At 37.7% G+C, this 230,686-nt stretch carries 199 protein-coding genes, 1 tRNA gene and 2 pseudogenes (1 of these 202 cut by a window edge); 102 read left to right on the forward strand and 100 right to left on the reverse strand.

Features of this window, described 5'->3' with window-relative positions; all coding sequences use genetic code 11:
• The first annotated feature begins 824 nt into the window (after window positions 1-824).
• Window positions 825-2,255: pseudogene (locus M9892_09775) on the forward strand (IS1182 family transposase).
• 104 nt (window positions 2,256-2,359) lie between these two features.
• On the opposite strand, the gene M9892_09780 reads toward M9892_09775, so the two are convergent.
• From M9892_09780 to M9892_09800, 5 genes are all read right to left on the reverse strand, one after another.
• Window positions 2,360-3,061: a hypothetical protein gene (locus tag M9892_09780; GenBank protein ID MCO5254638.1), complete on the reverse strand. Its 702-nt coding sequence runs from the start codon at window positions 3,059-3,061 to the stop codon at window positions 2,360-2,362.
• 5 nt (window positions 3,062-3,066) lie between these two features.
• Entirely contained in the window at window positions 3,067-3,945 is an 879-nt protein-coding gene (locus M9892_09785; GenBank protein MCO5254639.1) for a nucleotide-binding protein, read from the reverse strand.
• Window positions 3,946-4,151: 206 nt separating this feature from the next.
• A complete protein-coding gene (locus M9892_09790; GenBank protein ID MCO5254640.1) occupies window positions 4,152-4,646 on the reverse strand; it encodes a hypothetical protein in 495 nt (164 codons plus the stop codon).
• A 10-nt stretch (window positions 4,647-4,656) separates the two neighbouring features.
• The gene (locus M9892_09795; protein MCO5254641.1) at window positions 4,657-5,637 is read right to left on the reverse strand and encodes a hypothetical protein; all 981 of its coding nucleotides are present in this window, start codon (window positions 5,635-5,637) and stop codon (window positions 4,657-4,659) included.
• 9 nt (window positions 5,638-5,646) lie between these two features.
• Window positions 5,647-6,843, reverse strand: a complete 1,197-nt coding sequence (locus tag M9892_09800) for a hypothetical protein (protein MCO5254642.1) — start codon at window positions 6,841-6,843, stop codon at window positions 5,647-5,649.
• A 158-nt stretch (window positions 6,844-7,001) separates the two neighbouring features.
• Here M9892_09800 and M9892_09805 point away from each other — a divergent pair, with 158 nt between their 5' ends.
• Together M9892_09805 and M9892_09810 are read left to right on the forward strand one after the other, a co-directional pair.
• Window positions 7,002-7,424 carry a hypothetical protein gene (locus M9892_09805; protein ID MCO5254643.1) on the forward strand — a complete coding sequence of 141 codons (423 nt, stop codon included), beginning with the start codon at window positions 7,002-7,004 and terminating at the stop codon, window positions 7,422-7,424.
• A gap of 14 nt (window positions 7,425-7,438) precedes the next feature.
• A complete protein-coding gene (locus M9892_09810) occupies window positions 7,439-8,332 on the forward strand; it encodes an IS3 family transposase (GenBank protein MCO5254644.1) in 894 nt (297 codons plus the stop codon).
• A 164-nt stretch (window positions 8,333-8,496) separates the two neighbouring features.
• On the opposite strand, the gene M9892_09815 is transcribed toward M9892_09810, so the two are convergent.
• Entirely contained in the window at window positions 8,497-9,636 is a 1,140-nt protein-coding gene (locus tag M9892_09815; GenBank protein ID MCO5254645.1) for a PD-(D/E)XK nuclease family protein, read from the reverse strand.
• 283 nt (window positions 9,637-9,919) lie between these two features.
• Between M9892_09815 and M9892_09820 the strand changes: the two genes are divergently transcribed.
• From M9892_09820 to M9892_09835, 4 genes are all read left to right on the forward strand, one after another.
• Entirely contained in the window at window positions 9,920-10,927 is a 1,008-nt protein-coding gene (locus tag M9892_09820) for an FAD-binding oxidoreductase (GenBank protein ID MCO5254646.1), read from the forward strand.
• A gap of 24 nt (window positions 10,928-10,951) precedes the next feature.
• Window positions 10,952-11,755, forward strand: a complete 804-nt coding sequence (locus M9892_09825; protein MCO5254647.1) for an SDR family oxidoreductase — start codon at window positions 10,952-10,954, stop codon at window positions 11,753-11,755.
• Window positions 11,756-11,915: 160 nt separating this feature from the next.
• A complete protein-coding gene (locus M9892_09830) occupies window positions 11,916-12,995 on the forward strand; it encodes a TerC/Alx family metal homeostasis membrane protein (GenBank protein MCO5254648.1) in 1,080 nt (359 codons plus the stop codon).
• A 33-nt stretch (window positions 12,996-13,028) separates the two neighbouring features.
• On the forward strand, window positions 13,029-14,003 hold the full coding sequence (locus M9892_09835; protein ID MCO5254649.1) for a hypothetical protein: 975 nt from the start codon (window positions 13,029-13,031) through the stop codon (window positions 14,001-14,003).
• A 105-nt stretch (window positions 14,004-14,108) separates the two neighbouring features.
• On the opposite strand, the gene M9892_09840 is transcribed toward M9892_09835, so the two are convergent.
• Complete coding sequence (locus M9892_09840) at window positions 14,109-15,395, reverse strand: citrate synthase (protein ID MCO5254650.1); 1,287 nt, start codon at window positions 15,393-15,395, stop codon at window positions 14,109-14,111.
• Window positions 15,396-15,606: 211 nt separating this feature from the next.
• On the opposite strand from M9892_09840, the gene M9892_09845 reads away from it, so the two are divergent.
• Window positions 15,607-16,488: an NAD kinase gene (locus M9892_09845; protein MCO5254651.1), complete on the forward strand. Its 882-nt coding sequence runs from the start codon at window positions 15,607-15,609 to the stop codon at window positions 16,486-16,488.
• A gap of 109 nt (window positions 16,489-16,597) precedes the next feature.
• The gene (locus M9892_09850; GenBank protein ID MCO5254652.1) at window positions 16,598-17,692 is read left to right on the forward strand and encodes an acyl-CoA desaturase; all 1,095 of its coding nucleotides are present in this window, start codon (window positions 16,598-16,600) and stop codon (window positions 17,690-17,692) included.
• 3 nt (window positions 17,693-17,695) lie between these two features.
• Here the strand turns inward: M9892_09850 and M9892_09855 are convergent, their stop codons facing one another.
• Window positions 17,696-19,384 (reverse strand): hypothetical protein, encoded by a 1,689-nt coding sequence (locus M9892_09855; protein MCO5254653.1) that lies wholly within the window; start codon window positions 19,382-19,384, stop codon window positions 17,696-17,698.
• A 268-nt stretch (window positions 19,385-19,652) separates the two neighbouring features.
• On the opposite strand from M9892_09855, the gene M9892_09860 reads away from it, so the two are divergent.
• Genes M9892_09860 through M9892_09880 form a run of 5 tightly spaced genes read left to right on the forward strand, consistent with a single transcriptional unit; the run spans window position 19,653 to window position 24,312 of the window.
• Window positions 19,653-20,339 carry a cytochrome c biogenesis protein gene (locus M9892_09860; protein ID MCO5254654.1) on the forward strand — a complete coding sequence of 229 codons (687 nt, stop codon included), beginning with the start codon at window positions 19,653-19,655 and terminating at the stop codon, window positions 20,337-20,339.
• A complete protein-coding gene (locus M9892_09865) occupies window positions 20,336-20,551 on the forward strand; it encodes a hypothetical protein (GenBank protein MCO5254655.1) in 216 nt (71 codons plus the stop codon). The genes M9892_09860 and M9892_09865 overlap by 4 nt, the downstream gene beginning before the upstream one ends.
• Window positions 20,548-20,940: a cytochrome c maturation protein CcmE gene (locus tag M9892_09870; protein ID MCO5254656.1), complete on the forward strand. Its 393-nt coding sequence runs from the start codon at window positions 20,548-20,550 to the stop codon at window positions 20,938-20,940. Before M9892_09865 ends, M9892_09870 begins: the two co-directional genes overlap by 4 nt.
• Window positions 20,941-20,950: 10 nt before the next feature.
• Window positions 20,951-23,539 carry a cytochrome c biogenesis protein CcsA gene (gene ccsA / locus M9892_09875; protein MCO5254657.1) on the forward strand — a complete coding sequence of 863 codons (2,589 nt, stop codon included), beginning with the start codon at window positions 20,951-20,953 and terminating at the stop codon, window positions 23,537-23,539.
• The gene (locus tag M9892_09880; GenBank protein MCO5254658.1) at window positions 23,521-24,312 is read left to right on the forward strand and encodes a DUF2520 domain-containing protein; all 792 of its coding nucleotides are present in this window, start codon (window positions 23,521-23,523) and stop codon (window positions 24,310-24,312) included. Before ccsA ends, M9892_09880 begins: the two co-directional genes overlap by 19 nt.
• Here M9892_09880 and M9892_09885 read toward each other — a convergent pair.
• The 8 genes from M9892_09885 to M9892_09920 all read right to left on the reverse strand — a co-directional run bounded on the left by M9892_09885 (window position 24,309) and on the right by M9892_09920 (window position 33,295).
• Window positions 24,309-25,649, reverse strand: a complete 1,341-nt coding sequence (locus tag M9892_09885) for an rRNA pseudouridine synthase (protein ID MCO5254659.1) — start codon at window positions 25,647-25,649, stop codon at window positions 24,309-24,311. The genes M9892_09880 and M9892_09885 overlap by 4 nt on opposite strands.
• A 166-nt stretch (window positions 25,650-25,815) precedes the next feature.
• Complete coding sequence (locus M9892_09890; protein MCO5254660.1) at window positions 25,816-26,787, reverse strand: aminodeoxychorismate synthase component I; 972 nt, start codon at window positions 26,785-26,787, stop codon at window positions 25,816-25,818.
• Complete coding sequence (locus M9892_09895; protein MCO5254661.1) at window positions 26,768-27,358, reverse strand: aminodeoxychorismate/anthranilate synthase component II; 591 nt, start codon at window positions 27,356-27,358, stop codon at window positions 26,768-26,770. The genes M9892_09890 and M9892_09895 overlap by 20 nt, the downstream gene beginning before the upstream one ends.
• Window positions 27,359-27,379: 21 nt before the next feature.
• Window positions 27,380-28,144, reverse strand: a complete 765-nt coding sequence (locus M9892_09900; GenBank protein ID MCO5254662.1) for an exodeoxyribonuclease III — start codon at window positions 28,142-28,144, stop codon at window positions 27,380-27,382.
• A 66-nt stretch (window positions 28,145-28,210) separates the two neighbouring features.
• Window positions 28,211-29,395, reverse strand: a complete 1,185-nt coding sequence (locus M9892_09905) for a beta-lactamase family protein (protein ID MCO5254663.1) — start codon at window positions 29,393-29,395, stop codon at window positions 28,211-28,213.
• Window positions 29,396-29,414: 19 nt separating this feature from the next.
• On the reverse strand, window positions 29,415-30,017 hold the full coding sequence (locus M9892_09910) for a hypothetical protein (GenBank protein MCO5254664.1): 603 nt from the start codon (window positions 30,015-30,017) through the stop codon (window positions 29,415-29,417).
• Window positions 30,018-30,110: 93 nt separating this feature from the next.
• A complete protein-coding gene (locus M9892_09915) occupies window positions 30,111-30,767 on the reverse strand; it encodes an outer membrane lipoprotein carrier protein LolA (GenBank protein ID MCO5254665.1) in 657 nt (218 codons plus the stop codon).
• 5 nt (window positions 30,768-30,772) lie between these two features.
• Entirely contained in the window at window positions 30,773-33,295 is a 2,523-nt protein-coding gene (locus M9892_09920) for a DNA translocase FtsK (protein MCO5254666.1), read from the reverse strand.
• 149 nt (window positions 33,296-33,444) lie between these two features.
• Between M9892_09920 and fabD the strand changes: the two genes are divergently transcribed.
• From fabD to recA, 3 genes are all read left to right on the forward strand, one after another.
• Entirely contained in the window at window positions 33,445-34,305 is an 861-nt protein-coding gene (fabD, locus tag M9892_09925) for an ACP S-malonyltransferase (protein MCO5254667.1), read from the forward strand.
• Window positions 34,306-34,320: 15 nt separating this feature from the next.
• Window positions 34,321-35,112 carry a galactosyltransferase-related protein gene (locus M9892_09930; GenBank protein ID MCO5254668.1) on the forward strand — a complete coding sequence of 264 codons (792 nt, stop codon included), beginning with the start codon at window positions 34,321-34,323 and terminating at the stop codon, window positions 35,110-35,112.
• A gap of 140 nt (window positions 35,113-35,252) precedes the next feature.
• A complete protein-coding gene (recA, locus tag M9892_09935) occupies window positions 35,253-36,275 on the forward strand; it encodes a recombinase RecA (protein MCO5254669.1) in 1,023 nt (340 codons plus the stop codon).
• 172 nt (window positions 36,276-36,447) lie between these two features.
• Here recA and M9892_09940 read toward each other — a convergent pair whose 3' ends face one another.
• From M9892_09940 to M9892_09970, 7 genes are all read right to left on the reverse strand, one after another.
• On the reverse strand, window positions 36,448-38,937 hold the full coding sequence (locus M9892_09940) for a BspA family leucine-rich repeat surface protein (GenBank protein ID MCO5254670.1): 2,490 nt from the start codon (window positions 38,935-38,937) through the stop codon (window positions 36,448-36,450).
• Window positions 38,938-39,227: 290 nt separating this feature from the next.
• Window positions 39,228-40,169, reverse strand: coding sequence for a YfiM family protein (locus M9892_09945; GenBank protein MCO5254671.1), 942 nt, complete (start codon window positions 40,167-40,169; stop codon window positions 39,228-39,230).
• Window positions 40,162-41,565, reverse strand: coding sequence for a phosphoglucomutase/phosphomannomutase family protein (locus M9892_09950; protein MCO5254672.1), 1,404 nt, complete (start codon window positions 41,563-41,565; stop codon window positions 40,162-40,164). Before M9892_09950 ends, M9892_09945 begins: the two co-directional genes overlap by 8 nt.
• A gap of 15 nt (window positions 41,566-41,580) precedes the next feature.
• A complete protein-coding gene (locus tag M9892_09955; GenBank protein MCO5254673.1) occupies window positions 41,581-42,699 on the reverse strand; it encodes a hypothetical protein in 1,119 nt (372 codons plus the stop codon).
• On the reverse strand, window positions 42,699-43,928 hold the full coding sequence (locus tag M9892_09960; protein MCO5254674.1) for an acyl-CoA dehydrogenase family protein: 1,230 nt from the start codon (window positions 43,926-43,928) through the stop codon (window positions 42,699-42,701). Before M9892_09960 ends, M9892_09955 begins: the two co-directional genes overlap by 1 nt.
• A 249-nt stretch (window positions 43,929-44,177) precedes the next feature.
• Window positions 44,178-45,881 (reverse strand): M3 family oligoendopeptidase, encoded by a 1,704-nt coding sequence (locus tag M9892_09965; protein ID MCO5254675.1) that lies wholly within the window; start codon window positions 45,879-45,881, stop codon window positions 44,178-44,180.
• 12 nt (window positions 45,882-45,893) lie between these two features.
• On the reverse strand, window positions 45,894-46,457 hold the full coding sequence (locus M9892_09970; protein ID MCO5254676.1) for a DUF5606 domain-containing protein: 564 nt from the start codon (window positions 46,455-46,457) through the stop codon (window positions 45,894-45,896).
• Window positions 46,458-46,644: 187 nt separating this feature from the next.
• Between M9892_09970 and trxA the strand changes: the two genes are divergently transcribed.
• Both trxA and M9892_09980 read left to right on the forward strand, forming a co-directional pair.
• The gene (trxA, locus tag M9892_09975) at window positions 46,645-46,962 is read left to right on the forward strand and encodes a thioredoxin (protein ID MCO5254677.1); all 318 of its coding nucleotides are present in this window, start codon (window positions 46,645-46,647) and stop codon (window positions 46,960-46,962) included.
• A gap of 14 nt (window positions 46,963-46,976) precedes the next feature.
• On the forward strand, window positions 46,977-47,882 hold the full coding sequence (locus M9892_09980) for a DUF58 domain-containing protein (protein MCO5254678.1): 906 nt from the start codon (window positions 46,977-46,979) through the stop codon (window positions 47,880-47,882).
• A 73-nt stretch (window positions 47,883-47,955) separates the two neighbouring features.
• Here the strand turns inward: M9892_09980 and rpsA are convergent, their stop codons facing one another.
• Window positions 47,956-49,992, reverse strand: a complete 2,037-nt coding sequence (rpsA, locus tag M9892_09985; GenBank protein ID MCO5254679.1) for a 30S ribosomal protein S1 — start codon at window positions 49,990-49,992, stop codon at window positions 47,956-47,958.
• A gap of 311 nt (window positions 49,993-50,303) precedes the next feature.
• Between rpsA and M9892_09990 the strand changes: the two genes are divergently transcribed.
• Window positions 50,304-50,573, forward strand: a complete 270-nt coding sequence (locus M9892_09990; GenBank protein ID MCO5254680.1) for a hypothetical protein — start codon at window positions 50,304-50,306, stop codon at window positions 50,571-50,573.
• Here the strand turns inward: M9892_09990 and M9892_09995 are convergent.
• The 6 genes and pseudogenes from M9892_09995 to M9892_10020 all read right to left on the reverse strand — a co-directional run bounded on the left by M9892_09995 (window position 50,570) and on the right by M9892_10020 (window position 56,143).
• On the reverse strand, window positions 50,570-51,400 hold the full coding sequence (locus M9892_09995; protein MCO5254681.1) for a hypothetical protein: 831 nt from the start codon (window positions 51,398-51,400) through the stop codon (window positions 50,570-50,572). The two genes, M9892_09990 and M9892_09995, sit on opposite strands and share 4 nt — an antisense overlap.
• Window positions 51,401-51,402: 2 nt before the next feature.
• Window positions 51,403-52,593: an aspartate aminotransferase family protein gene (locus tag M9892_10000; GenBank protein ID MCO5254682.1), complete on the reverse strand. Its 1,191-nt coding sequence runs from the start codon at window positions 52,591-52,593 to the stop codon at window positions 51,403-51,405.
• Between the two features lie 54 nt (window positions 52,594-52,647).
• A complete protein-coding gene (locus M9892_10005; protein MCO5254683.1) occupies window positions 52,648-52,920 on the reverse strand; it encodes an HU family DNA-binding protein in 273 nt (90 codons plus the stop codon).
• A gap of 101 nt (window positions 52,921-53,021) precedes the next feature.
• Window positions 53,022-53,570, reverse strand: a complete 549-nt coding sequence (locus M9892_10010) for a shikimate kinase (GenBank protein ID MCO5254684.1) — start codon at window positions 53,568-53,570, stop codon at window positions 53,022-53,024.
• Between the two features lie 5 nt (window positions 53,571-53,575).
• Window positions 53,576-54,613: an ABC transporter permease gene (locus M9892_10015; GenBank protein ID MCO5254685.1), complete on the reverse strand. Its 1,038-nt coding sequence runs from the start codon at window positions 54,611-54,613 to the stop codon at window positions 53,576-53,578.
• Between the two features lie 1,416 nt (window positions 54,614-56,029).
• Window positions 56,030-56,143 (reverse strand): annotated as a pseudogene (locus M9892_10020) (DoxX family protein).
• A gap of 89 nt (window positions 56,144-56,232) precedes the next feature.
• On the opposite strand from M9892_10020, the gene folP reads away from it, so the two are divergent.
• From folP to pdxA, 7 genes are all read left to right on the forward strand, one after another.
• Window positions 56,233-57,105 (forward strand): dihydropteroate synthase, encoded by an 873-nt coding sequence (folP, locus tag M9892_10025; GenBank protein MCO5254686.1) that lies wholly within the window; start codon window positions 56,233-56,235, stop codon window positions 57,103-57,105.
• A 12-nt stretch (window positions 57,106-57,117) separates the two neighbouring features.
• Window positions 57,118-57,804: an SCO family protein gene (locus M9892_10030; GenBank protein ID MCO5254687.1), complete on the forward strand. Its 687-nt coding sequence runs from the start codon at window positions 57,118-57,120 to the stop codon at window positions 57,802-57,804.
• A 1-nt stretch (window position 57,805) separates the two neighbouring features.
• Window positions 57,806-58,360 carry a DUF420 domain-containing protein gene (locus tag M9892_10035; protein ID MCO5254688.1) on the forward strand — a complete coding sequence of 185 codons (555 nt, stop codon included), beginning with the start codon at window positions 57,806-57,808 and terminating at the stop codon, window positions 58,358-58,360.
• 4 nt (window positions 58,361-58,364) lie between these two features.
• Complete coding sequence (locus M9892_10040; GenBank protein MCO5254689.1) at window positions 58,365-58,604, forward strand: hypothetical protein; 240 nt, start codon at window positions 58,365-58,367, stop codon at window positions 58,602-58,604.
• Window positions 58,605-58,701: 97 nt separating this feature from the next.
• On the forward strand, window positions 58,702-59,214 hold the full coding sequence (locus M9892_10045; protein MCO5254690.1) for a hypothetical protein: 513 nt from the start codon (window positions 58,702-58,704) through the stop codon (window positions 59,212-59,214).
• A 96-nt stretch (window positions 59,215-59,310) separates the two neighbouring features.
• Window positions 59,311-60,735 (forward strand): leucyl aminopeptidase, encoded by a 1,425-nt coding sequence (locus M9892_10050; protein MCO5254691.1) that lies wholly within the window; start codon window positions 59,311-59,313, stop codon window positions 60,733-60,735.
• A 2-nt stretch (window positions 60,736-60,737) separates the two neighbouring features.
• Complete coding sequence (gene pdxA / locus M9892_10055) at window positions 60,738-61,823, forward strand: 4-hydroxythreonine-4-phosphate dehydrogenase PdxA (protein ID MCO5254692.1); 1,086 nt, start codon at window positions 60,738-60,740, stop codon at window positions 61,821-61,823.
• A gap of 7 nt (window positions 61,824-61,830) precedes the next feature.
• On the opposite strand, the gene M9892_10060 is transcribed toward pdxA, so the two are convergent.
• From M9892_10060 to holA, 3 genes are all read right to left on the reverse strand, one after another.
• Window positions 61,831-63,621, reverse strand: coding sequence for a long-chain fatty acid--CoA ligase (locus M9892_10060; protein MCO5254693.1), 1,791 nt, complete (start codon window positions 63,619-63,621; stop codon window positions 61,831-61,833).
• Between the two features lie 116 nt (window positions 63,622-63,737).
• Entirely contained in the window at window positions 63,738-65,690 is a 1,953-nt protein-coding gene (locus M9892_10065; GenBank protein MCO5254694.1) for a T9SS type A sorting domain-containing protein, read from the reverse strand.
• An 80-nt stretch (window positions 65,691-65,770) separates the two neighbouring features.
• Window positions 65,771-66,805, reverse strand: a complete 1,035-nt coding sequence (gene holA, locus M9892_10070) for a DNA polymerase III subunit delta (GenBank protein MCO5254695.1) — start codon at window positions 66,803-66,805, stop codon at window positions 65,771-65,773.
• Window positions 66,806-66,846: 41 nt separating this feature from the next.
• On the opposite strand from holA, the gene M9892_10075 reads away from it, so the two are divergent.
• The 9 genes from M9892_10075 (at window position 66,847) to M9892_10115 (ending at window position 75,505) form a co-directional block, all read left to right on the forward strand.
• A complete protein-coding gene (locus M9892_10075) occupies window positions 66,847-67,296 on the forward strand; it encodes a type I restriction enzyme HsdR N-terminal domain-containing protein (protein MCO5254696.1) in 450 nt (149 codons plus the stop codon).
• A gap of 131 nt (window positions 67,297-67,427) precedes the next feature.
• Window positions 67,428-68,789, forward strand: a complete 1,362-nt coding sequence (locus M9892_10080) for a dipeptidase (protein MCO5254697.1) — start codon at window positions 67,428-67,430, stop codon at window positions 68,787-68,789.
• Between the two features lie 49 nt (window positions 68,790-68,838).
• A complete protein-coding gene (locus M9892_10085; GenBank protein MCO5254698.1) occupies window positions 68,839-69,897 on the forward strand; it encodes a class I fructose-bisphosphate aldolase in 1,059 nt (352 codons plus the stop codon).
• A 43-nt stretch (window positions 69,898-69,940) separates the two neighbouring features.
• The gene (gene accD / locus M9892_10090) at window positions 69,941-70,822 is read left to right on the forward strand and encodes an acetyl-CoA carboxylase, carboxyltransferase subunit beta (GenBank protein ID MCO5254699.1); all 882 of its coding nucleotides are present in this window, start codon (window positions 69,941-69,943) and stop codon (window positions 70,820-70,822) included.
• 65 nt (window positions 70,823-70,887) lie between these two features.
• Window positions 70,888-71,268 carry a glycine cleavage system protein GcvH gene (gene gcvH / locus M9892_10095; GenBank protein ID MCO5254700.1) on the forward strand — a complete coding sequence of 127 codons (381 nt, stop codon included), beginning with the start codon at window positions 70,888-70,890 and terminating at the stop codon, window positions 71,266-71,268.
• Between the two features lie 103 nt (window positions 71,269-71,371).
• Window positions 71,372-71,686 carry a VanZ family protein gene (locus M9892_10100; GenBank protein MCO5254701.1) on the forward strand — a complete coding sequence of 105 codons (315 nt, stop codon included), beginning with the start codon at window positions 71,372-71,374 and terminating at the stop codon, window positions 71,684-71,686.
• Between the two features lie 97 nt (window positions 71,687-71,783).
• Window positions 71,784-72,506 carry an energy transducer TonB gene (locus tag M9892_10105; GenBank protein ID MCO5254702.1) on the forward strand — a complete coding sequence of 241 codons (723 nt, stop codon included), beginning with the start codon at window positions 71,784-71,786 and terminating at the stop codon, window positions 72,504-72,506.
• A gap of 55 nt (window positions 72,507-72,561) precedes the next feature.
• The gene (gene murQ / locus M9892_10110) at window positions 72,562-73,371 is read left to right on the forward strand and encodes an N-acetylmuramic acid 6-phosphate etherase (protein ID MCO5254703.1); all 810 of its coding nucleotides are present in this window, start codon (window positions 72,562-72,564) and stop codon (window positions 73,369-73,371) included.
• Window positions 73,372-73,498: 127 nt separating this feature from the next.
• Window positions 73,499-75,505, forward strand: coding sequence for a thiamine pyrophosphate-dependent enzyme (locus tag M9892_10115; GenBank protein MCO5254704.1), 2,007 nt, complete (start codon window positions 73,499-73,501; stop codon window positions 75,503-75,505).
• A gap of 50 nt (window positions 75,506-75,555) precedes the next feature.
• Here the strand turns inward: M9892_10115 and M9892_10120 are convergent, their stop codons facing one another.
• Complete coding sequence (locus M9892_10120) at window positions 75,556-76,098, reverse strand: DUF4296 domain-containing protein (protein ID MCO5254705.1); 543 nt, start codon at window positions 76,096-76,098, stop codon at window positions 75,556-75,558.
• Between the two features lie 12 nt (window positions 76,099-76,110).
• A complete protein-coding gene (yidC, locus tag M9892_10125; GenBank protein ID MCO5254706.1) occupies window positions 76,111-77,949 on the reverse strand; it encodes a membrane protein insertase YidC in 1,839 nt (612 codons plus the stop codon).
• A 186-nt stretch (window positions 77,950-78,135) separates the two neighbouring features.
• On the opposite strand from yidC, the gene M9892_10130 reads away from it, so the two are divergent.
• Genes M9892_10130 through rnhA form a run of 7 tightly spaced genes read left to right on the forward strand, consistent with a single transcriptional unit; the run spans window position 78,136 to window position 84,316 of the window.
• Window positions 78,136-79,386, forward strand: a complete 1,251-nt coding sequence (locus M9892_10130) for a pyridoxal phosphate-dependent aminotransferase family protein (GenBank protein ID MCO5254707.1) — start codon at window positions 78,136-78,138, stop codon at window positions 79,384-79,386.
• 34 nt (window positions 79,387-79,420) lie between these two features.
• Window positions 79,421-80,533, forward strand: coding sequence for an SPOR domain-containing protein (locus M9892_10135; GenBank protein MCO5254708.1), 1,113 nt, complete (start codon window positions 79,421-79,423; stop codon window positions 80,531-80,533).
• 3 nt (window positions 80,534-80,536) lie between these two features.
• Window positions 80,537-81,247 (forward strand): MotA/TolQ/ExbB proton channel family protein, encoded by a 711-nt coding sequence (locus tag M9892_10140; protein ID MCO5254709.1) that lies wholly within the window; start codon window positions 80,537-80,539, stop codon window positions 81,245-81,247.
• A gap of 25 nt (window positions 81,248-81,272) precedes the next feature.
• Window positions 81,273-81,677 carry a biopolymer transporter ExbD gene (locus tag M9892_10145; GenBank protein MCO5254710.1) on the forward strand — a complete coding sequence of 135 codons (405 nt, stop codon included), beginning with the start codon at window positions 81,273-81,275 and terminating at the stop codon, window positions 81,675-81,677.
• A 32-nt stretch (window positions 81,678-81,709) separates the two neighbouring features.
• Window positions 81,710-82,564, forward strand: a complete 855-nt coding sequence (locus tag M9892_10150; protein MCO5254711.1) for a hypothetical protein — start codon at window positions 81,710-81,712, stop codon at window positions 82,562-82,564.
• 11 nt (window positions 82,565-82,575) lie between these two features.
• Window positions 82,576-83,847: a Mur ligase family protein gene (locus M9892_10155; protein MCO5254712.1), complete on the forward strand. Its 1,272-nt coding sequence runs from the start codon at window positions 82,576-82,578 to the stop codon at window positions 83,845-83,847.
• Window positions 83,840-84,316 (forward strand): ribonuclease HI, encoded by a 477-nt coding sequence (rnhA, locus tag M9892_10160; GenBank protein ID MCO5254713.1) that lies wholly within the window; start codon window positions 83,840-83,842, stop codon window positions 84,314-84,316. The genes M9892_10155 and rnhA overlap by 8 nt, the downstream gene beginning before the upstream one ends.
• Before the next feature lies 1 nt (window position 84,317).
• On the opposite strand, the gene M9892_10165 is transcribed toward rnhA, so the two are convergent.
• From M9892_10165 to M9892_10195, 7 genes are all read right to left on the reverse strand, one after another.
• A complete protein-coding gene (locus M9892_10165; protein MCO5254714.1) occupies window positions 84,318-84,779 on the reverse strand; it encodes a GSCFA domain-containing protein in 462 nt (153 codons plus the stop codon).
• Window positions 84,780-84,874: 95 nt separating this feature from the next.
• Window positions 84,875-86,443: an IS1182 family transposase gene (locus M9892_10170; protein ID MCO5254715.1), complete on the reverse strand. Its 1,569-nt coding sequence runs from the start codon at window positions 86,441-86,443 to the stop codon at window positions 84,875-84,877.
• A gap of 87 nt (window positions 86,444-86,530) precedes the next feature.
• Entirely contained in the window at window positions 86,531-86,983 is a 453-nt protein-coding gene (locus tag M9892_10175; protein ID MCO5254716.1) for a GSCFA domain-containing protein, read from the reverse strand.
• Window positions 86,984-86,989: 6 nt separating this feature from the next.
• Window positions 86,990-88,426, reverse strand: a complete 1,437-nt coding sequence (gatA, locus tag M9892_10180; GenBank protein MCO5254717.1) for an Asp-tRNA(Asn)/Glu-tRNA(Gln) amidotransferase subunit GatA — start codon at window positions 88,424-88,426, stop codon at window positions 86,990-86,992.
• Window positions 88,427-88,443: 17 nt separating this feature from the next.
• Window positions 88,444-88,647: a twin-arginine translocase TatA/TatE family subunit gene (locus M9892_10185; protein ID MCO5254718.1), complete on the reverse strand. Its 204-nt coding sequence runs from the start codon at window positions 88,645-88,647 to the stop codon at window positions 88,444-88,446.
• Window positions 88,648-88,757: 110 nt separating this feature from the next.
• Window positions 88,758-90,554: an excinuclease ABC subunit UvrC gene (uvrC, locus tag M9892_10190; protein MCO5254719.1), complete on the reverse strand. Its 1,797-nt coding sequence runs from the start codon at window positions 90,552-90,554 to the stop codon at window positions 88,758-88,760.
• A 74-nt stretch (window positions 90,555-90,628) separates the two neighbouring features.
• Window positions 90,629-91,831: an ABC transporter permease gene (locus M9892_10195; protein MCO5254720.1), complete on the reverse strand. Its 1,203-nt coding sequence runs from the start codon at window positions 91,829-91,831 to the stop codon at window positions 90,629-90,631.
• A gap of 65 nt (window positions 91,832-91,896) precedes the next feature.
• Here M9892_10195 and M9892_10200 point away from each other — a divergent pair, with 65 nt between their 5' ends.
• A complete protein-coding gene (locus M9892_10200; protein MCO5254721.1) occupies window positions 91,897-93,054 on the forward strand; it encodes a DUF1343 domain-containing protein in 1,158 nt (385 codons plus the stop codon).
• Window positions 93,055-93,067: 13 nt separating this feature from the next.
• Here the strand turns inward: M9892_10200 and M9892_10205 are convergent, their stop codons facing one another.
• The 3 genes from M9892_10205 to M9892_10215 are packed head-to-tail and all read right to left on the reverse strand — an operon-like array spanning window position 93,068 to window position 99,002.
• Window positions 93,068-94,201, reverse strand: coding sequence for a glycosyltransferase family 4 protein (locus tag M9892_10205; GenBank protein ID MCO5254722.1), 1,134 nt, complete (start codon window positions 94,199-94,201; stop codon window positions 93,068-93,070).
• Window positions 94,202-94,207: 6 nt separating this feature from the next.
• On the reverse strand, window positions 94,208-95,992 hold the full coding sequence (gene argS / locus M9892_10210) for an arginine--tRNA ligase (GenBank protein ID MCO5254723.1): 1,785 nt from the start codon (window positions 95,990-95,992) through the stop codon (window positions 94,208-94,210).
• A 25-nt stretch (window positions 95,993-96,017) separates the two neighbouring features.
• Window positions 96,018-99,002, reverse strand: a complete 2,985-nt coding sequence (locus M9892_10215; protein ID MCO5254724.1) for a tetratricopeptide repeat protein — start codon at window positions 99,000-99,002, stop codon at window positions 96,018-96,020.
• A gap of 90 nt (window positions 99,003-99,092) precedes the next feature.
• Here M9892_10215 and serS point away from each other — a divergent pair, with 90 nt between their 5' ends.
• The 9 genes from serS to ftcD all read left to right on the forward strand — a co-directional run bounded on the left by serS (window position 99,093) and on the right by ftcD (window position 108,700).
• Window positions 99,093-100,361 carry a serine--tRNA ligase gene (gene serS, locus M9892_10220; GenBank protein MCO5254725.1) on the forward strand — a complete coding sequence of 423 codons (1,269 nt, stop codon included), beginning with the start codon at window positions 99,093-99,095 and terminating at the stop codon, window positions 100,359-100,361.
• Between the two features lie 3 nt (window positions 100,362-100,364).
• Window positions 100,365-100,856: a T9SS type A sorting domain-containing protein gene (locus tag M9892_10225; protein MCO5254726.1), complete on the forward strand. Its 492-nt coding sequence runs from the start codon at window positions 100,365-100,367 to the stop codon at window positions 100,854-100,856.
• A complete protein-coding gene (locus M9892_10230; protein ID MCO5254727.1) occupies window positions 100,853-101,695 on the forward strand; it encodes an MBL fold metallo-hydrolase in 843 nt (280 codons plus the stop codon). Before M9892_10225 ends, M9892_10230 begins: the two co-directional genes overlap by 4 nt.
• A 78-nt stretch (window positions 101,696-101,773) precedes the next feature.
• Window positions 101,774-102,883 (forward strand): PorP/SprF family type IX secretion system membrane protein, encoded by a 1,110-nt coding sequence (locus M9892_10235; protein MCO5254728.1) that lies wholly within the window; start codon window positions 101,774-101,776, stop codon window positions 102,881-102,883.
• Window positions 102,884-102,967: 84 nt separating this feature from the next.
• Window positions 102,968-104,383 (forward strand): SUMF1/EgtB/PvdO family nonheme iron enzyme, encoded by a 1,416-nt coding sequence (locus M9892_10240; GenBank protein ID MCO5254729.1) that lies wholly within the window; start codon window positions 102,968-102,970, stop codon window positions 104,381-104,383.
• Window positions 104,384-104,443: 60 nt separating this feature from the next.
• Window positions 104,444-105,097, forward strand: coding sequence for a gliding motility protein GldL (gene gldL, locus M9892_10245; GenBank protein ID MCO5254730.1), 654 nt, complete (start codon window positions 104,444-104,446; stop codon window positions 105,095-105,097).
• A gap of 35 nt (window positions 105,098-105,132) precedes the next feature.
• Entirely contained in the window at window positions 105,133-106,722 is a 1,590-nt protein-coding gene (gldM, locus tag M9892_10250) for a gliding motility protein GldM (protein MCO5254731.1), read from the forward strand.
• Between the two features lie 17 nt (window positions 106,723-106,739).
• Window positions 106,740-107,594 (forward strand): gliding motility protein GldN, encoded by an 855-nt coding sequence (gene gldN, locus M9892_10255; protein MCO5254732.1) that lies wholly within the window; start codon window positions 106,740-106,742, stop codon window positions 107,592-107,594.
• A gap of 71 nt (window positions 107,595-107,665) precedes the next feature.
• Entirely contained in the window at window positions 107,666-108,700 is a 1,035-nt protein-coding gene (gene ftcD / locus M9892_10260; protein ID MCO5254733.1) for a glutamate formimidoyltransferase, read from the forward strand.
• 11 nt (window positions 108,701-108,711) lie between these two features.
• Here ftcD and pth read toward each other — a convergent pair whose 3' ends face one another.
• The 8 genes from pth to M9892_10300 all read right to left on the reverse strand — a co-directional run bounded on the left by pth (window position 108,712) and on the right by M9892_10300 (window position 114,195).
• Complete coding sequence (gene pth, locus M9892_10265; protein ID MCO5254734.1) at window positions 108,712-109,272, reverse strand: aminoacyl-tRNA hydrolase; 561 nt, start codon at window positions 109,270-109,272, stop codon at window positions 108,712-108,714.
• A complete protein-coding gene (locus tag M9892_10270; GenBank protein MCO5254735.1) occupies window positions 109,235-110,086 on the reverse strand; it encodes a hypothetical protein in 852 nt (283 codons plus the stop codon). The genes pth and M9892_10270 overlap by 38 nt, the downstream gene beginning before the upstream one ends.
• Window positions 110,062-111,258: an FtsX-like permease family protein gene (locus tag M9892_10275; GenBank protein ID MCO5254736.1), complete on the reverse strand. Its 1,197-nt coding sequence runs from the start codon at window positions 111,256-111,258 to the stop codon at window positions 110,062-110,064. Before M9892_10275 ends, M9892_10270 begins: the two co-directional genes overlap by 25 nt.
• On the reverse strand, window positions 111,255-112,061 hold the full coding sequence (locus tag M9892_10280; protein MCO5254737.1) for a class I SAM-dependent methyltransferase: 807 nt from the start codon (window positions 112,059-112,061) through the stop codon (window positions 111,255-111,257). Before M9892_10280 ends, M9892_10275 begins: the two co-directional genes overlap by 4 nt.
• 8 nt (window positions 112,062-112,069) lie before the next feature.
• Complete coding sequence (gene rbfA / locus M9892_10285; GenBank protein MCO5254738.1) at window positions 112,070-112,420, reverse strand: 30S ribosome-binding factor RbfA; 351 nt, start codon at window positions 112,418-112,420, stop codon at window positions 112,070-112,072.
• A gap of 204 nt (window positions 112,421-112,624) precedes the next feature.
• On the reverse strand, window positions 112,625-112,990 hold the full coding sequence (locus M9892_10290) for a T9SS type A sorting domain-containing protein (GenBank protein ID MCO5254739.1): 366 nt from the start codon (window positions 112,988-112,990) through the stop codon (window positions 112,625-112,627).
• A 202-nt stretch (window positions 112,991-113,192) separates the two neighbouring features.
• A complete protein-coding gene (locus tag M9892_10295) occupies window positions 113,193-113,456 on the reverse strand; it encodes a hypothetical protein (protein MCO5254740.1) in 264 nt (87 codons plus the stop codon).
• Between the two features lie 16 nt (window positions 113,457-113,472).
• On the reverse strand, window positions 113,473-114,195 hold the full coding sequence (locus tag M9892_10300; GenBank protein MCO5254741.1) for a hypothetical protein: 723 nt from the start codon (window positions 114,193-114,195) through the stop codon (window positions 113,473-113,475).
• Window positions 114,196-114,861: 666 nt separating this feature from the next.
• Between M9892_10300 and rho the strand changes: the two genes are divergently transcribed.
• Complete coding sequence (gene rho / locus M9892_10305) at window positions 114,862-116,487, forward strand: transcription termination factor Rho (GenBank protein MCO5254742.1); 1,626 nt, start codon at window positions 114,862-114,864, stop codon at window positions 116,485-116,487.
• 8 nt (window positions 116,488-116,495) lie between these two features.
• Here rho and M9892_10310 read toward each other — a convergent pair whose 3' ends face one another.
• The gene (locus M9892_10310; GenBank protein MCO5254743.1) at window positions 116,496-117,374 is read right to left on the reverse strand and encodes a hypothetical protein; all 879 of its coding nucleotides are present in this window, start codon (window positions 117,372-117,374) and stop codon (window positions 116,496-116,498) included.
• Window positions 117,375-117,464: 90 nt separating this feature from the next.
• Between M9892_10310 and ligA the strand changes: the two genes are divergently transcribed.
• Window positions 117,465-119,549, forward strand: a complete 2,085-nt coding sequence (gene ligA, locus M9892_10315; protein MCO5254744.1) for an NAD-dependent DNA ligase LigA — start codon at window positions 117,465-117,467, stop codon at window positions 119,547-119,549.
• A 91-nt stretch (window positions 119,550-119,640) separates the two neighbouring features.
• Here ligA and M9892_10320 read toward each other — a convergent pair whose 3' ends face one another.
• A complete protein-coding gene (locus M9892_10320; protein MCO5254745.1) occupies window positions 119,641-121,218 on the reverse strand; it encodes a DEAD/DEAH box helicase in 1,578 nt (525 codons plus the stop codon).
• Window positions 121,219-121,413: 195 nt separating this feature from the next.
• Here M9892_10320 and M9892_10325 point away from each other — a divergent pair, with 195 nt between their 5' ends.
• On the forward strand, window positions 121,414-121,815 hold the full coding sequence (locus M9892_10325) for an acyl-CoA thioesterase (GenBank protein MCO5254746.1): 402 nt from the start codon (window positions 121,414-121,416) through the stop codon (window positions 121,813-121,815).
• Between the two features lie 143 nt (window positions 121,816-121,958).
• Window positions 121,959-124,382: a bifunctional UDP-N-acetylmuramoyl-tripeptide:D-alanyl-D-alanine ligase/alanine racemase gene (locus M9892_10330; GenBank protein MCO5254747.1), complete on the forward strand. Its 2,424-nt coding sequence runs from the start codon at window positions 121,959-121,961 to the stop codon at window positions 124,380-124,382.
• A gap of 42 nt (window positions 124,383-124,424) precedes the next feature.
• On the opposite strand, the gene M9892_10335 is transcribed toward M9892_10330, so the two are convergent.
• Window positions 124,425-125,156, reverse strand: coding sequence for a pirin family protein (locus M9892_10335; protein ID MCO5254748.1), 732 nt, complete (start codon window positions 125,154-125,156; stop codon window positions 124,425-124,427).
• Between the two features lie 135 nt (window positions 125,157-125,291).
• On the opposite strand from M9892_10335, the gene rmuC reads away from it, so the two are divergent.
• The 7 genes from rmuC to M9892_10370 all read left to right on the forward strand — a co-directional run bounded on the left by rmuC (window position 125,292) and on the right by M9892_10370 (window position 131,775).
• Complete coding sequence (gene rmuC / locus M9892_10340; protein ID MCO5254749.1) at window positions 125,292-126,656, forward strand: DNA recombination protein RmuC; 1,365 nt, start codon at window positions 125,292-125,294, stop codon at window positions 126,654-126,656.
• 70 nt (window positions 126,657-126,726) lie between these two features.
• Window positions 126,727-127,587, forward strand: a complete 861-nt coding sequence (locus tag M9892_10345; protein ID MCO5254750.1) for a sulfite exporter TauE/SafE family protein — start codon at window positions 126,727-126,729, stop codon at window positions 127,585-127,587.
• Window positions 127,580-127,972: a DUF1634 domain-containing protein gene (locus M9892_10350; GenBank protein MCO5254751.1), complete on the forward strand. Its 393-nt coding sequence runs from the start codon at window positions 127,580-127,582 to the stop codon at window positions 127,970-127,972. The genes M9892_10345 and M9892_10350 overlap by 8 nt, the downstream gene beginning before the upstream one ends.
• 84 nt (window positions 127,973-128,056) lie before the next feature.
• On the forward strand, window positions 128,057-128,581 hold the full coding sequence (locus tag M9892_10355; GenBank protein MCO5254752.1) for a transcriptional repressor: 525 nt from the start codon (window positions 128,057-128,059) through the stop codon (window positions 128,579-128,581).
• A gap of 26 nt (window positions 128,582-128,607) precedes the next feature.
• Window positions 128,608-129,879, forward strand: coding sequence for an adenylosuccinate synthase (locus M9892_10360; protein MCO5254753.1), 1,272 nt, complete (start codon window positions 128,608-128,610; stop codon window positions 129,877-129,879).
• A 19-nt stretch (window positions 129,880-129,898) separates the two neighbouring features.
• A complete protein-coding gene (gene fumC / locus M9892_10365; protein MCO5254754.1) occupies window positions 129,899-131,326 on the forward strand; it encodes a class II fumarate hydratase in 1,428 nt (475 codons plus the stop codon).
• A gap of 14 nt (window positions 131,327-131,340) precedes the next feature.
• Window positions 131,341-131,775 carry a DUF4920 domain-containing protein gene (locus tag M9892_10370; protein MCO5254755.1) on the forward strand — a complete coding sequence of 145 codons (435 nt, stop codon included), beginning with the start codon at window positions 131,341-131,343 and terminating at the stop codon, window positions 131,773-131,775.
• 426 nt (window positions 131,776-132,201) lie between these two features.
• Here M9892_10370 and hutI read toward each other — a convergent pair whose 3' ends face one another.
• Window positions 132,202-133,449, reverse strand: coding sequence for an imidazolonepropionase (hutI, locus tag M9892_10375; protein ID MCO5254756.1), 1,248 nt, complete (start codon window positions 133,447-133,449; stop codon window positions 132,202-132,204).
• A gap of 30 nt (window positions 133,450-133,479) precedes the next feature.
• Between hutI and M9892_10380 the strand changes: the two genes are divergently transcribed.
• From M9892_10380 to M9892_10400, 5 genes are all read left to right on the forward strand, one after another.
• The gene (locus M9892_10380) at window positions 133,480-133,974 is read left to right on the forward strand and encodes a gamma carbonic anhydrase family protein (GenBank protein ID MCO5254757.1); all 495 of its coding nucleotides are present in this window, start codon (window positions 133,480-133,482) and stop codon (window positions 133,972-133,974) included.
• A 9-nt stretch (window positions 133,975-133,983) separates the two neighbouring features.
• Entirely contained in the window at window positions 133,984-134,328 is a 345-nt protein-coding gene (gene arsC / locus M9892_10385) for an arsenate reductase (glutaredoxin) (protein ID MCO5254758.1), read from the forward strand.
• Window positions 134,329-134,392: 64 nt separating this feature from the next.
• Complete coding sequence (locus M9892_10390) at window positions 134,393-135,115, forward strand: (Fe-S)-binding protein (protein MCO5254759.1); 723 nt, start codon at window positions 134,393-134,395, stop codon at window positions 135,113-135,115.
• Window positions 135,087-136,202 (forward strand): Ldh family oxidoreductase, encoded by a 1,116-nt coding sequence (locus tag M9892_10395; GenBank protein ID MCO5254760.1) that lies wholly within the window; start codon window positions 135,087-135,089, stop codon window positions 136,200-136,202. The genes M9892_10390 and M9892_10395 overlap by 29 nt, the downstream gene beginning before the upstream one ends.
• 3 nt (window positions 136,203-136,205) lie before the next feature.
• Complete coding sequence (locus tag M9892_10400; protein ID MCO5254761.1) at window positions 136,206-137,891, forward strand: hypothetical protein; 1,686 nt, start codon at window positions 136,206-136,208, stop codon at window positions 137,889-137,891.
• A gap of 45 nt (window positions 137,892-137,936) precedes the next feature.
• On the opposite strand, the gene M9892_10405 is transcribed toward M9892_10400, so the two are convergent.
• From M9892_10405 to M9892_10430, 6 genes are all read right to left on the reverse strand, one after another.
• A complete protein-coding gene (locus M9892_10405; protein ID MCO5254762.1) occupies window positions 137,937-141,620 on the reverse strand; it encodes a phosphoribosylformylglycinamidine synthase in 3,684 nt (1,227 codons plus the stop codon).
• Window positions 141,621-141,736: 116 nt separating this feature from the next.
• On the reverse strand, window positions 141,737-142,351 hold the full coding sequence (locus M9892_10410) for an L-threonylcarbamoyladenylate synthase (protein ID MCO5254763.1): 615 nt from the start codon (window positions 142,349-142,351) through the stop codon (window positions 141,737-141,739).
• Between the two features lie 13 nt (window positions 142,352-142,364).
• The gene (locus M9892_10415; protein ID MCO5254764.1) at window positions 142,365-143,345 is read right to left on the reverse strand and encodes a DUF3078 domain-containing protein; all 981 of its coding nucleotides are present in this window, start codon (window positions 143,343-143,345) and stop codon (window positions 142,365-142,367) included.
• Window positions 143,346-143,384: 39 nt separating this feature from the next.
• A complete protein-coding gene (gene mscL, locus M9892_10420) occupies window positions 143,385-143,768 on the reverse strand; it encodes a large-conductance mechanosensitive channel protein MscL (GenBank protein MCO5254765.1) in 384 nt (127 codons plus the stop codon).
• A gap of 8 nt (window positions 143,769-143,776) precedes the next feature.
• Window positions 143,777-144,991, reverse strand: coding sequence for an ADP-forming succinate--CoA ligase subunit beta (sucC, locus tag M9892_10425; protein MCO5254766.1), 1,215 nt, complete (start codon window positions 144,989-144,991; stop codon window positions 143,777-143,779).
• A gap of 67 nt (window positions 144,992-145,058) precedes the next feature.
• Window positions 145,059-146,141: a branched-chain amino acid aminotransferase gene (locus M9892_10430; protein MCO5254767.1), complete on the reverse strand. Its 1,083-nt coding sequence runs from the start codon at window positions 146,139-146,141 to the stop codon at window positions 145,059-145,061.
• 39 nt (window positions 146,142-146,180) lie between these two features.
• Here M9892_10430 and M9892_10435 point away from each other — a divergent pair, with 39 nt between their 5' ends.
• Genes M9892_10435 through M9892_10445 form a run of 3 tightly spaced genes read left to right on the forward strand, consistent with a single transcriptional unit; the run spans window position 146,181 to window position 148,488 of the window.
• Window positions 146,181-146,678 carry a hypothetical protein gene (locus M9892_10435; protein MCO5254768.1) on the forward strand — a complete coding sequence of 166 codons (498 nt, stop codon included), beginning with the start codon at window positions 146,181-146,183 and terminating at the stop codon, window positions 146,676-146,678.
• Window positions 146,675-147,253 carry an RdgB/HAM1 family non-canonical purine NTP pyrophosphatase gene (rdgB, locus tag M9892_10440; GenBank protein ID MCO5254769.1) on the forward strand — a complete coding sequence of 193 codons (579 nt, stop codon included), beginning with the start codon at window positions 146,675-146,677 and terminating at the stop codon, window positions 147,251-147,253. Before M9892_10435 ends, rdgB begins: the two co-directional genes overlap by 4 nt.
• A gap of 35 nt (window positions 147,254-147,288) precedes the next feature.
• Window positions 147,289-148,488 (forward strand): S-adenosylmethionine:tRNA ribosyltransferase-isomerase, encoded by a 1,200-nt coding sequence (locus M9892_10445; protein MCO5254770.1) that lies wholly within the window; start codon window positions 147,289-147,291, stop codon window positions 148,486-148,488.
• A 13-nt stretch (window positions 148,489-148,501) separates the two neighbouring features.
• Here M9892_10445 and M9892_10450 read toward each other — a convergent pair whose 3' ends face one another.
• Window positions 148,502-149,767, reverse strand: a complete 1,266-nt coding sequence (locus M9892_10450; protein ID MCO5254771.1) for an ABC transporter permease — start codon at window positions 149,765-149,767, stop codon at window positions 148,502-148,504.
• Between M9892_10450 and lipB the strand changes: the two genes are divergently transcribed.
• Window positions 149,766-150,428: a lipoyl(octanoyl) transferase LipB gene (gene lipB / locus M9892_10455; GenBank protein ID MCO5254772.1), complete on the forward strand. Its 663-nt coding sequence runs from the start codon at window positions 149,766-149,768 to the stop codon at window positions 150,426-150,428. The genes M9892_10450 and lipB overlap by 2 nt on opposite strands.
• 1 nt (window position 150,429) lies before the next feature.
• Here the strand turns inward: lipB and queA are convergent, their stop codons facing one another.
• A complete protein-coding gene (gene queA, locus M9892_10460) occupies window positions 150,430-151,476 on the reverse strand; it encodes a tRNA preQ1(34) S-adenosylmethionine ribosyltransferase-isomerase QueA (GenBank protein MCO5254773.1) in 1,047 nt (348 codons plus the stop codon).
• A gap of 173 nt (window positions 151,477-151,649) precedes the next feature.
• On the opposite strand from queA, the gene lepB reads away from it, so the two are divergent.
• The 3 genes from lepB (at window position 151,650) to M9892_10475 (ending at window position 154,801) form a co-directional block, all read left to right on the forward strand.
• Complete coding sequence (gene lepB, locus M9892_10465) at window positions 151,650-153,191, forward strand: signal peptidase I (GenBank protein MCO5254774.1); 1,542 nt, start codon at window positions 151,650-151,652, stop codon at window positions 153,189-153,191.
• 88 nt (window positions 153,192-153,279) lie between these two features.
• On the forward strand, window positions 153,280-154,437 hold the full coding sequence (locus tag M9892_10470; protein MCO5254775.1) for a TlpA family protein disulfide reductase: 1,158 nt from the start codon (window positions 153,280-153,282) through the stop codon (window positions 154,435-154,437).
• Between the two features lie 136 nt (window positions 154,438-154,573).
• Window positions 154,574-154,801, forward strand: coding sequence for a hypothetical protein (locus M9892_10475; protein ID MCO5254776.1), 228 nt, complete (start codon window positions 154,574-154,576; stop codon window positions 154,799-154,801).
• A 54-nt stretch (window positions 154,802-154,855) separates the two neighbouring features.
• On the opposite strand, the gene rsgA is transcribed toward M9892_10475, so the two are convergent.
• The 10 genes from rsgA to M9892_10525 all read right to left on the reverse strand — a co-directional run bounded on the left by rsgA (window position 154,856) and on the right by M9892_10525 (window position 167,377).
• Window positions 154,856-155,788 carry a ribosome small subunit-dependent GTPase A gene (rsgA, locus tag M9892_10480; GenBank protein MCO5254777.1) on the reverse strand — a complete coding sequence of 311 codons (933 nt, stop codon included), beginning with the start codon at window positions 155,786-155,788 and terminating at the stop codon, window positions 154,856-154,858.
• A gap of 69 nt (window positions 155,789-155,857) precedes the next feature.
• Window positions 155,858-156,202, reverse strand: a complete 345-nt coding sequence (gene rplS, locus M9892_10485) for a 50S ribosomal protein L19 (GenBank protein MCO5254778.1) — start codon at window positions 156,200-156,202, stop codon at window positions 155,858-155,860.
• 93 nt (window positions 156,203-156,295) lie between these two features.
• Window positions 156,296-156,694, reverse strand: a complete 399-nt coding sequence (locus M9892_10490; GenBank protein MCO5254779.1) for an SPOR domain-containing protein — start codon at window positions 156,692-156,694, stop codon at window positions 156,296-156,298.
• A gap of 58 nt (window positions 156,695-156,752) precedes the next feature.
• Window positions 156,753-160,055 (reverse strand): preprotein translocase subunit SecA, encoded by a 3,303-nt coding sequence (gene secA, locus M9892_10495; protein ID MCO5254780.1) that lies wholly within the window; start codon window positions 160,053-160,055, stop codon window positions 156,753-156,755.
• Window positions 160,056-160,236: 181 nt separating this feature from the next.
• A complete protein-coding gene (locus tag M9892_10500) occupies window positions 160,237-161,112 on the reverse strand; it encodes a pirin family protein (GenBank protein ID MCO5254781.1) in 876 nt (291 codons plus the stop codon).
• A gap of 81 nt (window positions 161,113-161,193) precedes the next feature.
• Window positions 161,194-161,739 carry a YceI family protein gene (locus tag M9892_10505; GenBank protein MCO5254782.1) on the reverse strand — a complete coding sequence of 182 codons (546 nt, stop codon included), beginning with the start codon at window positions 161,737-161,739 and terminating at the stop codon, window positions 161,194-161,196.
• 89 nt (window positions 161,740-161,828) lie between these two features.
• Window positions 161,829-162,413: a Crp/Fnr family transcriptional regulator gene (locus M9892_10510; protein ID MCO5254783.1), complete on the reverse strand. Its 585-nt coding sequence runs from the start codon at window positions 162,411-162,413 to the stop codon at window positions 161,829-161,831.
• A 31-nt stretch (window positions 162,414-162,444) separates the two neighbouring features.
• Window positions 162,445-163,581 carry a patatin-like phospholipase family protein gene (locus tag M9892_10515; GenBank protein MCO5254784.1) on the reverse strand — a complete coding sequence of 379 codons (1,137 nt, stop codon included), beginning with the start codon at window positions 163,579-163,581 and terminating at the stop codon, window positions 162,445-162,447.
• Between the two features lie 538 nt (window positions 163,582-164,119).
• Window positions 164,120-166,993: a T9SS type A sorting domain-containing protein gene (locus tag M9892_10520; GenBank protein ID MCO5254785.1), complete on the reverse strand. Its 2,874-nt coding sequence runs from the start codon at window positions 166,991-166,993 to the stop codon at window positions 164,120-164,122.
• A 153-nt stretch (window positions 166,994-167,146) separates the two neighbouring features.
• Window positions 167,147-167,377 (reverse strand): XRE family transcriptional regulator, encoded by a 231-nt coding sequence (locus tag M9892_10525; protein ID MCO5254786.1) that lies wholly within the window; start codon window positions 167,375-167,377, stop codon window positions 167,147-167,149.
• 81 nt (window positions 167,378-167,458) lie between these two features.
• Between M9892_10525 and M9892_10530 the strand changes: the two genes are divergently transcribed.
• A complete protein-coding gene (locus M9892_10530) occupies window positions 167,459-169,432 on the forward strand; it encodes a T9SS type A sorting domain-containing protein (GenBank protein MCO5254787.1) in 1,974 nt (657 codons plus the stop codon).
• A gap of 8 nt (window positions 169,433-169,440) precedes the next feature.
• On the opposite strand, the gene M9892_10535 is transcribed toward M9892_10530, so the two are convergent.
• On the reverse strand, window positions 169,441-169,668 hold the full coding sequence (locus M9892_10535; GenBank protein ID MCO5254788.1) for a helix-turn-helix domain-containing protein: 228 nt from the start codon (window positions 169,666-169,668) through the stop codon (window positions 169,441-169,443).
• An 88-nt stretch (window positions 169,669-169,756) separates the two neighbouring features.
• Between M9892_10535 and M9892_10540 the strand changes: the two genes are divergently transcribed.
• Genes M9892_10540 through M9892_10550 form a run of 3 tightly spaced genes read left to right on the forward strand, consistent with a single transcriptional unit; the run spans window position 169,757 to window position 172,443 of the window.
• A complete protein-coding gene (locus tag M9892_10540) occupies window positions 169,757-170,962 on the forward strand; it encodes a hypothetical protein (GenBank protein ID MCO5254789.1) in 1,206 nt (401 codons plus the stop codon).
• A gap of 2 nt (window positions 170,963-170,964) precedes the next feature.
• Window positions 170,965-171,777 (forward strand): T9SS type A sorting domain-containing protein, encoded by an 813-nt coding sequence (locus tag M9892_10545; GenBank protein ID MCO5254790.1) that lies wholly within the window; start codon window positions 170,965-170,967, stop codon window positions 171,775-171,777.
• 45 nt (window positions 171,778-171,822) lie between these two features.
• A complete protein-coding gene (locus M9892_10550) occupies window positions 171,823-172,443 on the forward strand; it encodes a hypothetical protein (protein MCO5254791.1) in 621 nt (206 codons plus the stop codon).
• A 37-nt stretch (window positions 172,444-172,480) separates the two neighbouring features.
• Here M9892_10550 and M9892_10555 read toward each other — a convergent pair whose 3' ends face one another.
• Complete coding sequence (locus M9892_10555; protein MCO5254792.1) at window positions 172,481-172,729, reverse strand: helix-turn-helix domain-containing protein; 249 nt, start codon at window positions 172,727-172,729, stop codon at window positions 172,481-172,483.
• A 25-nt stretch (window positions 172,730-172,754) separates the two neighbouring features.
• Here M9892_10555 and M9892_10560 point away from each other — a divergent pair, with 25 nt between their 5' ends.
• Window positions 172,755-174,857 (forward strand): T9SS type A sorting domain-containing protein, encoded by a 2,103-nt coding sequence (locus M9892_10560; GenBank protein MCO5254793.1) that lies wholly within the window; start codon window positions 172,755-172,757, stop codon window positions 174,855-174,857.
• Window positions 174,858-174,902: 45 nt separating this feature from the next.
• On the forward strand, window positions 174,903-180,605 hold the full coding sequence (locus tag M9892_10565; GenBank protein ID MCO5254794.1) for a M43 family zinc metalloprotease: 5,703 nt from the start codon (window positions 174,903-174,905) through the stop codon (window positions 180,603-180,605).
• A 114-nt stretch (window positions 180,606-180,719) separates the two neighbouring features.
• Here M9892_10565 and M9892_10570 read toward each other — a convergent pair.
• Window positions 180,720-180,792 (reverse strand) — tRNA-Phe (locus tag M9892_10570).
• Between the two features lie 66 nt (window positions 180,793-180,858).
• Window positions 180,859-181,839 carry a pyruvate dehydrogenase complex E1 component subunit beta gene (locus M9892_10575; protein ID MCO5254795.1) on the reverse strand — a complete coding sequence of 327 codons (981 nt, stop codon included), beginning with the start codon at window positions 181,837-181,839 and terminating at the stop codon, window positions 180,859-180,861.
• A gap of 176 nt (window positions 181,840-182,015) precedes the next feature.
• On the opposite strand from M9892_10575, the gene M9892_10580 reads away from it, so the two are divergent.
• A complete protein-coding gene (locus M9892_10580; protein ID MCO5254796.1) occupies window positions 182,016-183,428 on the forward strand; it encodes an MBL fold metallo-hydrolase in 1,413 nt (470 codons plus the stop codon).
• A gap of 13 nt (window positions 183,429-183,441) precedes the next feature.
• Here M9892_10580 and map read toward each other — a convergent pair whose 3' ends face one another.
• The 9 genes from map to M9892_10625 all read right to left on the reverse strand — a co-directional run bounded on the left by map (window position 183,442) and on the right by M9892_10625 (window position 193,920).
• On the reverse strand, window positions 183,442-184,224 hold the full coding sequence (map, locus tag M9892_10585; GenBank protein ID MCO5254797.1) for a type I methionyl aminopeptidase: 783 nt from the start codon (window positions 184,222-184,224) through the stop codon (window positions 183,442-183,444).
• Between the two features lie 46 nt (window positions 184,225-184,270).
• Window positions 184,271-184,984, reverse strand: coding sequence for a copper resistance protein NlpE N-terminal domain-containing protein (locus tag M9892_10590; GenBank protein ID MCO5254798.1), 714 nt, complete (start codon window positions 184,982-184,984; stop codon window positions 184,271-184,273).
• Window positions 184,985-185,028: 44 nt separating this feature from the next.
• Window positions 185,029-186,426, reverse strand: coding sequence for a magnesium transporter (gene mgtE, locus M9892_10595; GenBank protein MCO5254799.1), 1,398 nt, complete (start codon window positions 186,424-186,426; stop codon window positions 185,029-185,031).
• Between the two features lie 190 nt (window positions 186,427-186,616).
• Window positions 186,617-187,027 (reverse strand): preprotein translocase subunit SecG, encoded by a 411-nt coding sequence (gene secG, locus M9892_10600; GenBank protein ID MCO5254800.1) that lies wholly within the window; start codon window positions 187,025-187,027, stop codon window positions 186,617-186,619.
• Between the two features lie 2 nt (window positions 187,028-187,029).
• Window positions 187,030-188,028, reverse strand: a complete 999-nt coding sequence (locus M9892_10605; GenBank protein ID MCO5254801.1) for a hypothetical protein — start codon at window positions 188,026-188,028, stop codon at window positions 187,030-187,032.
• Window positions 188,029-188,032: 4 nt separating this feature from the next.
• Window positions 188,033-188,458, reverse strand: a complete 426-nt coding sequence (gene lptE, locus M9892_10610) for an LPS assembly lipoprotein LptE (protein MCO5254802.1) — start codon at window positions 188,456-188,458, stop codon at window positions 188,033-188,035.
• A gap of 79 nt (window positions 188,459-188,537) precedes the next feature.
• Entirely contained in the window at window positions 188,538-189,803 is a 1,266-nt protein-coding gene (locus tag M9892_10615) for a sigma-54 dependent transcriptional regulator (GenBank protein MCO5254803.1), read from the reverse strand.
• A gap of 9 nt (window positions 189,804-189,812) precedes the next feature.
• The gene (gene miaB / locus M9892_10620; GenBank protein ID MCO5254804.1) at window positions 189,813-191,228 is read right to left on the reverse strand and encodes a tRNA (N6-isopentenyl adenosine(37)-C2)-methylthiotransferase MiaB; all 1,416 of its coding nucleotides are present in this window, start codon (window positions 191,226-191,228) and stop codon (window positions 189,813-189,815) included.
• Window positions 191,229-191,349: 121 nt separating this feature from the next.
• The gene (locus M9892_10625; GenBank protein MCO5254805.1) at window positions 191,350-193,920 is read right to left on the reverse strand and encodes an ATP-dependent Clp protease ATP-binding subunit; all 2,571 of its coding nucleotides are present in this window, start codon (window positions 193,918-193,920) and stop codon (window positions 191,350-191,352) included.
• 370 nt (window positions 193,921-194,290) lie between these two features.
• Here M9892_10625 and dnaB point away from each other — a divergent pair, with 370 nt between their 5' ends.
• The 5 genes from dnaB (at window position 194,291) to M9892_10650 (ending at window position 201,592) form a co-directional block, all read left to right on the forward strand.
• Window positions 194,291-195,868, forward strand: coding sequence for a replicative DNA helicase (gene dnaB / locus M9892_10630; protein MCO5254806.1), 1,578 nt, complete (start codon window positions 194,291-194,293; stop codon window positions 195,866-195,868).
• Between the two features lie 154 nt (window positions 195,869-196,022).
• Window positions 196,023-199,070 carry a PKD domain-containing protein gene (locus M9892_10635; protein MCO5254807.1) on the forward strand — a complete coding sequence of 1,016 codons (3,048 nt, stop codon included), beginning with the start codon at window positions 196,023-196,025 and terminating at the stop codon, window positions 199,068-199,070.
• A 68-nt stretch (window positions 199,071-199,138) separates the two neighbouring features.
• A complete protein-coding gene (gene pepT / locus M9892_10640) occupies window positions 199,139-200,389 on the forward strand; it encodes a peptidase T (GenBank protein MCO5254808.1) in 1,251 nt (416 codons plus the stop codon).
• A 10-nt stretch (window positions 200,390-200,399) separates the two neighbouring features.
• Window positions 200,400-200,735: a dihydroneopterin aldolase gene (locus tag M9892_10645; GenBank protein MCO5254809.1), complete on the forward strand. Its 336-nt coding sequence runs from the start codon at window positions 200,400-200,402 to the stop codon at window positions 200,733-200,735.
• Between the two features lie 5 nt (window positions 200,736-200,740).
• Complete coding sequence (locus M9892_10650) at window positions 200,741-201,592, forward strand: alpha/beta fold hydrolase (GenBank protein MCO5254810.1); 852 nt, start codon at window positions 200,741-200,743, stop codon at window positions 201,590-201,592.
• Window positions 201,593-201,601: 9 nt separating this feature from the next.
• Here the strand turns inward: M9892_10650 and M9892_10655 are convergent, their stop codons facing one another.
• Both M9892_10655 and M9892_10660 read right to left on the reverse strand, forming a co-directional pair.
• A complete protein-coding gene (locus M9892_10655; protein ID MCO5254811.1) occupies window positions 201,602-202,486 on the reverse strand; it encodes a hypothetical protein in 885 nt (294 codons plus the stop codon).
• 103 nt (window positions 202,487-202,589) lie between these two features.
• Window positions 202,590-202,829, reverse strand: a complete 240-nt coding sequence (locus M9892_10660) for a cytochrome b5 (GenBank protein MCO5254812.1) — start codon at window positions 202,827-202,829, stop codon at window positions 202,590-202,592.
• 45 nt (window positions 202,830-202,874) lie between these two features.
• On the opposite strand from M9892_10660, the gene M9892_10665 reads away from it, so the two are divergent.
• Both M9892_10665 and M9892_10670 read left to right on the forward strand, forming a co-directional pair.
• Window positions 202,875-204,002: a HAMP domain-containing histidine kinase gene (locus M9892_10665; protein MCO5254813.1), complete on the forward strand. Its 1,128-nt coding sequence runs from the start codon at window positions 202,875-202,877 to the stop codon at window positions 204,000-204,002.
• A 3-nt stretch (window positions 204,003-204,005) separates the two neighbouring features.
• Window positions 204,006-204,707: a response regulator transcription factor gene (locus M9892_10670; GenBank protein MCO5254814.1), complete on the forward strand. Its 702-nt coding sequence runs from the start codon at window positions 204,006-204,008 to the stop codon at window positions 204,705-204,707.
• 36 nt (window positions 204,708-204,743) lie between these two features.
• Here the strand turns inward: M9892_10670 and M9892_10675 are convergent, their stop codons facing one another.
• The gene (locus tag M9892_10675) at window positions 204,744-205,646 is read right to left on the reverse strand and encodes a DMT family transporter (GenBank protein ID MCO5254815.1); all 903 of its coding nucleotides are present in this window, start codon (window positions 205,644-205,646) and stop codon (window positions 204,744-204,746) included.
• Between the two features lie 5 nt (window positions 205,647-205,651).
• Window positions 205,652-206,179 carry a hypothetical protein gene (locus tag M9892_10680; GenBank protein ID MCO5254816.1) on the reverse strand — a complete coding sequence of 176 codons (528 nt, stop codon included), beginning with the start codon at window positions 206,177-206,179 and terminating at the stop codon, window positions 205,652-205,654.
• Window positions 206,180-206,273: 94 nt separating this feature from the next.
• Here M9892_10680 and ruvB point away from each other — a divergent pair, with 94 nt between their 5' ends.
• The 3 genes from ruvB to secDF all read left to right on the forward strand — a co-directional run bounded on the left by ruvB (window position 206,274) and on the right by secDF (window position 211,687).
• Entirely contained in the window at window positions 206,274-207,299 is a 1,026-nt protein-coding gene (gene ruvB, locus M9892_10685) for a Holliday junction branch migration DNA helicase RuvB (GenBank protein ID MCO5254817.1), read from the forward strand.
• Between the two features lie 113 nt (window positions 207,300-207,412).
• Complete coding sequence (gene dnaN / locus M9892_10690; protein MCO5254818.1) at window positions 207,413-208,534, forward strand: DNA polymerase III subunit beta; 1,122 nt, start codon at window positions 207,413-207,415, stop codon at window positions 208,532-208,534.
• A gap of 141 nt (window positions 208,535-208,675) precedes the next feature.
• Entirely contained in the window at window positions 208,676-211,687 is a 3,012-nt protein-coding gene (gene secDF, locus M9892_10695) for a protein translocase subunit SecDF (GenBank protein ID MCO5254819.1), read from the forward strand.
• Window positions 211,688-211,745: 58 nt separating this feature from the next.
• On the opposite strand, the gene M9892_10700 is transcribed toward secDF, so the two are convergent.
• Entirely contained in the window at window positions 211,746-212,834 is a 1,089-nt protein-coding gene (locus M9892_10700; protein MCO5254820.1) for an acyltransferase, read from the reverse strand.
• Window positions 212,835-212,954: 120 nt separating this feature from the next.
• On the opposite strand from M9892_10700, the gene M9892_10705 reads away from it, so the two are divergent.
• The gene (locus M9892_10705; protein ID MCO5254821.1) at window positions 212,955-214,316 is read left to right on the forward strand and encodes a sigma-54 dependent transcriptional regulator; all 1,362 of its coding nucleotides are present in this window, start codon (window positions 212,955-212,957) and stop codon (window positions 214,314-214,316) included.
• A 14-nt stretch (window positions 214,317-214,330) separates the two neighbouring features.
• Window positions 214,331-215,308, forward strand: a complete 978-nt coding sequence (locus M9892_10710; protein MCO5254822.1) for an L-threonylcarbamoyladenylate synthase — start codon at window positions 214,331-214,333, stop codon at window positions 215,306-215,308.
• A 14-nt stretch (window positions 215,309-215,322) separates the two neighbouring features.
• Here M9892_10710 and M9892_10715 read toward each other — a convergent pair whose 3' ends face one another.
• The 3 genes from M9892_10715 to M9892_10725 form a co-directional block, all read right to left on the reverse strand.
• Window positions 215,323-218,061: a PKD domain-containing protein gene (locus M9892_10715; GenBank protein ID MCO5254823.1), complete on the reverse strand. Its 2,739-nt coding sequence runs from the start codon at window positions 218,059-218,061 to the stop codon at window positions 215,323-215,325.
• A 151-nt stretch (window positions 218,062-218,212) separates the two neighbouring features.
• On the reverse strand, window positions 218,213-219,595 hold the full coding sequence (locus tag M9892_10720; protein ID MCO5254824.1) for a tyrosine phenol-lyase: 1,383 nt from the start codon (window positions 219,593-219,595) through the stop codon (window positions 218,213-218,215).
• 131 nt (window positions 219,596-219,726) lie between these two features.
• Entirely contained in the window at window positions 219,727-220,524 is a 798-nt protein-coding gene (locus M9892_10725; protein MCO5254825.1) for an inositol monophosphatase, read from the reverse strand.
• 14 nt (window positions 220,525-220,538) lie between these two features.
• On the opposite strand from M9892_10725, the gene M9892_10730 reads away from it, so the two are divergent.
• Window positions 220,539-221,882 (forward strand): polysaccharide biosynthesis C-terminal domain-containing protein, encoded by a 1,344-nt coding sequence (locus tag M9892_10730; protein MCO5254826.1) that lies wholly within the window; start codon window positions 220,539-220,541, stop codon window positions 221,880-221,882.
• 75 nt (window positions 221,883-221,957) lie between these two features.
• On the opposite strand, the gene M9892_10735 is transcribed toward M9892_10730, so the two are convergent.
• The 4 genes from M9892_10735 to M9892_10750 all read right to left on the reverse strand — a co-directional run bounded on the left by M9892_10735 (window position 221,958) and on the right by M9892_10750 (window position 226,895).
• Window positions 221,958-223,811 (reverse strand): KUP/HAK/KT family potassium transporter, encoded by a 1,854-nt coding sequence (locus M9892_10735; protein ID MCO5254827.1) that lies wholly within the window; start codon window positions 223,809-223,811, stop codon window positions 221,958-221,960.
• 222 nt (window positions 223,812-224,033) lie between these two features.
• Window positions 224,034-224,846 (reverse strand): hypothetical protein, encoded by an 813-nt coding sequence (locus M9892_10740; GenBank protein MCO5254828.1) that lies wholly within the window; start codon window positions 224,844-224,846, stop codon window positions 224,034-224,036.
• Complete coding sequence (locus M9892_10745) at window positions 224,843-225,280, reverse strand: GNAT family N-acetyltransferase (GenBank protein ID MCO5254829.1); 438 nt, start codon at window positions 225,278-225,280, stop codon at window positions 224,843-224,845. Before M9892_10745 ends, M9892_10740 begins: the two co-directional genes overlap by 4 nt.
• Complete coding sequence (locus M9892_10750) at window positions 225,267-226,895, reverse strand: ABC transporter substrate-binding protein (GenBank protein MCO5254830.1); 1,629 nt, start codon at window positions 226,893-226,895, stop codon at window positions 225,267-225,269. The genes M9892_10745 and M9892_10750 overlap by 14 nt, the downstream gene beginning before the upstream one ends.
• A gap of 76 nt (window positions 226,896-226,971) precedes the next feature.
• Between M9892_10750 and M9892_10755 the strand changes: the two genes are divergently transcribed.
• The 6 genes from M9892_10755 to M9892_10780 form a co-directional block, all read left to right on the forward strand.
• Complete coding sequence (locus M9892_10755; protein ID MCO5254831.1) at window positions 226,972-227,652, forward strand: metal-dependent hydrolase; 681 nt, start codon at window positions 226,972-226,974, stop codon at window positions 227,650-227,652.
• A gap of 8 nt (window positions 227,653-227,660) precedes the next feature.
• Entirely contained in the window at window positions 227,661-228,458 is a 798-nt protein-coding gene (locus tag M9892_10760) for an AAA family ATPase (GenBank protein ID MCO5254832.1), read from the forward strand.
• Window positions 228,459-228,471: 13 nt separating this feature from the next.
• Window positions 228,472-229,347, forward strand: a complete 876-nt coding sequence (locus M9892_10765) for a ParB/RepB/Spo0J family partition protein (GenBank protein MCO5254833.1) — start codon at window positions 228,472-228,474, stop codon at window positions 229,345-229,347.
• The gene (locus M9892_10770; GenBank protein ID MCO5254834.1) at window positions 229,348-229,914 is read left to right on the forward strand and encodes a DUF5683 domain-containing protein; all 567 of its coding nucleotides are present in this window, start codon (window positions 229,348-229,350) and stop codon (window positions 229,912-229,914) included. It abuts the gene before it with no gap.
• 94 nt (window positions 229,915-230,008) lie between these two features.
• Window positions 230,009-230,443 carry an Rrf2 family transcriptional regulator gene (locus tag M9892_10775; GenBank protein ID MCO5254835.1) on the forward strand — a complete coding sequence of 145 codons (435 nt, stop codon included), beginning with the start codon at window positions 230,009-230,011 and terminating at the stop codon, window positions 230,441-230,443.
• 30 nt (window positions 230,444-230,473) lie between these two features.
• On the forward strand, window positions 230,474-230,686 hold the start of the coding sequence (locus M9892_10780) for a class I SAM-dependent methyltransferase (protein ID MCO5254836.1). Its footprint extends 558 nt past the window's final position; 213 of the gene's 771 nt are visible here — the first part of the coding sequence; its start codon is at window positions 230,474-230,476; its stop codon lies beyond the right edge, outside the window.

Here is a 230,686-nt window from a genome sequence, read left to right on the forward strand (position 1 = left end):
CTCTGCCAATGTTTTGATGGTCAAATTCTGAATACCATATTTTGAAATACGGTTGGTAGCCGCTTCCATTATTTCTATTTGTCTGTCTGTAAATTCTTGCATACTTGTCTAATTTATTTTTATGTTAGTTAGTATTCACTCACAAAAGTAGAAACTAATTTTATACTGTGCAAATAAAATTCAAAGAAAGTTTTGATTTATTGTTTACTCACTCAGAGCGTAGGTAAAAAAGTGGCTCTTTTGATTTTGCGAAGCGTTGGCTTTGAGCGTCTGGACAAAACCAAATGTGCCACTTGTGCAGTGGCAATAAAATTGAATTAAAAAAATGTGTGGTGGGAAAAAATAAAAAATACAGATGGGTCGGCAATGAGTCTAGGCTTACTCGTTGTATAATTGTCAAAATGGTTTGCTTTCTGTTTAAGTTTTGGTCGTCTGTTCAATGTTCGGAGTGTCGTCCTACCATTGGCTATAACGTTTTGGTGCTAGGCGTTCGGGCGGCTTTCGGAGCACAAAGTTTCAATTTATTACTAAAGTTCATTAGAAGCACAAAGCTCCAAGTTTGCACGTCAGCCCGCCATTACGCCAAACCGATGTACCTGTTGCACAACTAAGATACTGTGGAAAACTTCAAGAGACAAACGCCCTTACCAAAGCTGTGCTTTGGTATTAATGGTATGCAAGGACGCAAACGCTTTGAGCCGCAACTATTTTACGATACGAGTTTAGAAAAATTAGTGCCGGAAGATAACTTTTAGCGCAGCCTACAGCAACAGCTCGATCTTCATTTTCTCTATAAAGCCACGGCAAAATATTATGGAGTCGAAGTACCGGAAAGCATCGATCCGGTGGTGTTTTTCAAGATACTTCCGGTAGGCTATCTCAACAACATCAACAGCGACAGAGCTTTGCTTCGCTATTGCAGCAACTGCTTAGATGTGCGATTGTTTTTAGGTTACGACTTGAATGAAGAGTTGCCTTGGCATTCCACCATATCAAGAACAAGACAGCTATTGGGCGAAGAAGTATTTCTGGAATTGTTTCGTAAAATACTTTCAAAATGTGTAGAAAAAGGCATGGTACGCGGCAAACGCCAAGCAGTGGACAGCGCCTACATTAAAGCCAATGCCAGTATGGATAGTTTGGTAGAAAAGGAAGTATTGGAAGATGCCTCCGCCTTTGTAAACGAACTGGAAGAAAACAGTGAGTTTAAGGTAACAACAGAAAGGAAAAAGTTGGTAGAGCGGCATCACAAATGGAAAGAAGAAGCCTACAAAGGCATGCCCGGCAACACCAAGAGCGAGCGCAAAGATGAAGATGGGGAAGAAATACGCCCTAAATTCCTTTCCAACCACACGCATTATTCACCCACCGACCCGGATGCCAAAATCAGTGTAAAACCGGGCAAAGCCAGGCAGTTGAATTACGCAGGACAATTAGCCGTTGATGATGCCCACCATGTGATTACAGGCGCTTGTGCCAGCACAGCCGGCAGTAAAGACAGTGCAATTTTTTCAGAAGTAATGGACCAAACCATAGAGAACTTTGAACAAAATCATTTGCAGTTAGATGAAGTTTTGGCTGATGCCGGTTACAGCAGTGGTGAAGCATTGCAGTATTTAGAAGAAAACAATATCAATGCCTACATCCCAAACTTTGGTCAGTACAAAGCAGAACGAGAAGGATTTATTTACAACAAAGAACAGAACCAATATGAATGTATTAAAACAGGCGGCAACAAAGCCATACTCACCTTCAAAGGCATTAAAACCGATAGCAAAGGATATCAAAAGAAAGTATATCGCAGCAGCGAAAGTAGTTGTGGGAAATGTCCTTTGCGGGAAGCTTGTTGTGGCAAGGTAAGTAAGTTCAAGAAAATCGATGACAGCATTCATAAACCGCTCTACGACAAGATGCATGCAAAGCTGAACAAAGACAAAAACTACACCCGTTTTCTCACCAAACGCAGAAGTAGCACGGTAGAACCCGTTTTAGGCACACTCATCAACTTTATGGGCATGAAAAAAGTATATGCACGGGGCATGAAAGCAGCCAATAAACATGTATTGATGGCAGCTTTAGCCTACAACCAGAAAAAACTATTGAAATTTGTGCCTAAAAAAGTCCGGAGCAATGCCCAAGAATTAGCAGTTCCGCAAGGAATATTCGGGTTTATTGAAAACACGCTGCTCCAAATTGAAAAAGGTCTTTTTAGCGCCACTCAAAAACACAGCTATTTTTCTCCGCTCCTCAACTAAACCTTGCTTAAATCGCTTCTAATAAAGCCGTTTTTTAGGTGTTTTTACTTTTAGTTTGATGAAAGGGGTGGTTGTGCAACGGTTACCCGTGTTAGGCACAGTTATTATGTCATTTTGGGCATTACCAAGTTCAACAATTCGTCTATTTTCTTTTCATCGTCCTTGCGTATCTTTGTCTTTGTGTTGTTCACGGTCTTTCTTGCACGATACCAAGTCCAAATATTAATAGAAAGAGCAATACCCCTTATTTCGTCTTCCAAATCGGAAATTGCATCTTTAATTATCTCCGGTTTAATTGTTTCAACGGTCAATTCAATTTGTTCATTTAGTCCTGGTTCGTTTGGAAAAGTTTCTTTGACTTCGTCATAATAGTCATGCAGTAAGTCAAAGACTTGAAATATTTTATTCTTACCATTCAATCGGTAGGCTGTAATTGGGTCAAGTTTTGAAAGTTCGTTAATTGATTTTGTGTAATGTTCTTCTGTTTCTTCAAGTGATTCAGCAACATTATCTTCAACAAAACCTCCAATTATTCCAGCATAGAGTTGGTTAATAAATTGTTTTGCTTCATCAGTCTGTTCGTTTTTAGGGATTCGTTCTAAAACCTTTTGTGAAAGAAGATTTGTTATTTCGCTTGTGTCAAGCTTGTTGAATGTGAAATGTGTTTCCAAAAGATAGAATAAAACTTGCTTTTTTGTTTTCCTATCTTCTTTACGTGTTCTAAACCACTGACCAAGTTCATTTAAGAACCAACCAAAAGCAACACTTAAAAGCGCTGCAATATATGTCCAGTCAAACTTTCCCAATTTTTTTAAATTACTTTATTCATATCAATATCATAACCTGAATTTCTAAGCTCTCGTGCAATTTTGAGATGCCAAGCATCCTCATTATCCATTTTTACATAAACAACCCCAGATATATCATTTGGTGTTTCAATTTCGTCTTTAACTAATGCGCAAACATTCTCTCTTCCTATTTTGCCAATTAAAAAACCGTGTTCAAAAACAACATTTTGCCTTGCTCGATTTTTCAAATTAGGTTTTTCTTCATTTTTTGCACCGATGTCGCATGGTGTGTAAAGCACAATTCCAAAGCCTACATTAGAATACGCTTCAATTTTTTCAATTACAGTTTTACTTCCACTTGCTTGTTCATGAAGTATAATCGGTTTTAAACCTAATTTTTCAATAAATCGTGCTGTTTTGGTTTTGGCCTCATCGTCATGTCCATGAACAATAAATACTTGTGATTTGTCCAATGGAATTGATTTTTCTGCTACAGCATATTTTTCTTCGACTGTTGACTTAAGTAAATCTGTCTTTGCTCTGAGCTTTTTTAGATTATCTAATTTGTAGTTGACTTTGTCTTTAAACTCTTTAAGTTCTTGCGCAGGAGATGTTCTACCACCTAAGAAGCCGAAGGAAAATGAGCCAGCATCATCATATCTTTTTTTGTATTCATTGTATTCCTTATTGAAAGCATGCTTTAAATATTCTGAATTGTAGTCATTCCAATTTGAGAAGTCTTCACGATTGGTTTTAAAAGCCTCTTGAGTTGTTATTTGTCTATTAAATATTTCGTCACCAATTGCAATTCTTTCGTCCAAAATTCTATTGAATTCTTCTTTAGGAGTAGTTAATTCTGTTGGTGTCTGGTCGACAGCTATTGGTTGTTGCTTTTTTGCCATTGTAATTCGTCTGTTTTATAATTGTGCCTAACGGTTCTCAGCTATACGCAGGCAGGGATTTTAACCACTGAACTTCCTACGAAGAACTGAACTTTAATTTTATTACTTTCCTGTTATACGAAGCACGAAACCCCTGCTTGCGTATAGGTGATGTTATAGCCAGTGGTTTTCTGATTCATATATTTATATCATTGATTTACAATGTTTTAATCGCAAGGTAATGGAAAAGATTCTCTCAAAAAAAGAGTCTTTCCTTTATAACCATATAGCCACGTAGAATAATCTTCTATTTGTGGCATTTTCATATTTTTGGTTGTAAATTTCTGTTTTGTACTACATTCTGTAAAAAAGTCCTTATGAATATGGGGACCTGACAATACAAAAAGTACCTTACCTATATGGAAATAGCCTAAATATTTATATTGCTCACTTAGCTCTGTTTGCATAGTAATAGAAATAGCATATTCATCATCTTTAAGTTGAGTAAAAGAAACTGACCAAATTAATGATTCTTTATAGTAAGAGCATTGCTGTTCTTTTTTTAATAACGAATCTAATATTGCTTCAAATTCAATATTTACTATATTGATTTTTTTCAATGTCTTAGTCACATTGTATGTATCTTGAGCTATTAATAAATTATTCTTGCCAATCAATAATAAGGCAGCCAATAGTATGAGTTTTGAAAAAAATGGTTTCATAAGATTATCGTTATTTTGGTGGTGCCACAATAATTGCGGGTAATTCAATTGGTTTTATAAAGTCCTCGGGTTTTGAATGTTGATTATATTGAATATAGTTTCCATCCCCTGGTGTGTATATTTTGAAAACAGGTTTATGTGTGTTTGTGTAAGTTTCCACCCATCGAGAGAAACCTATATCGCCTGTTCCATCATAAAGTCCTGACGGATAGGGTGTATTTCCAGGGTGATTGTGATTGTGACCTCGTACAGTATAACCAAATCTAAATTGAGTATAAAACATATCGGCAGCTCCTCTTTCTGTAGATTTCTCGTGAGAAGACGTTAAATAATTCAGCCCCTTATCTCCTGCAATTCCTAACATAGTTTGACTCCATTCAACTTGTGTGTTGTTTGCTAAAAACTCAAATAAATTTGTAGCGGTTTCGTCTCCACGTACTTTAATTATGGAATAATTATGCCAAGTATCGTCAGCTCCTTTTGTATTTTGGGAATATTGGTTTCCTAATATTCCTTTTTGAAGTTGAATAGATTGGCTTTCATCGCTATTATATAGTACATCAAAATCATCGTCTGTTTCTCTTAATAACACAATATTCCCTTGATTGTCCACCTGATAATCGTCCTCAAATGCACCTGTGGGATCTGTCCAATATATAGGATTGCAAAAGAATGCTCTGTATGGCGACCAACCTGGTGCTTTTGCCGCCAATGGGTCAACTCCCCATTTTACTATTCTTAGAGGCTTTAAGTCGTTTGAACGACCAAGACTGTCGTTCTTTCCATAAAAAACAGCGATGTAACTGGTTCTGTCATACTCGGCTCTCTCAAAAATACTTAAGGTATCGCCATAGTGATACACCCATACTTCTTGGGAAGATTTTGCCGTTGTATCTTCAAACATTGCATAGGGAGAAGAATAGGGAGCTTGTGCATATATCACTCCGCTACTTATAACCCCTAACAAGAAAATTAATCCAAGTTTTTTCATAATTCGATTTTATTTGGTTGCGTGTTTTTTCCGTTTTTGTTCGGTTTCCTTAGTCATTTCCTGATAACGTTCTTCACTAATTTTTCGGTATCCTGTCCATTCTATAAAATGCCCCACACTATCCATTGCCTCAAATTTTTTTATCAAATCGGGATGTTTCTCTATTTGTGAATAGTCATTTAGCCCTTTTGCTTCCATTGCATTGTCTAATTTGTATTTGAGGCAAGAGAAACGTTTTAGCTGTGCTTCTGATATGGGACGGTATTTAATGGCTGTTTCAAGGACTTCTTCAACAAAAGAGTCGCAAATAATGTCATTTCGTTCTATATAGTATCTAAGTAAGTCATCTAAGCAAAGAACAAGGTTTTCCTGTTCATTAAGCGATTTCATATATAAACCGCTTTTGCGTGCTTCTTCCGTAATTTCAAGTTGAGCAATATAGTCCTCACTTGGCATATAGCGATAAAACGATGTCAATTCAAGATTCCACCACACTCCGTTTTCGTCCTGCTGTCTCACGTAAACGTGCATAGGTGCAGTAGCAAGAAATGCGGATGCTCCGTATTCATCACACCATATTTTGTACAAATAAGGAAGACTGCGACAATTTCCTAAATGTGTTTGAAGTAAATGATAAACAAGTCCTGTTGTGTCGTTCGTATAGTTTGCATAGTCATAATGGTAACGCTGATAACCATTTGGTGTAACGGTTGTATCGGTCATATAGGTGTGGACAGCCCAATTTTTAGCAGTCTTATACTTTCCGTAACCTGCTGAATTAATCATTTGGTTAAAAATAGTCAGTTTACTTTTGATTTCCTGATTGTACCATTCCCAATTTAATGTTCCTCCCATATAAGCGTTGTCTATCAAAAATACTGCCCTTTTAAAACTGATTGGTTTCCTGTTTTCCAACATATCTTTGATTTCCTCATAAGCTTGTCTGAACAAATCGGTTGTTATATTTTCGGATTTCTTCAATTCGGTTGAACTTATCAAAGAATCAACGGAGGCGGAAACAATATTTCTATTTTCAAAAATAACGTGAGATATAGTAGGATCGGTAAGCTGTTCTTCCAAATTTTTATCCGTGCCAAAGTAAAGAACCTTCGCCCCAAAAACTGTCAATGTGGTAAATGTCAAGATTGAAAGTGTTATTTTCATCGTCTTGAATTTTCTGTTTCCAAAAGTAAATATTTTTTTCATAATACCATTATTCAATGTTTGCACTGTCGTTTCCTACCATTGGCTATAACGTTTTGCAGCTTGGCGAAGGTGGCGGTTTTTTAGCATAAAAGTTCAATCGAAGAACTTGTCTTGTCCTGAAATAAGTTTACACATTTTAACCTTTAAAAAAGTAAACTATGACAGACAAAAAAACAGAAAATCAGTTGTTTAAAAAGCAAAAAAGAACGCTTACTTTTCACGATGACGAATTCAAAAGAAAAGTTATTGCAGAGTATTTGGATGGTAACGCTTCCAAAGAATCAATTCAAAAAAAGTACGGTATTAAAGCAGACAGTGCCATTACCCGTTGGATGCGAAAATTTGGAATTGTAGATCCTTTTGCAAAAACGCCTTACCTTGGCTTCGTGAAAGAACATCATTTAAAAAAGAAAGACCCGGGCAAATTGGAGCTTGAAAACAAAGCGCTTCAGAAAAAAATCAGAGACCTGGAAGCCAAACTAACACAAGAAAAACTGCGTGCAGAAATGTATGCCAGAGTGATAGAAAAGGCTGAAAATGAAATGAATATCCCTATCTTAAAAAAGTCAGACACCAAGTAATCCTTGAGATGAAAATGACCTATTCGCAACATAGCCTAAGCGATTATTGTCGGTTATTTGGTGTTTCCAGGCAATCGTTCTATCAGCATTTTAGAACAAAAGAACATAAAAGTTTCCACAACGAAATGATTCTACAACAAGTCAAAATGATTCGGGAAGAACATCCACGATTGGGTACCAGAAAACTCATGGTTTTGCTGTACCCTTTCCTCCATGAACATCAAATTACATTAGGCAGAGATGCTCTGTTTGACCTTCTGGGGCATCACAAAATGCTTGTTAAAAAACGAAAAAGACAGGTACAAACAACCTTTTCTAAACACTGGATGCGCAAGTGGCCCAACCTTGTAAAAAACTATGAGGCAGACACCATAAACCACCTTTGGGTTAGTGACATCACTTATTGGAAATCCGGCAACCACACCTTTTACATTAGTTTGATAACCGATGTGCGTTCACGTAAAATCATCGGATACAGCCTGGATAATAACCTAAAAGCTCAATCAAGTCTGGAAGCCTTAAATATGGCTATCTGCTACAAACCCCATCAAACCGCCCACATCATCCATCACTCAGACAGAGGCTCTCAATACTGCTCTGCCGAATATGTAGCCAAGCTCCTAGAAAACAACATCAAAATAAGCATGACCGAGTCAGGCGAACCCACAGACAATGCCTACGCTGAAAGAGTAAATGGAATTTTAAAAGAAGAATACCTTTACCAATACAACCCTAAAAACATGGCTCAAGCTAAAGCTATTTTGGCTCAAACTATTCAACTTTACAACCAAAAAAGACCTCATTTGAGTTTAGAAAATCAAACCCCAAACCATGTTTTTAAAACCCATACACGAAAGTTTAATAGACTTTGGAAATCCTATCAAAAAACTAATTTTGTAAACCCATGACAGGATGTAAATATTATTGTAAACTTGTATCAGGATTTAGCAACACAAACTGTAAACTTTTTTTAGGACGAGACAACTGCACTTGAACCTACCACTAAACTGTCATACGAAGCACTGAACCCGCCATTTTGCCAAACTGCTGTTAGGCGGTCGCCCATTTGGTTTTAAAAATTTATTCCTTCCATCGCTATAAGTAATTTTTCAATTTTTTCTTTGCACTCATTCAGAAAGTTGTCAGTTTTAATAATGTCATTTTCCCAAGTGTCAAGCGACAAGTTTGTATAATGAGCATAAAATGGCCACCAATTACTTTCTTTGCGAGAAAATATATCTAGCTTGTTCAAATTCTCGTGAAGAGTTTTTCTGTTCTCTTCGGATATTCTGTAAACATTGGGATTGTTGCATAATCCATAATGACAACGATTACCTTCAAAAGTGAAACCTATCCAACATTTCCCTTGCCAATTTGAATTTGTCAAGTGAAATCTAACATATTGTTCTTCACTACGTTCATAATGATATTCTAATCCTTTTTGTTTTGCAAACTCTTCCATTTTAGGATTAAAATGCTTTTCAATAAGGTAATTGTAAGTTGCAGAATAATTCTGATAAATTGCTTGAGCAGCTCTTAAATTCTCAATTTTTGATAGAACTTCTGTTATTTCTTCTTTGTTCTTTATGTCCATATCTTGATTGGTTAATTGCTTTAAATGATTAATATATTGAATTATAGTCTCTCTGACAGTTGGGAAACGAGAGGCGATTGCAACACATTTTTCAAGCCAATTGATTATATTTTCTTTATACGAAATTGATAAATAAGAAACACCACCACCACTTTGTTCTGATGCATTATCTCCTAAAAGTGTAAGATATAATATTTGATAGCCATTTTTATATGTTTGAGCATATCTATTGTATCTTTTTAATTGTTCTGGTTGGTCGTTTGCATAAATTTTATTCTCAATAATTATTGCCTTGTTTTGATTGTCCTCAATCAAAATATCAATTCGTCCTTCTTCTGTTGAGTGTTCAGTATGTATTCGTGATTTGTCAAAGTCGAATTTCTCAATGGTAAAATAATCTCCTAATGTGTCAATAAAACACTCCAATAATTTAGATTTTAACCCGTGTGTTCCTTTTGGATTTAAAAGTTCTGCAAGTATTGCCGAATGTGTGTTTTCATAATGGTTTACGCCACAAACACGAAACATATTAAACCGCCCACCAGTTGCATCTAAAATTTCAGCATTCTTTTTATTTATAATTGCTACTTGATTTAGTAAATTATTTATTTTCTCCATTCAATTCTTTTTGTCGATACTATAATGTCTGTCGTTATTAGTTTTTTTGGTCGGGTGTCGCCTAACTCGCTTATACCCCTCACAAAATGTCGCCAATCTGCCCCAAAATGGGCGGCTTTGCGCCATAAAGTACGGGTTTTTGCGTGAGCAAATATATAGGCTTTTCTCTTATAAATGGTTTGGGTCATTATGGCAATACTTATCAGTGTGATTGATAAGTTCCAATAATTGTTTTACACAAATGTTTTAGCATCGAATTTGTCGTTTATTTTTGCTGCCTAAGGTGCAAGAAAGAGTATTAGTAGTAGGACAGGGCTTGACAGGATCTGTTTTGTCTTTGCAACTCAGAGAGCGCGGTCATCGCGTTTGGGTGGTTGATGAAGGCAGGAAATATACATCAAGCAATGTGGCAGCAGGATTGTTTAACCCGATGGTTGTAGGCAGATTGAAAATCACATGGAATGCCGAGGCATTATTTTCACATTTTTCAGCTTATTATGCTCGCATTGAAAAACAGTTCAATACAAAATTCTTTCATCCCATGCCCTTGATTCATCTGTGTAAGGACATAGAAGAACAAAATGATTGGGATGTACTTGCGGGGACAGACAAAACAGCCAAATGGATTGAACGCTACACAACGCATTTACCTGCTTATATTCAATCTGAATATGGAAACTATTTAGTTAAATCAACCGGTTGGGTGGATTTGCATTTGTTTCTGGGCAAAGTGAGAGAATGTCTTGTTGCAGAAGGTAAATTCATTTTGGGTGCGCCCAAAATTAGAGAGGATATTGAAGTGATTAAAACGGGTTTTCGTTATCAGGGAATGGAGTTTGACAGGGTGTTTTTGTGTAGAGGAGAATTTGAGCGATTGCAAGCGGATTTTCCAAAATTGCCCTATAATCCGGTCAAAGGACAATTGTTTGACATTGAGACCGATTTTGATTTGGAGCAAATTATTTTTCACAAACAGGTTTTTATGTTACCCACCGGCAAACGCACTGCGAAAGTCGGCTCTACATATACTTGGGACAGCTTAGATTATGACACCTTGCAAAAGGATACCGATTTTCTGCAAGAGCGATTAGACGATTTTCTGCAATGTAAGTATCGCATAACTAATGTCAAAGCCGGAGTGCGCCCTGCCTTTCATTATGGGCGACCTATGTTTGTGGAGGACGAAGAGTTGAGTGGACTTTATGTGCTGAATGGTATGGGTTCAAAAGGAGTTACGCTTGCGCCTTATTTTGCTGAGCAGTTGCTCGATTCGGTTTATGGTAAGATTTGATTTTTCAATAATATTGCACAGAAAATGAGTCTCAAAGGGAAACGAATTGTAATCACAGGAGCTTCTTCCGGCATAGGCAGGGCATTAGCCATAGAAGCGGTGAGGCGTGGAGCCAATGTCTGTGCCGGGGCAAGAAATGTAGAAGCATTAGCGGAATTGGTTCAACAATGTGGACAAACAACCCTGATAACTCATCAATTGGATGTCGCAGACAAGGAAAGTTGCGAGGCGTTTATCGCTTTTGCAGCCAAACAAATGGGAGGAATTGATGTCCTGATAAACAATGCAGGGATTAGCATGAGGGCAAATTTTGTTGAATTGGATGTATCGGTACTTGAGCGAGTGATGCAGGTTAATTTTTGGGGCGCGGTCTATTGTACTCATGCCGCCATGACTTATTTGTTAAAGTCCAAAGGCTCGGTAGTGGGAGTGAGTTCAGTTGCCGGATTCAATGGATTGCCTGGCAGGACGGGTTATTCTGCATCTAAATTTGCGCTTCAAGGATTTTTGGAAGCTTTGCGAACTGAAAATTTGAAAACGGGCTTGCATGTCATGATTGCTTGTCCGGGTTTTACGGCATCCAATATCAGAAATACTGCTCTAAACGCAGAAGGCAAAGTTCAAAATGAATCTCCGCGCAATGAAAACAAAATGATGAGTTCCTCAGCAGTAGCATCCGGAATCCTTGATGGTATTGACAGACGGAGAAATATACTTGTCATGACCACACAAGGTAAATTGAGTTATTGGCTCAGTAAATTTGCCCCAAGACTATTGAGCAGACTTACCTACAAAGTGATGAAATCTGAACCGAATGCGCCTTTTTAATTGAGCTTGATTTTTAGTCTCTTAAATTGATATGAGCAGATTTTTCATGTTTTCCTATAAAAGTTTGATTTTAACTCATAAAATCAAATCTATGCTCTCGTATTGATATCAATCATTCAACTATGTTTGCGCACATAAATTACTATTTATTTTAAAACAAATGACAGCTGAAACCATTTTCTTTATTTGCTTTCTTATATTAATCATTGGTATCCTTGTTTTTGACATGGGGGTACTTAACCGTGAAAAACATGAAGTTTCATTTAAAGAAGCACTTGTATGGACATCGGTTTGGTTTGGGCTGGCAATGATATTTTATATTTTTCTCAGGTATTATGCTTATATGATTCACGGGGTTACCGACATTGCAGGTCTGCAGAGGATAAACGAGTTATATGCACACAAATTGAATTTGACGGGGACAAATTATGCTGCAGACTTAAATACTTATAACAAAACTGTATCGCTACAATACCTGACAGGTTTTTTTATTGAATACTCACTTTCTATTGATAATCTATTTGTAATGCTCCTTATTTTCAAATCTTTTAATGTAGAGAAGAAGTATTATAAAACAGTATTAGAATGGGGTATTCTGGGTGCAATTATCATGCGGTTTGTCTTCATATTTGCCGGAGCTGCATTAGTAAGCAAGTTCCATTGGATTCTTTATGTATTTGGAGCAATTTTGGTTTTTTCCGGCATAAAAATGTTTATTGACCAGATGAAGAAAAAGGATGAAGATGTGTCTGTCAAAAGAGGTATGGCCGGATTTGTGTCAAAGTTTATAGCAGTATTTCCAAAGAATGTGGGAGGGCATATTGGCTTTAGGCACAAAGGACATGGTAAGTTTTATTTTACACCATTGTTTATCGTTATATTAGTGATTGAGTTCTCGGATTTACTTTTTGCAATAGACTCAGTACCTGCAATTTTTGCAGTAACACTTGACCCATACACGATTTTCTTCGCTAATATTTTTGCCATATTAGGTCTTAGAAGTTTGTTCTTTTTGCTTGCATATTTTGTCAATATTTTCCACTTGTTGGGATATGGTTTGTCTGTGTTACTTACTTTTATTGGAACAAAATTAATATTTGCAGATTGGTTCGAGCAAATAGGAATCAATTCAACAGTTTCATTATTCATTATATTGGGAATTATTATAATCGCCATTTTTGCCAGTCTAATATTTCCTAAAAAAACGGCAATTACTGACTCTATAAATGGTGTAGAGTAAAGGTTGTTTAATAAATACAGTAGTTATTCTTATATGACATCTAAGACTTTATATCGCTTTGCTTTACTCTGTCTGATAGTGATTCTAAGCTCGTGTTCAAGTAATAAGAGCGCAGTCTCATTAGCAAATCTTGAAAAAAGTACTTGTTACACTCAATCTGACTATCATTATACAGTCGATGACCTGCCCAAAGTTTTGAATATTAATAATATAGATAATAATCTTCAAAAAAATTTCTCTTTGGCATCTCTAAATATGGCAAATGCAATTCAAATACTTGATGTAATCGAATATTACAATAGATTAAAGACTGAGTATTTGTCCGGTCGCTCAATAGAGAAAAAAATTGCTTTGATGGAAGTACAACAATCTATTATTCAAAGAATCAATATTTCTTCACTTGAAATCTCTTCGGTGGCAAGTGAGTTAGATTGTGAAGAAGAGCGCATTAAACAGATTTTTACTTTTCTCAAAAATAAAGCAGACAACAGAGAAAGGAATTTAGTAATAGCATCTATTGTGGTTGGTTCTGTAGGGGCGATTTCGACCGAAATTCTAAATAACACATATTCAAATGGCAAGTCGGGTAGCTTTGTTTCTGTTGGTTCTGCTATTATAGAAGCCGGTTTGGGAGTGCTGATTTTGACGAACAAAAGTAAAATCAATTTCTATCACAAAAGAAATTCATTAGGTGAAGTTTGGAATGGTTTGCCGACTTCCAAAACATTGCCTCCTGCAATTTGGTATTACTTGAATTATAGTAATAATACCTACAGAGAAAAGTCTCTTAGAGGGTTGTTGGTAGAAAATTGGCAGAATTATGGACAGGTAAGCAAAAAAGGGAAAAACTCCATAGATATATATTTTGGTGAAGGGGGGGGATATAGTGCTGAAGAGTTGAAAAATAGAGCAGACATGTATGATCAACTTGAAGCTTATGTTAGTTTGATGAAACAAGATTTGAAATTACTTTCAATAGAGTTTGAGAAATTTTGTGCGAAAGATTAGATGAGAAAAAATTAAGTTTCATTTTTCAGGATTATAAATTCAAAATTGAACATCCAAAAAAAAACCGCCAGAGAAGGCGGTTTTTAATAATATAAAGAAAAAAGACTATCTGTTCTTAATAGGAGTAAACGGTCTGAGTGTGCTGCCTGTATAGATTTGACGAGGTCTGCCGATGGGTTGTCCTTCCTTAATCATTTCCTTCCATTGAGCAATCCAACCGGGTAATCTGCCAAGGGCAAACATTACGGTGAACATATCAGTTGGGAAGCCCATAGCTTTGTAAATAATTCCGGAATAGAAGTCCACGTTTGGATAGAGCTTTCTTTCTACGAAATAAGGGTCTTGCAGAGCAACTTCTTCAAGTTTTTTTGCAATCTCCAGAATTGGGTCGTGAATTCCAAGTTTATTAAGAACATCATCAGAAGCCTTTTTAATGATGCGAGCTCTTGGGTCAAAGTTTTTGTACACTCTGTGTCCGAATCCCATCAAGCGGAATGGGTCATTTTTGTCTTTGGCTTTGTTGATGAACTTCATTACATCACCACCATCCTCTTTAATTTGTTCTAACATCTCAAGAACTTGCTGATTGGCACCGCCATGTAATGGTCCCCATAGTGCAGCAACCCCTGATGCTATTGACGCATACAAACTTGCATTAGACGAGCCTACTAATCTTACGGTAGAGGTTGAGCAGTTTTGCTCATGGTCTGCATGCAAGATTAATAATTTGTTCATAGCGTCCACAAAAACCGGGTCTATTTCATAATCGTCCGAAACGTGCTTGAATGTCATATTCAAAAAGTTTGATACATAGTCAAGTTTGTTGCTTGGGTAGATGAATGGATGTCCGGTGCGTTTCTTATAAATCATTGCACAAAGTGTTGGCATTTTGGCGATAAGCCTCAACATTGTACGTCTTTTTTGTTCGTCCGGTCTGTTTGGGTTCAATGATTTTGGATAGTATGCAGACAATGCTGACATCATCGAAATCAACTGTCCCATAGGGTGAGAGCCGGTTGGAAAAGATTTGAAAATATTCTGCAAATCCTCATTTACAAGTGTATGAACCTTTATTTCTTCGTTGAAATTGTGTAATTGTGTCTGGGTGGGCAATTCGCCTTCCAAAAGTAAATAAGCAACTTCAGTGAAAGTTGCCTTTTCTGCAAGCTCTTCAATGCTGTACCCTCTGTATCTTAAAATTCCCTTTTCACCATCCAGAAAAGTAATTGAACTTGTAGTAGCACCGGTATTCTTATATCCTGTATCGAGTGTTACATAACCCGTTAGTCCTCTTAAATTTGAGATATCAATTGCTTTTTCGTTTTCGCTTCCTGTGATCACCGGCAACTCATATTCTTTGCCTTCTAAAATGATTTTTGCTGTCTCTGACATATTCGTAATATTTTGATTAATAATAAATGTTGTATATAGTTTAAAAACGGTGCGCAAGTTACAGATTTTTTACCAACTGATGAACGCTTATGTCAATAAAAATTAGGGAATTGAAGAGTAGTTTTTGCTATGTGAATTTGAAGAAAAATCAACACATCCTCGTCATTATTGTAATTACATAACTACCTTTGCAGTTCATAGATTCGAATTAATGATAGTAGCAGTCTATTCGCGTGATTTGTCAAAGGGCTTATCAAAGGAAACTTTTCTCAAAGTAGTTACTTATTTAGAAGGTTTGTCTGCCGAGATTATTGTTCATGAGAGTGTTGTGGAGTCGCTTATTTCCACAAAAATAAGTTTTGAGCATTTTAAAGTGTTTTCACATTTTACCAAAGACAGCGAAAAAATCCCTGATTTACTGATTAGTATTGGCGGTGATGGAACAATACTCGATACTTTAATGATTGTGAGAGATACCGGTATTCCTGTTTTGGGAATTAATACGGGCAGATTGGGTTTTTTGGCAGCTATTTCACCGGAAAACGTTGAAAAAGCTATTGATGCATACATGAAAGGTGCTTTTGTTATAGATGAAAGGACGGTGCTTGAACTCAAGACTTCGAAGGAGTTTTTCACTTTTAATTATGCGCTCAATGACTTTGTAATCAACAAGCGCGACAGCTCCAGCATGATCAAAGTTCATACCTACTTAAATGGGGAATATTTTAATTCCTATTGGGCAGATGGGCTGATTTGTTCTACTCCCACCGGCAGTACCGGATATAATTTAAGCTGTGGTGGTGCAATTCTTCATCCCAAGAGTGAAAGTTTTGCCATTACACCTATTGCGCCTCATAACTTAAACGTGCGTCCTTTTGTAATTCCTGATGACCATATTCTGGCTTTTGAAGTAGAGGGTAGAAGTACTGCATTTCTGGCAAGTTTGGATGCACGGTCTGTGTCTATTACTCAAGATACACAGATTGCGGTCAAAAAAGCAGATTTTAAATTCAATCTGGCAAGGCTCAAAGGTGAAAACTTCATGACCACACTCAGAAATAAAATGATGTGGGGCTTAGATGCACGAAATTAAGATTGTCTCTTTTTTAAATAGTACAGAACCTGTGGAAAGAATGATACTTTAAATAAATCAATACACATACATTTGTTCCTTTATAAACCATTTAAGCAAAAACCATAATATGCAATTCAAAGCAATTAAATTTAATAAAAACAATCAACCTGAATTTTTTAATGAACTGAAATTAAGAGTCAATAACTATTTTGAAGAACATAAAATTCCAACAACTGCCAATCTGAATATGAAAATTAAAACGGTATTTATGATACTGTTATATTTAGTCCCTCTCGTTGTAATGCTTTCCGGTGTTATCACCAATGTGTGGATGATGTTCTTGATGTGGCTGCTCATGGGATTTGGATTTGCAGGAGTAGGGTTGTCAATCATGCACGATGCTAATCATGGAGCCTATTCCAAGAATAAAAATGTAAATAATATGCTGAGTTTGATGTTGAATTTAGCGGGGGGATATCATATTAATTGGCGTATTCAACACAATGTATTGCATCATTCTTTTACCAATATTTTTGGATATGATGAAGATATTGAGAAAGCTATCCTGAGAATGACTCCAGACCAGAAGTATCGCAAGTTTCATAAATTTCAAGTCTTGTATGCACCCTTGCTCTATGCAATTATGACTTTCTATTGGGTGTTTTCTAAGGATTTTGAACAATTGGTGCGATACAACAAGAAAGGGTTGTTGAAATCACAAGGTAAAACATTTACAAGAGCATTTTGGGAATTAATAGCAACTAAGGTTGTTTATCTTGTGCTGACATTGGTGCTGCCCATGCTGATTTTGCCTTTTGCTTGGTGGCAGATTTTTCTTGGATTTTTACTGATGCATGTTATCGGAGGTTTGAGTTTAGCATTGATTTTTCAAACTGCACACGTTAATGAAGATACCGACTTTTTTATTCCTAATGAAGACGGGGATAGTGTGGACAATAGCTGGGCAATACATCAGATTAAAACTACTTCTAATTTTGCTCATGGAAGTACCGTTTTTTCATGGTATATAGGTGGGTTGAATTATCAAATCGAACATCATCTGTTTCCCGGGATTTGTCATATCCACTATAAAAATTTATCACCGATAGTGAAGCAAACGGCAGAAGAATTTAATCTTCCTTATTATCAATCAAAAACGTTTGCAGGGGCGATTTTCAGCCATTTCAGATTGTTATATAGATTAGGCAAAAATGCAGCTTGATTCTTAGAATCTATAACCTACACCGGCTGTGGCATTGAATCCGTAAACAGGATATTGATACCATCTTTGATACATAGTTCCGGCAAGATTATTTAACTGAATGAATGCAAGAAAACCGTTGCTGAGGACGTATTCTGCCCCCATATTGATATCAACCAGAGGTTTTAAATTAATTTTATTGAGATTTTCATCCAATGCAGTTCTGCTTCCTAAAGACACTATATCCAAATGGGTAAAAAGTTTTTTGGATAAAGTATAATGAGTACTCAACTTCACCTCAAAATCAGGATACAGCCATGCAGCATCTTCGGTTTCCATTAGATAATTGTTATAGGTACCGGAAAGATTTATCCAAAGTTTATCTCCCAAATTGTAATTCAATTGTCCTTTCACAAAAGAATAAACCCCGTTGTCATATCTTAGGGTAAAGCGTCTGAAAGGGTCGTCACTTCCAACAAACATGGGCATGTTGGCAATCTGTGCACTTGACGCTTCTAATTGAAATACAGTACCGGGTGCTACATTTGCATCAAGTCCACCAAAGAATCGGAAGCTCGTAAACTCATTTTTTAGCAAGGGGGTTTCTTGCAAAAACGGATTCAATCCAAAGAGTGTTTGCAATCCTTGTTTTTTATATCCTCCATCTGTTCCCAACAACAGCACCACTTTTTTATCTATCAATGGTATATTGATACTTATATTAGGTGTAATAAAAGCCTTGGGTTCAAGAGAATCACCATACACATCAAAATTAAATCCTACATTGGCTGTAATTGCCTTCCCGCCCAAGTCAAAACTCAATTCTTCATTAGCTTTGAGCCATACAAAATAGCGGTTATAAGTTCGAGAAGCACTATAACGCAATTGGTCTATATTGGTTGCCAATTTAATATCCAAGGGTTGGGTAGTTCCTTCTTTGATAAAACTCTCATGTGATAGTCTCATGTGTCCTTTAATGTCAAAGCTGTTTTCATAGACATTATGTGACATGTTGAACCGGTTAAAACCTAAATCTGTTCTGAAATAAGGTCTTTTACCAACATAGTTTATGTTGCCGAACTTGTAATAAGTGTTTACATTCCATTGTTCTATATAGCGTGTAATGTCTTTTTTGCTTACAACAGATTCCACAGAGTCCGGTAAGTTGAAGTAGTGTAAAACGTCTCGTGAAAAATCAAAGGATACTCCGAACTCTTCGTTTCTGCTGAATATTTTAGCAAACGCACCTGCTTCATTGCGGCTGTAATCTTTGTTTGACTTAGCTACATTCGTAGAGTAATGATTGATGTTTCCTCCATAAGCGTTATTCGGATTGCTGTAATTATTAAAAATGAAGTTTCCGTTCCATGCATTAAGGTTGCCATAGCCAAGACTAACCAAACCGTTGGGTAGAATTTGCTTGCGTTCAGGGAAGAAAGCAACGGGTGCAATGACACGAATATCCTTGCTGGTCTGCGCAAATTTATCTAACGATTTATAGTTAAATTTTGGCAATGCTTCTTGCGTGTTCCTTTTCACCTGCGGAAGTATTTCCAGTTTTCTTCCTTCGGAAAGAGACGGATTAGTTGGTACTATGATAAATATATTATCACTTGTCGTGTCCTTTTGTTGTGCCACAACATCAATGTTTTGGAACATAAAAGGAGTCAGCACAATCAAGAGCAGTAAGTTCTTATTCCAGAGAGGTTTCATAAGTCTGCGAATGTGGATTGTAAATACTAAGTGTGTAAGTGCAATTTCTCAACATTGTTGAGATTTATGACGTTGTCTGTATAAATATAAGAACATATCAAGCAGGGAGTTTTGGGCTAAGAATCGGAATATTTTAAAATTAGTGTTTTATAGAAATATGAAAGTCCTATTATATGCGGGACATGCTTTAAAATACAGACTAAACCGCTTTGTTTTAGATAAAAATCAACCGCAATAATCAATCATAAAACTTATTTTTGCGACCGCTATGCCAAAACTTACGTGGTGGAAGTTTCTCGCTATCGCCCTAATGATTTACACACTGATTGGGGGACTTTTAATAAATGTGCCCACAGATGTCGGAATGTTAGACCAAACGATTCGTAATCTTTTTTATCATGTTCCTATGTGGTTCTCTATGATACTGCTGTTGTTGGGTTCGTGGATATACAGCATTATGTACCTTAATTCCATGAATATAAATCATCACAGATGGGCTTATGCGCTCGGCATAGTAGGTACCTTGGCTGGTTTTTGTGGAATTTTTACCGGAATGTTATGGGCTAATTCAACTTGGGGTACTCCATGGACGCGCGACCCTAAGCTAAATGGAGCTGCCGTGGGTTTGCTGATATATGTGGCTTATTGGCTGTTGAGTAAGTCTGTTGCCGATCCGTTTAAGTCAAGAAAATTATCCGCTATTTATAATGTCTTTGTTTATCCTGTTTTTATTGCACTGATTGTGATTATTCCCAAACTCTCTGACTTTTCGATTCACCCCGGAAGTGGTGATACTGTTGGATTTAACCAATATGACCTCAACCAAAATATGAGATATGTATTTTATCCTGCCATTATGGGTTGGTCTTTGTTATTTCTGTGGATAGCAAGTTTGAAAGTACGAATAGATAAAATTGAAACCGATATTAACCATTCTCAAGAACTAAACTCATGAAACATAATTTAAAATACATTGTATCCATAGTACTACTGCTGTTTGCAAAGCAGACATTATTTGCCCAAACTGCCACTGTAACACCCGATTCCAAAATCGAGATTGTGATTGGTGTCATTGTCATTATCTTTATCCTAGTTGTTTTGTATTTGCTTCGTGTTGAAAAGAAGGTGAATGCATTAGAAAAGAAAATCAAGGAGGGACAACCATGAAACTGGGGCATATAATCACTATTATTGTTCTTGGTGTTGTATTGGCCGTTGTGTTGAGTTTCTACGGAGACAGAAGTTACTATGTTACTTTTGAACAAGCCGAGGTGTTTGCTGCCAAAAAATCACAAAAGGATTATCATGTTGTGGTCAAAATTGACAAAGACAAACCCCAGGAATATGACCCTATAAAGGACCCCAATTATTTTTCTTTTTATGGTACTGACACTTTGGGAGTAGAAAGACAAATTGTATATAACGGTGCAAAACCAACAGATTTGGATAGAACAGATAAGATTGTGGTGATAGGAAAAGCGGAAGGAGATTATTTTCATGCAGTGGATATTCTCAAAAAATGTCCTTCTAAGTATGAAGCAGAAGGTGTAAAGTAAATTAGTGTAAATGGAACAAGTTAAATTTGTAGGGGAGCATTTATTCTTTGGAAACTTAGGAAATATTGCTGTTGTTAGTGCTTTTGTCTTTGCTGCATTAGCATTTCTGGGTTTTTATTTTAAAGAAAAAAATAATGATGAACAGTGGGGGAGAATTGGTAAGATTTCACTCTGGATTCATTCTGCCTCAGTACTCGCAATATTTGTCATACTGTATTGGCTGATTCATGGTCATTACTACGAATACCAATATGTCTGGAAACACTCGTCCAACACATTGCCAAGCTATTACATGATTTCATGTTTCTGGGAAGGACAGGAAGGTAGTTTTCTACTCTGGATGTTCTGGCATGTTTTACTTGCATTGATAATTTTTCTACGTCCTACCAAATTGAGCTTTGGAGCCATAGCCGTGATTATGTTGGCGCAGGTTGTGTTGGCATCTATGCTGTTAGGGATTCAAGTTTTGGGAATGAAAATAGGAAGTAGTCCTTTCGCATTACTCAGAGATGTGCAGCCCGAAATTCTTAATATTCCTAGATTACAGATGATTGGTAAGGAAAATTATCTTTCTCTCATTACGGATGGTTCAGGATTAAACCCTTTGTTACAAAATTATTGGATGGTTATTCATCCACCTACTCTGTTTCTTGGTTTTGCTGCCATGACCATTCCTTTTGCCTACATGATTTCTGCGTTCTGGAAAAAAGACCAGACTTCATGGATTAGACCCATGATACCATGGGCTTTGTTTTCTGTGATGATTCTGGGTGCAGGCATTATCATGGGTGGTTTTTGGGCTTATGAATCTTTGAGTTTTGGCGGTTATTGGGCTTGGGACCCCGTTGAAAATGCTTCGCTCATGCCTTGGATAATGATGATTGCCGTGATTCATTTATTGCTTGTGCTCAAAAATACCGGACAGTATCAAGTACTGACCATTATGTTGATATGCTTCTCGTTTTTTCTTGTACTTTACGCAACATTCCTTACTAGAAGCGGTGTGTTGGGTGAAGCAAGTGTACACTCTTTTACAGACTTAGGACTATCAGGGCAGTTATTGTTGTTTATTTTCATGTTTATTTTTCTGGCTGTGTATGCTTCAATTAACAATAAACGGAACGCATTGATATTTCTGGGTATTTGTTTTGTTATTGTTGCATTTAATCTGTTATCTGCAAAATATAAATGGGTTTCTACACCTGTTTTGAATTCATTCAACCTTGTGGCTTTGATTGGGTTTATTTTTTGGTGGGCAAAAGAGTTGATGGCGATTTATCCAAGTAAAAAAGTGGAAGATAATATATGGAGCAGAGAGTTCTGGATGTTTATCGGATCATTGGTGCTATTGTTATCTGCATTTCAAATTATTTTTTATACTTCAGCACCTGTTTTTAATAAACTGTTTAGCTTGCATTTGGCTGTAAACAAGCCTGAGTTCTACAATAAATTTCAATTACCGTTTGTCATTGTCATTACTTTGATTTCAGGCTTTGGACAATACTATAATTACCGACATACTGACAAAAGAACTTTTTGGAAAAATCAGCTTATCCCCATTGTGATTGCACTGATTGTGGGGTGCGTCCTCTTCTTTGCATGGAAGATGTACTACTTCAACTACGCACTCATGTTGTTTCTGTCAGTTTATACCATTGTAGCCAATCTGATTTATCTGGTTAAGAATCTCAAAGGTAAAATTAAGATTGGAGGTGCTTCCATTGCTCATGCAGGGTTTGGTTTGATGATGATAGGTGTATTGGCTTCATCTGTCAACAAAGAGGTACTGACCTTTAACAATATCAACCGTAAATTTATTGATGATAGTGATAATGAAAAAGCTGCGGACTTTAATCGCGAAAATATGCTGCTCCGCAAGGGAGATACTGTTCGCATTGCAAACTATTTGGTTTATTATGATACTGTAAGTAATATTCCTCCGGACAAATACTTTCATGTACATTGGTTAAGAACAAATGAAAGAGGAGAAATTGTAGAAAAATTCACGCTAAAACCCAATGCCCAAAATAATCCCAAAATGGGAGGACTTATTTCCAGTCCCGATACAAGACACTATCTGAGTCATGACATTTATACGCACGTCAATCATGAAAGTGGATTGGAAACTGCGGAAGAATTTAAGAATTTCAAGCGCGACACAGTGCTTGCCGGTCAGTCATTTACCACAAGTTCAGGGACGGTAAAGGTAACAGTGGAAAATGTTGAAAATTTTAAGAGTGAGGATGGTAAACAAATTCGTGTGGTAGCAAACCTTGAAGTACAGTCATTGGGGAAAATTGAAAAAATACCTGCCAGCATGATCATTAACCTTGACAATAACAAGATTGAATATGAAGATGCTCAGTCTAACGAAGCCGGTTTTTTGGGTAGGTTGCTTTCAATTGTGCCTTCTCACAATATGGAGTTGGTAATTTCTACTGCTGAACGTAAACCAATTTTTGATTATATCATTATGAAGGCTGTTAAATTCCCTTGGGTTAATCTACTCTGGAGCGGTACTATTTTACTCACAATCGGTTTTTCATTGAGTATTGCACAAAGGATTAAAGAAATGAAAAAGTGGAAACCGGAAACCTAAATAGCACTTTTGTGATGGTTGGCTCAGGGAATATGGCGTTTTCTCTGGGAAAAGCCTTGGTTGATAAGGGGCATGTTGCACTTGGAGTTGTTTCAAGAAATCCAAATACAGGAAAGGAACTTGCAAGTATCTTGCACTCTGATTTTATGGCTGAGTTTCCAAACAACGTAAATCCTGACTATGTTTTTCTTTGTGTTGCTGATTCACAAATAGGAGAAGCAACCGCTATGTTTACTCATTTGTTAGATGCTGTTGTGTGCCATTGTAGTGGTTCAACCGGATTGAATATCATAGCTCATAAAGTCAAAAAAGCCGGTGTGTTATATCCTTTACAGTCTTTCAACAAACGTGTTTTTGTGGACTGGAGCAAAGTTCCGGTATTGGTTGAAGGCACAAGCCCCGAAATCGCAGATAAAATCATGTTGCTTGCCGGTTCGCTTAGTTCAAATATTGTACTTTGTGATTCTGACAAACGTTTGCATTACCATCTGGCTGCGGTGATTGTCAATAATTTTACAAATCATCTCATGGCACTTTCGCAGGGGTATTGTACTCAAAACCAACTTGATTTCTCTAAACTTCAACCATTGCTTATTGAAACGCTTAGACGTGTTCAAACAGCTAATGCACATGATTTACAAACCGGTCCTGCTGTACGCAATGATAGCATTACCATCAAAAAACATCTGGAACTATTAGCAGATAATCCTCAGTTAAAGGAAGTCTATGAGATTTTAACCAAATCTATTGCTGAAAATAGGGGAGGAAATTAAGACAACTTTTTCTTAGCTCTTTTCAACTGCGCTATTTCTGCATTTTTCAAAAAACGGTATTTGCCTCGTTCGACTCCTTTTTTAGTAAAGGGTCCAAACATGACCCTATCTAACTTGACCACTGTATGTCCGATGTGTTCAAACATTCTTCTGACAATACGGTTTTTGCCACTGTGGATTTCAATTCCAACAACATTTTTTTCTATGGTATTTGCCAAAGCAATTTCATCTGCATGAATAAAACCGTCTTCGAGTTCTATTCCGTCTGCAAGTTGCGCAAGTTCTTCGTTGCTAATTTCTTTTTCGAGTGTTACCTCATATATTTTTTTTACTTCAAACGCAGGATGGGTAAGCTTTTGGGCTAATTCTCCATCATTTGTAAGCAATAACACGCCTGAAGTTTTGCGGTCTAATCTTCCGATTGGATATACTCGAACATCAATTTCATCGGAAATTAAGTCCATTACTGTTTGTCTGTCCGATTCGTCTTTGGTGCTTGTAATATAGTTCTTGGGCTTATTCATCAGAATATATATAGGCTTTTCGGGTAGTATCTTATTGCCTTTATATTTCACTATATCGCGTTTGTTGACTTTGCTCCCAAGCTCTGTAACCACAGTGCCATTAACGGTAACAAGTCCATCTACAATCAGTTTGTCGGCTTCTCTTCTTGCACAAATTCCGGCATTTGAAATGTATCGATTCAGACGAATGGGCCATTCAAATTTCATGTGTTCGTCTGCGTTGTCTTCGTCTTTGTATTTTTTATTAAAGTTGTCTTTTCCGTAGGATTTCTTCTTGTCAAATGGTTTTTTGTGGTCTCTGGAATGTGAAAATCTTGAGTCCTTTGTGTTATCAGCATAACGAGATTTTCTGAATTCTTTTTCTTCTTTGTCTGCATAGGGTTTCCTTTTGGCAAAAGACTCTCTTAAAGGTTTCTCGTGATATACTCTGTCATTTGACTTAGATGCAAACCCGCGTGAAGGTTTTTTGTACTCTCTTGATTCAGAATAAGGTTTTTCTTCGTCTCTAACTTTTGAAAAACGGGGGGAGCGAACACTTTTTACGTTCTTATTATTGATTCTTTTAGTAGGATATGAATCTCTCGAGGGCTTTTCTCGATTCGGCTTGTCATTTGACTTAGACGCAAATCCGCGCGAAGGTTTTTTGTACTCTCTTAATTCAGAATAGGGTTTATCTTCGTTTCTATCTTTTGAAAAACGTGGGGCGCGAGCATTAGATTTATTATTGTCTTTAAATTCTTTTTTTGAATCTGACTTTTTAAAAGTACTCTTTTCGTTTTTTGAAGAAGAAGTTCTTCGAGCTTTGTTGTTCATCGCAAGTGTGAATAAGACTGCAAAGATATTCAGAATAAGCCGTTGAAATATCAATATACCCTAAGGTCAAAACTTTGATATAGTAAATATTGTTAAAATGTGAGTTATAAACCTTAAATCAGAATGGACAAGGTTGGTTGTCAGCACGAGTTTGATTATAAAACTCTTATAATGGGGCTGGGATATAGATTTTTTGGATTAGTTCTTTGTATTCATCTTCCAAACTACTGTTGGAAGTGATGCCTCCGCCACTCCTGAAATAGAATTGTTTGTCTTTGTTTTCTATAAATCGTATGGCAACTGCACTGTCAATGTTTTTGCCGTCAAAAAAACCAAAAACACCCGTGTAATAGCCACGCGAGTCTATTTCACATTCATTTATTATCTCAATCGTTTTCTTTTTTGGTGCACCTGTGATGGAACCTGCCGGTAATATTTTGAATAAATTATCGGCAAAATGATTGCGCCAATCCGTAGGTAGTTTTCCGCTTATTTCTGAACTGGTTTGAAGTATTTCGCCTTTGTGTGTTTTGATATGGTCAATAAACCTATACCTTGAAACTGTTATATCTTCTGCAATCATAGCTAAGTCGTTGCGTAGAAGGTCAACAATTGTGTTGTGTTCCCATTCTTCTTTTTTGTTGTTCAGCAATTTATTTGCGGCATTCGCTATGCTTGCATCTATAGTGCCTTTCATTGGGTATGTAAAAATTTGTTCACCTTGTATTTTGATAAAACACTCAGGAGAAAAGACTACGAATTTGTTCTGAAACAACAGTTTGTACGGTGCATCCGATAGCTGAAAAATATCCATCAAACTGAGATTGGCATTGATTTTCGAAGAGAAAGTCAGATTGAGCAAATAGGTATATCCGTTGTTTAGGTAATCAAGTACAGTGTTAAACTTCTGTGCAAAAACTTCTTTTGATATTGGAAAATGTTCTAAGTTGATTTTTTTCTGTACCTCATATTGAGTTCCGTTGCTCTTGCCTTTGAAGTCAAAGAAAATTCCTAATGCGGCAGCTTCTTCCGGCTTATACAACACGGGTGAGTTACATGAATAGTCTATCACAAAAATGAATGGCTGTTCTGCTTGCAGATATTCTGAAAAAAGTTCTTTAAAATGTTCCCTTTCCATAATTAAGATTCAAAAAATTTCGGATGATACTATTACCACAAGACGTTAAAAAAGATTCAGGATGAAACTGAATTCCATAGATGTTGTATTCCTTGTGTTTGACAGCCATTAATAATCCCTCATCGGTGGTTCCCAATATTTGCAAACTTTCAGGCAGAGATTCTGTTTTGATTGCCCATGAATGATATAATCCAACTTCAATCTGTTGTGCTAAGTCATGGAAAAGGGCAGAGGTAGTGTTAATGTTAATCATTTTTTTATGTCCGTGAACGGGCTTGTCCATTCGGAATAACTGTCCGCCAAAATATTCGCAAATTGCTTGATGTCCCAAGCAAATTCCGAGTAGTGGTTTTTGGATTTGTATGCAATGATGAATAGCCTTTTCAATGGCAGGAAACTCGGTTGATTTACCCGGTCCCGGTGAGATGATTATCTTGTCAAATTGCAATAAATCTTCAAGTGTTACTTTGTCGGATTTGATAACTTCAAAACTGCAATCTCTGAATGAGCGCAACAAATTGACAATGTTGAAGGTAAATGAATCATAGTTGTCAATCAGCAGTACATTCATGAGATAGTGCAAAAAGCGGATTTAAAACTTCAATTCTGTCATAGCAGCACAGTGGTCACTATGGTTGTATTCCGGCAATAAGCAAGCACTTGTCAGGTGGTCGTGTAAAGATTCACTTGCCGAGATATAATCAATGCGCCAGCCTTTGTTTCGTGCCCGTGCTCCGGCTCGATAACTCCACCATGAATATTGCTGTGGCTCTACATGAAAGCGTCTGAAAGTATCTATAAATCCTGATTCAAAAAAAGTATCCATCCATTCGCGCTCCTCAGGAAGAAAGCCGCTACTGTTCTTGTTTCCTATCGGGTCATGAATGTCAATTGGGCGGTGGCATATATTGTAATCTCCGCAGATGAGCAGTCTGGGAAACTCTTTTTTTAGCTTGTTCACATAATTAAGAAAATATGTCAAAAAGTTCATTTTCACTTCTTGCCTTATATCTCCGCTTGAACCGGATGGAAAGTATGCGCTGATGACTGAAAAATCTTTGTAATCTGCTCTTATTACCCTGCCTTCACTATCATATAACTCATGCCCACACCCTAAGTTAATATTGTGAGGTTGCACCTTACTTAGTATAGCCGTTCCGCTGTAGCCTTTTTTTTGTGCCGGGTACCAATGACAATGATACCCGAGATTGGTAAATGCATCAATAGGAATTTGGTCTTCTGTGGCTTTAATCTCTTGCAAGCAAAGAATATCAGGAGATTTGTCTTGCAAAAAGTTTATAACCCCCTTATTCATAGCCGCTCTTATTCCGTTGACATTATAGGTCATCACTTTCATATTGGCAAAAGTAAGAGAATAAATTTCGGAAGTGGAACTTATTTTGAATGAGTCATGCGCTTTTTCTCAATGACTCATCATCGCATTAACAATATTCTTTCTTAAATCGTAGAAATCCGGTCTAAGCTTACTGTCTCCATCTGTTCCATAGTTTAGAATAAGAACATAAATCTGATTAGAAACCGGAAAATAGAACATGTCCGCTGTATAACCTAAGTCCCTGCCTCGATGTCCATACGCATATTCTGTTTTTTTGTCACGGAGCATAAAATCTTTCATGCAACCCGCTCCTAATAAACGTTCTTCATATCCTTTTTCAGGAGGACCAAAAGTAAGCATCTGGTCTAACGAAGATTGGTTGATCAATGTTTTCTTTATGAATAATGCCTCGATGAAATCTCTCAAATCAAAAACATTGGAATACAGTCCTGTATAACCATTTCCGCTTCCTGTGTTATAGCTGCTCAGATTTTCAAGATTCCCATTGTTATACAAATCGTAATAACCTTGTGCTACTTTGCCTTCAGGCAATGGGTCGAAATAGAAATAATAAGTATTATTCAAGCCCAGCTGATCGATGATTTTTTCATGTAATAACTGAGCATGAGGTTTGCCTACAATGTTATCAATTATCATGCTCAATAAAAGTGTATTGGTATTGGAATAGGAGGGACCATCGCCCGGTGCATACAAAGGGTCTTTGCCACGTACATATTCAAGTATATCCATTTGGGTGCGGTGACGTGGAGGGTTGTTAAGCACATCTAAGTAAAATTTAGTGTCGGTTATTACGTCAAAGATTCCTGTATTGTGCATCAAGAGTTGTCGCACAGTTACTTCATTTGCATTAGCGATTCCCCTTAATTCAGTGGCGTTGAGATATTCATTTATTTTTTTGTCCAAGTCTAATTTCCCTTCTTCGTGTAGTTTAAAAGCCAATGTTCCCATAAAAATTTTGGTCAGGCTCGCCACTTTGGAAATATGGCAGGGTTGCATCTTGATTTTGTTTTTGATATCAGCATATCCCGCACTTCCAACATAAGTGCCGTTGCTGTCAACAACCAAAAGTGCAATTCCGGGAAATCCTTTGGCAACTGCATCGTTTAACAGTTTGTCAAATTGAGCTGTTTTGGGGTGTCCGCTATGCGTTTCAGAAGCTGTACAGACTTCGGATTGAGTAATACTCTCTTTTGAACACGAGACGAGTACTAATGAGATTATAAAAATGATGAAAAATTTGATTTGTTTCATACTGCTATTAGACTATTTATTATTTAAAAGGAAAAAATCTGACTCCAAGATGCAAAGCACTATTGGGTAAAACGGGTACATATTTGTTTACAAAAGGTGCTTGCAACCAGAATTGGTATTGTAAAAATACATCCAAGGGCAATTTCTTAGATTGTTGAAAGTCATAGCCCAGAGCCAAAGAAAAACTTCCCATAAACTGAGGACGTCCCCATTTGCCGGTTTCTTTATATTCTCCATTGTCAAATTTGAATTGTTGAAGGTTGACAAAAGAATGAAGATAGCCTATACCCAACAAACTTTGAGCATACAATCCCGAATGGATATTATATTGATAACCTAATTCCGAGTATAACTGAATGGCATTTTGCGAAAACTGATGATACAGATAGCCGAGTTTCAATGTTTGGAAAAGTTCACTGCGCTTGCCTTTACTATAAAGATAGGAAGATCCGATGCTTATACCCGGATGGATAGTCTTACTGAAAACGCCTGCATACCCCGAGCCCGGTAGCATTGTTCCGTTATTGAAGATACTGATGGAGATGGGGAATTTTTGTTCTTGTGAAGCCTGTAAACTATGCAGCATCAAGGCAAAGCACAAAACGATTGCAAGTCTTTTCATTTAGATTTATTGTTTAAGATTGGGACAAATCTAAACAATAAATTATTATTCCATTTTGAATTAAGATGAAGCTATTGATTGGATGCTCAACGCTTATCGCAGGTCATCGGTCGTAGTCGCAGGATAGGCAATAGGGTCGTATTCAAAAAATTTTGTGTCCAAAGTCTGATTTGAAGTCTGAGAAGTGATATTGATAGTTTGACGAATTCCGCTTTTGTAGCTTATATCTACTTGTTTAATATTAGAATCAGATTCCTTTACATGAAGTATGATATAAAAATAGGGCTTTTTCTTGTCATTTGGATTCAAAGCCACCTTGTCATATTTGATATTGTCTTTGGTGTAAGTGCCGTCAAATTTTGATTGAAACCCTTTTTGATAAAAAGAAAAAATAGTAGCCGGGCTTATCTCAACATCTTTTGAATTATAAGTTTCAATCGTCAATTCTTTTGTCTTTTTCAGATAAGTCCAAATAGTTTTGCCATTGCATATAATAACTTGCTCATCTAATTCGAGTTTGTATTTATCACCCTTAATCCAGATTTTACCTGCCTCAGTAACCGGTTCCATTTTTTCGGCTTTATTTTCGGTAACAATGTTAAATTCAGTATATAATGCCTTTTGCGCTTTGTATGTCTTAGAAACTTTATCTAAAATTTCTTTGGCTTTTTGTTCTAAATCTATTTGCGTAAACGCAAGGTTAGAGATTCCTAAAATGAGTGTGGTTGCTATAAAACTAAGGTATTTCATTTCTATTAATTATCAAGATTCATGTTATCCAAAAAATGTTCCAAACTCTCTATGTCATGAATAAGCACATCACGAGCTTTGGAGCCTCTGCTTCCGCCTACAATGCCCGCAGCTTCAAGTTGGTCTATGAGTCTTCCGGCACGATTGTATCCGATTTTGAGTTTGCGTTGTATCATTGAAGTAGAGCCTTGCTGTGTTTCTACGACAATACGTGCCGCCTCGTCAAACATAGGGTCTTTGTCTTCTGCGTCAAAACTTGTATTGCCTTCGCCTTCATCTCCCGGTGCTTCGGGTAAAATGAATGCACTTCCAAAACCCTTTTGGTCAGCAATAAAATCAGCAACTGCGTCTGCTTCAGGAGTGTCCACAAACGGACATTGCAGACGAATCAAATCACTACCTGAATAAAACAACATGTCGCCTTTTCCAATTAATTGGTCTGCACCGTTACTGTCAAGAATAGTGCGGCTGTCAATCTTGGAAGTTACTCTGAAAGCTAATCTGGCAGGGAAATTCGCTTTGATTGTTCCTGTAATAATATTAACAGACGGACGCTGTGTCGCAAGAATAACATGGATTCCTACAGCACGTGCCAACTGTGCCAATCTGGCAATAGGTGTTTCGACTTCGCGTCCTGCGGTCATCATAAGATCTGCCACTTCGTCCACCACTACCACAATATAGGGCATGAATTCGTGTCCTTTGTCTGGATTTAATCTACGCTCTCTGAATTTGCTGTTATATTCAATGATATTTCTGCATCCTGCATCTTTGAGCAGGTCGTAGCGTTTGTCCATTTCCACACACAATGACTTTAGTGTGTCTGTTACCTGAGAAGTGTCTGTAATAATGGCATCACTATCTCCGGGGAGTTTTGCCAGAAAATGTTTTTCTAATTTATTGTATAAAGAAAGTTCAACTTTCTTGGGGTCAACCATCACAAATTTTAATTCAGTCGGATGCTTTTTGTACAATAAAGAAATAATCAAACAGTTCAGCCCTACTGATTTTCCTTGCCCTGTTGCACCAGCCACCAACAAGTGAGGCATTTTTGCAAGGTCGGCTATATAGAGCTCGTTGGAGATGGTTTTTCCCAGAATAACAGGAAGTTCAAATTTACTTTCTTTGAATTTCTTGCTCTTGATTACGGAACTCATAGGCACCATTTCCGGTTTTTTATTAGGCACTTCAATTCCGATTGTTCCTTTGCCGGGTATCGGAGCAATGATACGAATACCTAAGGCAGCAAGACTTAATGCAATGTCGTCTTCAAGATTCTTTATTTTGGAAATTCGTACTCCTGTCTCAGGTATAATTTCATATAAAGTAACTGTGGGACCGATTGTAGCTTTAATTTCCTTGATTCCTATGTTGTAGTTTCGCAAAGTGTCCTGAATCATCTTCTTGCTGCTTTCTAATTCATCGCGGTCGATTTCAGCTCGGCTTACTTCATACTCAGTAAGTAGGGCATCTGTTGGAAATTGATATCCGGGCAAATCCAACCATGGGTCATAAGGCTCGTCAATACCGAAATGCTCTTTTCTTTCGGGTGTGTTTTCAGGATTTTCAGATATTTCTATTTCAGGCGTTTCTTCTATTGCAAGTGGAATGTCGTTACTGTCAACATCTCCTTCTATATTTAATTCTTTAGGTTCGTCAAGGTTAATCAGTTGGATGTCATCTTCCACGCTTTCATCCGATTCTTCGGGATGTGTTAAGGAGATTTCTTCAGGTTTTTCCTCCCAAGGAATATCGTCATCATTAAAGGAAGCTTCGGTGTCTTGGTCCTCAGAAATAATAGGGTCACTCTCATCAGCCAGCACACTTGTATCAGTTTGTAATTTGTTCTCAGGTGCACTTTGTTTCTTATTCAAAGAGGGTAGGATATTGAGTTTAAGATACACTGCCATGAAAATAAAACCTGTTAATGCAAGCAAAAAGGCTGCTCCAATAGTACCCAACAGACCTTTGAGCCATTCAAATCCGAAATAGCCGACTCCACCGCCAAGGAATAAAGACCCGCCTTGCATCCAGCCAAGTGCCAAAGTACCCCAAAGTAACAAAAACAACGTGATTCGGGCAAAACGTTTTTGTTTGAATAAGACTTTGCCGGTAAATAATTTGATACCAAAGTTGAACAATAATATTATAGGTAAAATGGCGAAAACTCCAAACCATCGGTAAACCAGTAAATAAGAGAGCATTGCACCAAATATACCCATAAAATTATGAGCCATAATGGGATTGTTAATTTTGAGCCAATTCCAACTTTTGCCAATTACCAGCGCTTGGTCTGAATTTCCTACAAACATATTTATCCAATAGGAAACATAGCTGAGCATAGTGTAAGCCGAAAATCCTATAATCACCAGCCCTAATAGTTGTAATGTTTTTGGGTCTTTAATTACAGAGCCTAAGGTCATTCCACCCACATCTTCACCAACCATGTTTTTTTGATTTGGAGCGGTTTCCAAAAAATCATCCATTGGTTTGTTGTCTTTTTTCTTTTCAGTATTCTTCCCAAACACCTGCGTAGTTTTCTAAAATTTGATTCGCAATATTCGATAATAAAGGAGAGCTGCGCCAATGAAAGATTTCCTACAAATGTTTAAAAGATAAAGAAAGTGTAAAAAATAGTATGCTATTTTCGCCCTCAAACAAATTTAATAATTAAAGTATGAGCAAAGCGTATGTTTTTCCGGGGCAAGGAGCACAATATTCTGGAATGGGCAAGGATGTATATTACTCCAATTCTTCTGCGCGCAAATGGTTTGATAAAGCCAATGAAATTCTTGGGTTTGAGATTACCAAAACCATGTTTGAAGGAACTGATGAAGAGTTAAAACAGACCAAAATAACCCAGCCTGCCATTTTTTTAGATTCTGTCATACAGTCCTTTTGTTTAGCAGATTTTAAACCAAGAATGGTTGCAGGTCATTCACTGGGTGAGTTTTCTGCGTTGGTGGCAGCCGGAGCATTGAGTTTTGAAGAAGGACTGAAATTGGTGTCCGAAAGAGCATTATCCATGCAAGCCGCCTGCGAATCTAAGCCTTCAACAATGGCAGCAGTATTAGGATTGGATGATGAAAAAGTGGAACAAATATGTGCAAGTATAAGCTCAGGGATTGTGGTGCCTGCAAATTATAATTGTCCCGGTCAGTTGGTAATTTCAGGTGAAATTGAAGCAGTGAATCAAGCCTGTGAAAAACTCAAAGAAGCAGGAGCTAAAAGAGCTTTGGTGCTGCCGGTAGGTGGTGCGTTTCACTCTCCTTTGATGTTGCCTGCCCAAGAAAGATTGGCTAAAGCCATTGATGCAGCAGCATTCAAGAATCCGATTTGTCCGGTGTATCAAAATGTAACCGCTCATGCAGCCACAGATCCCATAGTGATAAAAGAGAATGTTTTGAAACAACTGACAGCCCCTGTGAAATGGACTCAGTCTGTTCAACAAATGGCAAAAGACGGTGCATCGGAGTTTGTTGAAGTGGGTCCCGGCAAGGTGCTTACAGGACTTATAAAAAAGATTTTAGGACAATAATCGCTTGAATGCATTGTGGATGTTAGTTTAATTATAGGCGTTTATAAAGATATTGCCGCTTTAGACCTCATTCTGCAAAGCGTTGCCAAACAGACTTTTCAAGGCAAGATTGAGGTCGTCATTGCAGAAGACAACAATGCCGAAGAAATGAAATCCATGATTGCTTTATGGAAATCAAATTATCAATTTGCTATTGAACATGTCAGCCATGAAGACAAAGGGTTCAGAAAATGTAAAATTCTTAATCTTGCCGTGCTCAAAAGCACTGCTCCCTATCTGATTATTATAGATGGAGATTGTTTGTTGCATAGCAAGTTTATTATGTCTCATCTGAAATTAAGACAGCCTAAAACCATACTCTATGGACGAAGGGTAATGTTGTCTAAGTCTTTGACTTCTAAAATACTTAACAGTAAAAAACTACCCGGATTTAATTTCTTTAAACTATGGCTGAGCGGGTCTTCGCGATTAGATGCCGCATTGTATTTACCTTGGATAAAACCGATTGAGAAAAAGGGTTTTTGGGGGCATAATTGGTCTGTTTATAAAGAAGATTTCCTTGCTGTGCGAGGATTTGATGAACAATTTGAACATGCCGGTATAGGGGAGGATACGGATATCGAATGGCGCATGGAACAAATTGGGTTTAAGTTTTTTAGAATTAAAAACAGAGCTATTCAATATCATTTATGGCATACGCTTAACTACACTGATACCGGCAAAATGGAAGCGGTTTTAGAAACAAAGAAATCAGAGTGGACAGCAACACATAACCTCAATCTACTCATGGGTAGTTTAAAGGTGTAGTAAATATTTACAATTTATTTTTATGCATCATCATACCTTTGTTTAAGGTATTTGGATAATTTGTGCATATCCTTTTTGCAAATGTTGATAACACCCACAATCAAAGCACTTATTTGCAGGCTCGAATTTAAAGAACTGAGATGGCGGATAGCAAAGCAGAAAAGATTAAGGCACTCAAGCTGACGATAGACAGACTTGAAAAAACCTACGGGAAAGGTGTGGTGATGAAGATGGATGAAAATGGGATTTCGGATGTGTCCGTTATTTCTACAGGTTCATTTGGTTTGGATTTGGCACTTGGTATAGGAGGATTTCCAAGAGGTAGAATAGTGGAAATATATGGTCCGGAATCATCAGGTAAAACAACGCTTGCGCTAAGCTGTATTGCGCAGGCACAGAAAACAGGGGGACTTTGTGCTTTTATTGATGCTGAACACGCTTTTGATAAAGTATATGCACAAAAACTCGGAATCAGTGTTGAAGACTTGCTGGTTTCTCAACCCGATGACGGAGAACAAGCACTCGAAGTGGCTGATAATCTGATTCGTTCGGGTGCGTTGGATGTTGTGGTGATTGATTCTGTAGCTGCTCTTGTACCCAAAGCTGAGATTGAAGGAGATATGGGTGATTCCAAAATGGGATTGCAAGCTCGTTTAATGTCTCAAGCACTCAGAAAATTGACTGGAACGATTAATAAAACTGGTTGTATCTGCATTTTTATCAATCAGTTGAGGGATAAAATCGGGGTGATGTTTGGAAATCCAGAAACCACTACCGGAGGAAATGCACTTAAGTTTTATTCATCAATCCGCATAGATATTCGCAGAATAGGACAGATTAAAAGCGGAGATGATATACTTGGTAACAGAACCAAGGTAAAAGTTGCCAAAAACAAGCTTGCGCCTCCTTTTAAAGTTGTAGAATTTGATATTATTTATGGACAAGGAATTTCAAGAGTGGGAGAAATCTTAGATATGGCGGTTGATGCCAATGTAGTTAACAAGAGTGGCTCTTGGTTCAGCTATGGTGATACTAAGTTAGGTCAGGGACGAGATGCAGTAAAAGATTTATTGGCTGATAACCCTGAATTACTTGCCGAGATTGAAGGCAAGCTCAAGGAAAAGATTTTGGGAGGTGCTGCGCTTCCTGAAGAAAAGGATTGAATCGTTTTTTTATGATTAATTTATATGCAAGCAGGATATAAGCCCCTCTCCCCAAGGGGCTTCCTGTTTTTATGATGTTTGTATTTACACGAGACTATTAATGTTTATCTACAATAATCAGCATAAAAAAGCCGTCTTGTGGACGGCTCTTTTGTTAATATAGAGATTCTGTTTATTCAAGCACTATTTTCGCTATTCTGTTGCCCACTTTGACAAAATACATTCCTTTGTTCAAAGTGCTAAGATTAATAGAAACCTTGTCGGAGTCTAATACTCCACCGGCAACTATACGACCGTAAAGATCGGTTACAGAATAACTTTGACCTTGTTCAGTTTCCAATACAAATTCTCCTTGTGAAGGATTAGGGTAAATACTAAATGGAGTATTCAATTCTATTCTGAATATTACAAGGCGAATGTCGCTCAAGGTAGCAGTTCCATCCCAATCCACTTGGTTCAAACGGTAATAGCTCGTTGCAACAGGTGTGTGGTCTGTAAAAGTATAATTGCTTTGGTCATAAGTGGTTCCTTGTCCTGCAACAGTTCCAATCTGTTCCCATGTTTGTCCGTCTGAGCTTCTAAGGATTTCAAATCTGTCATTGTTATCTTCTTGGGTGGTTGTCCAAGTTAAATCAACAGTTTTATTGGCAAAATTAGGTGTCGCTTCGAAATTGATAAGATTAATGGGTAGCGGTATAATAGATGAGCCACCGATACTAAAAGGAGAGAATGACCCGGTGTATCCGGTATGGGTCAATACTTTGCCGCTTTCGCTGCTGCTTCCTGCAGCAATTTCCCAAGCACTACCGTTGTAGTGATTGAGCGTAGGAGTGGTCAGAGATGCGGACTCTTGGCTTACATCCCAAGTGAATACAAAATTAACTCCACTTCCTCCGTTGGGGGTGCTTTTATTTATATCCCATGTGCGTTTAACATGCGGAGGGATTAATGCACTGCCGGTCAAACCATATTCATAAGCCTCATCCAGCACACGCACGGTAAATGCGTCTGATGCGCCTGATTTATTTGTAATACTTACCGGATTATAAGTTGAATTTCCGATAGGGAAAAGAAAAGTAGCGTTGTTGGCTATGGTTGTACCAAGCTTCCCGCTGCCATTGGTTATAACTCTATTGCCGGCATTAGTTCCACTAAATGCAGTAATAGTCAAGTTGTAACTGCTTAAAACTACATTTTTGCCGGCTCCATTAAATGTTAATGTCTTGACGATGCAATCTTGTGTTAATGTCAAATTGTTTAATGCTGAAGCGCTGATTATAATATTGGCTCCATTGCCGGGTACAAATCCCAAGTTCCAGTTTGTTCCATCTGACCAATTTGTACTGTTGGTGCCTAACCAAGTTTGGTCGCATATTCCTTTGTCCGTTCCACTAAATGTCCAGCTTTTTGAACTGATAAGATAATTCTTGTCAACCGGATTAGGCAAATATCTGTTATTGGCGCCTAAGGTTAAATTGGAAGGGGTGTTAACATTGGCTGCCCAGCCTTTGAGTGTAAGCCCGAAATTTTTACAGTCTAAACCGTAGCCTTCACCAGCATCCAGCATAGTGGATACATTTGTCACATTTTTTAAGTTCCAACTGCCCAAATTTTGATTGAAAGCATTAGCTGTCGAGAACATACTTTCCATAGTAGTTACAGCAACTGTATTCCAATTACTGATATTGCCATTAAATGAGTTAGCGCCAGAGAACATGTGAGACATATCTGTAACCTTACTTACATCCCACGCACCTGTGCCGGAATTATAGCTGATATTTTGGTTAAATGCTGACGCACTCATAAACATACCGACCATTGTAGTAACAGCGCCTGTTTTCCATGCACTGATATTTGCATTAAAAACTGTAGCACCTGTAAACATCCACGACATTGCTGTAACCTTGCTTACATCCCATCCGCTGATATCCCCGTTAAATGCTTTTGCTCCACTAAACATTGCATGCATACTCGTTACTTTGCCTACGTCCCATGCGCCTGTGCCGGAATTGTATTTGATATTTTGATTGAATGCCTCTGCACCATTGAACATATAATTCATATCGACTACTTTGCCGGTTTGCCAGCTGCTAATATCGCCATTAAAAGCCTTGGCTCCCAAAAACATTGCCTCCATGTGCTCAATATTGCTGACATTCCATGCCCAATTGGCAGATGTTCCGGTGAGTTTGGAGCAATCTCTGAACGCATAAGCAATATCTGTGGCGGAACTCGAAGTCAAGTCAGGAACATCAGTTGCATTATTCTCTAAATTAGCGCATCCATAAAAAGAGACAGACATAGTAGCCCATTTGATATTGCCCCATTTTACAATTTCAATAATATCATTTTTGCTTCCGCTATTATTAAAATAAATTTGAGGGAAGGTGCCTGAAATTTTAACTGTATAAGTAGCTCCTGCGGTTAAACCGCTAACAGTATAATTAGATGTCCTACCACTTGCTGTATCAATCCGTACATTAGAAGAGTTATATACGGCAATATTATAACTATACGATGCCGTCCCTGCAACTGGAACAGTGAAAGATGTCCCGACAGGCTTCCATTTGGTTGTAAAAGGATTGTATTGTGCTGTAACACTCACTAAGGAGTAAAAGAATGCAAAGAAAAACAATGCATACTTCATGATTCTTGTGTTCATTATCAATGAATTGTGATTTGTTAAAACGTCCGCAAAGGTATAATTATTGTATTATATGAAAAACAGTTTCATTTATTAACAAAATGAAATAATAGATGTAATTTTGTTAATAAGGGGGAACGTATGGTGATGCATAGAAAACTCAAGTATTGGACAGGTTGAATAGAATGTTAACATATTGTCAAGTTTCCTATCTTTTACTATAAACTATCACCCATTAAAAGATGCGCAATTTTTTGTGAGCGGACTCACTATGTATCGATTCTTACTCGACACAATAACAATAACCTCTAAAACTTCAAGTAGTGTCCTTGTATTCTGTGGTTTAGTGTATTATATTCTAATGCGGGGAATGGAAATTTGAAACAATTGAGTGCAGTAAGCACTATTTTGCCCCATTGGTTTTTAGGTTTGATGAGTTTCACCCAATCCAAACCTGCGGATAAATAGAATTGTCTATAGCGCGGGATATGGCTATAGTCGTAGTGAATGCCTGTTTTAGAGTCTGTCCATTTATTGCCATACCCGCCAATCATTCCATTAGCTCCATACCCTAGTTCAAGATTCAGCCATTCAGGTAGATATTTACTTTGAACACCTGTTAAAGAAGCCATGTTGAAACTCAACCAATAAGATTGACCGTTGTAGTCTTTAAGAAATTCCTGAAAGAATCCATTTCCCAATAGATTCGGACGCAATGGCGCATAATCGGTGGGAGTGTATGACCACTTCATGATGATTTTTTGCTCACCCCATTTACGTGCTTGTGTATAGGCTAAGGTAGAACCAATCATGTTCGCTGTAAGGTCTGAAACAGATGCGCCCCAATAGGCTGAAAATCCATCCATGACTTCGATGGCAGTTTGAAATGTAAAACCAAGAATAAGTCCGTTCAAGGCAGCTCGTTTGTTGTTGTATCCGACCATTAAACCGGCTTGGTGCCCCATAACTGTCAGGTAGTAAGCAGAAAAACAATGTCCGAACTTATCCATTTGCAACCATTCTTTGCTGTCGTCAAAAAAATGAAATTGTCCCATGGGATAATTGCGATACCATTGTGAGTATAAAAGTGTGTGTGTAGCTACTCCTATACCAATTTCGCTAAATACTAAGGTGCGTTTTTTGATTTTGAGTAAAGAAGTTGAGTCTGAAGAGTCAGCAAAAACAGTGTGGTTAATCCCGGCAATGATTAAAGATAGAATACAAGCGTATTTTTCAATTTTGTTAAGCATGAATAGCAGTTTTGACTGCATCTAAAATTTGGTAAGCCTTTTCGCTGGTTACAGACTCGGCATATACCCTTAAAACAGGTTCTGTGCCGGATGCTCTTATCATAACCCATTCATCATTGGCTAAGTGAAATTTATACCCATCTATATCTTCAGTTCTTAATACTTTGTATTTTCCAAATTGAGTGTATTTACCGGTTTGGCAGGATGAAATAATTTCTTGTTTTAGTTCATTACTGATTCTCAAATCATAGCGCTCGACCGCAAAAGCGCCCACGATGGAGTATATTTCATCTACAAGTTCTTCAATATTTTTACCTGTCTCTGCCATATAAGATAATAATACAAGCCCCATCCAAATACCATCACGCTCGGGAATATGTCCTTTGATGGCAATGCCACCTGACTCCTCTGCGCCAATTAGTACATCATCTTCTACCATGTGTTTGCAAATATATTTGAAACCGATTTTGGTGGTAATGGTTGTCAAACCAAGCTTTTGGGCTAATATATCTACTTTGGAAGAAACGCTAAAACTCTTGACCACTTTTCCACTTAACTGTTTATATTTCACCAGATAATGAATGATAAGTAGAATCAGGTGGTGGGAGTCTATAAACCTGCCTTTTGAGTCAAAAAAGCCAATTCTGTCTGCATCTCCGTCTGTTGCCAAGCCATAGTGAAGCTTAGGTGTTTTGGCAATTAAGTCGGATAATTCTTGTAAATTTTTAAGTATAGGTTCCGGAGCAAAATCCTTAAATCCGGGATTGTGTTCGCAGTGCAAAAATGTTGCATTGGGCAGAATATGTCTTACCAAGTTCTGACCGGCTCCAAACATAGCATCATATACCAATTTGTCCGAGACCTTCAGTATTTTATCCAAGTCAAAACTTGCTTTTACATGTTCGGTATAGATTTTCTCTAAATCAACAAATTCAACCTGTTTGGAAGCTATGAACGTGGCTAATTCCGGCAAGTTTCGGTTTGGAAGGTCGGGTACAAGTTTCTCCACTTCACTAATTTCTTCAGGTAGTACAGGTCCTCCGTACGAAGCTTTGAGTTTATATCCGTTGTATGATGGCGGATTATGGCTTGCAGTAATGATTATACCTGCGTCTGTTTTTAATTTTACGTTGGCAAGTGAAATCATTGGGGTACTCACAAATCCGGTTGATATATACACTGTAATGCCATTGTTTGCAAGGCATCTGGCGGTATATTCGGCAAACATTTTGCCTCCGAATCTGCAATCGTAGCCCACAGTAACTTTTGGGCTTTGATATTTAGTTTTTAACCACAGAGCAGTTGCATGTGCAACGCGCAAAACATTGTCCACGATGTAAGCGTCTCCAATGATTTCTCTCCATCCGTCTGTTCCGAATTTAATCTGATATGTCATCTGTTATTGCTTGTCTTAATTGGGTTGTGAATATTTCACAAATCGAGTGAGTTGTGACCAAGAGAATTCTCGCATTGCTTGATAATACAATGGAGCATCTTCCGGACCAATAAATGTTCTATTGATTTTAACTAATTGAAAGTCAAACTGCTTTTCTAATAAAATATCTTCAATGGACTTTAAACCTATATTAAACTTGAGAATCCTTAAATCCACTATACTGATAGGGTTGAGTTTCTTATTGTTTACATAAATGATGATTGTACGTGGTGTCATGATGATATTATCACCGTATTTTTCCCATACTTCGTCCACTTCAATACGCGTAACTGCAAACTCAGAACGGTATCTTTTGAAATCAAAATATTTGTCAGCACCAAGCTCGAAAAATATTTCAAGGTTTTCTGATAGAAGTTTTTCAAATCCTTCAAAGAGCTGCATGCCGACACCGTATTTGTCTATTGGTTTTTTGTCAATGCTATAAATTATTTCTTTGATAGGTTTAAGTGTGATTTGAGTCTCATTCTTTTTGTCGGGGTCAGTCGCTTGGGCATGTATTTTTACACCCATATCAATATTCTTTTCAAAATTTTCAGAACCAAACTGCACGACCGAAAACAAATAGCGTCTGCTGTATAATGCAGCCATGTAAGTTACAAATGCAGAGCCGTTAGCATTTGTTTTTATAAATTCTTTATAGAGATAAGGAGCAGCCTCTTCCATGTCAATATACCCGTATGATATACGTCCATTGGGGCTTTCATTCATGAATGAGAGTCCGGCTATATAAAATAAAAATTTGTTACGGGTTGATTTCCATAATTCATTGATAAAAATGTATTTTGTTTTTGTGAACTCAGTTTTAGTGCTTGATTCAATGCTTTGCAGGGCATCGGCTGAAATTTTAATGGTTTTTTTGGGTGAATCCCAGAGCGTGATTTTTTCTTGTAAAATGAGTGCATAAATCACTTCCGGCATTTGTCCTGCAAGGTTGAAACCCATTGTGTCAGGTTGGTTGTCTGCAGAAACTACGAGCAATACCGGCACATCCGTATAGGTGTTTTTTGCTTGTAAATTGTCTGCAAAGCAAATTAATAGGGCAAAGAAACAGTATGCAAAAATTTTTTTAAGCATCAGATAAATGCGTTCTCTCCGGTAATTTCCTTGCCTAAAATCAGAAGATGTACATCATGTGTACCTTCATAAGTAATAACACTTTCTAAGTTCATCATGTGTCGCATCATGGGATATTCTCCTGTTATTCCCATTGCACCATGAACTTGTCGTGCTTCTCTGGCAATGTTGAGTGCCATTTCTACATTATTGCGTTTTGCCATAGATATTTGTGCAGAACTTGCTTTGCCTTCATTCATCAGTGTACCCAGGCGCCAAACCAATAACTGTGCTTTTGTAATTTCTGTAATCATTTCAGCCAGTTTCTTTTGCTGGAGTTGAAAACCTGCAATGGGTTTGCCAAACTGTTTTCTTTCTTGCGCATACCGCAAAGCAGAATCATAACAATCCATTGCAGCACCAATAACTCCCCAACTTATTCCATATCTTGCAGAGTCCAAGCAGGTTAATGGTCCTCGTAATCCTTGTACATTAGGTAGGAGATTTTCTTTAGGTACTTTTACATTACTAAAAATTAATTCACCTGTGGCACTGGTTCGCAAACTCCACTTGTTGTGTGTTTCTGGTGTTGAGAAACCCTCCATACCTCTTTCTACGATTAATCCTCTAATGATACCGATCTCGTCTTTTGCCCATACAACCGCTATGTCTGCAAAGGGTGCGTTGGAAATCCACATTTTTGCTCCGTTGAGCAAGTAGTGGTCGCCCATGTCTTTAATGTTTGTAACCATACCGCCTGGGTTAGAGCCATGGTCGGGCTCTGTTAATCCAAAGCAACCCATCAACTCGCCTTGAGCAAGCTTGGGCAGATATTTGTTTTTTTGCTGTTCAGAACCAAATTTAAAAATTGGGTACATTACCAATGAACCTTGTACAGAAGCGGTAGAACGTATACCTGAATCGCAACGCTCAAGTTCTTGCATAATAATGCCGTAGGTGATATAATCCATCCCTCCACAGCCGTACTCTGCCGGCAGTTGAGGTCCAAATGCTCCAACTTCTGCTAAACCTTTGATGAGTTGATGTGGGAAAACTGCGGATTGAGCAGAGGATTCAATGACGGGTGAAACTTCTTTTTTTATCCAAGTTCTGACCGCATCTCTTATCAATAAATGTTCCTCTGTGAGTAGCGCATCTATATTATAGAAATCGTGAGCTTGAAAGCGGTCTTTACCTTGGTTTTGCTCCTTAATTTTCTCGAAATCAATAGGGTTTGTATTGGCTGCCATAAGGCGCGAATTTAGAATAATTTTCGAATCCTTTGCAATTGCTCTCATGTTGAAAATAGGGCAAAGCTGCAAGCGAAATTCAATTTATAATCAGAAATGAAAGTTGTATTTTGCGCAGTTACCTTACTGTGGGTATTGAATTGTATCTATCGAACCGAAGCGGATGCATAAGCAAGTCATATCTAAATACACAAATTAGGTCTTTGTGGTCATGATTTACAAAGAGAAACCTATGTGCAAATCATGAGTTTATAGTTCTGCCCACACGAACTCAAAAAGTTGTTGAATATATCTTTCGGAACATCCGAACTCAACACCTGCAAGAGCATAAATTTCTGGAATGGGCTTGGTGTATCCTGCTTTGAGCGCTGTTTTGTAGTCTTCTATTCCTTTATTTTTTTCAGCTTTATAGTTTTTCCATACACCTATGGCACCTAATTGGGCAAAACCATACTCAATATAATAAAACGGAATTTCGAATATATGCAGTTGGGCGTGCCATGTGAATTTTTTGAATTTTTCAACTCCTGTATAATCAATCAAGCCGGTTTCAAATCGATCTGAAATTTTATTCCATGCAGCCATTCTTTCTTCTTTGCTGTGCATAGGGTTTTCATATATCCAATGTTGAAAAGCATCAACGGTTGCAATCCAAGGAAGTGTGAAAATAATGCCTTCTAATTGTTCTCGCATAGCCCGTTTGTGGTCATCAGCATTGGGATAGAACTCATCCCAAACCTCCATGCTAAGCAGTTCCATGCTCATCGAAGCAAGCTCTGCCACTTCTGATGGAGTTTCTTTGAACCCTTCTAAGCTTAAGTCTCTTGTCAGAAATGAATGAATGGCATGTCCGCCTTCGTGTACCATTGTTTCTACATCGCGATGAAGGGATGCCGCGTTCATGAAAATAAATGGAACACCTGTTTCTGCTAATGGATAGTTATATCCTCCGGGTGCTTTGCCCTTTCTGCTTTCCAAATCCAGATGTTTCATGGCTTTCATAGTGGAAATGCAGTCAGAGAAAAATGGATCTATGCGATTAAATCCCGCAATCGTTTTATTCAATAAATCTTCTCCATCATCAAAAGGGTGCAGTTTGGGTTTGTTGTCGGCATCTACAGAGGTGTCCCAAGGTTTTAGGACAGCAAGCCCCAACTTTTCTTTGCGTTGTTTATGTAATTTCTTTTTGAGTGGTACTACTACCTTCTCTATCGCATGGTGAAAATCAAAACAATCTTTAACAGTATAGTCAAAACGATTGAGTTCCTTGAATTTATAATCTCTGTAATTCTTAAAACCCGCATTTAATGCAACTTGATGTCTAAGTGAAATCATTTCTGAGAAAATATCATCCAGTTTCTCGTGTTTGCTGTATCTTTCCTCTTGAATGGCTGTGTAAACTTTTTCGCGAACATCACGGTTATTGTCTTTCAAAAAAGCAGCCGCTTGTTGCAGAGTCATTTTTTTACCTTCCCATTCAACTTCCATTTGTCCATTGATGGCACTGTATTCCTGTGCCAGAGTTTGAATTTTGGTGTTGAGTGCAATATTCTCTTCTCGATAAAGTTCAATGGCAGTTTTTATCTGTCTGAAATACAGCATATAAGCCTTGTCAGACTGTTCTAATTCTTGTAAATAGGGAGATTCTGCTAATTTTTTATTCAATTTATCTTCAAAAGGTGCAAGATGCGGTTGTATGTTTGTTACAAATTCAAGATAAGATTCCTCGAAAGTTTTATTAGCAGTATCACAAGTCATGTGAATATACCTCCAAGCCAGGTCTTCACTTACGGCACTTTGTAATTCGCTGACTTTTTTAAGCCATGATTCAAATTCAGCTTTGGTGTGAAAGTCTTCGGATAATAGTTTTTGATAATGAGGTTGTAGCCCTTCCCAATTTTCGATTTTATAATCTGTGGGGAGGAAAATGCGCGGGTGCTTTCTTAAATTCATGAATGAACCTTGTTACTGCGCTTTTCTTGGGGTTGAAATTGATTTGGCAGCCTTGCTTTTTGTATTGGCTTTAGGAGCTGCTTGTTTTATCTGAGCTTTGGGCGCTTTTTTTGTATCTTTTTTTGTTTCTTTTTTCTCGCTTGTTGCAGTGTTAGCGTCTTCTGCTTTTTCTTCATCTTTGTTAGCCAATTTTTCGAAGTCAAGTTGACTTTTAAGAATATTCCACCAGCCCACAAGTTTTTTCATGTCAGATACATAAACGCGTTCTTTGTCATATTTTGGCACAATTGCTTCCAAAAAGGCTTTAAGGATATTGTCGTCTGATTTTTTGTCAGGGATACTCAAGCCGGCTGCGGTCTGCTTCTTTATTTCAAGCAATACCTCAGAAAGGCGGACTTCTTCTGTTTCAGTAAAAATAGCGACATCACTTAAAACAGATATTTTTTGAGTAGGAGAGGTGGCAATTTTTTTAGCGGAACCGTCTAATGATTCTACAATAAGTCCATTTTTTCGCTGACCAATAACTTTGTAAAGTCCGGGTGCACCAGCAATAGCTACAACATCTTTTAATTCCATGTTTTTATAATCTTTTGAGTGTTCAAAAATAGGTTATTTGTATAGAATGAAAAACTGTATCAATTGAACTTATTAACGAAATACCAATTATTGGCACTATGTCAGCAAAAGTTCAATTTTGGCAGCAATATCTTTTTGGCAATTAATTTGGTGTTAATTTGCCAACATCAAAATACAATAAAATATTATGGCATTAACATTTAATGATTCAAACTTTCAAAATGAAGTTCTAAATTCAGACAAACCCGTATTAGTAGATTTTTGGGCAGAGTGGTGTGGACCATGTCGCATGATTGCACCTGTTGTTGAAGAATTATCTTCAGAATATTCAGGCAAAGCAGTAATTGGTAAATTAAACGTGGACGAGAACCCCGGTATTGCCGGTCAGTTTGGTATAAGAAGTATTCCTACACTTTTGGTTTTCAAAGGTGGTCAGGTTGTTGATAAACTTGTAGGTGCTCTGCCTAAAAGTCATATCGCTGCCAAAATTGACGCACATCTGTAAGCCTATTTTTTTATATGCTTAGGGAAACTGCACACAGATTTTCCTCGCTTGATTTTTTTGCTCGTGAAACAGTAGAGGGGTTTATTACGGGGATGCACAAGAGTCCATTTCATGGATTTAGTGTAGAGTTTGCTGAGCATAGAGCATACAATCAGGGAGATAGTATTCGTAATATTGACTGGAAATTATTTGCACGTACCGATAATTTGTTTGTCAAACGATTTGAAGAGGAGACTAATTTGCGTTCGCATTTAATTCTTGACACCTCCGCTTCTATGCATTATCCCTCTGGTCTAAACAATAAATTAGAGTTTGCGCTTAAATCAGCTGCTGTGCTGAGTTATTTACTTAAAAAACAAAGAGATGCTTTTGGTTTAACGTGCTTTTCCGACAAAATAAACTATCAGAGTGCGATCAGATCTTCCACAGGACATTATCAGGAAGTCATTACACGTCTTGAAGGGGAACGCAATATTGCCAGCCAATCAACGCAAACCGATATTGTTTCAATGTTGCACTTAATAGCGGAAAAAATTCACAGAAGAAGTCTGGTAATTCTTTTTTCAGATTTATTTGATTCTGCCATTTTTGAAGATGCACATGCATTATTTGACGCTTTCAATCATCTTAAATTCAAAAAGCACGAAGTGATTGTTTTTCATATTGTTTCCGGTAAAGAAGAAATACAATTTAGTTTTCCTTCCGGTCCGCACAAGTTTGTTGATAAGGAAACTGGCGAAGAACTCAAAATAAATACAGATGAGGTAAGAGACGATTATATCAGCCGTATTAAATCATTTAATCAGGTTGTGAAAACAAAATCCTTGCAATATGGTATTGATTATATTGAAGCTGATATAGATAAGGGGTTTGAACAGATATTGTTGCCTTTTTTACTCAAACGGCAGAAACTAAATTAACCATACCCGTGTTAACAAAAAAGCCGTCCTGAAGACTCAGGACGGCTTTTTTTATATTGAATATTACTTGGGATTATCCGATAAGAGCTTTAGCCTCTTCAATCCATTTTTCCCAGTTAGACCAGCTTGTGATATTGTCTTTTTCTTCAATCTTGTTTACATCGGCTTCTGTCAATGCAGCAAGCTTTGCATAAGAATCAATACCGGCAGCAACTAATCTTTTCTCGAAAGCAGGTCCCACTCCGCTCAGTTGTTTTAAGTCATCTGCTTTTGCCTTTTTAGCTTTAGCAGGTGCTTTAGCAGCTGTGGTTTCAGTTTCTTCAACTTTGGCTTTCACTGTTTTAGCAGACTTATTCTCTTCCTTCTTCTCAGTTTTGCTAAACAATGCTTTTAAGTCGTCAAAGTCTCCAAGTTCACCCAAAGTGGTTCTTTCGTTGGCTTGATTAATTTGTTTTACAGTCTTAGATGTGTTCTTAGCTTGTTTCTCCTTCTTTTTGTTCTCTACCTCTTTCTTCTCTTCTTCCTGAACTTTCCAAATTACTGTATGAGAAAGAATAATCGTCTTAGCATCTTTATTAAACTCAATAACTTCTGCTTCAATGGTTTGTTCTTCCTTCACGGGGGTATTATCTTGGGTAGCTAAATGGCGTTTAGGAATAAAGCCTTCAATTCCATAAGACAACTGAACTGTAGCACCTTTGTCATTTAGGTCAACAATGGTTGCCTCATGACGTGTTCCTACAACGAAAATTGATTCAAAAGCATCCCATGGATTTTCTTCTAATTGTTTGTGTCCAAGCGAAAGTCTTCTGTTTTCAGCATCAATTTCCAGAACTATCACATCTAATTTTTCGTCCTTCTTAATAAACTCCGCGGGGTGTTTGATTTTCTTTGTCCAAGAAAGATCGGACACGTGAACCAATCCGTCAACACCTTCCTCAAGTTCCACAAACAATCCGTAACTTGTTAAATTCTTAACAATGCCTTTATGTTTGCTTCCAATAGGATATTTCTGTTGGATTGTTTGCCAAGGGTCGGGAGTTAATTGTTTGATACCTAAAGAAATTTTTCTTTCTTCTTTTTCAAATGTTAATACAACAGCCTCGATTTCATCTCCAACTTTAAGGAAATCAGAAGGGTTTCTCAAGTGTTGTGACCAACTCATTTCTGAAACGTGGATAAGTCCTTCTACACCGGGCTTAATCTCAAGGAATGCACCATAGTCAGCCACAGTAACAATTTTGCCCGTAACTTTTGAACCCACTTTGATGCTGTCATCTAAAGAATCCCAAGGATGTTCGCTAAGTTGCTTCATACCAAGAGAGATTCTCTTTTTCTCGTCATCAAAGTCAAGAACTACTACGTTTACTTTTTGGTCTAAATGCAAAACTTCTTCCGGGTGATTGATTCTTCCCCAAGAAATATCGGTAATGTGAAGCAAACCGTCAACTCCTCCAAGGTCAATAAATACACCAAAAGAAGTCATGTTTTTAACAACTCCTTCCAATACCTGACCTTTTTCCAGACTTGATAATATTTCAAATTTTTGAGCTTCAATATCGTCTTCAATCAGTGCCTTATGTGAAATTACAACATTTCTAAAAATTTCATTTACTTTCACAACTTTGAATTCCATTTCTTTTCCTACAAACTGGTCGTAGTCACGAATGGGTTTTGTGTCAATTTGTGAACCGGGTAAGAATGCATCAATTCCCATTACATCCACCACAAGTCCACCTTTGGTTCTGGATGTAACAAGCCCTTTAAGAACTTGATCTGCTTCCATAGCTTTGCAGATTTCAATCCAAGAATTTTCTTGGAGCGCACGCTTTCTTGAAAGGATAAGCTGACCGCTTGCGTCTTCTGTTTGTTCAACATAGACTTTTACTTTGTCGCCAATTTTAAGTTCAGGCATGTCTCTGAATTCATTTTTTGAAACAATACCGTCTGATTTAAAACCTACATCTAAAACAACCTCTTTGTCGGTGATTGATACCACTTTTCCTTCAATAATTTCTTTTGGTGTAAGCGTTACAATACTCTTAGTGTAGAGTTGTTCCATTGATTCATGTTCGGATTTTGAATAGTTTCCGAAACCGGCTCTGTCCATTGTCCAATCAAATTCATCCGGATTGTGCACTTTCTGTGTCAATTCGGGTTGAGTCTTAGCAGCTTTTGTGCTTTTTGATGACTCTTCTGCGTTTAAATTTTTTTCTACTGTCAAATTATAGTTCCTCCTTTTGGGGGCGGCAAAATTAGTGTTTTAGTAATTAAAAACAAATAGAGAAATTCTTTTTAATATCTTTGTTTTTCAACTTTTTGATATAGCGTTAAACTGTGTAAGAATTGACGGCATTATTCGCTTCGTGTTGAAATATTGTGACTTTGATACTTTTTAAATATTCCTATATTTGCCCCGTTTTGAAAAAGGTTTTTTATCTTTACTATGGTTTTATTTTTTGTTTTGCCCTAGTAGGCTTAAGTTCTTGTCAATCTGCAGCAAGTTGTGGCAATGAAGTTGTTGTGGTCAAAGCTCCAAATAGTGGTAGAGGCAATACTACAAGTTGTGGGAATCAAGTGCACAAGGCAAGAAAGAAAAACCGATTAAACAAAAAAGACAGAGGGTTATTTGGAAAAGAAGGAAATCCTTATAGTTCCAGAAAAATCAGAGGAACGGGGGGGAAGTTTTAATACATACTCTTAAAATATTCTTTTCTGCCTAAGGTCAGTTTGATATAGCGATCACAGTTGTCATTTCCAAAAGCATTGTAATCAACAAACCATTCTTCTGTACCGAATTGAAGTTTTTGTTGTCCTTCTTTGAACATACCGGAGCAGGACTTTGAATAGGAGTAGATAAGTGGTTTTGTTATTTCAGAATGAAACTCGGATTGCAATGTCCCTTCTGCATTTCCTGTCAATATCAATGTGTTTCCCCATAAATTGTTTGTTGTATCGCTTTCAAAGACTATGCTGCCTTTAAAATTCATATTGCCTTGATGAGTCTCACTCTTATATTGCATTTGAGAGAAGTTGATTAGCCATTCCTTTGCCAGCAATCTTTTAAATTGAACTGAGCCCGACAGATGTCTCATTGACTGATGGTTGTATCCGGAAAGAAAATCAACAGAGTCCAATGTGCTGATAGTGCCCTCTAAAGTATTGCTGCTTATGGGGTTGTCTGCAATTAAATGTAATGCTCCATTGCGTAGTTTCTTATCCCAACCGTAAAGATACTTTTCACTGAATGGGTTGTAATATTGGAAGTAAAGTATTGCCTCTATTCCGTTTCCGTCAGAAAAGAGCGAGTCAATCCATACGATTTGTAAACTCTCGGCAAAAGCACTTGTCTGAGTAATAGAATCAATATTTGAAATTACATCGTAAGCAATGGTAAATAAGCTTACTGCATGATCTTGAAATTCAATTACCTCAACAGCTTTGTCCATTGTGCTCTCGTCACTTTTTTTACAAGCCATGAATAGAACAAGAAATGCAAGTAGTATGAGATGTTTCATTTTTACAATATTGTGTTTGCAACTGAGTTCATTATATCGGTAGCTTTTATGGTTTCCTTTTCATCTAAAATGAGTGGGGGTGAGAGTCTTACTTTATTAGGTGCATACAAAAACCAATCTATCAAAACACCATTTTCTATACATTTCCCAACGAATTCAAAGCATTTCTCTTGATTAGGTAATTCAATACTCAACATAGCACCTTTGCCGGATATTTTCATCAATGCGTGATGAGTTAAGTGTTTTTTGAATAAAGATTCAATTTTGATGGCATTTTCCCAAAGCTTATTTTTGGTAATTTCATCAAGTCCGGCTAAAGCGGCAGCGCATGAAACAGGGTGCCCGCCAAATGTGGAGATGTGTCCCAGTATAGGGTTATTTGATAACACAGACATGATTTTCTTGTTTGCAATAAATGCTCCAAGAGGCATTCCTGCGCCAAATGCTTTTGCCAAAACAAGAATGTCAGGAATTATCTGATATGGCTCGAACGCAAACAAAGTTCCGCTTCTTCCCATTCCGCACTGAACTTCATCTAATATAAGTAAGGCTCCTGTTTCATCACATTTCTTTCTCAAAGCCTGCATCCATTCAATCTGAGCAGGTATATATCCCGCTTCGCCCATAATAGTTTCCACAAATACTCCGGCTGTTGTATTTGTAATATATTGTAAATCGTCAAAATTATTCTGACGTATCCTTCTTGTTTGAGGTAGGAGTGGTCTGTAAAAATCCGTGTAATAGCTGTCTGCACTTAGGCTGATGGAACCATGCGTGCTGCCGTGATAGGCATTTTTTAGCGCAATAAATTCGGGCCTTCCCGTTGCTCGTTTTGCCAATTTCATCGCACCTTCGATGGCTTCACTTCCTGAATTTGTATAATATATTGAGGTGTCCTCCTTAAATTGTAAATACTCGGAAAGCTTTTGTGCAAGCATCACTTGTGGAGATTGTACAATTTCGCCATATACCATCAAGTGTAGATATTTTTTGGATTGTTCTTCGATTGCTTTAAGAACAGATGGATTACCATGTCCTAATGAACTGACACTAATGCCGGAGATTAAATCAATATAGGTTTTGCCCTCTTTGTCATATAAATATACTCCTTTTGCCCTCTCAATTTCAAGTAGCAAAGGTGCCGGTGTGGTTTGAGCAAGTAAATTGAGAAACAGTGTTTTATGAGAAATCATAGCAAAAAAAAAGCCCCGCAATTGCGAGGCTCAAAGGAAAGTAAAAAGGTAGAATTATCCAACTTTTTTAGATAGATCAGAACCAGCTTTGAATTTAACAACTTTCTTAGCAGGAATTTTGATTTCTTGTCCTGTTCTTGGGTTGCGTCCTTTTCTTGCAGCTCTTTTTGTAACTGAGAATGTTCCAAATCCTACAAGGATAAGGTTGTCACCTTTTTTCAATGCTTTAGAAGTTGCATCGATGAATGAGTTGAGTGCTGCTGAAGCTTGTACTTTAGTGATAGCAGCGTCTTTTGCGATGTGGTCGATTAAATCTGACTTGTTCATAATAATTAATATTTATTTAAGTTAATAAAATTTACATGGTCAAAAGTAGGTTATGGAATTAGAAATGCAAGTGGTTTGTGTTTTTTTTTGCAGCGATTTATTCACTTAAAATCAACAAAAAATTGAAGGATTTTATTTATCTCGCTAATGTATTGATTATCAGTATTGTTAATGTTGGTATTGCCGTTTGTTTTGTTGATAATCAAGGCTGCTGTAGAGTATAATGGTTCTCTATTTTCCAATAAAAAATACATTTTATCTTTAATTTCTTTTTCTGACTTATTAGAAAAAAGTGGTCTATTGCGCGTATTTTCAAGGTTTCTTTGAATAATTGTTTCTAAATCTTCCTTAAGATAAATGGTAAAACCATGAGAGTTCATCCATTTCATATTATCGTGAAATGTAGCTGTTCCACCGCCTGTGCTGATGACGGTATCATCTTCGTCTTTGAGTTGGAATAAATAAAGCCTTTCTAATTCTCTAAAAGCATTTTCTCCGGCTTCTCTAAAAATAGTAGCGATTGTCTTACTTTCCTTTTTTTCAATATAATGGTCAAGATCTATAAAACGATATCCCAGTCTTTTGGCTAATTTAGCTCCTATAGTTGTTTTGCCGCTTGCGGGCATCCCGACAAGAAAAATCTTAGGCATGGATATTATCTGAGTTTGGGGTCTAAATATTTATAAGAAGCATTTACGAGCTCATTTACAACGATAAAAATAATTGCCACATAGAGTACACCGCCTGATACCACAGGGAGATCGCTTTGTTGAACAGCCTCTATTAATACTTTGCCAAGTCCTTTCCAATTAAATATATATTCCACAAAGAAAGCTCCCGCCATCATAGATGCGAACCAGCCTGAAGATGCTGTAATTACAGGATTCAAAGCGTTTTTCAAGGCATGCCTTACAATTATTATAAAAGGAGGCAACCCTTTAGCTTTGGCAGTTCGGATATAGTCACTATCTAAGGTGTTCAGTAATGAAGAGCGCATTAATTGTGTGATAACTGCCACCGGTCTGACAGCCAAAGCGATAACCGGTAAAATGAGGTTAGATAGTGTTAATACTTGCTGCCCGCTCTCCATATCAATAGAAAAAAGGCTGCCTGTCATGGATAAGCCGGTGTATTGTTGCCAAACGAAGCCAAAGAGCCATGAAATCAAAATAGAAGAGAAAAAGGAAGGTATAGAAATGAATATAGTGCTGACTGATAATAAAGAAGAATCTATGAGGGTTCCGTAATTTAGGGCAGAGATTATTCCTAAAAGAATTCCCAGAATAAATGCAAAAAACATTGCTACACCTGATAGAACAAGTGTCCCAACCAAAGCCTCGATTAGGATATTGACGACAGGTTTACGGTTTTGGTAGGAACGACCCAAATCGGGCAGTTTGAATGCAAGTGCTGATTTTGAAGAAAAACTTATATCATAGCTATTTTCCGGCAGATTTGTTTTTGAATACATTGCAACCGGGCTGAGTTGCTTCATATAATTAAGGTATCTGATATAAGCAGGCTTGTCTAAACCTAATTCTTCTTTGATTGCTTGTTTGGTTTGCAAATCAGTTCTTTGTCCAACAATTAACTCGTCTGCATCCGGAAAAACATAAAACAGAATAAAACATAAAGTGATAACTCCCCACAGGATACTTAATAAATAAAGTATTTTGACTGCAAGGTGTTTCACCGTGGTTTATTTTAACCTTTTTTTAATTCTCTTAAAAGGAGGTATGCGATGAGTGTCCCAGTTTTTGAGCACAAGCGGTCCTTTTAGTAGTATAACACCGGGATTGGAACGAATGATTGATTTGACAAACTTATTATCTGCAGAGCAGAATTTAAAATCGAGGTGGTGAGTAGAAGCAAATGCATCCAAGTCGTCTTGTGTATTGCTGGTAATAAACCAAACAGCATACCCGGTTTCTTTTACCCAATTATTGGCTAACTCTACTGCTTTTTCAAGACCTTTTTTATTCGCCAATGTAATGTCATAAGAGGCAATAATTAGTTGGTAATCTTTGCTTTTTAGAATCGAATCTGATACATCTCCTAAATCAGGATGTATGATGTCATGGAAGTTGTCAAGTTTTGGTTTATATGCCTTCTCGATGATTTTTTCTTTTCTGTCAACATATTCCCAATCTTCATTATCAACCGGTGCAGAATTAATGTCAAACTCTTTGGTTTGCCCATCCTTTTTATTTTTGTAGAAATACTGAATTTGCATGACATCATCCTTGGGTTTGCCTTCAGGAATTAAAGTACGCTTGTATAGATTATTGCCATTGTCAAAATTGAGAAAATTAATCGGGGGTAAATAATATAGAGCATATAGACTGTATGCAAAGGATAGGAGCGTAAGTGTTATGGATGCCTTATATGAAAATCGGGGTGAAAATGTAGGTTTAATCAACTTCTGTTTTGACAACAATAACAGAATAAGTACAAGTAACACGATGTCTTTGTAAAAGGATTGCCAGGGTGTGAGTTTAATGGCATCTCCAAAACAACCACAATCTGTAACTTTGTTAAATACAGCAGAGTATCCTGTCAAGAATGTGAAAAAGATAATCATCAACAATGTGATGAGGAATGCCGGCAGTGGTTTCCAGCCTATCAAGATTATAAAACCCAGAACAAGTTCAAAAACACAGATAATCATACCTATCCATAAGGCATAGGGTACAAGCCCTTCAAAAAATTTGGATGCAATAGGTTGTGGTTTTAAGTTTCCGGAATAGTCAAGTGTAATATCGTTTTCAATGTCTTTGTAGGCAGTAACATGTTCTGTGATATGATTGATTGGGTCTTTGCCCAATGCCCAATCTATCCAAACGGAATCTGTTTCTGGATGTAACGGTTTGTAAAGATAGTTTTCATCCAAAAGTACCTCATTGTCAATACTTATAATGATATTGGAAACCACAAATGTGTCGCTGCCGAGTTCGGTTAATTCTTGGTCGGTTTTACTTGTGAGCCAAAGATTGCTCTTGGTCTTGTTTTTATAAATCGGGAAACTTTTGATGACTTCATTCCCTCTTTGATCCTTAATTTGAATGTGAAGACTGTCTTGTTGTACGTCTAAGTCATCGGCAAAAACTTCAAAATACTCCTCCATTTTATAGGAGAAGCCGATGGGGTCATTAAACTTAACAAAACCGGAAAATATGAAGAGTAGCCCTACAAGCACCCTTACCAATATTGTAATAATCTTCATCTCTATTGAATGTTTTTCAAAAGTAGGCAAATATAGTATTATGACCTGATTAAGTATGCAATAATCTTATTTGCTTTGTACCCCCAAAAATGAACATAGATAAAAGTTTTTCTTTGAATCTTAATTTGAAGGGTGAACTCAAAATGTTTTCCAAGCCTTTAATTATGGGTATTTTGAACATTACCGAAGATTCATTTTACAAAGAAAGTTGTGTGTTTGGACCGCAACAAATGTTGGAGACAGCCGGAAAAATGTTGGATGAAGGTGCAGATATATTGGATTTCGGAGCGCAGAGTACGCGTCCCAACTCAATGCCCATTTCACAAGAAGAAGAACTTGAAAGAGTGCTGCCAATGATTGAACTTGTCGTAAAATCTTTTCCTCACACTATCATAAGCATAGATACATATTATTCAAAGGTGGCAGAGGAGTGTATCAAAGCAGGTGTTCATATTGTGAATGACATTAGTGCCGGAAATATGGACAAACATATTTTAGATATTGCAGCAAAGTATCAAACGCCTTACATAGCCATGCACATGCAAGGGACGCCTCAAACTATGCAAAGCAACCCTCAATATAATGATATTTGCAAAGAGGTTACTCAGTACCTGCAAACAAAATCGGAGCAAGCAATAAATAAAGGTATTAAAGACGTGATTGTGGATTTTGGGTTTGGGTTTGGGAAGACAATAGAACATAACTACGAACTATTGCGCAATGTAGGGGCAATGAAACAAGTTTTGCAAAAACCGGTATTAATTGGTGTTTCGCGTAAATCAATGCTTTGGAAAATGTTAAAATCTAGTCCGCAAGAAGTATTACCGGCAACCAGTGCATTACATTTGTTTGCATTGCAACAAGGTGCTGATATTTTGAGAGTGCACGATGTACGGGAGGCTATTCAGGTTAGAATTTTATGGACTGAATACCTTAATACCTTAAATTTGTCGCGTTATTAAAAGAATAAACCAATGTCTGATTCACATAAAAAAAATACTCCCAAAATAGTCACTATCGTACTCCTTGTCATCTTGATAATAGCCCCCGTTATATGGATTGTTGTTTTTAAAACCGGCAAACATTTTACACAAAAACTACCCATCTTATTTGAAACCACTGTTGATGCTAATGGAGATACCATTTATCATACGATTGAAGATTTTGAGTTTACTAATCAGTTGGGGCAAAAAATCAACAATGAAAGCATCAAAGGCAAGATTGTTTTAGTGAATTTCTTTTTTGCTACTTGCGCAGAGGTTTGTCCTGAAATGAACCGTAATTTACAGCAAGTTTATCAAGAATTTTTAAAAGACGATGATGTTGTTTTTTTATCACACTCTGTTGACCCCGAACACGATTCTGTGCCGGTATTGTTGGAATACAGCAAACGTTTTGGAGCAGAAGCACCCAAATGGAATTTTTTAACAGGTCCCAAAAACAGAATCTATGATATTGCAGAAAACACTTATAAACTCCTTGCCAGTGAAGACAGAGAAAACAATAGTTTTTTTCATAGTGAAAGCATTGTTTTAGTAGATAAAGTGGGTAGGATCAGAGGCATTTTTCCCGGCAGAAGAGGGATGGCAAAGGATGGAATACCTGCCATTATAGACGCAGTCAGAGCGTTGGAATACGAATATAATCAAGCTAAGAAATAAGATGAACGAAGCTTCTTTCAAAAAGACTATTGTTGTGCTTTCTGTGGTATTGCCACTATTTGTTTTGATGTTGTTTAGAATCAAAATAGAAGGCTATAATACTAATTTCTTGCCCCCGATTTATGCTACAACCAATGCTATTACTGCTCTGTTGTTAATTTTTGCTTTTGTTGCTATCAAGAAGAAAAATATTGCCTTGCATGAAAAACTTATTAAAATCTGTCTCGGATTATCGGTAATGTTTATTGTCCTTTATGCGATTCGACACATGACAGCTGCTGAGTCTCGCTTTGGAGATTTAAATGGTGATGGAATTTTGTCAGCCGAAGAGATGGCGCACGTTGGGAGGAGTCGCTATGTGTATTATTTCTTACTGATTTCGCATATTGTGCTTTCGGTTGTAGTGATACCCTTAGTTTTAGTCGCTTTTATGCGCGGAATGCTCAAACAGGTCGATAAACACAAGAAAATAGTTCGTTTTGCATTTCCGGTTTGGCTCTATGTGGCTATTTCAGGGGCATTGGTATATCTCATGATTTCACCTTATTACATTTAACACAATGAAAAAATATATTCTCTTACTTAATTTATTACTAATCGGAATGTTACAGGGATTTTCGCAATGTCCTATGTGTCGAAGTGCTGTTGTTTCTTCGTTGGAAGCACACGATTCTAAAGTGGTTGGATTGGGCTTAAATTCAGGTATTTTGATTATGCTCGGAATGGTTTATACAATTATCATGCTTGGAGTTGGATTGTGGTATTATTATCATAAAAAGGCGCACAAAGGGACAGTATAAGTCATCCCTCATGTTTGAGTCGTTCTTAGTTAAAAAAGAATTTTTATTAATCGATAAATTTGCCATATTTGCATAGTCAAACAAACAATATATAGTTATGAAAATGAAAATTACATCCATCTTAACATTTGTCTTTGCTTTCTCTCTCGCTTTTGTATCATGTAAGAAGGAAACAAGTGATGATAAGAAAGAATCCAATCCTTGTGGAGATAAGTCTATTTGTTTCAAAGTAGATGACATTAGTTTTTCTTTTGATGCCAAATGGCTTTCGCAAGCACAAGATAAATATAAGGTATATTACAATCAATCTTTAGGAGGAACAAGTAGCGAAAGAATTGACATTATCATCAAATGTTTGGGAGGGTTGAAAACAGGAGATTATAGTTTTGTGAGTATTGATAAACCACTCAGTGACGACAGGACAGCAACCTTTGAATATTACAAAAATGTAGCCGGTGAGTTAACCCAATTCAAATGTGAATCAGGAAAGTTGACCATTTCAAAATATGAAGACAAAATGATTACGGGTACCTTTAGTTGTGCAGCCAAAGACAAGGACGGGCAAGCTGTTATACTGAAATCGGGAAATATCTATCAGATTAAAAACTAATAATCCTTTATAATCTTAAAAAAAGCTGCTGGAACCAGAGGTTTTAGCAGCTTTTTTATTTTAATCGGATTAACTTTGCGCACTCAATAATTAATTATGATAGAAATAAAATCCGCATCAGAAAAAACAAAAGCAGATGCCTATATTGTGTTGTTTGACAAGGTTGAAGCAATACCTGCAACCTTGGTAGTACCAGGTGCTAAGAAGAAAATAAAACAAGTTGAATTAAAAAAACCACTTACACTGTTTGATGGTAATATACTCCATCTGTACCAACTTGTAACAGACAGTAAAGATTGGAAAAACCGTGAACAAATCAGAAAGAATGCTGCTTCTGCATTTTCACATATTAAATCTCTCCATCTTTCTGAGTTAGTAATTTTCGATTATTGCTCAAGTGGGGCTGCTGCAAAGGCATATTGCGAAGGAATGGTACTGGGGTCTTATAGTTTTTGCAAATATAAAACAGACAAAAAAACAACTTCGGAAAAATCTGTTTCCATTTCTCTTTCTTCTAAAAATATAAAGACTGCAGAACTGAAGGAGTTAAATATCTTATTGGCTGCTGTTGGTAAAGCAAGGGATTTGGTCAATGAACCAAATTCATATTTAACAGCCCCGAAGCTATCAGAAGAGTTTACAAAAATGGGTAAAGATGCAGGTTTTCAAGTTGAAGTTTGGAATGAAGCCAAAATTAAAGCCCAGAAAATGGGTGGAATTTTGGGAGTGAACAGTGGTAGTACAATGCCTCCCACTTTTAATATTATGGAATATAAACCTAAGGGTGCCAAAAATAAAAAGCCTTATGTATTAGTTGGTAAAGGTGTTGTTTATGATACCGGTGGAATGAGCCTTAAACCAACTGCAAATAGTATGGATTACATGAAATGTGATATGGCAGGTGCGGCTGCTGTTGCAGGTGTATTATATGCTGTTGCCAAAGCCAAGTTGCCGCTTCATATGATTGGTCTTGTTCCGGCAACGGACAACAGACCCGGAGAGGAAGCTATTGTGCCTGGTGATATTATTACTATGTATAGCGGACATACTGTTGAAGTAAAAAACACAGATGCAGAGGGTCGCTTAATATTAGCAGATGCCTTGCAATATGCAAAGAAATTAAACCCCGAGCTTGTGATTGACCTTGCTACACTTACGGGTGCCGCAGTTCGTGCGATCGGGAGCTATGCTTCTGCCATTATGGGGACAGCTTCTGAAAAAGTGTTTGACGAAATAGAAGCAACGGGATATAATACTTTTGATAGGCTCATTCGCTTCCCGCTTTGGGATGAATATGGCGATGAATTAAAGTCTGAGATTGCCGATTTTTCAAATCTTGGAAAAGGAGAGGGTGGACAGATGTCTGCCGGCAAATTCCTTGAAAAATTTACCGATTACCCTTGGTTACATTTAGATATTGCAGGTACAGCTTTTATGCACAGTACATCTGACTATCGACCAGCCGGAGGAACGGGTGTAGGTGTAAGATTAATTTTTGAATATTTAAAAACGAAGATCTGATAATGACAACAAAACCAATTATAGGTATTACAATGGGAGACCCGAGCGGAATCGGGATGGAAGTAATTCTTAAAACACTGAGCCACGACTTTGTGTATGACTATTTCACTCCTGTTTTATATGGTTCTCAAAAGGTGTTTACAGACATCAAGAACTCATTAGGTTTGGAAACACCGGTTTACAACTTGATTCGACATATAGGGGAGGCGCAAGAAGGGAAGTGTAATCTGATTGCTTCATCAAGCGAGCCATTTGAGTATAGTTTAGGGCAGCCTTCAAAGGTGTCAGGCAAGCAGGCACTACTTGCGATAGACAGAATGTTAAAAGATGTGTCTGAAGGAAAGTTGCAAGTGGTTGTTACCGCTCCGGTGGATAAAAACACTATTAATGAAAATATTTCTTTTAGCGGTCACACAGGTTATCTTTCAAAGGCTTTGGGCGTACAAAATCATTTGATGATTTTATTTAATGATGACATTAAAGTAGGACTGGTAACAGAGCATATTCCTATTTCTGATATAGCCAAATCAATCACCAAAGATTTAATTATTTCTAAAACACAAACTTTTATTGATGCTTTGCGCAATGATTTTGGAATAATTAAACCCAAAATTGCCGTAATGGGGCTCAATCCACATGCCGGAGATGGAGGGGCTATTGGCAAAGAAGAAGCAAACATTATTATGCCCGCCATAGAATCATTCTCAGCCAATGATAAGGCGTTTGTTTTTGGACCCTATTCAGCTGATGGTCTATGGGGTTCAAAGAATCTAATGCGATTTGATGGTGTATTGGCTATGTATCACGACCAAGGTTTGGCTCCTTTCAAAGCGCTTGCATTCAATGAAGGTGTGAATTTTACTGCCAGTCTTCCTATTATCAGAACCAGTCCCGATCATGGAACAGCATATAATATAGCCGGAAAATTTGAAGCATCTCCAAGCTCTTTCAGCTCAGCGCTTTTTTCTGCCCTCAAACTGTATGCTACACGCAAAGAGATTGCAGAATTAAAAGCTAATTTCTTGCCTTTCTCAGAATTGAAGCGCGAACGTTTTAGGTTAGAGACAAGGGATTTGGAGAATATGTAAAAGCGGTTTATGGTTTGTTAAACATTGCGTTGATTTCGTCTGCAAAATGTTCGCAGATTATTTTTCGTTTCATACTTAGTTTAGGTGTAAGCTCTCCATTTTCAAGTGAGAATTCTCTTGTTAGTAGTTTGAATTTTTTGATTTTCTCAATATCTGTCAAGACAGTGTTAACTTCATCGATGATTGATTTGTATTTTTTCATAACCTCAGCATTGTTTAGAGCTGATTCTATATCTGTATATGAAATTTTGTTATCATGCATCCAAATTTTCATATTATCGAAATTTGGAACAATCAGGGCACCAACAAATTTTTCGTTTACTCCGCAAACCATTGCCTGTTCAATTAAAAAACTTTCTTTCAGTAAATTTTCAATAGGTTGTGGAGCGATATATTTACCTCCACTATTTTTGAAAAGCTCTTTTTTGCGGTCAATAATCTTATAAAATTTACCATTCACAAGTGTCCCAATATCTCCGGTATGAAGCCATCCATCTATAATCATCTCATTGGTTTCTTGTGGATTCTTATAATACCCGACCATATTGTTTTCTCCTTTGCAGAGAATTTCACCATCATCAGCAAGTTTCACTTCTACTTGGTTGATAACTGTTCCGATTGTGCCAATCATGCGGTTTTCTTTTCCATATCTGTTAACAGTAATCACAGGTGATGTTTCTGTCAAACCATAACCTTCCATAATGGTTATTCCTGCAGCTGAAAAAAGAGTAGCCAATTTGGGAGGACAAGCGGCTCCGCCAACTACAATAGCTTTGACATTGCCTCCTAAGGCTGCGCGCCATTTGTTAAAGATGAGTTTGTTTGAAATTGCTAATTGAATGTTGTAGAATGAATTGTTGCCTTCTATCTTGTATTTATTACCAATACGCACTGCCCAAAAGAATAGTAACTTTTTAATACCCTTAAGTTCACTTCCTTTCTTCATTATCTTCTCATACACTTTTTCTAACAAACGTGGTACGGTAACGAATAATGCCGGTCTTACTTCTTTTAAGTTATCGGCAATGGTTTCCATACCCTCTGCATAATAAATAGAATAGCCATTATAGATATAGATATATGTAACGGTTTTTTCAAATATATGATTGAGAGGCAAAAAACTTAAACTTTTTTTATTTTCCTCCGGTACTCCAATTTCTTCGATTACATCTTTTACATTTTTGACATTGCTCACAATGTTTTTGTGACTTAACATAACACCTTTGGGCTTGCCGGTAGTTCCTGAAGTGTAAATAATGGTTGCAATATCATCTTCTTGAATTGCCTGCTTTCGTTTCTCAATTTCAACTATTTCACTTTCGTTGGGTTGAGATAGTATTTGTCGCCAAGGATTGGTTCCTTCTCCTTCATCAAACGTATAAATGTCTTTTAGTGAAGGTATTTGTGATTTTACTTCTGATAACTTCTTGTAAATGAGTTTAGAATTGACAAAAGCATATTTTACTTCTGCTTCATTAAACACGTAGATAATGTCATCTATATTGGTATTGGGATATAAGGGCACCAAAACTGCTCCGGATTGTTGTGTGGCAAAGTCGGTAATGAGCCATTCCGGGCGGCTATTGCTGATAAGTCCGATTTTGTCTTGATTTTCGACTCCGTTCTTGTGTTGAATTCCTAATTTGATTAATCCATTGGTAAGCGCATTAGCGTCATCTATTATTTGTTTAGAACTGAGTTTCTTATAAGCTCCATTTAGTTTGGAGGCTAACAATACAGGCTTTTGTTTCACTCGTTCAAAATAAAGACAGTCAAAAAGTCGTAGAAATTTTTCCATATTGTGAGTATACTGTGTGGTCAAAAATAGCTATCATTTGATAAAATCAACCAAAAAAGTTAGAACAAAAAAAAAGCTGCCCTAAATGGACAGCTTTTTTGAGGGGAGAGCAGAACTTACTCAACTATCATTTTACGAGTAATAGTATTGTTGCCGGCAGTTAAGGTATAAAAATACACGCCACTGCTCAAATTGGTTCCGTCAAGGGTTATAACATGGTTTCCTTGATTTAAATTGGTAATTTTATTGCTGATAACAATCTTCCCGGTAAGGTCTTTTACTTCAACATTCAAAACGGGGGTGTACCCATTGAGATAAATGGTGATATCGGTTTGACCGCTAAAAGGGTTGGGAACGTTTTGAGACACTACAAATACTTGAGAATTATTCTTGATTTCTTGAACATTCAAACTCCACAAATTACCAACGATAGAATCTAAGACATCTTGTTTTGGGATTGCCGCATACATGATATCATTTCCATTTTCAGAAATAGGGTGGTTATTTGCAGATGCAGAATTGTTAGCTAGATTGGTTCCGGGTATATCATCTTGTTGAAAAATCAGATGTACATATTCGTTCACGCGTCTTGCTATAGAAGGGAAGTCATTCTCCTTGTTGAGTATTTTGGTTAAACACTGAGGTCCGTGCCATGTTGCACCGCCATCTTTAGAATACATGATATATATAGCTCTATAATTCAAGGAATTATCATCTAATGCACCCTCAACTGGCATGGAGAAAGCAACGTATAAATTTCCGTCTGCATCAATACCTGCACTGGGTTGTCTAAGTACACTTGTGTTTCCAAGTCTTGCAACAGAGTATATATCTGAAGGGATATTACCGTTTTCAAGATTCCAATAAGTGCCTTTTTCAATGGAATAACCGCCATCTTGATCTCTATCAAACATAGCACCGTAAGCTATGATACCGGGTTCGGTTGTTCCTTCATTCCAATACATCAAGCCCGCAGTTCCCGGAAAGAATGAATAACTGTCGTCTGTGGAGTCTGTTTTTAATACTCTGCCTAAGCCATACCATACATGACATTTGCCGTTAGCGTCAATTAACACATCCATGGTACCATCGCTACAAAAAGGTGTATCTAAAGCTAAGGTGCCTTGTTTCAATGGAGCATTTGCTAGTGAATCTACAAAGTAGTGTGTAAAAGTTGTACCGTTGTCGTATGACTTCCAAAGAGACACATCAGTTCCTAATCTACCGGTTACTATTGCCACAATACTGTCTCTCACATCAATAGCGTAATTGTCTCCACCACCATAAGCCCATCTGGTAGAGTCATAACCAGGAAGTAATGTATGCTCAAAGTCCCAAGTCTGACCACCATCTGAAGAACGTGAATATGTCATGGGGGCTTTGATTCCATTTACTTTTGGTGCGGGTGGGTCAGAAGGAGCTGATGAATCAGCGTAGTTAGAGATAACGTGAATATAATTTAGTCCATCTGTACCGATTCTTGCCCACAAGGGTCTAAGTTTAGTTTGTGTTAAAATTGCTTGTTGTGTAAAAGCAGTATTGCCAATAGCACTATTAGTTGACATAATAAAACCGCCATCTTCTGCACTGTGTGCTATGATAACTTCTTTATTTCCTCCTATCAATGCAATACTGGGCCAGCCGGTTCTTTTAGTCTCGATTCGAGGAGTAGCACCATCTGCTACTGTCATCCAATTGGTCTTGTCGTTATGATTATATCCTGTGCCTCTGTTAGCAAAAGCATTGTCGGTGGCGGTAGTCCATACTGCACTAATTGTTCCGTCAGGATACAAAATAACTCTTTTGCCCATGGACGCATTTGACTGTTGGTCATACTTTGTATTGCCAATCTTGACAAATGAATAGTTAACATCGCGTCTTTCAACGGTAGTTGATTTTTTTGCGGGAGCAATGACAGGATTAGGATTGGTCTGTTGCACCACAGGTGCTTTGTCTTTTGTTGTTACCGGTTGATTTGAAATCGAAACCTGATTTGAGTTAATCTTGCTTTGGGCTGCTAAACTCCCTGTTGCAAGAAGAGGAATCATTAATAAGTAAATCTTTTTCATGTCTGAATGATATTGTATTTGTGGGTGTAAAAGTAGTTAAAATTGTTAACAAGGTAAAAAAAATGAAACGAAAATGCGAATTAATGGACTTCAATATTAAAAATACGGATAATCATTTCTCGCATAAGCTCACCTTCAGATGTATTATTGCCGCCCACTCCCTTTGATTTCAAATCGTAATATTTGAGAAGCGATAGGATGCTTTCAATTTTGTTTACGCTGTAATTTGCCCCGGCTATTTTATATTCTGTTAAGAAGAATTGGTTAATCCCCAATTTAGTAGCTAATTCTTGGGGTGGGAGGCTTTTAAATTCGTGAAAAAGAAGAATCTTGTTGAAATATGCAAATAGATTGCTGATTGTTAGCAGGAGAGGATTCTTGGCAGCGTCATTGGCAAAATAGTTAATGATTTGAATGGATTTGTTATAATTGTGTTCACCAATCGCTTTCTGTAATTCAAAAACATTGAAATCCTTACTTATTCCAATATTATCTTCAATATGTTTGGTATTGATAAGCTGAACTTCCGGTGGAAGTTGTATCAACATCTTGTCTATTTCGTTTTCTATTTTATTTAAATCGTTACCTAAATATTCTGCTATGAGTAAGGCTGCTTGTGAATGGATAGTTTTTCCGGTGTTTTTGATATGGTTTTCTATCCACATTGGAACTTGATTGTCATACAATCGGTCAAAGTTTGCAAAGGTGTATTTCTGAAATAGCTTGCCGACTTTTGTTCGTTGGTCAATTTTTTTAGATTTATAATTAATAACTAAAATGGTGCTTTTAAGCGGGTTTTCAAGATATGTATGAAAATCTTCTATCTGATCTTTGTGCAGGTTCTGTGCTTCTTTTACAATGATTACTTGATAATCGGCTCCCATCGGATATCGCTTGGCTGCCATAACAATATCTTTTACTTTGACATCTTTACCATAAAGCACAGATTGGTTAAATCCTTTCTCTTCAGGTTTTAATACCGTTTCTTCTATGAGATTAGACAGCTTGTCAATATAGTATGTTTCTTCCCCTTGCAGGAAATAAACAGGCGAAAATTCTCTGCTCTTCACTAAATTCGCAATCCTTTTATAATCGTCTATTGGATTTTTTGCCATAAGTACTGTTTATGCTTCTTTGTTTTTAATTTGCAGGTGCAATGCAAGCGATTAATCTGCCTGAATTTACACCTCTGCTCAAAAACTCTGGGCAAAGGAAGTACATTTTTGACTCTTTTCGAAAAAAGTTTGTAACGCTTACCCCGGAAGAGTGGGTGCGCCAGCATTGGTTGCATTTTTTGGTAAATTTTAAAGCAGTTCCCAAAGGGGGAGTGGGTGTAGAAGTTGCTCTAAAGTACAATGAAATGAGCAAGCGTGCCGATATTGTTGTCTTTAATAAAAGTCAAAAACCGGCATTGATTGTCGAATGTAAGGCTACGCACATAGAATTGTCTGAACAAACTTGTATGCAGATTGCGCATTATAATGCGGTTTTTAAAGCCCGATTTCTCATAGTGTCTAACGGAATTCAGCATTTCTTGTTCGAAGTTGATTTTGATGCAAATGACTATAAGAGGCTCACTGAGTTGCCTGACTATGGAGCTTGGTAAGAAGGAGTAATTTGTTTTTAAAGGGTATTAAATATAAATGTAACTTGTTCCCTCCACTCTTTGGTTATATCATCTAAATAAATCAATTTTGACCCCACTTTTAAACGAACACCTAATCAAATTAATTAAAGATGAATTGGAATGAATATATTGATTCAAACAAGCAACGTTTTATGGACGAATTGTTTGACTGGCTTAGAATCCCCTCAGTTAGTGCGGATAGCAAATTTAAAAATGATGTAAAAAGAGCCGCAGATTATCTGGCTGACAAATTCAAAGCAGCAGGGGCGGATAATATTACTATTGAACAGACCGCAGGTAATCCCATAGTGTATGCAGAAAAAATTATAAATCCTTCATTACCTACAATCTTGGTATATGGACACTATGACGTACAGCCTTCTGATCCTGACAATCTTTGGACTACACCGGCATTTGAACCGGCAATCAGAGATGGTAAAATCTATGCAAGAGGTTCTTGTGATGATAAAGGACAGGTTTATATGCATGTTAAAGCTTTTGAGACCATGATGCAGACAAATACACTCCCCTGCAATGTTAAATTTATGATTGAGGGAGAAGAAGAAGTAGGGTCAGCCAATTTGGGTATCTATTGCAAAGCTCACAAGGATAAACTGAAAGCCGATGTTGTGTTAATATCAGACACAGCCATGATTTCACTCGATACCCCGAGCCTGGATACAGGACTTAGAGGCTTGAGTTATGTGCAAGTTGAAGTAACAGGTCCTGATCATGACTTGCATTCAGGAGTGTATGGTGGCGCAGTTGCTAACCCCATCAATGTGTTGTGTACAATGATTGCTTCTATGCACGATGAAAATAGGCACATCACAATCCCCGGATTTTATGACAAAGTACTTGAATTGACAAATGAAGAAAGAATTGCATTAAACAAAGCACCTTTCAACCTTGAAGATTATAAAAAAGAACTTGGAATAGATGAAGTATTGGGTGAAACCTCTTTTACTACATTAGAAAGAACCGGAATTCGTCCAACCCTTGATGTAAATGGAATCTGGGGTGGATATACAGGAGAAGGAAGCAAGACAGTATTACCTTCCAAAGCCTATGCAAAAATATCCATGAGACTTGTTCCAAATCAACGTTCAGGAGAAATTACCGAATTGTTTACCAAGCACTTTTTAAGCATTGCACCTAAATCTGTAAAAGTAAAAGTTGAGGCTCATCACGGTGGCGAACCCGTTGTTACACCAACCGATTCTCATGCATACAAATCTGCTGCAAAAGCTATCAAAGAAACTTTTGGAAAAGACCCCATTCCAACCAGAGGCGGAGGAAGTATTCCCATTGTAGCCTTGTTTGAAGATGTATTAGGTTTGAAATCAATTTTGATGGGATTTGGCTTAGATTCAGATGATATTCACTCCCCTGATGAACATTATGGTGTTGAGAATTTCTACAAAGGAATTCAAACTATTCCTTATTTCTTCAAATACTTCTCAGAAAAGTAAATAAATCATACATTTGCCGTCCTTTAAAAGTTAACTGGAAAAGACCATGATGAATACAGCAGAAATCCAAAATTTATTAGGTGCTGAGTCAGAAAGTTTGATGACACATCAATCAAAAACCATTGGAAACGAATTGTTAACGCTCCCTGGTGCAGACTTTATTGACCGTACTTTTGCATTTAGTAACAGAAATCCTCAAGTTTTAAGAAACCTTCAGGCATTGTATGGCAACGGACGTTTGGCTAATACCGGCTATGTTTCAATTCTACCAGTTGACCAAGGGATAGAGCATAGTGCTGGAGCATCGTTTGCCCCCAATCCTATTTTCTTTGACTCAGAGAATATAGTAAAACTTGCTATTGAAGGAGGTTGTAATGCTGTTGCCTCAACATTCGGAGTGCTCGCATCTTGCTCTAGAAAATATGCTCATAAGATTCCTTTTGTTGTTAAAATCAATCATAACGAGCTTTTGACATACCCTAACAAGTATGATCAAATCGCATTTGGTTCAGTTGAAGAAGCATGGAATTTAGGAGCTGTGGCAGTAGGGGCAACCATTTATTTTGGTTCAGAAGAATCATCCAGACAAATTGTTGAAATTGCCGAAGCATTTGAAAGAGCGCATGAATTGGGAATGGCAACCATTCTTTGGTGTTATTTGAGAAATAATAATTTCAAGAAAGATGGAGTTGATTATCATACAGCAGCAGACCTAACCGGGCAAGCAAATCACTTAGGAGTAACAATCCAAGCGGATATTATTAAGCAAAAATTACCTACAAATAACGGTGGCTTTAAAGCGCTGAATTTTGGTAAGACACACGATAAAGTTTATTCTCAACTTACAACTGACCATCCCATTGACCTTTGCAGGTATCAAGTTGCAAATTGCTATATGGGTAAAGTAGGGTTAATAAATTCGGGTGGCGAAAGCAAAGGAGAGTCGGATTTAGCAGACGCTGTGAGAACTGCTGTTATTAACAAAAGGGCAGGAGGGCATGGTTTGATTTCAGGTAGAAAGGCTTTTCAAAAACCTATGAATGAAGGTATTAAGTTGCTTAATGCTATTCAGGATGTTTATCTTAACAAAGAAATTACCATAGCATAAACCTTGTTCGCTTGTACCGGATATTAACCTAACAGAAAAAACTATGAGTTGGTTTAAAAGAGTAAAAGAAGGAATTACAACAAAATCAAAGGAGAAAAAATATATCCCTGACGGATTGTGGAATAAATGCCCAAAGTGCAAAACAATCACACAATCCAAAGATTTGGTTGAAAATAAATATGTATGCCCATCTTGCAGTTATCATCACAAAATAAGTTCTGAAGAGTACTTTCACATTCTGTTTGATGAACAAAAATTCAAAGAGTTATATGCCGAAATAGTATCGGGTGACCCGCTTCAGTTTTTTGATACCAAATCATACACCGAACGCTTGGTTGAAACACAAGCCAAAACGGGTTTAAAAGACGCATTGCGTGTTGCAGTCGGGAAAATAAACGGTACTAAAACCGTTATTTCTTGTATGGATTTTGGTTTTATAGGTGGTTCGATGGGTTCTGTGGTGGGCGAAAAGATCGCACGCTCTATTGACTATGCCAGAGAGAATCAAATTCCACTAATTATTATTTCTAAATCGGGTGGTGCCAGAATGATGGAAGCTGCGTTTTCGCTCATGCAAATGGCAAAAACATCTGCAAAGCTTGCCCTGCTCAATCAAGAAGGGATACCTTATCTATCCATTCTTACTGACCCTACAACAGGTGGTGTAACTGCTTCATTTGCAATGTTGGGTGATTTTAATATCGCTGAACCGGAAGCCTTGATTGGGTTTGCCGGACCGCGCGTTATCAGAGAAACGATTGGAAAAGATCTTCCTAAAGGTTTTCAAAGTTCGGAGTTCCTACAAGAACACGGCTTTGTGGATTTTATAGTACCCAGAACCGAAATGAAAGAGAAGGTAGGTAATTTGCTTAAAATGATTTATACTAAAAAAACATCTGCTAAAAAAGTGGATAAAAGTGAGTAAAGGTAAAATCTTATTCTCTTATTTCGTGCCAATCAAAAACACATAAAATTAAAATATAAAAAGATATGAATTTCCCATCAGAATTAAAGTACACAAAAGACCACGAATGGGTCAAAGTTGACGGAGCTATTGCAACAATTGGAGTAACCGACTTTGCACAAGGAGAACTTGGAGACATCGTTTTCGTTGACATTTCTTCTCAAGGACAATCACTGAGTAAAGAGTCTGTCTTTGGAACTATTGAAGCAGTAAAAACTGTTTCTGATTTATTTATGCCGCTATCAGGAGAGGTTATTGAGATAAACTCTTCTCTTGACTCAACGCCCGATGCCATTAACTCAGACCCTTATGGGGAAGGTTGGATTGTAAAAGTTAAGATTTCTAACCCTGCTGAGTTAGACAGCTTGTTGGATGTGGCTGCTTACAAAGCCTTAACCGGAAACTAAACTATCCGTGTATTTCTCCCATCAGTCTTTTGTAAAAAGAATTTCACCTTTCTTTAAATACCAGTCCCCAGCATTGCTTTGGGGACTTTTTATTTGTTTACTTTTGTTATTGCCGATCGGAGATGCCGAGACTTCCTATGTTTTCGGTATTATCCCATTCGACAAACTGGTGCATTTCGTTCTTTTTTCATTTTTTGCTTTATTTACAAGAGTAGGGTGGGCTAAGTGGTACCGAAATGACTTCTTTGTCAGAAAAGCAAATACCTGGACAATAATAGAAGGTGTTGTATTTGCTTTTCTGACAGAGACCCTGCAGCAATTTACTTATTATAGAACTTTCTCATGGTTTGATATTTGTGCGGATGCCGTGGGTGTATTATTCGGATTATTGTTGTTTATTGTAATTTACAAACTATGAAATTTACCTTTTGTAAAATCAGTGTATTAAAATGTGAAACCATGAATGTGGTATTTGAATATAAATATAAATTTGCAAACCTTAAAAAAACAAAACTATGGAACTAAAGAAAAGCATTAAAGCCGATGTTGCCAGGAGAGCTACCTCGTTTTTCCTTGTTGGTCTATTGATTATTCAGTTAGTAGTACTCGGTGCATTTTCATACACTTGGTATGAGAAAACAACGGTTGCACCTACTATTACTAAAAGTGTAGGTACTAATGAAGTAATAGAACAAACAGAAATAACACAGCAAACTGCCTATTATGTGCCACCACCACCTCCCCCTACTGCAATTGAAGTGGTTGAAGATGACAAAGCAGATGATAATGTCGAAATTCAAAGCACTGATTTTAAAGATAATACAGTAGTGGATGCCCCATATCAGTATTATGGAATGACGCCTGGCGGCACTCCGGGAGCACCACCTCCTCCCACACACGTAGAAGAAGCTCCTATCTTTACTGTTGTGGAGATAATGCCTGAATACCCCGGAGGACAAAATGCAATGTTGAGTTTTATCATGAAAAACTTTCGTTATCCGGATGAAGCCAGAAGATTTGACGTAGAAGGTAGAGTATTGGTTTCTTTCTTGGTTGACGAGTCTGGTAATATTACAGAAGTGAGACCTTTATTGCCCGCTAATCGCCAACTTGGATATGGTTTAGAAGATGAAGCTGTCAGGGTGGTAAAAATGATGCCTAAATGGAAACCCGGTTTTCAACGAAACAAAGCTGTTAGGGTGCGTTATACTTTACCTATAAATTGTACATTAAATTAATCTTGTAAGATTTTATCTTTGAAGCCCCTACCATAGGGGCTTTTTTATTTATACTATGCAAGACATACACCATACCGAACAAGATTCTCATTATGATAATCTCGAGCAACTGTCCGCTAAAGAACTGTTGATTGGAATTAACACCGAAGATTCTTCTATAGCAAAATCTGTTGCACATGAATTACCATCAATTGAAGCATTGATAAATGTATGTTCTGAAAAACTCAATAAAGGCGGAAGACTATTTTATATCGGAGCTGGTACAAGCGGACGGCTGGGTATATTGGATGCAAGTGAATGTCCTCCAACTTATGGCGTGGACTATGACAAAGTTATTGGACTAATTGCGGGAGGTGATGCTGCTATAAGAAAGGCAGTTGAATTTGCAGAAGACAATACAGAACAAGCTTGGAAAGACTTGCAGCAGTTGAATATCAGCAAAAGTGATTTTTTAATAGGAATTTCAGCCAGTGGTAAGACACCTTATGTTGTAGGGGGACTTGAAATGGCTAAACAAAATGGTGTGTCAACCGGATGTATTTCTTGTAATAAGAATTCAAAGTTAGGTACGCTTGCGGACTACCCGGTAGAAGTTGCAACAGGTGCTGAATTTGTAACAGGAAGTACTCGCATGAAGGCAGGAACAGCTCAAAAAATGGTGCTCAATATGATCTCTACGGTATGTATGATTAAACTTGGAAGAGTAAAAGGAAACAAAATGGTAGATATGCAAATTGCCAATAATAAGTTGATTGATAGGGCTGTCAGAATGATTATGGGAGAGACAAATTTGGATGCAAACATGGCGGCAGAGGCGCTCAAAAAATTTGGATGTGTGCGGGCAGTTATTGAGCATTATAAATGATTCTTGGCTAAAACCGCGATAATTCGTACATTTACACCCTAATAAATAAATTGGAGTTTTGACAAAAGCGAAGCGTGCAATATCATTGACAGTTACAAAAGACATTCTATTACAAGCCTTTCAGTTGATGTGCCAAACTAAGGCAATGAACAAGATTTATGAGGAGAATAGACAAATCACAACTTATGTGCATTCCACTTCACGAGGACATGAGGCTATCCAACTGGCAACCGGATTCCTATTAGAATCTTATGATTATGCAGCACCCTATTATAGGGATGAAGCAATGCTGCTTGCAATCGGTATGCGACCTTATGAGTTAATGTTGCAACTGTTGGCAAAGAAAGATGACCCCTTCTCCGGAGGCAGAAGTTATTACTCTCATCCTTCTTTGAAACGAGAAACAATGCCCAAAATACCACACCAGTCAAGTGCTACAGGCATGCAGGCGATTCCTGCAACAGGTATGGCGCATGGAATCAAATACAAAGAACAAACAAAACAACTCAAAGGCTTAGAAATGCCAATAGTGCTTTGTTCATTAGGAGATGGATGTGTTACAGAAGGCGAAGTATCCGAAGCAATGCAAATGGCAGTATTAAAAGAACTACCCATTATTTATTTAGTTCAAGACAATGATTGGGGAATTTCGGCAACCGGTGCTGAGATGAGGGCTATGGATGCGTATGAGTTTGCTGCCGGTTTCAAAGGTTTGAAAAGAGTCAGAACTGATGGTGCAGACTTTGTGCAATGCTATGAGGACATGAAAGACGCCATAGATTGGGTGCGCAAAAATAGAAAACCAGTTTTGGTGCATGCCAAAGTTCCTCTTTTGGGACATCATACATCGGGAGTACGTAGTGAATGGTATAGAAATGATTGGGCAGAGAATGAGAAAAATGATCCTTTTCCAAGATTGTTGCAGACTTTAATAGAGCTTGGAGAAAGCACCGGCACCCTTGATACGATTCGCAAAGAAGCTGAAGAGTTTATTGCCGAAGAGTTTGCTAAAGCAATTACCGCACCTGAACCGGAACCTCAGTCTGTTTATGAACATGAGTTTGTCAGCACGCCAATAACAGAGGAGCTTGGTATAAGAGAGCCTGCCGGCAAAGATCCTATTGTGATGGTGGATGCAGCCTTGTTTGCCTGCGATGAAATTCTGAAAAAACATCCTGAAGCCCTATTATATGGTCAAGATGTAGGAGCAAGGCTGGGTGGAGTTTTTAGAGAAGCAGCTACACTGGCTCAAAAGCATGGTGATGCGCGTGTTTTCAATACCCCTATTCAAGAAGCATATATAGTGGGTTCGACTGTCGGAATGAGTGCAGTTGGACTCAAGCCTATTGTTGAAATTCAGTTTGCGGATTATATCTGGCCAGGTGTAAATCAATTAGTAGAGGAGGTTTCCAAATCGTGTTATTTGTCAATGGGTAAATACCCTGTGTCAAGTGTAATCAGAATACCAACAGGTGCTTATGGTGGCGGTGGTCCATATCATTCCGGCACAGTTGAGTCAAGTATATTGCCCATCAAAGGAATTAAGGTTGTTTATCCAAGTAATGCCGCTGATATGAAAGGGTTGCTTAAAGCCGCATTCTATGACCCCAATCCGGTTGTCATATTTGAGCACAAGGGATTGTACTGGAGCAAAGTACCGGGTACCAATGCTGCCAAAACCCCCGAACCTTCGGAGGATTATGTGATACCGCTGGGTAAGGGCAGGGTTGTGTTAGAGGCAAATATTGAAAATGTAAAAAAAGGTGATTCTGTGGCAGTAATTACGTATGGAATGGGAGTGTATTGGGCATTGAATGCTGCCAAAAATCTCAATGACAGAGTTGAAATTATAGATTTGAGAACACTCAACCCTTTGGATGAAGAGTTGATTTATAATACAGTCATTAAACACGGAAAAGCATTGGTGCTAACTGAGGAGACACAACGTAATTCATTTGCTGAAGCCATTGCAGGAAGAGCTTCTGAGAAGTGTTTTAGGTTTTTGGATGCACCTATCAAAGTAATAGGAGCAGCCAACCTGCCCGCAGTGGCAATGAACAAGAACTTAGAATTCGAAATGTTGCCGAATGCAGATAAAGTACAAGCTGCTTTGGATGAATTACTTAATTATTAATATACAACGATTCACAACACATAATGAGTCATGTGAAATTTGATAACTCCTTAATCTTTAGTTACTTGAATTTCATATCGGGTAAGAATTTCCAATGCTTTTTCTAAAATAGGTTGAAAAAGGTCAGGATTCTTTGAATAGTAATCAAGGCTTTGCTCAAACTGTTGTCGTGTCACTTTATGTTTGTTAAAAACAAATTCATAATCAGCACCAACATTACCCTTATACACTCTTTTGACACTTGTAACAGGTTTGGATTCAGTGGGTTCATAGCTAATTGCTTCTTGTCCTTCTTTAGTTGTTACTATCTCTTTTAATGATTCTAAGACGGATGTCTTTTGTTTTGGACCATCAGCAGTGTCAATGCGCACTGATTTTTGGGATTCTTCTGCTCCTTTAGGTGCCACTCCGGATTGATAAGCAGCATCAATTATTTTGAGCTCTGCAACTATTTGGCTCATGGTTTGATCCGCAATCAGATTTTTAGGTTGATTAGATTGAGGTCTGCTACAACTTGCAATTAATATGATGAGTAATAAAATAAATACTCGTTGTAATTTGTATGACCTATCGTAATTAAACCCTAATGTCATAGATGGTTTAGGCTATTTTCTTTTGCCAGTATAAGGGTCAATTCCTTTTTTCTTAGCATAGTCTTCCATTCTTTTTTGGAAATAACTTTTCTTGAGATTTACTTTCTTTTTCTTGTTTTCAGCAATTTGTTTGTGTAGTTTGTCTTCATCCACAAAACGTTTGAAAATGGCTTGTTGTCCAAAGGTTATCATATTAGCCAAAAAGTAATAATAGCTAAGTGCAGCAGGATAATTGTTGAAGAAACCAAGGAACATGATTGGCATTACATATGAAATGATTTTCATTTGTGCACCTGCAGCTGTCAGTTGATTGTTAAGCCTTGTATAAATAATTGTTGATGCAGTCATCAATAATGTAAACAAACTGACATGATTCCCGTAAAAAGGTATAGAAAAACCACCGGGAAAATTAAAAATAGAGTCATATTGAGAAAGGTCACTTGCCCACAAGAATGATTGTTGCCTAAGTTCAAAAGAAGAAGGGAAGAAACTGAACATGGCAATCAGAATAGGAAATTGCAAGAGCATCGGCAAGCAGCCCCCCATGGGACTTACTCCGGCTTTCTTATACAAATTCATGGTATCCATCTGGGTTTTTGCCATATCTCCCTTGTTTTTCTCTTTAATTTCATCAAGTTCGGGCTTGAGTAATCTCATCTTAGCCGTTGATAAATAAGACTTGTAAACCAGAGGAAATAAAAGCATCTTAATAAAAATGGTTAGCAACAGAATGATAATCCCGAAGTTTCCTATATATTTACTTAAAAAGGCAAAGGTAGGAATGACCAAAAACTGATTAACCCAACGGAAAAGAGTCCAGCCCAAAGGGATGATGTCTTCTAGCTCAACACCTTCTGCTTTAAGTGTTTTGAAATGATTGGGTCCATAAAAAAATCTCAAATTGAATACCTCATTACTTTTATTTTCAAAGGGTAAATCGAGTTGCGCTTTATATAGTTTGATATCCTCAAGTTGGTTCTTTGCAGAGTCTACGGTAACCTCGCCATCCTTTTGAAAACCTTCCTTTAGAATGACGGTATTATTAAAAAACTGTTGTTTGAATGAAACCCATTGAATCGGAGCTTTTAAATTCTCTGATTTATATTTAGTTTCACTAATATAATCAGGCTTATCACCAATATACCGATAATAGATTGTAGATTTCAAACGTTCTGTTTCTGCTATTAGCTCTTGTTTTGGTACCTCAACTTCTTTGTAATAGGTGAGTAAAGAATTGGGTTGAATATACTGATCCATATTCACAAGCGCAAACTGTTGGTTCAAGCCATATCCATCCGAGTCAATTTGGTAGATAGATTCGATATAGGAGTTTGCATCAAAGTTGAGTCGGAATGTAAGTTTATTGCTGTCTTGTTTAACTAAATCCCAATATACTTTGTTTGTATAAAATGCGTCATTCTTAGTGTTAAATACAAAATAATCATTTGCGTCATCTTTATCAAAAAGAATCAAGTCTCTATTTTTGGTTGTATCGGCACGAAGGTATTTGAGCACCTGAACTTTGTTTACTCTTGCACCTTTATTGGAGATTGTAACCTTGATATCATTGTTTTTAAGAGTGTATTCTTTTTCTTCACCAAAAAACTTGTGTGAAATTTCACCAAAACGCGCTTGTAATGCCTGCGAATCTTGTACAACTTCTTTTACAATAGTATCAATAGAAGCCATCTGAGCTTTGGCTTCGTGTTCTTGTTGAATTTTAACCGAAGCAATAGAATCACTAATGTGCTTTCTTTCGGCAAGTTGTTCTGCGCTGGGTTGATTGAGATAAGAATAGCCAATGAGAATGCCTAAAATAAGGAGTAAGCCAATAATCGAGTTTCTGTCCATCTGTCTTTTTTCGAGGGCGCAAAGGTAATATATTTAATGACGAATGAAAGTTTTGAAGACGCGTTGAAAGATGTTTCGATAGATATATTGTAATATGTGTTATTTGTTGAGAAAAGCAGCTTAGTCATGGTGAAATTTTGCCAAGCAATTACACTACTTTCGCAGCCGAAAATTAGATACAAAAAAATGGCAGACATATTTAAAAAATTGCAGGAAAATATGGGTCCTTTGGGAACTTACCATAAAGAGGCTCATGGATATTTTACTTTTCCAAAACTTGAAGGTGATATTTCAAATCGCATGGTGTTTAGAGGAAAAAAACTTTTGATTTGGAGTCTAAACAATTATTTGGGTTTGGCTAATCAGCCCGAAGTGAGAAAAGTGGATGCTGAGGCTGCAAAAGAATATGGACTTGCTTTGCCTATGGGTGCTAGAATGATGAGTGGTAATTCCGATAATCACGAATTGCTTGAGAAAAATTTAGCTGAGTTTGTACACAAAGAAGATTGCTACTTGTTGAACTATGGTTATCAAGGCGTTGTCTCTATTATTGATGCACTTGTTGGACGTCATGATGTGATAGTTTATGATGCAGAAGCACATGCATGTATTATAGATGGCGTTCGCTTGCATGCAGGCAAAAGATTTGTATATAGTCATAATAATATAGAAAGTCTTGAAAAACAGTTAGGGCACGCGAAAAAAGTGATAGACCAAACCGGTGGTGGAATCCTTGTAATAACAGAAGGAGTTTTTGGAATGAGCGGAAGTCAAGGTAAGTTGAAAGAGATTATTGAGCTTAAGAAAAAATTTCAATTTAGACTATTTGTAGATGATGCACATGGTTTTGGTACAATGGGCAAAACCGGAGCGGGTACAGGCGAAGAACAAGGGATACAGGATGGAATAGATTTGTACTTCTCAACATTTGCCAAATCAATGGCTTTGATAGGTGCATTTGTTGCCGGAGAAAAAACTATTATTGATTATCTGCGTTATAATATGCGTTCTCAGATTTTTGCTAAATCACTGCCTATGCCAATCGTTGTAGGTGCCTTGAAAAGGTTGGAACTATTGCGCTCACAACCTGAACACAAAGAAAAACTATGGAATATTGTACGTGCTCTGCAAACAGGGTTGAAAAATGCAGGATTTAATATTGGAGTTACTACTACGCCTGTAACCCCCGTTATTCTGAGTGGTACCGTTGAGGAGGCAACCTATCTAACTCTTGATTTAAGAGAAAATTTCAACATATTTTGTTCAATAGTGGTATATCCTGTTGTGCCTAAAGGCGTAATTTTACTCCGACTTATTCCCACAGCAGCACACACACTACAAGATGTTGAAGAAACTATTGCTGCATTCTCCGAAGTACAAAAAAGACTGAAAGCCGGACAATATGCAGGAAATAACACGATTGCACAAGTAGGGTAATTGTAGTTTTTTTTTAAATTTGCCCTTCTGCTCAATGCTAACACCGGAACAAAATATACACAGCTTATTATTTGACAACGATTGTGTCATTATACCTGATTTTGGCGGTTTTATTAAAAGAACACATCCCACCGTTTTAGACCACCTTGCACATACTATCAAACCTAAAGGTGCTATGTTGTTTTTTAATATGGCATTGCAACAGAATGACGGCTTATTGGCAAATCATATTGCCGCTGAAAAAGGAATAACGTATCAAGAGGCACTTGAATTACTCGCCCAATGGGTAAAAAATACTGAACAGCAGATTTCATTTACGGGTAAATTTAAATTTGGACATCTCGGAACTTTCTTTGTGAATGCTGAAGGCAAAAAATGGTTTGCACCATCCCCAACTTTGAATTTTTCCAAAACGACTTTCGGATTGGAAACAATTGTAGCCAAAACTATTATTCAAGATTCAGAACTTAAGGATAAGAAAGAAGAATTAATTAGAGCAAAGTACGAAAAAGAGGTAGTGCAACCGACTTTGTTAACTGCTCAAAAAATAAAAAAGAAGAGATTGCCTCTAAAGATTGCAGCTTCATTAATTCTATTGGTAGGTGTGAGTGCAGTTTTATATTTTACTGTATTTGAAAATAATAACTTAGGTATGTTTCAACAAGCTCAAATTATACCTGCTTTAGATTCTACTCCCCAAGTTCAAGAACCAGAAGATGTCCCTTCAATTCAAGATATTACACCCGAACAAGATTCGGGCTACTCTTTTCAAAATAATATTGTGAATAGCGATAGTCAAACGACTGAATCCTATACCAATACAACAACCAATATAATCTCAAACGAAATTACTTCGGAGTCCGGTGTACAAAATTCAGTACAATCAACAACGAAAGATGTAGATGAAATTCTTGACGAAGAAGGTATTTACACTATTTTGGCAGGTGCATTTCTGCATGAAGATAATGCTCAGAGGAGAATGGAATTATTAACTCAAAATGGATTTGATGTACACCCGGTTAAGCCTTCAAACAGTAGGCTTACAAAAATCCAATGCGGAAAATTCTCTTCAATAGAAGATGCAGAAATTCAACTCAAAGAAGTCCAAAAAATAATACCTCAAGCACACATCACATCTTTTAAATAAAACATGAATCAAATATTCTTATTCACATTGCTGCAAATCCAGCAAGCTGAGAGCGCAGTACAATCAGTCGCAAACACACCCCCCCAAAACGAAGAATTAAAGCTTTGGGACTTAATGCTAACCGGAGGTCCGATTATGATACCTATCGGTATTATGTTAATTTTTGCTGTCTATTTAATGACAGAACGATATCTAAACATTAAAAGAGCCGGTAAATTAGACCCCAATTTTATGGCTACAATCAAAGACATGGTGCTGAATGATAATATTGCGGGTGCACAGAAACTATGTGAAAAAACTGATTCTCCCGTTGCACGCATGGTTGAAAAAGGTATTTCTCGTATAGGCAGACCACTAAAGGATATTGGAACTGCTGTTGAAAATACCGGCAAACTTGAAATCTATAAGTTAGAGAAAAGGATGCCATTTCTTGCGACCATTGCCGGAGCTGCTCCAATGCTTGGATTCTTGGGTACGGTTACCGGAATGATTTTAACTTTTCATTCTTTGGCACTTGCCGGTGATTCAGTTACACCGGGTGATCTAAGTTCCGGCTTATATCAAGCAATGGTTACCACGGTGGCCGGGCTGATTGTGGGTATTATGGCTTATCTGGGATATAATATGCTCACAGGGATGATTGAAAAAGTTATCTATAAAATGGAAGTTACCTCTGTGGAGTTTTTGGATTTGCTACAACAACCTTCTGAATAAGTTTTACCATAATCACAATTGAATTATGTCCTTAAAAAGAAAGTCTAAAATCAGCACTGAATTCAGCATGTCTTCCATGACTGATATAGTTTTTTTATTGCTGATATTTTTTATTCTTACTTCAACAGTTGTACGCGAACCGGTACTTAGAGTCCTGTTGCCCAAAGCCAATCCTGATAAGAAACTTACTACCCAAAGTGTAAAAGTTGCTGTTACAGAAGACGGACGCTATTCTGTTGATGATAAAATTTTATCATTTGAGAATTTACCTTCTGCTATACAATCGGCATTAAGCAATAACCCCGATGCAGTAGTTGCTGTTTATGGCGATAAAAGAGTACAATACGAAAAAGTAATGGAATTGGTCAAAGTAGCCGACAATTTAGGCGCTAAAGTAGTACTGGCATTGGATAAAGACACTAAAAAGTAAAGTAGTACGTTGTAATTAAACAAATTCCGGAGATGCGTATTTTCTCAAGTAAAAACGAAAAAGAAGACAAAGTCAAAGCCGGCTTTTTTACCGGAATTGTGAGTGTATTGATTATTATCTTACTAATATTCGCAGGATTCAGGAATGTATTAGATGAAGAAGCAGGCGGTGGCGGGGGAGGTGTTGAGGTTCAAATGGGCGACCCTAATCAAGGCGGTCCTGATAATAGCCCCGCGAGTGAGAGAACTGTGCCAGTATCTTCCAAATATGTCGAACCGGAAGAAAATTTTGCTACACATCAAAATGATGGAGTAGCTTTGAATAATAAACAAGATAAAACGTCTCAGACTCAAACACAGACCACTCCACAAAATCAGGAAGTACCGGTACCGGAGAAAACAATCTCAAATGATTTAGATAATCTTTTTAAAACTACTAAGGATAGCAAAGGACAAGGTAATGGCAAAAACCAAGGTACGCAAGGTGATCCAAATGGCAAGGGTAATTCGCCTGTAGGTGGAAACGGTGGAGATGGAACAGGAACCGGTAGTGGTTCTGGTGATGGACCCGGAAATGGTCCCGGAACCGGACCAGGTGATGGATTTAAATTGGGACATGGATTTGGTACTAGGAAAATCAGTTATGCACCAACCATCAGAAGTGCATGCACCAACGCTAAAGGTGGTAGGGTTGTATTTAAAGTAGAAGTGGCACCAAATGGAACGGTAACAGCAGTAATGAATCCTTCAACAGGTGAAAGAGGTACAAACGTTTCGGACCCTTGTCTAATGGCTGAAGCGGTTGCTCTGGTAAAAAAAGTTAAACTTTCCTCTTCAAATGACAATATGAATACAATTGGTGAAATAACTATCACCATAAAAAACTAAACTTATACTCCATGAATAACTTAGAATGGGAGTATCAATGTACAGTTGAATATTTATTTTCTAAACTTCCTTTTTTCTCCCGAGATGGTCAAAAAGCTTTGAAGTATTCTTTGGAAAAAATTTCCTTGCTCATGGCGGAAATAGGAAATCCACATGAAAAGTTTAAATCAATTCATATTGCAGGAACAAATGGGAAGGGGTCTGTAAGTCATTCATTAGCGGCAGTTTTACAAGCAAATGACTATAAAACAGCACTCTATACATCACCCCATTTAACTGATTTTAGAGAAAGAATGAGAGTCAATGGACAAATGATTCCCAAATCATTTGTTGTCGAATTTATACAAAAGCATAAAGAACTGATTGAAGAGCTACATCCTTCCTTTTTTGAATTATCACAAGCGATTGCTTTTTCTTGGTTTGCAAGTCAAAATATAGATGTTGCAGTCATTGAAACCGGACTTGGTGGAAGACTTGACTCTACTAATATTATCAAACCACAATTATCAGTAATTACAAATATATCCTTTGATCACACGGATATACTTGGTGACACACTTGAAAAAATTGCCATTGAAAAAGCCGGAATCATTAAACCACACACTCCTGTTGTGATTGGAAGATATCAGCCGGATATTCATTTCGTTTTTGAGAATAAAGCAAAATCTCTTGAGAGTCATTTGTATAAATCAGGAGATTTCAATATGACTGAAAATGTTGACTTTCAACTTAAGGGCATTTACCAGCAAGAAAACATTCGCACAATTTGGGCAGCATTGCAAGTGCTTGTAAATAATTGTGGTTACTTATTTTCAATAGTTAAAATAAAAGAAGCACTTTCTCATGTAAAAGAATTGACAGGCTTGCGTGGCAGATGGGATATCTTGCGAGAAGACTCTCCTAAAATTATAGCCGACACAGGGCACAATGAAGATGGGATAAAACAAGTTGTGAATCAATTAAACGAAGAGCAATTTAACAAGCTCCACTTTGTCATAGGGATGATGGTGGATAAAAAGCGTGAAAAGATATGGGATTTGCTTCCAAAAGATGCGCTCTATTATTTTTGTCGCCCCAATGTGCCCAGAGGTATGGATGCCAATGAACTGATGCAGGAGGGGATGAGCAAAGGCTTGCAAGGTGCTTGTTTTGCAAGTTGTCATGCAGCTTTGCAAAGTGCAATTAATAATGCAAATGATTATGATTTGATATTTATTGGAGGTAGTACTTTTGTTGTAGCAGATTTAATAGAATCGCCCTTGATTATAAAGACCTATGGATAAGACTCATAAAACTAAACTTTCAATCTATACAGACGGTTCAGCGCGCGGCAACCCGGGTCCGGGCGGTTATGGAGCCATTTTGATTTATGGAGATGCAAAACTTGAAATTTCAGATGGGTTCAGAAATACAACGAATAACCGTATGGAACTTATGGCTGTAATAGAAGCAATCAAAAAAATAAAACGAATCAACATGGAGATTGATATATATACAGACAGTAAATATGTCTGCGATTCTATTAATAAAGGTTGGTTGCAGTCATGGGTAAAAAAGAATTTCAAAGACAAAAAAAATGTGGATTTATGGAAAGAGTTTTTAGAGGTTTCCAAAATGCAGAATATCCATTTCCATTGGGTGAAAGGACACAACGGACACCCGCTTAATGAAAGATGTGACGAGTTGGCTACACAAGCTGCGGACAATAAGCCGAAGAAAACAGATATAGGATACGAAAGCGAAAATCCATAGTCTATAAATTCCACTTTTGTTTGAATGCTGTCAAAGAAAGATTACGCTTCTTTTCAAATTCATTCCATTGTGCAGATGTCGGATTCAAAGCTTTGTGGTTCAGCATAGCGTCAACTTTTCGCCATTCCTTTACATAGTCCTTTGCAAGCGGGTCAAACAGCTTGTCCATGAAAAAATCATACACAAAATCTATCGCCTGCTGATTGGGGTGTACCAAATCATTTGCATAAAAACGATAATCCCTTAACACATCTGTAATAAGTTCGTATGCAGGAAAGTAATGCACATTGGGAAACCGCTCCGCAAGCTGCATGAGAGCTACACGCAAAACAGCTTTGCTGTGGTTGGATTCTACCAGTCCTTCCCGCACATAGCGCACAGGACTGATACTTACATAAAACACTTTGTCAGGACAAAGAGAAAACAGGTTTGCCCAAGCCTCCGCAATCTCTCCTACATCCAATACTCTTTCCGAAAAATCCGCTGCAGGACGTCAGTCCGTCTAATAACCTAATTTCTCATTAATCCTTTCGCAATACTATGCAAATAACTCCACTTTCAGGAACTTAAAATGAGATTTATTTTAGAAGATGATCCCCACTTTTTGAAAAAGAAAGTGTCGTAAAACGCCTTAAATTGACTCCTCTGAATGGAAAAAATAAAGCCAAGTTCTTTGAGGAACTTTTTAAGCAGATTTGGGTCAAGAAGATTAAAGATTCTACGTAGGTTAAAGGCGGTGAAAATCAAGCCTACATCGGCAGAGGCTCTTGATATTCCTTGTTTGGTCATGACATAGTAAAAATCCCACTGGCGTTTGATAATCCCGAAAGGGTGTTCCACAATGGCTTGTCGTTTTCTGTAGAGTTCACCGGCTTGTTCCATGCGAAGTTTGTTTTTTTCTATGTATGGTGCAAATTCTGTTCTCTCGATGACCCTACCTCTACCTCTTGTGTTTTTGGTGCAGGAGTTGATGAGTGGACAGGTTTTGCAGGCTGTTGTTTTGTAATGCTGAACCAAAATCGGTGGCTGCTTTTTTCTTCCTTCATAATTGCGGTCTTTTTTGTACCATTTACCATTGGTAGAAAGTGCGTTTCCCTGCGGACAGATGTAAACGTTTTCTTCTTCATTGAAAACAAAGTTGGCTACGTTGTATGAAGGGTCAGGAGCCATAGAAGAGGAAGAAATATCGGGAATAGCCACCACCACATCTACGCCCAGTCCATCTGCTTTTTTGAACTCACTTCCGGTGTGGTAGCCTTTGTCAAAAACGGCAGTAAATTCATTATTTCCTAATACTTCAACGGCTTGCTGGAGCATGCTTCCCATGGCTTTGGAATCATTCTCATTGGTAACTTCGTAATTAATTGGAATGTTGAGTTTGGCATCCACGGTACTTTGGATGTTATAAGCCACCTCGGTAATGTTGTTGCGAACAATCATTTGTCTGGATTCAGGGTCAGAAGTAGAAATTTGAACTTCACCTGTTGCCTCTAATTGCTTTTGAAAATCTTGGTATTGTTTTTTATGCAGCTGATGCTTATTGATTTTGCTGTTGATTTCTTGCTTTTTCTCCTCACTTAAATCCTTGTCTTCGCTTGCTAATATAGAGTTGTACTCATCAAGTTTGTTATCGATATAGGCAATGTGCCGCTCTATTTTTTTTTCGTTAAAGTTGTTTTTCTTGGAGTTTTGTGCACGGAGTTTGGTTCCGTCACCGGCAATCAACTTACCGCCAATCAACTGAAAATGTTGTGCGAGTTTGACGGTTGAACGAAACACATTTTTAATGGCTTGAGGATTGTCTTTTCTAAAGTTGGCAATGGTATTGTGATCAGGAACAAGACCACGCATGAGCCACATCAATTCTATGTTTCGTTTACATTCTTTTTCCAACTGACGCGAGGAGCGTATGCGGTTCAAATAACCATACAAAAACAGCTTCAACAAATCAGCAGGGTGATAGGCGGGACGCCCATTTTCAATAAAGTCCAATTTAAAACCCGCATCAGCTAAATTGATGCTGTTCACAAACAGCTCAATAAACCTGATTTCATTATTATGCTCAATTTGCTCTTCCAAACAAAAGAAAGTGATTTGATTTCTGTCCTTGCCTTGTATGAATTTCATGCAGTAAATATACTGACAATCAATTCGTTAAGCAACTAATTTCGATATAACTTATTAACAATCTGTGTGTTAAAAAGTAAGAGGTTATTAGACAGTTTGACGTTTATGGCAATTACCCACGATTTGATTTGTTTTCTTAGAGCAAAAAACCTTGGCTGTACCAAAAGTCAGGAAGATGAAGTCGCATTGTTGTATGTGTCGATGTGCTTCTGAAATTGCAGTGTTGATTTTTTCCACTACAAGCTCTTTGTTCATATCGGAAAATGAACTATGGTGCAATTCGCTGTGCCAGAGTTCATTAAAATGAAAAAGGTTGTTTTCTTCAAATTGAGTTTTGTGCAAACAATACTCAAAAGATTTTGCCATACTCACCGGATTATAAAGGATGCCAAAGGGATTCAGTCCAACGTGAAAACGGTCTTTAAGCAAGATATGTGCAATGTTTTCAGCAAAACATGAACCCATAAAAAAGAGATGACTACTCGGGATAATCTTTCGGTCTGTCTGGGGATTCCAGTCAAAAGGTAATACCCAATTCATAGGTAATTAAAATTGTTGAGAAGATTGAAAGAGGGATGCGGCAGTGCGGATAAGCTCAGGGTCTTGTCCGTGTGGAGCCATCAGTTGCATGCCAAAAGGCAGCCCTTCTGCTGAATGAGCCATAGGAATAGAGATGGCAGGAATGCCGGCTAAATTTGCATGAACCGTAAATATGTCAGCAAGGTACATGGTCAAAGGGTCGTGTGATTTTTCGCCAAGTTTAAAAGCCGGAGTTGATGTAGTAGGGGTTAGGATATAATCATTTTGTTCAAATACTTTATCAGTAAACTCCTTAATCTGTCTGCGGACTTTAAGTGCTTTGGTGTAGAATGCATCTACTTTTTCTGATGTAAGCATATAAGTACCAAGCATTATTCTGCGTTTTACTTCTTTTCCGAATCCTTCAGAACGTGATTTTTTGAACATTGAATCTAAGTCTGTGCTGTCGGGACTTCTGTGTCCATAAAGCATTCCACTGAATCTTGAAAGGTTGGAACTCGCTTCGGCAGTTGATAAGGCATAATAACAAGGCACCAAATAATTAATCAAAGGGAAATCAATGTAATTAATATTGTGTCCTTGACTTTTAAGTGTTTCAATAATTTGTTGTGTATAAACTCTGATTTCAGGGTTAATGCCTTCGCTTTCAACACATTCTTTGAAAACACCAAAAGATAATTTTTTACCGGTTCCTCCCTGTTCTAAATAACAATCAGGACATTCTTCCAGCATTGTTGCATCATAATTATCTTTACCTGAAATAACTTCCATAAGAAGTGCAAGGTCTTCGGCAGATTTGGATAAAGGTCCAATTTGGTCAAATGAAGAAGCATAAGCAATAAGTCCGTATCGCGATACAACTCCATAGCTTGGTTTATACCCCCACAGACCGCAGAAAGAAGCCGGTTGACGAATAGAGCCTCCGGTATCTGAACCCAAACTTGCATGGCACATTCCAGCTTGGACCGCCACGGCAGGACCACCCGATGAGCCACCGGAAACCCTTGTGTTGTCAACAAAATTCTTGACGGGACCAAAAGCAGAATTTTCATTAGAGGCACCCATTGCAAATTCGTCACAGTTCAAACGCCCAATAATAATTGCGTCCTCTGCCAGTAACTTTTCTACCACAGTAGCATTGTACACCGACTCGAATCCTTCTAATATTTTCGATGCTGCCGATAGTTTATGTCCTTTATAGCAAATATTGTCTTTGATTCCAATAAAAAGACCTGCTAACTTTCCGGCTGTTCCGGTTTTGAATTTTTGGTCAATTTCTTTAGCCTTTGCTATGGTTTCATCAGCAAATACCTCTAAAAAAGCGTTAAGATGCTTGTGTTGCTCTATTTTTTGTAAATAACCATTTGCTAACGTCTCACAAGACGATTGACCGGATAAAATTCTTGAACGAATTTCCGATAGGGAATTGGAAGCCGAAGACATTGTCAATACAAGTTAGTCTATGCTTTGTCTTTGGGCTGTTCTTTCATGTTGTCTTCAATCTCCTTTTTAACATTGTTTTTAGCATTGTTAAATTCTCTGATTCCTTGACCCAACCCACGCATAAGCTCAGGAATTTTTCTTCCGCCAAATAACAATACAATTGCAAGAAGGATTAAAAGCCACTCACTGCCTCCGATAGAACCTAAAAATAAAAGTGTCATACTTATCTCTATTAGACCCGCAAAGGTAAATGTTTACTTAATCTTTGCAACTAATTTCATAATAAGTTTTATGGTTTATATCTATACTTATAAAGGTTTGAATCATAGTGCTATTCATGGAAATGGTTAAAAACTATATGCGCTTTTTTAACACCAATCTGCCTCTCAATTTCTTTCAATTCCGCCTTTTTTATGTTGTTCACAGACTTAAAATACTGCAATAAAACTTCTTTTGTTTTTTCGCCTATTCCAAATATAATATCCAATTCAGAACTCAGCGATGTTTTGCTTCTTCTGTTTCTATGATGAGTAATTCCAAAGCGGTGTGCCTCGTCCCGCATTTGTTGAATGATTTTCAGAGTTTCAGATTTTTTGTTAAGAAACAATGGAATAGGGTCTTCAGGGTAAAATAGCTCTTCCAAATTTTTAGCAATTCCAATAATGGCAATTTTGCCATATAATTCAAGGCTTTTAAGCGCCTCGACCGCACTGCTCAACTGACCTTTGCCACCATCAACAATAATGAGTTGTGGCAGGTTTTGATTTTCTTCAAGCATTCTTTTATACCTACGTGTGATTACCTCGTGCATTGTTGCAAAGTCATTAGGTCCAGTTATGGTTTTTACTATAAAATGTCGATAATCTGACTTGGATGGTTTTCCATTTCTGAACACTACACAGGCTGAAACGGCATCGCTTCCTTGAAAGTTTGAGTTGTCAAAACATTCTATATGGCGTGGTTGTTCAGTTAGACGTAAATCTTCTTTCATATTTTCCATCACTCTGTCTGTACGCACTTCAGGGTCAAGGGTTTCTGATATCTGAGTTCGTTCCTTTTTATAGTAAAAAGCGTTTTTAAGACTCAAGTCCAGCAGTAGTTTTTTGTCGCCTCTTTGCGGAACGGTAATCTTAATTTCACTTCTTTTTATATCAATTTCAAAAGGGAGTATAAGCTCTTTTGCAAACGTGGGGACAATGTTTCTAATCTCTGCAAAAGCAGCAATAATAAGGTCTTCATCAGTTTCATCAAGATTCTTTTTTATTTCCAGATTTCTTGCCCTTGTGATGATACCATTGGTAACCCTTAGATAGTTTACAAAACCTTTGTTTTTGTCGCTCACCAGACTAAGCACTTCCACATCTTGAATAGAGGGAGGGACGATGGTTGATTTGGCTTGGAATTTTTCAATAATTTCAAGGTGCATCTTGTATTTGTGTGCATCTTCAAATGCAAGTTTGGTGACTGCCTCCTTCATTTGTTTTTTTAGATGCGTTTTGACTTCATTCAAATTCCCTTTGAGGAGAAATTTTATTTGTTCAATATTCTGATTGTAATTATCCTCTGTTTGTAGCCCAACACAAGGTCCCTTGCAATTACCAATATAATATTCTAGACATAATCTGAATTTGCCTTTATTGATATTTTCTTCGCTGAGATTAAGGTTGCAGTTTCGCAACGGATACAATTCCTTGATTAATTCCAACATTACATTCATCATCTTGACAGATGAATAGGGTCCAAAATATTGGCTGCCATCGTTGACAATATTGCGAATTGGGAAAACTCTTGGAAAACGTTCGCGGGTGATTTTGATATAAGGGTACGATTTGTCATCTTTTAGATTGATGTTGTACCGTGGTTTATATTGTTTGATTAAGGAATTCTCGAGCAACAGTGCATCATATTCAGTTTCAACTACGACCGTTTCAATTCGATTAATTTTAGAAACCAGCACTTTAGTCTTATGATTTTCATAATGGTTTTTATTAAAATAGCTGCTTACACGTTTTTTTAGGTTCTTGGCTTTGCCTATGTAAATAATCGTGTCGGTTTCGTCAAAGTATTTATAAACACCGGGTTTGTTCGGTAGGTTTGTAATTATGTCTTTCAATACACTTACAGACATTGCACTGCAAAATTAAACAAAAGAGGGCAGGAAAATATTTAGATTTGCTTACTCTTGATTACCCCTCAAGTCTATTATTCGAACCGCACACTCTTGGCAGGTGAAATAGTGCTCACCATTTGAACCGGAATCATCAGTGCTAAGAAACAAACTGCAAAACATGCAAGGTTAACAATTAGAATCATTGCAGGATTTATGTCAATGGGCACTGTATCAATGTAATATGTTTCTTGATTGAGTTTCAGAAACCCGGTTTTGGACTGCAAATAACACAATCCTACACCCAGCACATTTCCAATGAGAATGCCAATGAACGCAATGTATGAAATTTTATAAAGGAAAATATTTTTGATTTCAGCATTAGAAGTTCCTAATGTTTTAAGGATTCCTATCATATTTGTGCGTTCTATTACAAGGATGAGCAAAGCAGTAATGAGGCTGATTCCCGATACAAAAATCATAAGCGATAAAATGATGTATTTGTTTACATCCAAATAGTTTAGCCATTGGAAAATTTGTGGTTGCAACTCTGTAATTAAATGCACATCCAGATTGTAATCCAGCCTGTTCAATAATTGTGTTCTAACAAATTCAGGGTCAGTATCGGGTTGTAGAAATAGTTCGAGATGAGAAATTTGATTTTGACTTTCGGCAAAAATGCGTTGAATATCAGCCATACTCCCTAATGCCAGCATTTTGTCTTGTTCTTCGAGCCCTGTCTGATAGATTCCGCATACCGTTGGTGCAATTGCGCGAACAGGCTGTTTGATAAAATATGCCCGGATTTTGTCACCGATTTTTAAACCCAGTTTGTTTGCCATAAACTGTGAAATCAAAACATCATTCCTTTCCTTTGGCATTCGCCCTTGTTTGATGTATTTTTGGAAATACTCAGCATGATATGTTGAATCAATTCCTTTGTAAATAATCCCTAGCATTTCGTCATTCGCTTTGATGATAGCGGGCTTGGCAGCAACTCTGTTCACAAACCGCACTCCAAGAATCTTTGCAATATCACGATTTAAATTGACTGAATCGTCAAAAAGTGGGTAGTCATAATTGTCTGTTGTGCCGGTTCTTCGGATTTCAATATCTCCACTAAAACCTTTGACCTTACTTTCAATTTCTTTCTGAAATCCATTGACTGCAGATATCGCAATTACAATCACAGCAAAGCCAAGTGCAACACCGGCAATGGCAATATTCATTATCCTGCTTGCAAAGCTGTTTTTGTTCTTGCTTGACAATCTTCGGGCAATGAAATAGGATAGGTTCATGGTTGCGCTAAATGTACTAAAATTGTACAATGTTTTTGTGGCTTCAAAATTGCACAAAAAAGGCGGTGAAACACAGTCTTTTATTACTTCTTTTACAAACCGGTTTGATGTGGGCAAGCCCACGCCCTGCCGCCCTGTCCACAAAAGAATATATACCCTTGCTCAAAGGCAAATCTGTGGCTTTGGTTGTCAATCAAACTTCCATGATTAACCAAACTCATTTGGTGGATAGTCTGCTCAAAATGGGTATTAACATCAAATACATTTTTGCACCGGAACATGGTTTTAGAGGCGATCATAGTGATGGTGCGGTGGTTGCATCAGGCAAAGATGCCAAGACGGGACTAACCTTGATTTCGCTTTACGGTTCCAATAAAAAACCTACGCCCGAACAACTACAGGGGGTGGATATAGTACTTTTTGATATTCAAGATGTTGGTGTGCGTTTCTACACTTTTATTTCTACAATGCATTATGTGATGGAAGCTTGTGCAGAACAACATATTCCGATGATGATTTTGGACAGACCTAACCCTAACGGAAACTATGTGGACGGACCGGTATTAAAGAAAAATTATGAATCTTTTGTAGGTATGCACCCAATTCCTGTAGTACATGGTTTGACTGTGGCAGAACTTGCGCAGATGATTAATGGGGAAGGGTGGTTGAAAGGAGGAATCAAATGCGATTTAATTATTATCAAAGCTCAAAACTATACCCACAATTCCTATTATGAGTTACCCGTATCACCATCTCCAAATTTGCCAAATCAGTTAGCTGTATTATATTATCCCGGGCTGTGTTTGTTTGAGGGGACGAATGTGAGTTTGGGCAGGGGAACCAACAAACCTTTTCAGATATTTGGTTTTCCCGGCTGGGCGAGTGCGCCATTTGCATTTACTCCGCGCCCTATTCCCGGTGTGTCTGATAATCCACCCTTGAAAAATCAAGAGTGTAGAGGCTATGATTTGTCTGATTCTGCACCGGCTGACATTTTTAAGCTTAGACAGTTGAACATAGACCGGCTGCTAATTGCCTATGATGCGTATCCGCAAAAAGATAAGTTTTTTCTTTCCAATCTCTTTTTTGACAAATTAGCAGGTACGGACGAACTACGCAAACAAATCATTGCAGGCAAAACAGCTGCCCAAATAAGAGCATCTTGGCAGCCTGATTTGGAAATATATATGAAAATGCGCGCCAAATATTTGTTGTACGATTAAAAGCAAACTGTTTTTAATATATACATTTCAACTTTTTTAGCCATTGAGCATTGTCAAACAAGGCTCTTGCATCAGTCAAAATGCGATTTTTGTCAAAAGTTATAGTGCCGTTGCTGAGTGCAATAATTGCTTGTGTGAGAGCAGATTCATCTTGCAGAGGAACTTCTATTCCCATGTGCTTTTGAATGTATTCTTCAGGACCTCCACATGGAGTATAAATGACAGGCACGCCCATGCATAGTGCTTCTGCACATGTAATCCCAAAAGTTTCGTAATGGCTGAAACAGATGAGTGCGTCTGCTTGTGCAATCGTGGCAAGGGCGCGTTCGTGCGACATCTCAGGCAGGAAACTTATTTGTTGGATAGGAATGTTCAGTTCGTTCACTTGTTTCTCATAGACACGGGTGTCATTCGCTCCTCCTAACAATAGTTTCATATTTGGATTTGTGTTCAAAGATCTTGCAAACGCCCTAATGATTCCGGACACATTTTTTTGTTCATCTCTGAAATTGGACAAATGAACAAATGTAAACGCTTTATAGGTATTGTCTTTCGGCTGTGGTTCAGCATATCGTACAATGTTATGCAGAACAGATGGTTTTGTCTTAGCGATGCCGAGTTTTTGGATGTTTGTGCCGAGATTTTCGGATACGGTGATAAATCCTTGAGCATTGCGCCCAACGAGGCGACTCAGAAATTTGAGTCCAAATTTGTTGAGTTGATTATTCTGTGGGAGATAACCCGTCCAGTGTTCGGTAATGAAATAGGGAATATTATTTTTACGCTTGAACAAATAGGCGAGAAGTCCCATTTTCCAAATTACTTGTACATGACAGAAATCTACTTTGCCACGTTCTTTTTTAATTTGTTTCAATAGTATTGAACCCGAATACAGAAAGAAAGGGTAGCGCATCAACCATGGTTTCTTTTCAAGGTAAAACACCCTTTCTTCCAAGTCATTTGTCTTTTTGTTTACAACCAGTTCGCTTTTTCCGGCTTCTTGTTTATTGCAAATATGCAAAACCGTAACTTTGTATTCTCGAGAGGTTTCTTCGGCTATACGTTGCACAAAATCCCCGTTAAAAGGCGTGTATCGGTTGGGATACCACGATGCCAATATGAGAATATGGGGTTTGTGCGCTTGCATATAGGATTACATCTGCTCAGGAACTTCAATCCCGAGTAGTGCCATAGCGGATTTGAGTGTGTTTCCGGTTAGAAATGCAAGTTTAAGACGCTGGTTTTTGACAGCTTCATCCGTTTCGCGCAGAAACGATACTTCTTTGTAAACCCTGTTAAACGCTTTGGTTAGTTGTATGCAATATGCCGCAATGATAGCCGGGTTATACTCCAGAGCCGCTTTTGCGATTTCATTCTTATATTGATATAATGTAAAAATACAGTCTCTTTCGGTTTCGTGCAAAGGCAATGTTTGGTTGTTTATAGATTGCCATTGATTCCCGGCTTGGCGTAATAATGAGCGAATACGCGCATGTGTGTATTGAACAAAAGTACCTGTGTCGCCTTGGAAATCAATAGACTCAGCAGGGTTGAAAAGCATTCTTTTTTGAGGATCTACTTTGAGAATAAAAAATTTGAGAGCCGCTAACCCCAACATTTTGTATAGTTTTTCTTTTTCTTCCGCACTCATTCCTTCGGTTTTGCCAAGTTCTTCGGATTTCTGGCGGGCGGTGTCAAACATTTCCTGCAGCAAATCGTCAGCATCAACGACTGTTCCTTCGCGCGATTTCATTTTGCCGCTTGGCAAGTCCACCATTCCATAAGACAGATGATAAAGTCCAGATGCATAAGGTTTTTCAAGCCTTTCAAGAATTTTGAACAAGACTTTGAAATGGTAATCTTGTTCATTGCCTACCACATAAATACTCTTGTTGATATGGAAATCTTTGAATTTAAGTTCTGCGGTACCTAAGTCTTGTGTCATATAAACAGAGGTGCCATTGCTTCTGAGAAGAAGCTTTTTGTCCAATTTGTCTGATGTAAGGTCAATCCAGACAGAGTTATCAGGTTCGCGGTAGAATATACCTGTTTGCAGCCCTTCTTCCACAATTTCCTTACCCAGTGTGTAGGTGTTTGATTCGTAGTAAGTATGGTCAAAATCTACTCCGATTGTTTGATAAGTTTTGTCAAAACCTTCATATACCCATCCGTTCATCATTTTCCAAAGGGCAATAGTTTCGGGGTCGTTTTGTTCCCATTTCAGAAGCATAGCATCGGCTTCTTGCATGATTGGAGCTGCTTTTGCAGCTTGTTCATCGCTCATACCTTGGGCTGTGAGTTCAGCTATTTGATTGCGGTATTGTTTGTCAAACTCTACATAATATTTACCTACCAAATGGTCGCCTTTGATACCCGTATTTTCGGGAGTTTCTCCGTTGCCAAACTTTTGCCATGCTAACATGGATTTGCAAATGTGAATACCTCTGTCATTAATAAGGTTGGCTTTGATGACTTCAAAACCGTTGGCTGTCATAAGATTTGCCACAGAATAACCTAATAAGTTGTTGCGGATATGACCCAAATGTAATGGTTTGTTGGTGTTAGGAGATGAGTATTCTACCATCACGCGCTGTCCTTTGCCAAATTCATTGATTGGTGCTTGAAATGTGGAATTGAAATTTGAATTTAGAAATTGCGACCAAATTTCATCGCGAATACTGAGGTTCAAAAATCCTTTAACAACTTGAAATTTTGAAACGTAGTTTCCTTCGCTAACCAGGTATTCACCTATTTGTTGGGCAGTTTGTTCAGGAGATGTTTTTGTAAATCTAATGTAGGGAAATACAACAAAGGTTAGGTTTCCTTCAAATTCTTTCTTGGTAGTTTCGAGTACTATATTGTTTGCATCAACACTATGTCCAAAAAGTTCATGAACAGCCTTGGCTATTTCACTTGATAAATTCTTAATAATTTCCATTGTGATAGGTGAGGCAAAAATACTGCTATCCACCGATACCTTCTATATTAGATTTCAATTTATTGGCTCTTTCTAAGATGTCTGTATCATCATAATTCCCAATGACGTAGTTCAATGTAGCTTTGGCTTGAAAATCATCAGATTCGCGATGGTAAATTTCCGCCAACAATAGGAAACAACGTGCTTGCCAATATTCAAATGCTACAAACTGTTTGTTATATTCAAAAATTTTAGCTTTAGAAGTAGCAAGGTCAGAATTGTCAAACAATATTTGACAAGTAAAATAATAGGCTTCTGCTCCGTATTCATCTTTGTTGCCTTTGAGAGTTTGAGCAAAATAGTTGTTAGCAGTTACAAGATCATGGCTTTCATAATACAAAACCCCGATTTTGTTCAATACTTCCCCTTGGATATTTTGTGGTATGTTATCCATACGCAACAGTCGCAGTCCTTTGGTTTCAGTAATTTGCAGGTTAGACAACTCAAAAGCGCAACGAATTTGTCCAAGATAAGCACTGAGCAGGGTTTGTTTTTCAGAACTAAAGGTTTCAAGTTTGTCGTAGTAGTATAAGGAGGAATCGTAGTTTTCATTTGAGTAATAATACACCGCAAGTCTTTTTGCAGATTCTTTTCTAAACTCATTAGGAGTGCTTTCGGTGATATACCTGTATTGAAAGTTAGATTCCTCGTTTTCGGAGACTTTATTTAAACATGTTGCCAAATAAAACCGCGCACTGATATTGAAAAACCCGTTTGGAAACTCTCTTAAATAATTTCTAAAATTATCAATAGCACCGGTGCAGTTGTTGTTCATGTATAAATTAAAAGCACCTTGATAAGAAACAGAGTCTCTGAAAGAAACGCTGATTCCGGCATTGGGTACAGTTTCTAACCATGAGAGGTATTTGTCGGATTCACCGCGAGAAACATAAATGCGTTCAACGTAGCCGATTGCACTCTTGGATTCTTGTGTGCCGGGGTAGGTTTGTACTAATCGTTTGAATTCATCCAATGCCTGATTGTCATTTTCGATAGTATAATACATCACTCCCAAAGCCAACAAGCAGTTTTTGCCATAATTGCTGTTGGGAAAATCTTCGAGCAAATATCTGAAGTTTCTTTCGGCTTCTTGATAGTTCTCCATCTGCATCCATTCGGTAGCAACTTCGTAGATTGAATGTTCTATATAAACAGACCCCGGGTATTCACTTGGAATACGCTTCATCATAGCAATTTTCTGACTACCTTTGTTTTGAATGCCTAATATCATTCCTTGTTGAAAGAGAGCATAATCACTGCCGGCAACTTTCTTTGCAGAGATGTAAGCGTAATTATCTATGGCATCTTTATAATTACGCAACATATAATTACAATCTGCTACTCGCAAATAAACATCATTCAAGTAATTGATATCTTGTGGTTTGCCTACATTCAATGATTTGTAACGATTGAAATAGTTGAGTGCCTCAGCATATCTTTTTAGGTCGAAAAGACAATAACCGGCTGCATAATTTGCATAGATAAAATAGGTTGTTTCTTTTGCAGCACTTGAGTTGAGGAATGTTTGATAATAACCCAACGCCCTTTCTTTATTTTTAATATTAAATTCTATTTCGCCTAACCAGAAATTTGCAATCGCAGTATAAGTAGGGTTGTCATTCATTTTGGCAGCTTTTTGCAGTACTTCCTTGGCATCCGCAAAGTCTTTGTTTAGCACCAATTCTTCGCCACGCAGAATTAAAATCTGATGCAATACCAAGCGTGAATCTTGGTCTAAACTCGGAATTGACTCAAGAATGGGAATTGCAGATTTATAGTCATTTGTAACCAAAAACAACTTGGCAAGATTGGTCTGTGCTTCTTGCTTGTTTCTTGATTGTGGAAATGACTCGATAAACTTGCTAAAAGTTGCAATAGCTGTTTTATAATCTTCAAGTTCAAAAGCTATTTTGGCAAGACTATACATTGCATTTTCTTTGATTTCTTTGTCAAAATCAGTTCGCTGAGCTTCAAAAAAAGCGTTGTAGGCATTCTGTTTTTTACCTTCATTTATAAAACATTCTCCAAGGTGATAGCTTGCCATTTGTGCAAGTGCGGTTCCTAAATTCGCAATTTTTGAAAACGCGACAAATGCTTCACTGCATCTTTGGGTTTTATAATATGCATAACCAATTTCATACAGTTCATCCTCGTTCAGGCTATCGTATGAAGTGTAGCCTTTGGCAAAATAATTAGCAGCGTTGCTAAAATCATTCAGGCGGTAATAGGACCTGCCTTTAAGGACATTTTTAGCATCTTCAAGTTTGCCAAGATTGGTCTTATCTGCATATTCAATGGCTTTTTTGTATTCTCCTTTTAGGTAATACATCTGACAGATATAGAGTTTCATTGACTGAGGACCTTTGTCCTCAATTTTTAAGAATGCGTCAAGTGCAGAAGCATAGTCTCCGGTTTTGTAGCAAACATATCCATAATAATAGGTTGCTTTGGCAAAGTTCTTAGTAGGACGTAGTGTAAGAGGGTAGAGAGCATCTTTTGCATCGTCATATTTTCCTGCTTCAAACAGACTGTATCCTTTTCTAAACAGAAATTCATCAGTTTCATCTCTGTCAAGTATGCTGATATTCACTTGCTTGTAATATTGAGCCGCCATTTTAAATTTACTTTTATAGAAAAAGTAATCCGCAATCTCTTTTTTGACAAATTCAGAACGCTGACTTACAGGGTGCTCATCTAAATATCTCTTTGCATATTCATAAGCATTTGTTTGATCTACACGCAATTTTGCAGAAACAATATAGTATTCTGCTTCATGTACGTAATCCCCTGATGCACCTGATTTGATATATCTTTCAAACCCCCTGATAGACTTATTATAAAGCCCTTTTTCGTATGCTCTTAGTGCACGCTCAAATTCAATATCAGGCTTCTCATAATTTAGATTAATTTGCGCATTTGCTGTTGCAAAACCAAGACAAATGAGCATCGTTGCATATAGTCTCAAAAACATTCTTCAAATAAATAGTGTAGGTAATGATTGCATAACTTTTACTTGTAAACAAGTGTGGAAATCGGTTAGCTTTGCAGGACTTTTTTAAATATGATACCATTACAGCAAATTAGAGGCGCAAAAGATGAGATAATCCAGAGATTGAATAAGCGTGGAAGAGATTTCAGTTCAGATATAGAGCAATTGGTAAAATTAGATGAAGACCGAAGGAAGTGTCAGAAAGAAATGGATACGCTATTGGCACAGTCCAATTCATTCTCCAAAGACATTGCATTAGCTTTTAAAAACGGGAATAAAGAAGAGGCAGAAAGACTCAAAACGGCATCTTCTGCTATGAAAGAAGAAATTAAGCTTGCAGAAAATAAATATAAAGATTTGAGCGATGATATTCAGCATTTTATGTACACAATTCCAAACGCACCACATATATCGGTTCCTTTTGGAAAAAGTGCCGAAGAAAATGAAGAAATATTTAAGTGGGGAGAAATACCAAAACTTGGAGCCAACGCACTGCCGCATTGGGAGTTAGCATCTAAATATAAATTAATTGATTTTGAATTAGGTACTAAAATTGCCGGTGCAGGGTTCCCAGTATATCAAGGGAAGGGCGCCAGGTTGCAAAGAGCTTTGATAAACTTCTTTTTAGATAAAGCATTGCAGGCAGGGTACATAGAAATTCAACCTCCAATTGTAGTAAATGAGGCTTCCGGCTATGGGACTGGACAATTGCCGGACAAAGAAGGGCAGATGTATTATGTGGGATTGGATGATTTGTATTTGATTCCCACAGCCGAAGTTCCTATTACCAACCTATACAGAGATGTGATACTTAAAGAGGAGGACTTCCCGATTAAGAATGTGGGTTATACACCTTGCTTTCGGAGAGAAGCCGGTTCGTATGGAGCACACGTGAGAGGACTGAACAGATTACATCAGTTTGATAAAGTAGAAATTGTACAGATTGCCAATCCCAACAATTCATACAAAGTGTTGGATGAAATGATTGAGCATGTAAAATCTCTGTTAATGACATTAAATTTACCGTTCAGGATATTGCGACTTTGCGGAGGAGATATGGGGTTTGCAAGTGCATTAACCTATGACTTTGAAGTATATTCAACAGCACAAGAACGCTGGCTTGAAGTGAGTTCGGTATCCAACTTTGAAGCATTTCAAAGTAACCGACTTAAGCTTCGATACAAAAATGCCGATGGTAAAAGTGAATTAGCTCATACTTTAAACGGAAGTGCAATGGCATTGCCCCGCATTGTTGCTGCCTTACTTGAGAACAATCAAGATGCAAACGGAATAAAAATGCCGGAATGTTTGCACTCCTATCTTGGATTTGACCGAATTTAATCTATGCGTAGATTGCGCTTTACATTATCCTTTGCACTTGTGACTTTTATTGTTTTACGCTCACAAGCTCAATGGATGGAGTGTATTGACCAGACAAGAGTGCAGCCATTGTATCAATGTAATCAAGAATTATTTGATCCTGTTTGTGGTTGTGACGGAAATACTTATCGCAACTTATGTACTGCCTACAATAACTATGGAGTATCTTATTATACTGGGGGAGTTTGTCAAGGTTTTTTTATGGATATATATCCCAATCCTATGACTAGTCTTGATCCTATGCATTTGAATATTCAATTTAAAGACGGTGATGTTGGAAATTTGAATATTCGAATTATTGATTATTTCGGACAATTAGTATTTCAACAACTTTATAACGGAGTGAGCAAAATAGAAACACAGATTGATTTGAAATTTATTAAGCAAGGAATTTATCTCGTGATAGTTGAATCTAATCATGGGCAATTATGGGTCGAAAGAATTTTAAGAATATGAAGTTACATACAATTGATACTGGTTTTTTTAAACTAGATGGAGGTGCAATGTTTGGAGTTGTACCCAAAGTGATTTGGAATAAACTAAATCCTGCTGATGAAAATAATCTCTGCACCTGGGCGATGCGTTGCCTTTTAATCGAGAAAAACGAAAAACGCATTTTGATTGATACAGGAATGGGTAACAAACAAAGTGAAAAATTCTTTAGCTATTATGAACCACATGGAGAGGCTAAATTAGAGAAGTCAATCAGAAGGGCAGGATTCTCAATGGAAGATATTACGGATGTGATACTAACACATCTTCATTTTGATCATTGTGGAGGAGCGGTTAAATGGAATGATAAAAAGGATGGATATGTTCCGACTTTTCCACATGCTACATATTGGTTAGATGAAGACCACCTACAAAGTGCCCTCAATCCTAATCCTCGCGAGAAGGCGTCTTTCCTTTCCGAAAATATTAATCCCTTAATAGAACAAGGAAGAGTCCAATTTATCAATGGCAGTGATTTTATTATACCGGAGATTACATTTGAAAGATGCTATGGCCATACAGAATCCATGCTTATTCCAATTATCCGATACAAAGGCAAAGAGGTGATTTATTGTGCAGACTTATTTCCTTCTTCAGCACATCTGCCATTGAATTTTGTAATGGGATATGATATCAGGCCGCTCAATGTTATGACAGAAAGAGCGACAATTCTGCAGCGTGCTCTTGAAAATAATAGCATTCTGTATTTTGAACATGATAAAAATATAGAAGCAGTGACCGTTAAGAACAATGAAAATAATAAGGTCGTTGTAGATGAAGTGTTTAAAATTTCAGAAATTTAAAGTGACTATTTGGAAAGATAGCTTAGAAAAAATTTGCATTGTATTCTTTAACAATGCATATTTGCTACCTTTAAAAGTATGGTTGTAATACGACAGAGTATGGATTTAAAAAACTACATGAAATCACTTAGAGTCATAGGGAAGGTGTCTTTGGCGTTGATTGCCTTTGGATTTGCAGGTAAAGTCAATGCTCAGCAAGACCCTTATTATACCCATTATAATTTTGTTCGTCCACTATTTAATCCGGCAGCAATTGGATTAGACGGTAAGTGGTGTGCGTTTGGAATCTCGCACAGTCAGTATATGGGATTAGAAGATAGAACACCGCTATATGAAACACCAAATAATGCCAAGATGCAAGCTGTTCCGGGAGTTGGACCGAAAACCAATGGTGCGGGTATTAGCATTCCCATTAATAAATATAATAGAGCAACGGAATCAAGTAAGAATTATGGAGGTGTTGGTTTAGTATTCTATAATGATAAGTTGGGATATGAAGTTAATAATGTTGTTAGAGGACAGTTTGCGTATAGGTACTTCTTTAATGAAGATGTTTCTTTATCTGCCGGAGCAGACATTGGTTATTTACAAAAAGGATTAGATGGTGCAAAACTTCGTGCTATTCAACCCAATGACCCATATATACCGACAAGTTTAGAAACTGACGGAGGTTTAACAGCATCTTTCGGTTTGTTTTATAATAATCAAAAGTTTCACAACCTGGTAATTGGGTTAAGTTCAACTAATTTAATGCCTCACGATTATAGATTTGGAAATAATGGAATGGTATTTTCAAAAACAGCAAGACATTACTATGTATTAGGTAGTATGGAAATGCCTAACTTTATAGGAAACCCTTCTTTAACATTTATGCCATCCGTCCTTTTCAAGTATAATGCAAAACTACAAGCGGATGCCACAGCATTAGTTGAATATATGGAAACTATTAGCGGAGGCTTAGGATATCGTTCAATAAGTGATGCATTATCACTTATGTTTGGATATAAATATAAAGGCATTAGGGTGGGGCTTAGTTATGATGTAACATTAAGCAGATTGAGAAAAGTAAGTAATGGTACATTTGAGGTTGTTGCCAATTATTGCTGGATTATTATACCGCCACCACCACCGGGTGTAATTCCTATTCTTACTCCATTATGGATTGATAGGGAAAGCAGCCAAGAATAATTAATGAATCAATACACAATATTAAAAATAAAGAAACGTTTAGAAAGTCTGACAGCATATAAATAAACGATTAAATTATCACAGATGAAGCAATTTAAATCAAAGTTATTTTCAGTAACACAAAGTAAATTGGGGAATTTACTTACCTTAGAAAATAGTTCAAGAAAGAAAAAACTTATCAATTCATTCAAGATGATAGGTTTGGCAGTGATGTTTTCAATAATAGGATGCGGACCCGGCAATACCGGAGATGTTATTGGAGTACAGGGAAGACGTGCTTGGTTTCACCCAACACCTTTTGGAATGGTATATGTTCCGACCGGTTCATTTAACACAGGACAAAGTGACGAGGATATTTTTCACAGTTACTTGGCTCCGAATAAACAAATGACGATTGCAGGTTTTTGGATTGATGAAACCGAGATTACTAATAATGAATATCGTCAATTTGTTCAATATGTAATTGATTCTCTCGCTATTGAGATGCTTGATAATGATCTATATTTTGTAGAAGATCCTAATTCAGGTGAACGTTTTATTAATTGGAGAGAAGTACGTAGAAGTTTTTATGTTGATAATCCTGATATTCAAGATGATATTGCCGATATGTTTGTCTCTGAAGATGAACGTTTTAGACATAAGAAAGAAATTGACACCAGAAAACTATTTTATAGCTATGATTGGATAGATTATTTTGATGCAGCAACAAATGGAGAAAACTTAGATAGATATAATCCTGCACCTCGTAAAAAATTTATAAGAAAGGAGCGTACTCTAATATATCCTGATACATTGTGCTTTATCAGAGACTTTACATATTCATATAATGAGCCAATGGCACGTCATTATTTTCACCACGTAAAATATGATGATTATCCGGTAGTAGGCGTAAATTGGCACATGGCTAATGCATTCTCATATTGGAGAACCTATTACAAAGAGGATTATTGGAATAGTATTGGAGCACCACCTACTGAAGATTATAGACTCCCTACGGAATACGAATGGGAATATGCAGCTAGAGGTGGAAGGATTGGTAATAAATATCCATGGGGCGGACCCTACACGCGTAATTCAAAAGGTTGTATGCTTGCTAATTTCAAACCTTTAAGAGGTAATTATGGCGCAGATGGTGGTTTATACCCTGTTAGAGCAGATTCATATTTTCCGAATGATTATGGTATCTATAATATGGCTGGAAATGTAAGCGAGTGGACAAGAAATGCTTTTGAAATTTCTTCAAACATCTTCACTCATGACTTAAACGGTGATTATAGAATATCCATTCCTGAATACGTTGAACAAAATGGTAAATTTACAAGAGAAGGCTCTGACGTTACTTTAAAGAGAAAAGTTATCAGAGGTGGTTCATGGAAAGATATAGCATACTTTATTGAGAATGGTGCAAGAACATATGAATATCAGGACTCTTGCAGATCATTCATCGGATTTAGAAATGTTCAAAGTTACATTGGAAGATCCAATAGAGATTCAAAATAAATCACATCTAAATATAAAATTAACAAACAATAAAAATTAAAACAATTAAAAAATTCAATTATGGCAAATTTTACAGAATCAAAAGGTTTTAAGAAGTTCATGGGACTTGCTTACGGTTATGGCGCATCTATAGTTATTATCGGTGCATTATTTAAAATTCTTCACTGGCCGGGTGCTGATATTATGCTTATTATTGGTCTTGGTACTGAAGCGTTTCTTTTTGCACTTTCAGCATATGAACCTGCCAAAAAAGAATGGGACTGGTCATTGGTTTATCCCGAGTTTGCAGGAATGGATCCTATGGAAAAACAAAAAGAAAATAAAGGAACTGTTACACAGCAACTCGATAAAATGCTTGAAGAAGCTAAGGTTGGTCCAGAACTAATTAATAGTTTAGGAGCAGGTCTAAAATCATTAAGCGCTAACGTAAATGAAATGGCTAATTTAAGTAACACAACAGTAGCAACCAATGAGTTTAATCAAAATATTCAAAAAGCATCTAAGTCTATTGAGAACGTAAGTGCAGTGAGTGAGAATATTTCTCAATCATTAAACTCGTTTTCAGGTGGTCTTACAAACTTAGTTGATAACCTTTCTAGTACAGGTGATCAAGCAGGAGAGTTTAAAACTAACTTATCTAAGTTGAATACTAATATTTCCAATTTAAATAATATTTATGGAAATATGTTGAGTGCAATGACTGGCTCACGTTAATTTATTCATTATTACAATTAAGATTAATTTAAGTTATGTCTAGTGTAAGTGATTTGAATGCAAGACAGAGGATGATTAACATGATGTATCTCGTGTTACTCGCTCTTCTTGCTTTGAACGTATCAAAAGAGATATTGAAATCTTTCCATTTGATGGAAGTTTCGTTTGAAAATGCCAAAACAAGCATCGATGATAAGAATGCAATTGTTATGCAGCAATTCGATGCATCTATGCAATCAAATGAAGCAAGAACAAAAGAATGGTTTGAGAAAGCAAAAGAAGTTAGAAAGATTTCCAAAGAATTCTGTGACTATGTTGATAAAGTGAAATTAACTATTGAAAAGAATGCAGGCGGAAGATTACCAGTTGCACAAGGTGAAGCAGCCGGTACATTAACAGAGTTATCTGCGCCTGATCAAATGGAAAAACATGCTAACTATTTTGAAAATGAAAAACATGGTAAGGAGTTGCAAGATGCTATAGAAAAAGCAAGAAAAGATATGATTGCCGTTCTTAATCATCCTAAAATTGACAAAAATATTCCGATCAATTTAGATAAAAATTCTGCTTTAAGAGCTGAAGACCCTAATACAAAAGGTACAAATAAAAGTAATTGGGTTTCAATGTATTTAGTTCATTCTCCTTTAGCAGGTGTTACTGCATTGTTATCAAAAACTGAAAGTGATGCAAAAAACCTTGAAGCTGAAGTGCTTAATGTTTTAATTAAGCAAATCGATGCTGCAACGATTAAATTTGATGCTGTTGAAGCAAAAATTATTGCACCATCTAGCTATATTATGTCAGGTTCACAATATCAAGCTGAAATTGTTTTGATGGCACTGAATACTACTGCCGAACCTACAATTTTTGTAAATGGAGAAAAGATACCTGTTGAAGGTGGTAAAGGAATTTATAAAGTACCGGCTTCCGGTGCCGGAGTTCATCCTGTGAAAGGTTATATTGAAGTTGAAGGACCTGATGGAATAGAAAAAAAGGAATTTTCTACAGAATGGCAATCCTTTCAACCTGCAGCAACTATATCCGCAGAAGCTATGAATGTGCTTTATATTGGTCTTGAAAATCCTATTTCTGTTTCGGTACCTGGTTTCAGAGCAGAAGATGTAGTTGTGTCGGCTGGTGCCGGTTGCGTTCTATCTAAAACCACTGGAACCGGAAAGTATATAGCAAAGGTATCACGTGTTCAAGGAAGTAAAACTAAAATTTCTGCCAGTGTTAAGATGCCTGATGGTACTTCAAGACAAATGGGAATGATGGAATACAGAATTCGTGAAGTTCCTAACCCAGAACCTATGTATGGTACTTTGACTAGTGGAGCACAAGGAAAAGGAGCATTGATGGCTCAATCTACTTTGAATGCTTCGTTAGGAGCGGGTTTTGCTTTTGAGGGTGTGAGATTTATTGTTACAAAATACTCTGCTTTACTTGTACCAAGAGTTGGAAATGCTCGTCCTGTTACTGTTAATGGTAGTTCGTTGGCAAATGTGAATAGTTTAGTTTCAAGTGCAAAAGCTGGTGACAAACTTATCATAGCTAATGTAGAGTGTAAAGGACCGGGTGGCATTCAAAAGAAATTAACCGCTAGTTTGGTTATAGACATTAAATAAGTTTTTTATATATAAACATGAAGAAGTCATTTGTTTTTGGATTTACATTATTCTTGAGCATTTCTGCATTTGCTCAACAACCTAACTTTGAGGAGTTTGTTCCTATTAGTGGAGAACAAAATCCTTATGAAAAGAAGGCGATTAATGAGCGTCCCGTTATTAAGTACCCTTTTCTACAAGAAGCGGATGTGAAATATCAGAAAAAGATTCATAGGATTATTGATTGTCGCCAGAAAATGAATAAAATTCTTGAATGGCCCAAAAACCCATTATATCAATATATATATGGATATGCAATAGATGGTACTTTAAAAGCATATAATAATGACTCTCTCTATTCTTGGATGACACCTGAACACGCTCAAACGTTGGGTTCTAAGGAATATACAATTCAGGTTCCTAACCCACTTGGAGATCCTGATGACCCGTTTGATGTTATTGATTCAACTATTCGAGAGAAATTTGAAGCTTATAAAATTAAAAAATATATGCTTCTTGAGGATTGGTACTTTGACCATAAACACTCTGTTTTTAAACCCAGAATTATGGCTATTGCGCCCATGTATATGCTTGAATTTGGAGGTGTAGAAGTTGGTGAACAACCTATGTTTTGGCTTAAAATGGATGATTTAAGACCTCTGATTAAGAATCTGGAAGTGTTTAATTCTGAAAATGATGCGTCTCGTATATCCTATGATCATTTTTTCCAATTTAGACTCTTCGATAGTTACATTGTTAAACAATCAAATATGTATGATCTATACATTAAAGATTATGAGGAGTTTAAGGATGATAACATGGCTGCATTATTAAAAAGCGAAGAAATTAAAAACAACTTATTCATTTTTGAACACGATCTTTGGGAATATTAATTCCTTCTGATTCTAAGTAAAGCCTCTCGTTGTAACGAGGGGCTTTTTTTTTATTTTTGTGTCTGTTTGAAATGAAAAAACTAATCGAGTGTGTGCCTAATTTTAGTGAAGGTCAAAGTCTAAGTGTGATTGATGCTATTGCTAATGAAATCCGTTCTGTTGCAAAAGTAACATTAATGAATATTGATGCAGGTTACGATGCCAATAGAACTGTATATACTTTTGCAGGAGAACCTATGGCAGTCTTGGAGGCGGCATTTCTCGCAATTAAAATAGGTTCAGAGTTAATTGATATGCGAAACCAAAAAGGTGAACATCCGAGAATAGGCGCTTGTGATGTTTGTCCGTTAGTACCGATAAAGGGTGTTACAATGCAAGAAACTGTTCATCTTTCTCAACTCCTAGCACATCGTGTTGCCCAAGAATTAAATATTCCGGTTTATCTATATGAAAATTCGCAACCAAATAAGATGAGAAGTAACTTATCAATAGTCCGACAAGGTGAATATGAAGGATTAAAAAATAAAATTTTATTACCGGAATGGAAACCTGATTATGGTTCTGCTGTTTTTAATGCGAAATCTGGTGCTACGGTTATTGGCGCACGTGATTTTTTGATTGCTTACAACGTTACTCTGAATACTAAATCAGAAAAAATTGCCAATGAAATTGCTTGTGAAATCCGAGAAAGTGGGGTTGTGAAACGAAACATTGTTACAAATGAAATTGAAAGAGATACATTAGGTAAACCGATTAGAATTCCAGGTTCTCTCAAGTTAGTTAAGGCTATTGGTTGGTATATGGAACATTTTGGTAAGGCGCAAGTTTCTTTTAACCTCATTAATTTTAGACAGACGCCCATTCATGTTGTGTTTGAAGAGACGAAGAAAAGAGCCAGAAGCAAGGGTTGTGATGTTACAGGAAGTGAACTTATTGCACTAATTCCATTAGATGCTTTAGTTATGGCTGGGCAATTTTATGCGGGTAGTCAAAACACCTTCTCGGAAAGAGAATTGGTAGAAATTGCTGTTAAAGAACTTGGTTTAGCTGAATTAGAGCCATTTATTATTGATGAACGAGTGATTGAATATGCTTTAGGCTTGTAAGATTTAGGATTTCATTTGTTGAAATGTTCCATTGTGCGGTCAATCCCCTGAAGAATAAAACTTTCTACTGCTTTTTGAGCAATTTCTATGGATTGGTTTACAATCGAACGATCTGATTCGGAGAATCTCCCCAATACGAAATTGACTTGTTGGTCATCTTTAAAATTTTTTCCAACGCCAAATCTTAAACGAGGAAATTCCTTTGTTCCTAACTTTAGTTCTATATCTTTTAATCCATTATGCCCTCCTGAACTTCCTGCTTTACGTATTCTAATTTTACCTACCGGTAAGTCAATATCATCAACAAGTATGAGCATGTTTGTTGTAGGGATTTTATACCAATTAAGCCAATATTGGACGGCTTGTCCACTTAGATTCATAAAGGTTTCAGGTTTTATTAGGAGCACTTTGACACCGGATGGATTCCACTCAGATTTTTGTACATATTTGTCTGTCTTAAAACTTAATCCGTTGCCATCTGCTATTTTGTCAATTATGTCAAAACCTATGTTATGCCTAGTGTGAGCATATTTTTCACCCGGATTTCCCAGTCCTACTATCAGATATTCCATTGGTTGTTTGTTTGCTTTTTTTAGGGTAAATAACTTTATAATATCCTTGTTCATCTATTGTAATTTCAGGAATTTGGAAACTGTCTTCAAAGTAATTATATACTCCTTGAAGTGAGTTCCAAAATTTGATTTTTGTTTGGTCTCCCCAATATTCTTTGTAAAGTAGCTGCCAATTGGCATTTGTTAAACGAATAGGGTATATATGAAATGGAATTAATTCTCCTGAATCAATCATGTTTTTGTTGAGCAGTGTAACCCAATATATTTCTTTTATCAATGAGTCTGTCATGGGTAGGCAGCCGACAGTAATTGTGTCACCATGAATAAAGATATCTCCACCTAATTTTTTTTTGACACCTAAGATTGAGTCAGAAGCATTCGGATAATTGATTTTAAACGATAGCCAATAGGAAGAGTTTGGGTTAAATCGTTCAACATTATAAAATCCTTCGGGAATCTGCATGTCACCTTCCTTTCGTTTGGGTCCTAAGTCGCCACACAACTTTGATACTGAATATATCTTTATAAATTTATAGGATTGTGAAGAGGAATCCTTTGCCCAGAGTTCTAACTCTTGCTCAACTTTAAAAGCACGCCAATATATATATCTGGGTGGATAAGCAACTCCTTTCTCTTCAAATATTTTTTTCAAATGTGATTCACTGCTTAGACCTGCATCATAAACTCTTTTGTTTTGGAGTTGTACCATTAGGTTCCAATCGGGTAAAGAATCTATATTACTTTGCGCATCCATACCCATACCGTTTAGAAGCAGAAAACAAGTATATATTATGTGTCTGATACAGATTTCCATGCGGGATATAATGAGGTAACGAAACCTAGAATAATATTAGTACATATAATTATCAAGATATCAGACCCAAGTAATTTGACCGGATAGTTCTCGACAATAGCTCCGGTCATCTTAACGAGTCCAAATTGGTCTTGGGCTACAACCAGACATGAACCTATCAATAAGCCCATCATTCCGCCAGATAGAGATATAAGCATTCCTTCAGATAGAAAAATTCTTCGAATGAAGCCGGAGTCTGCTCCGAGAGATTTGAGAGTAAAAATGTCGTCTTTTTTTTCTACTACCAGCATGGTTAAGGAGCCGGTTACGTTAAAAGAAGCCAAAAACAGTACAAAAGCAAGCAATGTATAAGTAACCCATTTCTCAGACTTGAACATCTTGTAAAGTGACGTTTGTTGCTCAATTCTGTTGTGACAAATCAAACCTTGTGATAGATTATTTTTAAGATAGTTTTCGGCTTCTGAAATTTTTTGAGGATTAACCCGTAGCTCAATATATGTAATCTCATTTTCTCGCTCAAAAAGCTCTTTGGCAAAACTCATTGGGACAAATACATACTTTTGATTAATTTGGTCATCTAAATACACAACTCCGGATGGTTTTATCATTAGAGCCTGCAGTAGGTTAGGGTCATTAGTAGGCAAATTTTCTCTCCGTGGCGTAAAAATAGTGGCTACACTTTGCGGATTGTCCACCCTTGTTTGAAGTTTGAAATCAACGCCTGCACCTAATATTGCCAGACTCATACCGTTTTCTTTTAGTAAGTCAGAACCATCCTGAACGTATTGATTTAATCCTGTTTCTTGAAAATAGTTATCATCTACGCCTTTGATGTACACAGCTGCTTGATATTCATAGTGTTTGATTACCGCTTGATCTTCCAGTATCTCATTATAGCTGATTAGTCCGGGTGTGTTTTTAAGGATTTCTTTGTCAAAAACGTTGGTTGTGAGCATTTTGCCTTCAGCAGATTCAATCTTAAAATCTGGGTCAAAATGGGCATACATGGAAAGAATGAGGTTTTCGAACCCATTTAGGGTTGAAAGAATAACAATCATTGCTAATGAGCCGCCCATAAACCCAAAAGCGGTTATCCAAGAGATATAATTAACCGCATTGTGTGTCTTTTTTGAAAAGAGATATCGCAGTGCGAAAAACAGACTTTTACTCATTTTTCGGCTTTAATAAAAATGCTCCTTCCCATTGTGTGTCCTATATAGAACTCGTAAAAATTTAATATTCCGGCTATAGGCGCAGCAAGCAACATATAAATTGGTAATAGTGGAATGAATAGTCTTGATATACGAACAGATTTAATTGGGAATGCCACCACAATTTTCCAAGCTAAATTACCTGTGAATCCATATACATAGCGTGCTTCAACTTTCGAGAATCCGGCTTCTTTGACCATATCTTCTAATTTATCTAAGGAATATCCATCCCTAAACATAGGTAAAGAATATATTCGGTCATAGATTATTTCATGTTGTGATTTTGTTGAGTGGCTGTTTAGTAATAATAGTGTTCCATTAGGTTTTAGTGACTCATAAACCTTTTTCAATGCAATTTTATCATCTTCAATGTAATTTAAGGCTTTCACTGCATAAGCAATATCAAATGATGCATTGTCATCCAAATCCATCACATCTTTTTTCATACAGTAAACATTCGGATTCTCTGCTTGATTAAAGTATTTGTTTGCATAGGATACTGCTTTATCAGAAATATCAATTCCAAGAACACCTGCTTTGGGATACTTGCTGAGTAAATAGAAAATGCGCTGACCAAACCCGAAACCTACATCTAAAACTCTTGGTATAGCAAGATATTTGCGCTTTATTATTTGTTCGGTTTCATATCTGATAAGGATGTTTTTTAAGTCCAAATGCTTCGTATAAGTAAAAAACAACCATCTGTAGAAGCGATTGTGCATCACACTCTTTACATGTCGTTCTTCTACATAGGATACAAGCATTGATTTTATTACTTATTTTTCTTGAGTGAAGCAAAAATAGCCTCCATCTTGCTTACATATTCGAGAGAGGTGTCTTCAATAAATGATAATTCAGGAGCTTTACGCAGATGCTTATTCCGATGTGCCAATTCCATTCTGATTTCCTTGATTTTTTCATCTATTAAGCTCAATGTTTTTGCTGGTTCTTTTTCATTTAAGAGACTTATAGAACATTTGATATAACCCAAGTCAGGGCTGCTCTGAACACGAGAAATTGTAATAAATGCACCGCCAAACCAGTCGCGACTCTTTTGTTGCAATATCTCACTCAAGTCTCTCTGCATTTGTTTTTCAAATTTTTCTAACCTTACGCTTGCCATTGTTTTATTACTTATTGGTGACATGCAAAGATAGTCTGAATTTTATAGGTACTGGTGCACTTTGGCTGATTTTTTAATGATGTCTGATTAGAGAAATATCATGCAGTTATTAACCTAAGCTGCCACTTTGTAGGTTAGTTGAATGAGAGATAGGCAAAAGTAATCTTACTGTTAAAGGCACAAAACAACAGAGTTTATTCTGCATTATTTCATAATAACGAGTTTTTTATATCTTTTTTCTTGTTGATTTGTTTCTATTATTACAAAATAAATACCTTCTAACCATTTGCTTGTATCTATCAGGTGGGGTTTGTTGTTTTCCCATTTTTCTTGCGTCACTAATTTTCCATGTATATCGTATATTTTGATGTTAGAAGGAGCAAAGCCACTACCTTTCCATTGAATGATTGCTTCCTTGCTTGCAGGGTTGGGCATAAGTAAGATGGACTTATCCGTATCCGCATTGCTTTCTTCCCAAGAAATAACAGGTTTTGGGCATTTTTTTTCTTTGAAGCAGGATTGCAGTAAAATCACCAACAATGTACTGACAAGTAGGGTTATTTTTTTCATGGTTAATTTCTATTTAGTGTACATGTTTTTATTGTTCTTTCTTCCCTCAAAGAGCAATAAGGATACTTGGTTAGGGAAATACTTTTGAATATTTTGGACACATTCAAAAGAACACAGAAAAAGGATAGCTCTTTTTTTTCAAAACTCTGCGGTTCAAAGATAAGGGTGAAAATGGACTAAACTAAACTAATCTATTTGTCGATTATTTTTTAAATTGGAGTGGTTGGTGACAACACCAACCACGGCTGAAAAATTTCACTCTGACAGTTTGATTGGTAGTGTCTGTAAAATACACTTTGTAATCCACACTAAATTCTTGGTTAAAAGTGTCTAATGCTATTTCGTTACTTTGTACCATGCTAAAGAAGGTATTTCTTCCCATAGGTTCATAGTTTTGAGTTGAGTCTGCAACAACATTGAATGCTGTCAGCATTAACAAACTGATAAAGATAAATAAATGTTTCATATTCGTTGTTTTTTAGTTATTGAATTACTTTATAATCTGCTAATTCCCATACGTGGAGGAGTTTAGGAGTAGATTTGTCATGGCGTGATTTCCACTCATATATTTCTTTTCTTATCACTCCTATATGTTTTGCATGATAAAACTTGGTTATGGCATTTAATGCTCCATTATCTCTGTCTGATACTCTTAAGACATCTATGTATGTATTACCTAATACTGTATAATTTTCATAAATGGTGTCATGTTTAATTTCTCCAAATACAAAACCCACCGTTCCCTGCAAAACGGGGAAATACATGTAATGTGAATAGCCACCATCACCACCGGAATGGTTTAAATTTACAATTGAAGAAGATCCATTTACAGGGTTTACATTATTTGACACTCCGCTGCCAAATCCATAAGAACCACCAACAGCATACTTAATTCCACTTGAAGTTTCATATTCAATGTCTATTTCCTGATGACTTTGAATTATACATTTACTATCAGAGTTTCTAAAAAGGTCTGAATGAAGAATATTCAAAGTGTCATAGTATGTAGAAGTCACATACACACTATCATAAGAGCCAGTAATTGAATCAATATATATCCAGTAACTTCCTGGTTGAAACACTATCCAATCTTTCATTTCTTGCTCTATTAATATCGTGCTTATATCAGGACATTTTTTGTCTTTTTTGCAACTGCTAATGGTGGCTAAAATTGCTATACTAATTAAAAGGATTAGTTTTTTCATGGTTATATTGCTATTAAGTATATACGTTTTTATTGTCCTTTCTTCCCTCAAAGAGCTATAAGGTTACTTGGTTAGGGACATACTTTTGAATATTTTGGACTCATTCAAAAGAACACAGAAAAAGGATAGCTCTTTTTTTCAAAACTCTGCGGTTCAAAGATACGGGTGAAAATGGATAAACTAATTTATTTGCCAATTGTTTTTAAATTGGTGACAACGCCAATTGTGGCTTCCCTCTATGTCCTCCTGAGTGATTTCATGTAGCGGAGCGTAATGAAATTGTATCGAAGGACGGACAAAGTAATATTTTCAATTAGAATACTTCTCAAAAATTGTCTAAGCTTCGATACTTTCCGCTGAGGCGGAAAACTCAGCTTGACAATTTTTGTACACTAGCCATGTTGCTTTTATTGAACCCGATTTTGAGAGAATTGGAAAATATATTTCAAGATAAAGAAGGGCAGTATTTTTTTTAGAAGTAGTACAAAAAAGAGTGAAATAAAATTGGGAATAAAATTTATTGTGGTTTATAAAAAATAGTGTAAAATTGCACCTGCATTGGTCGAGTTCCTCGACATTTTCTCCCTCTGACTATTCAATCGCATTTTCAAGAAAGAATTTTTTAGAGACGAAAACTGCATAATATTATATAAATCAATAGATTGAATGGTTGAAATTGAAATTTTGAAAGAAAAGAAAATTTCCGAATTGCGCGAAATAGCTATTGCGCTTGGAGTTGACAATGTGAATACTTTGAAAAGAAGTGAGTTACTTGATGCCATTGGAAGGGTGTCATCCCAAGCATCACTTAGCCAAGAGAATAACTCTACCCAAATGGATAATAGCAAACAAGAAAAACAAAGTGAACACAGATTAAATACTGAACGCACTAAAAGACCTCGCTTGCATAAAAGTCCGGTTCAAAATAACACGACCAAAGAGGATGAAAAGCAAAACTCTCTACCGGTAGAAGATGATTTTATTCAGGTTTCGCAAGAAGTTGAACACCTCATTCAAAATGATCATTCAGAATCAACTGATTTTGAAACAAATGAAACAACTATTCATGCTCTTACCGAACAAATTGCTAAGGATGTCGTCTCTCTTGAAAAACAACGTCAAGAACAATCTGAGCGTGACAAACAGAGAAGCGAAAGGATTGCACAGATTATGGAACTGGAAGGCTTAGTTTCTGCTATTGGAGTGCTCGAAGTTATTCAGGACGGGTATGGATTTTTACGTTCAGCAGATTATAACTATATGTCTTCGCCCGATGATGTGTATGTAGCGCCCCAGCAGATTCGCTCTTATGGCTTAAAAACCGGAGATACTGTTTTGGGTACAATTCGCCCTCCAAAGGACAACGAAAAATACTTTGGATTGGTTCAGATTCAAAAAGTTAATGGGAAAACCCCGTCTGAAATCCGTGACAGAATCTCTTTCGAACACCTAACGCCACTATTTCCTAATGAAAAAATCAACTTGGTTGATACTCCCAAAAACTATAGTAATAGAATTATTGATTTAGTTTCTCCCATTGGCAAAGGGCAAAGAGGTCTGATTGTTGCTCAACCTAAAACCGGTAAAACCAATTTGCTTCAAGGGATTGCAAATGCTATTGCTGCCAATCACCCTGAAATTTATATGATTATTCTCCTTGTGGATGAACGTCCTGAAGAAGTAACCGAAATGGCAAGAAATGTTAAGGCAGAGGTGGTAGCCTCAACTTTTGATGAGCCGGCAGAAAAACATGTGAAACTCGCCAATATTGTTCTTGAGAAATCAAAAAGATTGGTAGAGTGTGGACATGATGTAGTAGTCTTGCTCGATTCTATTACTCGTTTGGCAAGAGCTTATAATACTGTTCAACCAGCTTCAGGGAAAATTTTGTCAGGAGGGGTGGATGCCAATGCTTTGCAAAAACCTAAACGTTTCTTTGGTGCTGCGAGAAATATTGAAAATGGCGGTTCGCTAACCATTATAGCAACTGCATTGATTGATACAGGTTCTAAAATGGATGAAGTAATTTTTGAAGAATTTAAAGGAACAGGTAATATGGAGTTGCAACTTGACAGAAAACTATCCAACAAACGTATTTATCCTGCGATTGATATTGTAGCGTCCAGCACACGAAGAGAAGATCTTTTGTACAGTAAGACAACACTTCAGAAAATGTGGGTACTCCGCAATCACTTGGCAGACATGACTTCAGAAGAAGCCATGAATACAATGCTTAAATACATGGAAGGCACACTTGACAATAATGAGTTTTTGATTAGTATGAATGGCTAATCAAACCATTATTTATCTTTGGTTAAATTTAAATCCAAAATCAAGGAAATATTTATACCCATTCTGCTGAATGGCAGTTGTTCACTTATGCTTTCTGAAGGTTGAGCAGAGTTGAAACCTGTGGGATTAATAACGGGATCATTCTTAACTTTTGATAAGTCTTTGAAATAGATGGTCTCTCTATCTGAAACTGTCGGATAACGTTCTGCCAAATATTGATTTGAACTCGAAGTATAACGTCTAATTTCGGAGCTCTTATATGACATACTCATAAATGTATAAGAGATATCGCCTCTGAGAGCAATGTTTTTTGTGATTTGATAGCTCAGACCTGTTCGAATATTGAAACCGGGAGAAAAATTTGTTTTATAAAGAATACTTGTTTGTTCGCTGAAATCCTTTCGATTGCTAATGAGTTCACCCTTTAATCGGCTCACAAATGGTATTATGAGCATCAAATCAGTATGGAAATCAAATCTTTTGGTTAACTCTCGTTTGAATCCAAATCCTAACAAAGCACACAATTGATAAGCATCCATCATTTGATAACTTATTTGTGCAGAGTCTTTATCCTCAATATAACTGATTTGTTGTCTTTTACCTACTAATCCTGAAAAACCAAGGTTAAGGGTCAAATAAGAAGAATCAAATGTTCTTTTCAGCAGAACTCCATATTCATTTCCGGAGCCAAATCCAATACCCGTTTCTTTGAGAGTGGTTGAACCGTGTTCGATTATAACTTGATTGCTTATATATGACTTATTTGCAGACCAAGAAAAAGCAGTAAAAGGTTCAATTGTTATATTGCGTTGAGCCTGTATGTCATCCGTTGCACACGATGTTATAACCAATAATAAAACAGCAGTTTTGAAGTGACTATGCAACATGTCAAACATTATTGCGAAAGTAGATAAAATCAAACAGAGTATTCATGTAAAAAATTGCATTACCAATATTTACTGTTGTATTTTTGCCCCATGTCCAATCTCTCCGCAGAAGAAAGAATCTCTTTGCTAACCAAGGAATTAAAGGAGTATAATTATTACTATTATATTCTGGCAGAACCACGTATATCTGACTATGAGTTTGACATGAAACTCAAAGAGTTGGAAACCTTAGAAAACCTGTACCCCCAATTTGCACAACCTGATTCCCCTACCAAAAATGTGGGTGGTGGTATCAGCAATGATTTTCCAACTATTAAACATTCGCGACCCATGCTGTCATTGGGTAATACATACAATGCAGAAGAGCTAAAAGATTTTGATAATAGAGTTCAGAAATTGCTCGGAGGAAGTGATTTTATGTATATATGTGAATTGAAAATTGACGGTGTGGCGATTAGCCTTCACTACCAAAATGGAAATATGACACAAGCGGTGACAAGGGGTGATGGCATTCAAGGAGATGATGTAACCGAAAATGTAAAAACCATTCGCTCTCTGGCAACTCGCCTGCATGGCAATTTTCCTAATGAATTAGAAGTTAGGGGCGAAATTTTTATGCATCGCAAAGCCTTTGAAAAACTCAATGAAGCAAGAATCAAAGAAGGGGATGGCGTTTTTGCGAATCCCCGAAACACTACTGCCGGTTCATTAAAATTATTGGATACCAAAGAAGTTGCCAAACGCCCCCTTGATATATACCTTTATCACGTGATTTGTGAAGAAAGAAACTTACATTCACACTTAGAGTCTTTGCTTCAAATCAAAGAATGGGGCTTAAAAATTTCGGAATATACCGAACAGTGCAACAACATTGAAGAAGTGTTAGCATTCATTGCTAAGTGGGAAAGTAAACGCAAGGAGTTAAGTTTTGATATAGATGGTATTGTAATCAAAGTCAATAGTTTTGAACAACAAAATGAATTAGGATTTACGGCTAAAATTCCCCGTTGGGCTATTTCATATAAATATCAAGCAGAAACTGCACTAACTGAATTGCTCAGTGTTGATTTCCAAATAGGTAGGACAGGTGCAGTTACCCCTGTTGCCAATCTTTCTCCCGTTTTCCTTTCCGGCACCACCGTTAAACGTGCTTCTATACATAATGCAAATGAAATTCAACGACTTGACTTGCATTACGGTGACTGGGTGTACGTAGAAAAGGGCGGGGAAATTATTCCCAAAATTACCAAAGTGGAAGTTAGCAAACGTCAAAGTCAAGCCTTGCCGGTTACAATACCTTTGCACTGTCCCGCATGTAACACTATTTTAGTCAGACAAGAGGGCGAAGCAAATCACTATTGCCCAAACGATCTTGGTTGTCCTCCGCAAATCAGAGGCAGGGTTGAACATTTTATCAGTCGAAAAGCTTTGGACATTTTAGGGCTGGGAGAGGAAACTGTTAATTTATTGGTTTCGCAAGGTCTGATTCATACCGTAGCAGACTTGTACAAACTGACTTATAATCAATTGCTTTCATTAGAAAGAATGGCAGATAAATCAGCTCAAAATTTGCTGCAAAGTATTGAGGATTCTAAAAAAGTTCCTTTTGCAAGGGTTCTCTTTGGTTTAGGTATTAGGTTTGTAGGCGAAACAGTAGCTAAAAAACTGGCTTCTGTATTTAAGAACATTGATAATATTGCTGCTGCAACAATAGAAGAATTGAGCAATGTGGACGAAATAGGAGGGGTAATCGCACAATCGATTGTGGATTATTTTGCGAATGAACACAATCGAAATCTAATTACTGAACTAAAAAATGCCGGACTGCAACTAACTGCATCTGAGCAAGAATCTTCATCTCCAAAATCTGATTCATTGGCAGGAAAAATCTTTGTGATTTCGGGTGTTTTCCAAAAATACAGTAGAGACGAACTCAAAGATTTAATAGAAACACACGGAGGGAAAAATGCAAGCAGTGTTAGCTCAAAAACATCCTATTTGCTTGCCGGAGAAGGGATTGGTCCTGCCAAACTCGAAACAGCTAATAGTTTAAACATTTCGATTATCAGTGAAGACGATTTTATTGGAATGATTGCGCAGGATTTAACTGAAAAAAACACATATCCTAAACCTGCTTACCCGCCCTCCAATAATGGACAGCAAAACTTATTTTAGTATTTTGTTCGTATTTATTTAGCGTTATGACCTGATGTTAAATATGGCTCTGCACTATATTTAACTTGCACGAAAACGCAATAGTTTGAAATTAAAAGAAAACTTTCCTTCTATATTTATCGGTTGAACCTGCTTTGGGCTTTTCTTCTTGTCTTTTGCTTGGTTGTTTATCGTATGATGAACCTGCAAATGAAGGTTTTTCAGAATTTTTTCTCTTTCTCTTGTTAGGGTTAGATTGGAATTCGAATTGTTCCGGCTTCTTGGATTCTTTTTCGTTTTTACGCTCTCTATTACGCTCTTGACCTTTGAACGAGTTTTCAGATTTTTTCTTTTTATCCTTTCTTCGGAAGTTGTTTTGTGAGTTGTCAGACTGAGAACTGCGTTCACTTCTAAATTCGTTTCTGTCTTTATTGTTGTTTCGACTGTATGTGCGTTCGCTAAATCGGTTGCTTTTTTTGCGACCGCCTCTGTCATTTCCTCTATCTCTATCTCTGTCTCCTCGTCCTCTACCTCTTTTTTCGTCTTTGCCTTTGTGCATGTCAAACTCAAATTCGGACTGCAAAGGAGATTCTTCAAAAACAATCTGAAGTTCACGGCTGAACATTTTCATGCGTGAGTATTCGGCTGCTGAGAGCAAGGCAATTGAAGTACCTTCATTTCCGGCACGCGCAGTTCTTCCGCTACGGTGGGTATAATATTCCATCTGTTCCGGTAGAGCATAATGAATTACGTGCGACAAGTCTTTTACATCAATACCTCTGGCTGCAACATCTGTAGCAATCAAAAATTGTAATTTTTTAGTTTTAAACCGATTCATGACACGGTCTCTTTGGTTCTGATTTAAGTCGCCATGAATGGCATCAGCCTGATATCCTTCATCAAAGAGTTTGTCTGCTAATTCTTGTGTATCTCTGCGGGTTCTGCAAAAAATTACTGCTCGCATTTCCTTATCTTGCTCAATCACTCTTAATAGTGCATCGAACTTCTGCGATGCTTTTACTCTGATAAATTCGTGTGTTATTGCCGCATTGACCTTTTCTTCACTCTTTACACGCACTTCTTTATAATCGCTCATGTAATTTTCGGCAATATCCTGAATCTCGGGTGGCATTGTAGCAGAGAAAAGCCAGATTTTTTTATACTGTGGAGTTAGTGACAAAATAGTATTGATGTCTTCTTGGAAACCCATGTTCAACATTTCGTCTGCTTCATCAAGTACTACGTATTGGATGTGCTTCAGATTCAATGCATTTCGATTGATTAAATCCAATAGTCTGCCGGGAGTTGCCACTAAAATAGGGGGCTTTTTTCTCAGAAAAAAGATTTGTTTGTCAATGGGTTTGCCGCCATAAACGACTTCCACTCGCATAGATTTGTGAAATGATGAGAATTTCACTAATTGTTCCGCGACTTGTTGCCCTAATTCGCGTGTTGGAGTGATTATTAACGCTTGAATTTCGCGTTTATTTGTATCAATTTTTTCGATTAATGGTAATCCGTATGCAGCTGTTTTTCCCGTACCGGTTTGGGCTAAACCAAGAAAATTGCAATTTTCTTCCAACAATAACGGAATTGCTTTTTCTTGAATTTCTGTAGGAGTGTGAATGTCTAATTGTTTGAGTGCATTGAGTGTCAATTCTGACAACCCAAGCTTTGAGAAATTTTTCAAAATATGTTTTTGGGGATATAAATAAGGGGCGCAAAGGTAATCAATAAAGTGCAATTTTTATTTAATTCTTTTGATGCATGCATTCACTTAGAGGATAGCGCTTTGATTTATGGATTATTACACGAGTAAAAATCCTCTTTATACATGGATTTTAATAAAAAAAGTTCAATTTTGCCTAAATTGATTAGTACTAAAATGAACCTATTTGAAACATTATTTGAGGTTAGAGATTATGAGCTTGACATACAAGGAATTGTAAACAACGCAGTTTATAACAATTATTTTGAACACACACGGCATCTTTATTTGAAGTCATGTGGTTTGGATTTTGCACAAATGCATAGAGAAGGCTTAGATGCCGTAGTTATCAAAATGGAAACGGAGTATAAGTTCCCTTTGCAGAGTGGTTGCCGATTTGTTTGTACTTTGAGAGCAGAAACGGAAGGCAGACTTAAAATTGTTTTCTTTCAAGAAATCTTGTTATTGCCTGAACGTAAATTAATGACCAGCAGCAAGGTAACAGTGGCTTGTGTTAGAAATAACCGCCCTGTAGAACCGGTTGAGATTCGCGAAAAAATGGGACTTAGCATTCTGTAGTGCCCCTCATTTTAATAGTATTTCTAATGAATTCGCTATTTATACTTACTTAAATTGGGTTCAATATCTGTTGTTTTTTAAACCTTTGATATTAGTGTCAAGTCCTTATTTTACGCTTAATTTGCAAGCCAAAACTATCTAAAATGTCATTCTCTTTTTCTGCTCAACAATTAGCTGAAATCACACAAGGAACTTGGTTAGGTGGGGTCTTGCCACCGGAGAATTTGACTTTTGTTTTTACAGACAGTCGCAATTTTGTGAATCGTTCGGGTGGGGTTTTCTTTGCTATCAAAGGTGAAAGATTTGACGGACACCGATTTTGCACGGATTTAGCCGGATTGGGTCAAAAGGTTTTTGTGGTTTCACAAGAGGTAGGTTTGCCCGATAATTGTCATCAATTATTAGTGGATGATACATTAAAAGCATTGCAAGATTTGGCTTCTGCACACAGAAAGTATTTTTCCGGTAAAGTAATCGGAATCACCGGAAGTAATGGCAAAACCATTGTCAAAGAATGGTTGTTTGATTTACTTGGCACAACTTTCAAAACATATAAAAGCCCCAAGAGTTTTAATAGTCAAGTAGGAGTGGCGCTTTCGATTTTGAATGCAGATGATGATTGTGATTATTACATATTTGAAGCAGGTATATCGCAAATAAACGAAATGCAAAAGCTTGAAAAAATGATAAAACCGGAAATAGGTATTTTTACTCATTTAGGCAAAGCGCACAGCGATGGTTTTGCTTCTGATGAAGAAAAATTTTTCGAAAAATGTCGTTTGTTCAAACACACACAGAAAGTTTTCTTCCAAGATAGGATTCAATACATCTCATTATTTCCTTATAAAGGTGAGGTAGTAAGAGTGGGTAATGATTTTAATTCGGAATATCTCTTTGCATTTTATGAAAACACTTTTACGGTTAAAACCCTTACTCAATCATGGAATTTCGAGTTTCATAACAAAGATGATGCGAGCAAAAATAATATGGGCTTAGCCCTGTCTGTTGCGCTTGATACGGGTGTAAGACCGGATTTGATTAAGGATAAAATAGATCGATTGCAAGCGCCTTCAATGCGATTAGAATTAATTGAGGGCAAAAATAATAGCACTATTGTAAACGATACTTGGACTAATGACCCAGATGCCCTGAGTGCAGCGATTGACTTTCTGATGCAACAAAAAAAGCAATCTTTGACTTGTCTGATTCTTTCGGATTACCCTGAAGGTGCCGGAATTGAAGTATATCAAAAAGCGGCAGATTTGATTAACCGGAAGGCGTTGAATATGTTCGTGGGTATAGGGCAAGTTTGGGCAACTAAACAAGAGTTAATTCATACTCCTTACAAGAATTTCTTTCAAAATACAGCGCAGTTCTTTGAAAATATTGAGAGATTGTCATTTGACAATAAAGCCATTCTTATCAAAGGGAGTCGTAGGTTTCGTTTGGAGCAAATTGCCTCGCGTTTGCAACAGAAAACACATAAAACCACACTTGAAATAAATCTGGATAATTTGGCTTATAATTTTCATTTAATCAAGAATCGTTTGCAACCCGACACCAATGTGATGGCAATGGTCAAAGCCTTTGCTTATGGCAGTGGAAATTATGAAGTAGCTAAACTTTTGGAGTATCATCGGGTGGACTATCTAGCTGTTGCATATATTGACGAAGGGATTGCTTTGCGAAATTCGGGGGTTAAAATACCTATTTTGGTGCTTAATCCTGAATTGCAAGATTTGACCAAATACCCAGCATATGAACTGGAACCTGCCATCGGTTCTTTTGCACAGTTAGAGGCGTTTATCCATTCAGGTTTATCCATCAAAGTACATCTTGAACTTGATACAGGAATGCATCGTTTGGGTTTTCAATTATTTGAGAAAGAGGAATTATTGTCATCGCTCAAAACGGCACATTCACTTGTGATACAAGGCATTTTCACCCATTTGGCAGCCTCTGACGAGCAAAATAAAGATGCTCAAACCTATCAGCAAATTGAAGAGTTTAAGGAGTTCAGTCGATTTTTGATGACTCAACTCAACTGCCAACCTATTTTGCATATAAGTAATTCAGCGGGGGCTATCCGATTTGCAGAAGCCGGAGGAAATATGGTGCGCTTGGGCATTTCATTATATGGTATTGACCCGTCAGGAGTCTTGGCTAAAGAATTAAAAACTGTTTTTACATTTAAAACTCATATTACTCAAATCAAAAATATAAGGGCAGGCGAAGGGGTAGGATATGGTTTTCAGAATGTCGAAAATAAGGAACGTAAAATTGCAATCATCGCAGTGGGGTATGCAGATGGATTCAATCGAAAATTTAGCCGCCACAATCATTTTGTACTCATCAATGGACAGAAAGCAGAGATAGTCGGAAATGTTTGTATGGATATGAGCATGGTGGATGTAACTGATATTAAATGTTATGAAGGTGATAGCGTGCTTCTTTTCGGAGAAGAATTACCGATAAATCTATGGGCAGAAAAATTGGATACAATACCTTATGAAGTGCTGACCTCAATCAGCCAAAGGGTAAGAAGAGTTTTTGTGTCAGAAAGCTAAACCGCCAACATACCGCAACGCAACTCAATTCATTCAATGCGTTTATGATTGGGTGTACTGAGGCAGTTCCATCGGTACTTCTATTAATAAAATCTCAGAATGTTCCGTAGCTGTCAGTTCAAATGAACCTGTGTCCCAAATCCCCATACCATCGCGTCTGTTCAAGATTTGATTTTCAATTTTGGCTTGACCTTCTAACACAAATACATAGACTCCATTGCCGGATTTCTTGAGTTTATATTCTTTAGAAATTCCTTTTTCAAAATTTGCCAGATGCATCCATGCATCCTGATGTATCCAAACACCTCCATCACTTGGATTTGGCGAGAGAATCTGCTGAAAATCATTTAGTTTTTTGTTGGCAATGATAGATTTCTGGTCATATCTGGGTTCGACATCACGTTCTCGACTCAAAATCCATAGTTGAAGAAATTTGACTTCTTTGTCGTTATTGGCATTTTTTTCTGAATGAACCATTCCGCTACCTGCGCTCATCACTTGTATTTCTCCTTTGCGAATTATGCCTTCATTGCCCATGCTGTCGCCATGTTGCAAATCCCCTTCCAAAGGAATACTGATAATTTCCATGTTTTTATGCGGATGCTTGCCAAATCCCATTCCTGCTTGTACGGTATCATCATTTAAGACCCTTAATGTGCCAAAATTCATTCTATCTGAATTGTAGTAATTTGCAAAACTAAATGTGTGGTAAGTGTTTAACCAACCGTGATTTGCGTGACCTCTGCTTTCTGCGCTATGATAAATGGTTTTCATATTCTATCAAATTGATACTGCAAAACTATATATAACAATTTCAGCAGACATTGACGTAAGATAAGAAACTAATTTGTGGATTAAAATGTAATCTGTTGATGATTGCTTTTCGCATTAAGATTACCTTTGTGAACTATGATAATATTCTTTTATTTGTTTGTGGGTCTGGCGCTTGGACTTATTATAGGTTGGCTTGTCAAGAGTAAAAACAGTAATAGCTCATCATTAGAATACGATAAACAAATTGCTGCCTTACAGCATGAGAAAATAATGTTGGAAAGCAACCTGAAAATGGGTGCTGAACAAATAGCGGAACTGACACAAAGAACAGCCAAAGACACAGAGCAGATTATTGAACTTAATAGAAGGATTGCCGGCTTAGAGAGCGACAACCGAAACTGGAAAGAAAGGTTGGAACAACATCAACAAGATGCCGAAAAAAATGAGAAAATTCTGAAAGAAAGATTTGAAAACATTGCGAACAAAATTCTCGATGAAAAATCGCAAAAATTCATAGAGACCAATCGTACCAATTTGGATGTTATCCTCAATCCACTTAAAGAAAAGATTACAAATTTTGAACAAAAGGTAGAACAGACCTATACAAACGAAGCCAAAGAACGACATTCCCTTAAAGATGAAGTGAAAAATTTGGTTGAACTCAATACAAAACTTAACACAGAAGCACAAAATCTGACACGTGCGCTCAAAGGCGATAGAAAAAAACAAGGTAATTGGGGTGAACTCATGTTGGATAATATCTTAGAAAGCAGTGGCTTGAGAGAGGGTATGGAATACGAAAAGCAGTATACCACCACCAACGATGAATCTCAAAGAATTTATCCTGATTTTGTGGTAAAACTGCCTGAGCATAAACACTTGATTATTGACTCCAAAGTGTCTTTGGTAGCTTATGAACGCTTTGTAAATACAGAAGATGCAGAAACACAACAAAGTGCTATCAACGAGCATATTATTTCTGTCAAAAACCATGTGCGCGACTTGTCTGACAAGAATTATTTCAAAGCCGGTGGTTTGAACTCACCCGATTTTGTGCTTTTGTTCATGCCAATAGAATCTTCTTTTGCTGCTGCAATAGAAGCCGATGCAGATTTATTCAATTTTGCATGGGAGAAAAAAATTGTGATAGTCAGTCCAAGTACTTTGTTAGCTACACTCAAAACAGTTGCCAGCCTTTGGAGGTTGGAAAAACAAAATTTGAACGCAGCAAAAATTGCATCCGAAGCCGGAGGGCTTTATGATAAGTTCAATGGTTTGGTGGAAGAATTAAAAAAACTTGGCAATCAAATCAATACTGTACAAGGTACTTATAAGGATGCATTTAGTAAATTGTCAACAGGAAACGGCAACTTGGTATCAAAAGTTCATAAGATTAAATTACTTGGAGCCAAAACCTCTAAACAAATCGATCTGAATCTTGTGAACGAAGCGCTGGAAAATGACAAGGAGGAAGAATTTAATGAAGATAATCTATCTTAAAATACAGAAGGTAATCATGTGAATTTGTGGTTAATGTAGGTGTAGAAATTAAAAATGTAGCTTTGTGGCGATGGAGCAACTTGTTTACTCGTTAATGTTGGTCGTGGTATCACTCTTTGCGGGATTGGTAGGCGCATTGACGGGATTAGGCGGAGGGATAATCATTGTTCCGGCACTTACATTGCTCTTTGACGTTCCCATTCCTTACGCCATTGCCACGTCTTTGATTGCTGTTATTAGTACATCCAGTGGTGCCGCCTCTGCCTATGTCAAAGAGGGTTATACAAATCTGCAAGTAGGTATGTTTTTGCAGATTGCTACCTCTCTGGGTGCAGTTTTGGGTGCAGTTGTTATTCTGTGGATGAATGTCCCTACTGATTTATTAGGAATTGTTTTTGGTTTGGTACTGATTGTAACAGCCATTCTGACAATGCAAGCCAAAGCAGACCATAGGGAAGCAGTTGTACGAGGCTCATTATCCGAAAAATTACAACTCTATGGAGCATTTCCCGTCAATGGTGTCCAAGAAAAATATGGCTCAGCCAACCCCATACTCGGCTCTGTTGTTATGTCTGTTGCAGGCTTCTTGTCCGGATTGTTGGGAGTGGGCGGTGGCGTCTTTAAGGTGCTGGCTATGGACAATGTGATGCGATTGCCTTTCAAGGTGTCCACAACAACCAGTAATTTTATGATTGGTGTAACCGCTGTTTCAAGTGCTATTATCTATCTTGCCAATGGATATGTTGTACCATTGTTAGCAGCACCGGTGTTGATTGGTATTATTATAGGCTCATTTCTGGGAGCTAAAATTTTAAATAAAATTAATGTGAAACTGCTTAAGCAAATCTTTGCCGTCATTGTGGTAGTTATCGCACTCTACATGATTTATAATGGGTTGACAGGTAATTTTAGTTCAAAACATCATGCTTAAAATATCAAATTCGGAAAACGAAACTAAGCATATTCAGAAATTAATCGGGAATACGCTACGTCTGGGTGTCTGGGTATCATTTTGTTTGTCAATATTGGGCGTTTTGTTGTCTTTTTTGAAAATCCCTAACTCGCCAGAAACGCAACAAATATTTACAGAAAACCCTGCTAAATTTTCGTTCACAGAGTTGCTTTCAGGGCTTATTTGCCTTGATGCAAGCCATATTGCGATGTGTGGAGTAATTGTTATGCTGTTAACTCCATTATTGCGAGTTATCTTTCTTTTGTTTGCGTATCAAAAACAGAAAAATTCAATGTATGAAGTCATTTCTTACATCGTCTTGGTCATAATTCTTTTAAGCGTTGTGATTGGGGTGGTAAAGTAACTTGAATATCGGACTGTTTTAGACCAATTTGTGCGTAACATGTACACTATTCTCAGCCTAAAATAATCTAACTTTGCCCTCATTATGCCTGATGCTAAAACAGTCACAAAAAATATCATAGAGCTCAAGGAAACGGTTCGCAAGATTTTTACTGAGTTTCTTGAAGAAAATGGACATCGTAAGACTCCGGAACGCTATGCTATTCTTGATGAAATTTATTCAAAGAGAGAGCATTTTGACGTTGATACACTTTATATTCAAATGAAAAACCGCAAATACAGAGTGAGCCGTGCAACAGTTTATAATACCTTGGATTTGTTGTTAGAAGCAGGATTGGTTAAAAGACATCAGTTCGGACAAAATCTTGCTATGTATGAGCAAGCTTATGGCTCCATGCAACATGACCATTTAATTTGTGTGGCATGCAGCAAAGTGTTTGAGTTTTGCGACCCGCGCATTCAGTTGATTAAAAATACGATGGGAGAAATGCTTAACTTTCAGGTTAAACATCACAGTTTACATTTGTTTGGAAACCCTCCATTAGATGAAAAATCTGTTTGTCAAAATTGCAAAAAAGTGGTTTCACCGGATATGCAAGATTCTAATTAAATAATTCAAAAATACGATACAGCGAAATGATAGATGTAGTTTTAGGTTTGCAGTGGGGAGATGAAGGAAAAGGCAAGATTGCGGATTTTCTTACTCCGAGATATGATTTGGTGGCAAGATTTCAGGGAGGTCCCAATGCAGGACACAGCCTTGCTTTTAATGATAAAAAAGTAGTTTTGAATACAATTCCTTCAGGAATATTTCATGAAACTTGTCTCAACGTGATTGGAAATGGCGTGGTGGTTGACCCCGTACGCATCAAAGAAGAAATTGCCAGAGTTCAAGAAATGGGAGGAGAGCCTATAAAAAATCTTGTTTTTAGTAGAAAAGCAACGATTATTCTGCCCACACATAGAGTCTTAGACGCTGCTTCTGAATTTGCCAGAGGAGAAGAAAAAATCGGTTCTACGCTACGTGGAATCACCCCCGCATACCGTGACAAAATCGGTAGGACAGCTTTGTTCTTGGGCGAAATATTCTCAGATAAGTTTATCCAGCACTATGAAGAACTCAAAAGGACACACCTGAAATATATAGGATACTACGGATATAAAGACTTTGACTTGGCTGTATTAGAAAAAGAATTCTTTGCTGCCATTGAGTTTCTCAAAGATTTTAAATTTGATGATACCGAATATCTGGTGAATGAATCTTGTGCTGCCGGCAAAAAGGTTCTGGCTGAAGGTGCACAAGGTTCTATGTTGGATATTGATTTCGGCTCTTACCCCTTTGTAACTTCTTCCAATACTATTTCGGGAGGTGTTTGCAACGGACTTGGTGTTGCACCCAATAAAGTACACAATGTATCAGGCATTTTTAAAGCATACTGTACCAGAGTAGGCAGTGGTCCTTTTCCCACAGAGTTAGACAATGAAATAGGAGAGACCTTGCGTAAAAATGGATTTGAGTTTGGGGCAACTACGGGCCGCCCCAGACGCTGTGGTTGGCTTGATTTGGTGGCGCTCAAATATGCAATCATGTTAAGCGGGGTAAACAAACTGATAATGATGAAAGCAGATGTGTTATCAGGTATGGAAACGCTCAATGTATGTACACATTACATCATTGATGGCAAAAGAACTGATAGATTCCCGACTAATCTGTGCAATGCAAAGGTAGAACCGGTTTATAAAGAGTTTAAAGGTTGGAAAGAAGACATTAGTATTTGCAAAACTGTGGATGAACTTCCACAAACATTTAGGGATTATATTCAATTTATTGAAACTTTTACGGGAGTGAAAGTCCATATCATTTCCGTTGGACCTGATAGAGAGCAAACAATTTTAAATCACAATTAAGCAATAATATTTAAAAGATATGACAGACAGCAATTTCAGAATAGAAAAAGACAGCATGGGCGAAGTAAAAGTTCCTGCTAATGTGTATTGGGGAGCACAAACAGAGCGTTCATTTGAGAATTTCAAAATTGGCGGACAGAGACACAAGATGCCCATTGAGATTATTCGTGCTTTTGCCTATCTAAAAAAGGCAGCAGCATTGACAAACTGTGAACTTGGTGTGCTGAGCCAAGAAAAATGCGATCTCATTGGGCAGGTTTGTGATGAAATACTTGCGGGTAAATTAGATGACCAGTTTCCGCTTGTGATTTGGCAAACCGGCTCAGGAACTCAGTCCAATATGAATGTAAACGAAGTAATTGCCAACCGAGGTCACGTTATAAAAGGCGGAAAACTGACTGACGAAAAGAAATTTTTACATCCCAATGACGATGTAAATAAATCTCAAAGTTCAAATGATACCTATCCAACAGCCATGTCCATCGCGGTATATAAACAAGTGATTGATTATACACTGCCCGGAATGCAGGCATTGAAAACAACCATTAAGCATAAAGCAAGAGAGTTTGCCAATGTGATTAAAAACGGTCGTACCCACATGATGGATGCAACGCCAATTACAGTAGGACAAGAATTCTCCGGTTATAGACAGCAATTAGAAAACGGATTAAAATCAATTGAATTTACGCTCAAAGGAGTGGCGGAAATTGCCTTAGGAGGAACTGCGGTGGGAACCGGTATTAATACTCCCAAAGGATACACAAACCTTGTTGCAAAACATATTGCCAATTTGACGGATATGCCTATCATTACTGCACCTAACAAGTTTGAAGCCTTGTCCGCACATGATGCAATGGTGGATTTACATGGCGCATTAAAACGGGTAGCTGTTTCTTGTATGAAAATTGCCAACGATATTCGCTTGTCCAGCTCAGGTCCCAGAAGTGGAATAGGAGAGTTGTTCATTCCGGAAAATGAACCAGGGTCTTCTATTATGCCGGGAAAAGTTAATCCTACTCAGGTTGAAGCATTGACAATGGTATGTGCACAAATCATGGGCAACGATGTTGCTGTTTCAGTTGCCGGTTCAAACGGACAATTTCAGTTGAATGTATTCAAACCCGTGATTGCGGTTAATCTACTTGATTCTGCCAGACTTTTGGGAGAGGCTTGCTTGTCATTCAACAACCATTGTATGGTGGGCGTAGAACCCAACTATACTGAAATTAAGCATAAACTTGAAAATTCACTTATGTTGGTAACAGCTCTTAATACCCATATAGGATATGATAATGCTGCCAAAATTGCTAAAAAGGCACATGCTGAAAATACCACTTTGCGCAAAGCTGCAATTGAGCTTGGATTACTTACAAATGAGCAGTTTGATGAATGGGTTCGTCCTGAAAATATGATTGGGAATGTAAATGATTCAATTAAATTTGACTAATCAAAATGAATAATATGAAATACTGGAAAATTTTAACTTTAGTGACAGTTTTGGCTGCAATTGTTTCTTGTAATCAAAAGAAAGGACAGGGCGTTTATGGTGAAAAATTTGAGATAAACAATCCGCTTACGGTAGATGATTTGTTGGCAAAAATGGAAGGAAAAGATGTCATTGAAGCACAAGTGAAAGGTGTGATTACCGGAGTTTGTAAGAGTGAAGGTTGTTGGATTACTTTCACCACAAAAGATGGAGAAGCATTTTATATTAATACCAAGGATAAAGCATTCAGCCTTCCCCCTGAAGTTGTCGGAAAAACTGCTATTGCAAAAGGAAGTGCACTTTCTATCGAAAAACAAAAACAGATAGAAATAGAAGCAGGGGAAGACCCTGATGATTTGGATTGGATTGATGCTGTAAGCTTTAGCGCAGACGGAATTATTGTACAATAGGAATTAAAAAAGAGGAGAAGGGTGGTTTTACTAAAGAATTGCTCACTTTCCTCTTTGATTATTGTTTGTACTCAACAAACCTTCTGTCATGCTGAGTGTTTTTGTAGCTCCGAACAAAAACGTATCGAAGCATGCTGAGTTTAATTTCAAAAGACCATTATCGTCCTCCTTAGGTCACCCTTCTAAGCACTCGCCCCAAGCGCGCATCATCGCTGCGAGCACTCAGGATGACAGTGTGTTTCTGTCATGCTGAGTGTTTTTGTAGCTCCGAACAAAAACTAATCGAAGCATGCTGAGTTTAATTTCAAAAGACTGTAATCATCCAACTCCTGTCATCCTTCGATACACTCGTCCCAAGCGCACACCATCGCTGCGAGCACTCAGGTTGACAATGTGCGACAACCGTACTAAATAGACTAATTTTCTTTATTGAGGCTCGAAAAAGAATCCCCGCAACATCACCCTTTCTGGTTTTAGTCCAGCAAAATGATAGGGAGCCAAAGCCAAAGTAGTCTTGGGTTTGAAAAATAGCAGCGAAGCTTCTTTACCTACGGTAATACTGCCCAATTCATGCTGCAATTCGAGTGCGGCTGCCGCATTCAACGTGAGTGCATTAAATGCCTCTTCCGGCAATAATTTCATTTTAATACAAGCTAAAGACCAGACGAACAATAAATTTCCCGAAGGACATGAACCGGGATTGAAGTCAGAAGCCAACACTAAGGGCAATCCTGCAGTTATAAGTTCGCGAGCCGGTGTGTATTTCATATTGAGATAGAATGAACAACCGGGCAAAGCCACAGGCATTGTCTGTGAGTTCATTAATATATCAATCTCTGCTTGACCTATATTTTCCAAGTGATCCACAGAAATAGCACCACATTTCACACCGGATTGAACTCCTCCTGAAACACTTAATTGGTTTGCGTGAATTTTGGCTTTCAGACCATATTGAGCAGCATGTGTAAGAATATCTTCAGTTTCTTCGGTAGTAAAAAAACCGGTTTCGCAAAAGACATCAATATAATCAACAAGCCCTTGTGAAATCGTCTGTGGAATCATTTCATTCTTGATTTTGTTAATATAGGCGGAGCGATTTTGTTTGTATTCGGGAGGGATAGCATGTGCACCCAGCAATGTTCGTTTTACAAAAAATCTATTGAAAGACTTGATTTTGGTAGCTACTTCGAGGATTTTAACTTCGCTTTCTGTTGTAAGTCCATAACCGCTTTTGAGCTCGAATGCAATCGTGCCGGTGCTGATACAATTATAGATACGTTGCATGGAGGATGCAAGCAGAGTTTCTTTATCCATATTTTGCATGGCTCGAGCGGAGTTGAGAATGCCGCCACCTGCTGCTGCAATCTCCTCATAACTTTTACCCTCAATCTTCATCTTGAATTCTTCCTCGCGTGTTTTAGGAAAAATAATATGTGTATGCGAATCAACCAGTCCTGGCATCACAGTTTGCCCGGCAGCATCAATGATTTCGTCAAAGGTGGATTCATCCGGCATAGTATTGTTGGAACCAAAATCGGAGATTTTGTCTTTTTCTATACTTAGCCAGGCATCTTCGATACTATTTACGAATTTCATTTCTACACCGGACAATCGTTCTTTTTCGATAGGCTGTATGCCGTATAAAATGCCAATATTTTTAATCAAAGATTTCATCTTAATTTTGCTCGCATGATTACGGTGCAAATGTTACAAAATACAATTAAAAAAGGTAAAGAAGTTTTTATAGCCGATAATGCGAGAGTTATAGGACGTGTTGAACTCGGTGACGAAGTGTCAGTTTGGTTTGGGGCAGTTTTGCGCGGAGATATTGATGAAATTAAGATTGGCAACAGAACGAACCTTCAAGATAATGTTGTGATTCACGTGGACAAAAATTCACCCTGTATAATTGGAGATGAATGTATTATTGGTCATGGTGCTATTGTACATGGAGCAAAACTCGCCAACAATGTATTGGTGGGGATGCATGCCACCGTCTTAAACGATGTTGAGATTGGCGAGTATTCAATTATCGGAGCAGGGGCTGTTGTTTCGCAAGGAGTTAAAATACCTCCTTTTTCTTTGGTTTTGGGTGTTCCGGGAAAGGTGGTCAAAACCTACGATGAATCTATCAAAGCCCGTATCAGACAGAATGCACAGAATTATATCGACCTTTCTAAAATCTATTTACAATTATAAATATTCAAAATGAAATACGTCATTTATCACAACCCGAGATGTTCAAAAAGTAGAGAATCGCTTTGTTACTTACAAGAACAAGGAGCCGAAATAGAAGTCAAAGAATACATGAAAGACGCACCGAGTGCGCAAGAATTGGCAACATTGCTGAAATTGTTGAAGATACCGGCAATAGACTTGATACGGAAAAATGAAAATGTTTTTAAAACAAAATTTGCTGATAAAAACTATACAGACGAGCAATGGATTAAAGTCATGGCAGAAAATCCTATACTTATTGAAAGACCCATTGTAATCAAAGGAAAACAGGCAGTAATCGGTCGCCCTATACAGAAAGTGATAGATTTGGGATAAATCGGTATTCTTTGGGTTTTCAATGCGGTATAAATTCATTTAGTTTGCACTATCATTCAGCGCTATGGCAGAGTTATCTCTTGTAATCCCTTGTATTTTGAACCATTTGTATCCTCAAACGGCAGAAAAAAGTGTTAAAATATTTCAGAAATTGGGGTATTCAATAAACATTGCTGAAAATCAAGGTTGTTGCGGATACCCTTATTTGGTGAACGGGGAAAAGGGTGCCGTAAAGGAATTAGCTCAAAAAATGTTGTTTGATTTTCAGACAGGGAAACGAGACCACAAAATTGCATCTTTATCGCCTCAATGTCATTATACAATCAGCCGTTCTTATCCTTATTTGTTTCACAACTCCGTAATGCATAATTTGAGTCAAAAAGTATTGTCAGATGTATTGGATATATTTTCTATTCTGGCTGAGTTACAAATAGTGATTACGCCACCTGAAAGGCAATTATTGGTAATAGATAATCTTTCCGATTTGTCGCTCATTAATACTATCACGGGGTATAATTCAAAAGATACAAATTGGATTACTCAAGATTCAGGCTATGGATGTTCCGGAGTGGGAAGTGGTATGAATAAGTTTAATACTAAAGCTGCTCGTTTGTCTGTATTGGACTATTGTAAGTTTGCGAATGAGAACAATGTGAATACCATAACTTTTACGGATGAATTTTCACTCTCTTTTGCGGATTCAGTAATTGAGCAAGATAAATTATCATTGAAAACGCAGCACATATTTGATGTACTCTATGAGCAACTCTTTACCACAAACGATTAATCACATTGCACTTGCCGAATTCGTTACGCAAGTTTTTATTCAATATGGATTTTCTCCAAATCATGCCCAACAAGCGGCTCATGTACTTTGTAAAGCAGACCTGAGAGGAATTGATTCTCATGGGGTTGCAAGGCTTATTGGATATTTGCGATTGATTGAGGCGGGTAGGTTAAACCCGAATCCTAATTTCAAATGGCTGACTGACAGACCTTCTGCCGCAACGCTTGATGCAGATGCTGGTATTGGATTGATTTCTGCTAGGATTGCTATGCAAAAAGCAATAGAGAAAGCCAAGATTACAGGTGTTGCTTTTGTAGGAGTCTCGAATTCTAATCACTTCGGAATAGCAGGAGCACACAGCGAATTAGCTGTTGAACATGGCATGATTGGTTGGTCAATGACCAACGCTAGTCCACTCGTAGCTCCAGATGGTAGCATGCAGAGAATATTTGGAACCAACCCAATTTCTGTGGCAGTGCCCAATCCCTTGTCTGAGAATGGTCAACCGTTTATTTTAGATATGGCGACCAGTGCCGCTGCCAATGGCAAACTCGAAATTGCCAGTAGAGAAGGACATCCTATTCCTGAAGGTTGGGCAAAAGATAAAAATGGTAAGCCTTCGCATAACCCTAATATTCTCAAAGAAGGAGGAGCACTTGTTCCCTTGGGAAGTGATGATGAGCATAGTGTCCATAAAGGGTATGGCTTGGGGGCATTGGTGGACATTTTGACGGGCGTACTTACAGGAGCTAACTTTAGCACATTTGTACCTCCCTTTGTAGCATTTTTGAATGTAGTGGACAACCTGCCGGGCAAAGGAATAGGGCACTTTGTGGGTGCAATGGACATTGGTGCATTTATTGAGCCGATACAGTTTTATGAAAGAATGAAACTTTGGTCGGATCAAATAAAAAATGCCACAACTATTCAAGGACACCCTGCTCTGATGGTGCATGGAGAACCGGAGTTCATGAATGAAAAGGAACGTTTAGTAAATGGAATTAACCTGAATCCGCTTGTAGGCAAGGAAATGAAAGAATTAGCCCACAAACTCAATATGGAAACCGATTTATTTAATCATTTTTGAACCGTGAAATCAAACCTGCTTTTCATATTCACGCTTTTGATTGTATCCGGTCTTAATGCGCAAGATAATATAATTCCTGCCGGACACCGAATGATGTCAATGGCAGACCGATACGAAATCCTAAGTGGAAAGTTTGTCAAAGGAACACAAATGACCGGTGGGTTTGTGCAACGCAAACATATTCTGGAACTCATCAGCAATGATTCAGGGCTTTCTTTACAGGATATTTTTAATCGTGATAAATACCTAAACAAAGATCTGCAATTAGGCAGAAATACCGAATTTCCCAACTTTAACCGAAGTCCTTTTTATCGAAATATCTTTGCTTCTCCGGCATATTTTATGGATTATTATGACTCTGCAAAAAATTACAGAATAACGCTCAATCCGGTTCTTGCCATAGGAGTGGGGAAGGATTTGGTTAATACCTCGAAAACTTCGTATAGAAATACAAGAGGCGTTGAAATCAAAGGGTTTATTGGTAAAAAACAAAACTTTGGATTTTATTCTATTGCTACAGAAAACCAGACTGCTTTGCCTGATTTTGTGAACTACTATACAGATAGTTTCGGGTACCTTCCTAACCAAACTTTTTGGAAAAAATTTAAGAAGACCGGTTATGATTATTTTCAAGCAAGAGGCTATGTATGGTGGGATATTAATTCATTTGTAACACTGCGCTTCGGGCAGGACAAAGTGTTTTGGGGCAATGGAATCAGATCTATGGTATTGGGTGATTTTTCACCTGCTAATCTATTTTTTCAAATCAATACGAATCTTGGTATTTTTAACTATCAAAACTATTATGGACAATTTACGGATTTTTCTACACTTACGGGAGCTACATTGCTCAAACGCAAGTTTGGAACTTTTCATAGATTGGGTGTAAACATCAGTAAAAATGTAAATATTGGTGTTTTTGAAGCGGTGATTTTCGATCGTCAAGATTCAACGCAAAGTGATCGGTATGACCTTGCCTATCTTAATCCACTTATTTTTTATCGCGCCATTGAACAACAACTTGGCAGTCGCGATAATGCGGTGCTTGGGCTTGATTGGAAGTGGAACTTTCTTAAGAGATTTCAATTTTACGGTCAGTTTGTTTTAGATGAATTTGTCCTAAAGGAAATCAAAGCTCAGAGCGGTTGGTGGGCAAATAAATTTTCTTTTCAAACCGGAGCCAAATATGTCAATATGTTCGGTGTTAGCAATCTGGATTTTCAAGCTGAGTTCAATGTAGTAAGACCTTATACATATAGCCATTTTCGCAGTGGCGGAAATTGGGCGAATTTTGGACAACCATTGGCACACCCGCTCGGAGCTAATTTTAAAGAAATAATTGTGAAGTTGTCTGCACAACCTCTCAATAGACTGTATGTGGATTTTACTTTTCTTGAATACATCAAAGGGGAAGACTTTTCTGTTAACGGGGTAAATTATGGCGGCAACATTCTCAGGGATTATTCCAAGAGAGTAGGAGATTATGGAAACAAAATTGGACAAGGAAAAGCAGTTGGAGCGGGTATTTTGGATTTGAATATTGCCTATATGCTTTGGCACAATTTCTTTGTAGAAAGTCGAATTTATTACAAGTTATATGACTTTAATGATCGATACCCAAATACCAAATGGTTCAATGTAGGTATTCGATGGAATATTGACTCCGAGCAAAGATTGATGTATTATTAAACGTAAAATGCTTAAATAGGAATAAGTCTATTTTAAAGGATATTACTACAAATAATAATCTACCCCATTCTTGAAGATGTTGTGATAGCTTGCATCAGGTATGTTTTTGAACAAACCATCAGCAAAACGTTCTGCATGTCCCATACGACCGTATATTTTGCCGGATTCGCTGGTAACACCCTCAATCCCAAAGAGAGAATTGTTTGGATTATATGGCATTCCATGCGCAATATTGCCGGCTGAATCCACATATTGAGTTGCAATTTGTCCTTTGCGATAAAGCTTTTCCAACACTTCTTTGTTGGCTACAAATCTACCTTCGCCATGGCTGATGGGAACGGTATAAATGCTTCCTTTCATTCCTTTGAGCCAAGGACTGTGGTCATTAATTACCTTAACGTTTACCATTTGTGAGATATGTCTGCCTATGGCATTATGTGCTAAAGTAGGAGATTGGGCATCGAGGTCGCGAATTTCTCCAAAAGGCAATAAACCGGATTTAACCAATGCCTGAAAACCGTTGCAAATACCAAGAATCATCCCGTCTCTGGAAAGAAGTTTGTGTACTGCTTCTTTCATCTTTGCATTTTTCAGAACATTTACAATAAATTTAGCAGAGCCGTCCGGTTCATCTCCGGCTGAAAAACCTCCGCTAAAAACCAAAATCTGTGAGTTGTTTATTTCTTTCACCCAGGCATCAATACTTTCGTTCAATAACTGCTGATTAATGTTTACCAAAGGAAGAGAGCTTATAATTCCACCTTCTTTTCGGAATACATTGGCAGTTTCATATTCACAGTTGGTACCTGGGAAAACCGGTACAAAAACTCTGGGTTTAATATTATGTTTGAGAATATTGATTGTGGAAGGTTCAGTATTGTTCAGGGTTGCAGGGAATTCTACCACCTCTTTTTTGCGTTCTAGGGTGGGAAATAACTCTTCAAATGTGTGAGTGTATGCTGATAACAGCTCAGCAATTTCGCATTGAACGTGATTGATAGACAGCGTTGCTTTGTTGTTTACAACCCCAATCTTAGCGAATAATGGGTGCAAAATCGGTTCTGTAGTTTCAATAATCATGCTGCCAATGCTTGTTGCCAAAGCATGTTCTGCAAATTGTACTTCACATCCTAAAGCATTTCCAAAACTCATTTGAGCCAATGCAACTGCTATTCCGCCTTGTTTAATGGTTTTGGCAGAAACAATTTTTCTACTGCCTATTTCGCGGTAGATAAAATCAAAAGCTTCCTTGAGTGCATTGTAGTCGGGCAGGCTGTTAGATTGTGCTTTGTGGCTAAATAAATATATATGATTACCTGATTTTTTGAACTCTGGTGAAATTACATTCTTTTTCAAACCGGGTGCACAAGCAAATGAAATTAAGGTAGGAGGGACATTGAGTTCGCCAAAAGTACCACTCATACTGTCTTTGCCGCCAATGGCTGCGAGTTCAAAATTCATTTGTGCATTATATGCACCCAGCAAGGATGCAAAAGGTTTACCCCATTTTGAGGGATTGTTGCCGAGTTTTTCAAAATATTCTTGAAAACTTAGTCTAATATCTTGGTATCTGCCTCCCATTGCCACAATCTTAGCCACGCTTTCGACTACTGCATGAGCAGCCCCCGTCATGGAGTTTGTACTGCTGAGATCTGCATCAAACCCCCAGCTTGCTAAGGAAACGGTTTCAATATTTGTGGCATTTAAGACGGGTAAAGTGTGAACACTGCCTTCCATTTCCGTAATTTGATTTCTACCGCCCAGCGGCATTACAACGGTTGTACCGCCTACTGTGCTGTCAAACATTTCAATCAACCCTTTCTTGCTACCTATATTTTTTTCCTCAAGATATTTGAGTAAGTTTTCTTTGTTAAATTCTGTATTGTCAGCAGTAACAGGCAATAAATGATTTACGATAATGTTTTGGGTTTTGGCACATCCGTTTGTATTCAGAAATTCTCTGCTGAGATCGACTATCATATTGCCTTTCCAAAACATCTGCATCCTCCCGCTGTCGGTTACTTTGGCAACCGCCACTGCTACAATATTTTCTTTGTTACACTCAGATATGAATTTGTCTTGGTCGCATGCAGAAATGACTACTGCCATACGTTCTTGACTTTCGGAAATAGCGAGTTCTGTTCCATTTAACCCTTCATATTTCAGTGGCAATACATCTAAATTAATTTCAAGGCTATCTGCAATTTCTCCAATCGCAACTGAGACACCTCCTGCTCCGAAATCGTTTGATTTCTTAATCATCAAACTCACTTTGGGATTTCTGAATAGTCGCTGAATTTTACGTTCTTCAACTGCATTGCCCTTTTGAACTTCAGTACTCAAAGTGTGAATACTGTTTTCGTCTTGTTCTTTGCTTGAGCCTGTGGCACCGCCAACTCCGTCTCGACCTGTGGCTCCTCCTAAGACGATAATAATATCTCCGGTCTGTGGATGTTCGCTTTTGATTTGGCTGACGGGTGCTGCACCTACGACAAAACCTACTTCCATTCTTTTGGCTTTGTAGCCTTCATGGTAAATTTCACTTACTTGTGACGTAGCTAATCCGAACTGGTTCCCGTAACTACTGTAGCCGTTTGCAGCTTGTTTGCTAATAGTGCGTTGAGGCAGTTTGCCACGCATTGTTTTTTCGATGGGTTCCAAAACATTGCCTGCCCCGGTCAATCGCATTGCCTGATATACATAAGAACGTCCACTGAGCGGGTCGCGAATGGCTCCGCCCAAGCAGGTGCTGGCACCACCAAAAGGTTCTATTTCTGTTGGGTGATTATGTGTTTCATTTTTGAATAACAGATGCCAAGGCTCTTTTTTGCCGTCATATTCTACATCAATGCGGATAGTGCATGCGTTGATTTCATCGGAAATTACAAGGTTGTCTAATTTGCCGGTTTTGTTAAAGTATTTTGCACATATAGTAGCTAAATCCATCAACGAGATTGGTTTGTGCTCTCTGTCTAACTGTTTTCTTTTGGATAAATAATCATTGAAAATGCTTTCCAAAGTATTTTTGAATTCACCTTCAAAAGCAATATCTGTAAGCTCTGTATTGAACGTAGTGTGACGACAATGGTCGCTCCAATAAGTGTCCAATACTTTAAGTTCAGTTTCGGTTGGATTTCTGTTCTCAGTACGAAAATATTGTTGAATATATTCAAGGTCGTCAAAACCAAATGCAAAGCCGTTTTCATTATAAAATGTTTTAAGTAGATCGGTATCCCATTGAATGAAACCGTTGTAAGTAATGACTTGAGCAGGGAGTGAAGATTCTGGGTATTGAATTAAATTCAGATTTTTTTCTCTGCTTTCAACTTTGTTGATTAAAAGAGCCTTCACTTGAATCAACTCACCGCTTGTAATTCCTTCAATATCAATCAGTTTTCCGCTTCGTACTTTGGCATTGGCAGCATTAGTGAGCAAGGCAATGCTTTGTTCTGCGCTATCTGCACGCTGGTCGTATTGGCCTGGGAGAAATTCATAAGCAATAAAATGTTTTTTTGCAGGATTATCTTCGTGTGCAATATCTACAACCGGGTCAACAAAAACAGCATTTTTCGCTTTGATAAAAGAGGCTTCATCTAAATTAAAGACATCATATATATTATATACTTTCGCATTGATTGCATTAGGTGCAACCTGCCTTATTTCGTTTAATACTTTAGAACTTTCAACATCGAAAAGTTCTCTTTTACCTACATAAATTCGTTTGTTCATTACTTAAAATAAGAATCGCGAAATTAGCCAAAAAGGGCGAAAGAAATTGAGAATTAAAAGAGGGTTTAGGTCGATTTTGTGTGTAATTGAATTTATAATTGCGTAGATGCAAAGTCTTATACCAACTCACCTTTGGCTTGTCTGATGATGATGGGCACGTCCTCGGTCAGGTCAATCACGGTTGAAGGAATATTGCCTCCGCTGCCTGATGCAATCATAAAATCCACTTTGTCGCTGAAATTTGATTCTATTTCTGTTGGGTCTGTTTGATAATCCAGTATTTCGTCTTCTGAGTGCACAGAAGTGGATACCAACGGATAACCCAGTGTTTCCGTCAGTTTGATTGTGATTTTGTTGTCAGGAATTCTAATACCTAAGGTTTTCCTATTGTTTAGAAATAATTTAGGAATGTTAGAGTTGGCTTTCAAAATAAATGTAAAAGGACCCGGCAAATTTCTTTTAAGAATTTTATAAACTGAAGTGGAGAATGATTGGGTATATTCTGATATATTTTTGAGGTCGGGAAAAATAACAGAGAGATTAGCCTTTTCAGGCTTTTTGCCTATGAGTTTGCAAATACGCTCAATGCCCCTTTTGTTGTTCAGCCCGCACACAATTGCATAAATAGTGTCAGTAGGAACAATGCCTATCTCTCCGTTTTCAAGTCTTTTTGAAACTTCTTCTATTATCCTGTTGTCAGGATTCCATTCAAAAGTTTCAAAATATTCCATGATGAGTAAATAATTATAGTCTATCTCCAAACATATAGGAAAAGCCGATTCCTAATACGTGTTTGAACTGTATTCTTGGATTTACCATGGGTGTCTCTGGTGTAACATCAATGTCATCATCATAAATGAGATGGGTGAAAATTGATGCAGTGATGTATTTGTTCACTTTCATATTAATGGTCGTTTCCCAGTTTACGTCAGTTTTGTTTAACGTTTTGTAGTTTGTGAATAAATCAATTCTGCTTTTAAGATTCACATTTGTCATCACATCTCTATTGAACATTGCACTCAAATACCATCCTAACTCTGTTCTGAATTTCTGACCTGTACCTGCGATTATGTTGCCTAGTGCATCCGTTTCTGCTTTTTTAACCCCAAATGAACCAAGGTCTGCAAGTCTTTGCTCATTGACAATGGTAAATTTGCCTGTAACCGGAGAAAGATAGAATGACAAATAGCTTGTAGGTTTGTAGTCAAATCCTACTGAAAGCATTCCAAACGCAGGAGCAAGGAAATTGGATATATGTTGTCCTCTTGTTCCTGACGCAGGGTCAAAGGCTGAATAGCCTTGAAAGAACTGAGATTTGAATTCCAATAAGGCAGTATAATTCAACTTTGGTGTGATTTTGCGCCCGTATTTTGAAAGGATTGATAATTTATCCTCATTTTTATAAAATTTATTGAGAGTGCCATCAGGGTATTTGGCGGCACCATTTCGAATGGTTCCCCATGACGCATCAAAGTAGTTCTCCCAAGTCATTTTGTTGGTTTTATAGATAGCAAAACTGTTGCCTATGAGCGTAAATGCAACGGAACTTTGTCCTCCTGCTGCCCAGTTTTTTAAGCCTACATTAGTGAAATTGCTATTGATGAACCCGCCTGTAAGCCAGCCTTTATTTTCTGTTGTGAAATCTTTTTTTGTATCCACAAATTTTTTGACATCGGTGCTTTGTGAAAATGAGTTGTTTGTGAATATCAATAAAAAAGCTGCCATAGTTGCAGCTTTTGAAATAAGTCTAAAATTCATTTTGTGTTACTTGTTTTTTAATAAATCGCGTATTTCAGTTAATAATACTTCTTCGTTAGATGGGGCAGGAGGGGCAGAAGGTGCAGCCTCTTCTTTCTTTTTGAGTGAGTTAACCCCTTTAATCATCATAAATAGCACAAAAGCAATGATGACAAAATTAATTACATTGGAAAGAAAGCTTCCATACTTCACATTTCCGAAAATTGTCAATTCTGCAATGTTTTTCAGGTTGGCTGCTTCCAATGCAGGGTTTAGGAGAAGTGGTGTGATAATGTCGTCAACCATAGAGGTAATAATTTTGCCAAAGGCACCTCCGATAATAACAGCTACTGCTAAGTCCACGACATTGCCTCTGATGGCAAATGATTTAAATTCTTTAATGATTCCCATATTTGTATTTAGTTATTAATAAGTTTTTTCACTAATTCGGCTGCTTCTTTCAACTGAATTGCCGAGTACACCTTCAAACCTGAATTGTCAATGATGTTTTTGGCTTCTTCTGCGTTGGTACCTTGTAATCTAACAATGATAGGAACATTGACATTACCAAGATTTTTATAAGCCTCTACTACGCCATTCGCAACTCTGTCACAACGTACGATTCCCCCAAAAATATTGATAAGAATAGCTTTCACATTTGGGTCTTTAAGTATGATTTTAAATCCGGCTTCTACGGTTTCTGCATTAGCCGTTCCGCCCACATCAAGAAAGTTAGCAGGTTCTCCTCCGGAAAGTTTGATGATGTCCATAGTCGCCATCGCCAGACCGGCACCGTTTACCATACAGCCTACGTTTCCGTCTAATTTAACGTAGTTGAGATTGTATTTTTTTGCCTCAACCTCTGTTGGGTCTTCTTCGGATTCGTCTCTCAATGCTTCTAAGTCGGTATGTCTGTACAAAGCATTTTCATCAAGATTTACTTTGGCATCCACAGCAATAATTCTGTCATCTGATGTTTTTAATACCGGATTAATTTCAAACATGGATGAATCTGTTGCATCATAAGCTTTATATAGGGCGGTTACAAACTTAACCATCTCTTTTGCGGCTTTGTCTTGCAAGTTGAGGTTATATGCAATTTTTCTGGCTTGAAATGGTTGAAGCCCAACTGCAGGGTCGATTATTTCCTTTTGAATTTTCTCAGGACTATTTTCAGCTACTTCTTCTATATCCATTCCGCCTTCTGTGGTATAAACAATCACGTTTTTGCCGGTCTGACGGTCGAGCAACACACTCATATAGAATTCTTTAGGGTCGCTTGGTCCGGGATAAAATACATCTTGAGCAACCAATACTTTATTAACTTTTTTGCCTGCTGCTCCTGTTTGCTTGGTAACCAATACATTTCCAAGAAGGTTGTGTGCAATTGTTTTTACATCATCTAATGATTTTGCTAATGCAACACCTCTTTGTTCTGAGCCAACAATTTTACCTTTTCCTCTTCCTCCCGCATGGATTTGGGCTTTGACTACAAGCCATCCGCTTCCTGTTTCTTGTTGAACTTGTTTTCCTGCTTCGACTGCTTGTTCGGGGCTGTCGGCAACAACACCCTCTTGAATGGAAACTCCATAACTTTTAAGGATTTGTTTTGCCTGATATTCGTGAATATTCATGTAATTTTAATAATAAAAAATGTTGTTTTTTGGGTGGCGCAAATATAGAAAATTTGTAACCTGTATTTTATGAAATTTTAAGGGTCTGATTGGGCTTAACAATTTGAACCCAGCCATATTTGTCAGGGATTTGCATGGTTCTGATTTTGTTCAACTCAGTTTTTACTTTTTCTGCTACAAGCTCTTTACTCATGTCTAATTTGTAAATCTCATTGTCTATACCGACTAATTGAATATTAGCAACAGATACGGCTGTCCCGGTAACAAACATTTCGTCCAAAGTGCCTTCTTTATGCCAGTTGATTAAATCGTCTATAGAAATTCTACCTTCAACAACTTCATAACCCATGTCTTTGAGCAGACGAATGACAGAATCTCTGGTAATACCGGCTAAAATACTATCCGAAAGGGCAGGGGTGTAAATAGTTTTACCTTTTCTAAGAAAAACATTAGAAGTGCCTGTCTCTTCTAAATATTTGAGTTCAACCGCATCTATCCATAGATTTTGGTCAAAACCTTTGTCTTTGGCCACTTTTGCAGGATAAAGCGATGCAGCATAGTTGCCTGCACATTTGGCTGTACCCACACCGCCTCTTACAGAACGAACATGGTATTTGTCTATATAAACTTTGACAGGATGCGCATAATAACTTCCGGCAGGACAGCCATATATCATAAATTTATAGGTTTCGGAAACTTTGATACCCAATGTCCAATCGGTGGCAAACATGAATGGTCGGATATATAATGAAGCACCTTCGGCTGAAGATATCCATGCGCGATCTAAATCTACCAATGCATGCACACATTGAATAAATAATTCTTCGGGTAACTCGGGCATCGCCATTCTGTGAGCAGATTTGTTGAATCGTTTGGCGTTTTGTTCTGCTCTAAATACGGCTACCTCTCCGGTTTGGCTTTTGAATGCTTTTAATCCTTCAAAAATAGATTGTCCGTAATGTAGGGCTGATAGTCCCGGAGGGATAGAAATATCACCAAAAGGAACTATTTCAGGGTTGCCCCATTTGCCGTCTTTGTAATCACACACGACCATGTGGTCGGTGAATAATTTTCCAAACTCAATTTTGTCAGGATTAAATTGATTTATTCTTGATTGTTTGGTTTTGTTGATGCTAATTTGAAAACTCATTATGGCGCGAATGTAAGTCCATTTTAAAAACCTCGCAAATTGAACTCACAAAATATAGATAAAAACGCAGTAGAATCATTTACATCCTTTATGGGAGATGAATTCTTCTTAATTCAAGATATTGTACATTACGGTACTATTCCTTCCGAAGGCGGTAATAAATACAAGTACTTGAATATTTTTGACTTCCCCGAAGATAAGGTTATACCGGATGCTTTTCGAGATAGTTTTGTTGAACTACATACAATTATTAGTAAAGGCGGACATACAATGGATATGGAGGGGATGTGTCTTATTAACCTGCACCAAGTGCAAGGAATTCGCCTACAAAATATTATTGAAAAGCTTTCGCCAAAATATATCACATTCTGGGGTTCAGATCCACAAAAACTCGGCTTGTATATTCAACCTATGAAGGGTATGGTTTGGAACGGAATTAAAATATTGCGACTGGAAAATCTTGAAGAAACCTTCGCAGACCCCGGACTGAAAAACAAAACCGAACAATTCTTAAAATATCTATTTGGAATTCAATGAGCTTGATTTTTGCAACAGGCAATGCGCATAAGTTGGAAGAAGCATCTACCATCTTGAATTTGGATATTATTCCTGCATCAAAGGATTTATTAAAAAGTACTCCGCCCGAAAGTGGTTCTACGTTTGAAGAAAATGCTCTTATCAAAGCAAAATATATTTTTGAGATGACGGGAGTGCCTTGTTTTGCTGAAGATAGCGGGCTCTGTGTGACAGCATTGAATGGTGCACCGGGTATCTTTTCTGCGCGATTTGCAGGCGAAAATGCAAACGATCAACTAAACAATCTGTTGTTGTTGAAGAAACTTGCCGGACAACATGACCGTCAAGCATTTTTCTGTGCAACCATTTGTTATATGGACACCCAAGGATATCATTTTTTTGAAGGAAGTGTAAATGGTCAAATTGCGCATGAACTTTATGGAAATTCCGGTTTTGGCTACGACCCGCTCTTTATTCCTCTTGGTTATACTCAAACATTTGCCGAACTCGGCTTGGAAATAAAAAACTGTATCAGTCATAGAAAAAGAGCTTTGCTAAAACTGAAAGAATTTTTGGATAAAAAAAATCATTCATAATGTCACATTCCCATTTATCATAGTTTTGCAGCGGTTTGACTAATCCACTTTTATCTCTGAAACCTCAGTCGCTTTCTGAATTTGATTATGAACTTCCCGATAGTCGTATTGCCAAATTTCCATTGAGTAAACGCGATTCATCGAAATTATTGTTTTATAATAAAGGAGAGATTTTACATTCTTCTTTTGCCGACATTGTCAATGTGATACCTTCACACGCAGCCTTGCTTTTTAATAAATCCAAGGTGGTGCCTGCTCGCTTAGAATTTTTAAAAGAATCCGGCACAAGAATAGAAGTTTTCTTACTTGAACCTTATGAATCCGAATATAGCAGTACGTTTAGTAGCAAGGGAGAGGTGCAATTTAAAACCCTTGTAGGAAATAAGAAGCGTTGGAAAGAAGGTCAAGTCTTGACAAATAATGCAGGAAAGTTTGTGTTAAATGCAAATTGGATTAATAGAGAAGGGAATATTGTAAATCTGTCATGGAATAATGAATATTCATTTTCAGAAGTTTTAGACAGTATAGGTAAATTACCCCTACCTCCTTATTTGAACCGAGACCCGATAAAATCAGATTATACAACATATCAAACGGTATTTGCCGAAGAAGTAGGTGCAGTGGCTGCACCCACAGCAGCTTTGCATTTTGAAAAACGCGAGTTGAATTTGCTGCAACAAAAAGGAATATCAACACATAAAATGACCTTACATGTTTCTGCCGGTACTTTTTTACCCGTTACTGTTGAAAATGTGTTAGAACATCCGATGCACAACGAAATCTTTTATTATGACAAACAGGATGTGCATTATTTATTTGAAACTGACTTTCTTATTCCTGTGGGTACAACTTCTCTTAGAATGGCAGAAAGTCTTTATTGGATGGGACTTGCACTATTGCACAATAAGGATGTGTCTTTTAGCTTAGATAAGTTATTTCCCTATCAGTCGCAATTTGAATGTGTGGACAAGAATGAAGTTAAAAATGCACTGCTAAGTTATTTGGACTCTCATCCAAACCAACGAATCAAAGCATCTACACGTCTGATGATTATTCCGGGGTACAAACCGCAACTGTGCAAGGGTTTGATTACTAATTTTCATCAACCTTGTTCTACTCTGGTCATGTTGGTGGCTTCCTTGATTGGTAATGATTGGCATAAAGTTTACCAAAGTGCTTTAGAGAATGATTATCGGTTTTTAAGTTATGGCGACAGTAGTTTGCTGATTTGGTAATACTGTAAAACTCTTATTCATATCTAAGTGCGTCAATCGGATTAAGTTTGGCAGCTTTGCGTGCGGGGTAAATTCCTGCTACCAGCCCAACTAAAATACAAATAGTCAAAGCTACAAGTATCCATCCCCAAGGTACAATGAACCCTGTTGACATCATCATTCCCACAATATTTCCTATTCCAATTCCCAAGATAATTCCTACTACACCTCCGATGATGCAAATGACGATAGCTTCTGTGAGGAATTGAGCCAAAATTTCTTTGGGGCGAGCACCAATTGCTATACGAGTACCAATTTCACGGGTTCGTTCAGACACAGAAACCAACATGATGTTCATGAGTCCTATGGCAGCCCCCACCAATGTAATAAATGAAATAATAGTGGCAGATAGAGTCAAAGCTTTTAGGTTTTGCAAAAGACTTTCGGTGGCTGAATTGCTTTTAGAAACTTCAAAGTTATCCGCTTCTTCGGGATGGAGCTTTCTAATTTGTCGTAGTGTGATTTTGGCTTCATCCATAGCAAAATCTATTAATTCTCCTTTGGTTACCCCAACCAGTATTACAAAATTGGTTGCATTACTCAAATAGAGCGAGCGTGCACGATTGATTGGAATATACATAACCCGGTCTTCACCGCCAAATCCCATACTGCCACCCTTTTTTTCAAGTACGCCAATGACCTTGTATTTGACCCCATTATAACTAATGTTGCTATCTATTGCATTTGCGTTTGGAAAAAGCCCTGCGGCAATATCAAATCCTATGATTGCAACCGGGCTGCCCGCTTCTGCTTCAAAGGGAGAAATGTTTCTGCCTTTGTATATGTCAGAAGCTGAAAGCCTTAGATAACCTTCGTCTATTGCCAATATTCGATTGTTGGGGTTGGTTTGTGCAAAATTAGATTTGAGAATACCTTGCATATCAATAAAGGCTGAAACAGCAATGGTAGCGGGGAAGTTGTATTCTTCTTTAAACTCTTGTGTTTGTTCATATTTAATGGTTTCATATTGGGTTACTTTATGAGCGCCCATAATTGCCATCTTTCCGCTTCTGTCTCTTATGCTGAAAGTGTTTGCGCCCATGCGAGAAAAGTTTTTGTTGATTGCTACTTCCAATCCTTCAATAGCAGTCAACATTCCTACAAGAGCCGTAATTCCAATGGCAATGATAGCAACCGTAATAATGGTTCTTAATAAAGTTCCTTTAATAGAGTTGACAGCAATTTTTATGTTTTCGCCTAAGCTCAATCTGAGTTCAAAAGTAGTGTAAATTTGCCTCATGAATGTTTTTGAATTTGAGGACTGGAGTATCATAGAATATGGAAAAGCACGTCAGAAGCAACTGGAAAGATTTCAGAAAAACTTAGCAGACAAAATAGCAGGAAAGCCCATGAGGTCTTGTTTGATTTTTTGTGAACATGAACCTGTCATTACCTTTGGCAAAAGCGCCAACAAAGACAATATGCTTTTTAATGTTGAATGGCTCACAAAACAAGGAGTTTCAGTGTATGATACCGAAAGAGGGGGAGATGTTACTTTCCATGGACCTGAACAATTAGTGGCATATCCCCATTTTGATATTGAAACTATGGGCAAAGGAGTCAGAGATTATATTGACTCAATCGAAGAAGTAATCATTCAAACCATTGCGCACTATGGCATTCAAGGCGAACGTACCAAGGGTTACACCGGAGTCTGGCTTGATGTGGGAACATCCAAAGAAAGAAAAATTGCCGCCATAGGAGTCAAATGCAGTCGGGGTGTAACCATGCATGGATTAGCACTCAATGTCAATACAGACTTACACTTTTTCAATTACATTATTCCATGTGGAATAGAAGGGAAAGGGGTAACTTCAATTGAAAAAGAAGTGTCTCGTAAAATACCAATGGATGAAGTCAAGGCAATTATGCGGCAGAAATTTGAAGAAGTTTTTGCTTAGCTTATAAAATCAGCATCGCATCACCGTAGCAAAGAAAACTATAGTCTTTTGCGAGTGCCTCCTTGTAAGCCTTCATCATAAAATCATAACCTGCAAAAGAAGCTACCAGCATTAGGTTTGTGGTGCGTGGTCCATGGAAATTAGTAATAAAAGCATTTGCATTTGAGAAATCGTAAGGAGGAGAAATAAACTTCCCTGTCCATCCGGAAGTGGGATTTAATGTTTTAGAAGATGAAACGGAGCTTTCTAATGCCCTCATAACACTAGAACCAACAGCAAATACACGCTTGCCGTTTTCCATAGTTGAGTTCACTAAAGAGGCAATTTCAGGACTAATCGTAAAGTTTTCAGAATCCATTTTGTGTTTGGTCAAATCTTCCACTTCTACTTCTCTGGATGCTCCCATACCAAGATGAAGTGTCATTTTGCCGATTTTTACACCTTTGATATCCATACGTATTAATAACTCGCGGCTAAAATGTAATCCGGCAGTGGGAGGAGCAATAGCACCTTCATTTTCTGCAAAGATGGTTTGATATCTTTCAATATCAATGGGTTCTGCAGGACGGTTCAAGTATTGTGGAATAGGTGTTAAGCCAATTCTTTTGACAACTGAAATAAATTCTTCATTGTTTCCGTCAAAAATAAAACGGATGGTTCTTCCACGAGAGGTTGTGTTGTCAATAACCTCAGCTACCAAGTCGTCATCGCCAAAGTACAATTTATTTCCAACTCTGATTTTTCTTGCAGGTTCTACTAAAACATCCCAATATTTCAGTTCGGGGTTAAGTTCCCTTAAAAGAAAAATCTCAATCATAGCACCTGTTTTTTCCTTGTTACCGTGCAGATGTGCCGGAAATACTTTGGTGTCATTCAAAATAAGAGCATCTCCTTCATTGGCATAATTTAAAATGTCTTTGAATTGCTTGTGTTCAATGGTTTGAGTACGCCTATCCAATATCATCAGCTTGCATTCATCGCGATGCTCATTAGGGTATTTAGCAATTTTATTCTCAGGTAAATCAAATCTAAAATGTGATAATTTCATGTTATTTTGAAATGAAGGGGTATTTTTTAAGACCTGCAAAAGTATTATTTTTTTGCTGATATAACGACTTCAATTTTTTATCCGATGCTTTCGTCCAATAACACACGAATATCAGGCGAAAATACAAAAGTAAAAGAAGTATATTTGTCGCCAAACAAAATAAAACCGTATAAATGGACGCAGTTGGGTTGGATAAATTACTTGGATGGTTAATTACCTTGTTGGTTATTAATAAAGTTGGACTTTTTCTTCTTTTTCGTAAAGCCGGATTTCATAATGCGTGGCAAGCATTGATTCCGTTTTGGAATTGGTTTGTTTTAGCAAAGATTGTTGGCAGAGCTTGGTGGTATGGATTGCTGATTCAAATTCCCATTGTGGGTGTTATTGTTTGGTACACCTTAAGTATTGATTGTATTAAGAGTTTTGGAAGATTTCGTTTTTGGGAAAGTGTTTTAGCACTTATAGCGCAGCCATTCTATTTTCTTTTTATAGGTCTAAAGAAAGATGTGGTATACCTCGGAGCTTCTCACAGTGTAGAGTTTAATAAAAAGTATGCAGTTATCAAAAGAACAGGGATGCGTGAGTGGGCTGATGCTATTTTGTTTGCCGTGGTTGTAGCGTATGTTATTCGAACTTTTTTTATAGAGGCGTTCAAAATTCCTACACCTTCTATGGAAAAAACTTTGCGTGTCGGTGATTTCTTGTTTGTAAGTAAAGTGCACTATGGGGTACGTTTTCCCATGACACCATTGGCTATTCCCTTTGCACATCAGGATATAGCCGGAATTAAAGCGTATAGTGAAATTTTACAGCTGCCGTACATGCGATTACCTGCTTTGGAGAGAATTAAACGTGGAAATATTGTAGTATTTAACTATCCCAACGAACCTGATAGACCGGTAGATAAAAAGACACATTATATTAAAAGATGTGTTGGCTTGCCGGGAGATTCTCTTCAAGTTAAAAATGGTTTTGTTTATACCAATGGAAAACTCACAGACGACACAAGTAAACTTCAATTTCAGTACTTGGTTACATTTAAAAAATATGAATTGACGGATGATGTTTTATTTGATGAATTGGATCTATATGATTATATTCGACATGCGGATATAGCTTCATATCTCCAAAGTGGCAGTGGATTTTCTTCAGACCCTTTAGTTTATGAAATGCCGTTAGACCATCAAAAATTAGAAAAGGTCAAGAAATTTGTTGATCTGAAGTCTGTTCATAGAATTTCTTATGATAGTGCTTCTGCTCATGGCAGGGATGTGTATCCGCATAATCCATTGCTATTTCATTGGAGTGTAGACAATTACGGACCCATTTATATACCTAAAAAAGACGATGAGATTGTGATGAATGACAGTAGTTATTGGTTGTATGGCAAAATAATCAGAGATTATGAAGACAACCCGTCATTAACACTAAAGCAGGGTAAGGTATATATTGATGGAAATCTTGTATCAAAATATAAATTTAAAATGAACTATTATTGGATGATGGGGGACAACCGGCACAATTCTGCAGATTCTCGTTCTTGGGGCTTTGTACCTGAAAATCACATTGTAGGGAAGCCATTGTTTATTTTCTTTAGCATGAAATATAGTCGCAAGTTTGACCCTGATAAAACAAATAGGACAGGAGCCATTGAATTTACAGATGAGTTTCAACGCATCCGATTTAATAGGATGTTTCGTCAAGCGTCTCAATAACGAATTTCCACCTTAGTTGGACTTATATTACAACCTTAAATGAATCAATTAATTACCTTTGAAATCAAATAAAGAACCATATTTTTTTATGAAAATAAATCAAACAGCAATCCGACTATTCATCATACTTCCAATTTTATGCATAACGTTTGGACTCAATGCCCAAAGTAAAAAAAATAAAAAGAAGAATGAGAAAACAAGCACTTCCTTTGTTGTGACAGGAAAAATTCATGGTGTAATCCAAAAAGAACAAATTATGCTCGGAGAGTTGTATCAAAATAAAGTAACTCCTTTTGATACCACAATACTCAATATGACAGATTCTTCATTTGAGTTTCAAGGCGAAGTAATCGAAGATATAGTTGTTTATCTTATACTGAGTCAGTCAACAGTAGTACCATTCATTGTTTCCGGTGGTTCAAATCACAATTTTGATATTTATCTTACATCACAAGGCATTGAATTTGAAGTGTCGGGGAAAAAGTCCGAAAGATCACAGAAAATTCGTAATTTTTTGGAAGAATACTCCAAAACAGAATATTCAATGCAGTCTATTGAGAACATGTTTAAATCCGGCAAAGTGGAGATAGATAAGGCTTCTGCTATGGAAGCGGAGTATTATCGATTAATGAATCAATCCAAATTATCTCAGGAGATGATGCTTGCTGATTCAACTAATCCCTTGGGTGCATATTTTGTATTGAATGCATTTATTGAAACTCCTACTAAGACAGATTTTGACAAAGTTTTTAAGGTATTTGAACTTGGTGCACCACAGTCTAAATATATTATTGATTTGCAAAACAGGTATAATATTGAGAAAAGCACAATGATAGGGGAGATAGCACCGAATATTTCCCTGCCTAATCCGAATGGGGATACAATCGAACTCTATTCACTCAGAGGAAAATTAGTGTTAATAGACTTCTGGGCTTCGTGGTGCGGACCTTGTCGGATGGAAAATCCTAATAATAAAAGGATGTATGAAAAATATGCATCTAAAGGTTTTGAAATATATGCTGTCAGTTTAGATCGAACAAAGAATGATTGGACTAAAACCATTGCCTCAGACGGGTTGTCTTGGATTCATGTGAGTGATTTGGCATATTGGAACAGCGCACCGGCAAAGATGTATAAAATACATTCAATTCCCGCTACATATTTACTTGATAAAGATGGAAGGATATTAGCCAAAAACTTGCGTGGACAAGAATTAGAACAGTTTTTAGATAACTATTTCAAATAGAGTTGCTGATAATGTTTTTCTTAATCACGTGTGTATCTAAACTTAGACGCTGTGAATTAAGTGTTAATGTTTCAAAAAAAAAACTTTGCAATATCAAATTTGACATATAACTTTGCAAGCCTAAATAAAACAAAAAATGAAAAAATTATTTTTAGTATTTGCATTTGTTTCTATCGCTGCTTTTACTGCATGTAACTCAGCAGAAACTACTACTGAACCAGAAGCAACAGAGGAAACAACTACTCCAACTGAAGAAGCTGCTCCTGTTGAAGCTGCACCTGCAACTGAAACTGCACCTGCAACTGAAACTGCACCTGCAACTGAGGATGCTCCTGCAACCGAAGCTGCTCCTGCTACAAAGTAGTCTTTGAAAGACTTCTGTTAGAAAAAGCGACTCATTGAGTCGCTTTTTTTTTGCTTATTCAAATATGTTCTCTCCGTGGATTATACCAATATAACCATTGTAGCGTCCACTATCTATTTCTCCTTTATCAACGGCTTGAATGATTGCACATTCCGGTTCATTGATATGTAAACAATCCTTAAATTTACATTGACTTGCTATTGTCCTGAACTCCGGATAGTATTGTCCCAACTCTTGTTTATTAATATCTATAATGCCAAAATCTCTTATTCCGGGTGTATCAATAATTGAAGTATCGCTATCAAGAATATGCATTTCTGCAAATGTTGTTGTGTGCTTTCCTTTTAAGTATTTTTCTGAAAGATGGTTGGTCTTAATATTAAGTTCGGGGTTTAATCGGTTGATAATGGTGGATTTGCCTGCTCCGGAATGTCCACATATTAAACTTGCCTTTCCTTGTATTAAGTGTTTTAATTTGAAAATATTCTCCCCTTGCAAAGCATCAATTTTAATGGTTTGGTAACCTATGGAATTGTATAAAGATTCAAAAATTTTCAGTTGAGCTAATTCTTCATCAGTAAGAATGTCAACCTTGTTAAATATGATGAGAGCAGGAATATGATAGGCTTCGGCAGTAATCAAAATTCGGTCAAGAAAACCTTGTGAAGTAGTAGGGGTGGTGAATGTAAAAACCGGCATTACCAAATCAATATTGGAGGCAATAATTTGAAATTGACTGGATAGTTTATTTGATTTTCTGACAATATAATTGTTCCGAATATGTAATTTCCCAATTATCCCATACTCATTGCCTTTATTATCTTGTTCTAATGTAAAATCAACTCTGTCACCAACAGCCAATGGATTGGTGGACTTGTAATCAGGCAATCTAAATTTACCTCTGATTCTGCATTGAAACACCAAATCAGTATTTGTATCTTTGACTAAATACCACGATCCGGTTGATTTAATTACAATGCCTTCCATTACTAAAATAAAAAGGTCGGTCAAAGATAGTTGACCGACCTCATATTGCCTTTATCAAAAGGAATATAATTAAATTTTTTCTTTAATACGAGCGTTCTTACCGGTTAGGTTTCTTAGATAGAAAATCTTAGCTCTTCTAACTTTTCCCTTTTTCATAAGCTCAATCTTTGCAATTTTAGGGCTCTGAACCGGAAATATTCTTTCCACACCAACACCATTAGATATTTTTCTAACAGTAAAAGTTTCAGTTGCACCTTCTCCATTTCTTTGAATTACGTCACCTTGAAAAATTTGAGGTCTTTCTTTGTTTCCTTCTTTAATTATATAGTGTACCGCTACTTTATCACCTGCTTTAAAATCAGGAAGATCAGTTCTTAATTCGTGAATTTCCAAGTTCTTAATAACGTTGCTCATTTTATCTTCTTTTTATGGGGCTGCAAAGGTAAGAAAAAGCTGCTTATTCAAAAACAATTTTATCAAACTTATTTACAGTATTTTTTTTGTGTCTTAAATCTTGGTCTTTACTATCATTGCTCTTGGAAACGAGTCCTTGCATTTATATAATAGTGCTACTGCTTCTGCTCTTGTTAGAAATGTTCCCGCAAATACCTTGAAATTAGGCTCATACCATTCAACAGTGCAAACATATTTATTGCTGAATTGCGAGTCAAATTTAGATTTTATATTATCGGCAGCAGTTTTGTCATCTGAAAAGAATAGTTGAATGGTAAAACCATCTCTTGTTTTAGCATTAGGCTTTAACCGATCACTCTTTTGACTCTCTTGTGCTGCAATTAATTCTGTTGGTTTGACAATGTCTCCACTGTGCTCAAATACCCATGCAGATGCTATTAAAGTCGTAATACTTAGAAGAATGTAAGATAAAATCGTTTGAGTTTTCTTCATTTGAATTAATGCAAATATAGACAAGTATTAATCAAACACAATGCCACCTGTAAATTGCCTATGCACCATGGCAATTTTTATATTTCTTGCCACTTCCACACGGACACAGGTCATTTCTGCCCACTAACTTCTCTGACTTGATGGGCGCTGTTGCAACACGTTCTTGTTGTTGATTTGTCTGTGCATTAGTTGACACATTTTCTTCTCTTGAAGTTTTTAATGCCGGTGTTGCTGGTCGTCTTTCCTGTCTCGCTTCTCTTACATTATGGTCATTTCCTCCATCAATTCTGGCTTTAAATAAGTAAGATATAACATTGTTGTTCATCCTGCCCATAAATGATTGGAATAAATTGAATGACTCTAACTTATAAATAAGTAAAGGGTCTTTTTGTTCGAAGACCGCATTGTTTGAAGTCTGTTTCAAATCGTCTAATTCCCTCAAGTGGTCTTTCCATTCATCGTCTATGGTCGCTAATGTGATGGATTTTTCAAAACTCTTAATTAACTCTCTTCCGTTTGAATTGAATACTTCATTCAGGGTTACAACAACCCCCATTTGTTTCATACCGTCAGAAAAAGGAACCATCACATTTTCAACCGTATTGCCTTCATTCTTAAATATTCTTTCAAGAACAGGCAGTGCGACAGAAATAATGGATTCATTTTTTTGCTGATAAGATTTGATGGCAGATTGAAAAACTTCGATCGTGATATCGTCTTCTCGATTTTGTTTGAAATCCTCTTCGGAAATTTCAATGTCTATCGCAAGGGATTTATATAGTTCAAATTTAAATCCCTCAAAATCATCATCCTCTTTAAAGATATGCACTTTGTCTGCCAGCCAATCATAGAGCATATTTTGAATATCAATCTCAATTTTAGTTCCGAACAACGCATTTTTTCTTCTAGCATAGATAACGGTTCTTTGTTTGTTCATCACGTCATCATATTCTAATAATCGTTTACGTATTCCAAAGTTGTTTTGTTCTACCTTCTTTTGAGCTCTTTCGATGTTTTTGCTGAGCATGCTGTGTTGCAACACTTCGCCTTCCTTATAACCCAAACGGTCCATAACTCTTGATGCACGTTCAGAACCGAAAAGTCGCATTAAGTTATCTTCCAAAGAAACAAAGAACTGGGAAGAACCCGGATCTCCTTGTCGTCCTGCACGTCCGCGTAACTGTCTGTCAACCCTACGAGATTCATGTCTTTCTGTACCGAGAATGGCTAATCCGCCTGACTTCTTAACTTCTTCTGTAATTTTAATGTCGGTACCACGTCCTGCCATATTTGTTGCAATTGTTACAGCACTTGGCTTGCCAGCTTCAGCTATAATCTCCGCTTCACGCTGATGTTGTTTTGCATTTAATACATTGTGGCGGATTTTGCGCATGGTAAGCATTCTTGCTAACAATTCCGATATCTCAACCGATGTAGTGCCGACAAGAACCGGTCTGCCTTGCTGTGTTAGTTCCACAATATGTTCAATCACAGCATTGAATTTTTCACGGGTAGTTTTGTAGAGTAAATCCTGTAAGTCATTTCTGACAATGGGCTTATTGGTAGGTATCACAACTACATCTAACTTATAAATTTCCCAAAATTCACCGGCTTCGGTTTCAGCTGTACCTGTCATACCTGATAGCTTGTGGTACATTCTGAAATAATTCTGCAATGTAATTGTAGCATAAGTTTGAGTTGCTGCTTCAATTTTTACATTTTCTTTTGCTTCAATTGCTTGGTGTAAGCCGTCTGAGTATCTTCTTCCATCAAGTACACGACCGGTCTGTTCGTCAACAATCTTAACTTTGCCTTCTTGAACAATGTACTCAATATCTCGTTCAAATAGGGTATAGGCTTTTAATAACTGATGAACGGCATGCAAGCGCTCAGACTTGACAGAGAAGTTTCTAAGGATTGTGTCTTTCTTTTGAAGTTTATCTTTTTCTTCAAGTCCACTTTTGTCTAAGTCTGCCAAATCAGAACCCAAGTCAGGCATGATGAAGAAATCGGGTTCTTCTCCAGATTTTGTCATGGTTTCAATACCTCTGTCAGTCAGTTCAATGGTGTTATTTTTTTCGTCAATGACAAATAGTAAACCTTCATCTACAATATGCATGTGTTTTTCTTGATCCTGCAAATAGTAGTTCTCGGTTTTTGTCAATAGTGTCCTGAGACCGGGTTCACTTAAGTATTTTATTAAAGCTTTATTTTTAGGTAATCCTCTATGACATCGTAACAAAGCCAAGCCACCTTCTTTCTCACCGGTTTTACCTTCGCCTATCAAGCGTTTAGCCTCAACAAGGGTGTTGGTGATATTCTTGCGTTGTAATTCATATAGTGCAGCAATACGGGGTTTGAGTGCATCAAACTCTTGTTGATTTCCTTTGGGGACAGGACCGGATATAATCAAAGGCGTTCTGGCATCATCAATCAATACAGAGTCAACCTCGTCAACCATGGCAAAGTGAAGTTTGCCTTGTACGAGTTCTTCCGGTGTATGGGACATATTGTCTCTTAAATAGTCAAAACCGAACTCATTGTTTGTTCCGTAAACAATATCGCATGCATAAGCCTTTTTCCTTTCCGGTGAATTGGGTCTGTGAAAGTCAATACAATCAACACTAAGACCATGAAACTGGAAAATTGGTCTGTTCCATTCGCAGTCCCTTTTTGCCAAATAATCATTTACTGTAATGACGTGAACACCGCGTCCGCCAAGAGCATTCAAATAAGAGGGAAGGGTAGAAACCAATGTTTTTCCTTCTCCTGTTGCCATTTCAGCTATCTTACCCTGGTGTAGAACTACTCCGCCTATAAGTTGAACATCATAATGAATCATGTTCCACTTAATCATTGACCCGGCAGCTTCCCATTCATTTTGATAGTAAGCTTTGCTGCCATTAATACTAACATAGTTATGTCGAGTAGCAATTTCTCTGTCCCAGTCACTGGCGGTAACTTCTATCTTATCATTTTCTGCAAATCTTTTGGCGGTATCTTTAACAATAGCAAATGCTTGAGGAAGTATTTCCAACAATACTTCTTCTAATTTTGTGTCGCGTTCTTTCTCTAAGGTGTCTATGCGCGCATATAGAGCATCCTTTTCATCGAGACTCTCAAAAGGCAACTCGTCAATTTGTTTTTTACAATCAATGACTTCATCGTCAATTCCTTTAAGGGATTCTTTTATATACTCTTTGAGTTCAGCCGTTTTGGCTCGGAGTTCATCATTGCTTAGATTTTTATATTCTTCAAAATATTCATTAATCCTTGCTACATAAGGTTCCAGTTCTTTAACATCTCGTTCTGATTTGTTTCCGAAAACTTTTCCTAAACCTTTTAAAATTCCATTAAACATATAGTGTGTTATATCTGTGTTTTCCCAATTTTAAGGGACTTGCAAAAGTAGTTGATTCACACAAATAAATAAAGGAACTCGGAATAAAACTATAGGAAAAAATAAATGGTTTTATAGAAAAAAAGGCAGGACGATTGTTTTTTATCAAGGCACGTATGCATTAGGAATGCAAGATTATCTGTCAATCCAACACCCCAAATTTACCATTGTTGAAATCATCAATAGCTTCAATAATTTCATTTCGCGTATTCATTACAAAGGGTCCATGAGCAAATATCGGTTCTCTGAGTGGTTTACCTGCCATTATGAGCACGATGGAATCTTCCATTGCTTCAATAGAAAAGCTTTCTCCGTCTGTGTTAAATAAAACAAAGTGGTCTGTGGGTACTTCCTCTTCTATATTCACTTTAATGCTGCCTTTGATGACAAGGGCAGCTACAGTATAGTGTGTAGGAAAAGTGAAAACTGATTTACCGCCTTTGTTCAATTTAGCGTTCTGCAGTTCAACCGGAGAAAAAGTAAATGCAGGTCCTTTGACTCCATTGTATTCTCCGGCAATTACTTCTACTGTACCCGCATGGTCTGGGAGTTCAACTTTGCCCATTTGTTCTTTTGTGATACTTTGATATTTGGGCTTTTGTTTTTTATTTTCTTTTGAAAGATTGACCCAAAGTTGTACCATTTGTAGATTTCCACCTTCTTTGCTGAAAGTCTCCTCATGGAATTCTTTATGTAAGATGCCTGAACCGGCTGTCATCCATTGAACATCTCCTTCGCCAATGATGCCACCACCTCCTGAGTTGTCATTGTGTTTAATTCTGCCTTTGTAAGCAATGGTTACTGTTTCAAATCCCTTGTGAGGATGTACTCCCACACCTTTGGGTTCATTGCTTGGTGGAAAATAAAAATCCGCGTTGTAATCAAGTACCAGAAATGGGTCCATGCGCTGCATGTCTAATCTGAAAGCACCGGGAATAAAATTATGTACACGGAAACCATCACCTACATAATGAGGAGGTTTGGGTGATACAACAATTTCAATGCTTCTGTTTTTCATTTGTTTTTTATTTTGAAAACGGGCGCACTATATACGCCCTATTTTTTGTTTGAATAATATTTGGAGAGGGTTTGCGTACAGTTATTTGTTCTTTACAATCTCTGCATCAATTGCTAATTTCACTTCGTCACTTACTACAAGTCCGCCTGTTTCTAACGCTGCGCTCCAACTAAGTCCAAAATCTTGTCGGTTGATTTTACCATTAAGGGTAAAACCGGCTCTTTCGTTACCGTAAGGATCGTTGACTATGCCTCCAAATTCAGCGTCAAGCGTGATTTCTTTGGACACTCCTTTTATTGTTAGGTTGCCGGTAATTTGAAATGTTTCCTCGCTTTTTTTAACAATATTACTGCTTTCAAAGTGAAGGTGTGTGTGGTTGGCTGCATCAAAGAAATCAGCACTTTTAAGATGCCCGTCTCTTTGTTCGTTATCTGTAAATACTGAATTGGCATCAATATCTACCTTTACTTGTGCAGTAGAAAAATCGTTTCCTTGTGTAGTAACATCTACATTGAAATTTTGGAATTTTCCTTTTACATTGCTCACGACCATGTGACGAACTCTAAAACCGATTTCACTGTGAACCGGGTCAATAGACCATTTTGATTGAATTGCTGTGTTGCTCATAATTTTTAAAATTTTTGTTGTTATTGAATGATGCAAAGGTATGAGCACATTTCTCCATGCACATTGATGTATGTTAAGAAAACATATACTTACATTTTTTTGTTAGCCATATCTTTTCTGACACGGCTAAGACTTTCAGGAGTAATTCCCAAATATGAGGCTATCATCCATTGAGGTACACGTTGCATTAGGTCTGGGTAGAGTCTTATAAATTCCAGATAACGGCTTTGTGCATCAGCACCAATCAGCATATTTACCCTGTTTTGTAAATGACGAATATGATTTTGCAAAAGATAGTCATTGTAGGTTCTGAATTCAGGACTGATAGCTGTTGCATTTTCAAAATAATTAATGTCAAGTACTGTGAGCAATGTGTCTTCTATAGCATCAATAAAGTATTCCGATGGTTTATTAAAGTATATGCTGCTTCGGTCACTCACAAACCATGCTTCAGGTGCAAATTGGATAATGTGTTCTTTGCCGTTTGAGTCAATAGAATACATGCGCAATAATCCGGATTCTACAAAAAAGGTTTGTTTGCAAATTTCATCTCTCATTTGCAATAGCTCTCCTTTCTTAACTATTTTGTTGCTCAGACAAGAAGTGCATAATTGCTCTAAATGTGCAGAACGTACTAATGCCTTATCACGCAAATAATCATGAAAACTTATCATTCACTTTGTTTCAATTTAGCCAAACACAGCTTTATGCAAGATTATTTATAGCGTCTGTTACAGGACCGAGTTCAACCAGTTTTTTGATATAATCATCAAGAGAATGTTCGTTATCTCTTTGAATGTTAGCATCCTTAATGGTTTCTTGCCCTGCGATTAAGAGATTTTTGATATTTTCTTTGGAAGCATCAGCCATGTTGGAGTTATACAAAGGTTTTGCATTGCCTTCAATACCTCTGAGTCTTGCCGGCACATCCACTCTTTTATAATTTTTTTTGTTATCGCCTTCTAATGTGTCAAATAACAAGCTAACTTGATAATTAACTGTGTCTAAGCCTCCGTCCATCATTATATCAGAAATGGACTTAGCCCAATTAAGTGCCCCCCAATTGCCGGCACGTTGATAGTTTTTTAAATCAAGTAATTGAGAACCCGTACCGATTGAAAGCATCAGCATATCTTTTGCGCTGGGTTTGTTGATACCGACATTTTCGAAATCAGTAGTTCTGGCTTCTGCATAAGCGCACATGGTTGGGTTATTTGCAAAGACCCCACCGTCAATATTTACCATTTGGGAATTATTTCCAAAGTTGCGGATAATGGCAGGAGGGAAGTAAGTGGGAGCAGCAGAAGTAGAGCGGGCAACATCCCTCACCATGAACTTTCTGTCGGATTTATGTTTTTCAACCTCACGACTATTAAAGAAAAATGATTTTTGGGATTGCATATCATAAGTAGTAATAATTAAACGTCCGAGCAGTTGGTCAAATATGATGTCTCCAAATTTATCCTTAAAGATGCTTTCAATGGTTTCGGGTTTATATTGAGTTGCATTAAATAGCTGTCTCAATCCAAGCCAATCATTTTTTTTGGATTGATTGAAAATAGCTTCTCCCTTTTCAGAATAGAGTTTGAGCGCTTCGGATGCAGTGTATTTTGCTCGAGGATTGCCCGCATCAAATCTCTTGGGGTTAGGTATCAAATAAAAGCAGCCTAATATACCGCCCGTACTAGTTCCTACAATCATGTCAAAATAATCTGCAATGCGAGCATTTGGATTATTGCTAAACTCTGCCAGTTTGCTTTCTACATATTGAAGGACGGAAGCAGGTATAATTCCTCTGATGCCACCGCCATCGAGGCTCAAGATTCGGACTTTATTTGCCATAATACTGAATGTTTAGTTAGAATATTGCAAGAATAATGAAATATTCTAATACTATGTAGTAGTAGCTGAAAATAAAACAAGTCATCAGCAGTGATGACTTGTTCTGTTGGGTGGTAAGATAAATACTTTATCGAACCTATTTAAGTGTTTATTCTCTAATATCCACGATTAACGTTGACCTTTTTCAACTAATCCATTGTTAAAATCCGTTTCTAATATGCCCAACTTTTTAGTTGCTTGAATTTTTATTAATTAATTCGATAAAGTTATTGTTGCTGTCCGAATAAGTACTTAAGGTCAAATTGGAAACGGTCACTTGCATTAAGTGTGGTGTAAATATAGGGATTTTTATTGCTGATTTATATTGTTTTCGGAAATGTAATCAAGGTTCTGAACAAATCCTTTGATGCCACGATGTATAGTCGCCAAGCTATAGCTGCGCTCAATCGCAAGTTTGCGTGTCAAGGCGATTGCGACCCGCGAGCCGTCAATACAGGCATACAGTTTTTCCTTGCTCTGGTGGGGGCGGACAGCAATGTTATTCTTTACAAATGCTCAATTTAGCGTGCATTATCCATCGTTTGCCATCAAACACATGCACAAGGTATATGCCTGCATTGATGCGGCTAATGTCTATGGTATTTACGCCTGCTTGCAATTGCACCTTCATAATCAGGTTGCCGGCAATACCTATGATTTCGTAAACATAGTTGCCTGATTCTGCAATTTCAAATGTTAGCTCGGTGCTTGCAGGATTGGGGTACAGCTTTATGTTTTTAAACAGTATGGTGCTTACGCTGATATTAGCCGTGTCAGGAACATGAATTGTATCAGAGAAAGCAGAGGAGCAGCCAAAAGTATTTGTAATCATTAGTCGGTAAACTCCTGTATCTGTGAGGATTAAATGATTTTGATTTGACCCGACAGGCTGCCCGTATCTGAACCATTGATAATTGCTTGCTGCTGCTGCTGTTTTCAGCGTGTCGCTATCCTTGTAAATAGTCGGAGCATTTGGAACAGTATCTAATGTAATGGTTATTGTGTCGTTCAACACACAAAGGTTGTGGGCTGTAATCTTTACCCAATAAGTCCCTGCATTGCTGACTTCAATTTCCTGTGTGGTTTCGTTTGTGTTCCACAAATAAGATAACATATCAGCAGGAGCAATAAGCATAACGGAAGTGTCTAAGTTCTCACACCAATTTATGTTGTCGCCCAAGAAATCGGGTGCAATATCGGGAAGCGTATCTATGGAAACAGTAAGGGTGTCGCTGAATACGCAAAGGTTATGCGCTGTAACTGTTACCCAATATACGCTCTCATTGCTGATTTCTATCTGTTGGATAGTGTCGTTGGTACTCCAAAGATATTGCAGCATATCAGTAGGGGCAGCAAGGATTACGGAAGTGTCTATGTTCTCACACCAACTAATGTTGCCACCAAGAAAGTTTGACCCGACATTCGGCAGCGTGTCTATGCTTACAATAACTGTGTCATACAGAGCGCAATACTTATGAGGGGTAATCTTTACCCAATAAATCCCTGCACTATCGGTTTGTATTTGTTGGATTGTGTCGCCTGTGTTCCACAAATAAGATAGCATATTATCAGGGGCTTTGAGAATTACAGAGGTGTCCAAGTTTTCGCACCAATTTATGTTGTCGCCCAAAAAGTCGGGTTCTATATAGGGAAGTGTATCTATGGAAATAACAAGTGTATCATATAGCACACAGAAATTAGGAGTGGTTATTTTAACAATATAAACCCCTGCTGTGTCGGTTGTAATTTCATCGCCTGTCGCTCCTGTGTTCCATTGGTAGCAGTGCATACTGCTTGGGGCTGTGAGCGTTATACTTCCGTTTGAGTTTTCGCACCAGCCTGTGTCGTTGCCGAGAAAGTTAGAAGTTATTTTGGGTAAAATATCTACTGTCTTAGTGATAGTGTCGCTCCTGCTGCCGTTGCTTGCAACATAGCGAACACTATAAACGCCTGTGTCTGTAAGTTCAATCAGGGGATTTTTAATGCTTGCTGTCATTGCAGAACTCCCCTGTTTGCTGATTTCCCAACTGTGAGTGTTAGCCTGAAACGTGTCTTGTCCGTGAAATTGAATTGTATTTGAGATACAATCCAATTCATAAGCAAAATTGATACTTGGTGTATGGAAATAGCTTTTGACAAAATTCGGAAGACCATAAGTGATTTTATTTATCCCCATATCTATACCTTGAATTGTGATTTTTGTTGAATCAATAAGTCCTCTATTTTCTACTAAAACCAAATTATTTGAATCCATTAACGACAAAGCAAATTTATCTTTATAGGTTATGCTTTGAAGTTCAAAACTAAAACCAATAACATAGAATTTACGTTTTGAACTAACAGTTGAGGCACTATCATTAGGGTCAAAATCAAATACATTTAATCCGCTATCACGCTCTACTATGTAAAGTCGTGAATTATCTTTGGAGAAAGATAAACCAAGTACAGGGTATCTAATACTATCAATAGTATATAAAAATTTTGCTCCCCCAAGTGATTTGTCAAATTGATAGATTTCAACAATCCTATTTAATGGAGGAATATTTGTATTAACCTTGATAAGATAATTGCCACTAAGAGAAAATACCATAGGGAAAGCTGCACCTTGTGCGCCCCCAGCAGGGGTAGAAAAAGATTTGGAAACAACAGGGCAGGAAATAATGCCTTGTGAAGTAAGCAAATAAGAATACAGGTTATTCGCTTCAAACTCGTGTACTGTTATCCAAATATCTCTTCCGTTATCCGCTTTTACTACGGCTATGGGTTCGCACACACTATACATCAGAACAGAGTCTTTATATGCAACTCTAAAAGTATCTGCTTCTTTGACAATCAGGTTTACGGAAAACTGTTTGGTGGTGCTTATGTTGTAGTAAGTGTTGAACAAATAAATGCTGTCAGGATTATCTTCATGAAAAACAAAGACCGACCCCATTCTTGACGAAGAATGCCCTAATGAGAGGTTTCCGTTATGGATTACCTCATGGTTTGCGTTCCAAATCTTCTCGCCATTGCTGTAAAGCAATAGGTTTCCGTCTTGGTCGGTGTGTACGGCTGCCGCCTCGTCTGTGTGTATGCTTGTCGGTACTTGGTAAATGGTATCAGGGTCAAAGCGCAAGCCTACACCATGCCCAAAATGCCAATTTCTAGTACGGTTGAAGTCGGGGTTGGTTTCGTAGGGTTGGGCGTGTGCGCCTAAGCCACTAATCAATATCAGAAAAGAAATCTTTAAGCGAGATTTCGTGAATTTTGAGCAAAGACAAGAAGTAATCCATTGAGAGATTTTGCCACCCCCGTTCCACTTTCCAATAGTAAGCCCTGCTAAGGTCAAAGTCCATTGCAAAATTCTCATAGCTTGTGTACCCTTTTTCAATTCGTAATCGCTTTAATTTCGCTGCAATTTTAGCGATAATATTTCTCGTATCCATAACCTTGTGGTTTTAACAACACAGTAGTCTAAACTTTTTTAACTTTGAGGCGACATAAACCCGCTAAACCGTGTCTTAAGGATATGAAAGAAAATTACTCAAATACCGCTATCCTTAAAAAACTCCTCGAAAGTGAGTTCGTGAATGTCCAAAATTCTTTTAAGGTAAACAAGAGATATGTTTCTTCCCTTTTCAATGCTCCAATAATACTTTCTGTCAATATCGTGAGCTACTGCAAAGGTTTCGTAGCTTCTGTATCCCTTGCCAAGTCTAAGGTTTTTAATCTTCTGACCTATCTTTTCCAAAGTTTCTTTGTCGCTGACATTCACAAAGCAAACAGACTTAAAAATAATTCTTGTTTTTACGGAATATATACCTCATTTTTGCGAAGTCAATTAGATAAAATAGGCATGGACACCCGTTTAATTAACTACTTCGTGAAAACATTCTTGTTGTTTTGTGTCGCCATGTGCCTTTTTGTTACAGAATCAAGAGCACAGTTTTCAGGAGGAGCTGGTACGGCAGATAATCCGTATCAGATAGCCAGTTTAGACGATTTGATACTGTTGAGTGAAAGCCCCGAATATTGGGATTATATCACTTATTTCATTCAGACGGCTGATATTGACGCATCAAGCACCGATACACTGAATGGTGGTTTAGGGTTTAAGCCGATAGGTACAGGATATGCAGTAAATGAGCAAAGTTTTTCAGGTTTTTACAATGGAAACGGACACATTATCTACAATCTGTACATTAACAGACCTTACCAAGATAATGTCGGACTTTTCGGGGCTACTTCTAATGGAGGACATCTTGATACAATAATTATTGTTAGGAATCTTAAATTGATTGGTGTTCAAGTGGTTGGAAATGATCATGTAGGCGGATTGGTTGGAGCAAATGCTGGTAGAATTATTAACTGCTTTGTGTCTGGCAGTGTTACAGGTAACAATGTTGTTGGAGGAATAACAGATTTTTCAAGAGGAGTTATTGACTGCCGAAGTGAAGCCAACATTGTTGGGAACAATGATGTAGGAGGATTGGTGGGAATAATATCTACTTCATTAATTGGTCATACAATAATAAATTCATCTGCGTCTGGCGATGTTATAGGTAAAAATAATGTAGGAGGGCTTGCAGGAGGAAATATGTTAGCATTAGGAATGGAGAATCTCGTTTGTTTTTCTTTTGCAACTGGTAATGTTACGGGAGAAGAAAACATAGGAGGCATAGTGGGGCAAAACAAGGCAGAGTTGTCGGAATGTTATGCCACAGGTGATGTTTCAGGAGTAAAGAATGTGGGAGGGTTGATAGGATATAATGAACGTAAGATCAGCAACTGTTACAGTATGGGAAGAGTTGTTGGCAGTATAAATATTGGCGGAGTAATAGGGTATGAAATGGGAATCATTACTACTTGCTATAGCACCAGTGAGGTTACAGGAGATTCAAATGTCGGAGGTTTTGCGGGATTAGCCCATATAGGTATTACAGAAAACAGTGGTTTCTACAACAATGCTAATATAGATAGAAGTGCTGCAACAGGTTTGTCATTGTCAGAAATGCAGGTGGATTCCAATTTTCAGGGGTTTAATTTTGATACTGTATGGGCTATATACCCACTCATTAATTGCGGCTATCCTTACTTGCAGGCACTTCCCCCTGCTGCAACTGACACTATTACTTCAACAACTGACAATTCTCGGTGCGGACTGGGAACTTTAACCTTACAGGCTTCTGCACAAAGCGGAGCGCTAAATTGGTATGACACGGAAACACATGGCACTATACTAAACACAGGAGAATACTTTGTAACCCCTTTCTTGGATTCCTCTGCTTTGTTTTGGGTGGAGTTGCATCATGGCATTTGTGCATTGCCAAGACAGGCGGTTGCAGCAACGCTTTTTATACTCGACAACCATGTTGAAAAGGTAGCCGAAACTTTGTTTGCCAAACAGGACAATGTTCAATATCAATGGCTTGACTGCAATGACAATTTCAACCCCATTTCGGGGGCGGTAATGCAATTCTTTATCCCTGCTGCTGCGGGCAGCTATGCCGTAGAAATAACCCAAAACGCCTGTATTGACACAAGTGCTTGTGTGGGATTTACAGGCAATGTTAGTATAAGCAGCAAACATCATCTTTTTTCCGTTTACCCTAACCCCGCCACCACAGAGATAACCATTGAAGTTTTGGAGCAAGGCGGCTACTCTTATGAGATAACAGGAATTGCAGGAAACCTCATCACATCGGGCAACCTGCAAGCAGACGTAAACACCATAGACATCAGCCGCATGAGCGCAGGCATGTACCTTGTTCATGTGCTGATTGACAATAACAGAATAACAACATACAAGTTTATCAAACAAACAGAATAAGTTCTAATTCAATCAAACTCAAAAAAACATTTTATGTCAACATCAAGTGCTTTAGATATGGTATATAGTTGTGAAACACTCGTATTTATCTTACCCGTTTCAATTCTTACTATTTGGCTTCTTGTAAGTCCTGCTTCAAAAGCCAACTGGGTCTGTGCCAACTTCTGGGCTTTTCGGATTTCTTTTATCCTTAAACCCAATTTAATAATAAACTCCTCTTCTCTTAATTGTTGCACCCAACAAAAGTGTACCGAGCACAAAAAACAAATGAAGCATATTTGCTACAATAAATACTTTCGTTTACATTTGTACCCGATAAGGAATATGAAGAACCTCTATGCTATATTAATAATTTTGCTCGTGGGCGTTGCTGCACACGCCCAACCCTACGCAACCAATCCTGACTTTAACAGAACCCGCAACTGGCACTTTGGGGACGGAGTAGGCTTACGCTTTGACCCTGACACCATTTACAAGGTGCAAACAAGCATACAAACCCATGAAGCCGCAGCCGTTCACACCGACCAAGACGGAAACCTGTTGCTTTACAGCAATGGGGAAACCATTTGGAACGCCAACCACGAGATAATCCACAATGGCAACCTTGCTCTTGGTCATCACTCCTCAAACTTAGGTTCTGTATTTGTGTTCCATGAGGACAACCCCGATAGTATTTATCTTTTCAATACTTATTACAACATAAGCACCACAAAAGAATTTTCTGTAAACCTGATTGTAAGGGAAGCGGACACTTTCAGAGTTGCGTATAAAGATTCTGTTTTGATGTATAGCGTGTGCGAACCCATAGCCGTAGTAAAAGCCGACAATGGCAGAGATATTTGGGTGGTAGTACATGAGTTTGGAGCGAACAACCTGTATTCTTATTTGCTTACTTCACAGGGTATTGTTTCCTGCCCTGTTGTTTCCAAATCTTTTTCTACTCCTTTTGGTAGTCCGCAAGCAGCATTCTTCACAATGGTTTTTTCTTCTGACGGGAGCTATATGGCAAAAGTAAATACCAATCAGACTTTTCCTCTCATAAAAAGGGTCGAAACGTATCGCTTTCATTCGGGCAATGGAAAGTTTGATTTTTTGTATTCTCTTGATAGTTTAGCTCAACTAACAACAGGGCTTTGTTTCAACAAAGATAACTCATATTTGTTTGTAACGGAACGTGATGATGATTTGCTATCTTTTAAATTTAATCCGAATGACAGTTTATCTACTATTAACTCGAAGAACAAAATTGCTCTTAGTGGACTTAAATCTAAATTACAACAAATGCCATATAATTATGGGGTTGCCTTAATGAGAAGAAGACCTGATGATGTATCCTTTATAGATTTTATTGTAAACGATGATTTGGATACAATTAAAGTTTTAGAGGAAAAAATTGATTTAAATGCTACGATGAATTATGTTTTCCCCAATTTCAACCAAAGTTACTTTTATACCCCCCCTATCAATTTCACGGACAAGACACGTTTTCCGCAACAACGCATGATTGGCTCATTACCAAACAAGGAATAACTATGACAGCAAGCATTAAAAGTCCTTTGATTGAGTTTCAGGACACAGGAGTTTACTCTGTCCGCTACATTGCTTCCAACGGAAGCAGAAGCGATACCCTCACCAAAGAAGTAACAATGCTACCCAAGATTTACAAAAACTTTCTCGGTAATGACACAGGTTGGTGCGAGAGCGTAGGCGCAAGCATACCCCTGAAAGCACCCGCAGGAATGTTTTGCTACCAATGGAACACAGGGGAAACAGGCGATGAAATAACAACTGACACAGCAGGGATTTATATCGCCAAAATCACAACTCCCAACTTCTGCGTTCTCTATGACACCATAAATATAGTTATAGACAGTATTCCCGACAAGCCTGTAATCACTATAAGTCAAGATACATTAAAAACCAATGCAATAGGAAATATCAGATACCAATGGTACAAAGATGAGTTTATGACAGGCTCAAACCAACCTTACTTGGTTTATAGCGACAGCGGAATATACAAGGTTGAAATCATTACATCAGGCGGCTGTTTAGGCATATCAGATACAGTTCAGATAAGAGGCACAAGAGCAAGAACCTTACAGCCCAATGCTTTTGTAAAAATATTCCCTAATCCCATAGACAACTATTTCTACATTGAAGTTTTAGCAAAAGAAAATCTCAAAGCAGAAATCGTTGATATAACAGGAAAAAAAGTATTTGATACAGAACTTTCAAACGGACTAAACAAAATAGAAGCAGGTAATATAGAGAACGGCATCTATTTTCTCAAAATCAGATTTGAAGATGAAAGTACAGGAATTTACAAACTAATTAAGACAAACTAATAAGGAGAACATAATTACATAATCCACAACTTAATAAAAACTATTATGAAAAAGAAAGTACAACTTATCTTAGTGGCAATGCTGTTGCCCTTTCTCAACGGCACAGCCCAAGACACAATCCGTTGTGTACACAACCAATTCTTGCAAGAGTATCAAGATTCCAACCCTCGCAGCCCTGATATTTCCAAGATTATCAGCTATGGAACAAAACGCTTTAGAGAAAAGAACCCAAACCTCGCTTTTTATCCCAAGCCTATGCCCGCCCCGCCTTGTGATATCTGTATGACCATAGACCCTGATTGTTTTAAAAGCAAATATGCCTTACCCGTAATAGTGCATATTGTAGCAAAAACAACAGATGTAACCATAGGGCAAGGAAGCAATATCCCAGACGAGCAAGTGTATAATGCACTTGCTGCCCTCAACAGGCAGTTTGCAGGCTTTGGGCAAACAGACAGCAGAGCCGTAAACACAGGCATACAATTTTACCTCGCTCCTGTGGGGGCAGACAGCAGCGGCATAATCCGCTACAACTCCCCCCTCAGCAGCGTAGCCCCTCTCACATTCGCTCCCTTGCGCAATCTTGTTGATACTCCGCTCAACACCAACCAATACATTCATATCTTTGTGGTGGACAGTATTTGTTTTACCTTTGAGGCGACATAAACCCGCTAAAATGTGTCTTATAGCTATGAAAGAAAAACTACTCAATATCCTCAAAAAACTCTTTAAGGCTGATTTTGTGAATATCAAGGATTTTAAGAATACTCTGTATTGTGGGGTTGGTTTTAGCACTCTCTATTCTCCAATACTGTACTGTTGGCAAATCATGGTCTATGGCAAAATGTTCATAATTAGAGTACCCTTTATCAATCCTCAACTTCTTGATTTTGGCAGCCATAGCAACTATGCGCCTATCAGATTGTACCTTATTAACTTTATTTCCCGCCAACTCACCGCAAAAAGGTAGAAAAAAAATGAGAACAAGTATATCATATATGATGGAATATAATATCTTTGCTCCGACAAAGCCAATGAAAAAGCATTACCTCATATCAGCAATCATTTTGCTTTTTGCAGGGGTGGGCGCACACGCCCAACCCTACGAAACCAACCCCGACTACAAACGGGCTAATATTTGGTATTTTGGCGACAGCGCGGGGATAGATTTTAGTTCAGGCTCGCCTGTTTCCTTAACAAACAGCAAGATGTATGCTTTAGAAGCATCAGGCACTATTGCAGATACCAATGGCAATTTACTATTCTATACAAACGGACAAACTGTTTGGAATAAGAACCACGAGATTATGGAAGGGGGAAATGGATTAGAGGGAAGCCAAGATGCCTCGCAGAACGGCTTAATTCTTAACCACCCCGACAATGATTCTTTGTATTACATCTTTCTTACACCTTATTCCTATGATTATATGAATGGGCTGAAATATTGCGTTGTCAATATAAAAGCCAACAACGGAAACGGAAAGGTTAGTGAAAAGAATATTCTGCTGCACCCTAATTCATCTGAAAAAGTCAGTGCGGTTTATCACGCCAACGGCAGGGATATTTGGATAATAGGGCATGAATGGGGAAACAATAACTTTTACTTATACCTACTCACAAGTAATGGATTTAATCAATGCCCTGTCATCAACTCTGTTGGAATTCAATATAAAAAAAGCAGTATATTTACTGATGGAATATTTGTAAATCAAGGATTTATAAAGTTTTCTCCAAACTCTAAGTATATGGCTCATGTATTTACCCCAACAGACCCCTTAAATATCTTCAGCGAACTTTACAGGTTTGATAAAACAAATGGTCATTTGGAATTGTTTACAACAATTCCAAATGACCGTTATCTTTGGGGTGCAGAGTTTTCAGACAACAGCGAGAATTTGTTTATTTGCCGAAGAGATAGTCCAGTATTGGTATATAATATTCCAACTAATCAATACAGAATGATTGATAGCTTAATCTTGCCGTCTGCTACACAATTACAATTATCCAATGACGGAAATATTTACTTTGGATTGGCAGACTCAACTTTTATTGGAATAATAAACGGCAACGATTTTAATAATATTCACATAAATAAGAAGGCTGTAAACTTATCAAAAGGGACAATGCAATATGGTCTCCCTAACATCTTTGTAGGCTATCTAACCCATGGACAGCCAAGAATTATATATGAGGATAAGTGCAGCAATCAAACCTTTGATTTCGGGTTATCTTATTTGGCGGCTAATGTAACTAAATGGATATTTACGCACCCGAACAACGAGTTTGAGCGTACAGAAGACAACCCAACTGTTACTTTTCCCGATACAGGACTTTGGACAGTAAAATGCGTCCTGCTTTCCAATGATACACTTTCAACCACTTTGTTTGCAGAAGCCCAAATACCCCACAACTTCTTAGGCAATGACACAGGTTGGTGTGAGGAGTTGGGCGCAAGCCTCACACTGCAAGCCCCAAGCGGTATGCACTGCTATGAATGGAACACAGGCGAAACCGCCTCTCAAATCTCTGCTGACACAACAGGGATTTACATAGCAAAAATCACAACTCCCAATTTCTGTATCTTTTATGACACAATAGCAGTTTCAATAGATACTACTCCCCCAAAGCCTGTAATCTATCAAAACCACGACACCCTCAAAACAGATGTTTCAGCCAAAGGCTATCAATGGTATAAAGACAACAACCCCACAGGCGAAAACAACAATTTCCTGAAAATAACAGACACAGGAATTTACCGCCTGACCATAACAAGCAATGCAGGGTGTGTAGCTCAATCCGATACGCTTAATGTATTCAGGGTGGGAGTGAAAGGGGTAGAAAGATTAGATTTTAAGGTTTATCCCAATCCGTTTACTGATGAACTGATTATTGAGCTAAAAGAAGATAAGAAGCCTGAAATAATCATATTCAATTCGCTTGGGCAGGAAATACTAAAAACCACCCTAACAAACACAATAGAAAGAATACATACAGCCAAATGGAAACAAGGAGTTTACTTCATGGAAGTAACCCAACAAAACGGAATTAAACAAATAATAAAACTAATAAAAACCGAATAAGGAAAAAACAATTACAAAATAATCCATAACTAAATATTTACCATCATGAAAAGAAAAGTCCAACTTATCTTAATGGCAATGCTATTGCCCTTCTTCAACGGCACCGCCCAAGACACGTTTACCTGTGTACACGACCTTATGCTGGAACAGCAAAAGCAAGCCAACCCGCATTTGGGCGATATGCCCCAGCTCATCAGCTACGGAGCAAAACGCTGGCGGGAGCGCAACCCCAATTTTGTTTTTTACCCCAAGCCGCAGCCCGCTCCCCCTTGCAGTATCTGCATGACCATCGACCCTGACTGCTTCAAAAGCCGCTACGCCCTGCCTGTCATAGTCCACATAGTAGCCAAACCGGGCGACACAACAGCAGGACAAGGCAGCAACATACCCAACAGTCAGGTGTACAACGCCCTTGCCGCGCTCAACAGGCAGTTTGCGGGCTACGGTATTCCCGACAATCATACGGTTGCCGTAAACACAGGCATACAGTTCTACTTAGCCCCTGTGGGCGCGGACAGCAGCGGCATAATCCGCTACAACAGCCCCCTGAGCAGCATACCTTCGGGTACGCTCGCCCCTCTCCGCGCTCTCATGGACTCCACACTTAATACCAACGAATACATTCATATCTTTGTGGTGGACAGTATTGAAAAACCGGGGGTAATGGGCTACGCAAGCTACCCTGAAACGGGTTTTAACCATGCGGTGGTGGTGAGCCGAAAACGATTTGGCGATGCAAGCCAAGCATGCTCCCAGTGTCAATTGCACAGCCAAAGCCGCAACAAAACCCTTGCCCACGAGCTTGGGCACTTTCTCGGCTTGCGCCACACCTTTCAGGGCGGCTGCGCTCCTGACAGTGCCGACTGCGAAGTGCAGGGGGACGGCTGCTGCGACACTCCGCCTGTGGCGGCACAAAACGAACAATGCCCCACAGGCATAAACTCCTGTCCCGACAACGACCCCCGCCCCGACCAGATAGAAAACTTCATGGACTACACAAGCGAAGCCTGCTCCAAATGGTTCACCCGCAACCAGGCGGAGCGAATGTACCATGTGCTTGAAACCTACAAGCGGGAGCTGACGGATATTGAAAACCTCATCACCCATCAGCCCAATATATGTATGTTCAGCGCACGGTTCAAAATGCAGAACCCTGTGATGTGCGACACAGGCAATACGGTGCTGTTCAGAGCCTTGCCTTACACTAACACAGGCGTAAACTATATATGGACAATCTACGACAGCCTGCAACAGACAGTCCATTCCGCCACAATAACGGACAACCACGAATGGCAGTATTACATGGACGAAAAAGGCAAATACGATGTCCGCCTGCAAGTGGCTTACAACAGCGACACCGCAACGGAATACATACCCCAAGCCCTGTGGGTAGTAACCTGCGGTGCCGCCCTAAGCCACGAGGGCGGTAACTGGTTCTTTGGCAATCATGCAGGGCTTGTCTTCACGGAAGCAGGTGTCAGACCAAGCATGGAGCTTTCTTTTCGTGCGCCAAATAACATGAACGCCAATGAAGGTAACGTAAGCATAAGCGACAAAGAGGGAAATCTGATGTTCTATGCAAGCGGGCGTAACCATAAAATTGACAGAGGAGTGGTGTACAACAGCAATCATAATGCAACGAATAATGGCAATGGGGAGGGCTTCAAGATGGCAGACAACTGCGCACAGCCTGCCGTAGTATTTCCTTATCCCAACGACACCACCAAAACCCTGATGCTGCACAGCACTGTTACATACGAAGGAAACCTCTATTACAGCATACTGCACAAAAAGTCCAACGGACTTTACGACACATTGTTTAATTATAAAAATATTCCTGTTACTATAGCGGGTATCATGCAAAATAAAGATAATGCCATAGATGCAGGAGAGAATCTAACTGTTGTTGCAAAATGCTACGGTGTTGGATATTGGTTAGCTACTACAGTACGCTTTGATAAAAACGAAGAGGATTACTATCTAGCAATAATATCTATTGATACAAATGGCTTTCAGTTAGTTGATACAATGCTTGTTCCTGGATTTGATGGGGCTAATCTACACTATGGTCAAGGAAAGTTCTCTCCAGATGCCACCAAATACGCCACTTTTAATAATATCTATAATTTTGACCGAGCCACAGGCAAGCTCACGCACCTTGCAGAGTTGCCTTTCCCTAACTATCTTATATATGGCTTGTCATTCAGCCCCAATTCCCGCTATCTGTACTGGATTGGTGAAAATGAGGGCACCACCCAAAACCTTATCCGCAGGGTGGATTTATCTTTCAATAACCCGCTCTCTTACATTCAAGATATAGGGATTGCTCCCAACAATGCCTCTTGGCAGGCAATGCAACTAGGACCCGACAACAGGCTCTACATAGCCAACATAGGAAGCTCAGAACTTGCCGTCATCAACCACCCTGATGCTGACTGGAGCAAAATCCACCATAACCCGCTCGGCTACGAGCCTTATGGAGTACCACTGCAAATAGGCGGCATGGGGGGTGTATCGGTAATGGGCTTGCCCAATCAGATAGACGCAAAGAGAATAGAAGTTATCAAAGATACCATTTACTACACGATAAAAGACTGTAACACTGTTGTTTTCAGTAGCACTGCTTGTTGTCGAGGTAGCTACCTATGGATGTTCGGAGATGGAGATACTTCCATGCAGCCATATCCCGAACCGCACACCTACGCAGGAGTGGGCGTTTACCATGTCAAACTCGTGCTTGACGGAACAGACACCGTTCGTGTTACCGTCCCGCTTTTCAATCCCAAAGTGCGTATTTCGGGCGATACGCTCCTGTGCAACGAGAACCAATATGCAACCTACACCGCCCTTGACATAGACAGCTTTTCCAAAAACTACCAACTGCATTGGGAAATCAAGGACGGCACATACAGCCTTAACTACGCTACAAGTAACACCATAGAGCCGGTCTTTGACGCTCTGCCCGCCCAAGTCATAGTCCATGTAACCGACCCCGCAACCGAGTGTGAAGCAAGGGATACAATCACAGTCAATCAGATTGCCGAACTTGCCACCAACAAAATCAATAACGGAATACCTGCATTTGCCTCGTGTTCTCCTGCTGGTACTTTCTCTTTGGAGGGCAACACACCTTCGGGGGGCGGCACTTTCTATTATTCGTGGTATTACTCCTACAACAATCAGGATTGGGTGGATATGGAACAATACACCCAAAACCTGACCAATCAACCGCTTGAGAGAACAATTTATTTCAAACGCCTTCTGTATCCCGATGCGTGCTATAATTGGAGCAATGTAGTGAAAGTTGTACCCGCCATTCAGGGGAATGATATATTTCCACTGAATCCGCTGTATGACGAACGGGTCTGCGATCCGATATTTGGCGGTTCGTTGTTAACGTTTCTGCGTAGCGATACGGTCGTAGTCTATGACGACCCCGCCCATTCTTATTACTTCAAATGGCAGACAAGCTCCAACGGTTATGCGTGGACAGACATTGCGGAATATATAGACAATCAGGCATATTTTTGGGTGGACTGGCGTTACAGTCCTCGCGGAATCGAACGCAGGTTTGACGACCATGAACCCCGTAAGTATATCAGAAAGATTGTAGCTGCTTCTTCCTATTCCTCCCCGTTTTCCTATTGTTCAGACACAAGCAACGTACTTACAATCACCAATTACAACATAGACAGCATGCGAGCCATCCGTTTCTATGCCTACGACCCTGATATTATTCACGGAGATATTATGCTTATAGAGCCGGACAGTTTGTTTAGGGTGGTATGGCAGACAAGCTGCAATGGCACAGACTGGACGGACATCACAGCAGGGTTTAACCATGACACGCTTTGGGGGGTGCAGTCGCTCGGAGCGGAGTTTGTTCGCAGAAAGATAGTTAAGCTGACTAATCAGGGCTTTACTTATTGCGACAGCCTCCTGAGTAATGTGCTGGAATGTAACCCGTTGACCATGCAGCCCGTTTCTCAAGTAGTGCAAATTGGAGAATACGCAACATTTTATTTGGATTACTCCTCTGCCGATCCTTTCGCTATTCAATGGCAGCAGTACAATCCAAGCACAAGCAGTTGGGATAATATCGCTGGCGCAACTTCTGCTGAACTACGCATTCACGCTAATAAATGTAACGATGATACCTTGTTTAGGGCATTGATAACCAACGCATGCAGGTCGCTGATTACGGACAGTGTCGCGCTTCATGTTGTAAATAATCACTCTGATTTCTTTCTATGGCTGAAAGATTTGCCGTCCGACACAGCCCGTGAGCCGAATATAGAAGTGTCTGCCAAGAATAATTATTTCGGGAGTCCCGACATAGCCGCAAGCAACACGGTAACGGTAGTCAACGGCAGACTGACTATGATAACCGTGCTGGACAGGGAGTTAGACTTGTACGTAACCGTGCGCAACAAGGGTGCAGACACAAGCGGAGGAGGTGAACTGTATCTGTATGCGAGTCTCAGCGGACTGAACCCCGAGTGGGATTTCAGTTTCATGGATATCCCTACTGTTATAGCATTGAGTCCATCCAGAGTGGTATCTAATTATAATATTTTTGGTAACCCTCCAATATTTGGAACCGAAGGCACTCCTGTCAATAGCGAGGGTATTCCCATACCCGACATCCCACCGGGTGACAGTGTGCGCATACACTACCGTTGGACCAATCCGCCAGAGCATTTTGTGCAACACTATTTCTCTCGGTCGGGGAGTGTATATCCCACGAGCAATGCAGTGATCTATCTTGCGCGTATAACGGAGTGCAGCAGTTATCCTTTTGAGATGAGCTATCCGGAGGTCATCTTTAGCTCTACTTCTGTTCAGGGCACCGCCAAAGTTAATATTAAACAGAATGCAAAAGTGGCGGCACTCCATTGCTACACGCTTCCGGTACATAATGATGCGGTGAGTCCGTTTAATTCGTCTCAAATGCAGCCTGATATCATTACAATGGTATCGAGCAAAATGGTTCTTCCTGTAGATATAGGTGTGGATGTGGATTCGGCAAATGCCTTTTTTGATAATGCGGAGATGTACGTTTTCTTTGATGATGTGTTGTGGGATGCTTTTGTTGCAGGGGGTAATATCGGAGGAGGCTACACCATAGTAGAGGACGGTGTTTTCAGGGTGAGCAACTATGGTGCGGTATTTTGGAGCAATATGTTTTTGGATACCGGGGTGGTGGGTCATGCGGGCTTCTCGTTTTACTACAAGACGGGCGAAGACACTTCTGGCGCATTGATAAACAATAAATTCAGGGTTTTTCTGACCGAAGATTCACAAGAGCAGGGCAGTCTGTCGCTGTATGTGGACTCTAAGCTGAAGGGCATCAACGGAGGTCAGACAATGATGATACCGGCTCAGCCCCGAGATGCAGCAGACAAACGCATTGCAGGCACACAAAGCCATGCCAAAGAATCTGCAATCGCCTCACCACTACCGACTCAGGAGCGTGACCCGACAACAGATGAATTTATGTTCAGTTTTCGCCCCAATCCGTTCAGCCGGGAGTTGTTTGTGCGTGTGAGCAATGCCGAGCCGGCTGCGGTTATTTCGTTATCTTACATGAACGGCAAGGTGGTTTATGAACATGTCATAAGCGGTGAGAGCCGCGCCCCATATTACGAATTTACGATACCTGCACAAGCATTTGCCGAGGGCGTATATCTTCTCTCGTATCAATCCCCAACCCGCAAAGCAGTTAAAAAAGCAGTGTTGCTTAGGTAGGAATAGTGTTGTTGTGTTATAGGGTTCGTGCTTGTTTGGCGGGTAATGGATGCTCGCATATTCTGCCGAGAGCAAACAAAAAAAGGTCGCATTTGCGACCTTTTTTTGTTTGGGTGGTACCAGCTGGAATCGAACCAGCGACACAAGGATTTTCAGTCCTTTGCTCTACCAACTGAGCTATGGTACCGGTTGGTTTGAGAGGGTGCAAAAATAGCTTTTTATCAAAAAGAAAAAAATCTTTTTCAAGAAAGATTTAAGCTCTATATGTAACCTGATTTACAGCCTCAATGATGCGTTTTACATTGGGCAAATAAGCGTCAACCAAAGTGGAAGCATAAGGCAGTGGCACGTCTTGACTTGTTACGCGCACAATGGGAGCGTCTAAATAGTCAAAAGCTTTGCGTTGAACCATATATGCAATTTCACTTGAAATGGAAGCCAATGGCCATGCTTCTTCCACAATGACTAATCTATTAGTTTTTTGAATAGATTTTATGACAGTTTCATAATCAATAGGGCGTACAGAGCGCAAGTCAATCAGTTCAACTTCAATGCCTGATTTAGCAAGTTCGTTGGCTGCATCAGATGCAACATGCATCATTTTACCAAAAGAGACTACCGTAACATCTTTTCCTTCTCTGGCAACGTGGGCTTTGCCTATTTCAAGGAGATATTCTTCTTCGGGAACTTCCCATTTCATTCCATACATTTGCTCAGACTCCATAAAAATAACAGGGTTGTCATCTCTAATTGCTGATTTGAGCAAACCTTTTGCATCATAAGGGTTTGAAGGGACAATCACTTTGAGTCCTGCAGTATTTGCATACCAATTTTCAAAAGCATTTGAGTGTTGTGCGCCCAATTGACCGGCTGAGGCAGTAGGTCCTCTGAAAACTATCGGACAGAAAAATTCACCTCCGCTCATGCTGTGCATTTTGGCTGCTGAGTTGATAATTTGGTCAATAGCTACAAGTGAAAAGTTGAAAGTCATGAATTCAACAATAGGTCTCAATCCGGCCATGGAAGCACCAATGGATATACCGGTAAATCCAAGTTCTGCAATAGGAGTGTCTATAACTCTCTTTGCGCCAAACTCGTCTAACATTCCCTGACTCACCTTATAAGCCCCGTTGTATTCCGCCACTTCTTCTCCTATAAGAAAAATGTTAGAATCTCTACGCATTTCTTCGCTCATGGCTTCTCGCAAGGCTTCTCTGAATTGGATTTGTCTCATTTATGATGATATTATTTTGGATGGGCAAAAGTAATGATTGACTTTTTATTTAACAATTAATAATTCGCAATTATCCCTCTGTGAGTAAATTGTAAAGCGGCAATAGGGGAGATTAATGCACGGTATGTTAATTATCAATTCTCTATTCTTCATTGATTTTATATTTATTTGCGCCAATGAAATTGACATGTTGGGGTGCTGCAGGAGTTGTGACAGGAAGTATGCATTTGTTGGAAACCAATTCAGGACACAGGATTCTGATTGATTGTGGACTATATTATGAAAAGAAAAACAAGGATATAACAGAAAATAATCGACATTTTCCTTTCAATCCAAAGAGTATAGATGCTGTTGTGCTTACACATGCGCACATTGACCATAGCGGAAATTTGCCTAACCTTGTCAACCAAGGATTTGCCGGAAAAATATTTTGTACCCCGCCAACCAAAGAGCTCTCAGCATATTTACTTGAAGACTCGGTCAATATTCAGATGGCGTCTATTGACAAAACTGTTTTTAAGAAAAATAATTCCCATAAAAAGAAAAAGAACCTCAGTGAAAGTTTGTTGTATAGTTATAAGCACATTAAACAAACCATAGAACAAGTTGTAACAATGGATTACAACCGGAGTAGGTCAATTGCAAATGATATTGAAATAATGTTTGTAAATGCAGGTCATATTTTGGGTGCTGCTTCTGTGTTGATTAAAGTTACGGAGGGGAATGATGTTAAAACTATTGGTTTTACAGGAGATTTGGGGAATTCAGATGCTAAACTTACCATTGATCCTATTCCGCTTCCGCAGCCCGACTTTTTAGTGATGGAGGCAACCTATGGTGGACGTTTTCATACAAAAGGCACAGATGTAAAAAAAGTGCTATTGCAAGAAGTGATTGAAACTTGTGTAAATAAAAAAGGCAAATTGGTTATACCGGCTTTTAGTGTTGGCAGAACACAAGCTATCATTTTTACTTTACATCAGTTGTTTATAGAGGGTAGGATGCCCGCAGTCAAGGTCTATACAGATAGTCCGCTGGCAATCAAAACAACACGTATGTATGAGTCTTATATCGATTTGTTAAACGCAGAAGCCAAATATTTTCATCAAAAACATGGGGAGCTATTCGAGTTCGATTTACTCTATACCCTTTTAAATCCGGTTCATAGTGAGAGTGTCAGTCTGGACACAGAACCTTGCGTTATTATTTCAGCAGCAGGAATGGTTGAAGGAGGTAGAATTCAACAACACGTAAGAACCAATATTTCTAATCCTGATTCCACAATTTTGATTGCCGGTTATTGTGCCGAAGGAACCTTTGGGCACCTGTTATTGCAAGGGTTAAGCCATGTGGTGATTAATAAAAAAGAAAGACCGGTTCGTGCTACTGTTAAACAAACTGACGGATTTTCAGCACATCCTGACCACACCGGATTGCTTCATTATATTCAGCAAGCTACCGATGAAAACACAAGTAAAGTGATTATTGTCCATTCAGATACACAATCAGCACATGCTTTCAAAGATGCAATTAACCCAACTCTACATCCGGAAGTAGCAGAAAGAGGGAAGGTGTATGAATTAAGTTAATTTGGAATTACTTTTAAAATTCTCCAATATCGGTCAGTGCTTCTACCCCTGTTTCTGTTACCAAAAGAGTATGTTCAAACTGAGCCGATAATTTCCCGTCAATGGTACGTGCTGTCCAACCATCATTGCGGTCTATTTTGCATCTGGCTTTACCCTGATTTATCATAGGTTCTATGGTGAAAATCATACCGGGCTGCATAATTGCTCCTGAATCTTTGGGTGCACTGTGATCTACTTGTGGCTCTTCGTGGAATTCAACACCCACACCGTGTCCGGCAAATTCAAAAACAACGGAATAACCTTTGGGTTGAACATGTTTGCTGATAGCATGTCCAATATTGCCAAATCTGTTTCCGGGTTTAACCTGCTCAATACCTTTCCAAAGACTCTGACGGGTAATTTCAATAAGGTTAGCGGCTTCTTTGGATATTTCCCCTATGGGATACATTCGACAAGTATCTCCGTAATATCCGTTGAGGATGGGAGTTACATCAATGTTGAGTATATCGCCTTCTTTTAAAATATAATTATTAGGAATTCCATGACATACTACATCGTTTACCGAAGTACAGCAGGAACCGGGAAAAGGCGGGTGTCCATAACCCTTTGTTGCAGCAATAGCTCCGTGGTCATGTGTGAATTCGGCACATTTAGTATCAATATATTTTGTAGAATTTCCCGGTACGGCAAACTGTCCTAAATACTTCAATGTCTCAGCAGCGAGTTTGCTGGCAGCTTTGATTCCTTCAATTTGTTCTTGATTTTTTATGAGTATTCTTGATTTCTTTCCTAACATCATATTTTTGATTTAATCGGTACTAATACGGGGCAAAGATTTTATGTTATTTTAAGGGTTCAAAAACAGCCAGTGGTGCCATTCTTGCTTTGTTTAGTGTTAATCTATTTTCGCTTACAGAGAGATTGTCAACCATCTCCAATACCTGTCTATATTCATCTTCTATGCTGTCGGGACAAGCCATTAGTGTACTTAACCCTTTGCTTAGTTCGAGTCTGAACATATAGGTAATTCTATATTGATAGTTCATGACATTGCAACCGACTTTTGTTACAGCTCGTCTTTCCTTGCTGTTAAAAATTAAATAATGTGTTTCAGCATCGCCTTCTACTTTTTTCCCGTTTAGTTCAACCAAATGCCACTTAATGTCTTCTACCTCCGGATTCCCGTTTTTGGATAAAACATAGAATTGTGCTAATTCCCCTTTCACCGGATTATGAGCCGAATCAAGTATTCTAACTTGGTCTTCTTCAACTTTAAATTTAAATGGATGTCCGTTGGACAAATGAATGATGTTGCCATTCTCCCATGAAAATGTGCCTTTGATTGTATCAGAAATCATGGGTTCTTTACCTAAATAGGTGCTGATGAGCGTATAAGTTAAATCTGAATTGATAGTTAATTCAGTCTCAATACCTTCGCAGTCTGCACACGGAATCACTCCGGAATATATACCTGCCCAATCCAAAGATGACTCTGAGGTATGGCTGTCGGGTGTTGCAACTTGAATGGATTTGTTACTGCTGTTGCACGCTATCATTGCTGCACAAATTGTAAAAAGAGTTGTTGTTTTAAAAAAATATATCATAATAAAGTACCATTTAAGACAATAGCGGCTATTGAAAAGTAAATAATCAGTCCTGTAACATCCACCAAAGTTGCTACAAAAGGTGCAGATGATGTTGCAGGGTCAATTTTCAATTTTTTGAGAATTATCGGAATCATTGAGCCTGCCAAGGTTCCCCAAAGCACAATTCCAATAAGTGAAAAGAAGATTGTGAGTGCAATTAAAAACCAATGTTGTCCATAATCATACCATTTGAATATGTGCCATACTGTGATTCTGATAAAACCAATGCTGCCTAAAATTACACCCAGTAGGAACCCGGAAAAAATTTCACGTCTCATCACAAACCACCAATCTCGTAGTGTAAGTTCTTTCAATGCTAATGCTCTGATTATGAGTGTTGCCGCTTGAGAACCGCTATTTCCTCCACTGGAAATAATCAAAGGCACAAACAGAGCCAATATGACAGCTTGAGAAATTTCATCTTCAAAATAGCCCATGGCAGTAGCTGTCAGCATTTCGCCAATGAATAAGATAATCAACCATGTTGCTCTTTTTTGAGTAAGTTTAAATAGACTTGTTTTGACATAAGGAAAATCAAGCTTCTCAACCCCCCCGAATTTTTGTATTTTTTCAGTTTCTTTTTGTTCGGCAACGTCCATGATATCGTCAACGGTAACAACACCCAGCAGAATATTGTTGTCGTTTACAACGGGAATGACAACCCTGTCATAATCTTTGAATTTTTGGATGGCATGTTCTTGTGTGTCATTGATTTGAAGAGATACAAAGTTTTTGTCCATTAACTCTGTAATTTTCATTTCAGGAGGGTTTAAAACCAATCTTCTGACTTGAATATCATCTACCAATTTACCTTCATTATCAATGACATATATTACATTAGATGCTTCGGAGTCTTTAAAATTCTTACGCAAGAATGCGCTTGCCTCCGCAATGGTCATGTCTTGGGTAATAGCGGCATAGTCAGTATCTATCAAACGAGCTACACTGTTTTCAGAATACCCAAGAAAGTTTTGAGTTTCTTTCTTGTTGTCTTCATCCAGATAATGAATATAAACTGTACGTTCGAGGGCTGTTAAATCACTAAAAAAACTGGTTCTGTTGTCACTGCTCAGATTGTTGAGTAGGTGGGAGGCTTGTTGAGATGATAGTTGTCTTACCAGTTTGTGTTGAAGCTGTTCATCAATGTAAGGGAATGACCATAATTGTAATTCTGCGTCAAATGTGACAAATATGGAACAGGCTTTGTCCTCAGGAATTACATCCAATACTTCGGCAATTTCTGCGGGATGTACTTTTTCCGGCTCTTTATCAAAGAGAGAAAAAATATTGAATTCGGTTTCCCAGTCAATATTTCTTATTTTGTCTTGTAGTATTTCTTCTACGTTCTCCATGACACATATTCCTGACTAATAATGAATTAACTACATTAAAACTCCCAATTTGGAATTAGGAGGTGCAAATTAAGTTCTTACTTTTTAAAATTCAGCCATGACACAAAAAAAAATCAAAGTATAATACTTTGATTTTTAAAAGTTCTTTCTGTTCAACTTAGTAGAACTAAGTTACGAAACTATTGTTGAACTACTGTGCCGGAGCAGGTTGAGGTCCCTGTTGGGGAGCCTGTGGTTGAGCAGGGTCCTGTGCTCCATTAGGCTCTGGAGTAGTGGGTAGAGTCGGTGTAGTTGAAGGCAAGCCTTTTTGCATGATTTCCTCTAATTGTGGATCTATTTTACCATCTTTTGTGCCCTGTGTAGGCGACTTTGTGTTGTGTCTTGGCAAATATCCGGCAGCTAACAATGAAACAATCATCACAAGTCCTGCGGCAACCCATGTGATTTTTTCAACGATATCGGTAGTTTTCTTTACTCCGAAAAATTGATTTCCGGTTGAGAAGTTAGAAGCAAGTCCGCTGCCTTTGGGGTTTTGTACTAATACTACTGCAATCAATACAATACCTACGATAATGGCAAAAATTAATAAGAAGGTTAACATATTTATTCCGTGTCTTTTTTAAGTTCTTTTATAAGGGCTGCAAAATAACTCTCTTTTTGTGGAAATTTCAACTTTAATTTTTCGTAAGCCCAAATAGCCTCCGGTATATGCCCTTGTTTTACATAAATGCTTGCTAATGTTTCTGTTACAATGTCGTCATCTAGCTCTAAACTCTTTATAGCAGCCTTTTCTGCTTTGAAAAAATCTGTTTTAGGATGGCTAATACTAGGTTGGTTTTTGAGAAAAGAATCAATTAACGCAATAGAATCAGAATGATTTGATTTTATCTCTGAATGGGAAGGGGGGGGCGATGTTGTGGGTGTAGAGTCGGTTGTTAGTATGGATTCAGTTGCGTCTTTGATTGGTTTTGAAAATTGATTGAGCCAGTCAGAAAAACTATGGAATTCGGTTGTTTGTGTTTCTATGATAGGTTGCAACAATTCAATTTCTTCAGCATTTTCCACTGTTTCATCCTGTTCATCCCATTTATCCTGTTGCTTACATGTTTTTGATATGGTTTGCTCAGATTCAATTTCACCTGTTTCTATAATATTATCGGAAGTATTGGTCCTTGAAACTTGTTCTACATGTTCTATTGTGGGCGTCTCTTCGGGTGCTGTAATTTCTGACTCAGACTCAATATTTTCGTGTAATGTTTGAGGTACAAGGGTATCTATACTTGGCAACTCCTTTTGATTTTCAGGCTTATTTGTTAGAATTTCAGTTTTATCTTCTTCACTGATGGGTTGTTCTGTTATTGAAAGTGGTTGTGCACTTTGAATGAATGAAAATAACCAAGCTCTGTCTATCACCCTGAGAGAAGCTTTTTTGACCTGTTTATCATATTTATAGTCCTCTTTCTCTTTGTATATTTTAGCCAATAAAATATGAGGCAAATTGTAATAGGGAAACTCAGCTACAAGTGTCTCAAGTGTTGCTATTTCTTTATCTGAAACAGAGTTTGGGTTATTCAATATGTCCGTGAGTCTGGCTGGTGTCATGGAGTTACCACTTTAATGCAATGTCATTAAAAATATCTTGAACCATCATATTTGTAACATCGGTGATGAGTTGTGTTTCTATTGCGGAATAGTCCGTTGCAGCGGGGAAATTGACGAAATTAGTGTATGTTTTGTTAAAGTTAAATTTTGAATGTTTTGGGCTGGTGAAATTAACCTTGGTACTCATGGTTAATCTATTTTCGGTTGCAGCAGTATTTCCCGAAATACTTACAGGTTGTATATTGTAATCGGTAATGAGTCCATCTATTTGATAGTCTCCATCTTGGTCTGTCAAATAAAGTTTAGTTTCACTCTGAAATTTGTCTTTGAGTTTTTCAGTAAACACTTGACTGAGTGTGGGTGCAACTTGTGGTGCTTGGTTAGGGAAATACATGATTGAAATACTCTTTACATCATCGGGAATGTTCACTCCAGACAAGGAATAGATGCCGCAATTACTGAACATTAGCAAGCTTGTACACAATAATATTATTTTTAAACTATTGATTTTACTCAAGATCATATTGCTTGATTTTACGGTAGAGCGTTCTTTCTGAAATACCCAGTTCAATAGCCGCTTTTTTTCTACGTCCTTTATTGCGTTCCAGAGATTTCTTAATCATGTCTCTTTCCTGCTCTTGAATTGTTTTGGCTTCTTCAATTCTAATGGTTTTAGTTTCGGAATCGTTTGAATATGTTGGGTGAGGAGCAGGTATATTGGTGTGAGGAAGTGAAATGGAAAAATCTAAAGGTTGATTCATATCTTTAATTTCTTCACTGAATATTTGTCGGATTGCGCCTTCATTCTCTCGCAAGAAGGAGCCATGGTTGTCACCGCTTTCAATCAATCTGAAAACCAATTTTTTAAGCTCGGTCATATCTCGCTTCAAATCAAACAGAACTTTGTAAAGAAGGTCTCTATCGCTAAAACTTTCTTTCTCATGACCATCATTTGACAAGGCAACAACAGGCAGACTTGAATATTCGGGAGGCAGATAGTTTTTTAGAGTTTGGGCATCAATTACACCATCTCTTTCAAGCACACAAAGTTGTTCGGTTACATTGCGGAGTTGTCGGACATTTCCCTGCCATGAATAATTTTCAAGCATGAGTCTTGCATCGGGAGTCAGTTCAATGTAACGAGCATGGTATTTTTCGGCAAAGTCATTAACAAACTTTAAAAATATCAAGTAAATATCTTCTTTTCTTGCGCTGAGCTTAGGAATGACAATAGGAACTGTGGCTAGTCTGTAATATAAATCTGTTCTGAACTTGCCTTTTCCGGCATTCTCCAAGAGATTATTGTTTGTGGCAGCTACCACTCTTACGTTGGTTTTTTGGATTTTGCTTGAGCCTACACGAATAAACTCTCCGGTTTCCAATACTCTTAATAATCTTGCTTGTGTTCCCAAAGGAAGTTCTCCTACTTCGTCAAGGAAAATCGTTCCGCCATTTACAGTTTCAAAATATCCTTTTCTGGCATCGGTTGCACCTGTAAAAGAACCTTTTTCGTGTCCAAACAGTTCGGAATCTATTGTGCCCTCGGGGATTGCGCCACAGTTTACCGCAATGAAAGAGCCGTGTTTTCTGGCACTATTTTGATGAATGATTTTAGAAAAAACTTCTTTACCTACACCACTTTCTCCAAAAATCAAAACACTCATATCTGTTGGTGCAACGCGCAAAGCTGTTTCCAAAGCATGATTGAGCAGGGGAGAGTTGCCCACTATTTCATACCTGTTTTTAATTTGTTGTAGTTCTTTCTCGTTAATCATCTGATGTTGTTAAATGGGACGCCCTTTTAGTGTAGTTGTGGTGGTTTCTTCAACCAGTACATTTACGTAGTCACCTGGTTTTTGTGTTGATTTTGGGAATACTACCATGATATTCTGATCGCTTCTGCCTCTTAAGTCTGTTTCACTTTTTTTGGATTCTCCTTCTACCAATACTTTTACCACTTTGCCAACAAATTTCTTGTTTTTTTCAGTTGAAATTTTGTTTTGGAGTTCAATTACCTCTGCTAATCTTCTTTTTTTAACTTCTAAGGGAACATCATCCGGGAACTTCTTTGCTGCCATTGTGCCCGGACGTTCACTATAAAAATACATGTAGCTGAAATCAAATTGAGAAATTTCCATAATGCTTAATGTTTCTTTATGATCTTCCTCGGTTTCTGTACAAAATCCGCAAATAACATCACTTGAAATACCACAATCCGGCATGATTTCTCTGATTCTTTTTACTTTGTTCAAGTACCATTCTCTGTCATAAGTGCGGTTCATTTTCTCCAATATTTTGCTACTACCTGACTGGGCTGGTAGGTGAATATGCTTGCAAATATTGTTGTATTTTTTCATGGTGAATAGGACATTATCGTCAATGTCCTTAGGGTGCGAGGTTGAAAAGCGAATTCTCATTTCAGGATTTACTTGCGCACACATTTCAAGCAGTTTAGCAAAAGTAACGGCAGTGTCTTGAGCGTCTTTGCTCGCTTTTTCAAAATCTTTTTTTGCTCCACCTCCAAACCACAAATAGCTATCAACGTTTTGTCCAAGTAAGGTAACTTCTTTGAATCCTGCATCTGACAAGTCTTTGATTTCTTTTATAATACTTTCAGGTTCGCGACTGCGTTCTCTGCCACGAGTGAACGGAACTACGCAGAATGAACACATATTGTCGCAACCTCTGGTAATTGACACAAAGGCGTTGACACCATTAGAGTTAAGTCGAACCGGGCTGATTTCGCCATAAGTTTCTTCACGGGATAAAAGTACATTAATTGCTTTGCTCCCTTCGTCAACTTCAGCAAGCAATTTGGGTAATTCTCTATATGCATCGGGACCCGCGACCACATCCACTAATTTTTCTTGTTCGAGGAGTTTGTCTTTCAAGCGTTCTGCCATACAGCCCAATACCCCAATGATTAAATCTCTGTTCTTTTTCTTATTGGCTCGCAGGTGTTTCAGTCGTTCTCTTATACGTTGCTCCGCATTATCGCGAACAGCACAAGTGTTGATGAGTATTACATCTGCATCTGTTTCGTCATTTGTAACGCGAAAACCATGATTATAAAGGATAGAAGCTACAATTTCGCTGTCACTGAAATTCATGGCACAGCCGTAGCTTTCGATATAAAGATTTCTATGTATGGAGCCACTTGAAACGGGTATGTCGGCAACCATTAATTCTGTATCTGACATTTTTTTTAATGAGGTGCAAAGATAAGAGTTAGACTGTTAAAATGAATGGTTGCATTAACAAAATAGAACAGCCCGCAATATTGTTGCGGGCTGTCATGAGTTTATAATTTGGGTAAATGTTCTATTCGTCCTTTTTTAATTCTTCTTTGGATTCATTGCCCTTTTTAGATTTAGGCTGGGTTTTAATGCTTAATCCGTCTTGCTCTTTGTTCATGGATACAAGCAGCTTAGAACCTTCCTTAACTTCACCCTTGAGGATTTCTTCAGCAAGAGGGTCTTCCATATACTTTTGTATTGTACGATGTAGAGGGCGTGCACCAAATTCAGCATCAAAGCCCTTTTCCACCAAGAATTCTTTCACATTTGCATCTAACTCTACTTCAATACCAAGGTCAGAAACCCTTTTGAGCATTTTGTTCATTGAAATATCCATAATTTTGAAAATATCCTCTTTTTCAAGACTCTTAAATACAATAACATCATCAATCCTATTTAAGAACTCAGGGCTAAAGAATTTTTTGAGTGCATTTTCAATGATTTGCTTACTGTCTTTCTCTTGGTTGGTTATTTTGTTGGAAGTGTTGAAACCTACACCTGTTCCAAAATCTTTGAGTTGTCGTGAACCAATGTTTGAAGTCATGATGATGACTGTATTTCTAAAGTCAATTTTTCTTCCTAGACTGTCGGTCATAAACCCTTCATCAAGTGCTTGCAACAATAAGTTAAACACATCTTGGTGAGCTTTTTCTATCTCATCAAAAAGAATGACAGAGTAGGGTTTTCTGCGAACTTTTTCAGTCAACAAGCCACCTTCTTCATAACCTACATAACCGGGAGGCGCTCCCACCAATCTTGATACGGCAAATTTTTCCATGTATTCGCTCATGTCAATTCTTATAAGAGAGTCTTGAGTGTCAAATAAGTATTCGCTCAATGCTTTTGCCATTTCAGTTTTTCCTACACCGGTGGGTCCAAGGAAAATAAATGAACCAATGGGTTTGTTAGGGTCTTTGAGACCGGCTCTTGTACGTTGAATAGCTTTGGAAAGTCGGGCAACTGCTTTGTCTTGTCCAATTACTCTTTTTTGCAAATCAGCTTCCATGTTGAGTAATTTTTTGCCTTCACCTTGGGCAATTCTTTTCACGGGAATGCCCGTCATCATGGCGATTACTTCTGCGACATCTTCTTCGCTCACAACATATTTATGGTTTTTGCTGTCTTCTTCCCATTTAAGTTTAGCATTATCAAGGTTTTTTAGCAATGTTTTCTCTGTATCTCTTAACCTTGCAGCTTCTTCATAGTTTTGGGATTTGACAACCCTGATTTTTTCTACTTTTACCTCTTCAATTTGAGCTTCAAGGTCAAGTATGTCAGAAGGAACATGAATGTTGGAAATATGAACTCTGGCGCCTGCTTCGTCCAATACATCAATCGCCTTATCGGGAAGATAACGATCTGTAATATATCTTTCGGATAGTTTCACACAAGCCTCAATGGCTCCAGGGGTAAAACTAACTGAGTGATGTTCTTCGTATTTGTCTTTGATATTATTCAGAATTTCCAAAGTTTCGCTGGCAGAAGCAGGTTCCACTATAACCATCTGGAAACGTCTTTCTAAGGCGCCATCTTTTTCAATATATTGTCGGTATTCATCTAATGTGGTAGCACCAATACATTGAATTTCTCCTCTTGACAAGGCGGGTTTGAACATGTTGGAAGCGTCCAAAGAACCTGATGCACCACCTGCACCTACAAGTGTATGAATCTCGTCAATAAATAGAATTACATCATCACTCTTTTCAAGTTCGTTCATAATGGCTTTGATTCTTTCTTCAAATTGTCCTCTGTATTTTGTGCCTGCCACAAGTGATGCTAAATCAAGAGTAACCACTCTTTTATTAAAAAGAATTCTGGAAACCTTTTTTTGAACAATCCTAACCGCAAGTCCTTCTGCAATAGCAGTTTTGCCAACGCCAGGCTCACCAATTAAAACGGGATTGTTTTTCTTTCTGCGTGATAGGACTTGTGATACACGTTCAATTTCTTTTTCTCGTCCTATTACAGGATCGAGTTTGCCTTCTTCTGCATCATGAGTCAGATCTCTGCCAAAATTGTCAAGGACAGGGGTCTTAGATTTGGAATTTTTTTTGCGTAAATCGTCCATTTTTTTATCTTCACCATAAGCACTTTCTTCAGCGTTCTCATCGTTTGGTGGTAGCTCGGATTTGGGAGATGAGGGTGGAGGTATCTGACCGGGTGTATCTTCTTCTAAAGCACTTTTGAAGATATCATAAGTGATTCCGTATTGAGAAAGAATTTCGGTTGCTAAATTGTCTTCATCTCTCAAAATAGACAAGAGTAAATGTTCAGTTCCAATAATCTCTGTTTTGAACATTCTGGCTTCAAGATAGGTTATTTTTAGAGCTTTCTCAGCTTGTCGTGTAAGAGGCAGATTACCAATGTTGGTTGTTTTACCTGAGGTTGATTTAACGGCATCTTCTATGGATTTTTTAACTCTTAGCACATCTACATCAAGGCTTTTAAGTGTTTGTAAAGCCCTGCCTTCTCCTTCTCTAATGACTCCAAGAAGCAAATGTTCAGGACCGATATAATCATGTCCCATACGAATGGCTTCTTCGCGACTGAATTGGATGACTTCTTTTACTCTGGGTGAAAATTTATTTGTTGACATTTTAAGTTATTGCTGATGTTGTTTTAAAGGTTCAAAGATATTCAATGTAGTACTATTCTTATGTCCAACTTGCATGAATCTATGCAAAATATAGTTAGAATTTAAGTGGAAAAATATTGACATTTTACTGTGTAAAATTATTTTTACGTTAAACTCTAAAATCATGCCATCTTAGACTACTAACTGTTTTATGCCAGATTGTCTGATTCTGTTGGGTTTGAGGGGTGTTGGTTGAGGGTTGAGTTAAATCTATACTGACAAGCAGGCAAATTTTATTTGCCTAAACACTCTCAAAAATAATGTGGAAAAGTTCAGGTGAGTATTTGAGAACTTGCAAGCGTTGTATTGTTGGTATTATTTTGCTTGCTGAATGAACGAGAGATTGTCAAATAGAAATTTAGGAAAAAAGAATAAGCAAAGTGCTGAATTGATTACGGCTTTAGACACAATGGGTCGAAAAGTGCCTGCGGCTCTTGATATGGAACAAGCGGTGCTGGGTGCGCTATTGTTGGATGGCACTTCTATGCTTAGAATACAAGAAATATTAATGCCGGAATACTTCTATGACGAAAAAAATCAATTTGTCTTTAATGCAATTCGTTCTTTGGTTGAAAGAAACGAGCCAATAGACCTTTTAACTGTTATTGAAAAACTTAGAGCACAAGAAAAACTTGAGTTTGTTGGAGGCGAGTTCTATGTGAGTGAACTGACAATGAAGGTTACATCCTCTGCAAATATTGAATTTCATGCCCATATAATCGTTGAAAAATATGTACAGAGAGTTTTGATTAACATTTGTGGTGAAACCATCAGAGATGCGTATGAGCCTAGTGCAGATGCCTTTGCACTATTGGATGACACCGAAAAGAAAATCTATGAAATCAAAAACAAGGGCATGAAGCGTAATTATGAAGGCATTGATAATCTGGTTGCAAAAGCTTTAATGCAAATTGAAGCCAATACCAAACATACTTCTGACGTAACGGGCGTGCCAAGTGGTATTGCAAGCGTGGACAGGATTACTTCGGGTTGGCAAAAATCAGATTTGATTATCATTGCCGGTCGTCCTGGTATGGGTAAAACTGCATTTGCGCTTACCATGCTCAGAAATGCAGCAGTCGGTCACAATGTTCCGGTGGCATTCTTTTCATTGGAGATGTCTGCAGTTCAGTTGGTTACACGTATGATATCTGCCGAAGCAGAGATTAGTTCCGAAGATTTGAGAAAAGGTAATCTGATGGAACACCAATGGCAACAAATTGTTACCAAAACCCAAACTCTTTCTCAAGCCCCGATTTTTATTGATGACACTCCAAGTTTGTCTGTATTTGAATTAAAAGCTAAAGCCAGAAGGCTACATTCACAACACGGCATTGGAATGATAATGGTGGACTATTTACAGTTGATGAAAGGCGATGAGGTAAAAGAATCTAAAATGAACAGAGAGCAGGAAATTAGCCATATTTCCCGTTCCTTGAAAACATTGGCTAAGGAGCTCAACATCCCTGTTATTGCACTTGCACAGTTGAGTCGTGAAACCGAAAAAAGAACAGATAAAACGCCACAACTTTCTGACCTGCGCGAATCGGGATCTATTGAACAAGATGCAGATATGGTGGCGTTTATATACCGTGATGATTATTACAACAAAACCGAAGAGGATATGTCCAATGCAGTAGGTACGGCTTCCAAATTAATTATAAAGAAACACAGAAATGGTTCAATAGGTGATGCGAATATGTTCTTTAGCAAGAGAGTGCAAAGGTTTGTGGATGAATCTGAGTCTATGATTGCAAATTATGTAATGCAATCTAAAATGAATCAATCAGGAGAAGAAATGAACTCTTTTAAAGATGCTATAAGTCATAAAGGAAATATTTTTGATACCGGCAATGATTCTCCTTTTGATGGCGCCTCCGATACAGAAGCTAACTTCTTTGATAATTAATAAACTTCAGTAGGTGTAATTATCTTGCCCAATTTCTACGAACACTTTGCTCGGAAATTACATCAAATTTTATAATAATCGGTTAACTTTAAAGATATGGGCAGCATTCTCTCGTTTGGATGTGTCTTAATTTCATATTTTTGAAGTGTTGGCGATGGATAATTGTTTTCTCAAACTGAGGAATTTTTTTGTATTGATTCTGTTATGCAGTTTTACGGGTATTGCATTTTCACAAAGCGAAGAACAATCATGGTTTTTAGTTAAAAATGAAGGACAGTGGGCACAGCCTTTTCTTTTTCGAGCTGAGTTATTTGGGTCTTGGTTTTTTCTGGAAAAAGACGGCTATACACTTAAAATCAATCAACAGAAGGGGCTTGAAACCATTCGAGAACAAATTCACTCAACCCATTATAATTCAGATACGGAATTTACGATCAATCACCATGCAATAAGGTTTAGGTGGTTGAACACTCGAGGAACAGAATCATTTGAGTATGAAACCTATCCATTTTATTACAACTATTTTTTAGGTAATGATACCAAGCGGTGGAAAGGGAAGGTGCCTGTGGTTAAAAATGTGCTGATGAAATCTTTATACCAGGGCATTGACTGGAAAGTGTATGCACCGAATTTTAATCCCAAGCACGAACTGATTTTGCGTCCTCATGCAGATTTAACTCAAGTTGCTTTTAAAATCGAAGGTGCAAATGCCCTTTACGTGAATGAAAACGGAGAGTTAGTGATTCAAACCTCATTGGGAGATATCAAAGAGAGTAAGCCTTTGGTGTGGCAAGTAATTAATGGCAAAAAAAAGTTCGTTGATTGTAGGTATTTAATTCATCATAACTCCATTTCCTATTCATTAGCTGAATATAACAAGAATGTAGAGTTAATCATTGACCCTGTTCTTGTTTTTTCCACCTATAGCGGTTCTTTGGGTGACAATTTTGGATTTACTGCCACCTATGATAAATACGGTAATTTGTATGCGGGAGGAATTGTGGATGGCAATGACGGAGAGTATCCATGGACTATTGGAGCATTTCAGACGCATTATGGCGGGAGCACCGGTGGGCAGCCTCCGATTAACCTTGCTTGTGATATCAGTATCAGCAAATACGCTTCCGATGGGAAGTCACTTTTATTTGCGAGCTATTTGGGAGGCGATGGTAATGAACACCCGCACAGCTTGGTGGTTGACAATAATGATAATTTGATTGTGTTTGGTACCACAAATTCGGACAATTTTCCGGTTGATAGTTTTGGGTTTGACACTTCTTATAATGGTGCTTATGACATTGTTTTAGTTAAATTTTCCGAAGACGGCTCGACACTTTTAGGGGGTACTTATATTGGTGGAGTTTCTGATGATGGTATTAATAATGGCTCTCTTCGATTTAATTATGCAGATGATTTTAGAGGAGATGTTTATGTGGATTCTAACAATATGGTTTATTTGGCTACTTGCACAAGTTCAGGTGATTTTCCGGTTACAAGCGGAGTAACACAGCCTCTATTTGGTGGGGCGATTGACGGAATAGTGATGAAAGCAGATTCCTTGTTTCGCACTATCGCTTGGGGCACTTACTTAGGCTCATCGGGACAGGACGCAGCTTATTCTATCAAAGTCATAGACTCAATTGTGTTTGTTTCGGGTGGTACATCTAGTCCGGGTTTAAGTATGTATGCCAATGGAGCCAATAAATCTTATCAAGGAGGCATTGCCGATGGTTTTATTGCAAGTTTTGAAAAGGATGCAGGGCAGCTGAAAGACTTTACATTTTTTGGTACGGATGACTATGACCAAGTCTTTTTTCTGGATTTTGACACTGATAAAAAACTCTTTTTCACAGGTCAGACAAAGGGAAATATCACACGTAGTGCAAATACCTATGGGCAAGATAATACGGGGCAGTTTATCGGGAGGATTAACCAAAAGCTTGATAACATTGATATAATAACCACATTTGGGAAGAGGACAAATGCAAGCAAACCAGATTTGTCGCCTTCGGCTTTTTTGGTTGACAAATGTAATAATGTCTATTTCTCGGGTTGGGGCTCTAATGTTGACCCCGGATTGAACCCCGGTTCTACTGAAGGTTTGCCCATTACGCCCAATGCAATTCAACCCACTACGGATAAAAACGATTTTTATTTGATTGTACTCAACCCTCAACTCAAACAACTTGTTCATGCTACTTATTTTGGAGGTTCAATCACAAGCGACCATGTGGATGGAGGTACAAGCAGATTTGACAAGAATGGTGTTGTTTATCAATCGGTTTGTTCCAGTTGCCCTAATAACTGGTCGCAGTCATATCTGAGTGATTTTCCGGTTACTTCGGATGCGGTTTTTACTCAAAATTTTAGTAAAAGATGCAGCAATGCCGCCTTTAAAATAGACTTTCAAGTAACTTATCATATTGATGCAGATTTTGAAGCAAATCCCATGAATGGGTGTAGTCCTTTGAAGGTGGATTTTACTAATAAATCTAATGGAGGTACTAACTACCAATGGGATTTTGGTGATGGCAAAACCGATACTTCTACTAACCCCTCACATGTGTTTGACAAGACAGGTACTTACAATGTTAAATTGCAAATTCTTGACTCAAACAGTTGCAATCATACAGATACGGCTTTTGCAAGCATTGAAGTGTTGACCGGGCCACATCCTGAATTTGAATATGACCTTTCATTTTGTACACTTGAAGCAAATTTTACCAACAAAACAAAAGGAAAATATACGCTTCTCTCTTGGGATTTTGGAGATAGTACACAATCACAAGAAGAAAATCCGTCACATCAATATCAGCGAGGAGGAAAGTTTAAAGCCGTCTTGACACTCGAAAATCCCGATAACGGCTGTATAGATTCCGTAGACACCACATTGGTTTTTGCTGACTTCCCTATTAGTAACCTGCAAATCCCCAACGTTTTTACCCCCAATGATGACGGGGTTAATGATTGCTATACTATTTTGGGCATTACCGAAGAATGTGACAAAAGTAAGATTTTCATTTACAACCGTTGGGGAGATTTGATTTACGAAGGAAAATTGGATGGACAAAGTTGTTGGAATGGGAGGGTATATAATCAAGGTGAAGAATTGCCTGCCGGAATGTATCTTTATATCATTATATCCGAACATGAGATAGGGCGAACAAGCAAAACGAATGGAGTCATACACTTGATTAGATAGGAATATTTCCAGACAATTTTCTCCATCCAAACGCTCAAAAACTAATACTTTTGCCCAAAAAAAGAGAAATGGATATAAATAAAACCGAACTGACCGAGAGGTTTTTTAGATATGTTAAGATAGACACACAAAGTGACCCCAAGAGCGGTTTGCACCCTTCGACTGAAAAGCAGAAAGATTTGAGTCGGTTACTGGAACAAGAGTTAAAGCAAATGGGCGTTGCAGACGCTCAGATGGATGAATTCGGATATGTATATGGCACTCTTAAAAGCAATTCAGAGAAAAGTAATATACCCGTTATTTGTTTTTGCAGCCACGTGGACACAGCGCCTGATTGCAGCGGAACACATGTGAAGCCTATATTGCACAAAAATTTTAATGGCGCGGATATCATCTTACCCGATGATGTAACACAGGTGTTAACGACTAAAGATTATCCTTATTTGGCTCAAAAAATAGGAGATGATATCATAACTGCTTCCGGACATACCTTGCTAGGAGGTGATGATAAGAGTGGTGTGGCGGCTATCATGCAAGCTGTTCAATATTTAAACCAACATCCCGAAATTAAACATGGCGAAATTCGCATTCTATTTACTCCTGATGAAGAAATAGGTAAGGGAACTGCCAAGATAGATATGGCAAGGCTCGGAGCTGATTTTGGCTATACTCTTGATGGTGGTGAAGCAGGTTCGTTAGAAGTAGAGACCTTTAGTGCAGACCAAGCTATTATTACAATTCATGGGGTGATTTCTCACCCGGGGTATGCCAAAAACAAGTTAGTCAATGCATTGAAGATTGCGGGAGAGATTTTAGCCGCTTTGCCCAAAAATGAATGGTCGCCCGAAACCACAGACAAAATGCAAGGATTTGTACATCCTACACACTTTGAAGGCATTGCAGAGGAAGCCAAACTGGAGTTTATTGTTAGGGATTTTGATGATGATAAACTCAAAGCTCATGGTGAAAGATTAAAAGAAATTGCAACTCAGGTGCTTGCAAGGCATGCCGGAGCTACTATGGAATTTGTGATAAAAGAACAATACAGAAATATGAAACGAGTGCTGGATAAATATCCCCAAGTGGCACAGTATGCAGCCAAAGCCATCGAACGAGCCGGCTTGAAGGTGATTACCGAGAGTATTCGTGGAGGAACTGACGGAAGCCGATTGAGTTATATGGGCTTGCCTTGTCCTAATGTGTTTACGGGAATGCAGGGAATTCACTCCAAGAAAGAATGGATTAGTGTGCAAGATATGGCAAAATCAGCTGAAGTAGTAGTTAGAATAGCGCAAATTTGGGAAGAGGAAACCCTTTAATCTACAAGACATGTACACGGTTTTTGCAGAAGGAATTGAAGTGGTCAAAAAAGCAGGTGTCTATACTGAAGAATCCTTGGTGGAGAATATTTTTAAAGTAGATATCAAATTGATTTTTGACAAGCAACCGGAGAAAATTCCTGATTATGAGGTTCTTTGTGATATGGTGATTGCCAATGCGCATAAAGGATTTACTTGGATTGAAGAATGGGCGGACAAAATTTATAAAGAATTATCTCAACACTACGCTGGTAGCAGAGCTCAAATCAGAATAAAGAAAATTAATCCTGCATTTGCTGCGAAGTTTGTTGATGCAGTAGGAATTGAGTTTGAAAAAGAATTATAAAAACAATGATACAAGAAAAAGAGATACTAAGAAATGTTAGGGTAAAAGGTGCAGAAGGCAAAATCATACTGCTGGATTTGTTTATTCCCAAAGGAAATCAAAGGTTTCCTTTGCTGGTTTTTGTGCATGGTTTCAAAGGATTTAAAGATTGGGGACATTTTAATTGGCTTGCCGAACAATTTATGCAATATGGAATTGCTTTTTGTAAATTCAATTTTTCGCATGGTGGTGTAAATCCGGACAATCCCACAGATATCACCGACTTTGAAACTTTTGGACAAAATAATTATTCCAAAGAAATTAAAGATTTGGGACTTGTATTAGACTATTTACAGAACTGCGAACAGAAATCGCGTTTGGAAACAGGTAATATTTCTGTTGTGGGACACAGCAGGGGAGGCGCAACGGCAGTCTTGAGAGCGGTTGAAGACAACAGAATCAAGAAATTGATATTGTGGGCTTCGCCTTTTAATCTCGGCAGATTGTTCAGACCTGCAACCATTGAACAATTAGAAAAAGAAGGTAAAGTTTGGGTGGAAAATAAACGAACCGGTGATGTATATCCTTTGTACAAACAGTTCTATGACGATTTTATGAAAAACAAAGACCGCTTGGATATCCCCAAAAACATACTCAAAATATCCATACCTATATTACTCATTCATGGAGATAAAGATGAAACAGTTGATTTGAGTGAATCTGAGCAATATTATGATGCAATCCCACATTCTATCCTCATCCGTATGGATGGAGCCGGACATACGTTTGGTGCAACACATCCCTTTGATCTGGATACTTGTAATGATATTGAGATGCTCAACGAAGTGGTTGAGAATACTGCTGAGTTTATTTTGTAAAATTGAGTTCTATTTGCTCACATTGACATGAGCATGCTTTTGTTTTCTTTGGAATTTGGGACTGATAATAAAGAAAACAAAGAGTGCTGCAAATGCAATAAAGAATAATGAAACTTGCCACCAATATTCAAGCGGATGAACCCAAATTTCCTTAAATAAATCCCATCTGCCAATCACTTCAATAAAATTCCAAAAAATAATCACTGTAGGAATAGCATAGCGTATGGCATAGTCAAAACTTTGAATCTTGATAAGTTTTGCAATTAGATATATAGACCAAAGAAGCGAGCCAAAACCTACAATAAAAGTAGCCGGATGTCTGTCACCAGCAATTTGTTCGTCATACACAACGAGTAAAAGAATATAGAAAAACCACAAAATCATGATAGATTCGCTAAATGTAGAAACTGCAAGAGGTTTCTTGAATCCACTTTGAGACAATACGATTTTGTCTCTGAATCTGAAATATTTCTGAAACCAAATAAAGAATGTACAATTGTTTCGGGAGAACAAATAAAACAGGCATACAGTTAAAAGCAAGCCGATTGAAGATAACATAACTAAATACTCAGGTTTGGTAGCAATTTCACCTGCTTCCATTAGAGGGGCAACATTGTTTTTTTCAGCAATCCAGACAAAAGAAAATTCTATCCACCCTGTCCATACCAAAATACCTCCCACCAAGCCCATTAACGTTGCAAATGTGGGTTTGGAGTCTTTAAATATTCCTATAATAAATATGACTACACCTAATATGCCCATCAAGAATGCCCCTAAATATTTATGTCCCACAAGAATCTGCTCGTTTAACACCATTAATGCGTGTCCGATTGGCATCAGCAACAATACAATGATAAAAGCAAATACACCATTTCTCAGCCCTATTATGTTCATTTCTTCTTTTTTTGAGTGCGCAAATATATTCATTATTAAGATTCAGTCTAAATAAAAATGCTGCAAAAAGAAAGAAACTTTAATCGGTATAAAGTCTTCTATTCTATACCAATTTGCCAATAATTTTAAACTTGTCAAACACCCAAACCGAATGAGGCGCGTCTTTTAGTTCCGCTGTCAAATCTTGTCCTGCCCAATGCTCATAATGTTTGCCGTTGCGCCATAATCTACTACTGCTTACATCATAAATTAAACCTTTATATGCAATCCAGATTTCAGGTTTGTCTTGTCCATTACGCAATGCGAGTTGTCTTTTTGAATATTCGGGTAGTGCGGATTCCATTATTTGATGTATTTGGTGCAATTTTGAAAACTCAAATTTGAGGGTGTGAAAGTAAAAGTTATACTCGTATTAGTAATCATCTATTTGGCAGGTGCTTTTAGTTGGTGGACTTATTCTCTGTTAAGTCTGAGTAAATCTGATTATGAATTTGCAAATGACAACATGATTTTGAAAGCAAGATGGATTGAAAATGAAATTTTGCATAACACAGCAATGTTTTACAGCAATGACGGAGAAAGAATTTATTTTGGAAAATCATTGGAGACCCTTGATACAACTTTACTCAATAAATATGTAAAAACAAGTTATCACAACGAATATGAGATTAGCTATTTGCCTTATCTCACCGGAGTTAAGATTCAGGTTGAGGCATCTCGACAATTACGCAACAAAACGTTCCGTGAGTATCAAATCAGACGTAGAGCATATATTTCAGAATCTGTTTTCTTTATGTTGTTGATGATAGCCGGTTTCATCTGGATTTTTGCCAGCGTTGACAAGATTATTAACCTGAACAAATTGCAAAAAAACTTTATGTTGGCGGTAACCCATGAGCTAAAAACCCCTGTTGCTGCACTCAAACTGATGATGCAAACCTTGGTTAAGCACAATTTGGAAGAATCAAAACGGAAAGAGGTTATAAATAAATCAGAACAAAGTACAGATAGACTTGCTAACTTGATTGACGAGTTATTGCTTGCAATCAAGGTGGAACACAAAGAATTAAAAACTTATTTTGATTGGGTTGAATTGGATAAACTCATTCGGGAACTCACACAAGAATTTAGTTCACAGCCTAATTTTAAAGGCTCAATTACCCTTAATACGGATAAGGAGCTTACAATTTGGGGGGATTATCTTTCACTCAAAACTTGTTTCAAAAATATAATTGAAAATGCGGTCAAATATGCCGGTTCACCACTTGAATTAGTAATTAGTATTGATTCCTATGAACGGACAGTCAGTTTTGCAGATCAAGGTCCGGGCATACCTACGCGGGAGAGACGCAAGATTTTCAGACAGTTTTACAGAATTGGAGATGAGAATGTAAGAACAACCAAGGGGACAGGTTTAGGATTGTTTTTGGTAAAAAATCTTCTGAAAATTCATAAAGCCAATATCAAAGTTCTAACTAATTCGCCCAAGGGAACAATATTCAGAATCAAATTTTAGACAATGAAAGATAGAATTCTATTAGTAGAAGACGAAGAAGATATCCGTGATATGATAGTATTAAACCTTGAAATGGAAGGTTATCATGTTACCTCAAGTGGTGATGGTACAGAAGCACTTCGGATTTTTGGAAATCAGAAATTTGATTTGTTAATTCTTGATGTGATGCTTCCCGGCAAAGACGGATTGAGTTTGTGCGAAGCCATTCGATTGCGTGACAGAAATGTTCCTGTATTGTTTTTGTCTGCCAAAGGTAGTGCAGAAGACAGAATTGCCGGCTTACGAATGGGAGGAGATGATTATTTACCTAAGCCTTTTAATCTGGAAGAATTACTGCTGAGAGTTATGAAACTCTTGAGCAGACGAAGTCGTAAATCAGTAGAAGATGGAAAAGCACCTGCTGTTTTCCGCTTCTGCAATGAAGGATGTTTTATCAACTTTAACAGCTTTGAAGCCGGTGGGGTTAACGGTGCCATTAAACTCACTCAAAAAGAGGCACAATTATTAAAACTATTAGTGGACAATGAAGGGGAGGTAGTTAGCAGGACAAGAATTCTTGAAACCGTTTGGGGCTATAATGTATATCCCTCCACCCGTACAATTGATAATTTTATTCTTGCTTTTCGCAAATATTTTGAAGAAGACCCGCGTCATCCACATCATTTTATTTCTGTTCGGGGAGTTGGGTATATGTTTCAGAAATAAGATTCAACCAAGTCATTGTTCAATCACAATGGATACTTAGTGATTACTCTCAACAATCAATTTCTTGTCTTTTACTAAGGGATGAATGATAACCGTAATTAAAATAATAGCTACACCCCAATAAAACTCAGCATTCAGCATTTGGTTTTCGTTGAACAAAATGACTGCCCAAAGAATACCGTATATTGGTTCCAGATTGATAGCAATATTCGCAGTAAAAGCACTGATACTGCGAAGTGCCTGCAAGTTAAGCGCAAAAGCAATATTGGTACAAAAAAAAGCAAATAAAAGCATCAGAATCAGGTCGTTGGCAGAATTTATAGGTTCAAATGAAGCAGGAAAAAATAGGAAGAAAACGGATAGAAATACAAATCCGCTTGTAAGTTCTACGAAAGTCATTGGAACTGGCTTTGAATCTTTAGCATATCGTGCATTTAGACTGGTGAATATAGCCGCAATTACGCTAGAAAGTACCCCCAAAATAAAAGCTAGATTAAATTGTGCCGGTGGAATAGAATTTTGTTCCGATGTCTTGAAAATAATGCTTATTCCTCCAAAAGCCAAAATGCCGATGAGATTATCCAACATTCTGAATTTCTTTTTGGTAATCAAAGGCTCGATATAAGATGTAAAAGTAGCCGTCAACCCAAAGCAGGCAAGAGTAAGCGAAACACTGTTTGCAACTTTGATTGAAGCATAAAAAGTAATCCAGTGTAATGCAACCAAGAAGCCAATCCCAATGTATATTTTGAGTTGTTTTTTGCTCAGTGCTTTGAGTTGTTTGAAAAAATGCGGAAAAAGCAGAAATATCAATGAGCTGAGTAATATTCGCCACCATACAAGGCTATAAGCATTGAGGGAGATTAGTTTGCCCAATATAGGTGTAAATCCGAAGAGGAAAACAGAAGTATGAAGCGCAATAAAAGGGTTTTTTTTCATGCAATTTAGTGGATGTCAAGTTCCTCCATTAAGTCCATCCACTCAGACAAGTCAGTCATGCCCGGTTCTGTTTCTTTTCTGCCTCCCGACAAAGCAATTCCATAAGGCTGCATTAGCTTGATAAAATCTGAACTTTTAGTGGAATTTTCTATTTCATAAAACACATTGTGTTGAATCGCTGTTGTGTCAGTTAATAGTTTAGAGCGAGTATATTGTGCCATAGGACTATCGCCTTTTACCGTAATTAGTTTATATAAACGGCTCAAAGCTTCAATATCGGGATGATCGGCAGGTATTTCAATCCATTCAATTTGCAAACTATCTAAAGATTTTTGGATAGAACTGATGGGTTCATATAAAAACTGAGCCACCTTTTCGGCACCGGACAACCATGCGCGAATTTTGATATAATCAATAGGGCTAATATGATGAGGCGAGTGTGTGGAAAACGAAAATCCCATAAACTTAGGATGTGTAGAAGCCGCAAATCGTGCTTCGGCAAGGCTTACAAGAGAGTGAAAATAAAGTTCCATTGACGGTTGCAAAAGTAATTTAAAAAAACACCAAAGGAAAATAGTGAATAAGTCAGTATAGGTAGAATGGTTTAATTCATAATTTTGACCCTCGATGTCGAACCCATTTTTGAGAACTGACAATGAGTTGATGAGTGCTACTGAAAAAGAAGTAGAAAAAGCACTGCGTCCTTTAAGTTTTGCTGATTTTACAGGGCAGGCAGCCACTATTTCCAATCTTGAAGTATTTGTGGGAGCTGCAAAAAAACGTGGAGAAGCGTTAGACCATGTATTACTTCACGGACCACCCGGATTAGGAAAAACCACATTAGCTCATATTATTTGTAAAGAATTAGGCACTAATCTCAAAATGACCTCAGGTCCTGTGCTTGAGAAACCGGGTGATTTGGCGGGGTTGCTTACTAACCTTGAAAAAGGCGATGTGTTATTTATAGATGAAATTCATAGACTAAGCCCCGTTGTTGAAGAGTATCTCTATTCGGCAATGGAAGATTATAGAATTGATATTATGTTGGACAGCGGTCCAAGTGCGCGTTCTGTGCAAATTTCCATCGAACCCTTTACACTCATTGGAGCTACAACTCGTTCAGGACTGCTTACGTCCCCCTTACGTGCCCGTTTTGGAATCACTTCTCGATTAGAATATTATGATTCAGAACTATTGACGAAAATTATCACCCGTTCCGCGCATTTGCTCAAGGTTTCTATTGAAAAAGATGCTGCAGTAGAAATCGCCAAAAGAAGTCGTGGCACTCCGCGAGTGGCTAATTCTTTGCTTCGAAGGACAAGAGATTTTGCAGAAATAAAAGGAGATGGAAAAATTACCCTAAAAATAGCAGAGTTAGCACTCAAAGCGCTGAATGTTGATGACTTTGGATTAGATGAAATGGACAATAAAATCTTAAGCACTATTATCCAAAAATTCAAGGGAGGTCCGGTTGGACTGACTACAATAGCAACTGCGGTAGGAGAGGATGCCGGCACGATAGAAGAGGTTTACGAACCTTTTTTAATTATGCAAGGATTTTTGGTAAGAACTCCCAGAGGTCGCGAGGCTACTATTAACGCATACAAGCATTTGGGTATAGTCAAAAACAACAATACTGATACCTTGTTTTGACCCTATTTATATGGCAGAAAATGTGAATAAGTGTTGTTTGGTTGCATATATAATATGCTAATAAAAATAATAGGTTTGCAGACTAGTAAAATCAGCAATAAATCCTACTCATTATGAAATTCATAGTACCTTCAAGTGTCTTGTTACAAAAATTGCAATCCGTAAACGGAGCAATTCTGTCTAAGCCCGTCATTCCTGCGATCGAAAACTTTTATTTTAATCTTGCCGGAGGAAAACTGGCTGTAACCACTACGGATTTAGAAACTTATATGCAAGAAACCTTGGATGTGCAATCTTCTGAGGATGTAAAAGTGTGTGTACCGGCCAAATCTACTATTGATATATTACGTGAATTCAGTGAACAACCGCTTAATTTTACAGTGAATACCGATAATAATAGCATTGAGCTTAGTACCACATCAGGTCGTTATAAATTACCCGGAGAATCAGCTGAAGAATTTCCCGAAGTTCCGGAGATGGAAATAAGCAACAGTTTTTCAATCCCCGCCAATATTCTTATCAGAGGTATCAACAAAACCTTGTTTGCAACCGGAACCGATGAATTGAGACTTGCGCTCACCGGAGTATATTTTGAAATCAGCAATGATAGTTTAAACCTTGTCGCCACTGACGCCAATAGGCTTGTTAAATACACTAATAATGAAGTAGCTCCGGGTTTTAATGGAAATTTCATTCTTCCTAAAAAATCTTTAAACTTACTAAAATCAAGTTTGCCCAATGACAATAGTGCTGTAACAGTGAATATCAGTGATTCAAACGTGAGATTTACTTGTGGCAGTTTGGTATTGACAACCCGTATAATGGATGAAAAATTCCCTGATTACAAAATGGTTGTCCCTCAAGACAATAACAATATACTGACTATTTCACGCCAAGAAGTCCTTAATGCAGTTCGCAGAACTGCTATTTTTGCAAATCAACAAACACATCAAATTAGGTTAAAAGTAGTAGGTAGTCAATTGAGTGCTATGGCAGAAGATACTGAAAAAGAAAGTGAAGCACATGAGGCTTTGGCTTGTGAATATGATGGTGTAGATATGGAAATAGGTTTTAATTCTAAATTTTTGACAGAATTACTTGCCAACCTTGAAAATTCAGAAGTACAGATTAAATTGTCATCTCCCAGCAGAGCAGGATTAATTATACCTAAGGAGAATGAGGCGCATGAAGATATCCTCATGCTTATCATGCCAATGATGCTCAATAATTATTAATCTAATTCAACACTTGATGTGTTATTGTTTTTTTAGCTTGTTTAAGAAACTTGCTAAAACCATCTGAAAATATTTCATGGGTTGAAATTTATGATTATTTTCGCCCACCGTTTTAAAAGTTAAAAATAGTATATCTAAAAGATGAAAAATAAAGGCGCAATAGTATGGTTCACCGCAATTTTGGCGTTGGTTTGTATCTATCAGTTATCGTTTACATTCGTTACTCGTAATGTCGAAAAAAACCAGAAAGAAAGTTCAATTGTTAATGGAAAGTTAGATAATGATTTGTATAGACACAAATTAGACTCCATGAGTCATGTCACCGTTTACAATATAGGAATAGCTTCATATACCTACGCAGAATGTAAAGAAAAAGAATTAAACTTAGGTCTTGACCTTCGTGGCGGTATGAACATTATTTTGGAGGTTTCTTCCGAAGATGTAATCAAAGGTCTTGCCGGTGCCAATGGAGATGATAAAGACTTACTTGCCGCTTTGCTTAAGGCAAAAGAAATGTCAGTACAGAAGGAAGGTGATTTTGTGGACTATTTTGCTCAAAGTTTCAAAGAGATTGCCCCTAACAGAAACTTGGCTTCATTATTTGCTTCAAGAGAAAACAGCGAAGACATCAAATATAACTCAACTGATAGAGATGTTATCAATTTCTTGAAAAAAGAATCAAAACAAGCTTCGGACCGATCCCTCGATGTAATTGAAACTAGGATTAATCAAAGTAATGTTACTCAACCTAACATTCAAAGAGTAGAAGGCGGTCGTATTTCTGTAGAATTACCCGGTGTTGATAATCCCGAGCAAATTCGAAGAATGTTGCAAGAATCTGCTAAACTTGAGTTCTGGGAAGTTTATGGTAACAATCAGAAAAATGAATTTGCCGGTTTCAAAATGATAGATACTGCTAACAATATTTTGAAAGCTAAATATGGAGTGACAGCAGATACAGATACTTCTAAAATTGAAACTGATTCTACACAAACTGACTCTACACAAAATAAAGTAGATGAAAGTTCAGAAGGAGCATTGTTCAGCAAGAATAATCAAGATAAAGATACAAGCAAAGTAGCTTCACAAGATTCTTTGAGTGAAGAAGCTAAATTTAAACAAGAAAACCCCCTTTATACATACCTATATCCTGCCGTTTCTTCTGATGGACAACTATACCCAAGTCCTTATGTGGGTTATGCGAAAAAAGAAAATATGGCAAAAATCGAGGAATTGTTGAACGATCCTGCGGTTAGAAAAGTTTTACCCCGTAATGTTCAATTTGCATGGGGTGCAGAGCCAATGGGCAAAAATAGTGATATCTATGCCTTCTATCTCTTAAAGCCTAATAAACAAGGTAAAGCTGCATTGGGTGGTGATATCATTGTGGATGCTCGTCCTTCAACAAGTCAAACAGGACAAATTGAAATTTCCATGAAGATGAACGATGTAGGAGCCAGAGAGTGGAGGTTGATTACGAAAGCAGCAAGTGTAAATCAAGATTTTATCGCTGTTGTGTTAGATGGTAAAGTATATACAGCACCAACGGTAAACTCTGAGATTCCAAATGGAATGTCAGTAATTACCGGTAGCTTTGATTTGAAAGAAGCACAATTTATATCCAACATATTAAAAGCAGGTAAACTTCCCGCACCTGCAAGAATTGTTGCAGAAGACGTTGTAGGACCTACTTTAGGTCAAGAATCTATCACGCAGGGTACTGTTTCCTTAATTATAGGTTTCTTATCAGTTGTACTTGTAATGTTACTTTATTATGCAAGAGGAGGTTGGACTGCTACTGTTGTGGTGATGCTTAATATGTTCTTTATTGTAGGTATTCTCGCCTCTTATGGTGCAGCATTAACATTGCCCGGTATTGCAGGTTTGATTTTGACAATTGGTATGGCGGTGGATGCTAACGTACTGATATTTGAAAGGATAAAAGAGGAATTGAGGATGGGCAAAACTTTGAAGATTGCTATTCATGACGGTTATAAAGCAGCAATGCCATCCATTTTAGACGGTAATATTACAACACTTTTGGTGGGTATTATCATGCTGTTTTCAGGTGCCGGTCCCGTTTATGGATTTGCTATTATCCTGATTATCGGTATTCTCTCTTCGTTGTTTACATCCATACTTGTAACAAGAGTCATTGTTGATAGAAGGCTCGAAAAACATAGTGACTATAAAATAGCCTTCAGTTATAGTACAATAGGACAAAATTCCAATTTTGACTTTGTCAAAACACGTAAGTATTCTTATATCTTCTCATGGGTGCTCATTGCATCAGGTATAGTAGCAATGGCTATGGGTAATTTGTCTTCAGGAATTGACTTTAAAGGAGGATGGTCGTATCGTGTGCAGTTGGATAAGTCTATACCTTCAGTCAAGATTAAAGATGCTTTGGATCAAAAATTGCCTGGCAGTAGCAATGAAGTAAAAACTATAGGCTCTGATAACAGATATAAAATCGTTACTTCATATATGATTGAATCTACAGACCCTGAAGTGAGCAAGAAAGTACAAGCTGATCTTGTAAATGCTTTGTCTGAGTTTGGATTAACAGATAAGAACATTCTATCCAGTACCAAAGTAGGTGCAACAGTCGCAAGTTCGATTAGATCTACTTCAACAATAATTATTATTATTTCTCTCATTGGAATGGCTTTGTACATTTTTATCCGATTTAAGACCTGGAGTTATAGCTTAGGTGCTATTATAGCAACGATTCATGACGTATTGGCTATCTTCTCTGTTTATGCTCTTTTTGGACCATTTCTTCCGTTCAGTACCGAAATTGACCAAACATTTATTGCTGCGGTATTGACAATCATAGGATATTCAATCAATGATACAGTGGTAGTATTTGACAGGCTGAGAGAATATTTAACCCAAAGGCGTTCGGAGGATGTGCCTACCTTAGTGAATAAAGCCATCAACAGTACCTTAAGTAGAACTATCATGACCGCTTTCACAACTATCATTGTAGTAATTATTCTATTCTTATTTGGCGGTGAAGCATTGAAAGGATTCTCTTTTGTTATTATCATTGGTATTGCGTTCGGTACTTATTCATCCATTTTTGTGGCGACACCTATTATGATGGATATTTCCAGAATACTCAATAAAAGAAAAAAGATTAAAGAATAAGGTTTGGTTGTTTTTTCTTAACGAAAGGTTGTGTTTCTATGCGAGACACAACCTTTTTTTATGAAAGATATTTGTCCCTTAATGTAAGAAATCTACCTTCATAAAACCTGTAAGATAGACTTGCAATCAGAATAGAAATAGAGAGAGCAAGCACAAAGAAAACAATCAACCCGAAATTTGTTTGATAATCATATCCTAATTTATCAAACAATTTACGCAGAGACATAATAACCGGTGTGTGAAAAACATAAAGCCCATAGCTTATTACTCCTAATCTGGACATAAGAGCAGTATTTGAAATAACTAATTTATTATCGCCTTCCATAACACTTGACAAGATACATAAACCGTATATGATAGCGGAAATGGAAATGGCAAAAACACCGAAAAAATCAAACCATAGCTGTTGGAATGTTAAGAAGATTGCAGTTAAAATATACACAGTCAATTTGGACTTATAATTTATTTTACTAATCCGAGGAGCGAAAAGTCCATTCATGTATGCTGCCACTAAGCCTCCAGCAACAAAATAATCTAATGAAGTAATGATTTCAGCACCGTTTATGTGATATTGAGGTAAAAATTGGATGCTTACTGCTCTACTTATAATAGCTAACACCCAAAGTCCTCCAAAAGTTTTAACAAGATGTTTAAGAGGGGTAAAAATGAAAATAAATATCCATAACAAATAAAAATGTTCCTCAATGCACAAAGACCAAAAGACTTGTAACGGAACACCTCTTGGGTAGTTGCCCTCAAATATTGATTTGTAATTTTCTAAAAATAAAAATGAATAGAAAGGTTGAGGTGCATATCCGGCACTTTCTGAAATACCCCAATGCGAAGTGAGTGCAATTCCTAAATAAGCTATAACAACACCCAGAAAATAGAGTGGCCATATTCTTAAAGCCCTGCGCCAGAAAAAGTTCACAGGATTAATTTTGCCATAATTTAATTTTTGTCTTATTAAGATATCGGAGATAAGAAACCCACTCAAAACAAAGAAGATTGAAACACCGGTACCTCCACCTAATTTAAGAAAATTATAGACATGTGCATTATGTCCTTCAGGCAGATGTAGCATAAATACCTTGAAGAATGCAATGAAGCGAATTGCATCAAGTGTTTGATAGCGTTTCTTATTCAATCGAATAGGTTTAAGATGGCAAATTAACAATGTTCTTTTTAATTTTAAACCTATTATACACATAGCAATATAATTGAAGCAAGAAATGCATATTTGCATAATAAAGTATACACTCCAATTATGACAAGAATACTGGTAATAGATGATGAAAAGGCAATCAGAGATACCTTAAAAGAGATTTTAAGTTTTGAAGGATACACAGTCGATTTGGCTGAGAATGGCAAAGAAGGTATTGACACCCTTACAGAGAACTTGTATGATGTTGTTTTGTCAGACATCAAAATGCCGGGAATGGACGGTCTTGAGTTTTTAGCCAAAGCTATGGAAATTGCACCGGATGTACCTGTAATCATGATTTCGGGTCATGGTTCTATTGAAGTTGCCATTGAGTCAGTGAGAAAAGGAGCTTATGATTTTATTACTAAGCCGCCTGACTTAAACAGATTACTTATTACCATTAAGAATGCAATAGACAAGAGCAATTTAGTAGTAGAAACCAAAATTCTTAAACGTAAGGTCTCCAAATCCAAAGATATCATTGGGGAGTCTCCATCCATTCTGAGTATTAAAAACACAATAGCAAAAGTTGCTCCCACAGATGCAAGAGTACTTATTACAGGAGAAAATGGGACAGGCAAAGAACTTGTAGCCAGATGGCTGCACGACATGAGCCACAGGGCAAATGCACCCTTTGTTGAAGTAAATTGTGCGGCAATTCCATCCGAGCTAATCGAGAGTGAGTTGTTTGGACACGAAAAAGGAGCTTTTACCACTGCCATTAAGCAAAGGGTAGGAAAGTTTGAGCAAGCTAATGGAGGGACTTTGTTCTTGGATGAGATTGGCGATATGAGCATGGCTGCACAAGCAAAAATGCTTCGCGCCATTCAAGAAGGTGTTATAACGCGTGTGGGAGGAGAAAAAGGAGTTAAGGTTGACGTGAGAATTGTGGCAGCAACCAATAAAAACCTGAATGATGAAATTGAAAAGGGAAATTTTAGATTAGACCTTTATCATAGGTTGAGTGTGATATTGATACACGTCCCGACACTAAATGAACGCAAAGATGATATTCCTATTCTTGCAGAAAAATTTCTTAAAGAAATTTGTGAAGATTCAGGGTTGCCACTAAAATCTTTTACTGCCGATGCATTGAATGAACTTAAAAATGTGAAGTGGTCCGGAAATATCCGAGAATTAAGAAATGTAATTGAACGTCTTGTCATTCTTTGTGATAAGAAAATAACAGCAGACGATGTGATTAGTTTTTCAAATCCTTCTCAGGTTGTCAAAGGCGTTGAATCTGTTGACATTACCAAATACGATAAGTTCCAAGATTTTAAAGATTATTCAGAGAGAATATTTTTGAACTATATGCTCAATAAAAATGCTTGGAATGTAGCCAAGACAGCCTCTCAGATTGATATCCAAAGGAGTCATCTTTATAATAAAATTGACAAATACGGACTCAAAAGAGGTTCTTAGGTTATAGGCTAATTTTGGAAAAAATAGGGACAGATATTGAATATGCAGCAAACTTATTGCGTACAGGCAAATTAGTAGCTATTCCAACCGAAACCGTTTATGGTCTGGCAGCAAATGCTTTTGATTTAGACGCAGTTGCTTCCATATTTTTCGCCAAAAACCGACCATTTTTTGATCCCTTAATTCTACATTGCGCTAATAAAGAAGCAGCCTTTTCACTCTTTAAAGAATATCCCTCAGAATTTGAAGATTTAGCCAATCAATTTTGGCCAGGTCCATTAACATTGGCAGCACCCAAAACTTCTTTGGTTCCCGATTTGATCACTGCCGGCAGTCCTATTGTTGCAGTAAGAGTGCCGGCACATTCACTAACACTTAATTTAATTCAACAACTTGATTTTCCTTTGGCGGCACCCAGTGCAAACCCTTTTGGTTATGTAAGCCCAACTCAGGCTGAACATGTTTATGCTCAACTTGGTGAAAAGATTGACTATATCTTGGATGGCGGCAGGTGCAATATTGGTATTGAATCCACTATTATAGGATATAAAGATAATACACTACAGTTGTGGAGACTGGGTGGTACCGCTTTGGAAGATATAGAAAGGGTGACGAGTCAAAAACTTGAATATCAAGTTCATAAAAGTTCTAAACCTGATTCTTCAGGGCAGTTAGATAAACATTACAGCCCGGACACAAAGATGTTACTCTTGGATAAATCTGAATTTGTAAAATATGTTCAGACTTTATCAGTTGAAGATAAAATGAATATGGCATTGTTGGCTTATGGCGAAATAGACAAATCAAATCATTTTGGTGAAGTGCTTAATCTATCAACGCTTTCCGATTACAAAGAGGCTGCACACAACTTGTATACATATATCCGTCAATTGGATATAAAAAACTATTCTCAAATCATCGCGCTACGATTGCCCGATGAAGGTCTTGGCAGAGCCATTAATGATCGACTGCAACGCGCAGCTATCAAATAGGACGGGTTATTGATTTACTCTACAGCCATTTTCCAAACATGGTTGTCAATGCTTATAAAATATAAACCATGTGGCAAGTTGTGTTCTACCTTGATGGGAGTCTTTGAGTTCAAATCAATAGTATTTTCAAAAACCAATTGTCCATTCAAAGTAAATATTTTCAACGGAACAAGTCCGGTATTTTGCGAGGATTCAACCATCACGAAATTAAATGAAGGGTTTGGATAGATTTTGAACGTATTTTTATCAATTTGGTGAATAGAAGAGTTATCAACCCAAGGAACATACACGCGATTAATAGTGGTGTCTTTGCATCCGTTTTTGATAGAGGTTAAGATCAATCTGACATCATAATTTCCGGTGTCGCTATATTGGTGAGTGGGTGAAATATCAGTTGCTGTCCCGCCATCTCCAAAACTCCAATCATAGGCATTTCCTGATGTTGTTAAAGGAGTTAATTTGATTTTTTTGTCTTTTAACACATCATAAAAGAAGCCTGAAAAAGGACTTGCATTTACTAAAACAGAAATTTTAGTCATTGGACCTACACAGCCATTATATCGTGTGTTAATGTAATAATCAATATTGCCTAACAATGTGGGAGTTGTGTAGGAATTTCCTAAGGCAAAGGGGATGGTATCGTTTGCGTTCTCGTACCATAAAATATCACCATAAGGAGCTTTAGCATTAAGAGTTGCAAAGCTTTTGCTGCAAATAGTATCGCCTTTCACTAAAGTGAAATCAGGGGGAGTGTTAATTACCGCAGTAACAGGTATGCGACTTGCGGCAACACAATTTCCTGAAAAGGTTTCAATATAGAGAGTAGAGTCTTTGGTAGCACCTTTCATCAGAATCATTGAGTCAGAGCTAATATAATTTCCTCCGCTAAGTTTGTCATACCAATTAAATGAACCATAAGGAACAGATGCTCTAACATAAGCAGTATTGCCAACACAGCCTTGAGAACCTTCAGTCATTGATACATTGGGTGCGTTGTCAACATTGATAGTTGCAATAATTCTAGAACTAGCACAGGAACCATTCCATGCTTCTACAAAGATATTATATGTACCACGTGTGGTCGGTGGGGTATAATTATAGGTAGTTCCGGTTCCTATAGGAGAACCACCGCTCGCTTGATTAAACCATCTGATTATATCGGGTGAAGGAGTTGTGGCGCTTAGGAATACAATAGGAGATGTGCTGCTGCAAACGGTAGTGTCTCCATAATAAATAGGCTCTTGAGGTGCAAAATTAACTCCAACTAATGCTTGAACTTTAACATAGCCCGGACTATAACATGAATAATTGCTTGCTCTTACATAAAAGAATGTATCCGCATTCAGAACCGGAGTTTGATATATATTGCCGGTAAAGAAAGAAGGAATTCCTGTGGTGTCCTTATACCAATTCATGGAGAGGGAACCTGTAGAGATTGCCACCAGTGTAGCTCGTGAGCCGGAGCAAATTGAATCATCTTTTACAGTAGGAGGGGCGGGATATGCATACACAGGAACGCTCACACTGCCGGCATCGCTCAAACAAACACCATTAGAAACTCTAGCATAAAAGCTCGTGGTAGTGTATAAAGCCGGAGTGGTAAGTGTGTCACCAAATGCATAACCGGAGGTGTCGTTTTTGACATCACTTGTCCATCTGACATCAGTTCCATTGGGGGGGGTGATATATAATTGAGTTTTGTTGCCTTCACACATGGTTGAACTTCCCAAAATAGACGGTATGTCCGGCTTTGGATAGATTGTGTATATGGCTGTGTCGTAACACGCACGCAAGTTGGTCCATTGCAAAACTGTTGTTGCTAATCTAACTGTATATGGTTTGGATTGAGAGTAAATTGTTTGCCCATCTACCGTATAATAACCGCTAAATGGACTTCCGTCAACATCATAATTCCACATGTGGCTGTATAACTCTGTATTGTAAAAAGCTCTGTAGTTATAGAATATACTTGAAACAACACTGTTTTTATTTTTGTTTTTAAAATTGACAGTTGTGCCGGTTTTAAAACATTGGTCAACTATTGTGAAATCAGTGGCTAAATCATATTTGACATGAGGATTAATCAGAATATCTGCATCAAAAGGGGTTCCACCTACATTTAAATTACGACCTCTGTACCAAACTCCGTTAATAGAACCTGCATTAAATGACATTCCTTTTCCGTTGTTGTTTGTCCAGTCATTGGCAACTATACCCATGCTTAAGGTGTCGTTTACATCTGTTTCAACAGCAATGATATAGTCAAAACTGATAGAAATAGGAGTGAAGCTAGCGTGTTTTACTATTTTGGTAAGAAGTCCATTGCCAAATGTTGAGTCTAATGTAATGGTGTCACTACGTAGAGGCAAACCACTTGGAAGTGAATCGCTGCCAGCTTTATACAGATTTACATACACCGTAGATTTGAGTGGTGTAGGCGGGTTGCTTGAAATGTACGCATAGAAAGAAGCACCAGAAATTGTCATTTTTTGAGGAGCTCCATAAAACTGAGCTAATCCTCTACCGCTGTTGCCTGTAACAACATACAAGCCCGTAGCATTATTTCTGGCATATTCAACTGTGTCCACTACACATGCAGTGGGAGTAGCCGCGCTTCTTCTGCCCGGGTTGTCATTAGTTATTTTTTGAATATCATCCGAAATTCTTACTTTGTTTGAAGTGATTTGAGCATTCGCCTCAAAATAAAATAAAACAAAAAATGTAAGAAATGAGAGGGTAACGATTCTTTTCATAGTAGTAATTTTGAATTCACAATATTACTCTTTTTTTGAATATAAAGCGTTATTTATAGAAGCTTAACGTTGTGCAATAGCACATAAGAACAAAGAGTTTGAAATCAACATTTCAAACTCTTTGTATTTGGCAATGAAATAATTATTAGAATTACAATCTCTCAAATCTTGCTTGGAAGAATCGGAGGTATTTAGGTTCATAAATCATTTTGAGCCCTGTTGCAGTAGCGCGTTTGTCGTACACTTCTGCAACTGAATATGCTGTGATATCTAAATGTGCTTGTGTATATACCCTTCTTGGGATAGTTAATCTAACAAGTTCAAGAGCCGGAAAATATTCTGCACCGGTTTCTTTATTTCTCCCTGCTGAAACAACCCCTCTTTCCATAGTGCGGACTCCGGAATTAATATAAACATCAGCTGCCAAAGTCTGTGCAGGGTATTGATTTTGTGGAATTTGTGGGTAAAATCTCTTGGCATCTAAAAAGATTGCGTGTCCACCAAATGGCTTAACGACCGGTACATTGTAACTGTCAAGCAGTTCTCCCAAATATCCTACTTGCTCAACACGAGCTTTCATGTGGTCATTATCAACGGCTTCTTCCATTCCCCTTGCCATTGCTTCCATGTCGCGTCCAGCTAATCCTCCATAAGTGTGTAGTCCTTCATATAGAACTACCATGTTGCGTAACTCTTCAAATAAGTCATCGTCATTAACTGCAACAAAACCACCGATATTCACTAACAAGTCTTTTTTGCCACTCATGGTTGCAGCATCTGAATAAGATGCGAATTCTTTTAAAATTTCTGCAACAGATTTATTTTGGTAACCATCCTCTCTTTGTTGTATAAAATAAGCATTTTCCATAGCTCTCGTAGCATCGAGCACTACTTTGATACCGTGTTGATGAGCAAGTTTGTGAACTGCTTTAATATTTTCCATGGATACGGGTTGTCCTCCTGCCATATTCACTGTAGCTCCGATTGTGATATAAGCAATATTGTCAGCCCCTACTTTTTGGATTAGATTGCTGAATTTTTCTAAACAAACATTTCCTTTAAATGGGTGAACAAATTGGGAGTCATGAGCTTCGTCAATTATAACATCCACAAATGTGCCTCCTGCCAACTCTTGGTGTGCGCGAGTAGTTGTAAAATACATATTACCGGGTACATATTGCCCTTTTTTGATGAGACATTGTGAAAGCATGTTCTCAGCTCCTCTTCCTTGGTGTGTGGGCACGAGGTGTTTGTAGCCATAGTATTTTCTTACATTATTTTCTAAATGATAATAGTTCTGGCTGCCTGCATAAGCCTCGTCACCCATCATCATCCCCGCCCACTGATAGTCGCTCATTGCATTGGTGCCGCTATCAGTTAGGAGGTCTATGTAAACATCCTCAGAGCGTAGTAAGAATGTATTATACCCTGCTTCTTTAATAAAAACTTCTCTTTCTTTTTGTGATGTCATTTTCAAGGGTTCTACAACCTTGATCTTGTAGGGCTCTGCCCATGGTCTGCGTTGAAATTTCATGTTCTTTATTAATTTGATTTAATTTTTATTTTAGCGACTAACATGTGTTAGTTTTCGGAGTGCAAAATTACTCATTTGAAATGGATTTAAAAACCATTCAATCTTAATTTATCTACACTTTAAAAAGAGATTTAAGGGTGAAAGTTTGACTTGATTAAATCAATAACTTGTTGGTATATATGAGAATTACATGCAATAATTTCTTTGCCAAATAAATAATCACCTTTACCTTTAAAGTCACATACATGACCGCCTGCTTCATTTACTATACAAGCACCGCCAGCAACATCCCAAGGACTAAGTCCGTACTCAAAAAAACCGTCAAATCTACCACAGGCAGTATAGGCAAGATCAACAGCAGCCGAGCCCATGCGTCTGAGTCCTCGGGTGCTTTTCATTAAATAATCCAATACTTTAAGATATGCATTTATCTTTTCAAAATCATAGTAGGGGAATCCTGTTGCAAGTAATGTGTCCGATAGTTGATTTGTTTGTGTTACCACTATCCTTTGACTATTTAAAAATGCCCCACCGTGTCTATATGAAGAAAACAATTCTTTGCGATTTGGCTCATAAATAACGCCCAAAACTGGATGGTTGTTTTGAACAAGACCAATACTAATGCAATATATGGGTAAACCATGTACAAAGTTAGTTGTGCCATCTAAAGGGTCAATAATCCAAGTATATTCTTTCTTAGTTGTATTCTCGGGGTTGGTTTCTTCTCCTATAAAACCGGCTTCCGGAAAAATAGTGGACAAACCATGAATAAGTTGTTTTTCTGCTTCTAAATCAACATAACTAACTAATTGATTAGGACTTTTTATTTGGGTAGCTTTGGCGTTGAATGTTTTTTGTTCGGTTTCAATAAACGAACCTGTCTCCAATACCAGAGATTTGACATCTTTCAATATTTCTTGAAGCTGCATGTTGGCAAAGATAAATGGAAATAGCTGTAATATTTTTTGCTCTTTCAGCTAACTTGTTTTTATTTGGCACATTCAAAAGAGAGAAGGATTTGGCTGCCAAAAGACTCGTCATTCATTCATTTATTTCTAAAGCTTTTGCGGTTATCTGCGGGGTCGTAACTGTTGTTCTGACCTCGCGTTGGTTAGGTGCGGAAATTCGAGGCGAGATTAGTTTTTTACTTTCGTGGATTGGCGCATGGATGATTGTGAGTGACTTTGTATCCGGCAGTTCTCTAATAAACCTTAGTGCACGCTTTTCAGCAAAACAATTATGGAAATATTCTGTATTGTGGGTAGTGTTATTAGCATTACTTGCTTATATTTTTTATAGTTTAGTTCCATTCCGACAGAGCCTTTATTCTTGGATTATACCTATTGCCGTTCTTTTAATGGGAATTTATAATACACAAGGCGCAATTTTGATTGGAAAAGGGCTGCTAAACGAGAGAAACTACTCTTTTGCTTCCATTCCCTTTCTTTCACTTATTGGAATTCTTGCTTATGCTTTGATTGAAGGCGTTGAAAATATTGGTGTTGCTGAATATTTTTTCTGTTTATTGAGCGCATGGTTACTTGCAGTATTATTTACTTTTTTTAGATTACATATTTTTAATGATGACAATCTTAAAATAGTTCCAAGAAGAGAGATTGTTCAAAGTATCATAACTAAGGGGACACTTTCTCAGTCAGGGCATTTGGTTCAGTTTTTAGCATCCCGAATGTCTTTTTTTATAATGCCGATTTTGTTTGGAATGGAAAGTTTGGGTGTGTATTCTAATGTAGTTGTGTTGGGTGAAGGTGTTCTTATTATTTCAGCTTCATTGGGTCAAATACTTCATGCTCGTGTAATTCACTCCGACAATTTAGCACTTAATATTCCTGATTTAAAAAAATATACACGCATTTCTGTTCTCTTAGTTATTCCTTTAGTCATTCTTGTTTTACTAATTCCCGAATCTTTCTGGGTTTGGTTGCTAAAAAAAGAGTTTGCCGGATTAGGAAAAATGTTTGTGCTTTTTGCACCGATGGTGGTGTTTCAGTCTTTTTCTTCGATTCTCAGTCATTTTTATCATGCTGCTAACCGATTTGCTACGCTCATTGTGGCTAATACTTTTGGTCTTATTTTCGGCTTTGCCGGGTTTATGATTTTATCTCAAATATTAGGGTTGGATGGTTTTGTGCTGGGTGTGGTCTGTGGTTATTTTGCTCAGTTTGTGTATCTGATTTATAAAATTAGAAAGGATTTCAAAGTCAGTTTGGTCTCTCTTTTACCCAATCAAGATTCAGTGATTGAAGTGTTTAAGTTAATAAAACGGTAAACTCTTCAAATGGCGTGAATGTAGGTTTGACCTACGCTTTGAGAAATTGTTCAAACCTATGAATGTGAATTGTTTTCACCTGTCACGATCGATTTCTATAACACTGGATGGCGCAACTTTAATGGGAACTTTTTCTTCTTCCATGTTGGTAACATCCAATCCCAAATCTCCGGCAGTGTTGAGTGCCACTTTCTTAATAAGTCGATAACCTTTCACAATAAACTGTTCATAGGCAGACAAAGCATCGTCAGATGCAACCCGGGAGTTAATCAAGATAAATTTGAAATCTGCTGCTATGCCGTATTTGCGCATACTTGGGTATTGTGTCAATCCGTCAACTTCTCCTGATTCTATCATGTCTTCCACAATTTTAGAAAACATTAAATTGACTTTGTGTTCTACTTTGAAACCAAATTTGAGTTTGATGTAAAAGCATTGTTTGGGTATTAATGTGTCCACAGTGTATGATGCACCATAAGGTTTGTTTGTGATATCAACATGTACAAACCAATAGACATTTGCACGTCTGGGACGTTTTCTAAAAATTGAATAAATAATATTGGAATCAATGGTGTCTTTGTTATTTGACATAGCCATATAGACCAGATTATTGGCTTCAAGTGGTAGAGATTCATCTTTTATTAAGTCTTGCAGCATCGATAGGTAGTTTTCTGATTTGACAAAATCAGTGTGTTTGGCACGCAACTGACGGGCTTCATGTAAAATCCACATTGCTAAGAAGAGAGCTGAAGCAATCAAAATGGTAAACCATCCACCATGATGAAACTTCATCAAGTTAGAAATGAAAAATGATCCTTCTAATGGCAAGAAAATCAAAGGAATTCCGATAATCAACCACCATGCTCTTTGTTGTACACGCATTAAAAATGTCAGTAAAAGAGTTGTCATCAACATATCTATGGTAATAGCCAAGCCATAAGCTGCTTCCATGTTGGAAGACTCTCTAAAAATCAGTACTACTATAATACATCCAACGAGCAAAAACCAATTCATAAAAGGAACATAAATTTGACCTTGTCGAATGGAGGGATACATCACCCTAATATTTGGCCACAGTTTAAGTTTCATTGCTTCATTAACCAGAGTAAAGACACCGGTAATCAATGCTTGGCTTGCAATAATGGCTGCAAAGGTAGAAACTGCAATTCCTATCGGCAGAAACCAATCCGGCATAATAGCATAAAAAGGACTGGCGCCTTCAAATACTTTACCCTCATAATTTGCAAGAATATTTGCATTTTGACCGGCATAATTCAAAACCAAACAAATGATAACAAAATACCATGACATACGAATATTCTCTTTGCCGCAATGACCCAAATCGCTATAAAGAGCTTCACCTCCGGTTGTGCATAGAAATACTGCTCCTAAAAACCAAAATCCACCGGGGTAATTAACAAGCAAATTGAGCGCATAATAAGGGTTCAATGCTTCTAAGATTAGAGGATATTGAATCATTTGAATCAATCCCAAAGTGCCAATCATAAAAAACCATAAGAGCATTACTGGTCCAAAGATTTTACCTACCACTTGCGTTCCAAACTGTTGAAAAACAAATAAGGCAATCAGAATAATAATAACAATAGGAACTGTGGGAATATTAGGATTGATTACCAATAAACCCTCAACAGCGGAAGATATAGAAATAGGAGGGGTTATAAAACCGTCTGCAATCAACATGGCACAACCTATCATTGCCGGTATTATCGTCCATAAAACCTTCTTTTTGCGAACCAATGCATAGAGCGCAAAAATCCCTCCTTCGCCATTATTATCTGCATTGAGTGCAAGCCACACATATTTTACGGATGTGAGAATAATCAAAGTCCAAAACACACAACTCATCCCACCTAAAATAAGTTCTTTTGTTATGATATGTCCGCTAATAATAGCATTTAGAACATACATAGGCGATGTTCCTATGTCTCCAAAAACAATTCCTAAAGTAATTAAGACACCTGCTGCAGAGAGCTTGTATTGTCTGTTTTTATTTGATGCCAATTAAAGTGCATTTTGTTTGTATGCGTTTGCAAAAGTATAAAGAGCATGAGTAGATTGAACTGTTTATCTGAGAATTTTTTGCATCTGTATAAAAAAGCTGATTCTCTTTTTAAAATCAGGTATTCCGCTTTATTTCATTTCATCTAAAGGTGATTTTACAATCTTTCCACACGCTAATCTATGCTCTTGTAATACTGACTTGAGTTCATCAGCAAAATGAAATGCAATAGAGCCGGAGAAATGCAATGGACAGTCAAACTTTTGGGACGATAAAATAAAAGCATCTAAAAATGCATGAAACCCTTTGTGTAACAAACGCTGAGCGTACTCTGTATGTCTAAAATCAGAAAGAAAGTGAGTGAAACCTGCTATGTATTTATTTGCTCCTTCGGTTCTATACACCTTTTCAATAACATTGCCAATTTCAAGGTTTCCGTATTGGTTGATAGCTTCTTCAAAATCAGTAGGTAGTTGACGATAAAAATAATCTCTTAAAATTTGTTTGCCAAACCAGCTTCCACTGCCTTCATCTCCTAAGATATACCCCAGAGAAGGCACAAGTTGAATGGCAGATTCGCCATCAAAAAAAAGTGAATTGCTACCTGTGCCAAGAATATTGATAAAACAAGGTTCATTGTCGGATAGCGCGTCTAATGTTAAGTCTAAATCATGTTTAACAAAAATCAGTGCTTGGGGACAAAGTTTTAAAAGCACATTTCGCACCCTGTCTTTGTTCTCTTCCTTTGAGCACCCCGTTCCATAATACACGATTTCATGAGCAATTTGCAGTGCATGAAAAAGTTCCGGATTTGATTTAATGTTATTTTCTAAACGGGAATCTTGTGCTACATTTGGGTTGAAACCCGGGCATTGTAACATTTGTCCGGTTGTTGTCAATAAAAAATCACATTTTGTGCTTCCGCAATCTACTATAACTTTCATAATATTTTAGTCATTTGATAATGGGGTAGCCCTACTTCGATAAACGACTTACCTTCAATTTTGTAATTTGCTTTCAAATAAAAAGGTACTGCGGTTTCACGTGCATGCAAACTCATAATTTGATAACCTTCTGATTTTGCTAAATTCTCTGCAAATTCAATCAGTCGCGTACCTATACCTTTGTTTTGCATATCTGTATCAATTGCCACTTGACGCATTTTGATTTCGTTTTTACTTATAGGTTTTAGTAATAGAATACCCACTAACTTGTTGTGAATGAGTGCAGCTATATGAAACTCGGAACATTCGGCTGCCAATTCCTTGTCGCTGAATTTAAACCCAATAGGCGTGCGCAATATGCGGGTTCTGAGCGCAATACTTTCTTTTTGTATTGTACTGCCAAACGGTAATTCCTTTATTTCAATTTGTGTCATTGTTTTTGGAAACATATTTGAGTCTCAGAAAATTCATTGGGTTAGCCTCTAAACCTTGCACTCTGTTTGATACCAGACGCACGCTCTTATCATAGTACAGAAACAATACAGGACATTCGGCTGATACAATACTATCCATCTGTGCAAGGTACTTCATTCTTATCTTTGTGTCCGGTTCAGACATAGATTTGACATAAAGTTGGTCACATTCTTCATTAGTAAAATGAGTGTAATTGGGACCGTTTGGACTGTGAAAAGGAGAATAGAAATAAGCCATGAAATTATCAGGGTCAGGATAGTCTGCAATCCAACTGGCGCGAAACAGCAAGGCTTTACCTTGATTTCGAAGTTGTCTGAGAAAGCTGCCCGGGTGGATTTCAATAGTTAAATCTACATAGATTTTTTTCCATTGATTTTTGAGCAAAACCGCAATATCCACATAATCGGCTGTCGTATTGAGTGTAAGTTTGAGTGTGGTGTTTGCATTGTATCCTTGGGATTTCATCCATGCTTCTGCTTTGAGGGGGGCAAAGGCAAGCCCGGCAGTTCTTACAGAGTCATAGGATGCAATCCCATAAGGGACAAAACCTCTGTCAGCAGGTGAACCAAGTCCATTCTTCAAGAAAGTGATGATTTCAGCTCTATTGGTCGCCAGATTTAGCATCTTACGCAATTCGGCAAACTTGTCTTTATTCATTCCCGGAGGAGTTTTATCTATATAAAATCCAATAAATTCCGAATTTAGAAAAGGAGTAGATTTGAGCGTAAAATCTTTTTGATATTTCTGCTTTAAAGTACCGTTTTGAGTGAAAAGTTCATCTTTTATATTGGGATTGATACCGTTAAAAAAATCGTATTTTCCGGCAATAAACCCCATAAAAGCGGCTTGTTTATTCTTGTTCAAATCAATCAATATACCTTGTAAATAAGGTATTTTTCCTTTTTTAGATGTTTCGTGATAGAATGGGTTTTGATGCAACAACATTTGTACGTCTTCATCCCAGCGAACAAATCTAAAAGGTCCTGTGCCTGTGGGTCTTGAACGAAATTCTTTGCCTTGTTTTTCAGCCTCTTCGGGCATCACAACAAAACAATAAGGATTGGCAAGCAAAGATAAGAAGGGTGCAAAGGGTATTGTAAGATTAATTTCAAAAATAGAGTCATTGACAGCCCTAAATGGAAAGGCAGTATCTTGTTCTGAGCCATTTTCAAATAGAGTTAGATCAATTTTATCATTAAAAATCCAGCTGCCGGGAGACGCATTCTCTTTCTTAACAAGTCGTGAGAAACTATACACAAAATCTTGAGCAGTTAATTTTCGCCTTTGTTTGCCCTGATAATCTATAAAAAACACATTGTCTTTGAGTTTAAATCTATAGGTTTTGTTACTGTTAGAAATTTCCCATTCTTTGGCGATGCAAGGGACAATATTCAGATTGTCATCAAACTCAACTAATCCTTCAAAGATTTGACTACAAGCCCAAATTTCGGCTTGATTGCGTACAAAAGCAGGATCTAAGGTAGTGATTGCGGCATCTTCATTATATCTAAAAAATGCTGCATTTTGAGAATTATCCACATTGTTACACCCGATAACTACAAGTAAAATGTGCACAAGTAACACCCATTGAAAGGGTATAAGAGATATCGGCAGAGTATTTTTGTGCAGTCTAAAAATGTAGTCAAAAGTCATGGATGTAACATATTATGGTCAGTCTTGTTTTGGTGTCAGCATTGCGGACAAAAGTATAGTTTTTGACCCATTTCTTTCCGACAATCCTTTAGCCAAAAATGTCAATCTGAACAATTTACTGTGCGATTATCTTTTGTTGACACATGCGCATGGAGACCATCTGGGGGATACTTTGTTTTTTGCTAAAACCAAAGGCGCAACTTTAGTTTCAATATTTGAAATTACAGATTGGGCTTCCAAGCAAGGCGCAACATCGGTTCATCCTATGAATATTGGCGGAGCTTGGACTTTTGATTTTGGAAAAGTTAAAATGGTTAACGCTGTTCACTCAAGCGGTTTCCCGGATGGGACTTATGGAGGAAATCCATGTGGATACGTGGTTCAATCTGCTGATCAGACTTTTTATTTTGCCGGAGACACCGCATTGACTTATGATATGAAATTGATAGGAGAGTCTTTTAAACTCGATTTTGCTTTTCTTCCTATCGGAGACAACTTTACAATGGGTATTGACGATGCAATCAAAGCAGCCTCTTTTGTTCAATGCAAAAAAATTGTGGGTATGCATTTTGATACATTCGGATACATAAAAATCAATCATCAAGAAGCAATAGACAAATTCAAGCAGGCAGGTATAGAGTTAATCCTGCCAAAAATTGGAGAAACATTTAACATTTAATAAATACAATGGGAAAAATAATAGCAATAGCAAATCAAAAAGGCGGAGTAGGTAAAACAACATCAGCCATCAATCTGGCTTCGAGCCTTGCTGTGTTGGAGTGTAAAACCTTAGTAGTGGATGCAGACCCGCAAGCTAACGCCACATCAGGATTAGGATTTGAACCCAAGAGAATAAAAACAGGACTATATGAATGTCTTACAGGTAGTGCAAAAATCAAAGACACTATTTTGGAAACAGAAAACAAATTCTTGGATGTATTACCTGCATCCATTGATCTCGTTGGGTTTGAAATAGAAATGGTGAATAGCAATAATCGTGAGTTTTTTATGAAAGATATATTGCAAGAAGTCAAAGGTAATTATGACTTTATTATCATCGATTGTTCTCCCTCCTTGGGGATTCTTGTAACAAATTCGCTCGCAGCAGCTGATTCTATCATTATTCCGGTTCAATGTGAGTACTTTGCCTTGGAAGGACTTGGTAAATTGCTCAATACCATCAAGATAGTGCAACAGAATCTAAATAAAAATCTTGAAATAGAGGGCATTTTGCTTACCATGTATGATTCGCGTTTACGCTTGTCAAATCAGGTGGTGGATGAAGTGAAAATGCATTTTCAGAATTTTGTATTTGATACAATTATCCACAGAAATACTAAATTGGGTGAGGCTCCAAGCTACGGGCTGCCGGTATTGGAACACGATGCAACCAGCAAAGGCGCAGTGAACTATCTGAACCTTGCCAGAGAAGTAATGCAAAAGAATGGTATGACTCAATTTAAAGACGCAAGCTTAGCTATATAATCAGTCAGTAATCATGTCAAAAAATATTAAAGGAGGCTTGGGGAGAGGTTTGTCGGCATTGCTGGCATCCGAGAATGTGAATATTGAAGAATTTGGTGATAACAAGATTGTTAGCAGTGTGAGCGAAGTTCCTATCAGTCAAATTGAAGCCAACCCCTTTCAACCCAGAACTGAATTTGAGAAACAAGCATTGGAAGAATTAGCAGACTCCATTAAGCTGCATGGTATTATTCAGCCTGTTACACTTAGAAAAATGGGCTATGAAAAGTATCAACTCATTTCAGGAGAACGTAGAACAAGGGCAGCAATACTTGCCGGTTTGACAGCTATTCCGGCTTATGTCCGTATTGCCAACGATCAAGATATGCTTGAAATGGCTTTGATTGAAAACATTCAACGCGAGAATTTGAATGCTATTGAGATTGCTTTGTCTTATAAAAGGCTGTTGGACGAATGTGATTTGAAACAAGAAGAGCTTGGCGAAAGAGTGGGGAAGGATCGCTCTACTGTTGCGAACTATATGCGTTTGTTGAAATTGCCTGACGAAATTCAGGCAGCTATCAAAAACAATGAATTGTCTATGGGACATGCACGTTCTATTCTTGGATTAAAGGATGAACAAGATCAATTGGCATTGTTTCACAGAATTACTCAGGACAACCTATCTGTGAGAGCTACCGAGCAGATAGTTAAAGAACATAGCAAAGTAGGAAGAAAAACAGCAAATACTTTGAAACCGCAAGTTTTCGAATCTTCTATATTTAAAAAGTATTCAGGTTTTCTCAAAGACAGGCTAACACTAAAGGTAGGCAAGGGAAAGAAAGGACAGTTGTTGATTAAATTTAACAACGAAAACGAATTAGAGGAGATATTAGAAAAACTACACTAAATGAAAAATATTAAGGGCTTGGCTATTCTTATGTTTGCCCTTTTGCTGTCCGGCAAAGGTCTTTGTACCGGTGATTTCAATACTTCTTTTATGCGTTTTGCACCACCAACAAAAACACATTCCCCTCATCTTGCCAGTGTTTTGTCGGCTGTTCTGCCGGGGGCAGGGCAGGTTTACAATAAAAAATACTGGAAAGTCCCCATCATTTATGCCGGTTTAGGTGCGTTGACATATTCTATTTATTACAATCAAAGCTCATTCAAAACATTCCAAAATGAATTGCTTGCACGCAATAACAATGATACCAATGCAATGAGTGCAAATTTTTTTGGCTACCCTGACGAATACCTCCGTTCCAACCGCGACCAGTTTAGGAATAACAGGGATTTATCCATCATTGGTGTTGCCTTACTTTACACATTAAATATAATAGATGCTGCCGTTGATGCTCATTTGTATAATTTTGATGTAAACAAAAGCCTCAGTATTAAATCAAATATAACCCCAACTTATTCTCAATATTCAGCGGATTTCAACCTTGGAATGGGCTTTGTGTTAAAGTTTTAATCGCCTTATTTAGAATGATTAAAAAATAATTTCGGATATGCTTGTCCGAGATGCAAAATCAGTATATTTTTGCACCCGTTAAAAAAACAAATTCATGTTTTCCAAATCTTGTGAATACGGCATAAAAGCCACTTTATACATCGCAACCAATTCGCTTGTGGGAAAGAGAGTTAGTTTACATGAAATTGCCGAAGATATTGATTCTCCCAAAGCATTTACAGCCAAGATTTTACAACATCTTTCCAAAAATGGCATTATTACCTCTACTAAAGGTCCCAGCGGAGGTTTTGAAATAGATTTAGGTGATATGTTATCTATAAAATTAAACAAGATTGTCCAAGCATTTGATGGAGATGATATCTACAAAGGTTGTGGGTTAGGATTGAGTGAGTGTAATGACAGCAAACCTTGTCCGGTTCATTCAAGGTTTAAGGATATTAGAGAAAATTTGAGAAAAATGCTTGAAACAACGAGCATTTTGGAATTAACGAATGGGTTAAATGAAGGATTGACCTTTTTAAAACATTAATTTGAAAAAGAAACAGACAATATAAAAATTATGGAAGTAACAGATTTTTCAAAAGCACAAGGTCACTGGATTTTAGCTAAAATGGGAAAGAAAGTATTGCGTCCCGGAGGCAAAGAATTAACCGAGAAGTTGGTTTCCGGTCTTGATATACAACCTAATGATGATATAGTAGAGTTTGCGCCCGGCTTGGGGTACACCGCCTCTCTCGCATTACAAAATCATCCGCATACCTATGTAGGTGTA

Source organism: Bacteroidota bacterium, assembly GCA_023957335.1.
Classification (GTDB): Bacteria; Bacteroidota; Bacteroidia; order NS11-12g; family UBA955; genus JALOAG01.

Coding starts and splice junctions, on each gene's coding strand:
- M9892_09785 (MCO5254639.1), bottom strand. CDS start 3,945: ATGGCAAAAAAGCAACAACCAATAGCTGTCGACCAGACACCAACAGAA.
- M9892_09790 (MCO5254640.1), bottom strand. CDS start 4,646: ATGAAACCATTTTTTTCAAAACTCATACTATTGGCTGCCTTATTATTG.
- M9892_09795 (MCO5254641.1), bottom strand. CDS start 5,637: ATGAAAAAACTTGGATTAATTTTCTTGTTAGGGGTTATAAGTAGCGGA.
- M9892_09800 (MCO5254642.1), bottom strand. CDS start 6,843: ATGAAAAAAATATTTACTTTTGGAAACAGAAAATTCAAGACGATGAAA.
- M9892_09805 (MCO5254643.1), top strand. CDS start 7,002: ATGACAGACAAAAAAACAGAAAATCAGTTGTTTAAAAAGCAAAAAAGA.
- M9892_09810 (MCO5254644.1), top strand. CDS start 7,439: ATGACCTATTCGCAACATAGCCTAAGCGATTATTGTCGGTTATTTGGT.
- M9892_09815 (MCO5254645.1), bottom strand. CDS start 9,636: ATGGAGAAAATAAATAATTTACTAAATCAAGTAGCAATTATAAATAAA.
- M9892_09825 (MCO5254647.1), top strand. CDS start 10,952: ATGAGTCTCAAAGGGAAACGAATTGTAATCACAGGAGCTTCTTCCGGC.
- M9892_09830 (MCO5254648.1), top strand. CDS start 11,916: ATGACAGCTGAAACCATTTTCTTTATTTGCTTTCTTATATTAATCATT.
- M9892_09835 (MCO5254649.1), top strand. CDS start 13,029: ATGACATCTAAGACTTTATATCGCTTTGCTTTACTCTGTCTGATAGTG.
- M9892_09840 (MCO5254650.1), bottom strand. CDS start 15,395: ATGTCAGAGACAGCAAAAATCATTTTAGAAGGCAAAGAATATGAGTTG.
- M9892_09845 (MCO5254651.1), top strand. CDS start 15,607: ATGATAGTAGCAGTCTATTCGCGTGATTTGTCAAAGGGCTTATCAAAG.
- M9892_09850 (MCO5254652.1), top strand. CDS start 16,598: ATGCAATTCAAAGCAATTAAATTTAATAAAAACAATCAACCTGAATTT.
- M9892_09855 (MCO5254653.1), bottom strand. CDS start 19,384: ATGAAACCTCTCTGGAATAAGAACTTACTGCTCTTGATTGTGCTGACT.
- M9892_09860 (MCO5254654.1), top strand. CDS start 19,653: ATGCCAAAACTTACGTGGTGGAAGTTTCTCGCTATCGCCCTAATGATT.
- M9892_09865 (MCO5254655.1), top strand. CDS start 20,336: ATGAAACATAATTTAAAATACATTGTATCCATAGTACTACTGCTGTTT.
- M9892_09870 (MCO5254656.1), top strand. CDS start 20,548: ATGAAACTGGGGCATATAATCACTATTATTGTTCTTGGTGTTGTATTG.
- ccsA (MCO5254657.1), top strand. CDS start 20,951: ATGGAACAAGTTAAATTTGTAGGGGAGCATTTATTCTTTGGAAACTTA.
- M9892_09885 (MCO5254659.1), bottom strand. CDS start 25,649: ATGAACAACAAAGCTCGAAGAACTTCTTCTTCAAAAAACGAAAAGAGT.
- M9892_09890 (MCO5254660.1), bottom strand. CDS start 26,787: ATGGAAAGGGAACATTTTAAAGAACTTTTTTCAGAATATCTGCAAGCA.
- M9892_09895 (MCO5254661.1), bottom strand. CDS start 27,358: ATGAATGTACTGCTGATTGACAACTATGATTCATTTACCTTCAACATT.
- M9892_09900 (MCO5254662.1), bottom strand. CDS start 28,144: ATGAAAGTGATGACCTATAATGTCAACGGAATAAGAGCGGCTATGAAT.
- M9892_09905 (MCO5254663.1), bottom strand. CDS start 29,395: ATGAAACAAATCAAATTTTTCATCATTTTTATAATCTCATTAGTACTC.
- M9892_09910 (MCO5254664.1), bottom strand. CDS start 30,017: ATGAAAAGACTTGCAATCGTTTTGTGCTTTGCCTTGATGCTGCATAGT.
- M9892_09915 (MCO5254665.1), bottom strand. CDS start 30,767: ATGAAATACCTTAGTTTTATAGCAACCACACTCATTTTAGGAATCTCT.
- fabD (MCO5254667.1), top strand. CDS start 33,445: ATGAGCAAAGCGTATGTTTTTCCGGGGCAAGGAGCACAATATTCTGGA.
- recA (MCO5254669.1), top strand. CDS start 35,253: ATGGCGGATAGCAAAGCAGAAAAGATTAAGGCACTCAAGCTGACGATA.
- M9892_09940 (MCO5254670.1), bottom strand. CDS start 38,937: ATGAACACAAGAATCATGAAGTATGCATTGTTTTTCTTTGCATTCTTT.
- M9892_09945 (MCO5254671.1), bottom strand. CDS start 40,169: ATGCTTAACAAAATTGAAAAATACGCTTGTATTCTATCTTTAATCATT.
- M9892_09950 (MCO5254672.1), bottom strand. CDS start 41,565: ATGACATATCAGATTAAATTCGGAACAGACGGATGGAGAGAAATCATT.
- M9892_09955 (MCO5254673.1), bottom strand. CDS start 42,699: ATGCTTAAAAAAATTTTTGCATACTGTTTCTTTGCCCTATTAATTTGC.
- M9892_09960 (MCO5254674.1), bottom strand. CDS start 43,928: ATGGCAGCCAATACAAACCCTATTGATTTCGAGAAAATTAAGGAGCAA.
- M9892_09965 (MCO5254675.1), bottom strand. CDS start 45,881: ATGAATTTAAGAAAGCACCCGCGCATTTTCCTCCCCACAGATTATAAA.
- M9892_09970 (MCO5254676.1), bottom strand. CDS start 46,457: ATGGAATTAAAAGATGTTGTAGCTATTGCTGGTGCACCCGGACTTTAC.
- trxA (MCO5254677.1), top strand. CDS start 46,645: ATGGCATTAACATTTAATGATTCAAACTTTCAAAATGAAGTTCTAAAT.
- M9892_09980 (MCO5254678.1), top strand. CDS start 46,977: ATGCTTAGGGAAACTGCACACAGATTTTCCTCGCTTGATTTTTTTGCT.
- rpsA (MCO5254679.1), bottom strand. CDS start 49,992: ATGGACAGAGCCGGTTTCGGAAACTATTCAAAATCCGAACATGAATCA.
- M9892_09995 (MCO5254681.1), bottom strand. CDS start 51,400: ATGAAACATCTCATACTACTTGCATTTCTTGTTCTATTCATGGCTTGT.
- M9892_10000 (MCO5254682.1), bottom strand. CDS start 52,593: ATGATTTCTCATAAAACACTGTTTCTCAATTTACTTGCTCAAACCACA.
- M9892_10005 (MCO5254683.1), bottom strand. CDS start 52,920: ATGAACAAGTCAGATTTAATCGACCACATCGCAAAAGACGCTGCTATC.
- M9892_10010 (MCO5254684.1), bottom strand. CDS start 53,570: ATGCCTAAGATTTTTCTTGTCGGGATGCCCGCAAGCGGCAAAACAACT.
- folP (MCO5254686.1), top strand. CDS start 56,233: ATGAACATAGATAAAAGTTTTTCTTTGAATCTTAATTTGAAGGGTGAA.
- M9892_10030 (MCO5254687.1), top strand. CDS start 57,118: ATGTCTGATTCACATAAAAAAAATACTCCCAAAATAGTCACTATCGTA.
- M9892_10035 (MCO5254688.1), top strand. CDS start 57,806: ATGAACGAAGCTTCTTTCAAAAAGACTATTGTTGTGCTTTCTGTGGTA.
- M9892_10040 (MCO5254689.1), top strand. CDS start 58,365: ATGAAAAAATATATTCTCTTACTTAATTTATTACTAATCGGAATGTTA.
- M9892_10045 (MCO5254690.1), top strand. CDS start 58,702: ATGAAAATGAAAATTACATCCATCTTAACATTTGTCTTTGCTTTCTCT.
- M9892_10050 (MCO5254691.1), top strand. CDS start 59,311: ATGATAGAAATAAAATCCGCATCAGAAAAAACAAAAGCAGATGCCTAT.
- pdxA (MCO5254692.1), top strand. CDS start 60,738: ATGACAACAAAACCAATTATAGGTATTACAATGGGAGACCCGAGCGGA.
- M9892_10060 (MCO5254693.1), bottom strand. CDS start 63,621: ATGGAAAAATTTCTACGACTTTTTGACTGTCTTTATTTTGAACGAGTG.
- M9892_10065 (MCO5254694.1), bottom strand. CDS start 65,690: ATGAAAAAGATTTACTTATTAATGATTCCTCTTCTTGCAACAGGGAGT.
- holA (MCO5254695.1), bottom strand. CDS start 66,805: ATGGCAAAAAATCCAATAGACGATTATAAAAGGATTGCGAATTTAGTG.
- M9892_10075 (MCO5254696.1), top strand. CDS start 66,847: ATGCAAGCGATTAATCTGCCTGAATTTACACCTCTGCTCAAAAACTCT.
- M9892_10080 (MCO5254697.1), top strand. CDS start 67,428: ATGAATTGGAATGAATATATTGATTCAAACAAGCAACGTTTTATGGAC.
- M9892_10085 (MCO5254698.1), top strand. CDS start 68,839: ATGAATACAGCAGAAATCCAAAATTTATTAGGTGCTGAGTCAGAAAGT.
- accD (MCO5254699.1), top strand. CDS start 69,941: ATGAGTTGGTTTAAAAGAGTAAAAGAAGGAATTACAACAAAATCAAAG.
- gcvH (MCO5254700.1), top strand. CDS start 70,888: ATGAATTTCCCATCAGAATTAAAGTACACAAAAGACCACGAATGGGTC.
- M9892_10105 (MCO5254702.1), top strand. CDS start 71,784: ATGGAACTAAAGAAAAGCATTAAAGCCGATGTTGCCAGGAGAGCTACC.
- murQ (MCO5254703.1), top strand. CDS start 72,562: ATGCAAGACATACACCATACCGAACAAGATTCTCATTATGATAATCTC.
- M9892_10115 (MCO5254704.1), top strand. CDS start 73,499: ATGTGCCAAACTAAGGCAATGAACAAGATTTATGAGGAGAATAGACAA.
- M9892_10120 (MCO5254705.1), bottom strand. CDS start 76,098: ATGACATTAGGGTTTAATTACGATAGGTCATACAAATTACAACGAGTA.
- yidC (MCO5254706.1), bottom strand. CDS start 77,949: ATGGACAGAAACTCGATTATTGGCTTACTCCTTATTTTAGGCATTCTC.
- M9892_10130 (MCO5254707.1), top strand. CDS start 78,136: ATGGCAGACATATTTAAAAAATTGCAGGAAAATATGGGTCCTTTGGGA.
- M9892_10135 (MCO5254708.1), top strand. CDS start 79,421: ATGCTAACACCGGAACAAAATATACACAGCTTATTATTTGACAACGAT.
- M9892_10140 (MCO5254709.1), top strand. CDS start 80,537: ATGAATCAAATATTCTTATTCACATTGCTGCAAATCCAGCAAGCTGAG.
- M9892_10145 (MCO5254710.1), top strand. CDS start 81,273: ATGTCCTTAAAAAGAAAGTCTAAAATCAGCACTGAATTCAGCATGTCT.
- M9892_10150 (MCO5254711.1), top strand. CDS start 81,710: ATGCGTATTTTCTCAAGTAAAAACGAAAAAGAAGACAAAGTCAAAGCC.
- M9892_10155 (MCO5254712.1), top strand. CDS start 82,576: ATGAATAACTTAGAATGGGAGTATCAATGTACAGTTGAATATTTATTT.
- rnhA (MCO5254713.1), top strand. CDS start 83,840: ATGGATAAGACTCATAAAACTAAACTTTCAATCTATACAGACGGTTCA.
- M9892_10170 (MCO5254715.1), bottom strand. CDS start 86,443: ATGAAATTCATACAAGGCAAGGACAGAAATCAAATCACTTTCTTTTGT.
- M9892_10175 (MCO5254716.1), bottom strand. CDS start 86,983: ATGAATTGGGTATTACCTTTTGACTGGAATCCCCAGACAGACCGAAAG.
- gatA (MCO5254717.1), bottom strand. CDS start 88,426: ATGTCTTCGGCTTCCAATTCCCTATCGGAAATTCGTTCAAGAATTTTA.
- M9892_10185 (MCO5254718.1), bottom strand. CDS start 88,647: ATGACACTTTTATTTTTAGGTTCTATCGGAGGCAGTGAGTGGCTTTTA.
- uvrC (MCO5254719.1), bottom strand. CDS start 90,554: ATGTCTGTAAGTGTATTGAAAGACATAATTACAAACCTACCGAACAAA.
- M9892_10195 (MCO5254720.1), bottom strand. CDS start 91,831: ATGAACCTATCCTATTTCATTGCCCGAAGATTGTCAAGCAAGAACAAA.
- M9892_10205 (MCO5254722.1), bottom strand. CDS start 94,201: ATGCAAGCGCACAAACCCCATATTCTCATATTGGCATCGTGGTATCCC.
- argS (MCO5254723.1), bottom strand. CDS start 95,992: ATGGAAATTATTAAGAATTTATCAAGTGAAATAGCCAAGGCTGTTCAT.
- M9892_10215 (MCO5254724.1), bottom strand. CDS start 99,002: ATGTTTTTGAGACTATATGCAACGATGCTCATTTGTCTTGGTTTTGCA.
- serS (MCO5254725.1), top strand. CDS start 99,093: ATGATACCATTACAGCAAATTAGAGGCGCAAAAGATGAGATAATCCAG.
- M9892_10225 (MCO5254726.1), top strand. CDS start 100,365: ATGCGTAGATTGCGCTTTACATTATCCTTTGCACTTGTGACTTTTATT.
- M9892_10230 (MCO5254727.1), top strand. CDS start 100,853: ATGAAGTTACATACAATTGATACTGGTTTTTTTAAACTAGATGGAGGT.
- M9892_10235 (MCO5254728.1), top strand. CDS start 101,774: ATGGTTGTAATACGACAGAGTATGGATTTAAAAAACTACATGAAATCA.
- M9892_10240 (MCO5254729.1), top strand. CDS start 102,968: ATGAAGCAATTTAAATCAAAGTTATTTTCAGTAACACAAAGTAAATTG.
- gldL (MCO5254730.1), top strand. CDS start 104,444: ATGGCAAATTTTACAGAATCAAAAGGTTTTAAGAAGTTCATGGGACTT.
- gldM (MCO5254731.1), top strand. CDS start 105,133: ATGTCTAGTGTAAGTGATTTGAATGCAAGACAGAGGATGATTAACATG.
- gldN (MCO5254732.1), top strand. CDS start 106,740: ATGAAGAAGTCATTTGTTTTTGGATTTACATTATTCTTGAGCATTTCT.
- ftcD (MCO5254733.1), top strand. CDS start 107,666: ATGAAAAAACTAATCGAGTGTGTGCCTAATTTTAGTGAAGGTCAAAGT.
- pth (MCO5254734.1), bottom strand. CDS start 109,272: ATGGAATATCTGATAGTAGGACTGGGAAATCCGGGTGAAAAATATGCT.
- M9892_10270 (MCO5254735.1), bottom strand. CDS start 110,086: ATGGAAATCTGTATCAGACACATAATATATACTTGTTTTCTGCTTCTA.
- M9892_10275 (MCO5254736.1), bottom strand. CDS start 111,258: ATGAGTAAAAGTCTGTTTTTCGCACTGCGATATCTCTTTTCAAAAAAG.
- M9892_10280 (MCO5254737.1), bottom strand. CDS start 112,061: ATGCTTGTATCCTATGTAGAAGAACGACATGTAAAGAGTGTGATGCAC.
- rbfA (MCO5254738.1), bottom strand. CDS start 112,420: ATGGCAAGCGTAAGGTTAGAAAAATTTGAAAAACAAATGCAGAGAGAC.
- M9892_10290 (MCO5254739.1), bottom strand. CDS start 112,990: ATGAAAAAAATAACCCTACTTGTCAGTACATTGTTGGTGATTTTACTG.
- M9892_10295 (MCO5254740.1), bottom strand. CDS start 113,456: ATGAAACATTTATTTATCTTTATCAGTTTGTTAATGCTGACAGCATTC.
- M9892_10300 (MCO5254741.1), bottom strand. CDS start 114,195: ATGAAAAAACTAATCCTTTTAATTAGTATAGCAATTTTAGCCACCATT.
- rho (MCO5254742.1), top strand. CDS start 114,862: ATGGTTGAAATTGAAATTTTGAAAGAAAAGAAAATTTCCGAATTGCGC.
- M9892_10310 (MCO5254743.1), bottom strand. CDS start 117,374: ATGTTGCATAGTCACTTCAAAACTGCTGTTTTATTATTGGTTATAACA.
- ligA (MCO5254744.1), top strand. CDS start 117,465: ATGTCCAATCTCTCCGCAGAAGAAAGAATCTCTTTGCTAACCAAGGAA.
- M9892_10325 (MCO5254746.1), top strand. CDS start 121,414: ATGAACCTATTTGAAACATTATTTGAGGTTAGAGATTATGAGCTTGAC.
- M9892_10330 (MCO5254747.1), top strand. CDS start 121,959: ATGTCATTCTCTTTTTCTGCTCAACAATTAGCTGAAATCACACAAGGA.
- M9892_10335 (MCO5254748.1), bottom strand. CDS start 125,156: ATGAAAACCATTTATCATAGCGCAGAAAGCAGAGGTCACGCAAATCAC.
- rmuC (MCO5254749.1), top strand. CDS start 125,292: ATGATAATATTCTTTTATTTGTTTGTGGGTCTGGCGCTTGGACTTATT.
- M9892_10345 (MCO5254750.1), top strand. CDS start 126,727: ATGGAGCAACTTGTTTACTCGTTAATGTTGGTCGTGGTATCACTCTTT.
- M9892_10350 (MCO5254751.1), top strand. CDS start 127,580: ATGCTTAAAATATCAAATTCGGAAAACGAAACTAAGCATATTCAGAAA.
- M9892_10355 (MCO5254752.1), top strand. CDS start 128,057: ATGCCTGATGCTAAAACAGTCACAAAAAATATCATAGAGCTCAAGGAA.
- M9892_10360 (MCO5254753.1), top strand. CDS start 128,608: ATGATAGATGTAGTTTTAGGTTTGCAGTGGGGAGATGAAGGAAAAGGC.
- fumC (MCO5254754.1), top strand. CDS start 129,899: ATGACAGACAGCAATTTCAGAATAGAAAAAGACAGCATGGGCGAAGTA.
- M9892_10370 (MCO5254755.1), top strand. CDS start 131,341: ATGAAATACTGGAAAATTTTAACTTTAGTGACAGTTTTGGCTGCAATT.
- hutI (MCO5254756.1), bottom strand. CDS start 133,449: ATGAAATCTTTGATTAAAAATATTGGCATTTTATACGGCATACAGCCT.
- M9892_10380 (MCO5254757.1), top strand. CDS start 133,480: ATGTTACAAAATACAATTAAAAAAGGTAAAGAAGTTTTTATAGCCGAT.
- arsC (MCO5254758.1), top strand. CDS start 133,984: ATGAAATACGTCATTTATCACAACCCGAGATGTTCAAAAAGTAGAGAA.
- M9892_10390 (MCO5254759.1), top strand. CDS start 134,393: ATGGCAGAGTTATCTCTTGTAATCCCTTGTATTTTGAACCATTTGTAT.
- M9892_10395 (MCO5254760.1), top strand. CDS start 135,087: ATGAGCAACTCTTTACCACAAACGATTAATCACATTGCACTTGCCGAA.
- M9892_10405 (MCO5254762.1), bottom strand. CDS start 141,620: ATGAACAAACGAATTTATGTAGGTAAAAGAGAACTTTTCGATGTTGAA.
- M9892_10410 (MCO5254763.1), bottom strand. CDS start 142,351: ATGGAATATTTTGAAACTTTTGAATGGAATCCTGACAACAGGATAATA.
- M9892_10415 (MCO5254764.1), bottom strand. CDS start 143,345: ATGGCAGCTTTTTTATTGATATTCACAAACAACTCATTTTCACAAAGC.
- mscL (MCO5254765.1), bottom strand. CDS start 143,768: ATGGGAATCATTAAAGAATTTAAATCATTTGCCATCAGAGGCAATGTC.
- sucC (MCO5254766.1), bottom strand. CDS start 144,991: ATGAATATTCACGAATATCAGGCAAAACAAATCCTTAAAAGTTATGGA.
- M9892_10430 (MCO5254767.1), bottom strand. CDS start 146,141: ATGAGTTTTCAAATTAGCATCAACAAAACCAAACAATCAAGAATAAAT.
- rdgB (MCO5254769.1), top strand. CDS start 146,675: ATGAGCTTGATTTTTGCAACAGGCAATGCGCATAAGTTGGAAGAAGCA.
- lipB (MCO5254772.1), top strand. CDS start 149,766: ATGAATGTTTTTGAATTTGAGGACTGGAGTATCATAGAATATGGAAAA.
- M9892_10450 (MCO5254771.1), bottom strand. CDS start 149,767: ATGAGGCAAATTTACACTACTTTTGAACTCAGATTGAGCTTAGGCGAA.
- queA (MCO5254773.1), bottom strand. CDS start 151,476: ATGAAATTATCACATTTTAGATTTGATTTACCTGAGAATAAAATTGCT.
- lepB (MCO5254774.1), top strand. CDS start 151,650: ATGGACGCAGTTGGGTTGGATAAATTACTTGGATGGTTAATTACCTTG.
- M9892_10470 (MCO5254775.1), top strand. CDS start 153,280: ATGAAAATAAATCAAACAGCAATCCGACTATTCATCATACTTCCAATT.
- M9892_10475 (MCO5254776.1), top strand. CDS start 154,574: ATGAAAAAATTATTTTTAGTATTTGCATTTGTTTCTATCGCTGCTTTT.
- rsgA (MCO5254777.1), bottom strand. CDS start 155,788: ATGGAAGGCATTGTAATTAAATCAACCGGATCGTGGTATTTAGTCAAA.
- rplS (MCO5254778.1), bottom strand. CDS start 156,202: ATGAGCAACGTTATTAAGAACTTGGAAATTCACGAATTAAGAACTGAT.
- M9892_10490 (MCO5254779.1), bottom strand. CDS start 156,694: ATGAAGAAAACTCAAACGATTTTATCTTACATTCTTCTAAGTATTACG.
- secA (MCO5254780.1), bottom strand. CDS start 160,055: ATGTTTAATGGAATTTTAAAAGGTTTAGGAAAAGTTTTCGGAAACAAA.
- M9892_10500 (MCO5254781.1), bottom strand. CDS start 161,112: ATGAAAAACAGAAGCATTGAAATTGTTGTATCACCCAAACCTCCTCAT.
- M9892_10505 (MCO5254782.1), bottom strand. CDS start 161,739: ATGAGCAACACAGCAATTCAATCAAAATGGTCTATTGACCCGGTTCAC.
- M9892_10510 (MCO5254783.1), bottom strand. CDS start 162,413: ATGATAAGTTTTCATGATTATTTGCGTGATAAGGCATTAGTACGTTCT.
- M9892_10515 (MCO5254784.1), bottom strand. CDS start 163,581: ATGGCAAATAAAGTCCGAATCTTGAGCCTCGATGGCGGTGGCATCAGA.
- M9892_10530 (MCO5254787.1), top strand. CDS start 167,459: ATGGACACCCGTTTAATTAACTACTTCGTGAAAACATTCTTGTTGTTT.
- M9892_10540 (MCO5254789.1), top strand. CDS start 169,757: ATGAAGAACCTCTATGCTATATTAATAATTTTGCTCGTGGGCGTTGCT.
- M9892_10545 (MCO5254790.1), top strand. CDS start 170,965: ATGACAGCAAGCATTAAAAGTCCTTTGATTGAGTTTCAGGACACAGGA.
- M9892_10550 (MCO5254791.1), top strand. CDS start 171,823: ATGAAAAAGAAAGTACAACTTATCTTAGTGGCAATGCTGTTGCCCTTT.
- M9892_10560 (MCO5254793.1), top strand. CDS start 172,755: ATGAGAACAAGTATATCATATATGATGGAATATAATATCTTTGCTCCG.
- M9892_10565 (MCO5254794.1), top strand. CDS start 174,903: ATGAAAAGAAAAGTCCAACTTATCTTAATGGCAATGCTATTGCCCTTC.
- M9892_10575 (MCO5254795.1), bottom strand. CDS start 181,839: ATGAGACAAATCCAATTCAGAGAAGCCTTGCGAGAAGCCATGAGCGAA.
- M9892_10580 (MCO5254796.1), top strand. CDS start 182,016: ATGAAATTGACATGTTGGGGTGCTGCAGGAGTTGTGACAGGAAGTATG.
- map (MCO5254797.1), bottom strand. CDS start 184,224: ATGTTAGGAAAGAAATCAAGAATACTCATAAAAAATCAAGAACAAATT.
- M9892_10590 (MCO5254798.1), bottom strand. CDS start 184,984: ATGATAGCGTGCAACAGCAGTAACAAATCCATTCAAGTTGCAACACCC.
- mgtE (MCO5254799.1), bottom strand. CDS start 186,426: ATGGAGAACGTAGAAGAAATACTACAAGACAAAATAAGAAATATTGAC.
- secG (MCO5254800.1), bottom strand. CDS start 187,027: ATGTTAACCTTCTTATTAATTTTTGCCATTATCGTAGGTATTGTATTG.
- M9892_10605 (MCO5254801.1), bottom strand. CDS start 188,028: ATGACACCAGCCAGACTCACGGACATATTGAATAACCCAAACTCTGTT.
- M9892_10615 (MCO5254803.1), bottom strand. CDS start 189,803: ATGATTAACGAGAAAGAACTACAACAAATTAAAAACAGGTATGAAATA.
- miaB (MCO5254804.1), bottom strand. CDS start 191,228: ATGTCAGATACAGAATTAATGGTTGCCGACATACCCGTTTCAAGTGGC.
- M9892_10625 (MCO5254805.1), bottom strand. CDS start 193,920: ATGTCAACAAATAAATTTTCACCCAGAGTAAAAGAAGTCATCCAATTC.
- dnaB (MCO5254806.1), top strand. CDS start 194,291: ATGAACGAGAGATTGTCAAATAGAAATTTAGGAAAAAAGAATAAGCAA.
- M9892_10635 (MCO5254807.1), top strand. CDS start 196,023: ATGGATAATTGTTTTCTCAAACTGAGGAATTTTTTTGTATTGATTCTG.
- pepT (MCO5254808.1), top strand. CDS start 199,139: ATGGATATAAATAAAACCGAACTGACCGAGAGGTTTTTTAGATATGTT.
- M9892_10645 (MCO5254809.1), top strand. CDS start 200,400: ATGTACACGGTTTTTGCAGAAGGAATTGAAGTGGTCAAAAAAGCAGGT.
- M9892_10650 (MCO5254810.1), top strand. CDS start 200,741: ATGATACAAGAAAAAGAGATACTAAGAAATGTTAGGGTAAAAGGTGCA.
- M9892_10655 (MCO5254811.1), bottom strand. CDS start 202,486: ATGAACATAATAGGGCTGAGAAATGGTGTATTTGCTTTTATCATTGTA.
- M9892_10660 (MCO5254812.1), bottom strand. CDS start 202,829: ATGGAATCCGCACTACCCGAATATTCAAAAAGACAACTCGCATTGCGT.
- M9892_10670 (MCO5254814.1), top strand. CDS start 204,006: ATGAAAGATAGAATTCTATTAGTAGAAGACGAAGAAGATATCCGTGAT.
- M9892_10675 (MCO5254815.1), bottom strand. CDS start 205,646: ATGAAAAAAAACCCTTTTATTGCGCTTCATACTTCTGTTTTCCTCTTC.
- M9892_10680 (MCO5254816.1), bottom strand. CDS start 206,179: ATGGAACTTTATTTTCACTCTCTTGTAAGCCTTGCCGAAGCACGATTT.
- ruvB (MCO5254817.1), top strand. CDS start 206,274: ATGTCGAACCCATTTTTGAGAACTGACAATGAGTTGATGAGTGCTACT.
- dnaN (MCO5254818.1), top strand. CDS start 207,413: ATGAAATTCATAGTACCTTCAAGTGTCTTGTTACAAAAATTGCAATCC.
- secDF (MCO5254819.1), top strand. CDS start 208,676: ATGAAAAATAAAGGCGCAATAGTATGGTTCACCGCAATTTTGGCGTTG.
- M9892_10705 (MCO5254821.1), top strand. CDS start 212,955: ATGACAAGAATACTGGTAATAGATGATGAAAAGGCAATCAGAGATACC.
- M9892_10715 (MCO5254823.1), bottom strand. CDS start 218,061: ATGAAAAGAATCGTTACCCTCTCATTTCTTACATTTTTTGTTTTATTT.
- M9892_10720 (MCO5254824.1), bottom strand. CDS start 219,595: ATGAAATTTCAACGCAGACCATGGGCAGAGCCCTACAAGATCAAGGTT.
- M9892_10725 (MCO5254825.1), bottom strand. CDS start 220,524: ATGCAGCTTCAAGAAATATTGAAAGATGTCAAATCTCTGGTATTGGAG.
- M9892_10730 (MCO5254826.1), top strand. CDS start 220,539: ATGGAAATAGCTGTAATATTTTTTGCTCTTTCAGCTAACTTGTTTTTA.
- M9892_10735 (MCO5254827.1), bottom strand. CDS start 223,811: ATGTATGTTCTAAATGCTATTATTAGCGGACATATCATAACAAAAGAA.
- M9892_10740 (MCO5254828.1), bottom strand. CDS start 224,846: ATGAAAGTTATAGTAGATTGCGGAAGCACAAAATGTGATTTTTTATTG.
- M9892_10745 (MCO5254829.1), bottom strand. CDS start 225,280: ATGACACAAATTGAAATAAAGGAATTACCGTTTGGCAGTACAATACAA.
- M9892_10755 (MCO5254831.1), top strand. CDS start 226,972: ATGGATGTAACATATTATGGTCAGTCTTGTTTTGGTGTCAGCATTGCG.
- M9892_10760 (MCO5254832.1), top strand. CDS start 227,661: ATGGGAAAAATAATAGCAATAGCAAATCAAAAAGGCGGAGTAGGTAAA.
- M9892_10765 (MCO5254833.1), top strand. CDS start 228,472: ATGTCAAAAAATATTAAAGGAGGCTTGGGGAGAGGTTTGTCGGCATTG.
- M9892_10770 (MCO5254834.1), top strand. CDS start 229,348: ATGAAAAATATTAAGGGCTTGGCTATTCTTATGTTTGCCCTTTTGCTG.
- M9892_10775 (MCO5254835.1), top strand. CDS start 230,009: ATGTTTTCCAAATCTTGTGAATACGGCATAAAAGCCACTTTATACATC.